General features: G+C 70.9%; 186 protein-coding genes and 1 riboswitch (1 of these 187 only partly in view). Of the genes, 81 read left to right on the top strand and 105 right to left on the bottom strand.

All coding sequences use genetic code 11. From position 1 onward, the window contains the following. Positions 1–422: 422 nt before the first annotated feature. From NOO62_RS28470 to NOO62_RS28435, 8 genes are all read left to right on the top strand, one after another. Positions 423–4,388 carry a sensor histidine kinase gene (locus NOO62_RS28470; RefSeq protein WP_268773673.1) on the top strand — a complete coding sequence of 1,322 codons (3,966 nt, stop codon included), beginning with the start codon at positions 423–425 and terminating at the stop codon, positions 4,386–4,388. Continuing rightward, complete coding sequence (locus NOO62_RS28465) at positions 4,389–4,808, top strand: roadblock/LC7 domain-containing protein (protein WP_098244998.1); 420 nt, start codon at positions 4,389–4,391, stop codon at positions 4,806–4,808. Between the two features lie 142 nt (positions 4,809–4,950). Continuing rightward, a complete protein-coding gene (locus NOO62_RS28460) occupies positions 4,951–5,352 on the top strand; it encodes a DUF742 domain-containing protein (RefSeq protein ID WP_150172620.1) in 402 nt (133 codons plus the stop codon). Continuing rightward, positions 5,333–5,923, top strand: coding sequence for a GTP-binding protein (locus NOO62_RS28455; protein ID WP_150172618.1), 591 nt, complete (start codon positions 5,333–5,335; stop codon positions 5,921–5,923). The genes NOO62_RS28460 and NOO62_RS28455 overlap by 20 nt, the downstream gene beginning before the upstream one ends. A 340-nt stretch (positions 5,924–6,263) precedes the next feature. Next, on the top strand, positions 6,264–9,383 hold the full coding sequence (locus NOO62_RS28450; RefSeq protein ID WP_268773672.1) for a nitrate- and nitrite sensing domain-containing protein: 3,120 nt from the start codon (positions 6,264–6,266) through the stop codon (positions 9,381–9,383). Positions 9,384–9,393: 10 nt separating this feature from the next. Continuing rightward, complete coding sequence (locus NOO62_RS28445) at positions 9,394–9,807, top strand: roadblock/LC7 domain-containing protein (protein WP_055564496.1); 414 nt, start codon at positions 9,394–9,396, stop codon at positions 9,805–9,807. 94 nt (positions 9,808–9,901) lie between these two features. Further along, positions 9,902–10,492, top strand: a complete 591-nt coding sequence (locus NOO62_RS28440; RefSeq protein ID WP_268773671.1) for a DUF742 domain-containing protein — start codon at positions 9,902–9,904, stop codon at positions 10,490–10,492. After that, positions 10,473–11,057, top strand: a complete 585-nt coding sequence (locus tag NOO62_RS28435) for a GTP-binding protein (protein WP_030361923.1) — start codon at positions 10,473–10,475, stop codon at positions 11,055–11,057. The genes NOO62_RS28440 and NOO62_RS28435 overlap by 20 nt, the downstream gene beginning before the upstream one ends. A 65-nt stretch (positions 11,058–11,122) precedes the next feature. On the opposite strand, the gene NOO62_RS28430 is transcribed toward NOO62_RS28435, so the two are convergent. After that, positions 11,123–11,512, bottom strand: coding sequence for a tautomerase family protein (locus tag NOO62_RS28430; protein WP_268773670.1), 390 nt, complete (start codon positions 11,510–11,512; stop codon positions 11,123–11,125). Positions 11,513–11,627: 115 nt separating this feature from the next. Between NOO62_RS28430 and NOO62_RS28425 the strand changes: the two genes are divergently transcribed. Both NOO62_RS28425 and NOO62_RS28420 read left to right on the top strand, forming a co-directional pair. Next, complete coding sequence (locus tag NOO62_RS28425) at positions 11,628–12,560, top strand: LysR family transcriptional regulator (protein ID WP_268773669.1); 933 nt, start codon at positions 11,628–11,630, stop codon at positions 12,558–12,560. Further along, positions 12,550–15,597: an NACHT domain-containing protein gene (locus NOO62_RS28420; protein ID WP_268773668.1), complete on the top strand. Its 3,048-nt coding sequence runs from the start codon at positions 12,550–12,552 to the stop codon at positions 15,595–15,597. Before NOO62_RS28425 ends, NOO62_RS28420 begins: the two co-directional genes overlap by 11 nt. 64 nt (positions 15,598–15,661) lie before the next feature. Here the strand turns inward: NOO62_RS28420 and NOO62_RS28415 are convergent, their stop codons facing one another. The 7 genes from NOO62_RS28415 to NOO62_RS28385 form a co-directional block, all read right to left on the bottom strand. Next, positions 15,662–15,853: an acyl-CoA carboxylase subunit epsilon gene (locus NOO62_RS28415; RefSeq protein WP_055564440.1), complete on the bottom strand. Its 192-nt coding sequence runs from the start codon at positions 15,851–15,853 to the stop codon at positions 15,662–15,664. 21 nt (positions 15,854–15,874) lie between these two features. Further along, complete coding sequence (locus tag NOO62_RS28410; protein WP_268773667.1) at positions 15,875–17,467, bottom strand: acyl-CoA carboxylase subunit beta; 1,593 nt, start codon at positions 17,465–17,467, stop codon at positions 15,875–15,877. 184 nt (positions 17,468–17,651) lie between these two features. Next, entirely contained in the window at positions 17,652–20,000 is a 2,349-nt protein-coding gene (locus NOO62_RS28405; protein ID WP_268773666.1) for a polysaccharide lyase 8 family protein, read from the bottom strand. Positions 20,001–20,162: 162 nt separating this feature from the next. Then, complete coding sequence (locus NOO62_RS28400; protein WP_268773665.1) at positions 20,163–21,011, bottom strand: ABC transporter permease; 849 nt, start codon at positions 21,009–21,011, stop codon at positions 20,163–20,165. Beyond that, positions 21,008–22,018, bottom strand: a complete 1,011-nt coding sequence (locus NOO62_RS28395) for an ATP-binding cassette domain-containing protein (protein WP_268773664.1) — start codon at positions 22,016–22,018, stop codon at positions 21,008–21,010. Before NOO62_RS28395 ends, NOO62_RS28400 begins: the two co-directional genes overlap by 4 nt. Positions 22,019–22,677: 659 nt before the next feature. Beyond that, complete coding sequence (locus NOO62_RS28390) at positions 22,678–23,523, bottom strand: DUF4097 family beta strand repeat-containing protein (RefSeq protein WP_268773663.1); 846 nt, start codon at positions 23,521–23,523, stop codon at positions 22,678–22,680. A gap of 113 nt (positions 23,524–23,636) precedes the next feature. Beyond that, positions 23,637–24,197 (bottom strand): hypothetical protein, encoded by a 561-nt coding sequence (locus NOO62_RS28385; protein ID WP_268773662.1) that lies wholly within the window; start codon positions 24,195–24,197, stop codon positions 23,637–23,639. A gap of 318 nt (positions 24,198–24,515) precedes the next feature. On the opposite strand from NOO62_RS28385, the gene NOO62_RS28380 reads away from it, so the two are divergent. Together NOO62_RS28380 and NOO62_RS28375 are read left to right on the top strand one after the other, a co-directional pair. Then, positions 24,516–25,139: a YceI family protein gene (locus tag NOO62_RS28380; RefSeq protein WP_268775826.1), complete on the top strand. Its 624-nt coding sequence runs from the start codon at positions 24,516–24,518 to the stop codon at positions 25,137–25,139. 85 nt (positions 25,140–25,224) lie between these two features. Then, positions 25,225–25,773 carry a hypothetical protein gene (locus NOO62_RS28375; RefSeq protein ID WP_268773661.1) on the top strand — a complete coding sequence of 183 codons (549 nt, stop codon included), beginning with the start codon at positions 25,225–25,227 and terminating at the stop codon, positions 25,771–25,773. Between the two features lies 1 nt (position 25,774). Here the strand turns inward: NOO62_RS28375 and NOO62_RS28370 are convergent, their stop codons facing one another. The 6 genes from NOO62_RS28370 to NOO62_RS28345 all read right to left on the bottom strand — a co-directional run bounded on the left by NOO62_RS28370 (position 25,775) and on the right by NOO62_RS28345 (position 33,255). Next, entirely contained in the window at positions 25,775–26,680 is a 906-nt protein-coding gene (locus NOO62_RS28370; protein WP_268773660.1) for an alpha/beta fold hydrolase, read from the bottom strand. Positions 26,681–26,810: 130 nt separating this feature from the next. Next, on the bottom strand, positions 26,811–28,196 hold the full coding sequence (locus NOO62_RS28365; protein ID WP_268773659.1) for a hypothetical protein: 1,386 nt from the start codon (positions 28,194–28,196) through the stop codon (positions 26,811–26,813). 76 nt (positions 28,197–28,272) lie between these two features. Continuing rightward, positions 28,273–29,877, bottom strand: coding sequence for a citramalate synthase (gene cimA, locus NOO62_RS28360; RefSeq protein ID WP_268773658.1), 1,605 nt, complete (start codon positions 29,875–29,877; stop codon positions 28,273–28,275). 340 nt (positions 29,878–30,217) lie between these two features. Beyond that, a complete protein-coding gene (locus NOO62_RS28355) occupies positions 30,218–31,480 on the bottom strand; it encodes a TolB family protein (protein WP_268773657.1) in 1,263 nt (420 codons plus the stop codon). Positions 31,481–31,594: 114 nt separating this feature from the next. After that, positions 31,595–32,203, bottom strand: coding sequence for a TetR/AcrR family transcriptional regulator (locus tag NOO62_RS28350; RefSeq protein WP_268773656.1), 609 nt, complete (start codon positions 32,201–32,203; stop codon positions 31,595–31,597). A 14-nt stretch (positions 32,204–32,217) separates the two neighbouring features. Further along, on the bottom strand, positions 32,218–33,255 hold the full coding sequence (locus NOO62_RS28345) for an agmatine/peptidylarginine deiminase (protein ID WP_268773655.1): 1,038 nt from the start codon (positions 33,253–33,255) through the stop codon (positions 32,218–32,220). 162 nt (positions 33,256–33,417) lie between these two features. Here NOO62_RS28345 and NOO62_RS28340 point away from each other — a divergent pair, with 162 nt between their 5' ends. Beyond that, positions 33,418–34,839 (top strand): cytosine permease, encoded by a 1,422-nt coding sequence (locus tag NOO62_RS28340; RefSeq protein WP_268773654.1) that lies wholly within the window; start codon positions 33,418–33,420, stop codon positions 34,837–34,839. 152 nt (positions 34,840–34,991) lie between these two features. On the opposite strand, the gene NOO62_RS28335 is transcribed toward NOO62_RS28340, so the two are convergent. Both NOO62_RS28335 and NOO62_RS28330 read right to left on the bottom strand, forming a co-directional pair. Further along, positions 34,992–36,083 (bottom strand): branched-chain amino acid aminotransferase, encoded by a 1,092-nt coding sequence (locus tag NOO62_RS28335; RefSeq protein WP_268773653.1) that lies wholly within the window; start codon positions 36,081–36,083, stop codon positions 34,992–34,994. Between the two features lie 246 nt (positions 36,084–36,329). Further along, complete coding sequence (locus tag NOO62_RS28330; protein WP_268773652.1) at positions 36,330–37,379, bottom strand: 3-isopropylmalate dehydrogenase; 1,050 nt, start codon at positions 37,377–37,379, stop codon at positions 36,330–36,332. Positions 37,380–37,529: 150 nt separating this feature from the next. Here NOO62_RS28330 and NOO62_RS28325 point away from each other — a divergent pair, with 150 nt between their 5' ends. After that, entirely contained in the window at positions 37,530–39,140 is a 1,611-nt protein-coding gene (locus NOO62_RS28325) for a purple acid phosphatase family protein (RefSeq protein WP_268773651.1), read from the top strand. A gap of 34 nt (positions 39,141–39,174) precedes the next feature. On the opposite strand, the gene NOO62_RS28320 is transcribed toward NOO62_RS28325, so the two are convergent. Both NOO62_RS28320 and NOO62_RS28315 read right to left on the bottom strand, forming a co-directional pair. Next, a complete protein-coding gene (locus tag NOO62_RS28320; protein WP_263398816.1) occupies positions 39,175–39,303 on the bottom strand; it encodes a hypothetical protein in 129 nt (42 codons plus the stop codon). A 206-nt stretch (positions 39,304–39,509) separates the two neighbouring features. Further along, positions 39,510–40,418 (bottom strand): LysR family transcriptional regulator, encoded by a 909-nt coding sequence (locus NOO62_RS28315; RefSeq protein WP_268773650.1) that lies wholly within the window; start codon positions 40,416–40,418, stop codon positions 39,510–39,512. 98 nt (positions 40,419–40,516) lie between these two features. Between NOO62_RS28315 and NOO62_RS28310 the strand changes: the two genes are divergently transcribed. Beyond that, a complete protein-coding gene (locus tag NOO62_RS28310) occupies positions 40,517–41,518 on the top strand; it encodes an NADP-dependent oxidoreductase (RefSeq protein WP_268773649.1) in 1,002 nt (333 codons plus the stop codon). Between the two features lie 13 nt (positions 41,519–41,531). On the opposite strand, the gene NOO62_RS28305 is transcribed toward NOO62_RS28310, so the two are convergent. Next, entirely contained in the window at positions 41,532–42,095 is a 564-nt protein-coding gene (locus NOO62_RS28305; protein ID WP_268773648.1) for a GNAT family N-acetyltransferase, read from the bottom strand. A 146-nt stretch (positions 42,096–42,241) separates the two neighbouring features. Between NOO62_RS28305 and NOO62_RS28300 the strand changes: the two genes are divergently transcribed. Next, positions 42,242–42,949, top strand: coding sequence for a nitroreductase family protein (locus NOO62_RS28300; RefSeq protein WP_268773647.1), 708 nt, complete (start codon positions 42,242–42,244; stop codon positions 42,947–42,949). Here the strand turns inward: NOO62_RS28300 and NOO62_RS28295 are convergent. Continuing rightward, entirely contained in the window at positions 42,928–44,046 is a 1,119-nt protein-coding gene (locus NOO62_RS28295; protein ID WP_268773646.1) for an alkene reductase, read from the bottom strand. The genes NOO62_RS28300 and NOO62_RS28295 overlap by 22 nt on opposite strands. A 55-nt stretch (positions 44,047–44,101) precedes the next feature. On the opposite strand from NOO62_RS28295, the gene NOO62_RS28290 reads away from it, so the two are divergent. Continuing rightward, positions 44,102–44,461, top strand: a complete 360-nt coding sequence (locus NOO62_RS28290) for a MerR family transcriptional regulator (protein ID WP_268773645.1) — start codon at positions 44,102–44,104, stop codon at positions 44,459–44,461. A 31-nt stretch (positions 44,462–44,492) separates the two neighbouring features. On the opposite strand, the gene NOO62_RS28285 is transcribed toward NOO62_RS28290, so the two are convergent. Together NOO62_RS28285 and NOO62_RS28280 are read right to left on the bottom strand one after the other, a co-directional pair. Further along, positions 44,493–44,720 (bottom strand): hypothetical protein, encoded by a 228-nt coding sequence (locus NOO62_RS28285; protein WP_268773644.1) that lies wholly within the window; start codon positions 44,718–44,720, stop codon positions 44,493–44,495. Then, positions 44,717–45,634, bottom strand: coding sequence for a hypothetical protein (locus tag NOO62_RS28280; RefSeq protein ID WP_268773643.1), 918 nt, complete (start codon positions 45,632–45,634; stop codon positions 44,717–44,719). Before NOO62_RS28280 ends, NOO62_RS28285 begins: the two co-directional genes overlap by 4 nt. Positions 45,635–45,889: 255 nt before the next feature. Here NOO62_RS28280 and bla point away from each other — a divergent pair, with 255 nt between their 5' ends. Continuing rightward, positions 45,890–46,789 carry a class A beta-lactamase gene (bla, locus tag NOO62_RS28275; protein ID WP_268773642.1) on the top strand — a complete coding sequence of 300 codons (900 nt, stop codon included), beginning with the start codon at positions 45,890–45,892 and terminating at the stop codon, positions 46,787–46,789. A gap of 106 nt (positions 46,790–46,895) precedes the next feature. Here the strand turns inward: bla and pruA are convergent, their stop codons facing one another. Beyond that, on the bottom strand, positions 46,896–48,527 hold the full coding sequence (gene pruA / locus NOO62_RS28270; RefSeq protein WP_268773641.1) for an L-glutamate gamma-semialdehyde dehydrogenase: 1,632 nt from the start codon (positions 48,525–48,527) through the stop codon (positions 46,896–46,898). Between the two features lie 57 nt (positions 48,528–48,584). After that, positions 48,585–49,511, bottom strand: a complete 927-nt coding sequence (locus NOO62_RS28265) for a proline dehydrogenase family protein (RefSeq protein WP_268773640.1) — start codon at positions 49,509–49,511, stop codon at positions 48,585–48,587. A gap of 202 nt (positions 49,512–49,713) precedes the next feature. Here NOO62_RS28265 and NOO62_RS28260 point away from each other — a divergent pair, with 202 nt between their 5' ends. Both NOO62_RS28260 and NOO62_RS28255 read left to right on the top strand, forming a co-directional pair. Next, complete coding sequence (locus NOO62_RS28260) at positions 49,714–50,874, top strand: PucR family transcriptional regulator (RefSeq protein WP_268773639.1); 1,161 nt, start codon at positions 49,714–49,716, stop codon at positions 50,872–50,874. Between the two features lie 97 nt (positions 50,875–50,971). Further along, positions 50,972–51,322 carry a hypothetical protein gene (locus NOO62_RS28255; protein WP_268773638.1) on the top strand — a complete coding sequence of 117 codons (351 nt, stop codon included), beginning with the start codon at positions 50,972–50,974 and terminating at the stop codon, positions 51,320–51,322. 50 nt (positions 51,323–51,372) lie between these two features. On the opposite strand, the gene NOO62_RS28250 is transcribed toward NOO62_RS28255, so the two are convergent. Beyond that, entirely contained in the window at positions 51,373–51,957 is a 585-nt protein-coding gene (locus NOO62_RS28250) for a TetR/AcrR family transcriptional regulator (RefSeq protein WP_268773637.1), read from the bottom strand. An 84-nt stretch (positions 51,958–52,041) separates the two neighbouring features. Here NOO62_RS28250 and NOO62_RS28245 point away from each other — a divergent pair, with 84 nt between their 5' ends. Further along, positions 52,042–53,577 (top strand): MFS transporter, encoded by a 1,536-nt coding sequence (locus NOO62_RS28245; RefSeq protein WP_268773636.1) that lies wholly within the window; start codon positions 52,042–52,044, stop codon positions 53,575–53,577. Between the two features lie 80 nt (positions 53,578–53,657). Here NOO62_RS28245 and serA read toward each other — a convergent pair whose 3' ends face one another. From serA to NOO62_RS28215, 6 genes are all read right to left on the bottom strand, one after another. Further along, on the bottom strand, positions 53,658–55,262 hold the full coding sequence (gene serA / locus NOO62_RS28240; protein WP_268773635.1) for a phosphoglycerate dehydrogenase: 1,605 nt from the start codon (positions 55,260–55,262) through the stop codon (positions 53,658–53,660). Positions 55,263–55,486: 224 nt separating this feature from the next. Then, on the bottom strand, positions 55,487–56,488 hold the full coding sequence (ilvC, locus tag NOO62_RS28235; RefSeq protein WP_268773634.1) for a ketol-acid reductoisomerase: 1,002 nt from the start codon (positions 56,486–56,488) through the stop codon (positions 55,487–55,489). A 93-nt stretch (positions 56,489–56,581) separates the two neighbouring features. Further along, positions 56,582–57,109 (bottom strand): acetolactate synthase small subunit, encoded by a 528-nt coding sequence (gene ilvN, locus NOO62_RS28230; RefSeq protein ID WP_268773633.1) that lies wholly within the window; start codon positions 57,107–57,109, stop codon positions 56,582–56,584. A 29-nt stretch (positions 57,110–57,138) separates the two neighbouring features. Further along, a complete protein-coding gene (locus tag NOO62_RS28225; protein WP_268773632.1) occupies positions 57,139–58,986 on the bottom strand; it encodes an acetolactate synthase large subunit in 1,848 nt (615 codons plus the stop codon). Positions 58,987–59,220: 234 nt separating this feature from the next. Beyond that, positions 59,221–62,436: a putative bifunctional diguanylate cyclase/phosphodiesterase gene (locus NOO62_RS28220; protein ID WP_414930898.1), complete on the bottom strand. Its 3,216-nt coding sequence runs from the start codon at positions 62,434–62,436 to the stop codon at positions 59,221–59,223. A gap of 207 nt (positions 62,437–62,643) precedes the next feature. After that, the gene (locus NOO62_RS28215; RefSeq protein WP_268773631.1) at positions 62,644–63,597 is read right to left on the bottom strand and encodes a 2-hydroxyacid dehydrogenase; all 954 of its coding nucleotides are present in this window, start codon (positions 63,595–63,597) and stop codon (positions 62,644–62,646) included. 118 nt (positions 63,598–63,715) lie between these two features. Here NOO62_RS28215 and NOO62_RS28210 point away from each other — a divergent pair, with 118 nt between their 5' ends. Together NOO62_RS28210 and NOO62_RS28205 are read left to right on the top strand one after the other, a co-directional pair. Beyond that, the gene (locus tag NOO62_RS28210; RefSeq protein ID WP_268775824.1) at positions 63,716–64,750 is read left to right on the top strand and encodes an aldo/keto reductase; all 1,035 of its coding nucleotides are present in this window, start codon (positions 63,716–63,718) and stop codon (positions 64,748–64,750) included. A gap of 134 nt (positions 64,751–64,884) precedes the next feature. Then, the gene (locus tag NOO62_RS28205; protein ID WP_414931023.1) at positions 64,885–66,051 is read left to right on the top strand and encodes a PQQ-dependent sugar dehydrogenase; all 1,167 of its coding nucleotides are present in this window, start codon (positions 64,885–64,887) and stop codon (positions 66,049–66,051) included. Position 66,052: 1 nt separating this feature from the next. Here NOO62_RS28205 and NOO62_RS28200 read toward each other — a convergent pair whose 3' ends face one another. The 7 genes from NOO62_RS28200 to NOO62_RS28170 all read right to left on the bottom strand — a co-directional run bounded on the left by NOO62_RS28200 (position 66,053) and on the right by NOO62_RS28170 (position 75,757). Beyond that, on the bottom strand, positions 66,053–66,283 hold the full coding sequence (locus NOO62_RS28200; RefSeq protein ID WP_268773630.1) for a DUF6191 domain-containing protein: 231 nt from the start codon (positions 66,281–66,283) through the stop codon (positions 66,053–66,055). Between the two features lie 81 nt (positions 66,284–66,364). Beyond that, a complete protein-coding gene (locus NOO62_RS28195; RefSeq protein WP_268775822.1) occupies positions 66,365–69,442 on the bottom strand; it encodes a helix-turn-helix transcriptional regulator in 3,078 nt (1,025 codons plus the stop codon). A 103-nt stretch (positions 69,443–69,545) separates the two neighbouring features. Further along, positions 69,546–69,725, bottom strand: coding sequence for a hypothetical protein (locus NOO62_RS28190; RefSeq protein ID WP_268773629.1), 180 nt, complete (start codon positions 69,723–69,725; stop codon positions 69,546–69,548). Positions 69,726–69,922: 197 nt separating this feature from the next. Beyond that, positions 69,923–70,546, bottom strand: coding sequence for a hypothetical protein (locus NOO62_RS28185; protein WP_268773628.1), 624 nt, complete (start codon positions 70,544–70,546; stop codon positions 69,923–69,925). Between the two features lie 35 nt (positions 70,547–70,581). After that, positions 70,582–71,148, bottom strand: coding sequence for a GNAT family N-acetyltransferase (locus NOO62_RS28180; protein WP_268773627.1), 567 nt, complete (start codon positions 71,146–71,148; stop codon positions 70,582–70,584). After that, positions 71,117–73,378, bottom strand: a complete 2,262-nt coding sequence (locus tag NOO62_RS28175; protein ID WP_268773626.1) for an MMPL family transporter — start codon at positions 73,376–73,378, stop codon at positions 71,117–71,119. Before NOO62_RS28175 ends, NOO62_RS28180 begins: the two co-directional genes overlap by 32 nt. A gap of 249 nt (positions 73,379–73,627) precedes the next feature. After that, positions 73,628–75,757 carry a phosphocholine-specific phospholipase C gene (locus tag NOO62_RS28170; protein WP_268773625.1) on the bottom strand — a complete coding sequence of 710 codons (2,130 nt, stop codon included), beginning with the start codon at positions 75,755–75,757 and terminating at the stop codon, positions 73,628–73,630. A gap of 215 nt (positions 75,758–75,972) precedes the next feature. Here NOO62_RS28170 and NOO62_RS28165 point away from each other — a divergent pair, with 215 nt between their 5' ends. Next, the gene (locus tag NOO62_RS28165; protein WP_268773624.1) at positions 75,973–77,256 is read left to right on the top strand and encodes an SMI1/KNR4 family protein; all 1,284 of its coding nucleotides are present in this window, start codon (positions 75,973–75,975) and stop codon (positions 77,254–77,256) included. Here the strand turns inward: NOO62_RS28165 and gatB are convergent. The 9 genes from gatB to NOO62_RS28120 form a co-directional block, all read right to left on the bottom strand. Continuing rightward, a complete protein-coding gene (gatB, locus tag NOO62_RS28160) occupies positions 77,243–78,757 on the bottom strand; it encodes an Asp-tRNA(Asn)/Glu-tRNA(Gln) amidotransferase subunit GatB (RefSeq protein WP_268773623.1) in 1,515 nt (504 codons plus the stop codon). The genes NOO62_RS28165 and gatB overlap by 14 nt on opposite strands. 16 nt (positions 78,758–78,773) lie before the next feature. Then, positions 78,774–79,013: a hypothetical protein gene (locus tag NOO62_RS28155; protein WP_150216050.1), complete on the bottom strand. Its 240-nt coding sequence runs from the start codon at positions 79,011–79,013 to the stop codon at positions 78,774–78,776. Continuing rightward, positions 79,010–80,503: an Asp-tRNA(Asn)/Glu-tRNA(Gln) amidotransferase subunit GatA gene (gatA, locus tag NOO62_RS28150; RefSeq protein ID WP_268773621.1), complete on the bottom strand. Its 1,494-nt coding sequence runs from the start codon at positions 80,501–80,503 to the stop codon at positions 79,010–79,012. The genes NOO62_RS28155 and gatA overlap by 4 nt, the downstream gene beginning before the upstream one ends. A gap of 5 nt (positions 80,504–80,508) precedes the next feature. Next, positions 80,509–80,805 carry an Asp-tRNA(Asn)/Glu-tRNA(Gln) amidotransferase subunit GatC gene (gene gatC / locus NOO62_RS28145; RefSeq protein WP_135333574.1) on the bottom strand — a complete coding sequence of 99 codons (297 nt, stop codon included), beginning with the start codon at positions 80,803–80,805 and terminating at the stop codon, positions 80,509–80,511. Between the two features lie 108 nt (positions 80,806–80,913). Further along, the gene (locus NOO62_RS28140) at positions 80,914–82,992 is read right to left on the bottom strand and encodes a putative bifunctional diguanylate cyclase/phosphodiesterase (RefSeq protein ID WP_414931022.1); all 2,079 of its coding nucleotides are present in this window, start codon (positions 82,990–82,992) and stop codon (positions 80,914–80,916) included. 575 nt (positions 82,993–83,567) lie between these two features. Beyond that, positions 83,568–85,751 carry an NAD-dependent DNA ligase LigA gene (gene ligA, locus NOO62_RS28135; protein ID WP_268773619.1) on the bottom strand — a complete coding sequence of 728 codons (2,184 nt, stop codon included), beginning with the start codon at positions 85,749–85,751 and terminating at the stop codon, positions 83,568–83,570. Between the two features lie 31 nt (positions 85,752–85,782). Next, complete coding sequence (locus NOO62_RS28130) at positions 85,783–86,796, bottom strand: methionine synthase (protein WP_268773618.1); 1,014 nt, start codon at positions 86,794–86,796, stop codon at positions 85,783–85,785. Further along, positions 86,793–87,482, bottom strand: a complete 690-nt coding sequence (locus tag NOO62_RS28125) for an SDR family oxidoreductase (protein WP_268773617.1) — start codon at positions 87,480–87,482, stop codon at positions 86,793–86,795. Before NOO62_RS28125 ends, NOO62_RS28130 begins: the two co-directional genes overlap by 4 nt. Positions 87,483–87,498: 16 nt before the next feature. Further along, a complete protein-coding gene (locus tag NOO62_RS28120; protein ID WP_268773616.1) occupies positions 87,499–88,044 on the bottom strand; it encodes a TIGR00730 family Rossman fold protein in 546 nt (181 codons plus the stop codon). 62 nt (positions 88,045–88,106) lie between these two features. Between NOO62_RS28120 and NOO62_RS28115 the strand changes: the two genes are divergently transcribed. After that, complete coding sequence (locus NOO62_RS28115; protein WP_268773615.1) at positions 88,107–88,436, top strand: DUF427 domain-containing protein; 330 nt, start codon at positions 88,107–88,109, stop codon at positions 88,434–88,436. Between the two features lie 16 nt (positions 88,437–88,452). On the opposite strand, the gene NOO62_RS28110 is transcribed toward NOO62_RS28115, so the two are convergent. Then, positions 88,453–89,448 (bottom strand): GlxA family transcriptional regulator, encoded by a 996-nt coding sequence (locus NOO62_RS28110; RefSeq protein WP_268773614.1) that lies wholly within the window; start codon positions 89,446–89,448, stop codon positions 88,453–88,455. A gap of 123 nt (positions 89,449–89,571) precedes the next feature. Here NOO62_RS28110 and NOO62_RS28105 point away from each other — a divergent pair, with 123 nt between their 5' ends. After that, positions 89,572–90,507 (top strand): NADP-dependent oxidoreductase, encoded by a 936-nt coding sequence (locus NOO62_RS28105; protein ID WP_268775821.1) that lies wholly within the window; start codon positions 89,572–89,574, stop codon positions 90,505–90,507. Here NOO62_RS28105 and NOO62_RS28100 read toward each other — a convergent pair whose 3' ends face one another. After that, entirely contained in the window at positions 90,508–91,035 is a 528-nt protein-coding gene (locus NOO62_RS28100) for an ATP-binding protein (RefSeq protein ID WP_268773613.1), read from the bottom strand. Positions 91,036–91,381: 346 nt separating this feature from the next. Between NOO62_RS28100 and NOO62_RS28095 the strand changes: the two genes are divergently transcribed. The 4 genes from NOO62_RS28095 (at position 91,382) to NOO62_RS28080 (ending at position 92,920) form a co-directional block, all read left to right on the top strand. Continuing rightward, positions 91,382–92,176 carry a helix-turn-helix domain-containing protein gene (locus NOO62_RS28095; protein WP_268773612.1) on the top strand — a complete coding sequence of 265 codons (795 nt, stop codon included), beginning with the start codon at positions 91,382–91,384 and terminating at the stop codon, positions 92,174–92,176. Between the two features lie 13 nt (positions 92,177–92,189). Further along, the gene (locus NOO62_RS28090; protein WP_268773611.1) at positions 92,190–92,384 is read left to right on the top strand and encodes a DUF397 domain-containing protein; all 195 of its coding nucleotides are present in this window, start codon (positions 92,190–92,192) and stop codon (positions 92,382–92,384) included. Positions 92,385–92,457: 73 nt separating this feature from the next. Continuing rightward, the gene (locus tag NOO62_RS28085) at positions 92,458–92,652 is read left to right on the top strand and encodes a DUF397 domain-containing protein (protein ID WP_268773610.1); all 195 of its coding nucleotides are present in this window, start codon (positions 92,458–92,460) and stop codon (positions 92,650–92,652) included. Between the two features lie 73 nt (positions 92,653–92,725). Next, entirely contained in the window at positions 92,726–92,920 is a 195-nt protein-coding gene (locus NOO62_RS28080; RefSeq protein ID WP_268773609.1) for a DUF397 domain-containing protein, read from the top strand. Here the strand turns inward: NOO62_RS28080 and mnmA are convergent. Next, positions 92,904–94,049, bottom strand: a complete 1,146-nt coding sequence (mnmA, locus tag NOO62_RS28075) for a tRNA 2-thiouridine(34) synthase MnmA (RefSeq protein WP_414930897.1) — start codon at positions 94,047–94,049, stop codon at positions 92,904–92,906. The genes NOO62_RS28080 and mnmA overlap by 17 nt on opposite strands. Positions 94,050–94,110: 61 nt before the next feature. Here mnmA and NOO62_RS28070 point away from each other — a divergent pair, with 61 nt between their 5' ends. Further along, positions 94,111–94,821: an N-acetylmuramoyl-L-alanine amidase gene (locus NOO62_RS28070; protein WP_268773608.1), complete on the top strand. Its 711-nt coding sequence runs from the start codon at positions 94,111–94,113 to the stop codon at positions 94,819–94,821. A gap of 18 nt (positions 94,822–94,839) precedes the next feature. On the opposite strand, the gene NOO62_RS28065 is transcribed toward NOO62_RS28070, so the two are convergent. The 3 genes from NOO62_RS28065 to NOO62_RS28055 all read right to left on the bottom strand — a co-directional run bounded on the left by NOO62_RS28065 (position 94,840) and on the right by NOO62_RS28055 (position 96,634). Beyond that, positions 94,840–96,009, bottom strand: a complete 1,170-nt coding sequence (locus NOO62_RS28065) for a cysteine desulfurase family protein (RefSeq protein WP_268773607.1) — start codon at positions 96,007–96,009, stop codon at positions 94,840–94,842. Positions 96,010–96,057: 48 nt separating this feature from the next. Then, entirely contained in the window at positions 96,058–96,393 is a 336-nt protein-coding gene (locus tag NOO62_RS28060) for a hypothetical protein (RefSeq protein ID WP_268773606.1), read from the bottom strand. Positions 96,394–96,481: 88 nt separating this feature from the next. Next, a complete protein-coding gene (locus tag NOO62_RS28055; RefSeq protein WP_268773605.1) occupies positions 96,482–96,634 on the bottom strand; it encodes a hypothetical protein in 153 nt (50 codons plus the stop codon). A 113-nt stretch (positions 96,635–96,747) separates the two neighbouring features. Between NOO62_RS28055 and NOO62_RS28050 the strand changes: the two genes are divergently transcribed. Continuing rightward, on the top strand, positions 96,748–97,380 hold the full coding sequence (locus NOO62_RS28050) for a TetR family transcriptional regulator (protein WP_268773603.1): 633 nt from the start codon (positions 96,748–96,750) through the stop codon (positions 97,378–97,380). A gap of 59 nt (positions 97,381–97,439) precedes the next feature. Further along, a complete protein-coding gene (locus NOO62_RS28045; RefSeq protein ID WP_268773602.1) occupies positions 97,440–98,288 on the top strand; it encodes an alpha/beta fold hydrolase in 849 nt (282 codons plus the stop codon). Here NOO62_RS28045 and NOO62_RS28040 read toward each other — a convergent pair whose 3' ends face one another. The 11 genes from NOO62_RS28040 to NOO62_RS27990 form a co-directional block, all read right to left on the bottom strand. After that, positions 98,289–99,200 carry a thioesterase family protein gene (locus NOO62_RS28040; RefSeq protein ID WP_268773601.1) on the bottom strand — a complete coding sequence of 304 codons (912 nt, stop codon included), beginning with the start codon at positions 99,198–99,200 and terminating at the stop codon, positions 98,289–98,291. 47 nt (positions 99,201–99,247) lie between these two features. Next, complete coding sequence (locus NOO62_RS28035) at positions 99,248–99,922, bottom strand: trimeric intracellular cation channel family protein (RefSeq protein WP_268773600.1); 675 nt, start codon at positions 99,920–99,922, stop codon at positions 99,248–99,250. A 32-nt stretch (positions 99,923–99,954) separates the two neighbouring features. Then, a complete protein-coding gene (locus NOO62_RS28030; RefSeq protein WP_268773599.1) occupies positions 99,955–101,355 on the bottom strand; it encodes a M1 family metallopeptidase in 1,401 nt (466 codons plus the stop codon). Positions 101,356–101,481: 126 nt separating this feature from the next. After that, positions 101,482–102,660 (bottom strand): ABC transporter ATP-binding protein, encoded by a 1,179-nt coding sequence (locus NOO62_RS28025; RefSeq protein ID WP_268775819.1) that lies wholly within the window; start codon positions 102,658–102,660, stop codon positions 101,482–101,484. Positions 102,661–102,683: 23 nt separating this feature from the next. Beyond that, positions 102,684–103,781 (bottom strand): ABC transporter ATP-binding protein, encoded by a 1,098-nt coding sequence (locus tag NOO62_RS28020; RefSeq protein ID WP_268773598.1) that lies wholly within the window; start codon positions 103,779–103,781, stop codon positions 102,684–102,686. Continuing rightward, positions 103,778–104,779 carry an ABC transporter permease gene (locus NOO62_RS28015; protein ID WP_268775818.1) on the bottom strand — a complete coding sequence of 334 codons (1,002 nt, stop codon included), beginning with the start codon at positions 104,777–104,779 and terminating at the stop codon, positions 103,778–103,780. Before NOO62_RS28015 ends, NOO62_RS28020 begins: the two co-directional genes overlap by 4 nt. 149 nt (positions 104,780–104,928) lie before the next feature. After that, positions 104,929–106,683, bottom strand: a complete 1,755-nt coding sequence (locus NOO62_RS28010) for an ABC transporter substrate-binding protein (RefSeq protein ID WP_268773597.1) — start codon at positions 106,681–106,683, stop codon at positions 104,929–104,931. Positions 106,684–106,784: 101 nt separating this feature from the next. Further along, positions 106,785–107,789, bottom strand: a complete 1,005-nt coding sequence (locus tag NOO62_RS28005) for an ABC transporter permease (protein ID WP_268773596.1) — start codon at positions 107,787–107,789, stop codon at positions 106,785–106,787. A 297-nt stretch (positions 107,790–108,086) separates the two neighbouring features. Then, entirely contained in the window at positions 108,087–108,863 is a 777-nt protein-coding gene (locus NOO62_RS28000; protein WP_268773595.1) for an enhanced serine sensitivity protein SseB C-terminal domain-containing protein, read from the bottom strand. Between the two features lie 72 nt (positions 108,864–108,935). Next, positions 108,936–109,718 (bottom strand): enhanced serine sensitivity protein SseB, encoded by a 783-nt coding sequence (locus tag NOO62_RS27995; protein ID WP_268773594.1) that lies wholly within the window; start codon positions 109,716–109,718, stop codon positions 108,936–108,938. A gap of 60 nt (positions 109,719–109,778) precedes the next feature. Then, positions 109,779–110,510, bottom strand: coding sequence for an AAA family ATPase (locus NOO62_RS27990; protein ID WP_268773593.1), 732 nt, complete (start codon positions 110,508–110,510; stop codon positions 109,779–109,781). Between the two features lie 155 nt (positions 110,511–110,665). Next, positions 110,666–110,776: riboswitch (glycine riboswitch) on the top strand. Positions 110,777–110,924: 148 nt separating this feature from the next. Between NOO62_RS27990 and gcvT the strand changes: the two genes are divergently transcribed. The 4 genes from gcvT to NOO62_RS27970 all read left to right on the top strand — a co-directional run bounded on the left by gcvT (position 110,925) and on the right by NOO62_RS27970 (position 115,347). Beyond that, on the top strand, positions 110,925–112,058 hold the full coding sequence (gene gcvT, locus NOO62_RS27985; RefSeq protein ID WP_268773592.1) for a glycine cleavage system aminomethyltransferase GcvT: 1,134 nt from the start codon (positions 110,925–110,927) through the stop codon (positions 112,056–112,058). Positions 112,059–112,134: 76 nt separating this feature from the next. Next, positions 112,135–112,512, top strand: a complete 378-nt coding sequence (gene gcvH, locus NOO62_RS27980) for a glycine cleavage system protein GcvH (protein ID WP_098244917.1) — start codon at positions 112,135–112,137, stop codon at positions 112,510–112,512. 23 nt (positions 112,513–112,535) lie between these two features. Beyond that, positions 112,536–113,798, top strand: a complete 1,263-nt coding sequence (glyA, locus tag NOO62_RS27975; protein WP_268773591.1) for a serine hydroxymethyltransferase — start codon at positions 112,536–112,538, stop codon at positions 113,796–113,798. Positions 113,799–113,976: 178 nt separating this feature from the next. Continuing rightward, entirely contained in the window at positions 113,977–115,347 is a 1,371-nt protein-coding gene (locus tag NOO62_RS27970; RefSeq protein WP_268773590.1) for an L-serine ammonia-lyase, read from the top strand. Here NOO62_RS27970 and NOO62_RS27965 read toward each other — a convergent pair. After that, positions 115,334–116,347: a LacI family DNA-binding transcriptional regulator gene (locus NOO62_RS27965; protein ID WP_268773589.1), complete on the bottom strand. Its 1,014-nt coding sequence runs from the start codon at positions 116,345–116,347 to the stop codon at positions 115,334–115,336. The two genes, NOO62_RS27970 and NOO62_RS27965, sit on opposite strands and share 14 nt — an antisense overlap. Positions 116,348–116,439: 92 nt before the next feature. Beyond that, positions 116,440–120,717, bottom strand: coding sequence for a discoidin domain-containing protein (locus NOO62_RS27960; RefSeq protein ID WP_268773588.1), 4,278 nt, complete (start codon positions 120,715–120,717; stop codon positions 116,440–116,442). A 259-nt stretch (positions 120,718–120,976) separates the two neighbouring features. Here NOO62_RS27960 and NOO62_RS27955 point away from each other — a divergent pair, with 259 nt between their 5' ends. The 6 genes from NOO62_RS27955 (at position 120,977) to NOO62_RS27930 (ending at position 128,922) form a co-directional block, all read left to right on the top strand. Continuing rightward, positions 120,977–122,344 carry an ABC transporter substrate-binding protein gene (locus tag NOO62_RS27955; protein ID WP_268773587.1) on the top strand — a complete coding sequence of 456 codons (1,368 nt, stop codon included), beginning with the start codon at positions 120,977–120,979 and terminating at the stop codon, positions 122,342–122,344. Between the two features lie 11 nt (positions 122,345–122,355). Continuing rightward, entirely contained in the window at positions 122,356–123,297 is a 942-nt protein-coding gene (locus tag NOO62_RS27950; protein ID WP_414931021.1) for a carbohydrate ABC transporter permease, read from the top strand. Between the two features lie 3 nt (positions 123,298–123,300). After that, a complete protein-coding gene (locus NOO62_RS27945; protein ID WP_268773586.1) occupies positions 123,301–124,182 on the top strand; it encodes a carbohydrate ABC transporter permease in 882 nt (293 codons plus the stop codon). Between the two features lie 70 nt (positions 124,183–124,252). After that, on the top strand, positions 124,253–125,815 hold the full coding sequence (locus NOO62_RS27940) for a glycoside hydrolase family 13 protein (RefSeq protein WP_268773585.1): 1,563 nt from the start codon (positions 124,253–124,255) through the stop codon (positions 125,813–125,815). 97 nt (positions 125,816–125,912) lie between these two features. After that, complete coding sequence (locus NOO62_RS27935; protein WP_268773584.1) at positions 125,913–126,569, top strand: SUKH-4 family immunity protein; 657 nt, start codon at positions 125,913–125,915, stop codon at positions 126,567–126,569. 130 nt (positions 126,570–126,699) lie between these two features. Then, positions 126,700–128,922 carry a tetratricopeptide repeat protein gene (locus tag NOO62_RS27930; RefSeq protein WP_268773583.1) on the top strand — a complete coding sequence of 741 codons (2,223 nt, stop codon included), beginning with the start codon at positions 126,700–126,702 and terminating at the stop codon, positions 128,920–128,922. Here NOO62_RS27930 and NOO62_RS27925 read toward each other — a convergent pair. Continuing rightward, the gene (locus NOO62_RS27925) at positions 128,849–131,857 is read right to left on the bottom strand and encodes an AAA family ATPase (RefSeq protein ID WP_414931020.1); all 3,009 of its coding nucleotides are present in this window, start codon (positions 131,855–131,857) and stop codon (positions 128,849–128,851) included. The two genes, NOO62_RS27930 and NOO62_RS27925, sit on opposite strands and share 74 nt — an antisense overlap. 238 nt (positions 131,858–132,095) lie before the next feature. Here NOO62_RS27925 and NOO62_RS27920 point away from each other — a divergent pair, with 238 nt between their 5' ends. Then, on the top strand, positions 132,096–132,308 hold the full coding sequence (locus NOO62_RS27920; protein WP_268773580.1) for an EF-hand domain-containing protein: 213 nt from the start codon (positions 132,096–132,098) through the stop codon (positions 132,306–132,308). A 69-nt stretch (positions 132,309–132,377) separates the two neighbouring features. Here NOO62_RS27920 and NOO62_RS27915 read toward each other — a convergent pair whose 3' ends face one another. Then, positions 132,378–132,944 (bottom strand): serine hydrolase, encoded by a 567-nt coding sequence (locus tag NOO62_RS27915; protein ID WP_268773579.1) that lies wholly within the window; start codon positions 132,942–132,944, stop codon positions 132,378–132,380. Between the two features lie 142 nt (positions 132,945–133,086). Between NOO62_RS27915 and NOO62_RS27910 the strand changes: the two genes are divergently transcribed. Next, positions 133,087–133,746, top strand: a complete 660-nt coding sequence (locus NOO62_RS27910; protein WP_321170615.1) for an NADPH-dependent F420 reductase — start codon at positions 133,087–133,089, stop codon at positions 133,744–133,746. 25 nt (positions 133,747–133,771) lie between these two features. Here the strand turns inward: NOO62_RS27910 and NOO62_RS27905 are convergent, their stop codons facing one another. The 7 genes from NOO62_RS27905 to NOO62_RS27875 all read right to left on the bottom strand — a co-directional run bounded on the left by NOO62_RS27905 (position 133,772) and on the right by NOO62_RS27875 (position 141,055). Next, positions 133,772–134,323 (bottom strand): glycoside hydrolase family 25 protein, encoded by a 552-nt coding sequence (locus tag NOO62_RS27905; protein ID WP_268773577.1) that lies wholly within the window; start codon positions 134,321–134,323, stop codon positions 133,772–133,774. Between the two features lie 88 nt (positions 134,324–134,411). Next, on the bottom strand, positions 134,412–135,608 hold the full coding sequence (locus NOO62_RS27900; protein WP_268773576.1) for a YncE family protein: 1,197 nt from the start codon (positions 135,606–135,608) through the stop codon (positions 134,412–134,414). Then, entirely contained in the window at positions 135,608–136,396 is a 789-nt protein-coding gene (locus tag NOO62_RS27895; RefSeq protein ID WP_268773575.1) for a polysaccharide deacetylase family protein, read from the bottom strand. The genes NOO62_RS27900 and NOO62_RS27895 overlap by 1 nt, the downstream gene beginning before the upstream one ends. A gap of 381 nt (positions 136,397–136,777) precedes the next feature. Continuing rightward, positions 136,778–137,281, bottom strand: a complete 504-nt coding sequence (locus NOO62_RS27890) for an ATP-binding protein (protein WP_150186326.1) — start codon at positions 137,279–137,281, stop codon at positions 136,778–136,780. Positions 137,282–137,554: 273 nt separating this feature from the next. After that, a complete protein-coding gene (locus NOO62_RS27885) occupies positions 137,555–138,322 on the bottom strand; it encodes an enoyl-CoA hydratase/isomerase family protein (RefSeq protein WP_268773574.1) in 768 nt (255 codons plus the stop codon). An 83-nt stretch (positions 138,323–138,405) separates the two neighbouring features. After that, positions 138,406–139,644, bottom strand: coding sequence for a L,D-transpeptidase (locus tag NOO62_RS27880; RefSeq protein ID WP_268773573.1), 1,239 nt, complete (start codon positions 139,642–139,644; stop codon positions 138,406–138,408). 208 nt (positions 139,645–139,852) lie between these two features. After that, positions 139,853–141,055, bottom strand: coding sequence for a L,D-transpeptidase (locus NOO62_RS27875; RefSeq protein ID WP_268773572.1), 1,203 nt, complete (start codon positions 141,053–141,055; stop codon positions 139,853–139,855). Positions 141,056–141,209: 154 nt separating this feature from the next. Here NOO62_RS27875 and glgX point away from each other — a divergent pair, with 154 nt between their 5' ends. The 3 genes from glgX (at position 141,210) to NOO62_RS27860 (ending at position 146,112) form a co-directional block, all read left to right on the top strand. After that, on the top strand, positions 141,210–143,504 hold the full coding sequence (glgX, locus tag NOO62_RS27870) for a glycogen debranching protein GlgX (RefSeq protein WP_268773571.1): 2,295 nt from the start codon (positions 141,210–141,212) through the stop codon (positions 143,502–143,504). A 119-nt stretch (positions 143,505–143,623) separates the two neighbouring features. Next, positions 143,624–144,577: a LysR family transcriptional regulator gene (locus tag NOO62_RS27865; protein ID WP_268773570.1), complete on the top strand. Its 954-nt coding sequence runs from the start codon at positions 143,624–143,626 to the stop codon at positions 144,575–144,577. A 134-nt stretch (positions 144,578–144,711) separates the two neighbouring features. Continuing rightward, positions 144,712–146,112 carry a carbohydrate-binding protein gene (locus NOO62_RS27860; protein ID WP_268773569.1) on the top strand — a complete coding sequence of 467 codons (1,401 nt, stop codon included), beginning with the start codon at positions 144,712–144,714 and terminating at the stop codon, positions 146,110–146,112. A 33-nt stretch (positions 146,113–146,145) separates the two neighbouring features. Here the strand turns inward: NOO62_RS27860 and NOO62_RS27855 are convergent, their stop codons facing one another. The 4 genes from NOO62_RS27855 to NOO62_RS27840 form a co-directional block, all read right to left on the bottom strand. Continuing rightward, positions 146,146–146,781 carry a response regulator transcription factor gene (locus NOO62_RS27855; RefSeq protein ID WP_321170614.1) on the bottom strand — a complete coding sequence of 212 codons (636 nt, stop codon included), beginning with the start codon at positions 146,779–146,781 and terminating at the stop codon, positions 146,146–146,148. Further along, on the bottom strand, positions 146,771–147,988 hold the full coding sequence (locus NOO62_RS27850) for a sensor histidine kinase (protein ID WP_268775815.1): 1,218 nt from the start codon (positions 147,986–147,988) through the stop codon (positions 146,771–146,773). The genes NOO62_RS27855 and NOO62_RS27850 overlap by 11 nt, the downstream gene beginning before the upstream one ends. A 110-nt stretch (positions 147,989–148,098) precedes the next feature. Continuing rightward, entirely contained in the window at positions 148,099–148,875 is a 777-nt protein-coding gene (locus NOO62_RS27845) for an ABC transporter permease (RefSeq protein ID WP_268773568.1), read from the bottom strand. Further along, on the bottom strand, positions 148,872–149,774 hold the full coding sequence (locus tag NOO62_RS27840) for an ABC transporter ATP-binding protein (protein ID WP_268773567.1): 903 nt from the start codon (positions 149,772–149,774) through the stop codon (positions 148,872–148,874). The genes NOO62_RS27845 and NOO62_RS27840 overlap by 4 nt, the downstream gene beginning before the upstream one ends. Before the next feature lie 177 nt (positions 149,775–149,951). Here NOO62_RS27840 and NOO62_RS27835 point away from each other — a divergent pair, with 177 nt between their 5' ends. Together NOO62_RS27835 and NOO62_RS27830 are read left to right on the top strand one after the other, a co-directional pair. After that, the gene (locus NOO62_RS27835) at positions 149,952–151,988 is read left to right on the top strand and encodes an ABC transporter ATP-binding protein (RefSeq protein ID WP_268773566.1); all 2,037 of its coding nucleotides are present in this window, start codon (positions 149,952–149,954) and stop codon (positions 151,986–151,988) included. Further along, a complete protein-coding gene (locus NOO62_RS27830; RefSeq protein ID WP_268773565.1) occupies positions 151,985–153,874 on the top strand; it encodes an ABC transporter ATP-binding protein in 1,890 nt (629 codons plus the stop codon). Before NOO62_RS27835 ends, NOO62_RS27830 begins: the two co-directional genes overlap by 4 nt. Here NOO62_RS27830 and NOO62_RS27825 read toward each other — a convergent pair. The 5 genes from NOO62_RS27825 to NOO62_RS27805 form a co-directional block, all read right to left on the bottom strand. Further along, a complete protein-coding gene (locus NOO62_RS27825) occupies positions 153,810–155,255 on the bottom strand; it encodes a cytochrome P450 (RefSeq protein WP_268773563.1) in 1,446 nt (481 codons plus the stop codon). The two genes, NOO62_RS27830 and NOO62_RS27825, sit on opposite strands and share 65 nt — an antisense overlap. Then, positions 155,252–156,556, bottom strand: a complete 1,305-nt coding sequence (locus tag NOO62_RS27820; RefSeq protein WP_268773562.1) for an FAD-dependent oxidoreductase — start codon at positions 156,554–156,556, stop codon at positions 155,252–155,254. Before NOO62_RS27820 ends, NOO62_RS27825 begins: the two co-directional genes overlap by 4 nt. Before the next feature lie 109 nt (positions 156,557–156,665). After that, positions 156,666–157,553 carry an SAM-dependent methyltransferase gene (locus NOO62_RS27815; RefSeq protein WP_268773561.1) on the bottom strand — a complete coding sequence of 296 codons (888 nt, stop codon included), beginning with the start codon at positions 157,551–157,553 and terminating at the stop codon, positions 156,666–156,668. Further along, entirely contained in the window at positions 157,550–159,574 is a 2,025-nt protein-coding gene (locus NOO62_RS27810; RefSeq protein ID WP_268773560.1) for a prenyltransferase/squalene oxidase repeat-containing protein, read from the bottom strand. The genes NOO62_RS27815 and NOO62_RS27810 overlap by 4 nt, the downstream gene beginning before the upstream one ends. A gap of 30 nt (positions 159,575–159,604) precedes the next feature. Beyond that, positions 159,605–160,750, bottom strand: coding sequence for an acyltransferase family protein (locus NOO62_RS27805; protein ID WP_268773559.1), 1,146 nt, complete (start codon positions 160,748–160,750; stop codon positions 159,605–159,607). Between the two features lie 409 nt (positions 160,751–161,159). On the opposite strand from NOO62_RS27805, the gene NOO62_RS27800 reads away from it, so the two are divergent. After that, complete coding sequence (locus NOO62_RS27800; protein ID WP_414930896.1) at positions 161,160–163,235, top strand: M4 family metallopeptidase; 2,076 nt, start codon at positions 161,160–161,162, stop codon at positions 163,233–163,235. Positions 163,236–163,520: 285 nt separating this feature from the next. Next, positions 163,521–165,140: a M4 family metallopeptidase gene (locus NOO62_RS27795; protein WP_268773557.1), complete on the top strand. Its 1,620-nt coding sequence runs from the start codon at positions 163,521–163,523 to the stop codon at positions 165,138–165,140. A gap of 72 nt (positions 165,141–165,212) precedes the next feature. Here NOO62_RS27795 and NOO62_RS27790 read toward each other — a convergent pair whose 3' ends face one another. The 3 genes from NOO62_RS27790 to NOO62_RS27780 all read right to left on the bottom strand — a co-directional run bounded on the left by NOO62_RS27790 (position 165,213) and on the right by NOO62_RS27780 (position 169,835). Then, positions 165,213–165,767, bottom strand: coding sequence for a hypothetical protein (locus NOO62_RS27790; RefSeq protein WP_268773556.1), 555 nt, complete (start codon positions 165,765–165,767; stop codon positions 165,213–165,215). Positions 165,768–165,796: 29 nt separating this feature from the next. Beyond that, complete coding sequence (gene glgP, locus NOO62_RS27785) at positions 165,797–168,427, bottom strand: alpha-glucan family phosphorylase (RefSeq protein WP_268773555.1); 2,631 nt, start codon at positions 168,425–168,427, stop codon at positions 165,797–165,799. A 127-nt stretch (positions 168,428–168,554) separates the two neighbouring features. Continuing rightward, entirely contained in the window at positions 168,555–169,835 is a 1,281-nt protein-coding gene (locus NOO62_RS27780) for a carboxylesterase/lipase family protein (RefSeq protein WP_268773554.1), read from the bottom strand. 171 nt (positions 169,836–170,006) lie between these two features. Here NOO62_RS27780 and NOO62_RS27775 point away from each other — a divergent pair, with 171 nt between their 5' ends. Together NOO62_RS27775 and NOO62_RS27770 are read left to right on the top strand one after the other, a co-directional pair. After that, the gene (locus tag NOO62_RS27775; protein WP_268773553.1) at positions 170,007–172,718 is read left to right on the top strand and encodes a protein kinase domain-containing protein; all 2,712 of its coding nucleotides are present in this window, start codon (positions 170,007–170,009) and stop codon (positions 172,716–172,718) included. 108 nt (positions 172,719–172,826) lie between these two features. After that, on the top strand, positions 172,827–175,175 hold the full coding sequence (locus NOO62_RS27770) for a protein kinase domain-containing protein (protein WP_268773552.1): 2,349 nt from the start codon (positions 172,827–172,829) through the stop codon (positions 175,173–175,175). A 25-nt stretch (positions 175,176–175,200) separates the two neighbouring features. Here the strand turns inward: NOO62_RS27770 and NOO62_RS27765 are convergent, their stop codons facing one another. Beyond that, positions 175,201–176,034 carry a hypothetical protein gene (locus NOO62_RS27765; RefSeq protein ID WP_321170613.1) on the bottom strand — a complete coding sequence of 278 codons (834 nt, stop codon included), beginning with the start codon at positions 176,032–176,034 and terminating at the stop codon, positions 175,201–175,203. Between the two features lie 452 nt (positions 176,035–176,486). Between NOO62_RS27765 and NOO62_RS27760 the strand changes: the two genes are divergently transcribed. The 4 genes from NOO62_RS27760 (at position 176,487) to glgB (ending at position 184,331) form a co-directional block, all read left to right on the top strand. After that, positions 176,487–178,562: an alpha-1,4-glucan--maltose-1-phosphate maltosyltransferase gene (locus tag NOO62_RS27760; protein WP_268773551.1), complete on the top strand. Its 2,076-nt coding sequence runs from the start codon at positions 176,487–176,489 to the stop codon at positions 178,560–178,562. Then, entirely contained in the window at positions 178,559–180,286 is a 1,728-nt protein-coding gene (treS, locus tag NOO62_RS27755; protein ID WP_268773550.1) for a maltose alpha-D-glucosyltransferase, read from the top strand. The genes NOO62_RS27760 and treS overlap by 4 nt, the downstream gene beginning before the upstream one ends. A gap of 140 nt (positions 180,287–180,426) precedes the next feature. Then, positions 180,427–181,866, top strand: coding sequence for a maltokinase N-terminal cap-like domain-containing protein (locus NOO62_RS27750; RefSeq protein ID WP_268773549.1), 1,440 nt, complete (start codon positions 180,427–180,429; stop codon positions 181,864–181,866). A gap of 71 nt (positions 181,867–181,937) precedes the next feature. Then, positions 181,938–184,331 (top strand): 1,4-alpha-glucan branching enzyme, encoded by a 2,394-nt coding sequence (gene glgB, locus NOO62_RS27745; protein ID WP_268775813.1) that lies wholly within the window; start codon positions 181,938–181,940, stop codon positions 184,329–184,331. Here glgB and NOO62_RS27740 read toward each other — a convergent pair. The 4 genes from NOO62_RS27740 to NOO62_RS27725 form a co-directional block, all read right to left on the bottom strand. Next, positions 184,306–186,552, bottom strand: a complete 2,247-nt coding sequence (locus tag NOO62_RS27740) for a HelD family protein (RefSeq protein WP_268773548.1) — start codon at positions 186,550–186,552, stop codon at positions 184,306–184,308. The two genes, glgB and NOO62_RS27740, sit on opposite strands and share 26 nt — an antisense overlap. 164 nt (positions 186,553–186,716) lie before the next feature. Beyond that, positions 186,717–187,067 carry a thioredoxin family protein gene (locus NOO62_RS27735; RefSeq protein WP_321170612.1) on the bottom strand — a complete coding sequence of 117 codons (351 nt, stop codon included), beginning with the start codon at positions 187,065–187,067 and terminating at the stop codon, positions 186,717–186,719. Between the two features lie 10 nt (positions 187,068–187,077). Beyond that, on the bottom strand, positions 187,078–187,470 hold the full coding sequence (locus NOO62_RS27730) for a MerR family transcriptional regulator (RefSeq protein ID WP_268773547.1): 393 nt from the start codon (positions 187,468–187,470) through the stop codon (positions 187,078–187,080). Positions 187,471–187,533: 63 nt separating this feature from the next. Beyond that, positions 187,534–188,505: a MerR family transcriptional regulator gene (locus NOO62_RS27725; RefSeq protein ID WP_268773546.1), complete on the bottom strand. Its 972-nt coding sequence runs from the start codon at positions 188,503–188,505 to the stop codon at positions 187,534–187,536. Positions 188,506–188,591: 86 nt separating this feature from the next. Between NOO62_RS27725 and NOO62_RS27720 the strand changes: the two genes are divergently transcribed. Continuing rightward, positions 188,592–189,425, top strand: coding sequence for an alpha/beta fold hydrolase (locus NOO62_RS27720; protein WP_268773545.1), 834 nt, complete (start codon positions 188,592–188,594; stop codon positions 189,423–189,425). Here the strand turns inward: NOO62_RS27720 and NOO62_RS27715 are convergent. Then, complete coding sequence (locus NOO62_RS27715; protein WP_268773544.1) at positions 189,422–190,015, bottom strand: dihydrofolate reductase family protein; 594 nt, start codon at positions 190,013–190,015, stop codon at positions 189,422–189,424. The two genes, NOO62_RS27720 and NOO62_RS27715, sit on opposite strands and share 4 nt — an antisense overlap. A 290-nt stretch (positions 190,016–190,305) precedes the next feature. Here NOO62_RS27715 and NOO62_RS27710 point away from each other — a divergent pair, with 290 nt between their 5' ends. Continuing rightward, positions 190,306–190,464 carry a DUF397 domain-containing protein gene (locus NOO62_RS27710; protein ID WP_268775811.1) on the top strand — a complete coding sequence of 53 codons (159 nt, stop codon included), beginning with the start codon at positions 190,306–190,308 and terminating at the stop codon, positions 190,462–190,464. Positions 190,465–190,539: 75 nt separating this feature from the next. On the opposite strand, the gene NOO62_RS27705 is transcribed toward NOO62_RS27710, so the two are convergent. After that, positions 190,540–192,219 carry an MFS transporter gene (locus NOO62_RS27705; RefSeq protein WP_268773543.1) on the bottom strand — a complete coding sequence of 560 codons (1,680 nt, stop codon included), beginning with the start codon at positions 192,217–192,219 and terminating at the stop codon, positions 190,540–190,542. 203 nt (positions 192,220–192,422) lie between these two features. Between NOO62_RS27705 and NOO62_RS27700 the strand changes: the two genes are divergently transcribed. After that, positions 192,423–193,022, top strand: a complete 600-nt coding sequence (locus NOO62_RS27700) for a TetR/AcrR family transcriptional regulator (RefSeq protein ID WP_398975562.1) — start codon at positions 192,423–192,425, stop codon at positions 193,020–193,022. A 135-nt stretch (positions 193,023–193,157) separates the two neighbouring features. Here NOO62_RS27700 and NOO62_RS27695 read toward each other — a convergent pair whose 3' ends face one another. Continuing rightward, positions 193,158–194,588 carry a cation:dicarboxylate symporter family transporter gene (locus NOO62_RS27695; RefSeq protein ID WP_268773541.1) on the bottom strand — a complete coding sequence of 477 codons (1,431 nt, stop codon included), beginning with the start codon at positions 194,586–194,588 and terminating at the stop codon, positions 193,158–193,160. 353 nt (positions 194,589–194,941) lie between these two features. On the opposite strand from NOO62_RS27695, the gene NOO62_RS27690 reads away from it, so the two are divergent. The 12 genes from NOO62_RS27690 to NOO62_RS27635 all read left to right on the top strand — a co-directional run bounded on the left by NOO62_RS27690 (position 194,942) and on the right by NOO62_RS27635 (position 209,051). Beyond that, on the top strand, positions 194,942–196,669 hold the full coding sequence (locus tag NOO62_RS27690) for a sensor histidine kinase (protein WP_268773540.1): 1,728 nt from the start codon (positions 194,942–194,944) through the stop codon (positions 196,667–196,669). Further along, positions 196,666–197,349 carry a response regulator gene (locus NOO62_RS27685; RefSeq protein ID WP_268773539.1) on the top strand — a complete coding sequence of 228 codons (684 nt, stop codon included), beginning with the start codon at positions 196,666–196,668 and terminating at the stop codon, positions 197,347–197,349. Before NOO62_RS27690 ends, NOO62_RS27685 begins: the two co-directional genes overlap by 4 nt. A gap of 210 nt (positions 197,350–197,559) precedes the next feature. After that, complete coding sequence (locus tag NOO62_RS27680) at positions 197,560–198,927, top strand: extracellular solute-binding protein (protein ID WP_268773538.1); 1,368 nt, start codon at positions 197,560–197,562, stop codon at positions 198,925–198,927. 116 nt (positions 198,928–199,043) lie between these two features. Then, positions 199,044–200,027 carry a carbohydrate ABC transporter permease gene (locus NOO62_RS27675; RefSeq protein WP_268773537.1) on the top strand — a complete coding sequence of 328 codons (984 nt, stop codon included), beginning with the start codon at positions 199,044–199,046 and terminating at the stop codon, positions 200,025–200,027. 15 nt (positions 200,028–200,042) lie between these two features. Then, positions 200,043–200,882 (top strand): carbohydrate ABC transporter permease, encoded by an 840-nt coding sequence (locus NOO62_RS27670; RefSeq protein WP_268775810.1) that lies wholly within the window; start codon positions 200,043–200,045, stop codon positions 200,880–200,882. A gap of 195 nt (positions 200,883–201,077) precedes the next feature. After that, a complete protein-coding gene (locus NOO62_RS27665; protein WP_268773536.1) occupies positions 201,078–201,740 on the top strand; it encodes a hypothetical protein in 663 nt (220 codons plus the stop codon). Next, positions 201,728–202,771 (top strand): hypothetical protein, encoded by a 1,044-nt coding sequence (locus NOO62_RS27660; RefSeq protein ID WP_268773535.1) that lies wholly within the window; start codon positions 201,728–201,730, stop codon positions 202,769–202,771. The genes NOO62_RS27665 and NOO62_RS27660 overlap by 13 nt, the downstream gene beginning before the upstream one ends. Positions 202,772–202,838: 67 nt before the next feature. Beyond that, entirely contained in the window at positions 202,839–202,994 is a 156-nt protein-coding gene (locus NOO62_RS27655) for a hypothetical protein (protein ID WP_268773534.1), read from the top strand. A gap of 104 nt (positions 202,995–203,098) precedes the next feature. Next, positions 203,099–207,439, top strand: a complete 4,341-nt coding sequence (locus tag NOO62_RS27650; protein ID WP_268773533.1) for a DUF6531 domain-containing protein — start codon at positions 203,099–203,101, stop codon at positions 207,437–207,439. A 4-nt stretch (positions 207,440–207,443) separates the two neighbouring features. Beyond that, a complete protein-coding gene (locus NOO62_RS27645; protein ID WP_268773532.1) occupies positions 207,444–207,590 on the top strand; it encodes a hypothetical protein in 147 nt (48 codons plus the stop codon). Between the two features lie 26 nt (positions 207,591–207,616). Next, positions 207,617–208,231 carry a hypothetical protein gene (locus tag NOO62_RS27640; RefSeq protein ID WP_268773531.1) on the top strand — a complete coding sequence of 205 codons (615 nt, stop codon included), beginning with the start codon at positions 207,617–207,619 and terminating at the stop codon, positions 208,229–208,231. A gap of 181 nt (positions 208,232–208,412) precedes the next feature. Next, positions 208,413–209,051 (top strand): XRE family transcriptional regulator, encoded by a 639-nt coding sequence (locus tag NOO62_RS27635; RefSeq protein WP_268775809.1) that lies wholly within the window; start codon positions 208,413–208,415, stop codon positions 209,049–209,051. Between the two features lie 62 nt (positions 209,052–209,113). Here the strand turns inward: NOO62_RS27635 and NOO62_RS27630 are convergent, their stop codons facing one another. Then, a complete protein-coding gene (locus tag NOO62_RS27630; protein ID WP_268773530.1) occupies positions 209,114–210,139 on the bottom strand; it encodes a 6-phosphofructokinase in 1,026 nt (341 codons plus the stop codon). A 292-nt stretch (positions 210,140–210,431) separates the two neighbouring features. Here NOO62_RS27630 and pta point away from each other — a divergent pair, with 292 nt between their 5' ends. The 3 genes from pta to pyk all read left to right on the top strand — a co-directional run bounded on the left by pta (position 210,432) and on the right by pyk (position 215,273). Then, positions 210,432–212,525 carry a phosphate acetyltransferase gene (gene pta / locus NOO62_RS27625; RefSeq protein WP_268773529.1) on the top strand — a complete coding sequence of 698 codons (2,094 nt, stop codon included), beginning with the start codon at positions 210,432–210,434 and terminating at the stop codon, positions 212,523–212,525. A 26-nt stretch (positions 212,526–212,551) separates the two neighbouring features. After that, positions 212,552–213,769 carry an acetate kinase gene (locus NOO62_RS27620; protein WP_268773528.1) on the top strand — a complete coding sequence of 406 codons (1,218 nt, stop codon included), beginning with the start codon at positions 212,552–212,554 and terminating at the stop codon, positions 213,767–213,769. A gap of 73 nt (positions 213,770–213,842) precedes the next feature. After that, positions 213,843–215,273, top strand: a complete 1,431-nt coding sequence (gene pyk / locus NOO62_RS27615) for a pyruvate kinase (protein WP_268773526.1) — start codon at positions 213,843–213,845, stop codon at positions 215,271–215,273. A gap of 76 nt (positions 215,274–215,349) precedes the next feature. Here pyk and NOO62_RS27610 read toward each other — a convergent pair whose 3' ends face one another. From NOO62_RS27610 to NOO62_RS27595, 4 genes are all read right to left on the bottom strand, one after another. Further along, on the bottom strand, positions 215,350–216,717 hold the full coding sequence (locus tag NOO62_RS27610) for a hypothetical protein (RefSeq protein WP_268773525.1): 1,368 nt from the start codon (positions 216,715–216,717) through the stop codon (positions 215,350–215,352). Beyond that, a complete protein-coding gene (locus tag NOO62_RS27605; protein WP_268773524.1) occupies positions 216,707–217,276 on the bottom strand; it encodes a DUF6114 domain-containing protein in 570 nt (189 codons plus the stop codon). The genes NOO62_RS27610 and NOO62_RS27605 overlap by 11 nt, the downstream gene beginning before the upstream one ends. 147 nt (positions 217,277–217,423) lie before the next feature. Continuing rightward, complete coding sequence (locus NOO62_RS27600) at positions 217,424–218,056, bottom strand: DUF6230 family protein (RefSeq protein ID WP_268773523.1); 633 nt, start codon at positions 218,054–218,056, stop codon at positions 217,424–217,426. Positions 218,057–218,689: 633 nt separating this feature from the next. Then, positions 218,690–219,685 carry a tetratricopeptide repeat protein gene (locus NOO62_RS27595; RefSeq protein ID WP_268773522.1) on the bottom strand — a complete coding sequence of 332 codons (996 nt, stop codon included), beginning with the start codon at positions 219,683–219,685 and terminating at the stop codon, positions 218,690–218,692. A 309-nt stretch (positions 219,686–219,994) separates the two neighbouring features. On the opposite strand from NOO62_RS27595, the gene NOO62_RS27590 reads away from it, so the two are divergent. Then, positions 219,995–220,636: a TetR/AcrR family transcriptional regulator gene (locus tag NOO62_RS27590; protein WP_268773521.1), complete on the top strand. Its 642-nt coding sequence runs from the start codon at positions 219,995–219,997 to the stop codon at positions 220,634–220,636. A gap of 69 nt (positions 220,637–220,705) precedes the next feature. Here the strand turns inward: NOO62_RS27590 and NOO62_RS27585 are convergent, their stop codons facing one another. Both NOO62_RS27585 and NOO62_RS27580 read right to left on the bottom strand, forming a co-directional pair. Beyond that, the gene (locus NOO62_RS27585) at positions 220,706–221,701 is read right to left on the bottom strand and encodes an SDR family NAD(P)-dependent oxidoreductase (protein ID WP_268773520.1); all 996 of its coding nucleotides are present in this window, start codon (positions 221,699–221,701) and stop codon (positions 220,706–220,708) included. After that, entirely contained in the window at positions 221,698–222,843 is a 1,146-nt protein-coding gene (locus tag NOO62_RS27580; protein WP_268773519.1) for a UDP-N-acetylglucosamine--N-acetylmuramyl-(pentapeptide) pyrophosphoryl-undecaprenol N-acetylglucosamine transferase, read from the bottom strand. Before NOO62_RS27580 ends, NOO62_RS27585 begins: the two co-directional genes overlap by 4 nt. A gap of 64 nt (positions 222,844–222,907) precedes the next feature. Here NOO62_RS27580 and NOO62_RS27575 point away from each other — a divergent pair, with 64 nt between their 5' ends. Both NOO62_RS27575 and NOO62_RS27570 read left to right on the top strand, forming a co-directional pair. Next, entirely contained in the window at positions 222,908–223,648 is a 741-nt protein-coding gene (locus NOO62_RS27575) for a response regulator transcription factor (RefSeq protein WP_268773518.1), read from the top strand. After that, positions 223,645–225,045 carry a sensor histidine kinase gene (locus NOO62_RS27570; protein WP_268773517.1) on the top strand — a complete coding sequence of 467 codons (1,401 nt, stop codon included), beginning with the start codon at positions 223,645–223,647 and terminating at the stop codon, positions 225,043–225,045. Before NOO62_RS27575 ends, NOO62_RS27570 begins: the two co-directional genes overlap by 4 nt. Positions 225,046–225,058: 13 nt before the next feature. Here the strand turns inward: NOO62_RS27570 and NOO62_RS27565 are convergent, their stop codons facing one another. The 3 genes from NOO62_RS27565 to NOO62_RS27555 form a co-directional block, all read right to left on the bottom strand. Continuing rightward, positions 225,059–226,150: an alpha/beta hydrolase gene (locus NOO62_RS27565; protein WP_321170611.1), complete on the bottom strand. Its 1,092-nt coding sequence runs from the start codon at positions 226,148–226,150 to the stop codon at positions 225,059–225,061. Positions 226,151–226,298: 148 nt separating this feature from the next. After that, positions 226,299–226,712, bottom strand: coding sequence for a hypothetical protein (locus NOO62_RS27560; protein ID WP_268773516.1), 414 nt, complete (start codon positions 226,710–226,712; stop codon positions 226,299–226,301). A gap of 62 nt (positions 226,713–226,774) precedes the next feature. Beyond that, complete coding sequence (locus tag NOO62_RS27555; protein ID WP_268773515.1) at positions 226,775–227,161, bottom strand: hypothetical protein; 387 nt, start codon at positions 227,159–227,161, stop codon at positions 226,775–226,777. 822 nt (positions 227,162–227,983) lie between these two features. Between NOO62_RS27555 and NOO62_RS27550 the strand changes: the two genes are divergently transcribed. Further along, positions 227,984–228,223: a LuxR C-terminal-related transcriptional regulator gene (locus NOO62_RS27550; protein WP_321170610.1), complete on the top strand. Its 240-nt coding sequence runs from the start codon at positions 227,984–227,986 to the stop codon at positions 228,221–228,223. A gap of 235 nt (positions 228,224–228,458) precedes the next feature. Next, positions 228,459–230,686, top strand: partial view of a hypothetical protein gene (locus tag NOO62_RS27545; RefSeq protein ID WP_268773514.1) — the 5' portion only. Its footprint extends 2,005 nt past the window's final position; only the first 2,228 of its 4,233 coding nucleotides appear in the window; its start codon is at positions 228,459–228,461; its stop codon lies beyond the right edge, outside the window.

Genomic DNA, 230,686 nt, shown 5'->3' with positions numbered 1-230,686 from the left:
GGACAAAAGGGTCAATTCAGGCCCAGAGTCGACCAGTTGGAAACGGACATTGCGCCACTGAAGGCACCATTCCGCTCCTGATCATGAAGACTGGGACACCCCCCTCCGGTAGGGGCTTTGCGGGGATGAGTCCGTTTTTTACTAGATCACTTTCTACGTCTCGTGACCCCGCACTCACACCGCGTCACGTAGCTCACGGCGCGACACACGGGCCTTGTTGGAGATCCTGCACTGTGCTGGAATTCCCGGGACCGCCGCGGGATCGAACCGGCGCGCAGGGGCGCAACGCAGCGCCGAGTGGCGGCGGGGAGGGGGAGCAAGCGCCGGTCACTCACGACCACCATGGGGCGCTGCCGCCCCACGACGCCGACACCGTCCCGCCGTTATCCGGCAGGACGCCTGGTCCAGAGGTTGCGACGCTAGTGCAGGGACGTTTCAAGAGGGATGGCAAGGGGTCTCCCCAGGCCGACCGCGGCCGAGGGGATGCTCCGGCGGAGCCGGAGCGCGGCTCCTCGCCCCAGCACGCCCAGAACCCCGGCCCGGGCTCGCCCGGCGACAGCGGCCCCGGCGCCGCGCGCCAAGGTGCCGTCGGCAGCGGCTCGACGGCCGCCCCGGCCAAGGGCAAGAGCAAGAGCAAGGGCAAGAGTTCGTCCGGAGCCGCGACGCCCCCCGGCCCCGGTTCGCGAATAGCCCTGCGCAACTGGCGCATCTCCACCCGACTCGTCTCGCTGCTCGCGCTCCCCGTGATCACCGCGACCTCGCTCGGCGCACTCCGCATCAACTCGTCCCTGGACGAGATCGAGCAGCTCGACAACATGAAGCTGCTCACCGAGATGACCAAGCAGGCCACGGAGCTGGCCGCCGCGCTCCAGGAGGAGCGCGACAAGTCCGCGGGCCCCCTCGCGCACGGCGCGAGCGCCTCGGACTACACGGTCAAGGGCGCGCGGGACAAGACCGACCGCGTCTACCGGAACTTCCTCCAGGGCACCCAGGACCTCAACGACACCGACGGCGAGAAGGGCCTCCTCGGCGTCCGGCACAGCGCGGTCCAGATCACCCAGCAGCTCCAGGGCATCAACGACGTCCGCAAGAAGGCCTTCCAGGACGAGAAGTCCACCTCGCAGACCGTCGAGGCCTACAGCCAGCTCGTCGAGCAGCTCCTGAAGCTGTCGCAGGACATGGCGCAGGCGACGAGCAACCCGGACATGATCCAGCGGACGCGTTCGCTGGCCGCCTTCTCCTCCGCCAAGGAGTACGCGTCCGTCCAGCGCGCGATCATCGCCGCGGCCCTGCCCGCCAACGACAGCGGCTACGGCAAGATCTCCGAGACCGACCGCACCTTCGGCCTCAGCGCCAACGAAAAGGAGCGCTCGGAGCTCCAGACCTTCAGCAAGATCTACGCGGGCAACGCCGGTGAGCTGACCAAGCCCATCGACGGCGGCAACCCCACGGTCAAGGCCGCCAACGAGTACGCCAAGCGCGTCCTCGAGCAGGAGGGCGGCATCAAGCTCCAGGACAAGCGGTCCTACAAGGACTGGATCGACAACGACACGACCAAGATCGACGCGATGGCGAAGATCGAGCTGACGCTTCTCGGCGAGATGGAGCAGAAGGCTCGCGAGCTGCGCAACGAGTCGGAGCAGTCGGCCATCCTCAACGGTGCGCTGATCCTGCTCGTGCTCGGCGTCTCGCTCGTCGGCGCGTTCGTCGTGGCCCGGTCCATGATCCGCTCGCTGCGCCGCCTCCAGGACACCGCGACCAAGGTCGCCCAGGACCGCCTGCCCGAGCTGGTCAAGCAGCTCTCGGAGTCGGACCCGCAGGACGTGGACACGTCGGTGGAGTCCGTGGGCGTGCACTCGCGCGACGAGATCGGCCAGGTGGCCGCGGCCTTCGACGACGTGCACCGCGAGGCCGTCCGCCTCGCCGCCGAGCAGGCCCTTCTGCGGGGCAACGTCAACGCGATGTTCACCAACCTCTCGCGCCGTTCGCAGGGCCTCATCCAGCGCCAGCTCTCGCTCATCTCCGAGCTGGAGTCGCGCGAGGCCGACCCGGACCAGCTGTCCTCGCTCTTCAAGCTCGACCACCTCGCCACGCGTATGCGCCGTAACGGTGAGAACCTGCTGGTTCTGGCCGGTGAAGAGCCCGGTCGCCGGTGGACCAGGCCCGTTCCGCTCGTCGACGTGCTGCGTGCCGCCGCGTCCGAGGTGGAGCAGTACGAGCGCATCGAGCTCTCCTCGGTCCCCGCGACCGAGGTCGCGGGACGCGTCGTCAACGACCTCGTGCACCTCCTCGCCGAGCTGCTCGAGAACGCGACGTCGTTCTCCTCGCCGCAGACCAAGGTCAAGGTCACCGGTCACGCACTGCCCGACGGGCGTGTGCTCATCGAGATCCACGACACCGGTATCGGCCTCTCGCCCGAGGACCTCGCGGCGATCAACGAGCGGCTCGCGTCGCCGCCGACCGTGGACGTCTCGGTCTCGCGCCGCATGGGTCTGTTCGTGGTCGGCCGTCTCTCGCAGCGCCACGGCATCCGCATCCAGCTCCGCCCGTCCGACTCCGGTGGTACGACCGCGCTGGTCATGCTCCCCGTCGACGTCGCCCAGGGCGGCAAGAAGATGCCGGGCAAGCCCGGTGCGCCCGGCGCGACCGGCGGTCCCGCCGCGGCTCAGGCCGCCGCCGGTGCCGCTGCCGCGCGACGCGGCGTCGGTCCCGGTGGCAACGGCGGTCCCGGCCAGGGCGGTGGCCCCGGTCGCGGTGGTCCCGCGCTCGGCGGCGGGCCCGGTGGCGGTGGCCAGGGCGGTCCCGGGCTGCTCGGTGCGGGTGCGCCGCGCCAGCAGGTCGCGGGCACGGGTCCGCGCGCCGCGCTGCCCTCCCGCGACACCGGACAGCAGCGTCCGCAGGGCGGCCCGCAGGCCGGCGCTCCGCAGGCCAGTGGCCCGCAGAGCGGTCAGCCGATGGCGCCGCAGGGCAACCAGCCGATGGGCGGCCGGGGCAACCAGCCGCAGGCCGGACCGCCCCAGGGTGGCCGTGGCGGCAACGCGCCGCAGCCTCCGGTGCCCCAGCAGCGTACGAACGCCATGAACCCGCCGTCGGACTCCGGCGACCAGGGCCGCAGGCCCCAGCTGCCGCCCCGCGGCGGTCCGCGCGCCGAGCTGCCCGGGGGCAACCCGCAGCCGCGCGTGCCCAGCTGGAGCGACGAGAACGCGCAGCCGCAGGTGTCGCGCGAGCCCTTCGACACCCCCCGGGGTCACGAGGAGCACGAGACCAGCGGTCAGTTCCCGCAGCCGACGGCCGCCCCGGACGACCGGCAGGGCCCCGGCTCCACCGCGGAGTTCGCCCGCCCGGACTTCGACGGTCCGCCGCCCGGCACCTCCGCGCCGCAGGACACGGGCTCGACCGGCCAGTTCGTCCGCTCGGACGTCTTCGGCGGCTCGGGCGCGCCCCGGCGCAACCAGCAGCCCGGCCGTCCGACTCCGCCGCAGCACCAGAACCAGCAGCAGCAGCAGGACCAGGGCAACGGCTTCGCGCAGCAGCAACAGCAACAACAGCAGCAACAGCAGCAGGGCGGTCGGGAGAACCCCGACTACACCGTGCCGCGTCCGCCGGCCGCCCGCCGCGGCCAGGGCGACCCCAACCAGGGCCTCCCGCAGCAGCCGGGCCGACAGGACCAGCTGAACCAGCAGCAGAACCCGCTGAATCAGCAGAACGAGCAGGCCCAGCAGCAGAACCCGCTGGGTCAGCACGAAGACCCGCTGAACCCGCAGCAGCCCCTGCCGCCGGGCGGCCCCGGTGACGGGCGTACGCCGCTGTTCGACACGCTGGAGACCAACTGGTTCCAGCAGCAGCAGAACCAGCAGAACCAGCACGCGGCGCAGCAGCAGCCCGCACCGCAGGAGCCGCAGGAGCACCAGAACCGGCGGCCCGCGCAGCAGGAGCAGCCGGGCGGCCCGTCCCGCGAGGGCGGTCCGCGCCAGGCTCCCGAGCCCGCGCGCCATCAGGCCCCCGAGCCGCCGCAGCGTCCGCTCCCCTCGCGCCCCCAGCGCCAGGACCCGGCCGCCGCTCCGGCGGAGCCGGGCGGTACCGATGGCGCGGGCATGCCCGGCGGCTGGCGCTCCTCCCCCAACGACGAGCTCGGCCGACAGGCCGAGCGCGTCCGGCAGCCGTCCGCGGGCGGCGTCACCACATCCGGACTGCCGCGTCGCGTCCCGCGCGCCAACCTGGTCGCGGGCACGGCCCAGCAGCAGCAGGAAAGCACAGGTCCGCAGGTCTCGCGTGCGCCCGAAGAGGTACGCGGCCGGCTGACGAATCTCCGTCGGGGCATCCAGCAGGGTCGCCAGGCCGGTACCGGCCAGACCGGCAGTTTCCCCACTCACCAGCAGGAGCGTTAGTTGAGTCCGAGCCAGGCGGCACAGAATCTGAACTGGTTGATCACGAACTTCGTGGACAACACCCCCGGGGTGTCCCACACGGTCGTGGTCTCCGCCGACGGCCTTCTTCTGGCGATGTCCGAAGGCTTCCCGAGGGACCGCGCCGACCAGCTCGCCGCGGTCGCCTCCGGGCTGACCTCCCTCACCGCCGGGGCCTCCCGGATCTTCGAGGGCGGGGCCGTCACCCAGACCGTGGTGGAGATGGAGCGGGGGTTCCTCTTCCTCATGTCGGTCTCCGACGGCTCGTCCCTGGCCGTGCTCGCACACCCCGAGTGCGACATCGGCCTCGTCGGGTACGAGATGGCCCTCCTCGTCGACCGCGCGGGTGCCGTCCTCACCCCGGACCTCCGCGCCGAGCTGCAGGGCAGCCTGCTCCACTAGCCCCCGAGCACGCTCCGAAGCCCTACCCCTTCGGCCGCCCCACCGACCGAACGTACTGACCAACCGTCCGGCCGCCACACTGCCCCCACCGGCTCTGTCAGACGGCACACGCAGATGACCTGCTGTCCCGCCCGGAGGATCCATGACCCCGCCCACCGCCTCTCACAACCCGTACGGCGATGCCTCGTACGGAATGGAGGGCGACCAGCCGCTGGTGCGTCCTTACGCGATGACCGGCGGCCGGACCCGGCCCCGCTATCAGCTCGCGATCGAGGCGCTGGTGAGCACCACGGCCGACCCGGCCCAGCTGATGGGGCTGCTCCCCGAGCACCAGCGGATCTGCCACCTGTGCCGTGAGGTCAAGTCGGTGGCCGAGGTCTCGGCCCTCCTCGCGATGCCGCTCGGCGTGGCCAGGATCCTGGTGGCGGACCTGGCCGAGGCCGGGCTCGTCGCCATCCACCAGCCCGGCGGCGACGAGAACGCCGGTGGCCAGCCTGACGTGACACTGCTCGAAAGGGTGCTCAGTGGACTTCGCAAGCTCTAGCGGTTCGGGCACGGACGCGGCCCGTTCCACCACCTCCGCGAAGATCGTGGTGGCGGGCGGCTTCGGCGTGGGCAAGACCACGTTCGTCGGGGCAGTGTCCGAGATCAACCCGCTGCGCACCGAGGCCGTCATGACGTCCGCGTCCGCGGGCATCGACGACCTGACCCACACCGGAGACAAGACGACGACCACCGTCGCCATGGACTTCGGCCGCATCACCCTGGACCAGGACCTGATCCTGTACCTCTTCGGTACGCCCGGTCAGGACCGCTTCTGGTTCATGTGGGACGACCTCGTCCGTGGCGCGATCGGCGCGGTCGTCCTCGTCGACACCCGCCGCCTCGCCGACTGCTTCCCCGCCGTCGACTACTTCGAGAACTCCGGGCTGCCCTTCGTCATCGCCCTCAACGGCTTCGACGGCCACCAGCCCTACACCCCCGACGAAGTACGCGAAGCGCTCCAGATCGGGCCCGGTACGCCGATCATCACCACCGATGCCCGACACCGTGCGGACGCAAAGAGTGGCTTGATCACGCTGGTCGAGCACGCACTTATGGCACGTCTCAAGTAGGCAGGTCCGTACGGTAGTTGCCGTAGTCCACCTGGAGCGTTCTGTGTCCTTTGACACGGCCGGTCGCGGTGTTCATAACGTTTCGACAGAGAATTGCCCGGTGGCAGACACGCGTCGCGGTCACCTGGTGTCGCTGTGCTCACAAGAGCCCCGCCTTTTGGCGGGGCTCGCTCTTTATGACCGTTTTATCTGAGGCTTACACCACTCGGAGGTCGCGCTTTCCGTTGTTTGGAAGAGGAGCCCCTGACGTGCTGGAATGCGCTGAACTGCCCAGTAGCACGGGCCTTGGAGACGACAGCGGCACGAGAGTGAGTGCCGCCGCCGAGAGGTTGTTGGTCGAGTGAGGCGAAGCAAGCCGAGCCCCGCGGCATCCCCCACCGGGGACACGCGGGGCAACTTCACCCCGCCGCCGCGCACAGCGGCGTCCCCCGCCGACATGGCCGCCGGGCCGGGCCATGAGCCCCCTGCGCCCTCCGGCGGACGGATGTCCCCCCGTAACTGGCGCGTGCCGACCCGCCTGAACGCGATCCTGCTCATACCCGTGCTCGTGGGCCTGGTCATGGGCGGTTTCCAGGTCAAGGGCTCCATCGACACCTGGAGCGAGGCCCAGGACGCCGAGAACACCGCCCGCCTGGTGCGGGCGTCGCTGAACTACGGCAACCGTCTCATCGAGGAGCGCGACCTCACCGCCGCTCCCCTGCTGCGCGGCAAGCGGAACGACCCGGTCGTCGTCAAGGCCCGCAAGGCCACGGACAAGGCGGCCGCCGAGTTCAAGTCCGCGGCGGAGAGCATGCCGGACAAGGAAGGCCTCAACCGTCGCCTCGACGGCTTCCACAAGGTCGAGCCGAAGCTCGGCCCGCTGCGTCAGGCCGCGTACACCACCAAGCTCCCCGGTGTGAAGACCGAAGAGGGCTACGTCGCCATCCAGCACCCGCTGATGGAGTTCGCCAACGAGCTCGGTCTGGGCACCGGCAACATCACCAGCTACGGCCGCACTGTCTACGCGATCTCCCTCTCCAAGGCAGCGCTCTCCCTGCAGCGGTCCATCGGCACGCACCTCCTGGTCGAGCCGGGCCCCGGCACCGGTTCGTTCACGCTCCAGCGCACCTCGTTCTCCTCGTACGCCTACCTCGAGCGCATCGCCATCGAGGAGTACACCGGCGGCGGCACCCCCGAGGACGTCGCGAAGCTGGAGGACGCCAAGAAGGAGCTGGCGGCCGCCGCCAAGAAGCAGGGCGGCCCGGCCCTCTCGCAGGACAAGATGGTCGCGGCCATCGCCACCATGCCGAGCACCCAGCCGAGCGCCCGCGTCGAGCTGGCCAACAAGGGCATCACGCGTGAGGCCTGGTGGGCCACCACCACCGCCAAGTTCGACGCGTACCGCACCATCGAGTCGGACCTCGCCGACAAGGCGGTGGACGAGGCGTCCGACATCGCCGCCAACGCCCAGCGCAACGCCTACATCACCGGCGCCATCGTCGTCCTCGCGCTGCTCGCCGCGTTCATCCTGGCCGGGCTCATGGCCCGACAGATGTCGAAGGCGATGCGCCGGCTGCGCACCGCCGCGTTCGGCATCGCCGAGCAGCGCCTGCCGATGCTGGTCGACCAGCTGTCGCGCACCGACCCGGGCCGCGTCGACACCCGCGTGCAGCCCATCCCGATCAACACCACGGACGAGATCGGCGAGGTCGCCCGCGCCTTCGACCAGGTGCACCGCGAGGCCGTGCGGCTCGCCGCCGAGCAGGCGCTGCTCCGCGGCAACATCAACGCGATCTTCACCAACCTGTCGCGCCGCAACCAGTCGCTGATCGAGGGCCAGCTGACCCTCATCACCGACCTGGAGAACAACGAGGCCGACCCGGACCAGCTGGAGAACCTCTTCCGCCTGGACCACCTGGCGACCCGTATGCGCCGCAACGGCGAGAACCTCCTCGTCCTCTCGGGCGAGGAGCCGGGCCGCCGCTGGGACCAGCCGGTCCCGCTGGTCGACGTGTTGCGCGCCGCCTCCTCCGAGGTGGAGCAGTACGAGCGCATCGAGCTGTCCGGCGTACCGGAGGCCGAGATCCACGGCCTCGCCGTGACCGACCTGGTGCACCTGCTCGCCGAGCTCCTGGAGAACGCGACGACGTTCTCCTCGCCGCAGACGAAGGTGCGGGTCACCGCGACCCGTCTCCCCGACGGCCGCGTCATGGTCGAGATCCACGACAAGGGCATCGGCCTCACCGCCGAGGACTTCGCGGACATCAACCACAAGCTGGCCAACCCGCCGACCGTGGACGCCGCGATCTCGCAGCGCATGGGCCTGTTCGTGGTCGGCCGTCTCTCCGACCGGCACGGCATCCGCGTGCAGCTGCGCCCCTCGGGCGAGCAGGCGGGCACGACGTCGCTGGTCATGCTGCCGGACGCGATCACGCACGGTGGCGGTGGCGAGCACGCCTCGCAGGACCCCGAGTTCACGGTCTCCTCGATCATCCCGGAGCAGCAGGCGCTGGCGCCGGAGCCGATGCGCACCGCCGCCGAGCTGGGCTTCGACGACACCCGCTACCCCGGTGACGGCTCCGAGGCGCAGCACGAACTCGACCCGGTCGGCCGCTCCCTGATGCGCGAGGAGCGCCGCGCGGCGCTGGAGGCCCAGGCCCAGCAGCCGGGCGGTCACCGTCCGCTCTTCCGCGACGAGGTCGAGCCGCAGCCGCAGCAGGGTGGCTACGAGCAGCAGGCCCCGGCGTACGAGGAGCAGCAGCAGGTCACGTACGACCAGGGCGTGCAGTACGACAACGAGCAGTACGCCACCGGGCAGTACCCCACCGCGCAGTACGCCGATGAGGGGTACCGCGAGGAGCAGTACCAGCCCGAGCAGTACTCGGCGGAGCAGCAGTACCCGTCGGAGCAGCAGTACTACCAGGACCCGCAGATCGCCTATCCGGAGCGCACGGGTCAGGACGACTGGCCCTCCGCCGACGGCTACCAGCCGGAGTACGGGCAGGAAGCGGAATCTGCGCAGGCGGGCCACGCGGCCGACGCCGAGCGCGTAGGCTTCGACCGGCCGGGACCGGCGCCGTCCGTCGTCCACGACATGACCGACGCGGGCCTCCCCCGCAGGGGTTCCTCCGGTGCGAACGGCAACGAGAACGGCAACGGCGGTTCTCCCGCCGCGAGTGAGGGCCGGGACGACTGGCGTTCGTCCAACGACGAGCGCTGGCAGCGGGCCGAGCGCCTCAAGGAGCCGAAGGCGGGCGGGGTCACCCCGTCCGGGCTCCCGCGTCGGGTGCCCAAGGCCAATCTGGTCGAGGGCACCGCCGAACAGACTCCACAGGGCGGCCCCCAGGTCTCCCGCGCCCCCGAGGACGTGCGGGGCAGGCTGAGCAACCTGCGCCGCGGCGTCCAGCGGGGCCGCACCGCAGGAAGTGACACGAATGGCCAGGGCTTCAGCCCTGATAGCACCTACAACCAGGAGCGTTAGTGTGAGCCCGATGAGCCAGGCGGCGCAGAACCTGAACTGGTTGATCACCAACTTCGTGGACAACACCCCCGGTGTGTCCCACACGGTGGTGGTCTCCGCCGACGGACTCCTCCTCGCGATGTCCGAAGGCTTCCCCCGCGACCGTGCGGACCAGCTCGCGGCCGTAGCCTCGGGCCTGACCTCGCTGACCGCCGGGGCGTCCCGGATCTTCGAGGGCGGCTCCGTGACCCAGACCGTTGTGGAGATGGAGCGAGGATTTCTCTTCATCATGTCCATTTCCGACGGCTCCTCGCTCGCCGTTCTCGCCCACCCGGATGCGGACATCGGTCTCGTTGGGTACGAAATGGCACTTCTTGTCGATCGTGCGGGCACGGTTCTCACTCCGGACCTGCGCGCGGAGCTCCAGGGGAGCCTTCTCAACTAACAGACAGACGGTGCGTTTTCGCGCCTCGTGGCCGTAAGGTTCGGGACGCGGCTCCACAGTGATGGTGCCCGGCACAGTTGGAGGAGGAAGCAACGTGGCAACACCCCCAGACGGTCCGTCATCGGCGAACTGGTCCCCTGGTCACGGCCAGGGCGGCCGGCACGACGGTGGTCCGAACAGGTACAACTTCCCCTCCGCTCCGAGCCACCGCCGCCAGCCGTACGCGCAGCCCCAGCAGCCCGGGCCGCGTCCGTACGACCAGGGCAACCCGGCGCGCGCACCCCGTATTCAGCCAGTGCAACCCCAGCGGCGCGCCCCCGAACCGGCGCCCGCGGGGTCGGCGAACAACCCCCTGGTGCGCCCGTACGCCATGACGGGCGGCCGCACCAGGCCCCGCTACCAGCTCGCCATCGAGGCGCTGGTACACACCACGGCACAACCGCATCAGTTGCAGGGCCAGTTGCCCGAGCATCAGCGGATCTGCAACCTGTGCCGGGAGATCAAGTCGGTCGCCGAGATCTCGGCGCTCCTCTCCATCCCCCTCGGCGTCGCCCGGATCCTCGTAGCCGACCTGGCGGAGGCCGGACTTGTCGCCATCCATCAGCCCGGCGGCGACGAGACCGCCGGCGGCCAGCCAGACGTGACACTGCTCGAAAGGGTGCTCAGTGGACTTCGCAAGCTCTAGCGGAGGAGCAACAGCCCGCTCCACCACCAGCGCGAAAATCGTGGTGGCGGGCGGCTTCGGCGTGGGCAAGACCACGTTCGTCGGGGCGGTCTCTGAGATCAACCCGCTGCGCACCGAGGCCGTCATGACGTCCGCGTCCGCGGGCATCGACGACCTGACCCACACCGGAGACAAGACCACCACCACGGTGGCCATGGACTTCGGCCGCATCACCCTGGACCAGGACCTGATCCTGTACCTCTTCGGTACGCCCGGTCAGGACCGCTTCTGGTTCATGTGGGACGACCTCGTACGTGGCGCGATCGGCGCGGTCGTCCTCGTCGACACCCGCCGCCTCGCCGACTGCTTCCCCGCCGTCGACTACTTCGAGAACTCCGGGCTGCCCTTCGTCATCGCCCTCAACGGCTTCGACGGCCACCAGCCCTACACGCCGGACGAGGTGCGCGAAGCGCTGCAGATCGGTCCGGACACCCCGATCATCACGACCGACGCGCGGCACCGCGCGGACGCGAAGAGCGCGCTGATCACGCTGGTCGAGCACGCGCTGATGGCGCGGCTCCGATAGCGGTCCGTCCCACCTTTTTCCCGTACGCGGATCAGGGCCCGCACGCTTCGGCGTGCGGGCCCCAGTCAGTTCCCGCGATAGTGCGCGAACTGGGTCACCCCCTGGTAGCCGTAGCTTTCGGGGTGGAGTTCGTGCAGGGCGACGCCGCCGCGGGCGAGCGGGCCGAGGAGCTCCGACAGGAACGCGGCGGCGCCGGTGATGAAGGCCGCCTTCTCCTCCGCACTGTTGGTGCCCGCGGTGATGCTGACCTCCAGGTGCACGTCGCGGGCGCCGTCCACCAGAGGTTTTCCGGCCACGTAGTAGCGGTCGGCGGGGACCGGGTCGAGGTGCACGATGGTGCGCGCGGCGGACTTGCCGAGCGCGGTGACGGCCAGGCCGGTCAGGCCCTCCGCGAGGCCGCGGGAGACGTCGGCGGGCAGGTCGGGCCCGGTGACGGTGGCTCGGATGTGGGGCATGGCTCTCCTCGACTTCGTTCCTTGTTCCCCCTGGTGGGGCGGCACGGGACCACCCTCACCCGGCCTGGCACGATGGGGCCAACACAGCACCCTCACAGCCCTATGAGGCCACCTCATGCCCGTGAACGTCCCGCAGCTCAGGGCCTTCGTCGCCGTGGTCGACGCGGGCGGCTTCAGTGCGGCCGCCGACGAGTTGGGCGTGAGCCAGTCGGCGGTCTCGCACGCGGTGGCTTCCCTGGAGCGGGAGTTGGCCGGGCCGCTGCTCGTCCGCGCCGGTCAGGTCCGCACGACGGTGCTCGGGGAGCGGGTCCTGCCGTACGCCCGCGGCGCGCTGTCGGCGGTGCGGGGCGTCGAGGAGGTGGCGGCGGACGTGGCGGGGACGCTGACCGGCACGGTGCGGCTGGCCGCGACACCCACGGTCTGCCAGGGTCTGCTGCCCGGCCTGACGGCGCACTGGCGGGAGAGCTTTCCGCACGTCACGGTGCGGGTCTTCGAGGGGGACAGTGCCGAGATCGCGGGCTGGCTGGAGAACGGCACGGCGGATGCCGCCGTCCTGGTCGACCCGCCACCGGGCCCCGGCGTCCGGCTCGCCGTCGACGGCTACCGCGCCCTGCTCCCCCGTGACCACCCGCTGGCGGGCGAACCGGTCGTCGACATCCGGGATCTGGCGGACGACGACTTCCTGATCTCGCCGGGCGGCTGCGAGGACCGCGTGCGCGCGCTCCACGAACCGGCGGGGCTGCGGTTCGCCCCGGCGCACCGGGTCCGCGATCTGGCGACGCTGATCAGCATGGTGCAGGCGGGCATCGGCGTGACGGTCCTGTCGGAGGTGTCCCGCCCGCTGCTGCCTGCGGATCTGGTGCTGGTGCGGGTGTCTCCGCGGGCCGCGCGCCGCCTGGTCCTGAGCGGCCCACGGGACCGCCCTTGGCATCCCGCGGTCCGGGCGCTGGCGGAATCGGCGGTGACCCACCTGCCCCGTTGTCCGCTTTCCGGCGAAAGGGGCACCGCCTGGCGACACGTTCGCCCACAATGCGCACATGAGTGCTGAGGCGGCGGCGATCAAACTGGGCGGGGCGGTGGCCGCACGAGCGGTCCGGCTGTGGCTCGCTCCCAAGGAACGGGAGCAGCAGGCGCGCGCCCCGATGGGCGAACTGATCAGAGTGCGGGTGCCGGGGCTACGGGCCGGCCGCGGCGTGGAGCGGCAGTTCGAGCAGATAGCCGACGCGGTGGCAGGACGGGTACAGCCGCTCCTCGAACACGAGTTCCGCGATCTGACGGAGAACGGCAGGGAAGCGGTCCTTCAAGCCGTCACCGACACCTTCGCACGGGTGGATCTCTCCGACGAGGCCGTCCTCGGCTCCGACGCCGACCCGGCCGAGCTGACCCGCCGCGTACGGTCGTCGGTTCCGATGCCGAGCGGCTTCTCCGAAGTGGAGACGCGCTTCTACGAGGTGGTGCTCGGCGAGTGCTGCGACTGCTACGTACGCGTCCTGCGCAGGCTTCCTGTCTTCACCGAGCGGGCGGTGAGCGAACTCCTGGCGCGCACGACCTCGCTCGGCGACGAGCTGGAGAAGGTCCTGGAACGGCTGCCCGCCCGCTCCCTCTACGCGCCGCAGGGCACCGGAGAGGACGAGGCGTTCCGGCGTCAGTATTTGGAGCTGATCAGCCGGTCCCTCGACGAGATCGAACTGTTCGGGCTCGGCCCTTCCGAGCAGGCTCCGCGCACCAAGCTGTCGGTGGCGTACGTAAGCCTGCGGACGTCCGAGGACGACGGCGGCCGCGGCCGATCCGCCCCGAAAAGGCCGCTGCTCAGAAGGGGTGCGCAGCTCTGGGATACGGGCGAGGGCGAGCGCACTTCCAGTATGCGGGTGGAGGCCGCGCTCAAGGGCTCCCCCAGGGTGCTCCTGCGCGGCGAGGCCGGATCGGGGAAGACGACGCTCCTCCAGTGGCTCGCGGTGACGGCGGCCCGCGGCGCCTTCACCGGCGCGCTCGCCGAGTGGAACGGCCTGATACCCGTCCTGGTGAAGCTGCGCCAGTACGCCGGGGAGCCGCCGCCCACGCCGGAGGCGATGCTGGACCGGGTGGCCGGTCCGCTGAGCGGTCTCATGCCGACGGGCTGGCTGCACCGGGCGTTCGCGGACGGGCGGGTGCTGCTCCTGGTGGACGGCGTGGACGAACTCCTCGCGGGCGAGCGGCGCGGAGTCCGCGACTGGCTGCGCGGGCTACTGCACCTCTACGCCGACACTCGCGTCGTGGTCACCTCCCGGCCCGCCGCGGCCCGCGTGGACTGGCTGCGTGCCGAGCGGTTCACCGCACTGCAGCTGGAGCGGATGACACCGGCCGACCTGGTCTCCTTCGTCCGGCAGTGGCATCAGGCGGTGTACGGTCAGGACGCGGGAATGCCCTGCTCGCCGGAGGAGCTGCCGGGCTACGAACGCTCCTTGCTGACCAGCCTCCAGGACCGTCCGCACCTCCAGTCCCTGGCCACGAACCCGCTGCTCGCGGCGCTCCTCTGCGCCCTGCACCTGGCGCGCAGGGGGCAGCTGCCGCGCAATCGCATGGAGCTGTACCGGATGACCCTGGAGGTCCTGGTGCAGCAGCGTGACACCGACCGGGGCGTGCACAGCGAACTCGCCGCGCCGCTGACATTGACGGACAAGCTCTGTCTGCTGCGAGATCTGGCCTGGCGGCTCTCGGACAACAGCCGCACCGAGATCTCCGTCGACCGGGCAGCCGACCATGTCAGCACGAAGCTCGTGGCGATGCGTCATCTGGACGGGCTCGAAGGACCCGCCGTCCTCGACCATCTCGTGCACCGCTCCGGAGTGCTGCGCTCCCCCGTCGAAGGCCGGCTGGACTTCCTGCATCGGACGTTCCAGGAGTACCTGGCGGCACAGGAGGCCGCGGTCGAGGACCGGATCGGGAACCTGGTGGGGCGGGCGCACCTGGATCTGTGGCGGGAGACGGTCGTCATGGCTGCGGGCCATGCGAACCGTACGCAGCAGGAGGAACTCCTCGGCGGCATTCTGGAACGGGCCGAGCGGGAGCCGCGCCACGCACGGACGCTGCGCCTCGTCGCGGCCTCGTGCCAGGAGACGATGGCGTCGGTGCCGAGCGGCCTGGCGGCCGTGCTGGACGAGGCGGTGGTGCGTCTGGTGCCACCTCGGCGGAAGACGGAAGCGGACGCGCTGGCCGTGGTGGGGGCGCCGGTCATGCGGTGGCTGCCGCCGACCCTGGAGGGGGTCAGTGCCAAGACCGCCGAGGCGACGATCAGGACAGTGCGGCAGATCGGTGGCGAAAGGGCCCTGGCCAGGATGGAGCGGTACGCGTCAGATTCCCGGGTGCGGGTCCAGCAACTCCTGATGGACTCGTGGGAGTACTTCGACGCCGACGCCTACGCGGACTCCGTCCTGCGAAAGTTGTCGCTGGAGCAGCAGGTCCTCTTCATCACGCACGCGGGACAGTGGTCCGCCCTGAGCCGGCTCAAGGAAGCCTGCTGGCTCTCGTTCGGGTATCCCTTCTCCCGAAGCCTGGCCTTCCTGGACGAACGGAGTCCGGTCCGGGGCCTGTGGATCGAAGACGTGCGCGGCGACGTCGATCTGACGCCGCTGCGCGCCCAGACCGATCTGGGCGTGCTGTCCCTGCGGGGGAAAGGACGGCTGGAGAACCTCGACGCGATCGAGGACCTGACCGATCTCACGATTCTCAAGCTGCGGTACTGGCCCGTGCTGCCGCCGCTCGACCACCTGGCCGTGCTGGACTCGCTCCACGTCCTGGAGCTCGGCACCCTCCCACCCGGGTACGACCTGAGCCGGCTGACCCGCCTCACCAACCTGACGGACCTCACGTTGAGCGGCACCGGGCAACCGTGCGGCATCGACGACCCGGCACAGTTGGCGCATCTCGCCCGGCTGGAGCTCGACGGCTACGATCTCGACGGCTGGGCACTGCGCGACGCCCTGCCCGAGTGCGTCACCCTCCTCAATGACTGCGTGCTGCCCGCCGCCTTCGAGCCACCGGCCTGGTGCGCCCTCTGGGACTGCCGTACTCCCGACGGACGCCCCCACCCGCTCAACGCCCACTAGGACGCACCCGGGCCCCGCCCTCCCGGAGGAGAACGGGGCCCGGTGTCGGAAGCCGTGGAGGGGCTCAGCCCTGCCAGCTGTGCGGGGCGCGGAAGCCCGGGGTGCGCTCCAGGCGGCGCCAGCCGGCCTTGTCGCGGCCGCGGCGCGCGGGGGCGGCGGGCTGGGCGGCGGCGCGGGCCAGCAGGATCGCGGTGATGGCCGCGACCTCTTCGGGCTCGGCGTGGCCCTTCTCGACGCGGATGTCGGGAGTTGTCATCTGCAGCGTTCTCCTTGTGGGCTACTGCGGGGGGTTGCCGTGCTTGCGCGAGGGCAGGTCGGCATGCTTGTTGCGGAGCATGGCGAGGGACTTGATGAGGACCTCGCGGGTCTCGGCCGGGTCGATGACGTCGTCGACGAGGCCGCGCTCCGCGGCGTAGTAGGGGTGCATCAGCTCGGCCTTGTACTCCTTGACCATGCGCGCGCGCATCGCCTCGGGGTCCTCGGCGGCCGCGATCTGGCGCCGGAAGATCACGTTCGCGGCGCCCTCGGCGCCCATGACCGCGATCTCGTTGGTCGGCCACGCGTACGTGAGGTCCGCGCCGATCGACTGGCTGTCCATGACGATGTACGCGCCGCCGTACGCCTTGCGCAGGATCAGCGAGATCCGCGGGACGGTGGCGTTGCAGTACGCGTACAGGAGCTTGGCGCCGTGGCGGATGATGCCGCCGTGCTCCTGGTCGACGCCGGGCAGGAAGCCGGGGACGTCGAGCAGGGTGAGGATCGGGATGTTGAAGGCGTCGCACATCTGCACGAAGCGCGCGGCCTTCTCCGACGCCTCGATGTCGAGGACACCGGCGAGCGCCTGCGGCTGGTTGGCGACGATGCCGACGACCTGGCCGTCCAGGCGGGCCAGGGCGCAGATGATGTTGCGCGCCCAGCGCTCGTGGATCTCCAGGTAGTCGCCGTCGTCGACGAGCTCCTCGATGACCTTGGTCATGTCGTACGGCCGGTTGCCGTCCGCCGGGACGAGGTCGAGGAGGACGTCCGAGCGGCGCTCGGCGGGGTCCTCCGACTCGTGGACCGGCGGGTTCTCCCGGTTGTTGGAGGGGAGCATCGAGATCAGGTAGCGGACCTCGGCCAGGCAGGTCTCTTCGTCGTCGTACGCGAAGTGGCAGACGCCGGAGGTCTCGGCGTGCACGTCGGCGCCGCCGAGGCCGTTCTGCGTGATCTCCTCGCCGGTCACCGCGCGGACGACGTCGGGACCGGTGATGAACATCTGCGATGTCTCGCGGACCATGAACACGAAGTCGGTGAGGGCGGGCGAGTACGCCGCGCCGCCCGCGCACGGGCCGAGCATCACGCTGATCTGCGGGATGACGCCCGAGGCCTTGGTGTTGCGCTGGAAGATGCCGCCGTAGCCGGCGAGCGCCGAGACGCCCTCCTGGATACGGGCGCCCGCGCCGTCGTTCAGCGAGACCAGCGGGGCACCGGCCGCGATGGCCATGTCCATGATCTTGTGGATCTTGGTGGCGTGCGCCTCGCCGAGCGCGCCGCCGAAGATGCGGAAGTCGTGCGCGTAGACGAAGACCGTCCGGCCCTCCACCGTGCCCCAGCCGGTGATGACACCGTCCGTGTACGGCTTCTTGGCCTCCAGGCCGAAGCCCGTGGCCCGGTGCCGGCGCAGCTGCTCGACCTCGTTGAACGAGTCCGGGTCGAGAAGCAGCTCGATCCGCTCGCGGGCGGTCAGCTTGCCCTTGGCGTGCTGGGCCTCGGTCGCCTTCTCGCTCGGCCCGCGCAGTGCCTCCGCACGGATCTCGTGCAGCTCGGCCACGCGGCCGCGCGAGTCGGTGGGCTCGCCCCCAGAGGAAGCGGTCTCGTCCAAAACGGTCATGTAGCGACCTTACGGAGGGCCGCCGGGGAAACGGACCGTCGACTATGAACAGTCTCCGGGCCGTTTTCCTGGCACCCCCGGACAGAAGCGGGCCACGCCCATGAAGAAGTGACGGCTCAGACCCCCTGGAGCTGTAGGGTTTCCACAACCCACTCCGCGGATCCCGGCCCGTCGGGGCCCGGCGTCAGCTGAGAGTCACCTCACACCGGTGGCTCGCGCAGGCCTTGCCCGGCGTGATCCGCAGCCGCAGCGAGCGGCCCGTGCCGAGGACCTCGACCGAGGGGTCCTTGGTCACCACCCGGGACACGGGTCGGTTCCAGGTGAATTCGAGGGATTCTCCGGTGCGCGGCGGTTCACTCACGTGCACCGTAGCGCCTCTCCCCCGCTGCCGTATCAGCACGCCGGCCGGCGCGGTCACGGCGAGCCGCCCCGCCTCGCCCGCCTGCCAGAAGTTGGCGGCGGTCAGACCGAGCGCGTCCACGGCCACGGCCTGCACCTTCGCCGAGTTGGCGAGGACCGACAACCAGCGGCGGTCGGCGGCGCGGGCCCGCAGGGTGCGTCGGGAGGCGCCGGGCATCAGGACATACGCGTACGTAGCGTCCGTGGGGTCGGTTCCGTGGTCCAGCCACAGCGTCTGCCAGCGCCTGGTCCGCCGCTCGGTGGAGCTGCCCGTGTTGATGTCGGACCAGGCTCCGGCGCGGTCCTCGCGGACCGTTCTGAGCTGGGACGCACCGCCGGGGAAGAGCCATCCGCCGTGGCCGTCGAGGTGGGCCCAGTGCGGGTCCGGGCGGTCGTCGACGGTGAAGGCGGCGGTGCCGGACTCGCCCAGGTTGCGGTTGTCGACGACCGTCTCGACGGGGGTGCCGTCGGCGGCACTGATCCCGGCGCCGAGACAGATCACGGCGTCCGCGGCGCAGAACCACGACTTGCGGGCGTCGAGCGTGGAGCCGAGCCCTTTGAGGTGCTGGCCGACGGCGGCGAACTCGCCGTCGGTCGCGCCGCCCACCCACTTCACCGCGGGCCTGGCGGCACCCCACTCGCCGCCGGCCCTGTCGGGGAGGCGCTTGGCGGACACGGTCGTGCCGGGCAGCCGGTACGGGTCGACGGTCGGCCAGAACCAGTCGGTGTACTGGTCGCCGTGGGCCCCGGCGCCCCACCAATAGACCATTCCCGCGCCGGTGTGCCAGCCGCGCGGGTTCTCGCCGTTGCCGCACTCGTAGTACGCGATACGGTCCGAGGCCATCGAGAGGTTCACCGCGAATCCCGGGCGCCGGTGCACGGCACGGTCCATGGCGGGAAACAGCCGGTGCCCGACCGGCTCGGGCGCCGCCCGCACGCCGGAGTCCGCCACGGCGTGCAGCCGCGCGAGGTCGGCGACGCCCAGCTGCCGGGCGGTGAGCAGCGGGGTGACGGTGTCCCGCTCGATCCACCCCTTGATCCGCGCGTGCCACCGCTCCCGCTCGGCGGCACTCGCGCCGCCCGCGAGCATCGCCATGGCGGCGATCAGGCCCTGCCCATGGAAGTGGTCGCTCCGCATGACCTTCCGGTCGTCACCCTTCAGATAACCCCTGCTGACGGCACGCCCGTTGACGCTGTCCATCATCAGTCCGTCGAAAATCAGCGGCGCGTACGCCCGCTCGACGCTGTCGAGGATGATCTGCCTCTTGGGGTCGGTGACGGCCCAGGTCGACCCGGCGAGCAGCGCGAAGAGCCGCCCGAGACCGTCGAGCATGACCTGCCCGTACGTGCCCGAGTAGGCGACCCACGTGTGCTGCACGAACGATCCGTCCGCGTAGAGCCCGTCGCCCCTGGTGACGTAGGGGAAGACCGGTGAGAGCGCGTCGCGGGCGAGGGCGACCTTGGCCGGGTTCCCGCCGAGGATGCCGCGCAGGGCGACGGAGCGGCACAGGTCGACGCGGTTGGCGCCGGTGGAGGTGCCGGTGTAGTCGGCGAGCGCGGAGTCGGGGACGAAGTGGTCGACGGCGGCGAAGGCCTTCTCCCTGCGGGTGGCGCCGAGTTCGTCGTACAGCGCGGCCACGATGTCCATGAGCAGCCGGGGGCTGCCTATCTGCCACTCCCACCAGTTGCCGTAGCGGGTGGTGGAGGCGTTGTAGACGGTGGCGGCGACGTGGTCGAGGCCGCGCAGGACGTCGGCGAGGAGCCCGGCGTCGCCGGTGAGTCCGGTGCCTTCACAGACGTACGCCTGGGTCATCGTCCAGAGCCTGCTGTGGCTGAGGGTGATGCCGGCGGGCGGATCGAAGGGGGCGTCGGGCCAGAGGGACTTGGCGGCCGGGGCCATGGCGGTACGGAAGGTGCGGGCGAGGTCGCCGGTCTCTTTCAGGCGGGAGGCGTACGGCTCGGTGGCGGGGTCGTAGCCGATGCCGAGAGAGATCTCCAGCCAGCGGGCGCGGAGGGCGGTGAACTCGTCGGCGGGGGCGGCCGGGACGGAGGCGGCGGCTGCCGGGATCGCTGCGGTTGCCGCAGCCGCTGTGAAAGCGGTTGCGGCGAGGAAGGTGCGGCGGGTGGGGGTCATGCGACAGGGGTGTATCAGCGTATAGAAAGCGCTGTCTACACCTGTGACAGGAATCGGTGTACGCGGGGCACGACACAGTCGAGGGCCGCGCGACGCTGACGTCGCGCGGCCCTCTCCGCGAGGCACCCCCGTGGCTCCGCGGGGTCTGTGGGGTCTGTGGGGTCAGCGCGTGGCGGCGCGCTTGAACAGTGAGCGTGCCCAGAGGAAGCCGAGCAGGGCGATGGCAACGCCCCAGCCCACCGCGAGCGGACCGAACTTGCCGATCTCGGTGCCGGTCAGCAGCCCACGCAGGGTCTCGGTGAAGGCGGTGTAGGGCTGCCACTCGGCGAAGTGGCGCAGCCAGCCCGGCATCGAGTCGAGCGGCACGAACACGCTGCTGAGGAAGGGCAGCAGGAAGGAGAAGGGCAGAGCGACGCTACTGGCCGCCTCCGGCGCCTTGACGAGCTGGCCGAGTGCGACGGCGAGCCAGGTGAGGGCAGTGCTCATGAGGGTGAGCAGACCGGCAGCGGCGAGCCACTCGACGGGTTCGGCGCCGGACCGGAAGCCGATGAGGAGGGCGACTCCGGTGACGAAGACGATGGTGATCATCGTCTGGATGACGGCGCCGACGGCCCGGCCGGTGAGGATCGAGGAGCCGTTGATCGGCATGGTCCGGAACCGGGCGACGATGCCCTCGGTCATGTCGGTGCAGACGCCGACCGTGGTGGGCAGGACACCGGAGCCGACGGCCATCAGCAGGATGCCGGGGACGAGGTAGTCGATGTAGTCACCGGATCCCTGGGCGCCCATACCGGCGGACATCGTGCCGCCGAAGACGTAGTTGAAGAGCAGCAGCATGGCGATGGGCATGCTGACCAGGCTGATCGTCATGGCCGGGTAGCGGCGGGCGTGCCGGAGGTTGCGACGCAGCATGGTGAGGGAGTTCTGCAGCGCGGAGGTGGGGGCGGGGAGGTGGGTCCGCGTGACCGCGGAAGTGGCGGTGGCGGCGGGGCCGGTGGTGACGGTGCTCATCGGGTCATCGCTTTCTCGTGGTCGGGGCGGCCGGTCACGGCGAAGAAGACGTCGTCCAGGTCCGGGGTGTCGATCGTGAGCCCCTCGACCTCGATGCCGGTGGCGTCGACGCGGTCGAGCACCGCCTTCACGGACTTCAGGCTGCCGTCGCTGGGGATGTGCAGGGTCAGGCCGTCCTCGCCCCGGCTGCCGAGGCCGAGCAGCCGGGCGGCGTCGTCCAGACCGGTGGGGTCGGCGAAGCGGAGCTGTACGTGGCCGCCGGGGACGAGGCGCTTCAGCTCGCCGGGGGTGCCCTGGGCGACGAGCTTGCCGCCGCTCAACACGGCGATGCGGTCCGCGAGTTGGTCGGCCTCTTCCAGGTACTGCGTGGTCAGGAAGATGGTCACGCCGTCGGCGACGAGCTGCCGGACGATCTCCCACATGCCGTGCCGGCTGCGCGGGTCGAGACCGGTGGTCGGCTCGTCCAGGAAGATCACACGCGGGCTGCCGACGAGGGTCATCGCGATGTCGAGCCGTCGCCGCATGCCGCCGGAGTACGTCGCGGCGGGCTTCCGTGCGGCCTCGACGAGTTCGAACCGCTCGACGAGTTCGGCGGCCAGGTGCCGGCCCTGCCGCCGCCCGAAGCCGTACAGGTCCGCCATGAGCGTGAGGTTCTCCTCGCCGGTGAGGAGGTTGTCGACGGCGGAGAACTGTCCGGTGACTCCGATCGCGGCGCGCACGGCGTCGGGTTCGCGGGCCAGGTCGTGCCCCGCGACGCGGGCTTCGCCGGCGTCGGCGGAGATGAGCGTGGAGAGGATCTGCACGGCGGTCGTCTTGCCCGCGCCGTTGGGGCCGAGCAGGGAGAAGATCGTGCCTTGGGGGATGTCGAGATCGATCCCGTCCAACACGGTTTGCTGGCCGTAGGCCTTGCGCAGGTTGGTGGCTGTAATGGCGGAGGGGCGGGAGTTGTGGGTGTGGGCGTGGTGGGGGTCGCGGGAGTGGTGAGCCTGGTGGCTGAGCGTTGGCATGTCCGGTCCTTTTCGGGGGGCGGGGATGCGCTGGGATGTGGGGCGTGCTGGGGCGCGGGGGTGACGTCTCGAACGGAGAGTCACGGCCCGCGGGGTACGCCTGGTGGCGGCGCGGCGCCGGGCTTTCGGGCAGGGCGGCGCCCCGGAGGAAGAGAGAGATTCCGGTGAGGCTCGACCGAGGCCGGGCTGTGCGGGGCGCGAACTGGGCCGGAGCATCCGCGGGGCCGTGGGGCGGGGCGGGGCGGCTCGAAGGGCCGGAGAGGTGTTCGCGGGGGGCGGCGTCACGAGCGGACGTTCGCTCCAGGGGGCGGACCCTGATGGGTCGAGGTCGGGCCCGGTGAGAGGGAGTCGCCCTGATGAGGAAGTCAGTACCGGCAGGCCGGGGTCAGTCCCGGTGGGCCGGAGTCAGGCACAGTAGGCCTGGGTTGGGCTCAGTAGGCCTGGGTTGGGCTCAGTAGGCCTGGGTTGGGCTCAGTAGGCCTGGGTTGGGCTCAGTAGGCCTGGGTTGGGCTCAGTAGGCCTGGGTTGGGCGCAGTAGGCCCGGGTTGGACCAGGGGGTGGGTGGGCCACAGCGGCAGTCGGGAAGCCCGGCCCGCACCCGTAGGCGCAGGCGTAGGCCCGCAGGGCGGCGCATCAAGCCCCTGGGCCCGCCGCGCGCCTCACGCTCGGTGGATCTTGATGTCGCCGATTCCCGTGCGGACGTGCACCTTTACCGTGTCGGCCGGCTCCTCGGGCACCGACGGTCCCGACTCCTCCAGCGCCTGGCTGACCGTTCCCACCTTGGTCCGTACGTCGAGCCACGCCGCCGTACCCTCGCGGATGCCGATCTCGACCTTGCCCGCCGCCGCCTCGACGACGGTCTCGCCGCGGGCCACCTCGCCCAGCCGCACCGCCCCGTTGGCCGTCTTGACGCTGATGTCGGCGGCCGCGCGGTCGACGGTGACGGAGCCGTTGGACGCCTTCACCTTGATGTCGCCGTCGACGTCGCCCAACACGGTGATGCCGTTGGAGTTCTTGATGTCGACCGTCCCCCTGACCTCACCCACGCGGATCTCGCCGGAGGACGTGGAGATGTCGACTTGCCCGTCCGCGCGGCCCAGGGAGACGTCGCCGTACCCCGTGGTCAGCTTCGCGGACGCGGTCCGTTCGAGCTGGATGTCGCCCGCCGAGACCTTGACCTCGCAGTCGCCGAGCCCGCCCTGGGCGGAGACGTGCGCCATGACGGTCGTGGCGTGCACCCCGGACCCCGTCGGCAGCACGATGTCCACGTCGACCGACGGGCCCTTGCCGAACATGGGGCGGTCCTTGGGCCCCTTGACCAGCAGCTTGCCGTTGGCGAACTCGACGCGGGTGCGCTCGGCCGCCTTGACGTCCGCTTCCTGCGTCGCGCTGCTGGGCCGTACGTCGACGACCGTGTTCTTGCGGTCCCCGGCGGTGATCCGGAGCGTCCCGACCCGGAGGGTGACGGTGGCGCTGATGGGCTTCGGGCTGTCGAAAGAAGGCATGGCTGTCCCGTCCTAAGGGCTCGCCGAGCCTCAAGGGCTCGTTCAGCGAAGGTTGTTGGGGAGTACTGATGCGCGCCGGGAGTGGGCCGACGCGTATGGAAAGCGCGTCCGCGCTACCGCACCCAGCCCGTGAATCCCGTCCCGGAGTTCCAGGACTCGCGGCGGCTACCCCCCGCACCCGCCCGGCCACCCCGGCCGTCGGGCTGGTCCAACGCGCCGGACACCGCGCGGACGAGCCACGCGTTGACCGAGAGGCCGTCCCGGCTCGCCGCCTCCTCCACACGTGCCTTGATGTGAGCGGGAAGGCGGAGGTTGACCCGGGCGGTGCCCCCGTCGTCCACCGCGTCGGACGCGGCCGGCGGCGGGGCCGGCGTCGGCTGGGCCGCCATCAGCGCCGCGTACTCGGCCTGGGCGTCGAACGGCTCCCCCGCGGGCGGCGGCGTCACCACGAACTCCGGGTCGACGCCACGCAGTCGTACGTCCACCGAGCCGGGCGCGAGGTCGACGGTGATCTCGTCCGCGGCGGCGGACAGCGCGTTCAGCAGGGTGAGCCGGGCGGCCGACTCCAGCGGGGCGGTGAGGCGCTCGGCCAGGGCCCGCGCCTCGTCCCCGCCCGCTTCGGCGGCCACGGCGAGTTCCTGCCGGAGCTGATCGACGTACTGCGTGAGGTTCATGACGCCATCATGGCACCACGATGGCGCCATTGCAAGCACCCATGGCGCTACCGACGTGCCGACCACACCTCTGAAGAGGCGTTTCCGCAGGCCAACACGGACGCGCGCGCACGTGACGCCATCCCAGCGCCACCGTGGCACCAGACCGCACCCCCGCAGCGCCACACCCCCCACCATCCCGCCACGCCGAGAACGTCCCGTTCTAGAGGTTGAAAGTTGAACAGAACCGCGCTACCTTCGATCTCGTTGAACATTCAACAGCAGCTTCCGCAAGCAAGCAGCAGCTCCCCACCGGAGCTCGTCCCCAAGGAGCACGTCATGGGTCTCTTCGGCCGCAAGAACGACACCGACACCGTCACCGCCCCCGCTGCCGCCGCCCCCGCCGCGGTCAGCCCCGACCTCGCCGCGCTGACCGGCGAGTACACGATCGACCCGTCGCACACGACGATCGGCTTCGTCGCCCGCCACGCCATGGTCACGAACGTCAAGGGCTCCTTCCTCGACTTCACGGGCGCCCTGCACCTGGACGGCTCGGAACCGTCCCGTTCGACGGCCTCCCTCGACATCAAGATGGAGAGCATCGACACGGGCAACGCCGACCGCGACGGTCACCTGAAGAGCGCGGACTTCTTCAAGACCGACGAGTTCCCCGAGATGACCTTCCGGTCCACCAAGACGGAGGCGCTGGGCGGCGACGACTACCGCGTCACCGGTGACCTGACGATCCTGGGCACCACGAAGCCGGTCACGATCGACCTGGAGTTCAACGGTTCGGCCAAGGACCCGTTCGGCAACGAGCGCGTCGGCTTCGAGGGCAAGGCGGAGATCCTGCGCTCGGAGTGGGGTCTCACCTGGAACGCCGCGCTGGAGACCGGCGGCATGCTCGTCTCCGACAAGATCAAGCTGAGCTTCGACATCTCGGCGATCAAGGCTGGTTCCTGAACCGGGGCCCGGGCCGACCCCGCCCCGGACCCCGCACCCCCACCGACCGTCCCCCGGCCGACCCGCGCGCGCTACCGTTCCGCCTGTGCCCGAGTTCATACAGCAACTGCCCGCACTCCTCGGCGTGATCATCGGCGCGCTCGGGTCCTACGTCGCGATCACGCGGGGGGACCGGATCCGGTTCCGGCGGGAGCAGGCCGCCCGCTGGGAGGAACGGCGGCTCGCCGTCTACACCGAGTACGCCAGGGTCCTGAAGCTGACCGTCAGCCTCACCTACCGGGTCGCCGCCCACCTGGGCAACGACCCGCACCCGCACCCTCTTTCGCCCGAAGAGGCCGTGCCCCACTTCACCCATGCCTCCGAGGCGCGGGACCCCGCGGGGGAGGCGCTGCTGATGCTCGGCTCGCCGGAGGTCGTCGACGCGGCCCGGGACTGGGTGCTCCTGGTGATCCGGATGGAGCGGTTCCTGCGGGAGGACACGCACGACCCCGAGGCGTGGGCGTCGCTCCTCGACCGGCAACGGATCGCACGCGGGGCCTATTACGCGGCGGTGCGGCGGGACTTGGAGCTGCCGCCCGGCCACCCGGGGGACTGGCCGGTGACCGCTCCCCCGGCCGGCCCGCGGACGCGATGAGTCATCGGGCGCCCGTCTCCGGTACGGCCCCGCCCGTGTGCTCGACGATCGCCTTCTCCAGCAACCCGTGCACCGCCGGCGGCAGCGCATGCCCCATGCCCGGGATCTCCGCCAAACGCGCCCCGGCGACGACCTGGGCGAGGTGCTGCGGATGCGGGACGGGGAAGACCGGTTCCGCCGTCGCGGAGACGACCAGCACCGGCACCCGGTTCGCGGCGAGTTCGGCCGTGCGGACCATGCCGGAGCTGTCGGCGCGAGCGTGCGCCGAGGACTCCAGATAGCCGCCCGCGTGATCGATGACGCCCCGTTCCAGTTCCCTGAAGTACGCGGCGTCGAAGGGCAGTTGGTCGCCGCTCAGCAGGCGCCAGTGTTCCACCCGGCGGTCGAGCTCGGCCTCCGGGCCGTGGTCCTCCACGGGACGCGACCACATCTCCAGGATCTCGGGCGCGATGCCCGGCAGCTCCGCGACCGGGACGCGCACGCCGTCCGGCCGTACGTACGGCGTCTCGCTCAGCGCGCACGTTCCCAGCAGGGTCGCGCTCAGCACCCGCTCGGGGTGGTCGGCGAGTACCAGCTGGCAGAGCATGCCGCCCAGTGACAGTCCGACGATGTGCGCCCGCTCGACGCCGAGACCGTCCAGGACCGCGACCGCGTCCCGCGCCAAGTCCGTGACGGCATAGGGGTTTTCGTCGAACGGGCGGTCCGAGCGGCCCGTGTCGCGGTGGTCGTAGCGGATGACGTGGTGGTGTGCGGCCAGGGCCTCGACCAGCGGTTCGGGCCAGCCGAGTGCGGAGGCCTGGGCTCCCATGACGAGCAGCAGCGCGGGGGCGTCGGGTGCGCCGCGCCGCTCGGTCCACAGCCTGACTCCCGGCGCGACCTCGACGTACTGCTCCTGGACCTGGCTCATGACGGCCTCCCCTGATTGAACGACGACGAACGACAAGACGAATAGCAAGACGAACCGTATCGTCTCGCAGTCCCTCGCTGCCGTCAACCAGTCAGGCCACCCACCCCCTCAGAACCGGCTCCCAGCTCCCTCAGAACCCGCCCCCACCCCCGAAGTCCCCGCCGCCGCCGAAGTCCCCGCCACCCCCGAAGTCCCCGCCGCCGCCAAAGTCCCCGCCCCCGAAGTCCGACGCGTCGAAGTCCGCTCCCGAGTAGTCGCCGCCCTCGTAGCCGCCGCCGAAGTCGCCGTAGCCGGAGCCGTGGTCCGCCGCGTACGCGGGGCTCGACATCATGCCGCCGAGCATCGTGCCGACGAGGAGACCGGGCAGGATGCCGCCGCCGAAGTACCCGCCCGCCCACGGCCCGTACGCCGGTCCGGCTTCCCAGTAGGGGCGCCGGTCACCGGACTCCGTGGCCACGGTCCGCACCATCGGGTCCTGGCCGTCCGCGAGGCGTGCCGCGTCCGCCGCGCACACCGGGACCGAGCGTTCCGCGCCGTTCGCGGGCGCCCACGTCGCGTCCTCGACCGAGGGGCCGTGCCGCGGGTCGAAGAAGCAGGGGGCCCGCCGCTCGGGCAGCTCGCGTCCCTCCCGGCGCGCGGCGAGCAGGGCCAGCGAGAAGCGGCCGTCCTCCAGCGCCTGGGTGACGGCCCGTACCTCCTCGGGGCGCGTCGCGGCCGCCATGTACGACTTCGCCTTCTCGTACGAGTCGAGCGCGCGCTCGTAGTCCGCGCGCATCGCGTCGTCCGCGCCCGCCTCCGCGGGGTGGAAGTCGAGCCGGTCGAGCTCCTCGCCGAACGCGGTGATGTCCTCGTCGACGACGACGGACAGCTTGCGCAGCGACTCGCGCTGCATCTCCTCGTGGCGCCGCTTCTTGCGCCGGATGATCGCGTACGCGCCCCCGGCGCCCGCCACGACGACCACGCCGACCCCGACGAGGGCGCCCGGCGAGACGCTGTTGTCCGTGCCGCCGCCCCAGGACTCCGGGGCCTTGCCGTCGGCCTGCACGAGGGCCTGGCCGACGAAGCGGTCGAGCTGCTGCGGGGTGTTCTCGCCCTGGACCAGGGAGACGAGGTTGCCGACGGCGTTGCCGGTCAGTACGGACGGGTCGGCCTTCGCGTCGAAGCCGTTGCCGAGCCGGACCGCGTACAGCCCGGTCACGCCGGTCTCGGTGCGCAGCTGACCGAAGAGGTCCTGCTGCGGGAAGTCGTCCGGCAGCACGGCCACGAAGACCGGCTTGTCGGCCTTCTTGATCTTCTCGGCGAGGGCGTCGGCCTGCTCTGCGGAGAGCTGGTCCGACGCCGCGGGATCGACGTAGACCGGGCTCTTCTTCCAGGCGTCGGCCACCACCGACACGCTGGAGGCGTCCCGCGCCCCGGGGGCCGCCAAGGCCCCGGGCGCCGCCGTGAACGACACGGCACCCAGGGCGAGCAGCAGTCCGGAGAGTCCGACCGTGATCCGCTTCGTCCGATTCCTCATACTTCGAACGTAACCCAGACGGACCCCTGGCGGGCGGGCCGGGCCCCCTCCACCGGCGGACCGCTCGACCGGCGGACTACTCGACCGGCTCGACCCCGGCCCGCAGCAGTCCGTAGGTGTAGGCGTCCTCCAGCGCGCCCCACGACGCGGCGATGACGTTCTCCGCGACGCCGACGGTCGACCACTCGCCGACGCCGTCGGTCGTCGAGATCAGGACGCGCGTGGTGGAGGACGTGCCGTGCTTGCCCTCCAGGATGCGGACCTTGTAGTCGACGAGCTCCAGCTTGGCGAGCTGCGGGTAGATCCGCTCCAGGCCGACCCGCAGCGCCCGGTCGAGGGCGTTGACCGGGCCGTTGCCCTCCGCGGTGGCGACGATGCGCTCGCCCTTGGCCCACAGCTTCACGGTGGCCTCGTTGGCGTGCGTGCCGTCGGGGCGGTCCTCGACGATGGCCCGCCAGGACTCGACGCGGAAGTAGCGGCGGGCGCGGCCCTCGGCCTCCTCGCGGAGCAGCAGCTCGAAGGAGGCGTCCGCGGCCTCGTACGTGTAGCCCTGGAGTTCGCGCTCCTTGACCCGGTCCACGACGCGGCCGATCAGCTCGCGGTCGTCGCCGAGGTCGACGCCGAGCTCCTTGCCCTTGAGCTCGATGGAGGCGCGGCCCGCCATGTCGGAGACCAGCATGCGGATGCGGTTGCCGACGAGGTCGGGGTCGATGTGCTGGTAGAGGTCCGGGTCGACCTTGATGGCGGAGGCGTGCAGTCCGGCCTTGTGCGCGAACGCGGAGACGCCGACGTAGGGCTGGTGCGTCGACGGGGTCAGGTTCACGACCTCGGCGATGGCGTGCGAGACGCGGGTCATCTCGCGCAGCGAGCCCTCGGGCAGGACCTGCTTGCCGTACTTGAGCTCCAGCGCGGCGACGACGGGGAAGAGGTTGGCGTTGCCGACGCGCTCGCCGTAGCCGTTGGCGGTGCACTGGACGTGGGTGGCGCCCGCGTCGACGGCGGCGAGGGTGTTGGCGACGGCGCAGCCGGTGTCGTCCTGGGCGTGGATGCCGAGGCGGGCGCCGGTGTCCGCGACGACGGTGGAGACGACGGCCTGGACCTGGGCTGGCAGCATGCCGCCGTTGGTGTCGCACAGGATGACGACGTCGGCGCCCGCATCGGCCGCGGCGCGCACGACGGCCTTGGCGTACTCGGGGTTGGCGCGGTAGCCGTCGAAGAAGTGCTCGCAGTCGACGAAGACCCTGCGGCCCTGCGAGACGAGGTAGGAGACGGTGTCGCGGACCATCTCCACGTTCTCGTCGAGGGTGGTGCGCAGGGCGAGCTCGACGTGCCGGTCGTGGGCCTTGGCGACGAGGGTGATGACGGGCGCGCCGGACGCGAGGAGGGCGTTGACCTGCGGGTCATCGGCGGCCTTGGCGCCCGCGCGGCGGGTGGCGCCGAAGGCGACGAGCTGCGCGTGCCGGAAGGTGATCTCTTCCTTGGCCCGTGCGAAGAACTCGGTGTCGCGCGGGTTGGCGCCGGGCCAGCCGCCCTCGATGAAGCCGACGCCGAAGTCGTCCAGGTGCCGCGCGATGGTCAGCTTGTCCGCGACGGTGAGGTTGATGCCTTCGCGCTGCGCGCCGTCGCGCAGCGTCGTGTCGAAGACGTGGAAGGAATCGTCGGGTGTGCTGGTTTCCGTCATGCTGATCTGGCTCCTGTGTCGGATCTCGGTCTACCGGAATGACCGGCTCCACCACCCCCAATGATCCCTCGCGCTCCGTGTCCGGCTGCAGTTGGGCCGGGAAACGAAAAAACCCCTCGCGGGTGCGAGAGGTCTGCGCGCGGGTCGAGGCGACGGTGTCCGCCCGTACGTGATGGATACGAGGCGGTCACTGCGGACCGGCGCGCCTGCTGCCAATAATCATGGCGAACGAGAGCACGGAGGCAGCTTGCCACGCTTTGCCGTGCGGTGGGGCCCCTGTCTCACGATGCGGGCGACGGTGGACACGCCGCCCGCGGGGCGGACCCAGGCGTGGAGGGCGTCAGCGCAGGTGGCGTACGAAGATGTCGTTCCCGTCGTTCGTGTCACCCGGAAGGAGGGTCGCGTCCGACGACTCGAAGGTGACGCGGGCGCCGTCGCGCGCGATGCCGCCGGGAAGGACGTTCGCCGTCGCGGCGCCGCCGCCGGTGTCCGGGGAGACGAGCGTGGTGGTGCCCTTCTTCAGGTCCCGGAGATACGTCGGCCACTCCTTGCCGTACTCGCTGCCCGCCTCGGTGAGCTCCGACAGGTAGGTGAGAAAGCGGCCGTCGGCGCTGATCGCGGGCGAGCGGGTGTACACCTCGCCGGGTCCGCCCTGCGTGCCGTGGACGCGCTGGTTGCGGCCGGAGGCCACGTCGTGCACGAACACGTTCCAGGAGGCGTCGTTGTCCTCGGGCACGAGGTGGGTGTCCCTCGACTCGAAGACGACGGTGCGGCCGTCGCCGCTGATGGACGCGTCCAGGGACTCCTTCTCGGTCCTGGAGCCGTCGTGCGAGCGGTCGACCTGGGACAGCTCGCCGGTCCTGCGGTCGCGCAGCCACAGGTCGCTCCAGTCGTCGCCGCGCGGGCCGTTGACGAACGAGTTGGCGTAGACGACGTACCGGCCGTTGTCGCTGACGGTCGGTGAGTGGGCGTCGCGCTCGCCGTCGCCGCCCGCGTACGGGTGGCTGACATTCTCGGTGGTGCCGGCCTCGCGGTCGCGCAGAAAGACGGCCGTGCCGTCGAAGCGCGGCCCGTCCGTGTCGAAGACGGCGTAGCGCGCGTTCGCGCTGAGGGAGACGCTGCCCGCGCTGTCGCCCGGGTAGCCGTCGGGCAGCTCGACGTCGAGGCGTTCGGTCCTCCCTGTCCTGCGGTCGTAGAGGCGCACATCGCGGTCGGACCAGGAGCCCGCGGGGCTGGAGACGAACGCGACGTAGCGGCCGTCGGCGCTCAGGGACGGGCCGCTGACCTGACGCCCGGCGACGGATACGCGCTCCGTCCTTCCGGTGCGCAGATCGCGTACGAAGATGTCGCGCGCCCCGTTCGTGTCGCCCGGCACGAGGTCGGTGGCCTCGGAGTCGAAGGCCGCGAACCTGCCGTCTCGGCTGATCACGGCCCCCGCGGACCGGTCGTTCGCGGCGCGCCCGTCGGCGGTGACGCTGATGCCCTCGGTGCGGGGCGCCACGGCCGCGTCGGCGGCGAAGGCGGCCGGCAGGGCGGTGACCGCGGCCGCGACGACGCCCGCGGCGACCGCCAGGGCGATGCGCTTGCGATGGGTGCAGTACATGATCGGGTCCCCCGTTGTTCCATTCGCTCGCCGTTGAGCGATACCCACCGGGATACAAGCGCACCACAAGGGGGACAGGCAATCAGCCGGAGTGCGTACAACCTCTACGGAGGGCTAGGAGTCCGAGGCGAGCCCGGAGTCGAGGAACTCCCGTACGTGTACGAGGACTTGGTCCCGGTCCGTCCCCCGCAGCCCGATCGCCACGTGGATGGAGAACCCGTCGAGCAGCGCCCGCAGCCGGGACGCGAAGCGGTCCGGGTCGACCGCCGCGAACTCACCGCGCGACACTCCCTCGGCGAGCAGCGCCACCAGGTCGCGGTGCCAGGCCCCCTCGATCGCCGCCTGCCGGTCGCGGCCCTCCTCGTCGGCGTTGAGGGACCGGTTCCAGACCTCGAGCCAGAGCGTCCAGTGCGGGTCGCCGACAGCGTCGGGGACGTACAGGTCGACGTACGCGTCGAGGCGTTCGCGCGCCGTGCCCCGCCGGGCGAGGAGCCGGCCGCGCTCGGCGCCGAGGCGGCCCTCGCTCCACTCCAGGGTGCGCAGGAGCAGCTCGTCCTTGGTGCGGAAGTAGTAGAGGAGATGGCCGGAGCTCATGCCGACCGCACGGCCGAGCGCGGCCATGGTCAGCTTCTCCAGGCCGCGTTCGGCGATCATCTCCATGGCGGCCGCCAACACGTCCTCACGCGGCGGGGCGTTCTTCCGCGCGCGGGCCTGACCGGCCATCCCGTACTCCTTGATCACACCTTCGGCTGCTGCTGGGTGATGCAGTGGATGCCACCGCCCCCCGCGAAGATCGTACGGGCGTCGACGAGCGTCACGGTCCGGTCGGGAAAGAGACCGCGGAAGATGCCCGCGGCGATCTCGTCGTTCGGGTCGCCGAAGGCGCACAGGACGACGCCGCCGTTGCAGAGGTAGTGGTTGATGTACGAGTAGTCGACCCAGCCCTCGTCGTCCTTGAGGACGGTCGGGGCGGGCACCTCGACGATCCGCAGGGTGCGGCCGCGGGCGTCCGTCTGCCCGGTCAGGGCCGCGACGACGTCCTTGCTGACCTCGAAATCGGGGTGGGCGGGGTTGCGCTGGGAGTGCACGAGGACGACGCCGGGCGCGGCGAAGGCGGCGACGATGTCGACGTGGCCGAGGGTGCCGAAGCCGTGGCCCGGGTAGTCGGCGGTGAGCCCGCGCGGCAGCCAGATCGCCTTGGTGGTGCCGAGGTGGGCGTGGACCTCCGCCTCCACCTGCTCCTTCGTCCAGCCGGGGTTGCGCTCGGGGCCGAGCTGCACGGTCTCGGTGAGCAGGACGGTGCCCTCGCCGTCGACGTGCAGGCCGCCGCCCTCGTTGACCAGCTTCGAGGCGTACGTCCGCGCTCCGGCGAGGCCGGCGACGTACGTCCCGACCTTGGAGTCGTGGTCCCAGCGGGCCCACTCCTGGGCGCCCCAGCCGTTGAACGTCCAGTCGACGGCGGCCAGGCCGCCCTTGCCGTCGGTGAGGAACGTGGGCCCGATGTCCCGCATCCAGGCGTCGTCGAGCTCCCGCTCGGTCACCTCGATGTCCGGTCCGAGCAGCTCCGAGGCGTACGTGGACTGCGCGGGCCCGCACACCACGGTGACGGGCTCGAAGCGGCGTACGGCGCGGGCGACGGCGGCCCACGCGAGACGCGACGCGTCGAGGCCCTCCGGGTCGTCGAACGTGGGGTTGGGGCACGGCCACGCCATCCACGTGCGCTCGTGCGGGGCCCACTCGGCGGGCATGCGGAAGCCGTCGGCGGCAGCGGTCATGGCGTACACCTTCACAAGGAGGAAAGAAGACTTTAGAGCATCACTCTAACTACGGAATCCGCATGCGGGAAGCATTGACGGGGAGGGGTCGAACGCGTCACATTGAGCGCTGCTCAAACGTGGGGCAACCATTGGGACCAAGCGAGCGTCAGGGGCACCCTCATGCCGATAGAACAGCGCGGAGTCGACACCATCCCGGACGGGGAACGCACCAGCGGCCCCCGCGATCTCGTATCGATCCTCATCGGCTCCAACCTCTGCCTGGGGGTGATCGTCTTCGGCTGGCTGCCGGTGTCGTTCGGCCTCGGCTGGTGGGAGTCGGTGAGCGCGGTCGTGGCGGGCACGGTGATCGGTACGGCGCTGACCGCGCCGCTCGCCCTGGTCTCGCTGCGCACCGGCACGAACCTCTCCACGTCGTCCGGCGCCCAGTTCGGGGTGCGCGGCCGCCTCGTCGGCTCGGTCGTCGGCCTGCTCCTGTCCCTCGGCTACACCGCGCTGACCATCTGGATCGGCGGCGACGTGATGGTCGGCACGCTGCACCGGCTGCTCGGTCTGCCGGCCGGCGGACTCTCGTACTCCCTGGTCTACGCCCTGCTCGCGGCGGCCACCGTGACCGGCGCGGTCTACGGGTACCGCGTCCTGCTGCGCCTCTCCCGCGTCCTCGCCGTCGGCATGACGGCGCTGCTCGCCCTCGGCGTCATCGCCTACGCCCCCGACTTCACGACCGCCGCGCTGCCCGGCGCGGGGGGCTACGCGCTCGGCTCGTTCTGGCCGACGTGGCTGCTGGCCCTGGTCGCAGCGGGCCTGTCCGGCCCGATCGCCTTCATCACCCTCCTCGGCGACTACACGCGCTACATCTCCCCGGCCCGGCACAGCTCCCGCGCGGTCCTGGGCGCGGCCTGGGCGGGCCTGCTGGCCGGACTCCTCGTCCCCCAGCTCTTCGGCACGTTCACGGCGTACGCGGCGCGCGCGGCGCTCGACTACGCGGGCGGGCTCGTCGACGCGTCCCCCACCTGGTACCTCATCCCGCTCCTCCTCGCCGCGTCCGCGGGATCGGTGGGCAACGCGGGCCTGATGCTCTACTCCATGGGCCTCGACCTGGACGCGATCCTGCCCCGCGCGTCCCGCGCCCGCGCCACGTACACGGTCGCCGTCGTCGCCACGGCCTGCGTCTTCGTGGGCCACTACGCGTGGGAGGCGCAGGACGCGATGACGTCCTTCGTGCTGCTCCTCACGGCGATCGGCACGCCGTGGGCGGTGATCACGCTCATCGGCTTCGTACGCTGCCGCGGCGCGTACGACGCGGAGGCCCTCCAGGTCTTCAACCGCCGCTCGCAGGGGGGCGTCTACTGGTACCGCTCGGGCTGGAACGCGCGGGCCACGGGGGCGTGGGCGCTGGGCGCGACGGCAGGCGTCCTGGCGGTGTCACTCCCCTCGTACGAGGGCCCGCTCCTCTCCTGGACCGGCGGGGTCGACTGCAGCTTCCTGCTCTCGGGGGTGGTGGGCGGAGCGGGCTACCTTGCACTGACAGCACGCACCGACCGAGCCCCGACCACCGCCCCGGCCGCCGACCCCCTGGCCTGACCAGCCGGCCCCGCCCTGCACCTGGGCGGCGGAGCCGCTTCAGGGGCGCGGGGAACTGCGCGAGCGACCCCCACCGGCCCGCAGCCGCGAGTGGACGCGCGACAGCCCCGCGGGTGTATGCCGCGGGGCTGTCGTGGATACCGTCGAAGTCCTCAGCCGAGCCCGTGCATCCAGCCGTGCTGGTCCACCGCCTTGCCCCGCTGAATGTCGAGCAGCGCCTCACGCAGCTTCAGCGTGACGTCCCCCGGGCGGCCCTCGCTCTGCTGCCACTCCCCCGCATTGCTCTTGACCGTGCCGACCGGCGTGATCACCGCCGCCGTGCCGCAGGCGAAGACCTCGGTCAGCGTGCCGTTCTCGGAGTCCGTCTTCCACTGGTCGATGGAGACGCGCGCCTCCTCCGACTCGTACCCGAGGTCACGGGCGACGGAGAGGAGGGAGTCGCGGGTGACGCCCGCGAGCAGCGACCCCGTCAGGGTGGGGGTGACGATCTTGTTCCCGTACACGAAGTACAGGTTCATGCCGCCCAGCTCCTCGACCCACTTGTGCTCGACCGCGTCGAGGTAGGCGACCTGGTCGCAGCCCTTCGCCGCCGCCTCGGCCTGCGCGAGCAGCGACGCCGCGTAGTTGCCGCCGGTCTTCGCGTCGCCCATGCCGCCGGGCACGGCCCGCACGCGGTCCTCGGAGAGCCAGATGGAGACGGGCTTGACGCCGCCGGGGAAGTACGCGCCGGCGGGCGAGGCGATGACGACGAAGAGGTACTCGTTGGCGGGCTTCACACCCAGGCCGACCTCCGTGGCGATCATGAAGGGGCGCAGGTAGAGGGACTCCTCGCCGCCGTGCGCGGGGACCCAGTCGATGTCCTGCTTGACCAGCAGGTCGCACGCCTCGATGAACGTCTCGACGGGCAGCTCGGGCATGCCGAGGCGGCGCGCGGAGGACTGGAAGCGCCGGGCGTTGGCGTCGGGGCGGAACGTGGCCACCGTGCCGTCGGGCTGCCGGTAGGCCTTCAGGCCCTCGAAGATCTCCTGGGCGTAGTGCAGGACGTTGGTGGCCGGGTCGAGGGAGAGCGGGCCGTACGGCACGAGCTGGCCGTCGTGCCAGCCGCGGCCCTCCGTCCACTTGATCGTCACCATGTGGTCGGTGAAGTGGCGGCCGAACCCGGGTTCGGCCAGGATCGCCTCGCGCTGGGCGGTGGCCAGCGGTGTCGATGAGGGCTTGAGCTCGATGGTCGGCGTCGTCGTCATGAGTACTTCGTCCTTCACGTGTGATGGTGACGGACCGCGCTCACATCCGTACGCCCAGTACTAGGACGTCCGAGTTTCCCTGCTGCTTTCACGGCCCCTCGTTCGATTATCGCTCGCGGGGCCCCGAGGGAGAAACGGCATGGGTGCGGCCCGGGGGTCGATGGTGACACCCGGGGGCCACGTACGAGAAGCCGCCGGGTGTCCCGCGTGGCCCGGCGGCTTCTGTGTGCTCTGGGAGCTACCGGGTCAGCGCGCCACCCGTACCGCGAGCGCGTCGCCGATCTGCTCGGTGCTGCGGACCGTCCCGCCGCGCTCCGCGAGGTCGGCGGAGACCGCTTCCTCGATGCGCGCGGCCTCGGCCTCGTACCCGAGGTGGCGCAGGAGGAGGCCGACGGAGAGGACCGTGGCGGACGGGTCCGCCTTGCCCTGGCCCGCGATGTCCGGGGCCGAGCCGTGCACCGGCTCGAACATGGACGGGAACTCGCGGCTCGGGTTGATGTTGCCGGAGGCGGCGACGCCGATGCCGCCGGAGACGGCGGCGGCGAGGTCGGTGATGATGTCGCCGAAGAGGTTGTCGGTGACGATCACGTCGAAGCGGCCGGGGTCGGTGACGAGGTAGATCGTCGCGGCGTCGACGTGGATGTAGTCGGTGGTGACCTCGGGGAACTCCTTGGCCACCTGGTTGAACACGTTGGTCCAGAGGTGACCGGCGTACGCGAGGACGTTGTTCTTGTGGACCAGCGTCAGCTTCTTGCGCGGGCGGGCCTGCGCGCGGGCGAACGCGTCGCGGACCACGCGCTCCACACCGAAGGCGGTGTTGACGGAGACCTCGGTGGCCACCTCGTGCGGCGTCCCGGTGCGGATCGAACCGCCGTTGCCCGTGTACGGGCCCTCGGTGCCCTCGCGCACGACGATGAAGTCGATCGCGGGCTGACCCTTGAGGGGGGTCGCGACGCCCGGGAGCAGCTTCGAGGGTCGCAGGTTGACGTGGTGGTCGAAGAGGAAGCGGAGCTTCAGCAGGAAGCCGCGCTCCAGGACGCCGGACGGGACCGACGGGTCGCCGATCGCGCCGAGCAGGATCGCGTCGTGCTGCTTCAGCTCTTCGACGTCGGCGTCGGTGAGGGTCTCACCGGTCGCGTGGTACCGCCTGGCACCGAAGTCGAATTCCTTCGTCTCGAGCTTCACATCCTGCGGAAGCACGGCGTTGAGGACCTTGAGCCCCTGGGCCACGACCTCTTGGCCGATGCCGTCTCCGGGGATGACTGCGAGATTGATGCTGCGAGAACTGGCCGACATGCAAGCACCGTACTCTTCGTCCCACGGGATGACATGAGGTGTCCGGCATGCGGACAGCGGGCAGTGGGCAGCCGCTCCATCGCTTCACGGACGGCTGCTGTTCACCCGGGAGTGGGGCGGAAGTTGGGCCCCGCTGGGAAGTTCCCTGCCATGGACACTCCCGATGTCGGCATTCCGGAGCGGCTCGCGGCCCGGCTGAGCATGCCCGAACAGCACGAGTACCTGCGCGCGAAGTTCTCCCGCCGCAGGGTCCTCGCCAGTTCGTTCGCGACGGCGGGGGCGGTGGGCGGGATAGGCCTGCTGGCCGGCAGTTCGGGGACGGCCGACGGTTCGGGGACGGCGAACGGTTCGGGTACGTCACCGACACACGCAGCGACCGCGGCGAGCACGCCCGTGCGCGTCGACGGCAGGTTCGTGGCGCCCTTCGGCCGCCACCTCGCCTTCGGCGCCGACCCGAAGACGCAGATGCGGATCTCCTGGCAGGTGCCGCTCGCGGTCAAGTCCCCTTACGTACGCGTGGGGACGCGGCCCTGGGAGCTCGACCGGAAGATCGAGGCGGAGGTGCGCGACCTGCACACCCCGTCGCTGTCGAAGAAGCTGCCCGCGGTCGAGCAGTACTACCTGCACGTGGCGCTCGACGGCCTGCGGCCCGGCACGACGTACTACTACGGCGTCGGCCACGACGGCTTCGACCCGGCGTCCCCCGAGCGGATGGCGACGATCGGCTCGTTCAGGACGGCGCCCGCACAGCCGGAGAAGTTCGTCTTCACGGCCTTCGGCGACCAGGGCGTCAGCTACCACGCACTCGCCAACGACCAGGTGATCCTGGGCCAGAACCCGTCGTTCCACCTGCACGCGGGCGACATCTGCTACGCCGACACCACCGGGCACGGCAAGGAGTCGGACACGTATGACGCGCGCGTGTGGGACACCTTCCTCGCCCAGACGGAGTCCGTCGCGAAGTCGGTGCCGTGGATGGTGACCACCGGGAACCACGACATGGAGGCGTGGTACTCGCCGAACGGTTACGGCGGGCAGCGCGCCCGCTGGTCGCTCCCCGAGAACGGCTTCGACCCCGAGAACGCGCCGGGCGTCTACTCCTTCCGGTACGGGAACGTCGGCGTCGTCGCACTGGACGCCAACGACGTCTCGTACGAGATCCCCGCCAACAAGGGCTACACGGACGGGCGGCAGACCGCCTGGCTCGACCGGCGCCTGCGCGAACTGCGCGCGGACGACACCGTCGACTTCGTGGTGGTCTTCTTCCACCACTGCATGTACTCGACGTCGACGCACGCCTCCGACGGAGGTGTGCGCGACGCGTGGCTGGAGCTGTTCGGCAAGCACCGGGTGGACCTGGTCGTCAACGGCCACAACCACGTCTACGAACGCACGGACGCCATCAAGAACGGCCAGGTCGGCAAGCCCGTGCCGGTCGGCGCGTCGACCGATTCGACGCGCGACGGCATCGTGTACGTCACCGCGGGCGGCGCGGGCAAGGACCTGTACGGCTTCGGCCCGGGCGTCAAGGACAGCTACGAGGGCAACGTCCACGATCACGAGAGCATCGAGACCTTCCACTGGACGACGTCACGCCGCCCCGACCCGGACCGCGTGGCGTGGTCACGGGTGCGCTACACCGGCTTCTCGTTCCTCGCGGTCGAGGTGACGGCCGGGGCGCGCCCCAGGCTCTCGGTCTCCGCGCTCGCCGAGAACGGCGAACGCATCGACCACTTCGAGGTCGTACGCGGGACGCGGTGACCCGCTCGCCGCGACCCGTTGACTAGTGACCTGACTAGTGACCCGTCTCGCCGCCGTTGTCCCGGCGGTCGAGGGCTCGCTGGAGGGCGGCGGCGGCGTTCCTGCGCTCGGCGTCGCTGGTGCGGGAGGTGTGACGGACTCGGCGGGCGGTCGTCTCGGCCATGGGGGATCCACTCCTTGAGGGAAGGGTGTATTCGTTCGAGACGCCGGGGGCGGGGAGCGACGGAGCGGCAGGGTTCGCCTGCGTGCGGCTCCGGCTCACGACCGCCATTCGCTTGATCGAGCGAGACGTTCGGCTTCTTCCAAGCTAAGGGAGAACGGAGCGTCTGTCTCCACGATTACTCGGACTTCCTACTATCTGAGACGGCTTCACGCGCGTGCCGCCCTGAGCTCGCGGATCAGAGCGCGTACGGCTACGGAAAAGGCCAGCTCAGGAGTGGTGACGTAGCCTACGGAGCGGGTCGGGCGCTCTGTTCCGAGATCAGTGATCTCGACGGTGTCCGGTGCTCCGGTCAGGGAGAGGGCGGGCATGATCGCCATTCCGTGACCCCTGCTCACCATCGAGAGCACCGCTCCGTCGTCCTCGGTCAGGACCGTCGCCGAGGGGATCCACTCCTGCTTCCCCCACCACTCCCGCGTGTACGAGCCGCAGTTCTCGTGCCAGTCCACCAGCGGCAGCGAGCGCGGGTCAGGGTGACCCGCCGGGTGCACCAGCGCGTAGGGCTCCTCGATGAGTACGTCGCCGATGAGCCCGGCCGGCACCGGCGAGGTGCCTCCGAGCGTCGCGATCCCCACGTCGGCGCGCCCCTCGGCGACCTCGCTCGCCGTGCCCGCGCCCAGCTCGCGCACCACCCGCACCTCCGGCCTGATCCCGGGATGGCTCACGGCGAGCCGCTCCAGGGCGGCCGGCAGCAGGTGCAGGGCGGCGCTGCGGAACGCGGCGACGCGCAGCGTCCCCTCCGTCGCACTCCCCCCGGCACCGCCGTCGCCCCGGGCGGCACCGCGCGCCTCCTCGACCAGCGTGTCGAGCAGCCGCAGCACGCGCCGGGCGTGCGCGGCCGCCGCTGCCCCCGCCGGGGTGGGCGTCGCGCCCTTCCTGCCGCGCTCGAAGAGCACGGCGCCGACCTTGCGTTCCGTGCCGCGGATCGAGTGCGAGACCGCGGACTGGGTCAGGCCCAGGGCCTGCGCGGCGGCCGAGAAGCCGCGCTCGCGGTCGACCGCGACGAGGATGCGGAGCTCGTGCGGCGCGAGATCGGCGGGCGTCGTCGTCCGGGACACCGGGCTCACCTGCTTCTATGAGGGCCCTTCATGGTTCGGGCCGTTCCATGAGCGCAACCCGCTCCCCGGCCGGCGCATTCCTGCCTACGGTCACGGACATGACCGACACCGCGCTCACCGTGCACCAGACGTCCCGCCCCCACGGCTTCCCCACCACCGACCACTTCGCCTTCGTGGAGTCCCCGCTCCCCCGCCCCACGCCCGGCACCGCCCTGGTCGAAGGCCTCTACTGGTCCGTCGACCCGTACCACCGCGAAATGATGGACGGCGACTTCGATCTCCACGCCCCGCTGGAGGGCCGCACCATCGGCCGCGTCGTCGAGTCCCGCGACCCCGCCCTCATCGAGGGCGACATCGTCGCCCACCGTCAGGGCTGGCGCACACACGCCGTGGTCACCCCGGACGAGGCGCGCAAGCTCCCCCACCTCGACGGCGTACCCCTCTCCGCACACCTGAGCATCCTCGGCGGCACGGGCCTCACCGCCTACGTCGCCCTCACCCGCATCGCCGAACTCCGCGAGGGCCAGGACCTGTTCGTCTCGGCGGCGGCGGGCGGAGTCGGCACGGCGACCGGACGTCTGGCCCGGCTCATGGGCGCGGGACGGATCGTGGGCAGCGCGGGCACGGCGGCGAAGGCGGCGTACCTCACCGAACACGTCGGCTACGACGAGGTCTTCGACTACCACGCGGGCCCGACCGCCGACCTCCTCGCGAAGGCGGCACCCGACGGCATCGACCTGTACGTCGACAACGTGGGCGGCGAGCACTTGGAGGCCGCGATCTCCTCGCTGCGCGACCGCGGCCGGATCGTACGGGTCGGCACGATCGCCCAGTACAACGCGACGGGCACGCCCTACGCGCTCCGCAACCTCCCCGACATCGTCGAGAAGAGCCTCCGCATGGAGGGCTTCCTCGTGCGCGACTACTACGAACTACAGGAAGAGCTGTACGAAATCGTGGTGCCGCACCTGCAGAGCGGTCGAATGACACTGGACGAGACCCTGGTGGACGGATTCGACGGGATCGTGAACGCGTTCCTGGGGATGCTCCGAGGCGAGAACCGCGGAAAGATGATCGTCCGCGCCGACACCGACCAGTAAGCCGGCACAGGCCCTAGTACACGTCCCCGTCACGCCAGTCGATGAGGAACTCGTGCGCCGGATCGAGGTCCGCGCCCCGGAGCAGCGGGGGCTCCTCATCGGGCATGTGGACCACGCCCGCCGGACCGAGCGCGCCGACCGCGCCCTTCCACTCCTGCCAGCCGCGTGAGAGGTAGAGCCGCGCGCCGTCGTCGGACGCGGACAGCGCGCCGAGTTCGTACGCCGCGTCGATGACCTGTTCCAGGGCTCCCATGATCTGACCGCCGAGGCCTTGCCGCTGCCGGTCGGGCCGTACGGCGACCGCTTCGACGTACCCGATCCGCAGGGAACGCCCGTCGTGGAGGACCCGCCGCTGCACCACGGCACCATGGGCGAGCAGCGCACCCGCCCCGTCGTGGATGAGGGCGTGGACGCCGCCCAGCCCGTGCTCCCAGTCGTGGTCGCCGAAGTCGCCGTCGAAGGCGTCGTCCATCAGGGCGCGCGCGTCCCGGAGTTCGGCCGCCGTCAGATCACTGGTGTGGGCTCTGCGCAGGGTGTTCACGTCCTTACGGTACTCAGACCGCAGCTGAGTACGCATCCAGATTTGTCCGGCGTGCGTGCGGCCCTCGTCCGCCGACATCCCCTCTCACCCTGATCGTGACGGGCTGGAGCTGGTCGGCCGGAGCTGATCACGATTGGTCTGCACCATGGCGCGAACCCCGTCCCCCACCCCAGAATCGGAGCATGTCTGACACCGAGCAGCAGCGAGAGTGGACCCCCATCCACGGCGAGCCCTACAGCTCCGTTCCGTACCGCCCGGACCGCATGCCCGCGACCCAATCCCTGGCGCACTCGACCGAGTTGAGGGAGCGCATGCAAGAGCGTCGCACCGTGCGGCAGTTCGCTCCGGACCCCGTGCCCTCGCAGGTCGTACGGGACGCCATCGCGTGCGCGGCGACCGCACCGTCCGGCGCCCACCAGCAACCGTGGACGTTCGTCCTCGTCCAGGACCCGGAGGTCCGCCGCCGCATCCGTGAGGCCGCGGAGCACGAGGAGCAGATCTCGTACGACGGCCGCCTCGGCGAGGAGTGGCTGGCGGCCCTGCGCCCCCTCGGCACGGACGAGGTGAAGCCGCACCTGACGGACGCGCCCGCCCTGATCGTCGTCTTCCAGCAGCGGTACTGGCTGGGCGAGGACGGCACCAAGCACAAGCATTACTACGTCGACGAATCGGTCGGCATCGCGGTGGGGATGCTGCTGTCCGCCCTGCACCTGTCGGGCCTCGCCGCACTGATCCACACGCCGAGCCCGATGCGGTTCCTGCGGGAGGTGCTCGGCCGCCCGGAGAACGAGAAGGCGTTCGCGGTGATCCCCGTGGGCTATCCGGCGGCGGACTGCCGGGTCCCCGACCTCGTACGGAAATCGCTGGATCAGGTGCTCGTGGAGGTCTGAGCGGAGACCAGCAGCTCCGTCAGCGCCGGATAGTCCGTGTAGCCCTCCGCGCCGTGCGTATACAGGTGGGCCTCGTCGATCTCCTGGAGAGGCGCCCCCGCGGCGAACCGTTCGGGCAGGTCGGGGTTGGAGATGAACCCGCGCCCGTACGACACGAGGTCGGCGAGACCGCCCGCGAGGACGGCCTCGCCCGCCTCCCGCGTCGTCGGGTCGCCGTTCTCGCCGACGTTGCCGATGAGGGTGCCGTGCCAGCGGGGCCGCAGGTCGGCGAGGGCCGGGTAGCGGTCGTTGTCGGTGAGGTGGAGGTAGGCGAGGCCGAGTCCGTCGATCTCGTCGAGCAGCGCGCGGTAGACGGGGCCGGGGTCGGCCTCCGCCATGCCGAACTGCGGGTTGCCCGGCGAGAGCCGCAGCCCGAGCCGTTCGGCGCCGATGGCGTCGGCGACGGCGCGGACCACCTCGACGGCGAAGCGGATGCGGTCGGCGGTGGAGCCACGTCCGTATTCGTCGTCGCGGAGGTTGGTGTTGTCGGCGAGGAACTGGTGGATCAAGTAGCTGTTGGCGCCGTGCAGTTCGACCCCGTCGAAGCCTGCGGCGACGGCGTTGTGGGCGGCGTCCACGAAGTCCCGTACCGCCGTGCGGATGTCGTCGCGGGTCATCTCGCGCGGGGCGACGTAGTCGGGCTTGGTGCCGTCCGGTCCGTGCGCGTGGCCGGGCGGCGTGACGGCCGACGGCGCGAGCGGCAGGTCCCCGTCGATGCGGGCCAGCGGGTGGCCGTTGCGGCCGCCGTGCATCAGCTGGGCGTAGATGCGGCCGCCCGCGGCGTGCACGGCGTCGGTGACCCGCCGCCACCCCTCGATATGGGCGGCGGTCTGCAACCCGGGGTAGCGCCAGCCGCTCTGCCCGCGGCTGCTGGGCCAGATGCCCTCGGTGACGATGAGCCCGGCGCCCGCACGCTGGGCGTAGTGGTCGGCGACGACCGGCAGCGGGGTGCCGTCCTCCGCGGCGCGGGCGCGGGTCATGGGGGCCATCACCATGCGGTTGCGGAGGAGGCCGAGGGGGCCTGCGGAATAGGGGGAGAGAAGCGCGGTGTTCGTCATGCCGGAACGGTAGAAGCTGACACCGGTGTGAGATTCAAGTGCGAAGGAGCACGGCGTGCGGATCGGCGAGCTGGCGAAGCGTACCGCTGTGAGCGAGCGGTCCCTGCGCTACTACGAGGAGCAGGGCCTCCTGTACGCGGACCGTACCCCGGGCGGCCACCGCGACTACCCGGAGTCCGCGGTGGACCGCGTCGTCCACATCCAGGAGCTGTTCGCGGCGGGCCTGTGCAGCGCGAAGATCGTCCAACTGCTTCCCTGCATGCGGGACGGGGACGGTGGCCCGTCCGCGTCCGCCACCCCGTGGCTGATCTCCGAACTCGCCGAGGAGCGGGCTCGCATCGACCGCCAGGTGGACGACCTGCTGCGGGCCCGTCAGGTCCTGGACGAGGTCATCTCGGCGGCCAAGGGTTCCTGACCCCGCACACGGGCGCGCGAGCATCCGTGACTCAGTCCTGCCCCGCCGACGCTTCCGGGGGCGGGCAAGCGGCACCGCGCAGCGCCTGTGCCAGTTCGAGGCACAGCCGCATTCGCTCGTCCGGCGTGCACTCCGCAATGGTCCCTCGCAGCAGGCGCAGGATCTGCACGTCCCGGTACGCCTTGAGGGCCGCGTGCAACAAGGCCGAAAGGATCCCGAGCGCGAGCATCGACACAACGACGATCTCCATGGCCTTCACCGGTACTTCCTGCGGTTCGCGGCGGCGATCCGCTCGGCGCCTCTCCGACACCAGGTGGCGTTGAGACAGCGCAGCACGAGGGAGGCGTCACCGATGTCGATGCGCTCCGGATGCGGGTCACGGCTGTACGTCGGCCGCGCATCCACACCCTCGGCAGTCGCGGTGATTCCGCTGCGCCGGAGATCGGCGGCAATCTCGGTGGCAGGCGTTCCACAGCACCACTCGACGACGATGTCCTCGGTGTGGTGGTTGTAGGTGTTGGCCCACCCGTGCGAACTCGCTGCGGCGTTGATCAGGAGGGGGCGGCGCAGCACACGGCTGAACAGCAGGTCGCGGGCCTTGGGGTAGGCGACAGAAACCTTCTCCGACTCCCAGTAGGCGATTTCCTGACGCTCGACGCGCGAAAGCCTGGTGGGTGCGTCCCGCCAGATGGATGTCATGCCACGTTGCCGCTCCCGGAGCGTGGGGCGCCAGTCGGGGTCGTCGTGCTTCAGGCGCACGGCTGCCGTGCTGCTCACGTCCACCAACATCCATTGTCCGTCGGAGTGCGCGAGGCGCAGTCCCGGAACCCCGCGGATCCCGCCGAAGGACACGTCGAAGCACGGCAGCAGTTCCGCCACGATCCAGCTCGCCATGACGGGGTGCAGGTGCAGTGTCGGCCGAACCGCGTCCGGGACCACACCCCTCAGCCCCAGTACGGCACCGTCGAGTTGACTGTCCCGCAGCGGTTCGGTCAGGTGGTGCGCAAGAAGGGCCTCGAACCGCCGCTGATTCGGGGTGGCCGCGTCGGGTACCGGCTGACGTCGGGAAACCTTGCCCTGGTCCGCCCAGTTCATGCACTGCTGATGGCCGACGTCGGTCGCCTTGTGGCACAGATCTGCCGCGCGCTGCCGGTTGCTCTGCTTCTTGGACATACGTCCCCCTGTGGCTCTGCCGCCCGGCGCGGCCACTGAGGTGATGCGTACATCCCTGACAACTGGCGGTGAGTGCAGGTGGGTTCGTCAGAGCCCTTCACTCCCCCCGGGCTGCCGGGACCCCGGGGTATGGAGCACGTCCGCCTGCCGACGCCCGGCCAGGCTACAGCAGCGGCATGGGGGCGGCACCGGTCTTCGGCGGAGCACCGTTGCCATGCCCGCTTCCTCGCGTCGTCACCCGTTACGGTCGGGATCATGAGATTAACCTCTTCCCGCAGAACGCTCCTCGGCACCGCGGCCGCCGCCCCCGTCCTCCTCTCGGTCTCCGGCACCGCGAGCGCGAAGCCCGCCCCCGCCGTCTCCCCCGACACCACGCGCCGCCTGCGCGCTCTCGAAGACGGCTATCCCGGCCGCATCGGTGTCCACGCCCTGGACACCGGCACCGGTGCCGTCGTCGCCTACCGCGCTGACGAGCGCTTCGCCATCGCGTCGACGTTCAAGGTCCTGGCCGCCGCGGCGATCCTGCGCCGGGCACGGGAGCAGGAGCCCGGTCTGCTCGACGTACTCGTCAGGTACGGGCGCGACGACCTCGTCCCGTACTCGCCGCGCACCGAGATGCACCTCGAAACCGGCATGACCGTACGGGAGTTGTGCGATGCCACCCTCACGTACAGCGACAACGCGGCGGCGAATCTGCTGATGCGGCGTATCGGCGGGCCTGCCGGTGTCACCGAGTTCGCGCGGTCCCTCGGTGACTCCCGTACCCGGCTCGACCGGTGGGAGACCGACCTCAACAGCAACATCCCCGGCGACCGGCGCGACACCACGACCCCGGCGGCGATGACCGCGAACCTGCGCAAGCTCGTCCTCGGCAAGGCCCTGCATCCGCTGGACCGCGGCCAGCTGATCCGCTGGCTCGTGGAGAACACCACCGGCGACAAGCGGATCAGGGCCGGGCTCCCGAAGGAGTGGCGGGTCGGCGACAAGACGGGATCGCCCGCCTACGGAGGCGTCAACGACGTCGCCGTGGCATGGCCGCCGAAGCGGTCGCCGCTGGTCATCTCCGTGTACACGACCCGCCTCGACCCGGAAACCCCCGGCGAGGACCGGATCGCGGAGGACATCACCCGCATCGTCGTCGACGCCCTCGGCTGACCCGCGGCCCGGACGAGCCGGAAAAAGACACCGCCTCCGATCGGGGTGGGGCCCAGATCGGAGGCGGGGTTCAGGGGGCGGGCCGCGGCGGCCCGCCGGGAGGGCGTCAGCCCATGTGCGGGTAGCCGTACTCGGTCGGCGGGACCAGCGTCTCCTTGATGGCGCGGGTCAGCGTCCACCGCTGCAGGTTCTGCGGGGCACCGGCCTTGTCGTTGGTGCCGGAGGCGCGGCCGCCGCCGAAGGGCTGCTGGCCGACGACGGCGCCGGTCGACTTGTCGTTGATGTAGAAGTTGCCCGCGGCGTAGCGGAGCTTCTCCATCGTGTGCGCGGCGGCGGCGCGGTCGCCCGCGATGACCGAGCCCGTGAGCGCGTAGTCCGACGCCGACTCCATCTGGGTCAGCATCTCGTCGTACTTGTCGTCCTCGTACACGTGCACGGCGAGGAACGGGCCGAAGTACTCCGTCGAGAAGACCTCGTTGGCCGGGTCGGTGCACTCGACGACGGTCGGGCGCACGAAGTAGCCGACCGAGTCGTCGTAGGTGCCGCCCGCGACGATCGTGCAGGTGTCGTCGGACTTGGCGCGGTCGATGGCCGCCTTGTTCTTGGCGAACGCACGCTCGTCGATGACGGCGCCGATGAAGTTCGACAGGTCGGTGACGTCACCCATCTTGATGCCGTCGACCTCGGCCGCGAACTCCTCCTTGAACCCGTCGTTCCAGATGGAGGCCGGGATGTAGGCGCGCGAGGTCGCGGAGCACTTCTGGCCCTGGAACTCGAAGGAGCCGCGGGTCAGCGCGGTCTTCAGGATCGCGCGGTCGGCGCTCGGGTGGGCGACGACGAAGTCCTTGCCACCGGTCTCGCCGACGAGGCGCGGGTAGGTGCGGTACTTCGCGATGTTCTCGCCGACCGTCTTCCACAGGTGCTGGAAGGTCGGGGTCGAACCGGTGAAGTGGATGCCGGCCAGGTCGCGGTGGTTGAGGGCGACCTCGGAGACGGCGATGCCGTCACCGGTGACGAGGTTGATGACGCCCTTGGGCAGGCCCGCCTCCTCCAGGAGCTGCATGAGCAGCACGGCGGCGTGCGTCTGCGTCGGGGACGGCTTCCACACGACCACGTTGCCCATCAGGGCGGGAGCGGTGGGGAGGTTGCCCGCGATGGCGGTGAAGTTGAAGGGCGTGATCGCGTAGACGAAGCCCTCGAGCGGGCGGTGGTCCAGGCGGTTCCAGACGCCGGTGGAGTTCGCCGGGGGCTGCTCGGCGAGCAGGTCACGGGCGTACTTCACGTTGAAGCGCCAGAAGTCGACGAGCTCGCACGGGGTGTCGATCTCGGCCTGCTGGGCGGTCTTCGACTGGCCGAGCATCGTGGAGGCGGCCAGCGTCTCGCGCCACGTCGTGGAGAGCAGCTCGGCGGCGCGCAGGATGATCGCGGCACGGTCGTCGAAGGACATCGCGCGCCACGCGGGGGCGGCGGCCAGGGCGGCGTCGATCGCGTCCTGGGCGTCCTGCTGCGTGGCGCCGCGGCCGGTGCCGATGACGGCCTGGTGGTTGTGCGGCTGCACGACCTCGAACGGCTCGCCGCCGCCGAGGCGCTTCTCGCCACCGATGGTCATCGGCAGCTCGATGGGGTTCTCGGCGAGCTCCTTGAGCTTGGTCTCGAGGCGGGCACGCTCCGGGGAACCGGGGGCGTAGCCGTGCACCGGCTCGTTGACCGGCGCGGGGACCTGGGTCACAGCGTCCATGAGTTCCGTATCTCCTTAAGGGGGGTCGGGGGAAAGGGAGCTCAGCCCTTGGTGAGGTCAGCCCTTGGTGAGGATGGAGCGGCCGAAGAAGAGCAGGTTCGCCGGCTTCTCCGCGAGACGGCGCATGAAATAGCCGTACCAGTCGGTGCCGTAGGCGGTGTACACCCGCATGCGGTGGCCCTCGGCGGCGAGCCGCAGGTGCTCGTCGCTCCGGATGCCGTACAGCATCTGGAATTCGTACTCGTCCAGTTTGCGCCCCGCGCGCCGCGCGAGCTCCTGCGCGATGGCGATCAGACGCGGGTCGTGGGACCCGATCATCGGGTACCCGTCACCCTCCATGAGGATGCGCGTGATCCGCACGTACGCCTTGTCGATCTCGGCCTTGTCCTGGAACGCGACCTCGGCGGGCTCCTTGTAGGCGCCCTTCACGATACGGACGCGGCTGCCCGCGGCGGCCAGGCGGCGGGCGTCGTCCTCGGTGCGGAACAGGTAGGACTGGATGACGCAGCCGGTCTGCGGGAAGTCCTTCCGCAGCTCGTCGTGGATGGCGAACATCGAGTCGAGGGTGGTGTGGTCCTCGGCGTCCAGGGTGACCGTGGTGCCGATCGCGGCGGCGGCCTCGACGACGGGGCGCACGTTGGCGAGGGCGAGGTCGTGGCCGCCCTCCAGCGCCTGGCCGAACATCGACAGCTTCACCGACATCTCGGCCCTGGTGCCGAGCCCGAGGTCCTTCAGGCGCTCGATGAGCTCCAGGTAGGCGTCGCGGGCGGCGTGGGACTGCTCGACGGTGGTGATGTCCTCGCCCACCACGTCGAGGGTGACCTCAAGGCCCTTGTCGGCGGCGTCCGCGACGATCGGGACGACCTGGTCCACGCCCTCACCGGCGATGAACCGGGCCACGACCTGCTTGGTGCCGGGGGCCGCCGATACAAAACGGCGCATCTTGTCGCTGCGCGACGCGGCGAGGATCACGGGACCCAGCACGGGGCACCTCCACGGGTGTACGAAAATCGGGGGCCGTACCGACATAGCCCTACGTAAAGGGAATGCGGTGGTACGGCACGGAGAACCACCGTGAAATTTAAGGATCCACCGGAACGCGGGCCATCGACAGCTGTCACGCGTTCGTGCCCTGGATCTCAGACAGATGTATGAAGAATGTCCAGAGCCGCGCGAGAATGGGGTCATGAAGGGCGATTACCAAGAACTGGTCGACGAGATCTCGGCGCTGCTCGGTGCCCCCGCGACCCTGGAGAACCGGGATTTCGAGCTGATCGCCTTCGGCGCGCACGACGGCGGGGGCGAGAGCGGCTTCGACGCGACCGTCCTCGACCCGGTCAGGACCCGCTCGATCCTGACCCGCCGCTCCACGGCCGAGGTCCGCTCCTGGTTCGAGAGCTTCGGCATCACCCGCGCCACGGCCCCGGTCCGCATCCCGCCCACCCCGGAGGCGGGCGTCCACCGCGGCCGCATCTGCCTGCCCGTACGCCATCGGGGGTTCGCCCTCGGATACGTGTGGCTGCTCGACGGCGACCCGGGCCCGAGCGATCAGCAGCTGACCGCCGCCATGGAGGTGGCCACCCGGATCGGTGCGCTGCTCGCCGACGAGGCGCAGGCGGGCGCCGACCTGACCAGGGAGTTCCGTGCGGTCCTGACCGCCGAGCGCGGCTGGCAGCGCGACATGGCGGTGGCCGCCCTGCGCACGGCGCTCGGCTCGCGCGGCGAGGGCCTGCACGCGGTGGTGTGCGTGGCGCCCTGGCGCTCGGCGGACCCGGACGACGCCCCGGCGGCCCGTACGGTGCCGGGCGCGGCGGCGGTGTGCACGGTGCCGTGGGGCACGACCGCGCAGTCCCTCGCGGCGCTGGTGCGGCTGCGCTCGGCCGACGTGCTGTCGCCCGCGCACACGGCGGCCTCACGCCTGCTCGACGCGGCGCCGGGTGCCGCGGCCGGTATCGCGTCGGCACGGCACGGTCTGGAGGATCTGGGCACGGCCTGGTGGGAGGCGTCGGGGGCGGCGCGCGCGGCCTTGGCGGAGCGGCGGTTCGGCCCGGTGGCGCAGTGGTCGGACGTGGGCCCCTACCGTCTGCTGACGGCCCTGCCCCCGGAGGCGGCGCACGACCCCGTGGGCACGGTGCTGCTCGCCCCCACTCACCGTGAACTCGCCCGCACCGCCGAGGTGTTCCTCGACTGCGCGGGCCAGGCGGGCCGCGCGGCGGCCGAGTTGGGCATCCACCGCCAGACGCTGTACTACCGGCTGTCGCGCGTGGAGCAGCTCACCGGCCTCGATCTGGACGACGGCGAGGACCGGTTGCTGCTGCACATGGTCCTGAAGTCGTCACGACTGTAAGCACCGGGCAACGAACGATTACGGCCATGATCGTGGGGCGGTACGGTTCTCGGCGTCCGAACATCCGTCCCCCCACGCATGGGAGAACGAACACCTTATGAAGCTCAGGGTATTGGCCCCCGCGGTCGCCTTCTCCGCCCTCGCGCTCGTCGGCACCACCGTCGCCACGAGCGGCACCGCCGTCGCCGCGTCGAAGACCGACTGCTCCCGCGTCATCACCAACGTCCCCGCCAAGGAGACCGTCAAGATCCGCACCCACGCCAAGACCGGGGCCACCGCCGTCGGCCAGTGGAACAAGGGCAAGAAGGGCGGCCTCTGCAACGACGGCAAGTCCTTCAAGGGCGGGTCGTACAACCTGTGCGGCAAGAAGAGCAACAAGTGGCTGTACGGCGGCCCGTACAGCAGCAACAAGCGCGGCTGGTTCCCCGCCGCCTGCATCAAGTGGTAGCAATCGCATAACCACCCACCCCTGAGGCCGGTCCGCGCTGCGGGCCGGCCTCAGCCGGTCTTGGCCGCCCGGTCCATCACGCGCCGCAGCCCCTCGGTGAGCTGCTCGGCGGTGGTCGCCGACTCCGGGTCGAAGAGCCACTGCACCATCAGGCCGTTGAGGAGCGTGGTGTAGAAGCGGCCCTCGCTCTCCACGAGGTCCTCGGGGAGCTCGCTCTCCTCGATGCCGGTGAACATCGCGGCGAGCCCGCTGCGCCCCTCGTCCTGCGCACCGATCAGCAAGTCGCGGATGCCCGCGAGGCGTTCGCCCTGCGTGATGACCTCCAGCGTCATCATCCAGATGGGACGCATCTCGGGCACCGAGCGGATGATGTTGCCCCACACCCGCGCGAAGCGCTCCATGCCGTCCTCGTCGGCGTCCGCCTCGGCCAGCGCCCCCTCGAAGTCGGTCCCCATCGGCTCGATGAGCGCGATGTACGCCTCCACCAGCAGCGCGTCCTTGGACCCGTAGTGGTAGCCGATGGACCCGAGGTTCGTCCCCGACTCCTTGACGATGTCGCGGGCCGTCGTACGCACGAAGCCCTTCTCCAGCAGGCAGCGCTTGGCGCCTTCGAGCAGATCTTCACGGTGTCCCATGCGAGGCACCCTACGCGGCCCCCATACGAACGTCCTATACGCTCGTACTAGACAGCCGTATAAGACATCCGTACAGTCCTCGGCATGCAGACGAACCCGCGCGCCACCCGCAAGGAATGGACCGCCTTCGCCGTCCTGATGCTCCCGCTGCTCCTGGTCTCGATGGACGTCTCCGTCCTCTACTTCGCGATCCCCGAGATCAGCGCGGACCTGGAGCCCAGCTCCACCCAACAGCTGTGGATCTTCGACATCTACGCCTTCGTCGTCGCCGGACTCCTGATGACCATGGGCTCGGTCGGCGACCGCATCGGCCGCCGCGGACTCCTCCTGTTCGGCGCCACCGCCTTCGGCGCCGCATCGCTCGTCGCCGCGTACGCAAACAGCGCGGAAACCCTCATCGCGGCCCGCGCGGTCCTCGGCATCGGCGGCGCGACCCTGATGCCGTCCACGCTGGCGCTCGTGCGCACCCTGTTCCAGGACGCCGGTCAGCGCGCGAAGGCGATCGGCATCTGGCAGGGCGTCCTGGTGGCCGGTGTGGCGCTCGGCTCGGTGCTGAGCGGTGTCCTCGTCGAGTACTTCTGGTGGGGCTCGGTCTTCCTGGTCAACCTGCCCGCGATGGTGCTGCTCCTGGTGCTCGCGCCGCTGCTGATCCCGGAGTCCAGGGACCCGCACCCCGGCCGCTTCGACCTGCTGAGCGTGCCGCTGTCGATGGCCGCCGTGCTGCCGCTCGTGTGGGGCCTCAAGGAAATGCCGTCCGACGGCGTCGAACTCCCCTACGTCACATCCGTCGCCGTCGGTCTCGCCTTCGCCGCCCTGTTCGTGCACCGCCAGCGCACCGCCGCGTCGCCGATGATCTCGCCGGACCTGTTCCGCGGCCGTGGCCGCGCCTTCGGTGCGGCCGTCTCCCTGAACCTCGTCTCGTCGCTGACGATGATGGGTTCGGCGTACTTCACGACGCAGTACCTGCAGTCCGTGCTCGGCAAGAGCGCGATGGAGGCCGCGCTGTGGGCGCTGCTGCCCTCGGTCCTCATCGGCTTCGCCGCCCCGGTCGCCACGGTGCTCGTGCAGCGCGGGATGGACCGCGCCCACGTCGTCGCCACCGGCTTCGCCGTCTCGGCCTGCGGGTACGGCCTGCTCGCCCTGACCGGCACGTCATCGCTCGGGCTCGTGCTCGCCGGGGCGGGCGTGCTGGCCTGCGGCGCGGTCATCGTCGGCTCGCAACTCACCGACCTGGCGCTCGGCGCGGCCCCGCCGGAGAAGGCCGGTACGGCGTCGTCGCTCCTGGAGACGGGGCAGGAGTTCGGCGGCGCGATGGGCATGGCACTGCTCGGCTCCATCGGCAACACGGTCTACCGGAACCGGATTCCGGACACGGCCCCGGCGGAGGCCCGCGAGACCCTCACGGGTGCGGTGGCGTCGGCCTCCCGCCTCCCCACCCGCGCGGGCGACGCCCTCCTGGCAACGGTCCGGGACGCCTTCACCTCCGGCATGCATGTCGCGGCGGTGACAGGGGCGGTCCTGCTGCTGGCGGCGGCGGGAGTGGCGGCGGCAGCCCTGAAGGGAGTCCACACACACCAAAACGCCGAACAGGCGGAAGAATCCAGCCTGTCCGGCGTTTGAGGACGAACTCGGCGAAGCCGGTGATGTACGGCAACCGGAGCCGCGGAGCACTCCTCCGTACTGGTCCGTACTGGTCCGTACTAGTCGGTCAGCTCGACCGCGCGAGCCGACTCCGCCCCGATCTCCTCCGCCAGCTCGTTCAGGACCGCCTGCGACACCGTGTCGTCCACGGTGAGGACGGCCAGCGCCTCCCCGCCCACGTCAGCGCGAGCGACCTGCATGCCCGCGATGTTGATGCCCGCCTCGCCGAGGACACGGCCGACCGTGCCGACGACGCCGGGGCGGTCGGCGTACCGGAGGACGACCATGTGGTCGGCGAGCGCCAGGTCCACGTCGTACTCACCGATGGAGACGATCTTCTGGAGGTGCTTCGGCCCGGCCAGCGTGCCGGAGACCGCGATCTCCTCGCCGCCCGAGAGCGTGCCGCGCACGGTGACCACGTTGCGGTGGTCGGGCGACTCGGAGCTCGTGGTCAGCCGGACCTCGACGCCACGCTCCTGGGCGAACAGCGGCGCGTTCACGTAACTCACCGTCTCGTCGACGACGTCCTCGAACACGCCCTTCAGCGCGGACAGTTCGAGCACCTTCACGTCGTGCTGGGTGATCTCGCCGTACACCTCGACGTCGAGGCGGGCCGCGACCTCACCCGCCAGCGCGGTGAAGATCCGGCCGAGCTTCTCGGCGAGCGGCAAACCGGGACGCACGTCCTCGGCGATGACGCCGCCCTGCACGTTCACCGCGTCCGGCACGAGCTCACCGGCGAGGGCGAGGCGCACCGACTTGGCGACGGCGATGCCCGCCTTCTCCTGCGCCTCGTCCGTGGAGGCGCCGAGGTGCGGGGTGCAGACGACCTGGTCGAACTGGAAGAGCGGGGAGTCCGTGCAGGGCTCCTTCGCGTACACATCCAGGCCGGCGCCTGCGACGCGGCCCTCCTTGAGGGCGGAGTGCAGCGCCTCCTCGTCGACGATCCCGCCGCGCGCGGCGTTGACGATGCGGACGGACGGCTTGACCTTGTGCAGCGCTTCGTCGCCGATGAGACCGAGGGTCTCGGGCGTCTTGGGGAGGTGCACGGTGATGAAGTCCGAGACCTCGAGGAGCTCGTCGAGGGAGAGGACCTTGACGCCCATCTGGGCGGCGCGCGCGGGCTGCACGTACGGGTCGTAGGCCACGACCTTCATGCCGAAGGCGCTCATGCGCTGGGCGACGAGGGCACCGATGCGGCCGAGGCCGACGACGCCGAGGGTCTTCTCGGCCAGCTCCACACCCGTGTACTTCGAGCGCTTCCACTCGGCGTTCTTCAGGGCGGTGTTGGCCTGGGGGATGTTGCGCGCGGTGGCGAGCAGCAGGCCGCAGGCGAGCTCGGCGGCGGTGACGATGTTCGAGGTCGGTGCGTTCACGACCATCACGCCGGCCTTGGTGGCGGCGGACACGTCGACGTTGTCCAGACCGACGCCCGCGCGGGCGACGACCTTCAGCTTCTTGGCGGCGGCGATGGCCTCCGCGTCGACCTTGGTCGCGGAGCGGACCAGGATCGCGTCGACCTCGGCGATGGCGGGCAGCAGCTCGGCGCGGTCCGCGCCGTTGCACTGCCGGATCTCGAAGTCCGGCCCCAGCGCGTCAACGGTGGCGGGCGACAGCTCTTCGGCGATGAGTACAACGGGTTTGCCGGTGGCAGCAGTGCTCACGTGAGTCCTCACAAGTCCCTTGCGGACGGCCGTCCCGACGGCCGCAGGCGGAGTCGCTTAGCCGCGTGGAAGACGCACGACGCTGTGGGCCCGACGCGAATGTTGAACAGAAGTGTAGTGGCGCCATGGACGCCGTCGTGCTCCTCGGTGGAAGGATCACTCGTCCGTGGCTGGACACGATGGACAAGGGCCGGGGCAACCGCCCCGGCCCTTGTCGTCACGACTTACGCGTCGTCGTCGTTGACCCAGCTCATGAGCTTGCGCAGCTCCTTGCCGGTGGTCTCCAGGAGGTGGTTCTCGTCCTGGGTCTTGTACTCGTTGTACTTCTTCAGACCGCCGTGGTACTCGTCCATCCACTGCTGGGCGAACGTGCCGTCCTGGATCTCGGCGAGGACCTTCTTCATCTCGGCCTTGGTGGCGTCCGTGATGATCCGCGGTCCGGTGATGTAGTCGCCCCACTCGGCGGTCTCGGAGACGGACCAGCGCATCTTCTCCAGGCCGCCCTCATACATGAGGTCCACGATCAGCTTCAGCTCGTGGAGGCACTCGAAGTACGCGATCTCCGGCTGGTAGCCCGCCTCGGTCAGGGTCTCGAAGCCCGCCTTGACCAGCGCGGCGGTGCCGCCGCAGAGCACGGCCTGCTCGCCGAACAGGTCGGTCTCGGTCTCCTCGGTGAAGGTCGTCTTGATGACGCCCGCACGCGTGCCGCCGATGCCCTTGGCGTACGACAGCGCCAGCTCGAAGCCCTTGCCGGTCGCGTCCTGCTCGACGGCCGCGATGCACGGAACGCCGCGGCCCTCCTCGTACTGACGGCGGACGAGGTGGCCCGGGCCCTTGGGGGCGACCATGCAGACGTCGACGCCCTCGGGGGCCTTGATGAAGCCGAAGCGGATGTTCAGGCCGTGGCCGAAGAACAGGGCGTCGCCGTCCTTGAGGTTGTCCTTGATGGACTCCTCGTAGACCTTGGCCTGGATCGGGTCCGGCACCAGGATCATGATGACGTCGGCCTCGGCCGCCGCCTCGGCGGGGGTGACGACCCGCAGGCCCTGCTCCTCGGCCTTCGACTTGGACTTGGAGCCCTCGTGCAGACCGACGCGGACGTCGACACCCGAGTCACGGAGCGACAGCGCGTGGGCGTGGCCCTGGCTGCCGTAACCGATGACCGCGACCTTGCGGCCCTGGATGATGGACAGGTCGGCGTCGGCGTCGTAGAACAGCTCGGCCACTGGGAATCTCCTATGTGTGCTGGTGTTGCGTCCCACCGTACGGCGGGCGGGGGAAGGGAAGTCTGCCGGTCTCGCCATGCGGGCCGGTTGTCGCTACGCGCTCCGGTCGAGCGCCCGCAGGCTGCGGTCGGTGATGGAGCGGGAGCCGCGGCCGATGGCGATCGTGCCGGACTGGACGAGCTCCTTGATGCCGAAGGGCTCCAGCATCTTGAGCATGGCCTCCAGCTTGTCGCTGCTGCCGGTCGCCTCGATGGTGACGGCCTCCGGGGAGACGTCCACGGTCTTGGCGCGGAACAGCTGGACGATCTCGACGATCTGGGAGCGCGTCTCGTTGTCGGCGCGGATCTTGGCGAGGACGAGTTCGCGGGCGACCGCGGCGCCCGGCTCCAGTTCGACGATCTTCAGGACGTTGACGAGCTTGTTGAGCTGCTTCGTGACCTGTTCGAGCGGCAGGTCCTCGACGTTCACGACGATGGTGATGCGCGAGATGTCGGGGTGCTCGGTGACGCCCACGGCGAGCGAGTCGATGTTGAAGCCGCGGCGGGAGAACAGGGCGGCGATCCGGGCGAGGATGCCGGGCGTGTTCTCGACCAGGACGGAGAGCGTGTGCTTGGTGGACATGACTCTTGGTCTCTCTTTCGCTCTCGGTCTCAGTCGTCTTCGTTGTCGCCGAAGTCGGGGCGGACGCCCCGGGCGGCCATGACCTCGTCGTTCGAGGTGCCGGCTGCGACCATCGGCCAGACCTGGGCGTCCTCGTGGACGATGAAGTCGACGACGACGGGCCGGTCGTTGATGGCGTTGGCCTCGGCGATGACCTTGTCGAGGTCCTCGGGGCGCTCGCAGCGCAGCGCCACGCAGCCCATGGCCTCCGACAGCTTCACGAAGTCCGGGACGCGGGTGCCCTTGTTGGGGCCGATGTCCTCGGGACCGCTGTGCAGCACCGTGTTGGAGTACCGCTGGTTGTAGAACAGCGTCTGCCACTGGCGGACCATGCCGAGGGCGCCGTTGTTGATGATGGCGACCTTGATCGGGATGTTGTTCAGGGCGCAGGTGGTGAGCTCCTGATTGGTCATCTGGAAGCAGCCGTCGCCGTCGATCGCCCAGACCGTGCGGTCCGGCCGGCCGGCCTTGGCGCCCATCGCGGCCGGGACCGCGTAGCCCATCGTCCCTGCGCCGCCGGAGTTGAGCCAGGTGGCGGGCTTCTCGTACTCGATGAAGTGCGCGGCCCACATCTGGTGCTGGCCGACGCCCGCCGCGAAGATCGTGCCCTCCGGGGCGAGCTGTCCGACGCGCTCGATGACGTGCTGCGGCGAGAGCGAGCCGTCCTCCGGCTGCGTGTAGCCGAGCGGGTAGGTGTCGCGCCAGCGGTTGAGGTCCTTCCACCAGGCGGTGTAGTCACCCGTGTGGCCCTCGGTGTGCTCGGCCTGGACGGCCTGGACGAGGTCGGCGATGACCTCGCGTGCGTCACCGACGATCGGCACGTCGGCTGCGCGGTTCTTGCCGATCTCGGCCGGGTCGATGTCGGCGTGGACGATCTTCGCGTACGGGGCGAAGCTGTCCAGCTTGCCGGTGACGCGGTCGTCGAAGCGGGCTCCGAGGGCGACGATCAGGTCGGCCTTCTGCAGCGCGGTGACGGCGGTGACCGCACCGTGCATGCCCGGCATTCCCACGTGCAGCGGGTGGCTGTCGGGGAATGCGCCGAGCGCCATCAGTGTGGTGGTGACGGGCGCTCCGGTGAGCTCTGCCAGGACCTTCAGTTCGGCGGTGGCCTGCGCCTTCAGGACACCTCCGCCGACGTACAGGACCGGGCGCTTGGCCGCCGTGATCAGCTTGGCGGCCTCGCGGATCTGCTTGGCGTGCGGCTTGGTCACCGGGCGGTAGCCCGGCAGGTCCTGCTGCGGCGGCCAGGAGAACGTCGTCTGCGCCTGGAGGGCGTCCTTGGCGATGTCCACGAGGACGGGTCCCGGGCGTCCCGTCGAGGCGATGTGGAAGGCCTCGGCGATGGTGCGCGGGATGTCCTCGGCCTTGGTGACCAGGAAGTTGTGCTTGGTGATCGGCATCGTGATGCCGACGATGTCCGCCTCCTGGAAGGCGTCCGTGCCGATGGCCTTGGAGGCCACCTGGCCGGTGATCGCCACCATCGGGACCGAGTCCATGTGGGCGTCGGCGATCGGGGTGACCAGGTTGGTGGCGCCGGGGCCGCTCGTCGCCATGCAGACGCCGACCTTGCCGGTGGCCTGCGCGTAGCCGGTCGCGGCGTGGCCCGCGCCCTGCTCGTGCCGGACCAGGACGTGCCGCACCCGGGTGGAGTCCATCATCGGGTCGTACGCGGGGAGGATGGCGCCGCCCGGAATGCCGAACACCGTGTCGGCCCCGACTTCCTCGAGAGAACGAATGAGGGACTGCGCACCCGTGACGTGCTCGACGGGGGCGGACTGCTGTCCTGAGGATCGGGGCCGCGGCTGCGGATGGTGGGCCCCGGTGGCCTGCTCGGTCATCGGCATTCTCTTCTCGAAGCTGAGGGTTTTTGCGGGGTGTTTGCAGGGGTTTGGCAGGTGCCAGTGCAACAAAAAACCCCTCGTGCCGTGAGGCAAGCGAGGGGAGCGCGCCGGGTGCGGTCGCTGGGGGTCCGGTGTTCGGACCGGTCCGTCCCAGCTTCAGCCGACGCGCTTTCCAAGTACGAGAATTCGGGTGCGCATGGCATTGACCCTCCCCCCGGCACGCAGTACCTGTCAAGTAGGTGGGATGGGGGTCTCATTATGTGAACGCGCATAGGTCGCGGGGCCCCCGGTGAGCGCCCCAGGAGGGCCGCCCGCGTAGACGCCCGGAGGCCCTACCGCGTAGGCCGACGCACCGCTCGCGAACGCACCTCCGGGGCCGCCGTACGCCGCGGACGAGCCGCCCGTGTACGTCGCGGGACGGCCGCCCGCGAGCACCGGTTCGGCCGGGCCGTGCGGCACCGGGTACTCGCCCATCGTGAGCGCCCGCCGCAGCCGGTACTCGTCGAGCGGTCCGGCGAACGCCATGCCCTGCCCGTGGGTGCAGCCCATCGCGCGCAGGGCCACCACCTGCTCGGGCAGGTCGACGCCGTCGGCCACGGAGTCGAGGCCCAGGTCGCCCGCGATGCGGAGCAGTCCGGAAGTGATCTTGTGCAGCCGCGCCGACTCGACTACGCCCTCGATGAGGCCGCGGTCCAGTTTCAGTACGTCGATGGGGAGCCGGCGCAGGGCCGTGATCGCCGCGTACCCACTGCCGAAGCCGTCGAGCGCGATGCGGACACCGAGCCTGCGCAGGGCGGCGAGCCGTCGCTCCAGGTCGTCGAGGGAGACCCGGGGGTCGGTCTCGGCGAGCTCGACGACGAGCGCGCCGGAGGGCAGTCCGTACCGGGTGAGGAGCGCCTCGATGGAGCCCAGGGGCATGGAGCGGTCCAGGAGGCGGCGTGCGCTCATCCGGACGGCGACGGGCACGGCGTGCCCGGCCCTGCCGCGCTCGGCGGCCTGCTCCACGGCCTTCTCGAACATCCAGCGGCCCAGCTCGGCCGCGCGCTTGTCCTGGCCCTCCTTGGAGTCGGCGACCCGCAGGAACTCGGCGGGCGTGAAGAGGACGCCCTGCGCCGAACGCCAGCGGGCCTGCGCGGCGACCGCCGTGATCCGGCCGTCGTCCAGGGAGACGACCGGCTGGTGGAGCAGCGCGAACTCGCCGTCGTGCAGCGCGGCGCGCAGCCGGGTGGCGAGCTCCGCCTTGCGGACGACGTCGGCCTGCATCTGGGGTGCGTACAGCTCGACGCGCCCCTTGCCCGCGGCCTTGGCGCGGTACATCGCGAGGTCGGCGTTGCGGAGCAACTCGCCCGCGCCGATGCCCGGTTCGGCGAAGGCCACGCCGATGGACGCCGCTACGCGCACGTCGTTGCCGTCGATGGCGTAGGGCTGGGACAGGGTGATTCTGAGTCGGTCGGCGAGTTCGTAGATGTGCTGCTCTCTGGCGGCCTGGTCCCGGGTCCCGTCGCCGACGATGAGGGCCGCGAACTCATCGCCGCCGAGCCGGGAGGCGGTGTCGCCCGAACGCACCGCCTCCTGGAGTCTGCGCGCGGCCTGGATGAGGAGCTCGTCCCCGGCCTGGTGTCCGATGGTGTCGTTGACGGCCTTGAAGCCGTCGAGGTCGATGAAGAGCACGGCCGTGCCGCGGTCGGTGACTCTGCGGCCGGTCAGTGCCTGGCTGACGCGCCGGGTGAACAGGGCGCGGTTGGGCAGGTCGGTGAGCGGGTCGTGCTCGGCGTTGTGCTGCAACTGCGCCTGGAGCCTGACCCGTTCGGTGACGTCCCTGCTGTTGAAGATGAGGCCGCCCTGGTGGCGGTTGACGGTGGACTCCACGTTGAGCCAGCCGCCGTCGCCCGACTTGAAGCGGCACTCGATGCGGGTGGTGGGTTCCTCGACCGGGTTGGCGGCGAGGAATCTGCGCACTTCGTGGACGACCCGGCCGAGGTCCTCGGGGTGCATGAGGGAGGCCAGTTCGGAGCCCACGAGCTCTTCGGCGTCCCGGCCGTAGACCCCGGAGGCGGCCGGGCTCACGTAGTGCAGGATGCCGTTCGGCGCGGCGATCATGATGACGTCGCTGGAGCCCTGGACCAGGGACCTGAAGTGGTTCTCCTTCTGGGCCAGTTCCTGGGTGAGCGTGATGTTGTCCAGGAGCATGATGCCCTGGCGCACCACGAGTGCGAGCACCACCGTGCCCGCGGTGAAGAGCACGACGCGGTCCACACTGCGGCCGTTCAGTACGTTGTAGAGGATCCCCAACGTGCAGACGGCGGCGGCGAGATACGGCGTGAGAGCGGCGAGCGATCCGGCGATCGGACGGGTCGCGGGGGTCGGGTCCTCGGGTCCGCTGTCGTACTGCACGCGGGCGGGGCCCGTGCCGTGCCCGTCGCGCGCGTGCCAGGGTGCGGCCCACGGTGCGTACGCGAGGAGGAGCGAGCCCGCGAACCATCCGGCGTCCAGCATCTGGCCGGAGCGGTAACTGGTGTGCAGCAGCGGTGAGGTGAACAGCGCGTCGCACATCACGGTCAGGGCGAGCGCGCCGATCGCGGTGTTCACCGCGGAGCGGTTGGCGGACGACCTCTTGAAGTGCAGCGCCAGGACCATGCTGACCAGCGCGATGTCGAGGAGGGGGTACGCGAGCGAGAGCGCCGCGTACGCCACGCTCTGGCCCTCGAACTGCGCGGTGTGCGCGAGCGCGAGGCTCCAGGAGAGCGTGAGGAGCGAGCCCCCGATCAGCCACGAGTCGAGGGCCAGGCACCCCCAGCCCGCCTTCGTCACCGGGCGCTTGGCGAGCACGAGGAGTCCGATGATGGCGGGCGGCGCGAAGCAGAGGAAGAACAGATCGGCGAAGCCCGGACTGGGAACGGGGCGATCGAGAACGACCTCGTACCAGCCCCACACTCCGTTACCGAAGGCCGCCATCGCGGAGGAGAGCGCGAACAGCAGCCATGCGGGTCGAAAGCGGCTTCGGCGGGTGCGCGAGTACCGGAAGCAGGAGACCGCGGCGGCGGCCGCGGCGACGCTCAGTCCGAAGTCGCCCATGATCAGGGCCAGTCGCTCGGAGCCCCACCCGAGGGCCGAGCCCATGGCGTACGCCCCGCAGACCAGCAGCAGCGCCAGCTGGGATACGAGGCCACGGCCTCCCGGAAGCGGGCGCCTGACCAGCGGAATCCTGGGCGGCAGCGCCGCCACTCCCCCGTCGAGGACGGGGGTGGAGGTCGCGCGGGCGTTCACCGGGCCGCCCCGGTCCGTGCCGCCCCCGTGTCCGTCCGGCTCGCGCGTCGGCCGGGCCGACAGGGGCGCTGTGGTGTGCGGCGGCGTCCGCTGGTGCGACCGCCGGTTCGCCTGCGTCTGCGGGTCGATGTGCGTCGGAGTCGTCGGCTGAGGTTCCGCCGCGTCGGATCGTCCACCCATAGGCCGTGCATCGCCCGTCGCCCCCCTCGCAGTCTGCTGTCTCGTTCCCCGCGCCGAAAGGTCCACGGCGCTTCCCCTGTCGGGACGATACACCAGACTCGTCACTCAGCGACATAGCTTCTCTACGCTCCGTGACTGCGGACGGGGTGGCGGGCACGGGGCGCACACGCCCGTACGCGGAGCGTGCGCGAACCGTTCCGAGGGCGGTCAACTGCCCGTTGTCAGCACCACGTTGTCCAAGGGCCGTCCGGCGACGTGCTTGGTCAGTTGCGCGGCCAGCAGGCGCTTGGCGCGGGGCAGGAACGCCGAGGACGAGCCGCCCACGTGCGGGCTGACAAATGCCCCTGGAGCGTGCCACAGCGGGTGACCTGCGGGCAGCGGTTCGGGGTCGGTCACGTCGAGGGCGGCGGTGATGCGGCCGGACTCCAGTTCGGCGAGGAGCGCCTTGGTGTCGACCACGGGGCCCCGGGCCACGTTCACGAGCAGCGCGCCGTCCTTCATGCGGGCCAGGAAGTCCGCCCCCACCAGCCCGCGCGTGACCTCGGTGAGCGGTGTCGAAAGGATGACGACGTCCGCCTGGGGCAGCAGGGACGGCAGCTCGGCGAGCGGGTGCACGGGGCCGCGCTCCGTGGCACGGGCAGAGCGCGCGACGCGCGCCACCCGCGCGCACTCGAAGGGGGTGAGCCGGTCCTCGATGGCGGAACCGATCGATCCGTATCCCACGATGAGCACGGATTTGTCGGCGAGCGCCGGGTAGAAACCGGACCGCCACTCCTCCTGCCGCTGCCCCTCCACGAAGCGCGGGATGCCGCGCAGCGAGGCGAGGACGAGGGTGAGCGCGAGTTCGGCGGTGCTCGCCTCGTGGACGCCGCGGGCGTTGCACAACTGCACGCCGGGCGCGAGGAAGTCGATCCCCGGCTCCACGTGGTCGATGCCCGCGGTCAGTGTCTGTACGACGCGCACGGACGTCATGGCGGACAGGGGACGTACCGCGATCTCCGTGCCCTTCATATAGGGCACCACATAGAAGGCGCAGTCGGCCGGGTCCGCGGGAAACTCCGGACCGCCGTCCCAGTAACGGTAGGTGAGCCCGGCCTCGACGGCCGCGGGCAGTCCCTCTATGTCGTGCGCCTCAAACGGAAGCCATACGTCTGTCGTCATGGTCTGGAGGCTAGTGCGCGCCGGAGTGCGCCGTCCCCGGGAGGGCAACGGTCGGGGCCACCGGGGCGAAAGGTTAGTTTGGATGATCTCCGAACGAGGGGCGGGAGGGCACGATCAGGTGGAGCGCAGGACGATCGGCGCGGGGGCGCTCGAAGTGGGCGCCGTCGGACTCGGCTGCATGCCGATGAGCTGGGCGTACACCGGCTCGCGGCAGCGGGGCGACGCGTCGATGCGCACCGTGCACGCGGCGTTGGACGCGGCGGGTGCCGCCGGCGGCGGTCGCGGCGGGGGAATGCTCCTGGACACGGCGGACATGTACGGGCCCTTCACCAACGAGCTGTTGATCGGCAGGGTCTTGAAGGAGCGGCGCGCGGAGGCGTTCGTCTCGACGAAGTGCGGGCTGCTGGTGGGCGAGCAGCACATCGTCGCCAACGGCCGCCCCGGCTATGTGAAGCGGGCCTGCGACGCGTCGCTGCGACGGCTCCAGACGGACACCATCGACCTCTACCAGCTGCACCGCACGGACCCCGAGGTCCCCATCGAGGAGACGTGGGGCGCGATGGCCGAACTCGTCGCCGCGGGGAAGGTGCGGGCCCTGGGGCTGTGCGCCGTGGGGGCGCGCGCTCAACGGCGTTCTGCGCCGGGGCGCCCGGGCCCGGCGCTGCACGATCTGACGATCCGGCAGCTGGAGCGGGTGCAGCAGGTCTTTCCGGTGAGCGCGGTGCAGGCGGAGCTGTCGGTGTGGTCGCCGGAGGCGCTGGACGCGCTGCTGCCGTGGTGTGTGGCGCGCGGGGTCGGGTTCCTCGCGGCGATGCCGTTGGGGAATGGTTTCCTCACGGGGACGCTGAAGCCCGGCATGGGCTTCGAACCCGACGATCTGCGGGCCAGGCACCCCCGCTTCACCGCCGAGATGATGGCGGCCAACCAGCCGCTGGTGGTGGGGTTGCGCAGGGTGGCGGAGCGGCACGGGGCGACGCCCGCGCAGGCCGCACTCGCCTGGGTCCTCGCGCAGGGTCGACACGTGGTGCCGATACCCGGGGCCAAGCGGGAGCGGTGGGCGGTGGAGAACGCCGGGGCCGCGGCACTCCGACTCACGGAGCGTGACCTGACGGAGATCGCGTCGCTGCCGCCGGCGCTGGGGTCGTGGGACTGAGTGCCGGAGTCGGTCGTGGGGCTGAGCCCCGCGAACGCAGGACCGCGTCATAGCGGGCGGTCTTGTGGGGGCGATCGGGGACCCGCGGGGCGTGGGCGGTGTATGAACAGGGGAAGCCCTGCGTCGAAGGGATCCTGATCGTGCATCGACCTGCTGTTACGGCCGTGATGGCCGCCGCCGCCCTCGTCCTCGCCGCCGGATGCTCGTCCGGCGGCGACGATGAACCGGACCCCGCCGGGAGCCCGCCGAAGCGGGACGGGACGAGCCAGTCCCCCACCGGCAAGGCGGGCGCCGACGCCCCGCCGGAGAAGGGCTCGGCGAAGGTGACCCGCACCCTCACCACGGGCCTCAAATCCCCCTGGGGCCTCGCCCCGCTCCCCGGGGGCGACCTCCTGGTGTCCTCGCGCGACGAGGGGACGATCACCCGGATCGACGGGAATACGGGCAAGAAGACGGAGCTCGGCTCGGTGCCGGGCGTCTCCCCCGGCGGCGAGGGCGGTCTGATGGGCCTCGCGCTCTCTCCGTCGTACGCCTCGGACCACTTCGTGTACGCGTACTTCACGACGGAGTCCGACAACCGCATCGCCCGGATGCTGTACGACGAGAAGAAGCCGGAGGGCGAGCAGCTCGGCGCACCCGACACGGTCTTCAAGGGCATCCCGAAGGGCATGATCCACAACGGCGGCCGGATCACGTTCGGCCCGGACAAGATGCTGTACGCGGGCGCGGGTGAAACGGGGGACACGGACCTCGCGCAGGACAAGGACTCCCTGGGCGGCAAGATCCTCCGCCTCACCCCGGACGGCGAGCCCGCCCCGGACAACCCCTTCGGCGACTCCCCCGTGTACTCGTTCGGGCACCGGAACGTGCAGGGCCTGGCCTGGGACGAGGAGAAGCGGCTGTGGGCGTCGGAGTTCGGCCAGGACACCTGGGACGAGCTGAACGAGATCAAGTCCGGCGGCAACTACGGCTGGCCGGAGGTCGAGGGCAAGGAGGGCGAGGAGGGTTTCCGCGATCCGGTCGCCCAGTGGAAGACCTCCGAGGCCTCACCGAGCGGGGTCGCCTACGCCGAGGGCTCGGTCTGGATGGCGGGGCTGCGCGGTGAGCGGTTGTGGCGCGTCCCGGTGCGCGGGGTGACGGGCGACCCGGAGCCGCAGGCGTTCCTGAAGGGCGAGTACGGCCGCCTGCGCACGGTGGTCGCGGCGGGCGGCGACAAGCTGTGGCTGGTCACGAATGAGACGGACTCGCGGGGCACGCCGGAGAAGGGGGACGACAAGATTCTGGAGGTGCGGGTGAAGTAGCTCAGCTGCCGGGCTCGTCGGGGTCCTGGGACGATGCGTCCGAGTCCGGAGTCGCGTCCGCGCGCGGCGACGGCACGGGTGGGCGTACGACCACCTTGCCCGAGGTCAGGTCTATCGGTCCGCGCCCCGGGTCGCCGTCGGCGAGGTCGACACGGGTGAGTTCCAGGCGCTTGCGCTCGTCGTCCGTGTGCTTACGGCCCGGCGCGAACAGGGCCTCGATCGCGTTGAACACTGCGCCTCCCAGGAGCCGAGATTCCGCAGTCCAGCGTAAGCGAGGCCGCCACAGTCCGGCTGGGGAGCGGCAACGTGCAGGTCAGCGCAGTGCCGACGGGAACAGTCGCAGGCGGTGGGCGAGCGCGGCGGCCTCGCCACGGCCGGTGACGGACAGCTTGGCGAGGATGTTGGAGACGTGGACGCTCGCCGTCTTCGGGGAGATGAAGAGCTCCTCGGCGATCTGCCGGTTGCTGCGGCCCACCGCGACGAGCCGCAGGACGTCCCGCTCCCGGCTGGTCAGCCCCAGCGCCTCGGCCGGGTCGGCCGGGACGTCGGGGGCACGGGTCGCCTCGGCGGGGTTCAGGGTGAGGCGGGCGCGCTGGGCGAGTCCGGTGATCGCGTCGGAGAGCGGCCGGGCGCCGAGCCGGTCCGCCACATCCGCCGCCTGGCGCAGCAGGCCGGCCGCGCGCTCGCGGTCGGTGGTGTCCGGGCCGAGGACGGACTCGGCCAGGCGCAGGCGGGCGCGGGCGAGGTCGTAGGGGCGGTCGAGGGGTTCGAGTGCGGTGACCACGGTGGACCAGTCGGCGGGGGTGTCGCGGCCCTCGGAGCGCAGGAGTTCGGCGCGGGTCCATTCGTCGTAGGCCCGCCAGAGCGGGATGGGGGTGGCGAGGGACTTGGTGGCGCCGCGGATCCGGGCGAGGGCGGCGGGGCGGCCGGGCTCGGCGGCGGGCAGGCCGCGGGCGTCGGCCTCCATCCGGGCGGCGGCGAGCAGGAGGGGCCAGCCGTACTTGTAGGTGCCGAAGGGGAGGCCGTTGACGAGGCCGCGTTCGAGCTCGGCGCGGCCGTCGAGGATGCGGCCCTCTCCGGCGGCGACGCCCAGGGCGATGCGCAGCAGGACGAGGAGGTACTGGGGCTGGGGGTCGTGGGTGCCGAGGTGGTGGTGGGCGGTCAGCATGTGCCGGGTGGCGGCGGCGTACTCACCGCGGTGGAGGGCCATGCGGGCCAGGCGTTCGGCGGCCGAGACGCGGGGTTTTGAACTCTGGACGCAGCGTTGGGTGTGGGCGACGGCGTCGGCCGCCTCGTCCCAGCGGCCGAGGGAGATGAGGGACTCGGCGACGTTGGCCCAGACCCAGCCCTCGGTGTCGACCAGGCCGTACTTGCGGCAGAACTCGATGCCCTCCATGCCGACGCGCACGGATTCGGCGGAGCGGCCGACGCCTTCGAGGGAGGAGGGCAGGTTGATGTGGACGCGGCTCAGGTTGGTGACCAGACCGTCGCGTACGACGCGGTCCCTGATCTCGTACATCTCGGCGAGGCCCGCCTCGGGGTCGCCGGCCTCGACGAGGAGGGCGCCGCGGGTGAGGCGGGCGTTGAGCTCGATGACGTCGGCCTTGACCATGCGGGCGTACTCGACGGCGCGTTCGGCGGCGGCCAGGGTCTCGGGCCCCGGGTCGTGGAGCATGCCCCAGGAGGCCCGGTGGACCAGGACTTCGGCGTGCACCTCGGAGGGCGGCAGGCCGCGCATCAGCTCCTCGGCCTTGGCGATCTCGTCCCAGCCGTCGCTGCGGCCCAGGGTGGAGACGAGGCGGGAGCGGGATATCCAGAACCAGGCGGCGCGGTGGGGGTCCTTGCCCTCGTCGAGGAGGCGCAGGGCGCGCTTGGTGATCTTCAGGGCGCGCTCGCGTTCGCCGCAGAGGCGGCCCGCGACCGTGGCCTCGGCCATCAGGTCCAGGTAGTCCAGGGGGGTGGTGGCGGGGTCGCAGCCGCAGGGGGGATAGCCCTCGACGTAGTCGGCGGGGCGGAGTTCGCCGCGGACGGCGTCCGGGGCGTCGTCCCACAGCTCCATCGCGCGTTCCAGGAGGCGGAGTTGCTCGCTGTAGGCGTGCCGGTGGCGGGCTTCGACGGAGGCGCCGAGGACGGCGGGCAGCGCCTTGGCCGCGTCGTGCGCGTGGTACCAGTAGGCGGCGAGGCGGGCGGCGCGCTGGTCGGCGGCGACGAGCGAGGGGTCGGCCTCAAGGGCTTCGGCGAAGCGGCGGTTGATGCGGGAGCGTTCGCCGGGCAGCAGGTCGTCGCTGACGGCCTCGCGGACCAGGGAGTGCCGGAAGCGGTAGCCGTCGCCGTCCGGCGAGGCGAGCAGGATGTTGGCGCCGACCGCGGCCCGCAGCGCCTCGATCAGGTCGTCCTCGCCGAGCCCGGCGACCTCGGCGAGCAGCTCGTACTCGACGGTGGAGCCGCCCTCGGCGACGATCCGCGCCACCCGCTGGGTGTCCTCGGGCAGCGCCTCCACGCGGACGAGGAGCAGATCGCGCAGGGAGTCCGTCAGGCCGGCGCAGCTGCCGCCGTGGGAGGCGACGGCGAGCTCCTCGACGAAGAACGCGTTGCCGTCGGAGCGGTCGAACACGTCGTCCACCAGGGACGGTTCGGGTTCGGCGGCGAGGATCCCGGCCATCTGACGGGCGACCTCGTCCTTGCTGAGGCGGCCCAGTTCGACGCGGCGCACGGTGCGCAGCCGGTCGAGTTCGGCGAGGAGGGGGCGCAGGGGGTGGCGGCGGTGGATGTCGTCGGCGCGGTAGGTGGCGAGGAGGACGAGGCGGCCGCCGCGCAGGGTGCGGAAGAGATAGGCGAGGAGGTGGCGGGTCGAGGCGTCGGCCCAGTGCAGGTCCTCCAGGGCGACGACGACGGTGCGGTCGCGGGAGAGGCGTTCCAGGAGGCGTGCGGTGAGTTCGAAGAGGCGGGCGGTGCCTTCGTCGGAGCGGCCGCCGTGGGCGTGCCCGTGCGGGGCGGGGGCCGCCAGTTCGGGCAGGAGTCCGGCGAGCTCCTCCTCCTGGCCCTCGGCCGCGGCGGCCAACTCGTCGGGGAGCAGGCGGCGCAGGGCGCGCAGGGCGGTGGAGAAGGGGGCGAACGGCAGTCCGTCGGCGCCGATCTCGACGCAGCCGCCGACCGCGACGACGGCGCCCCGTGCTTCGGCGGCCGCGGTGAACTCCTCGACGAGGCGGGTCTTGCCGACCCCCGCCTCGCCGCCGAGCAGCAACGCCTGGGGCTCGCCCGGGCCGGGGCCCCCGGCTCCTTCGAGCGGGGTTCCCGTGGCGCGGGCGAGCGCTTCTTTCAGTACGCCCAGTTCATCGGTGCGGCCGACGAACACCGGGCTGACGGACCTGGTCTCCACAGCCGCGAGCATCGCACAGTGCGAGGACACCGCGGCACCCGTTATCCGCGGAGCGGACAGCGGTGCGGAGTGCGGTGCGAAGTACGGTGCGGAGTGCGGTGCGGCGTGCGTCATGTCAGGCGGCCCGCATGAAGCGGATCTTCCGGAGGGGCGTGCTCACCGGCCCCTCGGCTTCGTCGCGGGCCGATCGGCGGGCGGCGGCGCGGCGCTTGCGGGCCTCGCCGACCAGGCGCTGGTGGTCGGCCCGGCGGACCAGCTCGGCGGCGCGCATCTCGTGCATCTCGTACTCGAACATCTCGTGCCCCTCGGGTTGTGGGTGGTATCGCCGGTGTCGTTCCCTGCGATGTCTCCACTTTCTTCTCCCAGGGGGGTCGCCCGCATCGGGCGGCTGCCGCATCTCCGGAGCGTGGGGGGCCTTAGACATGACGGAGGGCGGGGCAGGGGCCTTAGCCCCTGCCCCGCCCTTGCCTTAGGCGTCCCGCGACGGGCCGCTTACGAAGGTGCCGACGGCAGGCCGAGCAGCAGGTCGGAGTATTTGGCGATGGCGAGGACGAGCCCGATCACGCCGAGCACGAAGCCCGCCCACGCGACGGACTTGATCCACGGCGCCTGCTCCTTGCCGGGGACGCCGAACGCGGGCCGGACGAGGACCACGAAGCCGACGACGAGCGCGGAGAGCGCGAAGAGGCCCGCGACCAGCGCGGTGGCCTGCCAGGAGTCGCCGTACATCGCCTGGAGCTGGTCGGAGACGCTGGCGGACTGCTTGGTCTCCAGCTGTCCCATGATGTTCGAGCGTGCCCCGGCGATCGTGCCGAGCCAGCCGCCGGAGAGGCCGATCACGCCGAGCGCGGCGGAGACGACGGCCGCGGCGCCCTGGCCGACGCCGGTGGACTTGGCGGTCACCACGGGTTCGGCGTCGGCGTCGGCGTCGGAATCGGCGTCGGTGTCGGACGCGTCCAGCGCCTCGCCGTCCGACTTCGCGTCCGTGGCCGCGTCCGAGCCCGCGTCCGCATCCGTGGCCGCGTCCGTCTTCGTGTCGGCCGTGTCGGCCGTGTCGGACTTCGTGACGTCGACCGTCTCCGGCTCTCCGGCCGCGTCATCTGTCTTAGTACCCATGCTCCGCACCGTACGGACGGAGTCTGAGAGCTCTCTTAACGCGCGTCCCCGTCGCCGCGCAGCGCCCGCCACTCCGGCGCGAGGACGGACCAGACCTCCATGTCGTGCCGGATGCCCTGCCAGGGGAAGCTCTCCCGCAGCACGCCGTCCTTGGTGAAGCCGAGCCGCTTGGCGGCCGCCTTGCTGCGGTCGTTGCGCGAGGAGACGAGCCACTCCACGCGGTGCATGCCGCGCTGGTCGACGGCCCAGTCGATGAGGACCTTGGACGCCTTGTTCACCAGGCCGCGCCCGGCGGCCGACGGCTCCAGCCAGACGCCGACCTCACAGCCGTCCACGCTGGTGTCGAAGATCCGGAAGAGGACGCCGCCGACGAGTGTGCCGTCCAGCCAGATGCCGTAGAAGCGGCCGGTGTCGGCGGCCTGCTTGTCGGCGAACGTCTGGAGGTGCTTGCGCGCGCCTTCGAGGTCCTGCACCGTCGTGGCGAAGGGCACGTACGGCCCCGCGTACTCCCGCGCCCGCTCGACGTGCTCGAGGAACTCCTGCGCCTGCCACGGCTCGATCGGCCGCAGCTCAGCGCCCTCGCCCAGCGATATCGCGAACATCCTGCTCCTTCGGCCCACTCACGTCGTCGACTGCGTCCCGCTCTCCGGGGATCTTCGCAGATGCGCCGCCCGTGTTCGAACGACATTCGGGCGGCTCGATGCTGATGCGCGGCAGGAGGCGGTCGAGGCCGCGCGGCAGCCACCAGTTGGCGCCGCCGAGCAGGTGCATCAGGGCCGGCACGAGCAGCGTGCGCAGCACGAAGGCGTCGAGAGCGACGGCCGCCGCGAGCGCGATGCCGAACATCGCGATGACGCGGTCGCCGCTGAGGACGAAGGCGAGGAAGACCGAGATCATGATGACGGCGGCGGAGTTGATGACGCGGCTCGTCTCGGCGAGCCCCACGCGGACGGCCCGCCGGTTGTCGCCGCTCGCCAGCCACTCCTCGTACATCCGGCTGACCAGGAACACCTGGTAGTCCATGGAGAGCCCGAAGAGGACGGACACCATGATCACGGGGAGGAAGGGCTCGATGGGCCCGGCCCTGCCGAGTCCGAGCAGTTCACTCCCCCACCCCCACTGGAAGATCGCGACGACGACGCCGAAGGCGGAGGCGACGGCGGCGACGTTCATCGCGGCGGCCTTGAGGGGGATGCCGACGGAGCGGAAGGCGAGCAGGAGCAGGACGCAGCCGAGCCCGATGACCACGCCCACGAAGAGCGGCAGTTTGCCGACGATGACCTCGGCGAAGTCGTCGTAGCTCGCGGTGACGCCGCCGACCCGCAGATCCAGGGAGCGGTCCGCCTCGGCCCTCGGCAGGACGTCCTCGCGGAGCCGGTCGACGAGGGCGCTGGTCGCCTCGGACTGCGGTGCCGAGTCGGGGACGACGGTGAGGAAGGCGGCGCGGCCGCCGTCGTCGTACGTCACCGGGCTGACGGAGGCGATGCCTTCGGTCGACTTCAGCGTGGTGACGAGGTCGTCGAGGGCGACTCGGCCGCCCGCTCCGTAGACGTCGCCCACCAGGGTGAGGGGGCCGTTCACGCCGGGCCCGAACCCGTCGGCGAGCAGGTCGTACGCCTGCCGTGTCGTGGCCTTCGCCGGGTTGTTGCCCTGGTCGGACGTGCCCAGGTGCAGGCCGAGCGTGGGCAGCGCGAGTACGGCCATGACGAGGACCGCGACGGCGCCGAGCACCTTGGGGTGGCGCTCCACGAAGGCGGCCCAGCGGGCGGCGAACCCGGTCGGCAGCTCGGGTTCGGGTCCGTGGGTGGCGATCCTGCGGCGTTCGCGGCGGCTGAGGGCGCGCGGGCCGATCCAGCCGAGGAGGGCGGGCAGCAGGGTGACGGACGCGGCGACGGTGAGGACGACGGTCAGCGAGGCGGCGACGGCGACGCCGTTGAGGAAGCCGAGCCGCAGGATGAGCATGCCGAGGAGGGCGATGCAGACGGTGGCGCCCGCGAAGACGACGGCGCGTCCGGTGGTGGCGACGGCGCGTTCGGCGGCGACGGCGACGGGCAGGCCGCGTTTGAGGCCCTTGCGGTGTCTGGTGACGATGAAGAGGGCGTAATCGATGCCGACGCCGAGGCCGATGAGGGTGCCGAGCATCGGTGCGAAGTCGGCGACGGTCATCAGGTGGCCGAGCAGCACTATGCCCGCGTACGCGGTGCCGACGGAGACCAGGGCGGTGGCGATGGGCAGGGCGGACGCGGCGAGGGAGCCGAAGGCGAGGAAGAGGACGACGGCGGCGACGGCCACTCCGACGACCTCGGCGACCTGGGCGCTCTTGGACTCGGTGAGCCCGACGGCGGTGCCGCCAAGCTCGACCTGGAGCCGGTCGGATGCGGCGGCCTTCGCGGTGTCGACGACGGCCTGCGCGTCGGCCTTGTCGATGTCGTCGGCCTGCTCGCGGAAGGTGACGGTGGCGTACGCCGTACGGCCGTCCTGGCTGATCCGGCTCGTGCTCCCGTCGTCGTACGGTCCGGAGACGGACGCCACGGCGGGCTGCTCGGCGATCTTGCCGAGGGCGTCGGACATCGTCTGCTCGACGTCGGCGGCGCGGACGGAGGCGCCGGGTCCGGTGTGCCAGACCACGGTGTCGCTGTCGCCGCCGAGGCCGTGGAAGTTCTCGTTCAGGAGCTGGGTCGCGCGACCGGACTCGGTGCCCGGCACTTCGTAGTCGTTCGAGTACGCGGATCCGGCGACGGCCGCGGCGGTCGCGGCGCCGCCCAGGGCGAGGAGCCACAGCAGGACGACGACGAGGCGGTGCCTGACGCACCAGCGGGCAAGTGCTGCCACGGACCGGCTCCCTGGTTATGTTCCTGGATCTTCACCGGGAGCGGCAGTCGACGAACTGAACGGCCCGCAAAGAACGCATGAGTGGCGACATGTGCGCCGCAGCCACTTTCGCAGCCCTTGATGATCGTTGGTCCGCTTCGTGGCCTTCCTCACAAGGGCACAAGAGCACAGGGAGCGCGGGAGCTCATCACGAGCCCCCCACGCCCCCTGCGCACGCCGCGCGTGTCGCGCGTGTCGCGTATGCGTGCTTCAGCCCGAGACGCTCGCGCGTCCGTTCTCGATGTGCCCCATCAGCCGCCGCCGGAAGGCGGCGTCGCCGTCGGCGGTCACCTCGACGTCGTACCAGCCGTGCTCGTCGGCGGTGTGCCACGCGATCGTACGGCTGCTGCGGGCCTTGACGCGGACGGTGCGCGTCCGCGAGCGGACGTCCGATGCGTCCACGTATCCGAGCGGCTCGACCGTGAAGACGAGGTCGCGGCGGCCGCGGTTGGCCAGCGTGAGGTGGATCTCGCGCCGGGTGATGGCGGAGGCGACCCGCGCCCCGCCGTCCTTGCCGTGCCCCTCCTTGCCTCCGCCATCCGTCGCCCCCGCGAACTCGCGCCGGAAGCCGTTCGGGCCGACGACGGTGAAGGCGTACGTGTCCCCCGGCACCGGCACGGTCCACGAGCCCTTGCGGACGACGTCCTGATGCTGCGGGATCGGGAACTCACCGGCGTACGGGTAGAGCGCGAAGTGGGCGCTGGAGCTGCCGCCGTTGCGCAGCCGCACCGTGAGCGTGCCGTCCTCGGCCGGCCCGGCGTCGGCGTCGGGCTGGTAGGGCAGCGGGCGGGCGCGGCGGACGCCCGGTTCCTGGACCGGCATGGACTGCTTCAGGGGCGGCTGCGGGTTCCAGCGGCCACTGAACGGGGGGATGGCGCCCGGCTGCTCGACGTCGGGCCGCCGGTGGCCGCGCCGGAAGTCGAAGGCGCCGGTGAGGTCGCCGGTGACCTTGCGGCGCCAGGCGCTGATGTTGGGCTCCCGCACGCCGGTCCACTTCTCCAGGAAGCGCACGACGGAAGTGTGGTCGAAGACTTCGGAGCAGACGTACCCGCCGACGGTCCACGGCGAGACGACGAGCATCGGCACGCGCGCGCCGAGCCCCGTCGGCTTGCCCTCCCAGCGCTCCTCCCGCTCCTCGGCGGAGTCGCCGCCGGGCACGGGCGGCGGTACGTGGTCGAAGAAACCGTCGTTCTCGTCGTAGTTGATGAAGACGGCGGTGCGGCGCCAGACGTCGGGGTGCGAGGCGAGGGCGTCCAGGACCTTGTAGACGATGGTGGCGCTGTGGATGGGTGAGGAGACGCTGGGGTGCTCGGAGTCCAGGGCGGACGGCACCAGATAGCTGACCTTGGCCAGCTTGCCGCGTGCGACGTCGTCGGCGAACTCCTCGGCGAGCTTGCCGGTGGGCACGCGCCGCAGACCGCGCTCGAAGAGGGACCGTTCCCGCTTGTTCAGCGTGGCGACACCCTCCTCCAGGGTGGCGAGCAGCTTGGTGCGCTCTGCCTCGTCCTTCGCGTCGCGCACCTTGGCGTAGAAGGCCTCCATGTAGGTGAGGCCCGTCTTGGCCAGGGCCTTGCGGGCGATGGCCTTGAAGGTGGTGAAGAACTCGATCTGGTTGTCGGTGAAGTTCTCCCACTCGGTGTACGTCTGCCAGCTCACGCCCGCCTTCTCCAGGCGCTCGGCGTACGTGCCCCAGCCGTACCCCGGGTGCGTGCCCTCGGCGTACGCGTCGTTGCCGACGGCCCGTTTGCCGTTCGGCTCGTATCCGGTCTTGCCGCTCCACAGGTGGTTGCGGTTGGGGCTGGTGGAGGTGTGGATGGACGAGTGGTAGGCGTCGCAGACGGTGAAGGTGTCGGCGAGTTCGTAGTGCAGCGGGATGTCCTCGCGCGTGTAGTACGCCATGGTGGCGGCCGTCTTGGCGGTGACCCAGCCGTCCATCCAGCCGTCGTGCCAGGCCTTGGCGCCGCCGCTCCAGGAGTGGTCGAGCGCGCCGATGTACTGGAGGTCCTTCTTCTGCGTCTCGGCGGCCTGCCGCACGGGGAACGGCAGGATGGTGCGCAGGGCGCTCGGCTGCTCGAAGACCGAGGTGCCGCCGGGGAGGCGTATCGCGTTGCGGTCGCCGAAGCCGCGCACGCCGCGCAGGGAACCGAAGTAGTGGTCGAACGACCGGTTCTCCTGCATCAGGATGACCACGTGCTCGATCTTGTCGAGGCCGCCGTGGGCCGGCGGCTCGTGCGCGAGCGCCTCCTGCAGCGAGGGCGGCAGGAACGAGCCGACGGCGGCGACGCCGAGCGCGCCGCCGCCGATCGCCATCAGGCGTCTGCGCGAAATCTCCGGAGTCACGTGGGACCTCCCAGTAGTCCTGGCCGACATCCAATGGTTCTCTGCTGATCCATTGACCTGTACGGCGGGGACGCTAGTGACGCCCGGTTTCCTTGTGAAGACTGCGGGACGAAGTCGCGGTGAACGTCCAAAAGTTCACCACGGCAGTCCATGGCGGACGGGGCTGCCGACGGTGGCGGGCAGCGATGTCAGTGGCGGGTGTCATTCTCGGACACATGGAACTCGCCAACCGCATCGCCGCCTTCACGGAGCTGGTCGGACCGCCCGCCGACGCCGCGCCCGCCGTCGACTGGGCCACGGTGGAGGCCTGGCTCGAAGTCCCGCTCCCCGGGGACTACAAATCGCTGGTGACGGCGTACGGCCCGGCCGAAATAGGCCACCCCGGCACCGCTTCCCTACGGCTGCACACGCCGTGCGTCAGCACCGACGGGCGGTACGAGTACGGGGCGTGGGTGGTCGAGACCCACCGGCACTCCGCCATCAGGCCCGGCATGTTCACCCGGGAGCAGCGCCGCTTCCTGCCCGACGAGGGCGGCCTCCTCGCCTTCGCCACCACGTCGGCGGGCGACCACCTCTTCTGGGACACCTCGGCTTCGAAGGACCCCGACGAGTGGCCGGTGGTGCTCCTGACCACGTCCGTCGCGGTCGGCGTCGCCGCCCCCTGGGTGGCGTACGACATGCCGCTCCTGGAGTTCCTGCACACCGCGGTCCACGAGGGCGTGCCGAACCCGGGCGAGCCCGGCGGGCGCCTCGGCCCGCTGCCGCCCGTAGCGCGCACCTGGGCGCCGCTGGCCGGAGCCGCGCCGTGGTCACCGCCGCCCCGGGGGACGTACGTCGACGCCCGCCAGCACGCCGCGCTCACCGAGGGCGAGGGCCTGGCGGCGGTCACCGCGCTGATACCCCCGCCGCTCACCCCCCACCTGGGCAAGGGCAGTTGGGAGGCGCTCTTCGAACGGCTCGGGACACGCCTTCCCGCGGACTTCGTGGCGCTGTCGGAGGCGTACGGCGCGGGGAACTGGAGCTGGTGGCTCGACATGCCGGTGCCGCTCGACCTCGACCACCGGCTCGGCCTCGCGGCGGGCACGGAGGAGATGCTGGAGGGGTACCGCAGCCTGCGCGAGAGCTTCCCCGAGTACTACCCGTTGCCCGCCTGGCCCGAGCCCGGGGGCTTCCTGCCCGTCGTCTCGACGATCGACGGCGACCAGATCGGCTGGTGCGCCGAGGGCGACGACCCCGACCGGTGGCGCGTCGCGGTCAACCCGCGGCACGCGGACCAAGGGCCGCCCCTGGAGACGAACTTCACCGAGACGCTCCTGAACTGGCTGCGCGGCGGCCGCCCATCGGGCGAGGGCTTCTACTGGCTGCGCAAGGACCAGGACCCGCTGGAGCACATGTTCTTCGAACCGTTCGGGGCTCCGCCGGGTACGGGTGAGGGCGGCACCCCCGAAGGGAGCACCGCCCTCACCCGGCCGGACGGAGAGAACCTCAGCCCTCGCTGACGCCCAGCTTCTCCAGGATCAGCTCCTTGACGCGGGCCGCGTCGGCCTGGCCACGAGTGGCCTTCATGACCGCGCCGACCAGCGCGCCGGCGGCCGCGACCTTGCCGCCGCGGATCTTGTCCGCGACGCCGGGGTTGCCGGCGATGGCCTCGTCGACGGCGGCCGTCAGGGCGCCCTCGTCCGAGACGACCTTCAGGCCGCGCTTCTCGACGACCTCGTCCGGCGTGCCCTCGCCCTTCAGGACACCCTCGATGACCTGGCGGGCCAGCTTGTCGTTCAGGTCACCCGCGGAGACGAGCGCGGTCACCCGGGCGACGTGCGCCGGAGTGATCGGGAGCTCCTCAAGGGCGACACCCGACTCGTTGGCGTTACGGGCCAGCTCGCCCATCCACCACTTGCGGGCCGACGCCGCGTCGGCGCCCGCCTCGATGGTGGCGACGATCGGCTCGACCGCACCCGCGTTGAGGATCGACTGCATGTCGTGCTCGCTGATGCCCCACTCCTCGCGGAGGCGGTTGCGGCGCACGCGCGGCATCTCGGGCAGACCGGCCCGCAGCTTCTCGACCCACTCGCGGGCCGGGGCGACGGGGACGAGGTCGGGCTCCGGGAAGTACCGGTAGTCCTCGGCGTTGTCCTTGATGCGCCCGGCGGTGGTGGAGCCGTCCTCCTCGTGGAAGTGACGGGTCTCCTGCACGATCGTGCCGCCGGAGTTCAGGACCGCCGCGTGGCGCTGGATCTCGAAGCGCGCCGCGCGCTCCACGGAGCGCAGCGAGTTGACGTTCTTCGTCTCACTGCGCGTGCCGAACTCCTGCTGCCCCTTGGGGCGCAGCGAGAGGTTCACGTCGCAACGCATCTGGCCCTTGTCCATCCGGGCCTCGGAGACGTCGAGCGCCTTGATGAGCTCGCGCAGCTCGGCGACGTACGCCTTGGCGACCTCGGGGGCACGCTCGCCCGCGCCCTCGATCGGCTTGGTGACGATCTCGATGAGCGGGATACCGGCGCGGTTGTAGTCAAGGAGGGAGTGCGAGGCGCCGTGGATACGGCCCGTAGCGCCACCGACGTGCGTGGACTTGCCGGTGTCCTCCTCCATGTGGGCGCGCTCGATCTGGACGCGGAAGACTTCGCCGTCCCCCAGCTGGACGTCCAGATAGCCGTTGAAGGCGATCGGCTCGTCGTACTGGGAGGTCTGGAAGTTCTTCGGCATGTCCGGATAGAAGTAGTTCTTCCGGGCGAAGCGGCACCAGTCGGCGATCTCGCAGTTCAGCGCGAGGCCGATCTTGATCGCGGACTCGACACCGATCTCGTTGACGACCGGCAGGGCGCCGGGCAGGCCGAGACAGGTGGGGCAGGTCTGGCTGTTCGCGTCCTGCTTGAGCGCGGTCGAGCAGCCGCAGAACATCTTGGTCTTGGTGCCGAGCTCGACATGGACCTCGAGGCCCATGACGGGGTCGTACGTCGCGAGGGCTTCCTCGTACGACACCAGGTCAGAAGTGACAGTCACGGTGAAACTTTCCCTCTCAGCCCAGCAGGACGTCGTCGTCGCCGAGGCGCTTGAGCTCGCGTACGAGCAGCGCGACGCCGGTGACGATGGCGGCAGCGGAGACGACGGCGTCCACGAGACGGAGCGTGTCGTGGTCCGAGCGGGCCATCCTGGCCTGCTTGAGCACGCTGACCGCGCCGAACGCGGTGGTGCCGATCGACAGGTACGTGCCGGTCTTGGACTTCTTGAAGCCCTTGGCCTTGTTCAGTGCACTCACAGCGACGGTGCCTCCTCAAGCAGCGGGTGACCCCACTTTTCCACGAAGGCGGCCTCGACGGCAGCGCCGACCTTGTACAGCCGGTCGTCCTTCATGGCGGGGGCGATGATCTGCAGTCCGACGGGCAGGCCGTCCTCCGGCGCGAGGCCGCAGGGCAGCGACATGGCGGCGTTGCCCGCCAGGTTGGTCGGGATGGTGCACAGGTCGGCGAGGTACATCGCCATCGGGTCGTCGGCGCGCTCGCCGATCGGGAACGCGGTGGTCGGCGTCGTCGGGGAGACGATCACGTCGACCTGCTCGAACGCCGCTTCGAACTCGCGGGTGATGAGCGTGCGGACCTTCTGGGCGCTGCCGTAGTACGCGTCGTAGTAGCCGGAGCTGAGCGCGTACGTACCGAGGATGACGCGACGCTTGACCTCGTCGCCGAAGCCGGCCTCGCGGGTCAGGGCGGTGACGTCCTCTGCGGACCGCGTGCCGTCGTCGCCGACGCGCAGGCCGTAGCGCATGGCGTCGAAGCGGGCGAGGTTCGAGGAGCACTCGGAGGGCGCGATCAGGTAGTACGCGGAGAGCGCCAGGTCGAACGTCGGGCAGTCCAGCTCGACGATCTCGGCGCCGAGCTGCTTGAGCAGCTCCACCGACTCGTCGAAGCGCTGCACGACACCGGCCTGGTAGCCCTCGCCGCGGAACTGCTTGACGACGCCGACACGCATGCCCTGGACGGAGCCGTTGCGGGCGGCCTCGACGACCGGCGGGACCGGGGCGTCGATGGACGTCGAGTCGAGCTCGTCGTGGCCCGCGATGACCTCGTGCAGCAGCGCGGCGTCGAGGACGGTGCGGGCGCAGGGCCCGCCCTGGTCGAGGCTGGAGCTGAACGCGACCATGCCGTAGCGGGACACGCCGCCGTACGTCGGCTTGACGCCGACCGTGCCGGTGACGGCCGCGGGCTGGCGGATCGAGCCGCCGGTGTCCGTGCCGAGGGCGAGGGGGCTCTCGTACGAGGCGAGGGCCGCGGAGGAGCCGCCGCCGGAGCCGCCGGGGATGCGGGTGAGGTCCCAGGGGTTGCCGGTGGGGCCGTACGCGCTGTTCTCCGTGGAGGACCCCATGGCGAACTCGTCCATGTTGGTCTTGCCGAGGATGACGACGTCGGCGGCCTTCAGGCGCTTGGTGACCGTCGCGTCGTACGGCGGGATCCAGCCCTCGAGGATCTTCGAGCCGACCGTGGTCGGGATGCCCTCGGTGGTGAAGATGTCCTTGAGCGCGACGGGGACGCCGGCCAGCGGGCCGAGCTTCTCGCCCCGGGCGCGCTTCTCGTCGACGGCGCGGGCCTGCGCGAGGGCGCCCTCGCGGTCGACGTGCAGGAAGGCGTGCACCTTCTCGTCGACGGCGTCGATGCGGGCCAGGTGGGCCTCGGTGACCTCGACCGCGGTGAGCTCGCCGGAGGCGATCCTCGACGCGATCTCTGCTGCGGTGAGCTTGATGATGTCCGTCATGGCTTTCAGTCCTCCCCCAGGATCTGCGGCACCTTGAAACGCCGCTGCTCCTGGGCGGGGGCGCCCGAGAGCGCCTGCTCGGGGGTGAGCGACGGGCGGACCTCGTCCGCGCGCATGACGTTCGTCAGCGGCAGCGGGTGCGAGGTCGGCGGTACGTCTTGGTCGGCGACTTCCGAGACGCGGGCTACCGCGCCGATGATGTCGTCGAGCTGTCCGGCGAAGTGGTCGAGCTCCTCGGCCTTCAGCTCCAGACGTGCAAGGCGGGCGAGGTGGGCGACCTCCTCGCGCGTAATGCCAGGCATGCGGCGATCCTCAGGGGTGAGTGTGTGGGTTGTGGCCCAATCCTATGGGTCACCGACCCGTGCCCGTGAAACGGTTTCCTCCCCGCGGCTCCGGGGCGCCCGCGCGGGCTACTGCACCACGTGCCCCGGGGACTGTTCCGCGGCGGCGTTCGCCGCTTCCGCTGCTACGTCCGCCGGTCGGCGCCAGCCCCGGGAGCCGCGGGCGCGGAGCCATGCCGTCGTCTCGTCGGCCGGCATGGCGGCCGCGACGAGCCAGCCCTGGACCGCGTCGCATCCGAGGTCCCGCAGCCGCTCCCACGTCTCGTCGTCCTCGACGCCCTCGGCGACGACGAGCAGTCCGAGCGAATGGGCGAGGTCGACGGTGCAGCGGACGATCTCGGCGTCCTCGTTGTCGACGGCGAGGCGGGCCACGAAAGAGCGGTCGATCTTCAGCTCGCTGACCGGGAGGCGGCGCAGGTGGACCAGGGAGGAGTACCCCGTGCCGAAGTCGTCGAGGGACATCTTGACGCCGTGGCCGGTGAGCCCCGCGAGGGTGTCCGCGGCGCGCTGCGGGTCTTCGAGGAGGACGTGCTCGGTTATCTCCAGCTGCAGGGCTCCCGCGGGGACCCCGTGACGGGCGAGGCGCGCGGCGACCGCTCCGGCGAAGCCCGGCGTGTGGACGTCGCGCGGGGAGACGTTGACGGCGACGGGCACCTTCAGGCCCTGCGCCTGCCACTTCGCGACCTGGCCGAGTGCGGTCTCCAGGACGTACTCGGTGAGGTGCGGCATGAGGCCGGACGACTCGGCGATGGCGATGAACTCATCGGGCGGCACCTTCCCCCGTTCGGGGTGCACCCAGCGCACCAGCGCCTCCAGGCCCGCGACCTGTCCGTCGAACTGGACCTTCGGCTGGTAGTGCAGCTCGACGTCGCCCGCGTCGAGGGCGCGGCGCAGGTCGCCGAGGAGGCCGAGCCGGTCGGGGGTGTTGGAGTCGCGCTTGGATTCGTAGACCTCGACACCCGTACGGTCCCGCTTGGCCTGGTACATCGCGACGTCCGCGCGCCTGAGCAGGCCTTCCGCGTCGAGTGCGTGGTCGGGGAAGACGGCGAGGCCCGCGCTGGCCTCCAGGACGAGGGTGAGGCCGTCGAGGTCGAGCGGGGAACCGAGCGCGGCGACGAGCTGGCGGGCCACGCGCGTGGCCGACGTCGTGGAGTCGGCGACCGGCAGCAGGACGGCGAACTCGTCGCCGCCGAGGCGCGCCGCTTCCGCGCCGCGGGGCAGCGCGAGGCGCAGCCGGTCCGCGATCTGGAGGAGCAGCCGGTCACCGGCGAGGTGCCCGAGGGTGTCGTTGACCGACCGGAAGCGGTCCATGTCGATGAGCATTAACGCGGACCGCGCGCCGATCCGCTCCGCGTCGTCGAGGGCGGTCCAGGTCCGTTCGAGGAGCCACTGCCGGTTGGGCAGGCCGGTGAGGGGGTCGCGGAGCTGCTCCTCGGCACGGGCGCGGGCGATCCACAGGGTGGAGTCCAGGGCGACGAGCGGGATCGCGAAGAGGGGCAGCAGGATCGGCAGGGAGATCGCGACGACGCAGATCAGCGGGGCGATGCCGAGCAGCGCGATGCCGAGGAGGCCCTGCCGGACGAGGGCGGTGCGGGTGACGGTGGGCAGGGCTTCGGTGCGGGGCGCGTGGACGTACCAGAGCAGGACGCGGGTGACGACGAGGTACGCGACGGCGACCAGGGCCACTTGGGGTGCGGTGTAGAGGTCCCAGGTCTCGGGGAGCCAGGGCGATTCGGCGCTGGGTGCGGTGCCGAACGCGGCCAGGGTGAGTGCGCCCGCGCCGATGCCGAGGATGTCCACCGCGCCGTGCAGCAGTCCCTGGCGCCAGCGGTGCCTGCGCGCGACGCCGACGAGGACGACGACGGTGAGGCTGACCATGCCGGCGGGGACCCAGCCGTAGAGGAGGAGGACGGCGACGGTGAGGGCGCCGCCGGAGCCCGTGCCGCCCCACCACCGGTCGCGGCCGAGTGCGACGAGGTGGCCGACGATGAGGCCGGTGAGGACGGCGAGGGACCAGCCCGCGGCGCCGGTGGGGAACAGGGCGTGGCGGCCCGTGAAGGCCTGGAAGAAGCCGGTGCCGAGGAGCACGGCGGCCGCGGCGACGGTCAGGAGGGGCAGCAGCGGCCAGGGGTCACGGGTGTCCTGCATGTCCTGCACGGCCGGGGCGCCCTGTCCTGTGAGGGTCGCGGTGCTGTCGGTGCCGTGGCTCGGTGCGGCGGTCCAGGCCCGTTCGCGTGGTTCGACGGCGGTGCTCAGCGCGCAGGGTCCGGAGCCGGGGGCGGGGGCGGGCTGCGGCATGCTGCCCGAGTCGGTGTGCGTCGCGGTCCGGCGGCCGCGCAGCCAGGCCGGCGCGCGCCACCGGCGCGCGCGCAGCCGTGAGTCCGGGGCGGCGCTCTCGGTCGGTTCCATTCCCGTCCCTCTCACAGCCGGCGGTGCCCACGCCATGCGGACTCGGCCCTGATGCGGCCGCGCCCCTGAATCCGTCCCCGCACTCCGTTCGAGCAAGGAGATGTGGTTCTCCCGCACTCGCGCCGAGCAGGGGATGCCCCCTTCCACGCTCTTGATGAGCAGGTGATACCCCGTTCGCAGCGGGGCACGGCAGGCGCACACCTCAACAGTAGGCCGCAGAAGGCTTCCACGGGCAGCGGTCGACTACGGTTGCCCGAATGCGACCCGGCCACCCGTATGCCTCTGGTATGCGCCGAACGGGTGGCCTTCAACCGCTACTCCTCGGTCGGAAGCGCGACTTCCCGCGCCGCGTCCGGTCCTTGTTCGAGCAGGACGGCGAAGCCTTCCTCGTTGAGAACCGGAACCTTCACCTGCATGGCCTTGTCGTACTTCGATCCGGGGTTGTCGCCGACGACCACGAAGGACGTCTTCTTGGAAACGGAACCGGTCACCTTGGCTCCGCGGCTCTGCAGCGCCTCTTTTGCGCCATCCCGGGTGTGGTGTTCGAGCGTTCCGGTGACGACGACCGTGAGACCGGCGAGCGGGCGCGGGCCCTCGTCCTCGCCGCTCGACTCCTCCTCCATGCGCACACCGGCCTCCCGCCACTTGCGCAGGATCTCCCGGTGCCAGTCCTCGGCGAACCACTGTTTGAGGGAGGCCGCGATGGTCGAGCCGACGCCCTCCACCGCGGCCAACTCCTCCTCGGTGGCCTGATCGATGCGGTCGATGGAACGGAACTCCCGGGCCAGCGCCTCGGCGGCCACCGGGCCGACGTGCCGGATCGAGAGGCCCGTGAGGACGCGGGCGAGCGGGCGCTCCTTGGCCGCTGCGATGTTCTCCAGCATGGCCAGGGTGTTCTTCTTCGCCTCGCCCTTCTGGTTGGCGAAGAAGGTGACGACCTTCTCCTCGCCGGTCTTGGGGTCGCGCTTGGGGAGGCCGGAGTCCTGGTCCAGTACGTACGACTTGATGGGGAGGAGCTCGTCGACCTTCAGGCCGAAGATGTCGCCCTCGTCGAGGATCGGCGGTTCGGCGGGCTCCAGCGGCCTGGTCAGGGCGGCCGCGGCGACGTAACCGAAGTTCTCGATGTCCAGGGACTTGCGGCCCGCGAGGTAGAAGAGACGTTCACGCAACTGGGCGGGGCACGACTGGGCGTTGGGGCAGCGGAGGTCGATGTCGCCCTCCTTCATGGGGCGCAGCGCCGTGCCGCACTCGGGGCAGTCGGCGGGCATCACGAACTCCCGCTCGGTGCCGTCCCGCAGGTCGACGACGGGGCCGAGGATCTCCGGGATGACGTCTCCGGCCTTGCGGATGACGACCGTGTCGCCGATGAAGACGCCCTTCTTCTTCACCACGTCCTGGTTGTGCAGGGTCGCGAACTCGACCTCGGATCCTGCGACGGTGACGGGTTCCACCTGCGCGTACGGCGTGACGCGGCCGGTGCGGCCGACGCCGACGCGGATGTTGATGAGTTTGGTGTTGACCTCCTCGGGCGCGTACTTCCACGCGATGGCCCAGCGCGGGGCACGCGAGGTGGAGCCGAGGCGGCCCTGCAGCGGGATCTCGTCGAGCTTGACGACGACGCCGTCGATCTCGTGCTCAACGGAGTGGCGGTTCTCCCCGAAGTACGCGATGAAGTCCCGGACACCCTCCAGTCCCTCGACCACCTTGTTGTGCTTGGCGGTGAGCAGGCCCCACTCGTGCAGCAGGTCATAGGCGTGGCTGAGGCAGTCGATGTCGAGGCCCTCGCGGGCGCCGATGCCGTGCACGACCATGTGCAGCGGCCGGGTCGCAGTGACGCGCGGGTCCTTCTGGCGCAGCGAACCCGCCGCCGCGTTGCGGGGGTTGGCGAAGGGCTTGTCGCCCGCCTCGACGAGGCGGGCGTTGAGCTCCTCGAACTTCTCCATGGGGAAGAAGACCTCGCCGCGGATCTCCACGAGGGCGGGGACGCGGTCGCCCTCCAGGCGCTGCGGGATGTCCGCGATCGTGCGGACGTTCGGTGTGATGTCCTCGCCGGTGCGGCCGTCGCCCCTGGTCGCGGCGCGGGTCAGCTTCCCGTCCTCGTACGTGAGGTTGACCGCGAGGCCGTCGACCTTCAGCTCGCACAGGAGGTGGAAGTCCGGGGTGCCCGCCTCCTTGGCGACGCGGTCGGCCCAGGCGGCGAGCTCCGCGTCGTCGAACGCGTTGTCCAGGGAAAGCATGCGTTCGCGGTGCTCGACGGCGGTGAACTCCGTCTCGTACGAACCCGAGACCTTCTGGGTCGGCGAGTCGGGGGTCCGGAGCTCGGGGTGCTCCTCCTCCAGCGCTTCGAGGGAGCGCAGGAGCTTGTCGAACTCGGCATCGCTGACGACCGGTTGGTCCTTCACGTAATACCGGAAGCGGTGCTCCTCGATCTGCTCGGCCAGCTGGGCATGCTGATCCCGTGCCTCGGCGGGCACAGAGCCTTGCTGTTCGACAGCCACCGTTTCGTCCTCCCGTTTACGTCATACCCAATTACTCAGGGTTGTCTGCGAGCGATCTCGCCGCTCTGGCGCAGTGGGCGAGCACCGCACGCGCATACACGGGTGATGCGCCCGCGAGCCCGCACGACGGAGTGACCACGACCGACTCCGCGAGTGATCCCGGATTCAGCCCCAGCCTGCGCCACAACGTCCTGACACCCATGACGCTACCGGCAGGGTCTGACAATCGGCCGTCCACGCCCGGCACGACACCGGCGAAGAGCCGCGTGCCGCCCTCGACCGCCTCACCGATCGCCTCGTCGTCACGCTCGGTGAGCAGATCGAAGTCGAACGAGATCGCGTCGGCCCCGGCGCGGCGCAGGAGCGCGAACGGTACGTCGGGCGCGCAGGAGTGCACGACCGACGCGCCGTCGCCGTGGACGGCGAGGACGTCCCGCAGCGTGCTCTCGACGAGCTGCCGGTCCACGGCGCGGTGGGTGCGGTACTCGCTGGCGGTCTTGATCTGTCCGCGCAGCACGGCGATCAGGGAGGGCTCGTCGAGCTGGAGGATCACGTGGGCGCCGGGCACCCTGCGGCGGATGTCCGCGAGGTGCGTGCGCAGACCTTCGGCGAGGGATCCCGCGAGGTCGCGGCAGGCGCCGGGGTCGGAGAGCGCGGCCTGGCCGTTCCTGAGCTCCAGGGCGGCGGCGAGGGTCCAGGGGCCGACGGCCTGGACCTTCAGCGGGCCCTGGTACCCCTGGGTGAACTCCTCCAGGGCGTCGAGGTCCTCGCCGAGCCAGGCCCTGGCCCGCCGGGTGTCGCGCCCGGGGCGGTCGCCGATGCGCCAGCCGCTGGGCTCCACGCGCGCGTACAGGTCGACGAGGAGTCCCGCGGTGCGGCCGATCATGTCGGCGCCGGGGCCGCGTGCGGGCAGCTCGGCGAGGTAGGGCATGCCCTGTTCGGGCCCCTCGAAGCTGCCGGTGACGGTCTTCGCGGCCTCGCGGGCGTCCCCGCCGGGCATGGACCCGACGCCGGTGGCGGGGCCCCAGGTGAACGCGTCGCTCATCGTCCCGGCCGCACCGTCAGGTCGTTGACCTCCGCGTCGCGCGGCAGGTCCAGGGCCATGACGATCGTCGTGGCGACCGACTCGGGGTCGATGTAACGGGACGGGTCGTACTCCTTGCCCTCCTGCTGGTGGACCTTCACCTGCATGGCGCTCGCCGTGCGGCCGGGGTAGACGGAGGTGACGCGGACGCCGTTGCCGTGCTCCTCCTGGCGCAGCGAGTCGGCGAGCGCCTTCAGGCCGTGCTTGGAGGCGGCGTACGCGGACCATTCGGGTCCGGCGTTGAGGCCGGCGCCGGAGTTGACGAAGACCACGTGGCCCTGGGCGAGCCGGAGTTGGGGCAGGAAGTGGCGGGTCAGCTCGGCGGGTGCGATGAGGTTGACGTTGAGCTGGTGACGCCACGCCTTGGGGGTGAGCTCGCCGACCGGGCCGAGGTCGACGACGCCCGCGATGTGCAGCAGGGAGTCCACGCGCGCGGGCAGCGACTGGTGCCCGAACGCCCAGGACAGCTTGTCGGGGTCGGAGAGGTCTCCGACGAGGGTGCTCGCGCCGGGGAACTCGGCGGCGAGCTCTTTGGCGCGGCCCGCGTCCCGCGCGTGCAGGACGAGGTCGTCGCCGCGGGTGTGGAGGCGGCGGGCCACGGCCGCGCCGATGCCGGAGCCGGCCCCGGTGATCACATGTGTTGCCATACCCGCCATGCTCGCATCACTGGGTGCCTGCGGATTCCTCCAGGTAGGCCAGCGCGCCGACGGGCTCCTCGGCGAAAAAGACGAGGTCGGTGAGCGGGAGGGGCAGGAATCCCTCGTCCTCCATGCGCTTGAACTGCTCCTTGAGGCCGTCGTAGAACCCCGCCGAGTTGAGCAGGACCACCGGCTTGGTGTGCTTGCCGTGCTTCTTCAGCTCCAGAATCTCGGTGGCCTCGTCGAGCGTGCCGGTACCGCCCACCATGATCACGATCGCGTCGGCCTTCTCCAGGAGCAGCGCCTTGCGCTCGGCGAGGTCGCGCGCGGTCACCATCTCGTGCGGCTCGACGACCTGCCGGGCCTTGGCCGCGAGGAAGTCCACGGAGACGCCCACGAGCCGCCCTCCCGCGGCGTCCACGCCGTCCGCCACGACCTTCATCAGACCGCTCTCGGAGCCGCCCCAGACCAGCGTGTGGCCGCCCTTGCCGAGCAGTTCGGCGAATTCGCGAGCCGGGCGGGTGTAGCGCTCGTCGAGGTCGGCGGCGGAGAGGAAGACGCAGATGTTCATGCGCCCACGGTACGTTCCGTTCCTGAAGGCACGCGCAGAGCACTCGTCGAGGAGGGCACGACATGACCAACGGGCACCGGATCACCGTCGAGCAGGGCAAGGACCACGTGCGCGTGGTGCACGACGGGCAGGTCGTCGCGGAGAGCAGCCGCCCCCTGCTGCTGCGCGAGACGGGCTACCCCGTCCGTCACTACCTCCCCCCGGAGGACGTCCGCACGGACCTGCTGACGCCGTCGGAGACCACTACGTACTGCCCCTTCAAGGGAACGGCCTCCTATTGGTCGCTGCCGGGGGCGGCGGACACGGTGTGGGCGTACCCGGAGCCGAAGGACGCCGTGGCCGGGATCAAGGACCACTTCTGCTTCTACGAAGCAGAGGTCACGGAAGCGTAGGCCACGTCTGGTCTGGTCACGACGCGGCTGTGAACGTCCGCCGGTAGGCGACCGGCGAGACGCCGAGCACGGCCCGCATGTGCTGGCGCAGTGAGTTGCCGGTGCCGAAGCCCGACCGGTGGGCGACCACGTCCACCGGCAGGTCGCTGGATTCCAGGAGCTGCCGGGCGAGCTCGATGCGCTGCGCGGTCAGCCACCGTCCGGGAGGCATGCCGACCTCCTCCTGGAAGCGGCGGGTGAAGGTGCGCAGGCTCATGCGCGCGTGGGCGGCCAGTTCGCCGAGGGGCAGCGGTTCCTGGAGCCGTTCGAGGGCCCACGCGCGCGTGGCGGCCGTCGTGGCGAGCGTGGGCTCGGGGACGGGCCGTTCGATGTACTGGGCCTGGCCACCGTCGCGCCAGGGCGGTACGACGCACACGCGGGCGACGTGGTTGGCGACCGAGGCGCCGTGGTCGCGCCGTACGACGTGGAGGCAGAGGTCGATGCCGGCCGCGACGCCCGCCGCGGTCAGCACGTCGCCGTCGTCGACGAAGAGCACGTCCGCGTCGACCTTGATCCTGGGGAAGGACCGCTGGAAGTCGCGGGCGACGTGCCAGTGCGTCGTCGCGGGGCGCCCGTCGAGGAGGCCGGCGGCCGCGAGGACGAACGAGGCGTTGCAGAACGACACGATCCGGGTGCCGGGCCTGATCCTGCGCAGGGCCGCGGCCACCGGCTCCGGCAGCTCCTCGCCCGTCATCCCCCGGTCGAAGCTGCGGGTCGGCGTGATCACCACGGTGTCCGCCGTGTCGAGGGCCTCGGGCCCATGCTCGGCCGCCACCGTGAACCCGGAGTCCGTACGCACCGGGCGCCCGTCCACGGTGCAGACGACGACGTCGTAGAGCGGCTCTCCGCGGTCGTTCAGCGCGTTGCCGAAGACCCGGGACGGGATGCCCAGCTCGAAGGCGTACGCGCCGTCCAGGGCGATGACGGCCACCCGGTGCGCGCCGTCGCGGTCGCCCAGGCCATTGAGGTTCATGGCCGAATCCTGTCACATGATGGCCATACTGCCAGCACTGCGCGGGCCCACACCGCCGCACTCTTGGTCCCATCAAGCGCTCACCAGCTCTTTTGCCGCTACAGAAAGACCAGGACCATGAAGATGCGTGCCGTCAGCCCCCGCGCCTGGGGTGCCCCCGAGAACCTCGTCCCTGTCGAGGTGGACCGCCCGGAACCCGCACTGACCGAGATCCTGGTCCGGGTCCACGCGGCGGGCGTGAATCCCGTCGACTGGAAGACCCGCGCGGAGGGCGCTTTCGGCAGCTGGGGAGAGACCCCGATCCTCGGGTACGACGTGTCGGGCGTCGTCGAGGAGGTAGGCCCCGGAGTAACCCTGTACCGGCCCGGCGACGCGGTGTTCGGCATGCCCCGCTTCCCCGAGCAGACCGGCGGCTACGCGGAGTTCGTCGCGGCGCCCGCCCGCCGTTTCGCGCCCAAGCCCGCGGCCCTCTCCCACGTCGAGGCCGCCGCACTCCCCCTCGCCGCGCTCACCGCCTGGCAGGGCCTGGTCGAGACTGCGGGGCTCCGCGCCGGACAGCGCGTACTGATCCACGCGGCCGCGGGCGGCGTCGGCCACCTCGCCGTGCAGATCGCCAAGGCGCAGGGTGCGTACGTCATCGGCACCGCCCGCGCGGACAAGCACGACTTCCTGCGCTCGCTCGGCGCGGACGAGCTGATCGACTACACGGTGACGGACTTCTCCGAGGCCGTGCGGGACGTGGACGTCGTCCTGGACGGCGTGGGCGGCGCCTACGGAGACCGCTCCCTGCCCGTGCTGCGACGCGGCGGCCACCTGGTCACGCTGCCCGACCCGGGCGGCCTGCCGAACCCTCAGCGGGCCGCTGAGCTCGGCGTGCACGCCGGGTGGACGATCGTCGAACCCGACCGTCTCGGCCTCCTGGAGATCGCCCGCCTGGTCGACGAGGGGAAGCTCCGCGTGGAGGTGGACACGGTGCTGCCCCTGGAGGACGCCGCCAAGGCGCACGCGTACGGGGAACAGGGCCGCACCCAGGGCAAGATCGTGCTCAAGGTCGCCTGATCAGACCGCGAGGAGGGGCGGCGGGGCCTGCGGCAGTGCCAGCTCGAACCACATGGTCTTGCCGCCCGGCCCGTACGCTCCCTCGCCTATGGCGCACCCGCCCCAACGGTCGGCCACCGCGTCCAGGATCACCAGCCCCCGGCCGCTGTCCGCGTGAACGCTCACCGAAGGGGGTGGGGCGAGCGGCGGCAAGTCCGGACTCATGTCCCACACGCTGACCCGCAGCACGGGGCAGAGCCAGTGCAGGCGCACGGAGGCGGGGCCCTTGGTGTGCCGTACGGAGATGGTCGTGAGCTCGGTGGTCAACAGCTCGGCGCGGTCGGCCAGTTCGGCGAGGTGGTGCGCGGCGAGCACCGCGCGGAGCGTGATGCGGGCGACTCCGGGGCTGCGGGGGTCGCAGGGGAAGTGGAGTTCGTAGGTCCAGGGGGCGGTGAAGGGGAGGGGGGCGGGGTGCGAGTTGGGGTGGGGGTCTTGTTCGGGGAAGACGGCGGGAGTCGCGGTAGGGGTCGAGGCGTGATGTGTACTCACGGGCACCTCCTGGGGTGCTCAGTCGTGATTGGGTGACTTGGTGTGGGCCACGGAGCGTTGAGCCGTCGGTACGTGGTGGCTCTGCCGCGTCGCCTTGCCCCTCCGAGTGGGCAAGGTTGACGTGGTGCGCTTCCGATGCAGACGGCGGAGCGAGTGGCGCGGATCCGAAGGTAGGGCATCGTGACTCACTAATGAGTCGCAATTCACAAATGAGTGAACCTCTGTGGGCTCACTAGAGATTCGGCTCGCCCGTTGCCAGACTGCTCGCGCACACGAGGGAGGGCCTATGGCTCCACGTAATGCCCCTACGGGTCGTCACCGTCGACTGGCCGCAGAAATGCGCCGCATGCGCGAGCGGGCGGGGATATCGATCCAGGAAGCCGCCACCCTGCTCGGCGCGGACCGGACGATGATCTCCAACATCGAGGCCGGGCGAACCGGCCTCAGTGATGAGCGCGTGCGTCAACTGGCCTGTCACTACAAGTGTCCCGACCCGGCCCTTGTCGACGCGCTCGCGGCCATGACCGGCCCTCGGCGGACCAATCACTGGTGGGACGAATATCGGGGCAGACTGCCGGAGGGTCACCTGGAGGTCTCCGAGGTGGAGCACTTCGCCACGCGTATCCGCACAGCGCAGACAGTTCACCTGCCCGGTCTGCTCCAGACCGAGGAACACGCGCGAGCGATCTTCGAGTTCACCGTGCCGAAGCTGCGACGCCTGGACGTGGAGCTGAGAGTCGAGCACCGACTCGAACGGCAGAAGATTCTCGGTGGGGCCAGCCCGACACCCTACGTAGGAATCATCCACGAAGCCGCACTGCGCCTGGAGTTCGGCGGCCCCGAGGTGGCACGCGCGCAGCTCACCTACCTCGCGGATGCAGCGGACCGGGACAACGTGACACTGCTGGTGATCCCGTTCAGCGCCGGCGCCTTCCACGGAGCCGGTCAGTCGATCCTTTACGCGGAAGGTCCGGTGCCACAACTGGACACGGTTCAGCTGGACACCGCGCTTGGCGCGAACTTCGTGGATGCGCCGACACCTCTGGCGAACTATCGTTCCATACTGGACCTGATGGAGGAGTCGGCCTTGTCTGCTGACGAGTCGCAGAAGTTCATCAGGTCGATCGCGGACGAACCGTGAGGGGAATAGCGACGTGACTGGGGATAGATGGCAGCGTTCGTCGTTCTGTGGTGGCGGCGGCAACAACTGCGTCGAGATCGCTACTACGCATGACGGCATCGCCCTCCGCGAAAGCGAGAGCCCGGCCGACGTACTGACGACGGACCGGGCCGCGCTGAGCGCGTTGGTACGGGGCGTGAAGGCGGCTCCGCTCAGACCACAGCCGTAACCCGCTCCGCCGTCGCACTCGTCGCCAGGAATAGGACCCTCGAAATCGCTAGAGATTTACAGAGGTGCCCGTTTTGCCCGAGCTTAAGTGGCTCAAGTCGTCGTTCTCGGAGGCTTCTGGCAACGCGTGCGTCGAGATCGCCACTACGCATGACGGCGTCGCCCTCCGCGAAAGCGACAGCCCGGCCGACGTACTGACGACGGGCCGGGCCGCACTGGCAGCGCTGGTACGGGGCGTGAAGTCGGGGCCGCTGAAACCGCAGCCGTAACCCGTTCCGTCGTCGCGCTCGTCGCCAGGAATCGAATCCTCGAAAGCGCCGAAGATTTGTAGAGGTACCCCCTTTGTCCGAGCTGGAGTGGCTCAAGTCGTCCTTCTCCGGGGACGGCGGCAACAACTGCGTCGAGATCGCCACTACGCAAGACGGCGTCGCCCTCCGCGAAAGCGACAGCCCGGCCGACGTACTGACGACGGGCCGGGCCGTGCTCGGCGCGCTGGTGCGGGGCGAGAAGGCGGGTCCGCTCAGACCGCAGCCGTAGCCCGCTCCGTAGTGGCGATCGTCGCCGAGCCGACCACCCGCGTGCCGTCGTACAGCACGATCGCCTGGCCGGGGGCCACGCCGCGGACGGGCTCGGTGAAGGTGACCCGCAGCTCGCCCTCGACCAGCTCGGCGGCGACCGACGTCTCTCCGCCGTGAGCGCGGAGCTGGGCCGTGTACGTGCCGGGGGCGAACGGGGCCGTGCCGCACCAGCGGGGCCTGATGGCCGTCAGGGACGTGACGTCCAGGGCCGCCGCCGGGCCGACCGTCACCGTGTTGTTCACCGGCGAGATGTCCAGGACGTAGCGCGGCTTGCCGTCGGGCGCCGGGGTGCCGATGCGGAGGCCCTTGCGCTGGCCGATCGTGTAGCCGTAGGCGCCTTCGTGCGTGCCGAGGACCGAGCCGGACTCGTCCACGATGTCGCCCTCCGCCTTGCCCAGGCGGTTGGCCAGGAAGCCCTGCGTGTCGCCGTCGGCGATGAAGCAGATGTCGTGACTGTCGGGCTTCTTGGCCACGGCCAGACCTCGCTCCTCCGCCTCCGCGCGGATCTCCTCCTTGGTGGTGACCGTGTCGCCCAGGGGGAACATCGCGTGGGCGAGCTGGCGGTCGTCCAGGACGCCGAGGACGTAGCTCTGGTCCTTGGCCATGTCGGAGGCGCGGTGCAGTTCGCGGGTGCCGTCCTCGCGGACGATCACCTGGGCGTAGTGGCCCGTCACGACCGCGTCGAAGCCCAGGGCGAGCGCCTTGTCGAGGAGCGCGGCGAACTTGATCTTCTCGTTGCAGCGCAGGCACGGGTTCGGGGTGCGCCCGGCCTCGTACTCCGCGACGAAGTCCTCCACCACGTCCTCGCGGAAGCGGTCCGCGAGGTCCCACACGTAGAACGGGATGCCGATGACGTCGGCGGCGCGGCGGGCGTCGCGCGAGTCCTCGATGGTGCAACAGCCCCGCGCGCCCGTGCGGAACGACTGGGGGTTCGCCGAGAGCGCGAGGTGCACTCCCGTCACGTCGTGCCCGGCTTCGGCGGCGCGGGCGGCGGCGACGGCGGAGTCCACTCCGCCGGACATGGCGGCCAGGACACGGAGGGGGCGCTGGGCACGCTGCGGGGTCTGCGGGGTCTCGGTCAAAGTCATAGCTCTAACAGAGTACGGGGCGGCGGGAACCGGATGCCCGTGAGTAAGCGTTGACGATCACATGGGGGAAGCTCAGCAGGGCGGGCAGGGCGGGCAGGGGCACCGGGGGATCGACCGGCGCACCTTGCTGGTCGGCGGCGCGGCCGCCGCCGCGGGTACCGTCGTGCTCGCGCGGGACGAGCTCGGCAGGCTGTGGTGGCGGATGCCGGGCGTGGTGAAGAAGCGCAAGGAGGGCGAGGTCGACGCCCCCGGCGTGCAGTGGATCGCCGCGTCGGACTACAACTGGCGCCGCGCGGACCGCCCCGACGACTACGAGATCGACCGCGTCGTCATCCACGTCGTCCAGGGCGGGTACCAGACGGCGCTGCGCGTCTTCAAGGACCCGGGCCACGGCGCCGCCGCGCATTACGTGGTGCGCAAGGACGGCCACATAGCCCAGATGATCCGCGAGCTGGACGTGGCGTTCCACGCGGGCAACAAGAGCTGGAACGAACGCAGCATCGGCATCGAGCACGAGGGCTTCGTCGACAAGGAGTCCTCGTTCACCGGTCCGATGTACGCGGCGTCGGCTCGGCTCACCGCCGGGATCTGCCGCCGGTACGACATACCGGTGGACCGCGAGCACATCGTCGGCCACGTGGAGGTGCCGGGCACGGACCACACGGACCCGGGGCCCTACTGGGACTGGGACCGGTATCTGCGCCTGGTGCGGGAGGAGCGGAACAAGCCGGCCAAGCCCACGGGCTCCGCGAGTCCCACAAAGAAGGCCTAGCCCCGGCCGGCTCCTTCCCTAGCTCAGGCCCGCCGTCCGCGCCCGGTCCACCGCCGGGCCGATCGCCGCCGCCACCGCGTCGACATCCGCCTTCGTCGACGTATGGCCGAGCGAGAAGCGGAGCGTGCCGCGGGCCAGGTCGGGGTCGGTGCCGGTGGCGAGCAGGACGTGGCTGGGCTGGGCGATGCCCGCCGTGCACGCGGAGCCGGTGGAGCACTCGATGCCCTGGGCGTCCAGGAGCAGCAGCAAGGAGTCGCCCTCGCAGCCCGGGAACGTGAAGTGCGCGTTGGCGGGCAGCCTGCCCTCCGGGTACGGGTCGCCGCCGAGGATCGCCTCGGGGACCGCCGCGCGGACGGCGGTCACGAGGTCGTCGCGGAGCGCGCCGATCTCGGCGGCGAACTGCTCGCGGTGCGCGGCGGCATGCTCTCCCGCGACGGCGAACGCCGCGATGGCGGGCACGTCCAGCGTCCCGGAGCGCACGTGCCGCTCCTGGCCGCCGCCGTGCAGCACGGGCACGGGGCTGTACTCACGGCCCAGGAGCAGCGCGCCGATGCCGTAGGGCCCGCCGATCTTGTGGCTGGAAACGGTCATGGCGGCGAGCCCGGACGCGGCGAAGTCGACGGGGATCTGGCCGTAGGCCTGGACGGCGTCGGCGTGCAGCGGGACGCCGAACTCCTGGGCGATGTCGGCCAGTTCACGGATGGGCTGGATCGTGCCGATCTCGTTGTTGGCCCACATGACGGTGGCCAGGGCGACATCGTCGGGGTTGCGCGCGATGGCTTCGCGCAACGCTTCGGGGTGCACGCGGCCATGCGTGTCGACCGGGAGGTACTCGACGGTGGCGCCCTCGTGCTCGCCGAGCCAGTGCACGGCGTCGAGGACGGCGTGGTGCTCGACGGGGCTGGCGAGGAGCCGGGTGCGGGCCGGTTCGGCGTCGCGCCGCGCCCAGTAGAGCCCCTTGACGGCGAGGTTGTCCGCCTCGGTGCCGCCGGAGGTGAAGACGGTTTCGCTGGGTCGGGCGCCGAGTGACTCGGCGAGTGTCTCGCGGGCCTCCTCGACGGTGCGTCGCGCCCGCCGCCCCGCCGCGTGCAGCGAGGAGGCGTTGCCGGTGACGGCGATCTGCGCGGTCATCGCCGCGATCGCCTCCGGGAGCATCGGAGTGGTCGCTGCGTGGTCGAGGTAGGCCATGGTGCGCACGATTCTACGAGCCGTGCGGGGCCCTCCGCCCCGGCGGTATCAGCCTGCGAGACCCCAGGACACGGTGTTGTCCACAGAGACGAGCGCGGCGAGCACGACGAGGTCGGCCACGCCGAGGCCGAGTCCGAGCAGCGCGCGGCCCCTGCGGGTGGTGCCGCGCCACAGCGCGATGGTCGCGAGGACGATCGCGATGGGGCCGAGGACGAGGTTCAGAACGAGCAGTCCGACCAGGCCGAGGATGAACGAGGCGACGGCCATGCCGTCGGTGTCGCGCCGCCCGGTGGGACGGGGCTCCTCGACCGGAGCGTCGGGGGCGGGTGCCGGTGCGGGTGCCGTATCGGCGTGCGGACGGGTGCGAGTTGCGGTGCTTCCCATGGTGCGACTCCTGGCAGGTGGAGGTGTCGTACGGAGAGATGGCGTACGGAGAGGTTCGTGTGGAGGGGTGTCGTGTGGAGAGGCGGGCTCAGCGGTGGCGCGCGCGACGCTCACGCACGGCGAAGACCGCGAGCCACACGCCGATCACGACGGCTGCGACGAGGCTGACCGGAAGCGGGGCGTGTGCCACGGAACCCATGGCGACACCCAGCAGCATCAGGGCGGCGACGATGAAGAGCACGGAAGATCCCTCTCTCGGTTCGGTGAACGCTTGTGGTTACAGTTGTTCACTGACTTAGAGAGTACTCCCTCTCCGGCTTTCAAAACTCGGAGAACAGTTGTTAACTGTATGGCATGAGTCACACCCTCGGCGTCCGGCAGGCCCAGAAGCAGAAGACCCGGCAGACACTCCTCGACGCGGCCCTCCAGCTGCTCGAGGAGCAGAGCCTCAGCAGCCTGGGCCTGCGCGAGGTCACCCGCGCCGCGGGCGTCGCCCCCACCGCCTTCTACCGGCACTTCCGCGACACCGCCGACCTGGGCGTGACCCTGGTCGAGGAGACCCTCGGCAGCCTGCACACGACGCTCACCGCGATGCTGGCGTCGGAGAAGGGCGACAGCGAGCAGCGCATCACGGGCACGGTCGAGCTGATAGCGGGATACGTCCACGCCCACCCCGCCCACGTCCGCTTCATCGCCCGCGAGCGGCACGGGGGCGTGCGGGCGGCGCGGGACGCGATCGGTGCGCAACTCGCCCTCTTCGCCAAGGAAGTGGCGGACCAGTTCGCCAATGAGCCCCCGACCTCGCAGTGGCCCGAGGACGATCTGCTGATGCTGGCGGGCATGTACGTCGACCACATGGTCATGACCGCGTCGGCGTTCCTGGACGCGGGTCCGGGAACTCCGGAGGAGGCGCGGGTGGCGGACGTCGCCCGCAGGCAACTGCGCCTGGTGGGTCTGGGCCGCGAACACTGGACGGACGAGCACTGACGCACTCCCCCGCCCCAAACCGGTCGACGCGGCCGTAAGGAGCTACTAGCCTTACGGTCATGACGTCCGCACGCGCAAGCGACACCTGGGACCTCGACCGGACCTACGCGGGACCCACCGGCACCGTGCGCTGGGCCGCCCTCGGCCCCGCCGACGCCCCGCCCGTCGTCCTCGTCCACGGCACGCCGTTCTCGTCGTACGTCTGGCGTGACATCGCCCGCTCCCTGGCGAGCGGCGGACACCGCGTGTACGTCTGGGACCTGCCGGGGTACGGCGCCTCGGAGATGCGGTCCGGGCAGGACGTGTCCCTCGCCGCGCAAGGCCGGGTCCTCGCCGAGCTCCTCGCCCACTGGGGCCTGGAGCGGCCCGCCGTCGTCGCCCACGACTTCGGCGGCTGCGTGGCCCTGCGCGCGCACCTGCTGCACGGCGCCCGCTACGAACGTCTCGCCCTCGTCGACCCGGTGGCGCTCGCCCCCTGGGGCTCCCCGAGCTACCGGCTGCTCGGTGAGAACGCCGACGTATTCGCGCAGCTGCCGCCCGCGCTGCACCGGGCCATGATCCGCGAGTACGTCGCATCGACGAGCCCGCGCGGACTGCACCCGGCCGTCCTCGACCGACTCGTCGAACCCTGGTGCACGGAGGAGGGGCAGGCCGCCTTCTACCGGCAGATCGCCCAGAACGACCAGCGGTTCACCGACGAGATCCAGGGCCGGTACGGCGAACTGGACCTGCCCGTGCTGATCTGCTGGGGCACGGAGGACCCCTGGATTCCCGTGGCCAAGGCCAAGGAGCTCGCGGGCCTCGTCCCCGGCGCCGAGCTGCGGCTGATCGAGGGCGCGGGACACCTCGTACAGGAGGACGCCCCGGCGGAGCTGGCGGGCGAGCTCACCCGCTTCCTCCGGATCTAGTCAGCTCAGCCGGGCCCGTGCCAGCTGGCGCGACTGGGCCACCAGGCGGTCCTCGCTGTCCCAGACCTCCGCGTCCTCCTCAAGGAAGCCGCCCGCGAGGTTGCGGGTGGTGATGGAGACGCGCAGCGGGCCCGGGGCGGGGCGGTGGCGGACGTGGACCGTCAGCTCCACGGTCGGGACCCAGCCGGTCAGGCCCATCTCGAAGGCGGTCGGCGGCAGCGCGTCCACGGCGAGCAGCAGCGACAGCGGGTCCGCGTCGCGGCCGTCCGCGAGGCCGAACCAGGCCCGCATCTCGCCCTTGCCGGACGGCTGCCCGAGCGCCCAGCCGAGGGTGGCGGGGTCGAGCTTGAGGAAGAGGCGGTCGGCGATGGCCGAACTGCCGGGCACCGGGCGGTGGTCGGGGGCGTCCTGCGCGCCGAAGCACTGGTCGAGCGGCGGGATGGCCGGCGGCTCGGCCGTGGTGCGCACGTCGTCGGGGAGCGCGTCGAGGTCGCCGTACGAGGCGAGCACGCGAATCCGTTCGACCTCGCGCCCCTCCTCGTCGTACTGGAAGAGCGAAGCCTGCCCGGTGGAGAGCGAACGGCCGCCGCGGACCACGTCCGTGCGGATGACGGCGGGGCCGGGGCTCGACGCGGTGAGGTAGTGCGCCGAGACGGTGAAGGGGTCGGCGTGCGGGAGGGCGTCCGCGAGGGCGCGGCCGATGACGGCGAGGAGGTAGCCGCCGTTGACGGCGCTGATGATCGTCCAGCCCGCGGAGAGTTCGGTGTCGTAGACGCCGGGTTCGCGCCGGGTGACCGCGGTGTCGCGGTCGAACTCGCTGTCGCCGATGCTCGCGGGCGCCGCTACGGGTGCTGCCGCGGGCGCCGCCGCCGGGGTTGGGGCTGTCGATGCCGCCGATGCTGCCGTTGCCATGCCAGCAACGTACAACAGGTAACTACTGAGCGGTAGCTTTTTCTGCGCTACGGCGTCTCCTCCGCCTCGGCCTCCACCGCCGTCGACCGCCGGTTCCACGCGCGCGGTGCCCGCCAGTGGTACCGCAGCGCGAGCAGCCGCAGCGTGAACGCCGTCACGACCGCGATGCTGCTGGTGACGGCCGTCAGCCGTTCGAAGTGGATGCACAGGGCGACCATCGTGGCGCCGACGATGGCGGGGACCGCGTACAGGTCGCGGTCCCAGCGCACCAGCGAGGGCACCTCGTTGGCGACGATGTCGCGGAGGACGCCGCCGCCCACGGCGGTCATCAGGCCGAGGGTCGCGGACGCCGTGAGGCCGAGCCCGTAGTCGTACGCCTTCGTCGTGCCCGTCACGCAGAACAGGCCGAGGCCCGCCGCGTCGAAGACGTTCACCGCGAGCTGGGTGCGCTCCACCTCCGGGTGCAGGAAGAAGACCAGTGCGGCCGCGAACAGCGGGGTGATGAAGTAGCCGAGGTCGGTGAAGGCGGCGGGCGGCACCGCCCCGATGACCAGGTCGCGGAAGAGCCCTCCGCCCAGCGCGGTGATCTCGGCGAGGACGGCGATGCCGAAGACGTCGAAGTTCTTGCGCACCGCGAGCAGGGCGCCGGAGATCGCGAAGACGAAGATCCCCACGATGTCGAGCGAATGCTGGACGGAGGGAGTGAACAGATCCAGGAGCACGCGCCATTCTTACCTGTGCGGAAGCGCCGTTCTCACCTGTGCGGAAGCGCCGGCTTCCCCTTCGTGAAGAGCCACGTGGTGAAGAGGTCGTCGAGCTGCTCGCCGGAGACCCTCTCGGCGAGCCGCACGAAGTCGGCGGTCGTCACGTTCCCGTTCCGGTGCTGCTTCACCCAGGTACGCAGCAGCTTGAAGAAGTCCTTGTCGCCGATGCGCTCCCTGAGCACCTGGAGGGTCATCGCGCCGCGCTGGTAGACGGCGGACGCGAACATCGTGTCGCGCTGCGGGTCGCCGACGACGATCTGCCAGAAGGCGGAGTCGGCGGGGCGCGAGTTGTAGCCCGCGAGGAAGGCGTCATGGGCGGTCTGGGTGCCCTTGTGCTCGCTCCACAGCCACTGGGAGTACGTCGCGAACCCTTCGTTGAGCCAGATGTGGTTCCAGGACGCGGGTGACACGGAGTCGCCGAACCACCGGTGGGCCACCTCGTGCGCGATGGTCGACTCGCTGCGGATCGCGGAGTACACCGGCTTGGTCTGGGTCTCCAGGGAGAAGCCCGCCTGCGGCATGTCGTCGACGATCGCGCCGGTCTCCTCGAAGGGGTAGGGGCCGAAGACCTTCGACCAGTGGTCGGTGACCTCGGCCGTGACGCCGTACACGTCGACGTTGTTGCTGTTCTCCAGGACGGGGTCGATGGCGACGTAGATCGGGGTCCCGCCCGGGGTCGTGCCCTTCTTCACGTCGAACTTGCCGATGGTGGCCGTGGCGAGATAGGTCGCCATGGGCTCGGACTCGCGCCAGTGGGCGACGGTCCGGCCGCCCTTGTCGTACGTGCCGACGAGGCGGCCGTTGGAGACCCCCGTCAGGCCCTTGGGCGCCTTGATGCGGATGTCGAAGGTCGCCTTGTCGGAGGGGTGGTCGCTGGCGGGGAACCAGGTGGACGCGGCGTTCGGCTCGCAGGCGACGAAGACGCCGTCGGTGGTCTTCATCCAGCCGTAGTCGGAGCCGAAGACGATGGGGCCGCTGAGCGGTTCCGGTACGCCGCCGTAGGTGACCGTCACCGTGAAGTTCTTGTTCTTGCGCAGGGCGTCGCGCGGCGTGATGCGCATTTCGTCGCCGGTGCGGGTGAACGGGGCGCGTCTGCCGTTCACTTCGACTCTGCTCACCGTCAGCTTCTGCAGGTCGAGGTCGAAGGACGACAGGTTCTGGGTGGCGCGGGCGGTGATCGTGGTGCGGCCTTCGAGGCGGTCGGTGTCGGGGTCGTAGGCGAGGTCGAGACCGTAGTGGCGTACGTCGAAGCCGCCGTTGCCGAGCTGGGGGAAGTACGGGTCGCCGACGCCCTCGGAGCCGGGGTGGGGCGCGGGTGCGGCGGCGATCAGGCAGAAGGAGAGCGCCGCGGTCGCGAGCGCGCCCAGACGTGCCGAACGGGAGAGTGCCATGAGTCTTCCCTTCGAACGCGATTCGATGGGGTGTCCGATTCACGGTCACGGACACGGAGACTCTGCACTCTCCCGATAGGGCATGTACATGACCCGGTACGCGTAGTTGGTCCGGGTCAACTTGCCTTACGCGTCAGTCGACTTCTGACCCTTCTCCTTCGAAGCCTTCGTGACGCCGGCCTCCGGCTTCGCGTCCGCCGCCTCCGCACTCTCCTCGGCCTTGGACACCACCGAAACCACCTCGATCGCCTCCTTGGCCACCGAGAGCAGCTTCGTGTCCTCGGGCGCCTGGTCCTCCGCGTTCTCCGGATGGTGGCACGCCACCTGGTGCCCGGTGGCCAGCGGGATCAGCGGCGGCTCCTTCGTCTTGCAGATCTCCGTCGCCTTCCAGCACCGCGTGTGGAAGCGGCAGCCGGTGGGCGGGTCGATCGGCGAGGGAACGTCGCCGCGGAGCAGGATGCGCTCGCTCTTGACGCCGCGCCGCCTGGGGTCCGGCACCGGCACCGCGGAGAGCAGCGCCTTGGTGTACGGGTGCATCGGCGTGGAGTAGAGGTCCTTGCGGTCCGCCAGCTCCACGATCTTGCCGAGGTACATCACCGCGATGCGGTCCGAGACGTGCCGGATGACCGACAGGTCGTGCGCGATGATCACGTACGTCAGGCCGAGCTCGTCCTGGAGGTCGTCCAGGAGGTTGACCACCTGGGCCTGGATGGAGACGTCGAGGGCCGAGACCGGCTCGTCCGCCACGACCAGCTTGGGACGGAGCGCCAGCGCCCGCGCGATGCCGATGCGCTGCCGCTGGCCGCCGGAGAACTCGTGCGGGTAGCGGTTGTAGTGCTCGGGGTTGAGCCCGACGCGCTCCAGCATCTCCTGCACGGTCTTCTTCACGCCGCCCTCGGGCTTGACACCCTGGAGCTTGAAGGGCGCGCCGACGATCGTGCCGATGGTGTGCCTGGGGTTCAGCGACGAGTACGGGTCCTGGAAGATCATCTGCACGTCGCGGCGGAACGGCCGCATGCCGCCCGTACTCAGGTGCGTGATGTCCGTGCCCTGGAACTCGACGCGGCCGCCGGTCGGCTCGAGCAACCGCGTGATCAGCCGCCCCATCGTCGACTTGCCGCAGCCGGACTCGCCGACGACGCCGAGGGTTTCCCCGGGGCGTACGTCGAAGGTGAGCCCGTCGACCGCCTGGACCGCCGCCACCTGGCGCTGGAGCAGCCCCTTCTTGATGGGGAAGTGCTTCACCAGGCCGTCGACCTTGAGCAGCGGCTCGGGCGAGCTCTGCGTCTGCGCCGGGATCGTCATCTCCTGGCCCTTCACGTCATCGTTCACAGCTTCGGCGCAATCTCTTCGGTCCAGATCCGGGTGCGCTCCTCCTGCGACATGTGGCAGGCGGAGTAGTGCCCGTCGGCCACCAGACGCAGTTCGGGGCGTTCGGTGCGGGTGATCTGGTCCTTGGGGATGTCCGCGTAGGGGCAGCGGGGGTTGAAGGCGCAGCCGCTCGGCAGGTTGATCAGGCTGGGCGGGGAGCCCTTGACCGGGATGAGCCGCTCGGTCTCCTCGCGGTCGATGCGGGGCATCGAGCCGAGCAGACCCCAGGTGTAGGGGTGCTGCGGTTCGTAGAAGACCTTCTCGGCGCTGCCGCGCTCGACGCACCGGCCGCCGTACATGACCAGGAGCTCGTCCGCCATCTCGGCGACCACGCCCAGGTCGTGCGTGATCATGATGACGGCGGAGCCGAACTCCTTCTGCAGGTCCCGGATGAGGTCGAGGATCTGCGCCTGGACGGTCACGTCGAGGGCGGTCGTCGGCTCGTCCGCGATGAGCAGCTCGGGGTTGTTGACGAGCGCCATGGCGATCATCGCGCGCTGGCGCATGCCGCCCGAGAACTCGTGCGGGTAGGAGTCGACGCGCTTGTCCGGCTGGGGGATCCCGACCCGGTCGAGCATGTCGATCGCCCGCTTGCGGGCGGTCTTCTTGTCGACGGCGTTGTGGACCCGGTACGCCTCGGTGATCTGCTTGCCGATGGTGTAGTACGGGTGCAGCGCGGAGAGCGGATCCTGGAAGATCATCGCCATCTCGCGGCCGCGCAGCTTGCGCACCTCGTCGGGCGGGGCGCTCAGCAGCTCGGTGCCGTCCAGCCAGATCTCGCCGGAGAGCTGCGCCTTGCGGGAGCCGTACTGGCCGGCGGTGTGCAGGCCGAGGATGCCGAGCGAGGTGACCGACTTGCCGGACCCCGACTCGCCCACGATGCCGAGGGTCTTGCCCTTCTCCAGCTGGAAGCTGAGCCCGTCGACGGACTTGACCACGCCGTCGTCGGTCGGGAAGTGCACCTTGAGGTCGCGCACCTCGAGGAAGGCGGAGGGAGCGGGCGAGCCGGTGACGGGCTCGCCCACCGCTGCTCCGCTCTTGGACAGTTCGGTCATCCCAGCCTCACTCGCGGGTCGATGACGGCGTACAGAAGGTCGACGACGAGGTTGGCCACGGCGATCGCGAGCGCCGCAAACAGGGTCACGCCGAGAATGACGGGCAGGTCCTTGCTGCTGATGGCCCTGACCGCTTCGAGGCCGAGCCCCGGCAGGTTGAACGTGGACTCGGTGAGCACGGCGCCGCCGAGGAGCACGCCGAGGTCGAGGCCGAAGACGGTGAGGATCGGGGTCATCGCGGAGCGCAGCGCGTGCCTGCGGATGACGGTGGCCTCGCCGAGGCCCTTGGCGCGGGCGGTGCGGATGTAGTCCTCGCCGAGCACTTCGAGCATGGTCGCTCTCGTGAGGCGGGCGTACATCGCCGCGTTGAGGAAGGCGAGGACGATCCACGGCAGGATCAGCGTCTGGAGCCAGACGTCGACCGAGTCGTCCGTACTGAGGCTGTCCGCGATCTTCACCCAGCCGAGCTGGTGGACGAAGATGCCCATCGCGATCATGCCGGTGAAGAAGACGGGGAGCGAGACACCGCCGAGGGCGATGGTCATCGCGGAGCGGTCCCAGATCGTGCCCCGCTTGAGCGCGGAGACGACACCGGTGGCGACACCGGCGGCGAGCCAGAGGACACAGGCGCCGGCGGCGAGCGCGGCGGTGACGGGCAGGGCTTCCTTGAGGGTCTCCCAGACGGGGGCCTCGGTGCGGAAGCTGTAGCCGAAGCAGGGCGCCGGGCAGTGCGTGACGTCACTGCCGTTGACGTAGTCGCGCCCCATCGGGATGCCCTTGATGAACTCCCAGAACTGGACGAGCAGCGGATCGTCGAGTCCCAGTTTGGTCCGGATGCCTTCGATCTGCTCGGCTCCGGTGGCCTTGCCGGCGAAGAGGACAGCGATGTCCTGTCCCGCCCACTTGGGCAGCATGAAGAAGACGGTGAAGGTCGCGAGCAGTACGACCAGCACCATGATGATTACGGCGATCAGGCGCCGGATGAGATAAGCAAGCACTGTGCGCGGCCCGGCGGTGGCCGGGACCCCCTTGTGAGGAGTCCCGGCCACCGCCCGGGGCCATCACCTGCCCTTCGGACTGGCGGGATTCGGCGGCGGTGGTACGAACAACTACTGCTTCCCTTGCGGGAATTGTGTGACGGCGGGTGTTACTTGACGACGCCGAGCGAGGCGTAGTCGTAACGGCCGTTGTAACCGTCGGACATGTAGGCGTTGGTCAGCCGCGACCCGCGCCAGGTGATGTTCTTCTCGTACAGGAAGGGCATCCAGTCGGCCTGGTCGAGGATCTTCTTGTCGAGTTCCTTGTAGATCTCGCCCGCCGCGGCCGGGTCGGTCTCCGCGATCGCCTTGTCGAAGAGCGCGTCGACCTTCTTGTCCTTGATCTGCGACTCGTTGTAGTTACCGGTCGGGTTCAGGAAGCGGCTGTCGAACAGCGGCTGCGCGTAGCCCTGGCCGGACGGGAAGTCCGGGCCCCAGCCGCTCATCGTCATGCCGTAGCCGCGCTTCTTCACGACGGAGGGCGAGCCGGTGATGCTGGAGGTGTCGGCGCCGTCGAGGGCGTCGACCTGGACCTTGATGCCGACCTTGTCGAGCGACTGCTGCAGCGCCTCGGCGGCGTCGACCTCACCCGGGTTGTTGCTGCGGGCGGTGAGCTTGGTGGTGAAGCCGGACGGCTTGTCGCACTTCTTCAGCTCGTCCTTGGCCTTGGCGACGTCGGGCTTGCCCTTGCGCTCCAGCACGCCGTACGGGTCGTACTTGCTGTAGCCGGGGATCGCCACCGGGAAGGTGCTGTTGGCGATGTCGCCGGCCGCGACCTTGCCGCCGCGGGTCTGCTGGATGCTCGCGAAGTCGGTCGCGTAGAACACGGCCTTGCGGCAGTGCTCGTTGTCGAACGGCTTGGCGTTGTGGACGAGCGCGACGTAGCGCACGAAGGACGTGTGCATGTTGTCGACGTTGCCGCGGTGGTCCGTGACGGCGCTGACGCGGCCGGACTGGGTCATGCCCGTGCCGTTGATGTCGAGGTCGAAGTCCCCCTCCATCAGCTTCTTGTCGTTCTCCTCCTGGTTGGCGGAGATCGTCACGTCGATCTTGTCGGGCAGCGCGGCGCGGATCGGGTCCGAGGACTTCTTCCACTTGTCGTTGCGGACCAGAACGATCTTCTTGTTCGACTTGTACGTCTCGAACTTGTACGGGCCCGAGGAGAACGGCCGCTGCGTGTACTTGGCCTTCGTGTCCTTGGCCTCCTTGACCGGCGAACCGGTGGGCATGGCCAGGAACTGCTCGAAGTCACCGTTGCGCTTGGGCAGCTTGAAGATGATCGTCTGGTCGTCGGGGGTCTCGATCGCGTCGAGGCCGCCCTTGTCCTTGTAGGGACCCTTGTACTTCGTCTTGGGGTCGAGCGTCTGGCGGATGTAGCCGGGGCCACCGGTGATGGTGTCCGTCGCCCAGGCGCGCTCGATGCCGTACTTGACGTCCTTGGCGGTCAGCTTGGAGCCGTCCTCCCAGGTGAGACCGTCACGCAGCTTGTACGTGTACGTCTTGCCGTCGTCGGAGATCTTCGCCGTGGAGGTGGCGAGGTCCGGGACCAGCTTCGTGCCCGCCTTGCCCGGCTTGGTGTCGTAGGTCACCAGCTGCCGGGTGTAGAAGCGCATGAAGTCCCACGTCATGCCGTAGTAGGCGCGCTGCGGGTCGGCGGAGTCCAGGTCCTGCTTGCCGACCATCTTCAGCGTGCCTCCCTTCTTCTTGGAAGGGTTGGCGATCTTGTTCAGCGCCGCGTTGTAGCCGGCACCCTTCGAGTCGCTGTCGCCACCGTCACCGCCGCCGCACGCCGTGGTGGTCACCAGCGCCGCGACGACGAGGGCCGCACCGCTGGTGAGCCGTCGTTTCGTGGAACCTGTGGGCATTTTCTCGTAACCTCCGAGATCGCGGTCCCTGGCCAAGTGCTGCCGGAGAACCATGGTGAGAGCCACCTGACATGCGGCAGGGGCAAGCCAGTTGGGACCTTCTAGCGCGTCCCCTTCGGGTCGAGCGCATCACGCAGCCCGTCGCCGAAGAGGTTGAAGGCCAGGACGGTGATGAAGATCGTGACGCCCGGGAAGACCATGAACATCGGGTCGTGCTCGTACGTCTTGAGTGCGTCACGCAGCATGCCGCCCCACGAGGCCGTCGGCGGCTTGACGCCGGCGCCGAGGAAGCTGAGGGCCGCCTCCGTGAGGATGTTGGTCGGGATCATCAGCGTCGCGTAGACGGTGATGGGGGCGACCAGGTTGGGCAGCAGTTCACGGAACAGGATGTGGCGCTTGCCGCCGCCGAGACTGCGGGCCGCTTCCACGTACTCGCGCTCACGGAGCGAGAGCGTCTGGCCGCGGACGATGCGGCCGACATACGGCCAGCCGAAGAAGCCGATGACCATGACGAGGATCGCGACGCGCACGCTGGTGCCCTGGAGGCCGAGCAGGTCGTCGGGGAGTACGGAGACCAGCGAGATGATGAAGAGCAGCTGCGGGAACGAGAGCAGCACGTCCATCACGCGGCTGATCAGGGCGTCGACCCAGCCGCCGAAGTAACCGGCGATGATCCCGAAGAGGGTGCCGAGCGCCACGGCCACGATGGCCGCGAGGAACGCGACCAGGAGCGAGATCCGCGCGCCGAAGACGATGCGGCTGAAGACGTCGCGGCCCTTGTTGGGCTCGACTCCGAAGAGGAAGTCGCCGCTGACGCCGCCGAGTGCACCCTTGGGGAGGCCGGTCAGCTCGTCGAGCTCCTCCTGGTGGAATTCGTTGGGGTCGTGGCCCAGCAGGTTCACGATCAGGGGCGCGAAGATGGCGACAAGCACCAGGAGCAGCACGGTGATGCCGCCGGCCAGGGCGACCTTGTCCCGCTTCAGGCGGTTCCAGGCGATCTGCTTGAGGGACCGGCCCTCGACCCTTTTCACCCCTGCATCAACTGCGGGGGCGACGTCCTGGGTCGGGTCCGCGTCCGCAGGTGTGTCATGCAATGGTGCCGTCATCGTGGCAGGGACCCCTCTCAACCGGTGGTGACCGGCCCGCACTTGCCGCTGTAGCGACGTGATCAGTCCGTCGTACACAGGGGCGGAGGCCCCTGGAGCGGGAGTCTTCATCCACGTCGCGATCTGTTACCAGACTTGACGGGGAAAGGATGCGCAACCGTGATGCTGATCGAGGTGTTCCGTTATCCGGACGCGAGTGAACGAGGGGCGAACACGGGGCAGTTGGGTCGCAAGGCGCCACAGGAGCCCATAGGCCCCCACCTGCACTACAACGGACATCGCGTCCGTCGGCGCTGCTCAGTACTGGGCGGGGTAGCCGTATCCGCCGGCGGGCGCCGGGGCCGCCTGGGCCTCGCGGTCGTAGAACGGCCTGGCATTGGCTCGTAGCCACATCGCGACCGGGTCGTAATCGTCGGACATCGCGACCGTCGAGACGGGCAGGCCCTCGGGGACGGCGGGGATGGACTGGCGCATCATCGTGCGCACCGCGTCGACCGCCGGCGGCGACGTGTCGTACACGTCGAGACCGATGGCCAGATATGGCGCTCCGAGGGCGGGCTGCACCCAGGCGCGGCGCAGCGAGCGGACCACGGGGGTGCGGTGGGCGTTCTGCGTCAACAGAGCGTAGAACTGGGGGATTTCGATGCTCGGCTCGGTGAGCCGGAGGGGCCCGGCGGGCAGCAGGTCCAGGCCCGAGGCGATGCGGCGCAGGTCCAGCCAGGGGATGCCGACGCCGCCGCCGTGTGCGTGCGGGTTGAGCCAGAGGCCGTAGTGGTCGGGGTAGAGGGTGCGGGAGATGTCGATGCCGCGCACCACTTCATAGCTGCGGTTCCAGCCACTCGCGGACAGCTCCTGGGCGGAGGTCACACACGGTGCGTAGCCGAGCCCCTCCACTTCCATGTTCCCGTACTGGGCGTCGGGGGAGCCCGCCTGGCCGTGCCAGAGCAGCATCCACACCTGGTCGGCGGCGAGTGCGCGCAGCAGTGCCTCGTACGCGTCGTAACGCCCCGGCGTCACCTGGCGCAGCAACTGCTCGACCTGCTGCCCGGCCGCGGCCGTGCCCGACGCACTCACCCGTAACCGCCCCTTCGCGACGAACGTGGTGCCCCCACGGGAGACGATGGAGGGCAGAAGAATGCAACCAGCTTAAGCGGCGACGCGGTGGTAGAACGGTCGCACCTTCGCCCTCAGCCAGTCGCCGACCGGGTCCTGTGCCACGTCGAGCAGCACCAGGTTCACCGGCCACGGGACCGGCACCTGTCCGAGGGCCCGGCCGAGCGCCTCCATGGGGAGGTCGCGCGCGTTGCCGTCCCAGGTGGACAGCTCGACGCCGACGAAGAGCGTCGGGTCGTCCGTCTCCACGGCGGCCAGACAGCGGCGCGCGGTCAGCACGATGCCCGCGGCCTCGAACTCCCGGCCTGCGGCGGCGAGGAAGTCGACCGGGTCGTGCTGCCAGTCCGGCTCGAAGAGGCGGACGCGCCCGCCGGTGCTCGGGCCGTCCAGCTCGGTGCGGCCGGTCCTGCAGAGCTCGGCGACGGCCGGCGGCGGCAGCGGGACGCCGACGGTGCCGTCCGGGTTCAGCGCGATGCCCAGCTGCGGGGGCAGGCCGCGGGCGAACTCCACGGCGGGCGCCACGGTGACGCCCATCCGGTCCGCCGCGTCGCCGAGCGCCTGGCGGAACTGCTGCTCGGAGGTGAAGACGGGGACGTACGCCTGTCCTTCGATCTCCAGGGTCGGCAGGTCCAGGGTGCCGCTGTCGGGGCCGCCGCCGTTGGGCAGCGGTATCCAGAGGTGGCTGCGGCCGAGCACCTCGATGATGCGGGCGCCCGCCGACTCGTGGGCGCCCAGTGAGGCCGCGAGGACCTCCTCCAGTTCGTTGCCCGGCCATCCGCCGTACGGATGGGCATGTGCCTGCGCCGGAAAGTCCATCTGTCCAACCCCTGCTCGCGACCGCTCTGCCTGCGGCTCGAACCCTAACGCCGGGCCCGCTCACCGGTCGAAGGCGATCACCCGCAGGGCCTGCGCGGCCGCGCGGTCGAGGAGCACCGCGGAGCGGCAGCCGCGCGGCAGGTCACCGCGCTCGGTGGCGGCGACGAGCCGGCCGACCGTCCTGCGGTGGCGTGCGAACGCGTACCGGGAGACGCCGCGGCCCCGCTCGTGCTGGCCCCGCAGCGCGGTGTCCACGGGGACGTCGAGCATCAGGAGGTGCAGGGCCGTGCCGCGGCGGGCGGTCTCGCGGGCGAGCCAGCGGCGCACCCAGGCCTGGGTGCCGCAGTCGTGCACGACTGCGCTCGCCCCGGAGCGCAGGATGCGGCGCAACGTCGCGTAGTGCGCGAGGCGGACCAGGGGGCGGTACGCCGCGTACGGCAGCAGCCGCGGCATGCGGCGGGCCCAGCGGTCGCGGGTGTCCTGGGAGTCGATGCGGGGGCCGGTGACGGCCTGCCGCATCAGGGTCGATTTTCCGCCGCCGGGCAGCCCGGAGACGACGACCAGGTCGCCCTCGCCGAACGTGAGGCGGCGCGGGCTGTGGCCGGCCCGCTGCCGCAGGTCGCGGACGACGGCGACGGGGAGCGGACCGCAGCTCTCCGCGGCCGGGGCGCAGGTCTGTTCGGGCAGCGCCTTGGACAGCGCTTTGGGCAGTCCCACCCCCGTGGAAGTGGCGTAGAGACTCGTCCTGCTGCGCACCGTGATCGGCCTCCCCATAGCGGTCACGTACTGCATCCCCACCAAGTGTAAAGAGAAGGTAATGCGGCACAAGAGCATTCCGGAGTGACGGGACCGGTGAACGGACCCGTGACGGGACCCGTTGCCGGGCACCGCTCCCCCTGGACAGGGTCGCGTGCAATGATGTGCGCGCCAACTCCATACAGGCCGTTCGAATCCGCGCGGGAGAGTCTCCGGAACCAAGCTTTTGGGCTGGGTACCCGGGGCGCCGAAGGAGCAAGCCCCTCCCTTGAATCTCTCAGGCCCCGTACCGCGCGGGCGAGGCACATCTGAAAAGCGGGCCGCCCCGGCGGTCCCACCCAAGGTGCAAGCCGGCGTCTCACTGGTCGAGACACTCCCGGCGAACCTCTCAGGTTCCGATGACAGATGGGGAGGATCGACCTCGCCCGTCATGCCCTGGGAGTTCCCTTCATGAGCACTGCCCCCCGTCTGACCGCCCTCGACGCCGTCCATCGCGCGCTCGGCGCGACCATGACCGACTTCGCGGGCTGGGACATGCCGCTGCGGTACGCCAGCGAGCGCGACGAGCACAACGCCGTGCGCACCAAGGCAGGCCTCTTCGACCTGTCGCACATGGGCGAGATCACCGTCGGCGGCCCCGAGGCCGTGGACTTCCTGAACTACGCGCTGGTCGGCAACATCGGCTCCATCGGCGTCGGCCGCGCCCGCTACACCATGATCGTCGCCGAGGACGGCGGCATCCTGGACGACCTGATCGTCTACCGGCTCGGCGAGCCCGACGCCCCGGAGTACATGGTCGTCGCCAACGCCTCGAACGCGCAGGTCGTCCTGGACGCGCTCACCACCCGCGCCGACGGCTTCGACGTCGAGGTCCGCGACGACCGCGAGGCGTACGCGCTGCTCGCCGTCCAGGGCCCCGAGTCCCCCGGCATCCTGAAGTCCCTCACCGACGCGGACCTGGACGGCCTGAAGTACTACGCGGGCCTGCCCGGCACCGTCGCGGGTGTCTCCGCCCTGATCGCCCGCACGGGCTACACGGGGGAGGACGGTTTCGAGCTGTTCGTCTCCCCCGGTGACGCGGAGAAGCTGTGGGGCGCGCTGATGGAGGCGGGCACGCCGGTCGGCATGGTCCCGGCCGGCCTCTCCTGCCGCGACACGCTGCGCCTGGAGGCGGGCATGCCGCTGTACGGGCACGAGCTGACCGCCGGGCTCACGCCGTTCGACGCGGGCCTCGGCCGGGTCGTGAAGTTCGAGAAGACCAGCCGGTCGGACTCGTTCCTCGGGCGTGCCGCGCTCGCGGCCGCCGCCGAGCGCGCGGAAACCGCCCCGCCGCGCAAGCTGGTCGGCCTGATCGCCGAGGGCCGCCGCGTCCCGCGCGCCGGTTTCCCGGTGGTCGCGGACGGCAAGGTGATCGGCGAGGTCACCTCCGGCGCCCCGTCCCCGACGCTGGGCAAGCCGATCGCGATGGCGTACGTCGACGCGGAGCACGCGGCGCCGGGCACCGAGGGTGTCGGCGTGGACATCCGCGGCACCCACGAGCCGTACGAGGTCGTGGCGCTGCCGTTCTACAAGCGCCAGAAGTGACTGCCGCGTCAGAAGTGACCCCCCGCACATCCTTCCCGTTCCGCAGCACCCACCCGCGTACAGGAGAATTCAGGTCATGAGCAACCCCCAGCAGCTTCGTTACAGCAAGGAGCACGAGTGGCTCTCGGCCACCGAGGACGGCGTGGCGACCGTCGGCATCACCGAGCACGCGGCCAACGCGCTCGGTGACGTCGTCTTCGCGCAGCTCCCCGAGGTCGGTGACACGGTGACCGCGGGCGAGTCCTGCGGCGAGCTGGAGTCGACCAAGTCGGTCAGCGACCTCTACGCCCCGGTGACCGGCGAGATCGTCGCCGCCAACCAGGACGTCGTGGAGGACCCGTCGCTGGTCAACTCCGCCCCGTTCGAGGGCGGTTGGCTGTTCAAGGTTCGTATCTCGGGCGAGCCGGACGACCTGATGTCCGCCGACGAGTACACCGCATTCACCGCCGGCTGACCCATACCGATAGGGATCGTGTGATGTCGCTTCTGAACACCCCCCTCCACGAGCTGGACCCGGACGTCGCCGCCGCCGTCGACGCCGAGGTCCACCGCCAGCAGTCGACCCTGGAAATGATCGCCTCGGAGAACTTCGCTCCGGTCGCGGTCATGGAGGCCCAGGGCTCGGTCCTGACCAACAAGTACGCCGAGGGCTACCCCGGCCGCCGCTACTACGGCGGCTGCGAGCACGTCGACGTCGCCGAGCAGATCGCGATCGACCGGGTCAAGGACCTGTTCGGCGCCGAGTACGCGAACGTGCAGCCGCACTCCGGCGCCTCCGCCAACCAGGCCGCCCTCTTCGCGATCGCCCAGCCCGGCGACACGATCCTCGGCCTTGACCTCGCGCACGGCGGCCACCTCACGCACGGCATGCGCCTGAACTTCTCCGGCAAGCAGTTCAACGTGGTCGCCTACCACGTGGACGAGGCCGGTCTGGTCGACATGGCCGAGGTCGAGCGCCTCGCCAAGGAGAACAACCCGAAGGTGATCATCGCGGGCTGGTCGGCCTACCCGCGCCACCTGGACTTCGCCGAGTTCCGCCGGATCGCCGACGAGGTCGGCGCGAAGCTCTGGGTCGACATGGCGCACTTCGCCGGTCTGGTCGCCGCGGGTCTGCACCCGAACCCGGTGCCGTACGCGGACGTGGTCACCTCCACCACGCACAAGACGCTCGGCGGCCCGCGCGGCGGCATCATCCTGGCCCGCAGCAAGGAGTTCGCGAAGAAGCTGAACTCCGCGGTCTTCCCCGGCTTCCAGGGCGGCCCGCTGGAGCACGTCATCGCCGCCAAGGCCGTCTCCTTCAAGGTCGCCGCGTCGGACGACTTCAAGGAGCGCCAGCAGCGCACCCTGGACGGCGCCCGCATCCTGGCCGAGCGCCTGGTGCAGGACGACGCGAAGGCCGTCGGCGTCGACGTCCTCTCCGGCGGCACGGACGTGCACCTGGTCCTGGTGGACCTGCGCAACTCCGAGCTCGACGGCCAGCAGGCCGAGGACCGCCTCCACGAAGTCGGCATCACGGTCAACCGCAACGCGGTCCCGAACGACCCGCGCCCCCCGATGGTCACCTCGGGCCTGCGGATCGGCACCCCGGCGCTCGCCACGCGCGGCTTCGAGGCGGACGACTTCCGCGAGGTCGCCGACATCATCGCCGAGGCCCTGAAGCCGGACTTCGACGCGGCGTCCCTCAAGGCCCGTGTGACCGCTCTGGCCGACAAGCACCCCTTGTACCCCGGCCTGAAGTAGTTCCGTACCCTCTGTTTGTACGCTTTTGTTCGTATGCCGTTGTTCATACGTACGAAACATCGGGGCACCCCGCACACTGGAGAGTGAGCGAGGTGCCCCGCACCACGTCCCGCACCGCCTTGTACTTCTGCATCACCCCGGCAGACAACGGCGTCTACCAACCACCATTGGAGTTCTCGTGGCCATCTCGGTCTTCGACCTGTTCTCGATCGGCATCGGCCCGTCCAGCTCCCACACGGTCGGTCCCATGCGCGCGGCCCGCATGTTCGCGAGCCGCCTCAAGAACGAGGGCCTGATGGCCCACACGACGGCGATACGGGCGGAGCTGTACGGCTCGCTCGGCGCGACCGGCCACGGCCACGGCACGCCGAAGGCCGTCCTGCTCGGCCTGGAGGGCGAGTCGCCCCGCACGGTGAACGTGGAGGGCGCCGACGACCGCGTCGAGGAGATCAAGAGCGGCGGCCGCATCAACCTGCTCGGCATGCACGAGATCGACTTCGATTTCGACGAGGACCTGATCCTGCACCGCCGCAAGGCCCTGCCGTACCACGCCAACGGCATGACGATCTTCGCGTACGACCGCGAGGGCGGCCTCGTCCTGGAGAAGACGTACTACTCCGTAGGCGGCGGTTTCGTCGTGGACGAGGACGCCGTGGCGGGCGAGAACCCGATCGTGCCGGACGACACCGTCCTGCGGCACCCCTTCCGCACCGGCGACGAGCTGCTCCGCCTCACGGAGGAGACGGGCCTGTCCATCTCCGCGCTGATGCTGGAGAACGAGAAGGCGTGGCGCACCGAGGACGAGATCCGCGCGGGTCTGCTCGACATCTGGGGCGTCATGCAGTCCTGCGTGTCGCGCGGCATGTCCCGCGAGGGCATCCTGCCGGGCGGCCTCAAGGTGCGCCGCCGCGCCGCGAACTCGGCCAGGCAGCTGCGCGCCGAGGGCGACCCGCAGGCCCGCGCCATGGAGTGGATCACGCTCTACGCGATGGCGGTGAACGAGGAGAACGCCGCGGGCGGCCGCGTGGTCACCGCGCCCACGAACGGCGCGGCGGGCATCATCCCCGCCGTCCTGCACTACTACATGAACTTCGTGCCCGGCGCCGACGAGGACGGCGTGGTCCGCTTCCTGCTGGCGGCCGGCGCGATCGGCATGCTCTTCAAGGAGAACGCCTCGATCTCCGGCGCCGAGGTCGGCTGCCAGGGCGAGGTCGGCTCCGCCTGCTCGATGGCGGCGGGCGCGCTCGCCGAGGTCATGGGCGGCTCCCCCTCCAAGGTCGAGAACGCCGCCGAGATCGGCATGGAGCACAACCTGGGCCTGACCTGCGACCCGGTCGGCGGCCTCGTTCAGATCCCGTGCATCGAGCGCAACGGCATGGCGGCGGTCAAGGCCGTCACCGCCGCGAAGATGGCGATGCGCGGCGACGGCTCCCACAAGGTGTCCCTCGACAAGGTCATCAAGACGATGAAGGAGACGGGCGCCGACATGAGCGTCAAGTACAAGGAGACCGCGCGGGGCGGTCTCGCGGTGAACATCATCGAGTGCTGAGGAGCTGAGCCGTCGAGCCGCGGACGACGAGTTCCGGCTCGAAGAGCAGCTCGCCGGGGTGCGGCTGGGTGCCGCGGATCTGGGCGGACAGCAGGTCGACCGCCGCGCGGCCCATCGCCTCGATGGGCTGGCGCACGGTCGAAAGGGGCGGCTCGGTGCAGGTCATGAACGCCGAGTCGTCGTAGCCGACGACGGAGACGTCGCCGGGGACGGAGAGGCCCTTGCGGCGGGCCGCCCTGATGGCGCCGAGGGCGAGCGGGTCGCTGCCGCAGACGATGCCGGTGACGCCGCGCTCCATGAGGCGCGCGGCGGCCGCCTGGCCGCCCTCCAGGGAGAAGATCGACCGCTCGACGAACGCGTCGGGCAGCTCCATGCCCGCGGCCGCGGCGACGTCGCGGGCGGCCGCGAGCTTGCGGCGCGAGGGCACGTGGTCGGCCGGACCGAGGACGAGGCCGATCCGTTCGTGACCGAGCGAGGCGAGGTGGCGCCACGCCTGTTCGACGGCGACGGCGTCGTCGCACGCGACGCAGGGGAAGTCGATGCCTTCGATCGACGCGTTGATCAGGACGACCGGGATGTCCCGCTCGGCGAGGCGCCGGTAGTGGTCGTGCGGCGCGTCGGCCTCCGCGAAGAGGCCGCCCGCGAAGACGACCCCGGAGACGTGCTGCTGGAGCAGGAGGTCCACGTAGTCGGCCTCGGAGACGCCGCCCCTGGTCTGCGTGCACAGCACCGGTGTGAGGCCCTGCTGTGCGAGGGCGCCGCCGATGACCTCGGCGAACGCGGGGAAGATCGGGTTCTGGAGCTCGGGCAGGACGAGGCCGACGAGCCGGGCGCGCTCGCCGCGCAGTTGCGTCGGCCGCTCGTAGCCGAGGACGTCCAGGGCCGTCAGCACGGACTGTCGGGTGGCGGCGGAGACACCGGGCTTGTCGTTGAGGACACGGCTGACCGTGGCCTCGCTGACCCCCACCTTCTTCGCAACTTGAGCAAGTCGTCGCGTCATGGCCGCAAGAATAGCGCAAGGCCTGCAAGCCAGTTACGTAAACGGCCGCCCGGAATCCGGACGGCCGTGTACGTATATGTCTCCTCCGCGGGTCAGGGCTGCATGGTGAGCTCGAACGTGGACGTGTCGTTCTTGATGTCCTGCCCGTTGCCGCTCAACTTGGGCCGTATGAACGTCGCTTCACCGACGGCGGGTCCCTGGCCCGCCTCCGGCATCTCGTTGACGTAGATGCCGATCGGCGCGCCCGTGATCGACACGTCGGTGAAGACCGTGTCCTTGACCGGGAACTCGGGTTGGCTGCCCGTGTACTTCGTCTGGAACATCACCCCGTGGAACGTCGGGTCGACGATGTCGACGTTGTTCACGCGGATCCCCTGGAAGACCTTCGACGCGGAGAACGCCCAGATGGCCGGGAAGTCCTGGCCCTTCCAGAAGGTGCCGCCGGCCCGCTCGACCGTGATGTTCTCGAACGTGGTCGGATCCTTGCCGAAGCCGTTCATCGGGTAGCCGAAGTCCAGCGAGGAGATGGTGATGCCGGAGTAGACGAGGGTGTCGGCGATGCGGCTGTTGCGGAAGGTGTTGTTGTAGCCGCCGTAGACCGCGAAGCCCGCCGCGCGCCAGGTCAGGAGCGAGGTCAGGTTCTCGTATACGTTGTTCTTCATGTCCGCGCCGCCCGCGTCGATGGCGGAGAAGAGGGCGAAGCTGTCGTCGCCCGTGGCCCGCGCCTCGTTGTTGGCGACCAGGTTGTCCGTGCTGCCGTTGGTCATGTTGACGCCGTCGGCGAACATGTTGCGGATCCGCGAGTTCTTGATGGTCATGCGGTCCGTGTTGGCGCCCCAGTAGAGGCACACCATGTGCTCGTTCCAGATGTCGTCGATGGTGATGTCGGAGACGTTCTGGAAGTCGAAGACCTTGCCGGGCCCGTCGATGCGGGACGTGTAGTTGCCGAAGTAGGCGAAGCCCGCGAAGGACGAGCCCTTGGCGCTCGCCTCGGCACGGAATCCGACGTCCGTGTTGTCCTGGCTCCTCGGCGCGTGGAAGCGGGTGAACCAGGGCCCGGCGCCGACGACCTGGACGGCCTTTCCGTAGACCTGGAACTTGTTGCTCGTCTCGTAGTCGCCGGGCGGCAGGTAGACGCCCGTCAGCTTGCCGCTGGTGTCCATGCGGACCTTGTCCAGGGCGTTCTGCACGTCCTGGTGGGTGAATCCGGCGGGCACGGTGTAGGCGGCCGGGTCGGGGTTGGCCTTCGCCGCGACCTGTTCCAGGTCGATGAAGTCGATGGCGTAGCGGGAGGTGTTGGCGCTGTCCTTCTGCAGCTTGATCTTGCTGCCCGCCTTCACCGTCCCGTCGAGCACGACGTGCGCCTCGTCGTAGATGTGCCGGGCAGGACCGGCTCCCGGCGAGTTGCCCGGCGAGGCCTCGTCCCCGTACAGCCAGGCGTACTTGGAGGTGAGGTCGATGGCCTTGCGGAAGGTGCCGTCCACGTAGACGTTCAGGGTCGCCTGGGTGCCTCCGCCGCCGGGGGCGTCCGGGATGGAGAAGCGGGTGACCAGGGTGTTGGTGTCCTGCTTGGCGGTGAACTCCACGGACTCGCCGGTCGAGTTCAGCGTGACGGCCTTGCGACCGGACGCCTCACCCGCCAGGTCGCCGACGGTGCGGTTGGGGCCGACGGTCTTCGCGCCGCCCGCGAGGACGCCGTCCTCCGCCTCGTAGGTGTCGTAGGGCATGTCGGCGCCGCGGCCGACGAACAGGGAGTGCGTAGTGGTGTTGTTCTCGCGCTTGACCGGCAGTTCGTTGGCGTCGTCGGCGATGACCGTGCGGATCGTGAAGCGGCCGTCCCCCGCGGTCCAGGTGCCGAGCTTGACCGGCGCCGTGGTGTCGCCCGCGCCGATCACACCGTTGTGCTCGCCGGTCAGGGTCTTCAGTGTGGCGCCCTTGTCATCCTGGAGGATGAGCTTGATGCCGTGAGCGCCGGACGCGGACGCCTTGGTGCCCTGGTTCTTGACGGCGACACTGAAGGTGACCTCTTTGCCCTTGGAGGGTGCGGACGGCGTCCAGCTCACCGGGGACGCCACCAGGTCGGAGGAGTCGACCGGCTTGACCACGAGCGGGCTCGGCCCTGTGTAGGTGTTGTTGCCCTCGTCCTGTTCGATCACCTCGTTCTTGGTGTCCACCTCCGCGCTGAAGGGGTACGAGCCCGCGTCGCGTGCGCCGGTCCTGGCGCTCACCGTCGTCGACTCGCCCGCGCCGAGCGCGCCCACGGCCGCCGTGCCCGCCTTGTCGCCGCCGAGCCGGAAGACGGCGTCGGTGGCCGTCGACGCCTCGGTGCCGCGGTTGCGCACGGTCGCGGTCAGGGTCAGCTCGTCGGTCTCGGTCGGCGCCTCGGGGGCGTACGACAGTTTGGTGATCTCCAGGTCGGGGTTGGCCGCCGGGGCGCCCATGACCTGGAACTCGGCGACCTGCCCGGCCGTGGCGCCGCTGTTCGCGGTGAACCGCAGGCGCACGTCGGCGACCTTGGCCGACACCGGGATGGTGACGGTGTTCTGGTTGCCGGACGGGCTGAAGGAGTACTCCTTCTCCCCCACCAGCGAGGTGAAGTCGGCGGCCTTCTGCTCCCGGCCGAGTACCTGCACCTTCTGGGTGCGGGCGCCCCACCCGGCGTCCGGGTTGAGCTTGAGCACGACCGCGTCGACGTCGGCGTTGGCGCCGAGCTCGACGGTCAGGGTGTTGGGGTAGCTGCCTGCGGCACCCTCCCAGTAGGTGGACGTCTGTCCGTCGTTGGCGTTCTCGGCGACGAAGGTGTGGATCACCGAGGAGGCGCTGATCGGCTTGGACTCGGCGAGGTTCTTGTTGCCGCCGCCGGGCCGGGTCACGGTGTTGCTGTGCGCCGAGACGTTCCCTGCCGCGTCGCGGGCCCGGACCGTGTAGGAGACGGTGACGCTCGCGGAACGGGTGTCGGTGTACGTCGTCACGTCGTCGGCCACGGACTTCAGGAGCTTGCCGTCCGCGTACACGTCGTACGCCGTGACCTTCACGTTGTCGTCCGACGCGCCCCACGCCAGCTTGATCTCACCGCCGGAGGGCTGGCTGAGGGTGAGGTTCGTGGGGGCGGTCGGTGCCTGGGTGTCGCCCGATTCGCCCTTGCGGGTCACGGTGTTGCTGTTCGGTGACGCGTTGCCGACCGCGTCGCGGGCCCGCACGTAGTACGTGACGGTGGCGCTCGCGGGGCGCGTGTCGGTGTACGTGCGCACGTCACCGGCGACGCTGGTGAGCAGCTCCCCGTTGGCGTAGACGTCGTACGCGGTCACGCCCTTGTCGTCGTCGGAGGCGTCCCAGGCGAGCTTGACGCGGCCGGGCTCCGGTTCGGTGAGGGCGAGGTTCTTCGGGGCGGTGGGGGCCTGGGTGTCGCCGCCCGCCGGGCCGTAGATCTCCAGCTCGGACAGCTGGCCCGCGGGCTGCGCGGTGTTGGCGGTGATCAGGACGCGGACGTAGCGGGTGGTGACGGTGTCGAGGGCGAGGGTCGCGGAGTGTTCCGACGCCTTGGTGAAGGCGTACTCCTTCGACGCGGTCAGGTCGGTGAAGTCCGAGCCGTCGGTGCTGCCCTGGACCTTGAGGGTCTGGCTGCGGTCGCCCCATTCCTCGGGCACGCGCAGGACCACCTCGTCGATCCGTGCGGAGCTGCCGAGGTCGGCCTGGATCCACTGCGGGAGCTTGCTGTTCTCGCTCTCCCAGTAGGTGGCGCGGTTGCCGTCGTTGGCGTGGGCGGCGGTGTAGTCCTGGGTGTGGCCGCTCGCCTTGAGGGTCTTGCCGAGCGCCAGGTTCACCGAGGCGTCGGCGGCCGCGTGCACCCGCAGTTCGGCGAGCTGGGCGGCGGGCCAGCCGGTGTTGGCGGTGATGTGCACCCGTACGAAACGGGTCTGCGCGGACGGGAAGCGGATCGTCACCGTGTTGGCGGAGCCGGGCTCGAAGGAGCGGGCCCCGGACGCGGCGAGGGTGCTGAAGCCGCTGCCGTCGGTGCTGCCCTGCACGGACAGGGTCTGCTTGCGGGCCTCCCAGGCCGGGGGCAGCTTGAGGACGACCTCGTCGACGCGGGTGCCGCGGCCGAGGTCGACCTGCACCCACTGCGGCAGGTCGGACGACGCACTCTCCCAGTACGTGCCCGCGTCGCCGTCGGTGATGTGGGCTGCGCCGTACTCCGCCTTGGCGCCGCTCGCCTTGGCGGGCTTGCCCGCGGCCAGGTCGGGGCCGCCCGCCGCGGCGGCGGGCAGGGCGGGCAGGCCGAGGAGGAGCAGCGCCGCGGTGAGAGCGGTGGCGAAGGGCCGCCACCACCTGTGTGGTCTTCGGGCCTGTGCGTCTCTGATGCGTTCCATGACGTGTGGGGCTCCCTCACTGTCGAGCACGCAGCTTTTGGCGTGAAGCAGTGGGAGAATTGCAGAGAACTGTCGAGTTGACTACAGCCAACACGGAAGTCGTGACACCTCACAGCGGGCCACCCTCCACGCGGCAATCCGATTTTTGCAATCTTCGTTCAAGTTCTTGCGCGCCCGGTTGCGTCGATGGTTATGTATGCGCCGCACCGCCCGGCACCCGCAGCACGGACGTACAGCACGACCCGGAGGGGGTCTCCCGATGTCATCCACGAGCAGCCGAACACTCTCGCTCGCCACCGTGACCGTTCTCGCACTGGCCGCGCTCACCGCGTGCGGCACCAGCAGCGACGGCGCCGAATCGGATTCCGGCGGCAAGGTGAAGCTCGACGTCAACGGGCAGCCGCCCAAGACCCAGGCCTTCGAGCGCAAGCTCTACGACAAGCACGTGCAGCAGTTCGAGAAGGCCAACCCGGACATCGACATCGTGCCCCACGAGGGCTTCATGGACCCGAAGACCTTCAACGCGAAGCTCGCGGGCGGCAAGCTGGAGGACGTCTTCTACGTCTACTTCACCGACACCCGGTCCCTGATCGAGAAGAAGCAGGCCGCGGACATCACGGACGCCGTGAAGGACATGCCGCGCCGCGGCGACCTCCAGGACCCGCTGATGAAGATCTTCCAGAACGACGAGGGCCGCCAGTACGGCCTGCCGACGTCGAACTACTCGATGGGACTCATCTACAACCGCGCCCTGTTCGAGAAGGCCGGCCTCGACCCCGACCAGGCACCGAAGACCTGGGCGGACGTCCGCAGGGCCGCCAGGAAGATCGCCGCGCTCGGCGACAACACCGTGGGCTACGCCGACTTCTCCAAGAACAACCAGGGCGGCTGGCACTACACGGCCGAGCTGTACTCGCGCGGCGGCCGGATCGCGGCCGAGAGCGACGGCAAGTGGAAGGCCGCGTTCAACACGCCGGAGGGCAAGGCCACCTTCCAGGACCTCTACGACATGCGCTGGAAGGACGACTCCATGGGCAGCAAGCAGCTGCTCCAGGTCGAGGACGTCCAGCGGATGATGGGCTCCGGAAAGCTCGGCATGTACGTCGCGGCCGCCGACAACATCACCGTCATCGCCAAGCAGTTCGGCGGGAAGTACGCGGACTACGCGCTCGCCCCCGTACCGGACGCGAAGTCCACGCTACTCGGCGGCGAGGGCTACATGTTCAACCCCAAGGCGTCCCCGGCGAAGATCAAGGCCGGCGTCAAGTGGATCCAGTGGCGCTACCTCAACCCCGACGTCATCGAGAAGAACGTCGCCGACTACGCCGACGCGAAGCTCCCCGTCGGCATCCCGATGCCGACCGTCCCCGACGTCTTCGAGGGCGCGGTCCGCGACCGGATCGAGAAGGCCAAGCAGGACAAGGCGAACATGCCGACCGGCAACTACCAGGCGTTCATGGACTCCGCGCCCAAGGTGCCCGGCGTGATCGAACCGCCGAAGGCCCAGGAGGTCTACGCGGTACTCGACTCGGCGATGCAGTCCGTCCTCACCAAGGAGGACGCCGACATCGACGCCCTGCTCGACGACGCCGAGAACAAGGTCAACGCGATCTACGACGCCTCCTGATGAGCGTGACGCTGAAGACCCCGACCCGGCACACGGCCGTCGCGCCGCCCCCCTCCCCCGCACCCCGCAGATCACCGGCGGGCCGCCGCCGCGCGCTGCGCGAGCACATGACGGCGTACGGGTTCCTGAGCGCGGCCGTGGTGATCTTCGCGCTGTTCTCGTGGTGGCCGATCGTCCGCAACGTCCTCCTCGGCTTCCAGGACGTCAACTTCGCCACCGGCAACACCTGGAACGGCACCAGCAACTTCGAGAAGCTCTTCAACGACCCGCTGTTCCTCACCGCCTGGCGGAACACCGGCCTGTTCACCCTGTACGCGCTGGTCCTCGGCTTCGCCGTGCCGTTCCTGACCGCGGTGCTCCTCAACGAGTTCCGGCACGCTCGGGCGTACTTCCGGGTCCTCGTCTATCTGCCGGTCATGCTGCCGCCGGTGGTCGTGGCGCTGATGTGGAAGTGGTTCTACGACCCGGGCCCCGGCCTCTTCAACGAGATCCTCCGCACGCTGCACCTGCCGACGTCGGCATGGCTCGACTCGTCGTCCACCTCGCTGATCTCCCTGGTCATCGTCTCCACCTGGGCCAACATGGGCACCACCACCCTCATCTACCTCGCCGCGCTCCAGACCATCCCCGGCGAGCTGTACGAGGCGGCGGAGCTGGACGGCGCGGGTGTGTGGCAGCGCCTGCGGCACGTCACGATCCCGCAGACCCGGTTCGTGCTGCTCGTCCTGCTGCTGCTCCAGATCGTCGCGACGATGCAGGTGTTCACCGAGCCGTACGTGATGACGGGCGGCGGCCCCGAGGACTCGACGGTGACCGTGATGTTCCTCGTCTACCGGTACGCCTTCGTCTACAACGACTTCGGCACCGCCAGCGCACTGAGCCTGCTGCTCCTGATCGCCCTGGGCGCCTTCTCCGCCCTCTATCTGCGGGTCACCCGCGCCGCCAAGGAGTGAGTGATGTCCGCCTCGACGCGCACCCTCGTGCGCCCCGCCGTCCTGAAGACACGTAAGGGACGACTGATCTACTGGTCGGTCCTCACCCTCTCGCTCGTCCTGTTCACGGTGGCGTTCATCGTGCCCCTGTACTGGGCGGCGACCGGCGCCATGAAGTCGTCCACGGAGCTGGCGCAGAACCCGCCCACGTACGTCCCCGAGAGCTGGCACCCCGAGAACTACACGAAGGCGTGGCGGGAGATGGACCTCTCCCGGTACTTCCTCAACACGGTCGTCCTGGCAGGCGGGGCGTGGCTGGTGCAGCTGGCGGTGCAGATCCCCGCCGCCTACGCGCTGTCGAAGCTGCGCCCGCGGTTCGGGAACGTGGTGCTCGGCCTGATGCTCGTGACGCTGATGATGCCCGCCACCGCGCTCCTCGTGCCGGTCTACCTCACCGTCGTGGACGTCCCGATCTTCAACCGCAACCTGATCAACAGCCCCAGCGCGGTGTGGCTGCCCGCGGCCGCCAACGCGTTCAACATCTACATCCTGAAGAACTTCTTCGACCGGATCCCCGACGAGCTCCTCGACGCGGCGAAGGTCGACGGCGCCGGGCCGGTGACGACCATGTGGCGCGTGGTGCTGCCGCTGGCCCGGCCGATCATCGCCGTGGTCTCCATCCTCTCCATCGTCACGGCGTGGAAGGACTTCCTCTGGCCGCTGCTCGTGCTGCCCGACCCGGCCCGGCAACCGCTGAGCGTGTTCCTCCAGCGCGTCGCCCAGGACACCCCGCTCAACAGCCTGGTGGCCGGGCTCGTCATGGCCTCGCTGCCGCTGGTCGCGCTCTTCCTCGTCTTCCAGCGCCACATCATCGCCGGGCTCGGCGCCGGCGGCCTCAAGGGCTGAGCTCTCCGGAGCAGCTCTCCGCGGCACGTCTTCGCAGCACGTCTTCGGAGCACGTACGAAAGGACTCCCCTTGCCCAGCACGGAGTGGTGGCACAGCGCTGCCATCTATCAGGTGTACGTCCGTTCCTTCGCGGACGGGAACGGCGACGGCACGGGCGACCTGGCCGGTGTCCGGGCCCGTCTGCCCTATCTGGCCGACCTGGGCGTGGACGCCCTGTGGTTCACCCCGTGGTACCTGTCGCCGCTCGCCGACGGAGGCTACGACGTCGCGGACTACCGCACCATCGACCCGGCGTTCGGCAGCCTCGGCGAGGCCGAGAAGCTGATCGCCGAGGCCGGGGAACTGGGCCTGCGCTGCATCGTCGACGTCGTGCCGAACCACGTGTCCGACCAGCACGAATGGTTCAAGGCCGCGCTGGCGGCGGGGCCGGGATCACCGGAACGGGAGCTGTTCCACTTCCGGCCGCACTCGCCGGAACCGCCCAACGACTGGGTGGGCGAGTTCGGCGGGGTGCCGTGGTCCCGCACGGACGACGGCGAGTGGTACCTCCACCTGTTCGCGCCCGAGCAGCCCGACCTCAACTGGGCCCACCCGAAGGTCCGGCAGGAACACGAGGACGTGCTGCGCTTCTGGTTCGAGCGCGGCGCGGCGGGCGTACGCATCGATTCGGCGGCGCTCCTCGCCAAGGCGGACGGCCTGCCCTCCATGGCCCAGGACCGCCCCCACCCCTTCCACGACCAGCCCGAACTGCACGACATCTACCGTTCCTGGCGGCGGATCGCCGACGAGTACGGCGCCGCGCTGATCGGCGAGATCTGGCTGCCGGACGCCGAGCGCTTCGCCCGCTACCTGCGCCCCGACGAGCTGCACACCGCGTTCAACTTCGACTTCCTGTCCCGGCCGTGGGACCAGGCGCAGCTGTGGGAGTCGATCGACCTCACCCTGACCACGCACGCCCCGGTCGGCGCGCCCGCCACCTGGGTCCTCGCCAACCACGACGTGACGCGCACGGTCACCCGGTACGGGCGGGCCGACGACACCGGTTTCGCCTTCGAACGCAAACGGTTCGGCGTCCCCACCGACCTGGCCTTGGGCACGCGCAGGGCGAGGGCCGCGGCCCTCCTCACCCTGGCACTCCCCGGCTCGCTCTACCTCTACCAGGGCGAGGAGCTCGGACTCCCGGAGGCGGACATCCCGAGGGACCGCATCCAGGACCCGATGCACGCCCGGTCGGGCGGCGTCGACCCGGGCAGGGACGGCTGCCGGGTGCCGCTGCCCTGGGACGGCACCCCGGAGCGGAGCTGGCTGCCGGTGCCGAGGGACTGGTCCGCGTACGCGGCCGACCTCCAGGCCCACGATCCGGGCTCGATGCTCTCCCTGTACCGGACGGCGCTGCGGCTGCGGCGCTCCTTCGCCGACGCGGGACCACTGCGCCGACTGCGCACCGACGAGCCTGGCGTGCTGTCCTTCGCGCGCACCTTGGAGCGGGACGGCGCCGCACTGATCTGCCTGGTCAACTTCGGCCCCGACGACGCGGCGCTGCCCGCGGGCAGCGAACTCCTCCTTGCCAGCGGCCCCTTGTCCCCACGGGGGCGGTTGCCGCAGGACACCGCGGTCTGGCTGCGGGCCTGAGCGACCGTCGTTTGTCGGCCGGGCGGGGGTTCGGGGAGCATGGCGGGAGGGCAGCGAGACCGCTTCCCTCCCGCCCTGAGCCACACGGAGTTCGGCAGTGCTTTTCGACGTCACCCGCGACGCGGTCACCGGCATCTTCGGCGAGGACCGGCTCGCGACGCTGCCCGCGTCCGCGTTTCCCGCCTCCGCCGCGGACACGCGGGGCGCCCGCCTCCTGCGGGCCGTCGGCGTTCCCACGGGGACGCTGTATCTGCGGGAGCCCGACGAGGAGTCCGGGCTGCTGCCGCTCGTAGGGGAGGTCGTCGACGTCGAGATCTTCGAGGGCATGGAGGGCATGGAGAGCACGGCGGACGAGGCGGGCGCCTGGCCCGTCATCGGTTGGCTGCTCAACGCGCACCTCGCCCTCGACCCCGTGTCCGGCAAGGTGTACGCCTTCGACCCCGACGAGGAGACCGCGCGGGAACTCCACGCGGACGTCTCCTCCCTCGTGCACGTCACTCTCCGGTTCCAGCGCCTGCTCGACGAGTTCACCTTCGACGACGAGGGCGACGACAGCGGCGGCGACGGCGGCAGCGAGGAGGCCGGTTTTGAGCGGTTGGATCGCGAGGTCGAGCGCATCCGTGCGGAGACGAGCCGCATCGACCCGCTCCCCTTCCAGGACGACGAAACCGTCTGGTGGGTGGTCGGCGACGAGATCGCCGAGGGCCAACGCTTCACGGACGACAGCCCGGCGGGGCGCTCGCTGTACGGGTGACCGTCGGCCAGTACGGCCGGTTTGCGTAGCCGGTTGCGTAGTTCTACGGATGCCGGGGCCGACCCTGTCCTGAAAGGCTGGCCGAGGATGTACCCGCATCCGACCCGGATCGTCCGAACTAGGAACGCACATGGGCCCGCAGGGCGCGACCAGGAACCTTCATGCCCACGCGGAAGCACTCACCGACGAGGCCGCCGCCACCGGTGACCGCCCGACGCTCGTGGCGGCGCTGACCCACCTCGTCCACTCGTACAGCTTCGGCGGCGAGAGCACGCGGACGTCCGTACCGTTCCTGCGCCTGCTGCGCATGTACGACGAGGACCCGGCGGACTTCGGCGAGGACGACGTCCACCGTCTGCACTGGATGTTCAAGTGGGTGGTGGCCGACGCCCGGCAGCAGCCCGACGTCCCGCTCCCCGAGGTCGAGGGGTGGCTGGCCCGAATGCGACGCGGCTACCGCACAGCGGGATACTCCCAACGCGCCGTGCACGGAGCCGAGTTCAGGCTCGCCCGGCACGTGGGCGACGCGGCTCGCGCCGCCCGCGCGTACGCCGCGTGGACGGCGGCCGCGCGGGACGCCATGGCCGACTGCCTGGCCTGCGAGTACGCGACGGAGGGGCTGCGTCAGCTGGACCTGGGCGACGACCGGGCGGCCCTCGACGGGTGGGAGCCCGTCCTGAGCGGCACCCACGGCTGCCACCGCGAGCCGCACGAGACCTTCGCCCGTTCGCTGCTCCCTCTGGTCCGCACCGGCCGCACGGACCAGGCCCGCGCCCACCACCTGCGCGGCTACCGGCTGGTCCGCTCCGACGAGGCGTGCGGCCCCGCCATCGGGCTGCACGTCGAGTTCTGCGCACTCACGGGCAACGAACCGCACGGCCTGCGGATCCTCGCCGAGCAGGACCGGCGCTGGACCGAGACGGGCGACCCGCTCGACCACCTGGAGTGGCTGGTCGGCGCGGCGCTGCTGATGCGCCGCGCGGTGGAGACGGGCCACGGGGAGCGTCCGGTGCCGGGACCGCCGGGCGGCACGTGGACCGCGGCGGCACTCCTCGACCACGCCCGGGAGTCGGCCCTCGACCTGGCGGCCCGCTTCGACCGTCGCAACGGTACGACGGCTGTCTCGGACCGCGCACGGGCCCGCATGGCCGCGGCCCCGCTGATGGCGGAACTCCCCTTGGGCGGCACACGGCCACCCTCCCCCACACCCCGCCCCCACGTACCCGTCCCCGACCCCGGCCCCGACCTCGCCCCCGACTCCTCGTCGTCCCCGCTGGACCGGGCCCGCCTGTGCCTGGCACTCGCGCAGTCCCTGACGCCCTCCGACGACGGGTCCGGTCCCCGGGCGGAACGCCTCCTCACCGACGCCGCGTACTTCGCGGGGCTCCCCGGGGGAAGCCCGCACGTCAGCGCGCTGGCCCGACTGCGGCTCGGCGGGCTGCACTGCGAGGCGGGCCGCCACGAGGAGGCCGCCGCGGTCCTGGAGTCCGTACTGCCCGACCTCAAGGACTACATCCACAGCGCGGACGATCGCACCCGGGCCCACACCTGGCTGGCCCGAAGCTACCTCCACACGCATCAACCGGCCCTGGCAGCAGCGGAGTTCAAGCACGCGGCGGAAACCGCCCGCGACTCGCCCGACGCCCGGCACGAGGAAGCATCCCTCACCCAGCGGGCGGCGCAGGCGCTGAGCCTGGCCGGACAACCGGCGGAGGCCGCACGGACCTACGAGCGGGCCGAAGACCTGTGGCGCGCGCTCGGCGAACACGGCGCCCTGGTCCGCGCACTGCGGGCCCGCGCCTGGGAGACCCTCACCGCACACGGACTCGCCGCGGCCGACACGGTCATGACGGAGGCCCTCGACACGAACCGGCACCACGCCGAGGAGACGGAACAGGACCCGGAACGCACGGAGCTCTACGTGGAACTGGGCCGCACACACGTCCAGTTGGCCCGCCTGGCAATGGAACACGCCGACGGCCCGCCACTGGTCGAGCGGGGAACCCACGAGCAGTACGCGGCCAACGTACGCGCCTTTGAAAGGGCCCTGGGACACGCGGAACAGGCGATAGAGACCCTGCGCGCGTGCGGCGGCCCGGCCCTCGCGGACCTGCACCCCACGGAACTCCTGGCCGCACGCCTGGTGTTCGTACTGGGCCGCCACGAGTCGGCCGCGACCCGAGCCCGCGGCCTGGCGGCAGCGGTACGCGAACGGCCGGACCCGGACGGCACGTTGGCGCCCCTGGCAGCGGAGTGCGACCTACTGGCCGGGGCGGGCCCTACTCGTCCGCAGCCTGAGGCGGTCCCGCCGCGCACCGCGTCACCAGCGACGCCAGGGCCGCACGCGAGGTGACGCCCGTCTTGCGGTACACCCGGCCGACATGACTCTCGACCGTGCGCGTACTGAGACACAGCCGATCGGCGACGGCCTGGTTCGTGAGCCCCTCGGCGACCAGCGCGGCGATCTCACGCTCGCGCGGCGTCAGGGCCGCGAACGGGCCGGACGGCAGCGGCGGGACGTCGGCGGCGGGCGGGCCCGGCAGTACCGGCGCCGTCGGGTCGGGGCCGGGGCCGGGGACCGACGGAGGTGAGGCGGTGGCCGCGTCCGCACCCGCGGACCCCCGGCCCGCCCTCTCCCTCGCCGCCCGCTCCCCTTCCGCCCGCCCCCGCGCCGCCATGTCAAGGAGCAGGCGGGCGCCGCCCTCCTCGGCGAGGCGGAGGCCGCGCCGGGACATGGTGGCGGCTCGGGCGGTGTCGCCCGTGGCGGCCGCGAAGGGGGCGCCGAGCAGAAGGCTCTGGGCTTCCCGCAGGACCGCACCGGCCCGCGCGCACTCGTGCGCCGACTCCGTGAACGCCCGTGCGGCGACACCGAGTTCACCCCGCCGGGCCGCGACCAGGCCGACGGCGCGCAGTGCCGCGCCCCGCTGGACGGGCAGTCCGAGGCGGTCCGCCAGCGTGAGCGCGCGGGACGCCCAGCGTTCCGCGTCCGCCACGTCCCCGGTGGCCAGCGACGCGGTGACGAGCAGCTCGAAGAAGTTGGGCCGCATCGACGGCTGTACCCGCGACAGGTCACTGTCACCGCCCGCGGCCAGCAGGACGTCCCGCACCCGGTACGGGTCACCCGCGCCCAGCGCGGCGTACGCGAGCAGGCACCGGGACACGGTCGCCCACCAGCCGTCCACCGCTCCCACCGTCGCGGCCGCCTCCTCGGCCGCGGCCAGCACCTCCGGGTCACCGGCCGGACGCACCTGCATGAGGATGAGGGCACGGATGGCCCGGCTGATCCCGAGGAGTTCGGCGCCGCCCAGCGCTTCGGCGACCGCGACGGACTCGTCGGCCCACTCCAGCGCTTCGGACAGGCGTCCCGTGGTGAGGCGGGCGTACGCGCCGGTGAGGAGCAGTTGGGCCAGTGCGAAGGGGCGGCCGGTGCGCCGGGCGATGTCGACGCCGCGTTCGGAGTGGCGCCGCGCGGCGGCGCAGTCGTCGAGGAAGACCTCGCTCCAGGCCAGGCGCACCAGCGACTCGCACTGCCCGGCGAGGTCGGCGTCGGTCGTGACGTCGGTGAGCGCGGCGGCCTCGGCGGCGTACTCGCGTGCCGTCGCGGTCTCCCCCTCGTACACCTCCCCGAGCGCCGCCAGCGTGAGGGCCTCCGCGGCGCCGAGTTCGTCGCCGCGGAGCCGGGCGTCGGCCAGGGCTCCGGCCACCTCGTCACGCACTTCGGGGTAGCGCGTGGCGAACAGGGCGCGGTTGCCCCACTCGACGACCAGGCCGGTGCGCTGGGCGGGCGGCGGCCCGGGGCGCCGGTCGAGCTCGCGGCGGAGCAGGGCGCCGGCCGCCGCGTACCGCCCGAGGGTGCGCTCCATGAAGGCGCACTGCACGACGGCGGACGTCCGCAGCGCGTCGCCCGCCTCCGGCCCCTCGGGGGCGGGACGGTGCGTGGCGATGAGCCGGTGGAGGAGGTCCCTGCTCTCCTTGACGGCACCGGTCATGCCGAGCGCCGTGGCCCTCTTGAGCATCAACTCGGAGCGTGTGGCGTGGTGTTCCGCGGTGTCGGGCAGGACGCGCAGGACGACGTCGAGGAGCCGCGCGCTGACGGCGGGGGCCGTGGCGACGGCCTGCTCCGCGGCTTCCGTCAGGGTCGCGGCCGCCTTGGGGTCCCAGCGGGAGAGGGACTCCTCCACGTGGTGGGCGCGGTCGGCGAGCGGCGCTCCGGTCCTGGTGAGTTCGACGGCGGCCGCGCGGTGCAGCTCGAGGCGGCGCCAGGGGTCGACGGCCTCGCGTATCCAGGCACGCAGGAGCGGGTGGCGAGGGGCGAGGCAGCGGGCGCGACGGTCCGGCCTGAGCAGGTCACGGTCCACCAACTCCCGCATCGCGCGAATGAGTTCGTACCGGTCGGCCCCCGTCACGGCGGCGATCCGGTCCGTGTTCGCGTGCTCGCCGAGCACCGCGACGGCGTCCATGGCGGCGCGCTCCAACGGGGACAGTGCGGCGAGTTCGTCGAGGAACGCGGCCGAGTGGTCGCCGTGGAGGAGAGCGAGGAAGTACAGCGGACTCCCCTCGCTCGCCTCGTACATCTCCGCGGCCCGCTCCCGCGGCACTCCGGCGGCGAGCCCGTCGATCAGTTCGTCTCCTGCCAACGGGCCGAGGGCGGACCGCAGTACGACTCCGGAGTCGAGCCCACGCGTGAGGGCGGCGGACAGCGCGGAGGGGGACTGCCGTTCGCGCCGGGCGACGGCCAGCAGGAAGGGGGCGCGCACGGGATGGCGTACGAGATGGTCGACGAGCTCGACGGTCGCCTCGTCCGCCCAGTGCAGATCGTCGAGGACGACGACGAGACCGTGCCCGCCGACACCGCCGAGCGCGGCGGCGGTGACCCGGCACAGATCGAACAGATCCGCGCCCGAAACCACACCCGATGCCGCACCCGGGGCCGCCGCACCCGAAGACGCCTCACCGTCCTCCCCCCGCACGACCGCGGGCAGCCCGCCCAGCGAGGGGAACGCGCGGCGTGCGCGCGGGTCGAGTTCGGTGAAGGCATCCGTGAACGGCCGCAACGGACGCCCCCTGGCCCGCTCCGTCCCCCTCCCCCGCAGCACGGTCATGCCCCGTGCCCGGGCCAGCGCCGCGAACTCCGTCAGCAGCCTGCTCTTGCCGATCCCCGGATCCCCGACCACGTCGACGACGCCGCCCGCCCCCGCGTCACCGAGGAGCGCTTCGAGGCGGCCCAGCTCCACGCCCCTGCCCACGAACGGCACCCGCCCCGCAGGCCCCGCCGAGCCTCCGACCATCTCCACCACGGCCCACGCCCCCTCACGGAGGCGCGCGACCCCCTCGGTGACGTTGTACCGCACCCGCCCCGTGCGCGACGCGGGCCGGGATCTCAGTTCGTGCACAAGATATGAAGAAATATAACGGTAGTATCACGGACCGAAAGCGCTGGCCATGGGGTGTACTCCATGTCATCGGGCCCCTGGGCGGCCGTTACCCTGACCCCCGTCAGTAGTGCACCAAGAAGGGGTGGATCCGGTGGCGGACATCGAGGAAGCGCGCAAGACGTTCGAGCAGTTCGACGCGGACGGCGACGGCTTCATCACGGCGGCGGAGTGGAAGAGCGCCATGGCCAGGATGGGCGACTTCTACCAGACCGAGGCGGTGGCCGAGGCCGTGATCGGCGCGAAGGACACCAACGCGGACAAGCGTCTGTCCTTCGACGAGTTCTGGGCGAGCCTGAACAAGTAGTCGCCGAGTCGGCGCGACCCGACGCGACGGAAGAGCCCGGCACACCAGGTGCGCCGGGCCCTTCTTCCGTTATGCCAGCTCGGCGACGATCAGTTTCGTGGCGTCCGCGATGAAGGCGTTCACGGGTGGGGTGTCGCGGCCTGGGCGGTCCGTCATGACGGCAAGTACGAGGGGGTCCGCGTCCGGGTCCCGCGGCCGGACCACCGCGATGTCGTTCGCCCTGCCCCAGTCGCCCGTGCCGGTCTTGTCCGCGACCCGCCACCCCTCGGGCCGTCGCCGCCGACTACCGCGGGTGACGCGCTTGTCGAGGCGGCCGAGCGGGTGGTGGTGCAGGACGGCCGCCGCGGTGAGCGTCTTGAACGTGGAGCAGAACGCGAAGCGGTCGTCCGCACGGTGGGTCGGCGTGGCGCCGGTGCCGGTCGCGAACGCGTACACGCCGAGGCGACCGCCGTGCTCGCGCTCCAGCGCGGCGAAACGGGAGGCGAGGCGGGTGGGATCCGGTGCGGGGGCCGGGGGCGGGCTCGGGGTGGACTTCCGCGGCGCGGGGTGGTCGTCCGTGCCGCATCCGGCGAGCGGCAGCAGCGCCGCGGCCACCAGCAGGGCACGACGTGACGTCCCGGACCGGGCCAAGTTCATCTGCCGCTGTTCGCTTCCACTCGGGACGTCGCCACCCTGCGCACTCATTCCGCACCCGGCGGGAATACCCACGACGAACCGGAGGTTCCCTCCGTTACGACCTCGGCACCTCGCCGTCCGGCCTCTCGAAAGGCAGTCAGTCATGAAGATCGGCATCATCGGCGCGGGCAACATCGGCGGCAACCTCACCCGCCGTCTCACCGCCCTCGGCCACGACGTCTCCGTCGCCAACTCGCGCGGCCCGCACACCCTGACCGCCCTCGCCGAGGAGACCGGCGCGAAGCCCGTCACCGTCGACGAGGCCGCGAACGGCGCGCAGGTCGTCGTGGTGACCATCCCGCTCAAGGCCGTCCCCGACCTGCCCGCGGGCTTCCTCGACGGCGCGGCCGAGAACGTCGCCGTCATCGACACCGGCAACTACTACCCGCAGCAGCGCGACGGGCGGATCGCCGAGATCGAGGACGGCCTGACCGAGAGCCGCTGGACGGAGGGGCAGATCGGCCACCCCGTCATCAAGGCCTTCAACGGCACGTACGCCCAGGACATCCTCGACAAGCCCCTGCCGAAGGGCGCCCCCGGCCGGATCGCGCTGCCGGTCTCCGGCGACGACGAGATCGCCAAGAAGACCGTGCGCGACCTCATCGACGAGATCGGCTTCGACACCGTGGACAACGGAGGCCAGGACGACTCCTGGCGTCAGCAGCCCGGAACTCCCGTGTACGGCAACGTCGGTGGGACCGACGAGATCCGCGAGGCGCTGGACGCGGCGTCCCCGGAGCGTCAGGCGGAGTGGCGCGCCTGACCGACGCGCCCTCCTGGACCAGCACTCAGGGCGTGGCCCACTCCCGCAGCGCGTCCTCGCTCGCGAAGTCGGCCACGTTCTTGTCCAGCGGTGTCGACGTGTGCTGGTGGATCTTCCACTTCGCCTGGATGCGGGGCTTGCCCGCGCGGACGTAGTCGGCGATCCACAGCCCGTCGCCCGCGTAGGAAGTACTGTCGTGGTTCAACCAGAAATCGCGGTTGCAGTAGAGGAGGACCCGGTGGTCGGGCCGCAGCCGCTTCACCTCCCGGATGAAGCGGTCCTTCTCACCGTTGCTCGCTCGCGTGTGGTCCCCCGTCCACTCCCAGTCCGCCGCCAGCAAGTCCCCCGCTTTCTCGGGCGCCTTGCTCACGAAATACTCCGCCTGCGCCTTGATGTTGCCCGGCCACAGGAAGTGGTAGTAGCCGACCACGCAGCCTGCGTCACGGGCGCGCTTCGTCTGGGCGGACAGTTTCGGGTTGGTGTACGAACGGCCCTCCGTCGCCTTTATGAAGACGAAGGAAAGGCCGTCCGTGTCGAAGGTGGTCTGGTGGGAGCTGACGTCGATGCCACGGATCACGGGCGCCTCCAGAGTGGGCGCTAGGCGTACCTGAACTGCCCGTTTGGTGCCCGCTGTCGACTACCGTCAACCGTCAACCATCAACTGTTCAACGGAAGATCCCGGTGTGGCCGAGCGAGTAGCGGCCCGGCTGCGGGTACACCGCGAGGCCGTGCGGCCCTTCGCCGACCGGGATGCGGGCCAGCTGCACTCCGGTTCTGGTGTCGATGGCGTACACCTCGGAGTCGTAACGCCCGGACAGCCAGAGGGTGTTGCCGTCCGCAGAGACGCCTCCCATGTCGGGGCTGCCGCCGTCCGGGAGCTTCCACTTCTTGGTGAGTTCGTTCCTCGGGAAGTCGAAGACCGAGATGGTTCCCTCGCCCCGGTTGGAGATGTACATCTCCTTGGAGTCGCGGCTGACGTACAGCCCGTGGCAGCCCTTGCCCGTCCGCATCAGCTTCGGCTTCGTGAACTTGTCGCCGTCCAGGACCCACATGCCGTGCGCCATCATGTCGGCGATGTAGAACGTCTTGCCGTCGGGCGACATCTTCACGTCCTGCGGCATGGCGCCCTTGAAGGGGATCTTCTGCTGGCCGACGACCTCCATCTTCTCCGTGTCGACCTTGAGGAGTTCGCCGGAGAACTCGCAGGACACGATGAAGTAGCGGCCGTCCATGGAGAAGTCGGCGTGGTTGACTCCGGCGCAGGTGACGGGGACGGTCTTGTCGCGGTTCATGGTCTTCGGGTCGCGGAAGACGAGTTCGCGGTCCATGGAGGCCATCACGATGGCGTGCTTGCCGTTCGGCGTGAAGTAGAGGTTGTACGGGTCGGAGACCTCGACCGTTCGGCCCGTCTTGCCGGTGACCGGGTTGATGGCGGTGAGGCTGTCGCCGAGGTCGTTGTTGACCCAGAGCGTCTTCATGTCCCAGGAGGGCACGACGTGCTGCGGCTGGTTGCCGACCTTGATGGTCTCGATGACCTCGAACTTCTTGGGGTCGATGACCGACACCGTGTTGGACTCGGTGTTGGGGACGTAGACGCGCTGCAGGAACTTCTTCGCCACCGGCTGGAGTGCGTTGGGGCGGTCGGCGGCGTACGCGTCCTTGGGGTCGAGCACGGGCGGCATGCCGGGCAGCCCGGGTGCCGCCTTCGGCTCGGCGGGCTTGCGGACGCCTTCGGTGCCGAGCGCTTCGGCGTCGCCCTTGCCGGCGCCGCAGCCCGCGAGGGCGGCGAGGACGGCACCGGCGGCGAGCACGGCCGCGGTGCGCTTGGTGGCGCTGAGCGTCTCGTTCGGTTTCAGGTGCATCAGGTCAGCAGCTCCGTGGTCGTGACCGCGCGCAGGCCGCGGCGTTCCAGTTCTTCCAGGACGGCGGGCAGGGCGACGACCGTGTCCGCGTACCCGAAGTGCAGGCTCACGACGGATCCCTCGCGGATCTCGCCCGCGACGGCGCGGGTCACGGCGGGGGCGCCCGGTGACGTGAAGTCGAGGGAGTCGACGTCGTACGAGAGGACGTGCGGGTAGCCCGCGCGGTGGGCGAGCCGTTCGACGAGGGGGGTCGCCGTCCGGGCGCGCGAGGGGCGGAACCAGGTGCCGATGGAGCCGGTGAGGCGGCGCAGGCGGTCCGCGCAGCCGGTGATCTCGGCGTAGGCGTCGGCCTCGGACATCGCGTTGATGTCGAGGTGGTGGTGGGTGTGGTTGCCCAGGTCGTGGCCGCCGTCGAGGATGCGGCGCGCCAGGTCGGGGTGTGCGTCGAGCCAGCTGCCGACGGCGAGCACGGTGATTCTCGCGTCGGCCTTCTCCGCCTGGGCGAGCAGCGCTTTCGCGATGGCCGGGTCGCCCTGGCCGTGGAAGGTGAGGGCGACCCGGGGGCGGGTGCGGGGGCCGTGGCTGATCTGGGCGGGGAGGCCGGGGAGGCGGCGGGGGGCGGGGGCGGCGGCCGCGGCGGGTCCGGCCGGGCGGGGGGTCGTGGGCGCGGGCGTGCGGTCGCGTGCGGGGGTGGCGGGGCCGGTCGCGGCGCACCCGGTGGTGAGCGCGCCCGCGGCGACCAGGCCGACGCCCGCGCGCAGGGCTCTGCGGCGGTCGGTCTCGATCACCGGACCATTTAATGGGAAAAATATGGGAAAGATGCCGATTGCCCGCTTCGCAGCGTTGCGGGAGTGTTACGGGTCGGAGTCCCGGGCCCCGGGGCGGGCCGCCGTCCCCTGCTTATCGCCTGTCACGGCCTCCGCTTAACCAGCGTTTACCAGGCAGGTGTCCCATCTCACCAAGGATTCACCTCTAAACTGTGATGGTTTGCCCGTATATAAGCACCTTTGGACTTTTGGATCAGTGGCGGCCGTCTGCCATAGTCGGAGACACGACCCCCATTGACCCGGGCTCAGGTCGTCTCGGCGGCCGTGGATCACACCCCAATATTCACGCCGCTTCACGAAGGCCCCCTCGCGCCGACCACGGCAGCCGGGGGCTTTCGCGTATCAGCGGTCGGCGGCCCGCATCTCGAACCACGTCGTCTTGCCGCGCGGCAGCAGGTCCACGCCCCACCGGTCGGAGAGCTTGTCGACGAGGAACAGGCCGCGGCCGCTCAGGTCCATCTCGTGGACCGGCAGCAGACAGGGCAGCCCGCGCGACGGATCGCGGACCTCCACCCGGATCCAGCCGCGCCGCCGCTGCATGCGCAGGCCGAAGACGCGGGCGCCGGTGTGCCGCACGGCGTTCCCGACGAGTTCCGAGACGAGGAGGACGACGTCCTCGGTGAGTTTCGGGGAGAGTCCCCAGTGGCGCAGGACCACGACCTGGGCGAGGCGGCGCGCGATGGCGGCGGACTCCGGGCGCGACGGCAGCGGGACCTCCGCGTCCGTGGGATTACCGAACAACTCGAGCGCTTTCAGCGCGTGTTCGTCCTCAACCGCCGGCGACCAGCGCGCCGCGGTCGCACTGCCGTGCCGCCGCGGCCGTTCGTCACCCTCCAGCCCCGCCATGACCCCATCATGGCCGCCCAGAGCGCCCTTCGTGGCCGTTCCGGCGGAATAAGCCCCCCGGAACCATCCATTCCGGGGGGCCGGTTTGACATATGCCAGTGGCAGTAAAGAGCCTCTGCGGCAGGCGTGACCTGCGATGACTTCCCGCTTACGCATGATCACTTACAGCGTTTCGTCAACCTGACTCAAGGCTCTGTTCAGTCGTCCATAATCCGCCCCATCGGGGGACCCCGCTACTGACGCCCATCCAACTTGGCGCATACACCGTTCAGTTCAGACGAACTTGGCCTTGCCCGGACCCTCCTCGACGAAGCTCCGCATGCCCCGCTCGCGGTCCTCGGTCGCGAACAGGCCTGCGAACCACGTGCGTTCGATGGCCAGGCCCGTGTCGATGTCCGTCTCCAGACCCGCGTCGATCGACTCCTTGGCGGCGCGCAGCGCGATGGCCGGTCCCCGCGCGAGCCGCGCGGCCCACGCGTGCGCCTGCTCGTACACCTCGGCGGCGGGCACGACGCGGTCCACCAGACCCATCGTGAGCGCCTCGTCCGCCTTCACGTGGCGGCCGGTGAAGATGAGGTCCTTGGCCTTGGACGGGCCGACGAGCCGGGCCAGGCGCTGGGTGCCGCCCGCGCCGGGGATGACGCCGAGCAGGATCTCGGGCTGGCCCAGCTTGGCGTTGTCCGCGGCGATGCGGAAGTCGGCGCAGAGGGCGAGCTCGCAGCCGCCGCCCAGCGCGTAGCCGGTGACGGCGGCGACGACGGGCTTGGGGATGCGGGCGACGGCGGTGAAGGACTCCTGCAGCGCCCCGGAGCGTACGACCATGGCCGCGTGGTCCATGGCCTGCATCTCCTTGATGTCCGCGCCGGCCGCGAACACCTTCTCGCCGCCGTAGATCACCACGGCGCGCACGTCGTCGCGGCGCGCCGCCTCTTCGGCGAGCTCCTTGAGGCGGTCCTGGGTGGCGATGTCCAGGGCGTTCATCGGGGGACGGTCGAGCCGGATCGTGCCGACGCCTTCGGCGACTTCGAGGGTTGCAGTCATGGCAGCAGGTTAACGGGGACTAACGGACCGGGCCCGGTGCACTTGGTCACAGTGCGCCGGGCCCGGCAGGGAAGTGGACGCGATTACGCCTTCCACTCCTCCCACGACATGTTCCAGCCGTTGAGGCCGTTGTCCGGCTGGATCTTCTTGTCCGCGGAGTTCTTCACCACGACGACGTCGCCGATGAGCGAGTTGTCGAAGAACCATCCGGCGGGCGTCTTCTTGCTGTAACCGCCGCGCACGTCGCTCAGGCCTATGCAGCCGTGGCTGGCGTTGGTGTTGCCGAAGGCGCCGCCCGACCAGTAGTTGCCGTGGAGGAACGTGCCGGAGGTGGACAGGCGCATCGCGTGCGGGACGTCCTTGATGTCGTACTCGCCGCCGAACCCGACGGTCTCGCCGTTCATCCGGGTCACCTGCAGCTTCTCGCTGATGACCATCTCGCCGTTGTACGTGGTGGTGCCGGGGGCGCCCGCCGTGATCGGGATCTTCTTGATCTGCTTGCCGTCGCGGACGACCTTCATGTGGTGCGTCTTGGCGTCGACGGTGGAGACCTGGCTGCGGCCGATGGTGAAGTTCAGCGTCTTGTTCTGCTTGCCGTAGACACCCGGGCGGCCCTCGACGCCGTCGAGGTTGAGCTTGACGGTGACCTTCGTGCCGGCCTTCCAGTACTTCTCCGGGCGGAAGTCGAGGCGGTCGTTGCCGAACCAGTGGCCCTCGACCGGCACGGACGGCTCGGTCTTGATCTGGATGGCCTTCTCGACCGCGTCCGGGTCGGTGATGCCGCGCGTGAAGTTGACCGAGAACGGCATTCCGACGCCGACCTTCGAGCCGTCCTCCGGATTGAACTGACCGATGAAGGTGTTCTTCGGGGTCAGTGTCGTGAAGGCGGTGTCCTTGGCGGACGCACGGCCCTCGGAGTCCTTGGCGACGGCGTGGACCTTGTACTTCGTGGCGGCCGCGAGATGGTGGGCCGGTGTCCAGCTGGTCCCGCCCGACGTGATCTTGCCGGGGACCGGATTGCCCTTCGTGTCCTGCACCTTGACCTCGGACAGCTTGCCCTTGGCGGCGGCTATCTTCAGGGCGCCGCTGGTGGCCACCGCGTCCGCGCCGTCCTTGGGGGCTATCGTGACGACCGCCGCCGAGGGGGCGTTCTTGTCCGCCTCGCCCTTGCCGTCACCGTCGCCCGAGTCCGAACCCCCGCCGCACGCCGCGACGAACAGCAGCGTCGCCCCGGACACCGCAGCCGTCAGAGTTCTTGCGCCCCGCCGTCGCGCGCGCCTGCGCGCGCCAACCGACGTCCCCGATATCGGTCGCCCGTTCACGATCTCGTCTCCCCTCGCACGGCCTGATCCAGGCCCGCACCCCATTGCACCTGCGCGTTTCGGACACGCGCAAGCGTTAGATAACCACACGGTTCCCGGCGAACAGTCCCCGCCAATGTCACCGTTCAGTTCCAACTGCCCCAGGGGTGCGGGCAGACCAAGATCACCTGGTGGTTCCGAGCCGGTCACCTGGCGATCACCCGGAGGATCAGGCGTTCTTCACCCAGTCCTTCCATTCCATGTTCCAGCCGCCGAGGCCGTTGTCAGGAGCGACTTTCTTGTCATTGCTGTTGATCACTTCGACGACGTCCCCGATGAGACTCCGGTCGAAGAACCAGCCCGCGGGCGTCCGTGAGCTGCCGCCCTTCACATCGCGCAGGCCCACACAGCCGTGGCTGACATTGGTGTTGCCAGGAGCGTCGGGCGACCAGTAGTTGCCGTGCAGGAAGGTGCCGGAGGTCGTGAGGCGGATGGCGTGCGGGACGTCGGGGATGTCGTACTCGCCGCCGAAGCCGACGGTGCGGCTGTTCATGCGGGTCACCTCGAGCATCTCCGACACCACCATCTTCCCGTTGTACGTGGTGGTCTTGGGGGCGCCCGCGGTGATCGGCACGGTGGAGAGCAGCTCGCCGTCCCTGCGTACCTCCATGGTGTGCTCGGCGGCGTCGACCAGGGACTGCTGGTCGCGGCCGACGGTGAAGGTGAAGCTCTTGTCCTGGAGGCCGTAGACGCCGGGGGCGGCCTGGACGTCGCGCAGGCGCAGGCCGACGGTGACCTTCGTGCCGGGCTTCCAGTACTTCTCCGGGCGGAAGTCCACGCGGCTCTTGCCGAACCAGTGCGGGCGGATGTCGACGTCCGGGTACGCGGTGACGTGGACGGCGCGCTGGACGGCCTCGCGGTTCTCGATCTCCCGGTTGAACTCCAGGGAGACGATCATACCGGTGCCGACGGTGGCGCGGTTCTCCGGTGCCACGTATCCGATGAAGCGCTCGTCGGGGACGTACGTGCGGAAGGTGGTGTGCCGGGCGGAGCGGCGGCCGTGGCCGTCCATGGCGACGGCGTCCACCTTGTACGTGGCGGCGAGCGCCAGCGGCCCCCGGTCGAGGGGGCGCCACGTCGTGCCGTCCTCGTCGATGCGGCCCGGTACGTCGAACTCCTGCGCGTCCTGCGTCCGGACGACCTTCACCGACTCCAGGCGGCCGTCGGGCACCTCCACCGCCAGGCGTTCGTCCGCCTTGACCCCCTTGCTGTCGTCGTCGGGTGACACCCGGATCGCGTCCGCCGGCGAGCGGGGCTTCCCCATCAGTCCCTCGACCCCGTCGGAGGAGCAGCCCGCCAGCAGCCCCGCCCATGTCAGTACCGCGGCCAGCGCGGCCCCTGCGCGCCGTGCGCGCCTCGCATCCTGTCTCACGTGGGTCCCAACGACCGTCCCCCTGCCGGGGAAACGTGAGTGCGACGCGTGCGGTGGGCAGAACCATGGGAGGGACGACGTATGGGGAGCCGCGGCCGGGACGCCGCACGCCCTTCTTCGCGCGTCGACCGACGGAGCCGCAGGAGGCCGACAGGTGGCGAGCGCACCCGAGCAAGAGGCAGTGCAGCAGGCGCGGGCGATGGGGCGCGGCACGACGGAGCGGCCCGCCCCGACGGTGAACGGGAACCGAAGGGCGGCGCCCCGCGCGGCGCCGACGCGGCCCGTGTGGCCGGGAGCGCCGACGCCGCTCGGGGCGCGCTTCCGGGTCGGGCCCGACGGGGTGGCGGGCACCAACTTCGCGCTGTGGGCGGGCGGGGCGGAGGCGGTGGAGCTCTGTCTGTTCGACGACGGGCAGGTGGAGACGCGCTGTCCGCTGACCGAGCTGACGCACGAGATCTGGCACGGTTTCGTGCCGGGCGTGCGGCCGGGGCAGCGGTACGGCTACCGCGTGCACGGCCGCTGGGACCCGTGGACGGGCGCCCGCTGGAACCCGGCGAAGCTGCTCCTCGATCCGTACGCGCGGGCGGTGGACGGCGGCCCGGGGCTCGACTACGGATCGCTGCCCGCCGAGGTGTACGGGCATGTGCGGGACTGGCCGCAGCAGCACGTGGCGGATACGGTCCGCGACGACCGTGACTCGGCGCCGTACGTCCCGAAGGGCGTGGTGGTGCACGACGACGCGCCGGACGACGAGTGGACCGACGACCGCAGGCCGAAGACGCCGTGGGCGGACTCGGTCATCTACGAACTGCACGTGCGCGGCTTCACGAAGCTGCATCCGGGGGTCCCGGAGGAACTGCGCGGTACGTACGCGGGGTTGGCGCACCCGGCCGCGCTCGACCATCTCGTACGGCTCGGGGTGACGGCGGTCGAGCTGCTTCCGGTGCACCAGTTCGCGCACGAGGACCATCTGCTGCGGCGGGGCCTGCGCAACTACTGGGGCTACAACTCGATCGGCTACTTCGCGCCCCACGCGGCCTACGCGGCGTCCGGGACGCGCGGGGAGCAGGTCGGCGAGTTCCGGCGGATGGTGCGGGCGCTGCACGAGGCCGGGATCGAGGTGATCCTCGACGTGGTGTACAACCACACCGCGGAGGCCGGGGAGCTCGGCCCGATGCTGTCCCTGAAGGGCATCGACAACCGCGGCTACTACCGGTTGCAGCCGAACGACGCGCGGCGGTACGCGGACTACACGGGCTGCGGGAACACGCTGCAGGTCGTCCAGCCGCACGTGCTGCGCCTGATCACGGACTCGTTGCGGTACTGGGTGTCGGAGATGGGGGTGGACGGGTTCCGGTTCGATCTGGCGGCGGCGCTGGCGCGCTCCTTCCACGACGTCGACATGCTGTCGCCGTTCCTCGCGGTGATCGCGCAGGACCCGGTGCTGCGGCGCGTGAAGCTGATCGCCGAGCCGTGGGACGTGGGGTCCGGCGGCTATCAGGTGGGGGCTTTCCCGCCGCTGTGGACGGAGTGGAACGACCGCTACCGGGGTGCGGTGCGGGACTTCTGGCGGGGCGCGCTGCCGGACGTACGGGACCTGGGGTACCGGCTTTCGGGGTCGAGCGATCTGTACGCGTGGGGCGGGCGCAGGCCGTACGCGTCGGTGAACTTCGTGACGGCGCACGACGGCTTCACGCTGCGGGACCTGGTGAGTTACGAGCGCAAGCACAACGAGGCCAACGGCGAGGGCAACCGGGACGGCTCCGACGACAACCGGGCGTGGAACTGCGGTGCCGAGGGCGAGACCGACGACGCGGACGTCACGGCGCTGCGCAGGCGCCAGCTGCGCAACCTGATGACGACGCTGCTGCTGTCCACCGGGGTGCCGATGCTGGTCGCGGGCGACGAGATGGGCCGCACGCAGGGCGGCTCGAACAACGCGTACTGCCAGGACAACGAGATCAGCTGGGTCGACTGGGGGCTCAGGGAGGATTCCGGCTGGCGTGAGCTGTTCGCGCTGACGTCGCGCCTCATCGAGCTGCGGCACCGCCATCCGGTGCTGCGCAGGCGGGCGTTCTTCTCCGGGCGCGCGCACTCCGCGGACGGGCTGCGGGACCTGGCGTGGTTCACGGCGGACGGCGGGGAGATGACGGAGGCGGACTGGTACGCGCCCCGGGCGACGCTCGGCATGTATCTGTCGGGGCGCGACATACCGGGCCGGGACGCGCGGGGCGCGCCGGTCGTCGACGAGAGTTTCCTGGCGGTGCTGCACGCGGACGGGGAGCCGACGGCGTTCGTGCTGCCGGGGACGCCGTGGGCCGAGGCGTACGAGGTGGTGGTGGACACGTCCCTGGAGGACCAGGCCGCCCCGCCCGGCACGGTGCACCGGGCGGGTGAGTCGGTGACGGTGCCGGGGAGGTCGGTGCTGCTGCTGCGGGTGACTCCCTGACGCCGCCGGTGCCGGTGACCACCTGACGCCGCCGGTGCCGTCGCGGGTCCCTGAATATGCGCGCGCTTGGTCCGGACCTGAGTCTTGCCCCTGCTCTTGGGTGACCCCAAGCTCGCCTTATGGACCTGGAGTTGCGGCACCTCAAGACGATCAGGGCGATCGCCGACGCGGGCAGCCTGACCAAGGCCGCCACCGCGCTCGGGCTCGCCCAGCCCGCCCTGAGCGCGCAGTTGAAGAGGATCGAGCGCGCCCTGGGCGGCCCGCTCTTCGAGCGGGGGCAGTACGGGGTGCGGGCCACGGCGCTCGGCGAGTTCGTGCTCGCGCGCGCCCGGGTGGTGCTGCCCGCGGTGACCGGGCTGCGGGAGGAGGCGCAGCGGTTCGTGCGGACGTGGGAGGGCGGGGCGGGGTTCCGGCTCGGCGGCATCCATGGGCCGCTGCTCGGGGCTCTGGTGGACCGGCTCGCGGCGGCCTACCCGGGGGTGCCGGTGTCGACGCACACGTCGTGGTCGGAGCGGGAGCTCGCGTCCCGTACGGCGGAGGGCCGCCTCGACTTCGCGCTGGTCGGCACGTGCGGGGCGAGCGCACCCCCGGAGAGCGAGCTCCTCGTGTGGCGCGAGGTGGCCCGCGACCCGGTCTTCGTCATGCTGCCCACCTCCCATCCGCTGGCCGACGTCCAGGAGATCGACCTGGCGCTGCTCGCGGACGAGGCGTGGACGGACGTGCCGGGCGACGGCTGTTTCGCGGACTGTTTCTCCGCGGCGTGCGCGCGTGCGGGGTTCACGCCGTCGCGCGTGTACGAGACGGACGTCGCGTCGTGCGTGCATCTGGTGCAGGTGGGGCGGGCGGTGGGCCTGTGCCGGGCGACGTTCCCGCCGACGCCGGGGCTGGTGACCAGGCCGCTCACGGGGGCGCCGCTGTACTGGCGGCATCTGCTCGGCTGGCATCCGGCCGCTCCCGCCCACGACACGGCGGCGGCGGTCTTCGCGCAGGCCCGCGCGGCGCACGCGGAGGCGGCGGCGCGCAGCGACAGCTATACGGCGTGGCTCTCGGCGCCCTCGCCGCCGTCCACGTGACGCGGCGGCACGCCGCTTTCCCCCGCGGTCCATAACGTCGGCGTACGGGGGCGAATGACAGCTGTCCGGGGGCTGTTGAGAGTTCTACCTTGTGGGCGATCCCCGCTCGTCCTTGTACAACGAGGAGACCTCGCATGCTCCCCACCCATCCCAGACGTCTCGCCGCCGCGTGTGCCGCGGTCACCGCTGCCGGTGCGCTGGTCTTCGCCGGTCTCCCCGGCGCCGCGTCCGCTTCCCCCTCCTCCCCCACTTCCCCCACTTCCCCCTCCTCCCCCTCCTCCTCCCGGCTCTCCCCCGCCGAGAGCGCCGCCGTCGGCAAGACCTCTCCCGGAGTCTTGAAGGCCATGCAGCGCGACCTCGGCCTCACGTCGGCGCAGGCCGAGGCCCGTCTGGTCAACGAGGCCGAGGCCGGCGCCGTCGCGGGAGCCCTGCACAACGCGCTCGGCCGTGACTTCGCGGGCGCCTGGGTGCACGGCGCCACCTCCGCGCGGCTCACCGTGGCGACCACCGACGCCGCCGACGTCCCCGCGATCGAGGCGCGGGGCGCGCGGGCCGCGGTCGTCGACCACTCCGTCGCGCGGCTGGACGCGGCGAAGGCCCGCCTCGACCGCGCGGCGAAGAGGACGGCGACGCGTGACGCGCCGGTCTGGTACGTCGACGTGCGCTCCAACGCGGTCGTGGTGCGGGCCGTGAAGACGTCCGCCGCGAAGTCCCTCGTCGCGGCGGCGGGCGTGGACTCCTCCCTCGTACGCGTGGAGAGGACCTCGGAGCGGCCGCGGCCGCTGTACGACCTGGTGGGCGGTGAGGCGTACTACATGGGCGGCCGCTGCTCCATCGGCTTCCCGATCACCAAGGGCAGCCAGCAGGGCTTCGCCACGGCCGGTCACTGCGGGCGCGCGGGCACCGCGACCACCGGCTACAACCAGGTGGCCCAGGGCACGTTCCAGGCGTCCGTGTTCCCCGGGAACGACATGGCGTGGGTCGCCACGAACACGCAGTGGACCGCCACCCCGTACGTGAAGGGCCAGGGCGGCCAGCGGGTCGGCGTCGGGGGCTCGACACAGTCCCCGGTGGGTGCGTCGATCTGCCGGTCGGGCTCCACTACGGGGTGGCACTGCGGCACCATCTCGCAGCACAACACCAGCGTCACCTACCCCGAGGGCACCATCAGCGGCGTGACGCGGACGACGGTCTGCGCGGAGCCCGGCGACTCGGGCGGCTCCTACATATCGGGAAGCCAGGCGCAGGGCGTGACCTCGGGCGGTTCGGGCAACTGCTCCAGCGGCGGTACGACGTACCACCAGCCGATCAACCCGCTCCTCCAGCGGTTCGCCCTGACGCTGAAGACCACCGGCGGCGGCGGTGACCCGGACCCGGGTGAGCCGGAGCCGGGCGGCACCTGGGCGGCGGGCAAGGTGTACGCCGCGGGCGACACGGTGACCTACGGCGGCTCCACGTACCGCTGCCTCCAGGGCCACCAGGCGCAGCCGGGCTGGGAGCCGCCGAACACGCCGGCGCTCTGGCAGCGGGCGTAACCTCCGCGGGTCTGTCGGTCGGACGCCCGTCGGTCAGGCTCCGAGGATGCCGCGGTTGTACGCCGTCGCGACGGCCGCGGCACGGTCCTTGACGCCGAGCTTGCCGTAGATGTGGGTGAGATGCGTCTTGACCGTGGCCTCGCTGATGAAGAGTTCCGCGGCGATCTCACGGTTCGACGTGCCCCTGGCGACGAGCGCGAGCACCTCCCTCTCACGGGTGCTCAGCGGCTCGTTGCCGGGGGCACGCACGCGTGAGACGAGGCGGGACGCGACGGCGGGCGAGAGGACGGTGCGCCCTTCGGCGGCGGCGCGGACCGCGGTGAACAGCTCGTCGCGCGGGGCGTCCTTGAGTAGATAGCCGGTCGCGCCCGCCTCGATCGCGGGGAGCGTGTCGGAGTCGGTGTCGTACGTGGTGAGGACCAGGACGCGGGCGCGGGCGCCACGGCGGGTGAGCTCGGTGATCGCGTCGACACCGCCGCCGCCCGGCATGCGCAGGTCCATGAGGACGACGTCGGGGTCGAGTTCGGCGGTCAGGGCGACCGCCTCCACGCCGTTCGACGCCTCACCGAGTACCTGGAACCCGGGGGCCGACCGGAACATTCCGCGCAGGCCGTCGCGGACGACGGGGTGGTCGTCCACGACGATGAGAGTGATCACTTCAGTGCTCATGGCGGACCAACGGTACGCGAGCGGAGACCGCGGTACCGCCGCCCGCCTCCGACTCCACGGTGAGTGATCCGGCGATGCGTTCGGCGCGGGCCCGCATGCCGTCGAGGCCGAATCCGCCGGTGCCGGTGCGCTCCACGGGGGCGCGGGGGTCGAAGCCTCGGCCGTCGTCGCGTACGTCCAGGGTGACCTCGTCGTCCATGAAGGACAGGGTGACGCCGAGGCGGGCCGCTGCCGCGTGCCGTGCGGCGTTGGAGAGGGCTTCCTGGACGATGCGCAGGAGGGTGGCCTCGATCTCGTCGTGCAGGGGTTCGGCGGTGCCGGTGACGGTGAAGTGGGCGCGCACGCCGGTGCGTTCCGCCCACTGGGCGACCGTCTTGTCGAGCGCTTCGGGGAGCCGGTCGTGTTCCAGGGGCGCGGGTGACAGGTTGTGGACGGAGCGGCGGGCCTCGCCGAGGCTGTGCCGGGCGAGGGCGGCGGCGCGGTCCAGGTGTTCGCGGGCCAGCTTCTCGTCGTGGGCGCCGGAGACGACCTGGAGCTGGGCGATGATGCCGGTGAGTCCCTGGGCGATGGTGTCGTGGATCTCGGCTGCGAGCCTGCGCCGCTCGTCGGCGACGCCCGCCTCCCGCGCCTGCACGAGGAGCTGGGTGTTGAGTGCGGCGTTCTCGTCCATGGCCTGCTGGAGCGCGGTGTTGGTGCGTTCCAGCTCGATGATGGTGGCGGCGGCGTCGCGGGCGCGCCGGTCCTCCTGATCGGCGAGGTGGGCGAAGACGATGAGCAGGGCGACGTTCACCGCGAGCAGTCCGCCGAAGACGATCCAGCCGAGCTCGTTCTCCGGGGGCAGCCCACCGGACTGGGAGCCGGACATGGTGACGGCGGTGGCGAAGAGGCCGACCCTGACCAGGCGCGGGGGCAGCAGCCGTTCGGTGCCGAAGTAGCCGAGGACGGCGTAGAACGCGAAGAACGGGTTGAGCCAGGTGAGGACGGAGGCGACGGCCCAGCGCAGGGCGTAGTGGAGGATGGACGCGGGCGTGGGGCCGGGGCGGGGGCGGACCATCGTGTCCCACCACACCTGGAGCGCCGCGCCCGCCGCGACCAGGGACCCGGCCGCGTACCAGTCACCGCGGTCCATGCCGACGACGGTGCTGGTGGCGATGGCCATCAGGAGGCCGAAGCCCAACAGCGTGTAGGGCCCCCAGCGGTGGAACATCCCCCAGCGCTGTTCGATCAGTTCCGCGACGTCCGCCGTACTCGTACTAGTCCTCGCCCTCGTCCTCGTCCTCGTCCTCGTCCTCGTCCTCACGGGACCAGTGTGGGCGGTCACTCCCACCGGAACCAACGCGCGGCCCCCGCCGACAGGAGCACGGTCCACAGCGCGAGGACGCCCAGGTGGCTCCAGCCGGGCCAGTCGCCCGCCGCGGCCTCGGCGAGTGCCTGGGAGGCGGCGCCGAGCGGGGCGAACTCCACGGTGCGGGCGAGCGTGTCGGGCATCGCCTGCACCGGCAGCCAGACGCCCGCGCTGAACATCATCGGGAAGAAGACGGCGGAGCCGATCGCGGACGCGGCCTTCGTGGTACGGGCGAGCGCGGAGATCAGGGCGCCCAGGGCGAGCCCGCACAGGACGGCGAGGACCAGCGCGAGGACGTAGCCGAAGGCCTGGCGCGGCAGGGTCACGTCAAAGGCGAGGCGGCCGACGGTCAGGGAGAGCAGCGCGGAGACGAGCGCGGACGTGCCGTAGATGCTCATCTGCGCGCCGAGGACGGCGGAGGGACGCACCGGGGTCGCGGACATCCGGCGCAGGATGCCGCGCTCGCGGTAGCCGGTGATGAGCGGCGGCATCGCCTGGAGCCCCGCCATGATCAGGCCGAGCAGCACGGTGACGGGGACGTACGCGTCGACCATCCGGTTGCCGCCGAGCGAGTCGGCGGGTTCGCGGAAGGAGGGGATGGAGCCGAGGATCACGAGGAGGAGCGTGGGGAACGCCATGATCCAGAACACGGCGCCGGGTTCGCGCCGGAAGAGCCGGAACTCCGCCTTCAGTACGGCGGTGCCGCCGCTTCTGCCGGTGGTGGTGTGCGGTGCGGCGACGGCGGTCATGCCGATACTCCCGTCAGATCGAGGAACGCGTCGTCCAACGTGGCGTCGACGACGCGGAGTTGGTGGGCGGTGATGCGGTGCCGGGCGAGCAGGGTGATGGCGGCGTCGACGGTCTCGTCGGTGCCGTTCAGGGTGTAGCGGCCGTCGTGCCGCTCGACGGAGGCGATGGCGGGCAGGGCAGCGAGGGCGCGCTCGTCGAGCGGCGCGGACGGCGTGAACGACATGACGGTGGAGCTCGCGGACCGGCTGATCAGCCCCGCCGGGGAGTCGAGGGCGGCGACCCTGCCCTTGTCGATGACCGCGATGCGGTCGCAGAGGCGCTGCGCCTCCTCCATGAAGTGGGTGACGAGCAGGACCGTGACTCCCCTGCCCCGCACGTCCTCGATGAGCTCCCAGGTGTCCCGCCGGGCGCGCGGGTCGAGGCCGGTGGTCAGCTCGTCCAGGACGACGACCCTCGGGTTCCCGATCAGGGAGAGCGCGATGAACAGCCGCTGCTTCTGGCCGCCCGACAGCTTGCCGAAACGGCTGTCCAGCTTGTCGGTCAGCCGCAGGCGTTCGGCGAGGGGCCGCCAGTCGGCGGGGTCCGGATAGAACGCGGCGTACAGTTCGAGCGCCTCGCGCACGGTGAGCTTGGGCTGCAGCTCGCTCTGCTGGAGCTGCGCGCCGAGGATCCGCGTGAGCCGCTGGTGGTCGGCGACGGGGTCGAGCCCCGCGACGCGCACGACCCCCGAGTCGGGGGTGCGCAAACCCTCCACGCACTCCACGGTGGTGGTCTTGCCCGCGCCGTTCGGCCCGAGGATCCCGAAGATCTCACCCTCTTCCACGGCGAAGGAGACACCGTCGACGACGGTGCGTCCGCCGTAGGCCTTGTGGAGTCCGTGCACTTCGATGAGGGGCATGCGTCGAGAATCGCCGGTGGGCGGGGGTACGGGCATCGCCCATCGCGCTCGAAGCGGCATCAGCCGATCGGTTGATCGCAATATGGCTCGCCGCACCCGGCCTAGGTCCAGCGCAGTACCCCGTACCGTCCAAAACTCGGTGGGCTCTGTCAGTGGCGATCCGTAGGCTCGCTCCTGATGCCGAAATCAGATGCCCCTGCCAAGGATCGGTCCGCCGTACGGACGCTGCTGCGCCTCTGGCCGTACGTGCGGCCGGTCCGAACTCGCCTGATCGTCGCGGCGGTTGTCGCGATCATCGCCTCTTGCACGGGGCTCTTCTTCCCCCTCGTGCTGAAGTGGATGGTGGACGGCCCGGTGGCCGACCGGGACCCGACGGGGGTGTGGCTCGGGGCTCTGCTGCTGCTTCTGCTCGGCGCCACGGAGGCGTTGCTGTTCGGGCTGCGGCGGTGGCTGGTCGCCCGGCCGCTCGCGAGCGTGGAGGCGGCGATGCGGGCGGACCTCTTCCGCCATCTCCAGCGGCTCCCGGTGGCCTTCCACGACCGGTGGGCGTCCGGTCAGCTGCTGTCGCGCGGCACGACCGACCTGATGCTGCTGCGCATGTTCCTCGCCTTCCCGCTGACGTTCCTGCTGGTCAACGGGGCAACGATCGTGGTGGGCGTGATCATCCTGCTGGGTCAGGACTTCGCACTCGGGCTCGTGCTGCTCGCCCCCGTGGTGCCGATGGTCATCGCGACGGCGTACTTCGAGGGACGGTACTCCGCCGTGGCGCGGCGGGCGCAGGACCAGGTCGGCGATCTGACGACGGTCGTCGAGGAGAGCGTGCTCGGCATCCGCATCATCAAGGGCTTCGGCCGCCACCGCAGCCAGGCGCGGGCGTTCCGCGAGCTTTCGCACACGCTGCGCGGCACCGAGATGGTCAAGGCGCGGCTGCTCGCCGCGGTCTACGCCGTGATCGTGACGCTGCCGGAGATCGCCATCGGGGCGGCGCTGGTGCTCGGCACGGTGCGGGTCGCGGACGGCGGGCTCTCGGCCGGCACGCTGGTCGCCTTCCTGTCGACGGCGCTCGCGCTGCGCTGGCCCGTGGAGTCGATCGGGTTCCTGCTCGCGATGAGCCAGGAGTCGGCGACGGCCACGGAGCGGTACTTCGAGGTGATGGACGCGGAGCCGGAGAGCGCCACGGTGGCGGCCGGGCGGCAGGCGGACGCCGAGGACGAGTCCGCTGCTGACGGACTGCGGTTCCACGACGTCGAGTTCAGGTACCCGGACGCCGCGGCGGACGCCCCCGCCGTCCTCTCCCACGTCGACCTGCACGTACGCCGCGGCGAGACCATGGCGCTCGTCGGCGCGACCGGCAGCGGCAAGACGACGCTCACCGCGCTGGTGCCCCGGCTGCACGAGGTGACCGGCGGCCGCGTCACGCTGGACGGCGAGGACATCACGGCGATGGACCGCGCACACCTGCGGACACTCGTGGCGGTCGCCTTCGAGGAGCCCACCCTGTTCTCCGCGACCGTCGGTGAGAACGTCCTGATGGGTGCCGAGGAGAGCGCGGGCGACGTCGAGCTGGCCCGCGCGCTCGACGTGGCGCAGGCAGGCTTCGCGCACGCCCTGCCGCAGGGCACCGGCACGCAGGTCGGGGAGCAGGGCCTGAGCCTCTCCGGCGGCCAGCGGCAGCGTCTCGCCCTGGCCCGCGCGGTGGTGGGCCGCCCCCGCTTCCTGGTCCTGGACGACCCGCTGTCCGCGCTCGACGTCCACACGGAGGCGCTGGTGGAGGCGGCGCTGCGCAGGGTCCTCGCGGACACGACCGCGCTCATCGTCGCCCACCGGCCGTCCACGGTGCTGCTGGCCGACCGTGTGGCCCTGCTGTCGGGCGGCCGTGTCGCCGCGGTCGGCACGCATCAGGAGCTGCTGCGGGAGAACGCGGAGTACGCGTGGCTGATGTCGGGCGCGGAGACGGTGCCGTCCCCCGCGCCCACGCATGCCCTGCCCGACGGGCCCACTGAGTCCACTCAGTCCACCGGGTCCACCGGGTCCACCGGGTCCACCGGGTCCACCGACGCCACCGACGCCACCGACGCCACCGAGCCCACCGACACCACCCGGCCCGCCGAGCCCACCGACACCACCCGGTCCGCCGAGCCCACCCGGTCCACCGAGTCCACCGGGCCCACCGCCCCCGCCACCGGACACCCCGCCGAGGAGGCCGCCCGATGACCGTGCCCGCATCCGTACGGGAGAAGCCCTTCGACCCCGAGGGGGACGACGGACCCGACCTCCCCGGCGCACCGTCCGCCGCGCCGGACGACCCGTTCGACAAGGACGAACTGCCCGCACCCCCGGGCGCCACCCGCGCCCTGCTGCTCTCCCTGCTCTCACCGCTGCGCCGGCGCGTCGTGCTCGCCGCCGTCCTGCTCCTCGTACAACAGGCCGTCGTGCAGGCGGGACCGCTGCTCGTCGCGTACGCCATCGACCGCGGCGTGCCCGCCGTACGCGCCGACGACTACGGCCCGCTGATCGCCGTCGCCGTCGGCTACCTGTGCTGCGCGGCCGCGTCCGGCGCCCTCCAGTACGCGTTCATCATCGCCTCCGCACGCGTCAACCAGGACGTCCTGCTCGATCTGCGCGGCCGCATCTTCCGGCACGCGCAGGCGCTCAGCGTCGACTTCCACGAGCGGTACACCTCGGGCCGGCTCATCTCCCGCTCCACCACCGACGTCGAGTCGCTTCGCGAGCTCCTCAGCGAAGGGCTGCAGGAACTCCTCACCGTCATCCTGTCCTTCGTCTACATCTCGGCGATGCTGCTCTGGCTCGACCTGGGCCTGGGCGCGGTGGCCGTCGCCTCCTTCGTCCCGCTGTACCTCCTCATCCGCCTCTACCAGCGGCGCGCGGGCGCGATGTTCCGCAACCGGTCGACCGCGATCGCCGCCGTCATCGTGAAGTTCGCGGAGACCATGAACGGCATCCGGCCGGTGCGGGCCTTCCGCAGGGAGCAGGCCAACGACGCGGAGTTCGGTGTGCTCAACCACCGGCACGAGCGGACCAACGGCGACGCGATGCTGGAGATGGCCCGCTACGTCGTCGGCTCGCGGCTCGTCGCCAACATCGCGGTGGCCGCGATCGTGCTGTGGGGCGCCCACCGGGTCGCCGACGGCGGGCTCGCGCTCGGTGTGCTGGCCGCCGCGGTGCTGTACCTGCGGCGCCTGTACGACCCGATCGACCGGCTCGGCATGTTCCTCAACTCCTACCAGTCGGCGGCCGCGTCCCTGGAGAAGGTCGCGGGGCTGCTCGCCCAGACCCCGACGGTGCCCGAACCGGAGGCGTCGGCCGCGCGCCCACTGCCCGTCCTCGAGACCGACCACCCGGGCCGCGAAGTCCGCTTCGAGGGCGTCCGGTTCGCCTACCGCACGGGCGGCGAGATCCTGCCCCGCTTCGACCTCACGCTGCCCGCCGGGCAGACCGTGGCGGTCGTCGGCTCCACGGGCGCGGGCAAGTCGACACTGGCGAAACTGCTCGCCCGCTTCTACGACCCGACGGCGGGCGCCGTCCTCCTCGACGGCGTCGACCTGCGCGAACTCGCCCTCGCCGAGCTGCGGCGCGGGGTCGTCATGGTGACGCAGGAGGCGTTCCTGTTCTCCGGGACCGTCGCGGAGAACATCGCGATCGGCCGCCCGGACGCCACCCGCGAGGACATCGAACGCGCGGCGAAGGCCATCGGCGCCCACGACTTCATCACCTCGCTCCCCGACGGCTACGACACGGACGTACGCAAGCGGGGCGGTCGCATCTCCGCGGGCCAGCGCCAGCTGGTCGCCTTCGCCCGCGCCCTGCTCGCCGACCCGGCGGTGCTGATCCTCGACGAGGCGACGAGTTCCCTGGACATCCCCGGCGAGCGTGCGGTGCAGCGCGCCATGCACACGGTGCTGCGCGGCCGCACGGCCGTGGTCATCGCCCACCGCCTCTCCACGGTGGAGATCGCCGACCGGGTCCTGGTCATGGAACACGGCCGCGTCGTGGAGGACGGCACGCCCACCGAACTCATCGCGGGCACGGGGGCGTTCGCGGAGCTGCACCGGGCGTGGCGGGAGAGTGTGGTGGGCTGAGATCAATGAGGCGGTACCGCAGCGTGCACGGGGCGGAGGGCAGGGCGACGAACGCCGTGGCGTACTCGGGACGGTGGGGCCCGCCCAGAAGTTCCAGGTGGAAGCGGCGCAGCAGCACGCTCCAGATGGTCTTGACCACCAGGTGGGCGAAGGCGAGACCGGTGCAGCGGTGTTGGCCGCCGCCGAAACCGATGAGGGCGTGGGGTGTGAGGTGCTCGTGGCGGTCTCCGGCATAGCGCTCCGGCGCGCACCGCCCGGGTTCGGCGAAGACGGCGGGCAGCCGGTGGGAGACCGCCGGGGAGAGCACCACCCAGGTGCCCGTCGGCACGTGGAAACCGCCGGCCTGCCAAGGACGCATCGCTCTGCGGAAGATCATGAACACCGGCGGGTAAAGCCGTTCCGCTTCTCGGACGCAGTGCTCCAGCCACTCCATCCGGTGCAGTCCCTCCACCGTCATTCCGGTCCCTCCGGACATGATCCGGTGTTGTTCGGCGAGGACGCGGGGCAACGCGTCGCTCTGGACGAGGAGCACCACTCCGGCCCAGGCGGCGAGCGCCGCGGTGTTGTGCTGCCCCGCGAAGGTCGCTGCGATGAGCACGCCGGTGACGAGATCGTCGGGCAGTTGCCCGCCCTGTGGGGTACGGGCCGTGAGCAACGCGTTCAGCAGGTCTTCCCGTGGCCGCGGGTCGGCACGGCGTTCGCGGATGATCTGCTGGAGCTCTCCCGCGATCCGGCGCCGCGCGTGGTCCCTTCGGCGGAAGGCGGGCAGTGGCAGGCGTGGATGCAGCAGGCCGGCCATCCGGATGCCGCTCGCCAACTCCCGGTACAGGGCGACCGAGCGACTCCCCACCCGGCTGCTGAACTCCTCACCGAGCAGGCAGCGGCTGGAGACCGCGGCGACCAGCTCCGTGATCGCCGGCACGAGATCGACTTCCCCTTCGTCACCCCACGTCGCCACACGCCGTTCGACCTCCTCCTCGGCGAGCGCCGCGTGCCCCTGCTGCATGTGTCCCGCCAACAGCGGTGAGAGGTAGGCCATTTGCCGGTCCCTCTCGGCGGGCTCCGCATCGAACACGACCCCTTCGCCGAAGATCGGTTTCATGAACGGGTAGGCCGCGCCCGCGCTCAGGGTCTCTTCGCCCGCCCGGAAGAACGCCCGGTGCAGGTCGGGGCCGCAGACGAACAGCACCCGCTGCCCCAGTAGCCTGAACCGGAAGAGATCACCGGCCTGGTCGCGTCCCGCGCGCAGGAACGCCACCGGGTCCCGGTTGAAGGCCCAGGCGTCTCCCACCGGGCCCAGGGGACCGCTGCGCAGGGCGGGGATCCGGGACCAGGGCCGCAGCCGTACCGGCGGGGCCGTACCGTCTGTCGTGTCGCTCATCTGTCCGCCGTCTCAGGAGGGTGCGCAGGGATGTGTCGTACGCGGCTCATCCATCGCAGCCAGTCGAGGTACTCGCCGCACGTGCGAGCCGTGCTCCGCCACGGCGGGCGGGTCGGGCCGCCGCCGAGGTGGCCTCGTAGCGCATGGGCGGCGACGTGCAGGACCGCGCCGCCCAGAGCCAGCGTGCGGTGCTCTTCGGCGCACAGCACGCGCATCATGCGTTCGCGTTCGAACGCGCTGGTACGGAGGATCGCGTACATGCTGGCGCGCAGGGCGGCCGTGGGGTGGCCGGAGTCGCTCAGCAGGCGGTGCATGGCTGCCGCCAGGTGCTCGTGGGCGCGCACGGCGGCCTGGCGGCGGCGCCCGTGTCCTGTGACGTCGTGGGTGCCCGCCAGGCATTCCGCGTCGCGCAGGGCGATGGTGAGCCCGGAGGCGGTCAGCGGGTGACAGGTGCCGGCCGCGTCACCGATCAGGGCGTAGGGGCCGCGCCCGTGGAAGGTACGGGTGCGCACCCGGTTGGCGGCCCACTGCACAGCCCTGTCCTCGAGAGCCCGGCGCAGGGCGGCGGCCAGCCGGGCGGGCAGCACGGGCAGGTAGGCGTGCTTCAGATAGGACAGCAGCTGCGCGGAGCGCGGGGATCGCAGGGGGACGTCGATCGTCAGGCGTACGGTGTCGTCGTCCACCCGGTAGGCCAGGGCCGGGCCGGGGCCGCCGGCGAACACGTGACCGTAGCCCTCGGTGGGCAGGTCGGCGCCGCGGAGGAGGAGCCCGGCCGTGCGGGAGACGGTCAGGGCCGGCGCCGGAGCGAGGCGCAGTGCCCGCCGCACCAGTGAGGCCTGGCCGTCGCTGCCGACGACACGCTCGACGGGGACGCTGCGTTCGGGGCCGCCGTTCTGTGTGTAGGTGACCGTGGCGTGATCGACGGCGGTGGCACGGGCGCCGAGGACGAGGGTGATGGCGGGGTGGCCCGCCGCGGTGTCCCGCAGGTGGGTGACGAGGTCACGGTGGTGGGCGGTGGTGGCCCGGCCGCCGCGCGGGCAGGCGAGGGTGATCGGTGGCCCGCCGTCCTCGGGGTGCAGGACGAAGCCCTGGGCGGGGCGGGCCGTGGGTACGTGTACGTCCAGCCTGCGCAGGACCTCGACGCCTTGGGGGTGGAGCCATTCACCGGCCAGGCGGGCCGGAGGCTTTCGCTCCGCTTCCAGGAGCAGGACGCGGTGGCCGAGGCGGGCGTGGGCGAGGGCGGTGGTGCACCCGGCCGGTCCTGCGCCGATGACGACCACGTCGGGGGTGGCGGTGCTCATCGGTTCCGGTGCGGGGGGCGGGGGCAGCGTGCCGGACGGGGCGTTCGGGGCGGTGGTGGGACGGCCGGCCGCTCGGCCGGGTCGCCGGACGGCGGCCGGTGGTCGCTGTTCACGCGGTGCGTCCGGGGCGGCGGGCGTACCAGTGGCCGATCAGGAATTCCCCGCTGCGGGCGCCGTCGCACAGCGCACGTCCGCCGTCGGCCATCATGCCCAGCACGGGCTGCCGTTGCTCCGGCGGCGGCAGGAGGCCGAGCAGTTCCTCCAGCAGCACCCAGTTGGCCTCCCAGTCGCCGAGCGTGCGGGCGTCGCTGACGTGGATGTCGGTGAAACCGGCGGCCATCAGGTCTCGGTGGAGTTCGTCGAGGGTGCTCAGCGCGGCGACGCCATGGGCCCGGCAGATGGTTTCCACGACACGGCTCGTCCCGGCCGAGTCGGCGCGCACCCAGTCGTAGCCGCTCCACACGCCGCCCGGGTGCAGGACGCGCGCGACCTCGGCGTGGGCGCGAGCCTTGTCCGGCACGTGGCACAGGGCTTCGAAGCTGTAGGCGGCGGTGAAGGCGGCGCGGGTGAAGGGGAGGCGGGTCGCGTCGGCGACGTGGAAGGACACCCGGTCGTCCAGGCCCCGTTCCCGGGCGGCGCGCCGAGCCGCCCGGACGCGTCCGGGCACGAGGTCGACGCCGGTGACGCGGGCGCCGGTGCGGGCCGCCACGGTGCAGGCCGGGCCGCCCACTCCCGAGCCCACCTCGAGTACTCGGTCTCCGGCGGCGATGCCGGCCCGGTCGGCCAGGTCGTGTTCGAGCGCTGTGATCGCCTCGGCGCGGCTCTGGCCGCTCCGGTAGGGAGCGAAGTGCTGGGACGCCCCCCACGCCTGTTGGTAGATGTCACCGACCAACTGGTAGTACCGAGGGACCATGGTGGCGTACTCGGCATGGCGTCGTCGCGGGTCGACGACGAGTTCCTGGAACTGTGTCACCGACGGCGGTTCGGTCGTGGTCATGCTGTTCCTTCGGACGCGGCGCGGGCGGGAAAGGCGCGGGCGGGAAAGGCGCGGGGGGTTGCGGCCTGGAGGTAGCGGCCTACGGCCAGGGCGGGGAAGTAGGCGCGGTAGAGGCGGTAGTTGAGCATCATGGTGGTGAAGAAGACGCCGTTGACGTGGTCGCCGGGCCAGGTGCCGTCCGCCTGCTGATGGGTGCACAGCCAGCGCACGCCGCCCTCCACCGCGGTGTGGGCGGGGCCGAGGGTGTCGAGTCCGGCGAGGACGGCCCAGCTGGTCATCTCCGGCAGGCTGTGCTCCAGGGCGATGTAGCGGCGCTCCGGGCAGCCGCGCCAGTCCTCGCCCCAGCCGCCGTCCCGGAGCCGGGTGCGCTCCAGCCAGCCCCCCAGGGCCCGCAGGGCCGGGTCGTCGGATGCCAGCCCCGCGGAGCGCAAACCGCGGGCGGCCAGGAACGCGGCGTAGGTGTAGTTGATGCCCCAGGTGCCGGTGAAGGACCCGTCCCGGTTCTGTGCGCCGCGCAGGTAGGCGACGCCTCGCGCGATCGCCCGGTCGGCGCGGCGCCGGGCGGCCGGTCGCAGCAACGGGCGCATCCTGCTCAGGGCGTGCAGGACCGAGCCGGTGCAGTCCACGGACGAGGTGTCGACCATGCAGTTCGAGAACATCTCCGTCGGGTTGAGGATCTCCAGCCAGCCGCCGGCCCGTCCGCGGTCGAGGGTGGCGAAGCCGCCGTCGCGGTTCTGCCGCCGCAGGACGACTTCCAGCGCGTCGTGCAGAGCCGGGGAGGTGAAGCGCGGAGAAGGAACGGCGTCGTCGTTCCGCCGGTGTCCTTCGGTCCCGGCCTCGGCCGACAACAGGGCACCGACGGCTTCCGCGGTGCAGTCGGCGACGGGCCAGCGGCTGTGACCGTCGGAGAACGCCCAGCCGCCCCGGACCCGGCGTGCGGGCACGGTCGGTCCCGTCCAGGTCGTGATCTGCGCGGTGCGCAGGAAGTGGTGCGCCCGCCCGACGGCCCGGTCCAGCCGGTCGGGGGCCGTGGGCGAGCCCGACGCGAGCAGCGCCTCGATGGCGAAGGCGGTGTCCCATACGGTCGACCGGTCGCCGCAGATCCGCACGCCCCGCTCGCCGTCCGACCACCGCCAGTACTCAAGCCGTGCGACGGCTGCCCCCAGCAGGGGATGCCGCGCATCGTGTGCGAACAGCACCAGGCACTCCACCAGGGCGTTCACCGACGACAGACCGTGATGCGGGGAAGCGTGCTGCTCGTCGACGACGGCGCGGTGACACCGCTCCAGCGCCGCGCGCCGCACGCGGCGGCTGTGTACCCGCTCCCACCCGCGCAGGCAGCTCTGGAGAACCCGCAGCGCGGCGCTGCGTCCCACCGGCACGTCGGTCCCCGCCTCCGGCGCTCCCCCGGGCTCCTGACGGGGGAACAGCTCGGCGCGCAGTTCGTGGGCCAGCGGCCCCAGGTCGGCGCGGAACCGGGAGCCGTACAGGTAGGCCATGGCCTGGTACAGCATCCGTGTCCATCCCAGCATCCTGCTGGGGTGCAGCGGCACCCAGGTCGGAAGCAGCATCGCCTCCGGAGGCACCGGAGCGACGCGGCGGTAGGGGACAAGACCGAGGACCGCCAGCCAGAACACGCCCCACTGCGGCACCGCACGCACCCCGCCGGGCCGCGTCAGCAGCCAGCGTCTGGCGTCGGCGGCCAACGGTTCCCCGGGACCCACGCCCAGCAGGCGCAGCGCCAGATAGGCGAGTGTCGTGGCATAGGGGGACGGCGGGCCTTGCGGATGCATGCCCCAGCCGCCCGCCGCGGTGCGGGTGCGGGTGAAGTACCGGATCGCCCCTTGCCGCGTCGCCCCCTCCACGGGACGCCGCAGCACGTGCAGAACGATGACGTACTGGGAGAGCACCATGGTGCTCCACTCCATCTCGCCCTCCCACGAGCCGTCATCGCGTTGGAGGCCGAGCAGATGCTCACACGCCGCGTCGTAGGCGGCGGGTGCCTGCGAGCCGATGTCCAAGAGAGGTCCAAGAGGGGGGCCGGACAGTGATCAGACGGAAGAACGATCTTCTCTCGGCCGCGATACGGGCCGCGCCCCGGAAAAGAGCCGTATGCAGGGACGCTCCACGAAGGTGTGCAGCAGAAGTGAGGCGGGCAAGGTCGCCGCGAGAGCCGTGACAGCCACGGGCACGGCCGTCCATGTACCGCCCAGCCCGTGCTGCACGGCTGTCAGCACAGGGAGATGGAGCAGGTAGAAGGCGTAGGAGAGAGTGCCGAGGTACACCAGCAGCGGGGTGTGCGACCACCCCACCCGTTCTCGCGTGCTTGCGGCTGCCGCGGCTCGTACCAGGAGGGCGATGGGTACGAGTGTGACGGCTGCGGGCAGGAACGGGGCAGGCAGCACCTCGGGGCCCGTCAGCAGCACCGCTGCCAGCAGGCAGGACGGGGCGACGACGCCGGTACGGGGCGCCGGTGAGCGGCCGTGCATCCTGGCGAGGATCATGCCGAGGACGAATTCCGGCAGGCGCGTGGGCGGCAGTGAGTACACGACCCACATCTGCACCTCGGTGAGGTCCAGCGGGACCACCGACTGATCGATCCGCGGCCCGTCGAGTCCCAGGGCCAGGGCGGGAACGACACAGGCAACGGCCACGGTGCAGGCGGCCGCGTGCGGGAGCAGCCGTGTCGGGACGCGCGCGAGCCGTCGGAACAGCCGGGGAAAGAGCGCGTAGAACAGCAGTTCACAGGTGAGGGACCAGGTGACCAGGTTCCCGGCCGTGATGATCTGCGGCAGCGGAACGAGGGCGTTCAGCAGGGACGCGTTGGCGACGTCGCCCAGCGGCGGCGGGTCGGTCCCAAGACCGAGGTCGGGGCGCGGCATCCCCAGCACCCACACCCAGAGGATGAGGAGCGCCAGCACGACCAGGTGACTGGGGTAGATCTTCAGTACGCGCCGGCGCCAGAAGGCCCGGGAGGTGTCGGCCTCACGGGCCGACCAGGTGAGAACGAAACCGCTGAGGACGAAGAAGAGGGACAGACCGGCGGGGCCGAGAAGGAACAGGGCAGTGGGGGCGGCCCGTTCGTGCCGCAGGGAACCGAGGGTCACGGCGTGGCAGACGAACACCGCCAGGGCCGCCGGGAAGCGCAGGGCGGTCAGGGAGGGCAGCCGTGTGGCCGCCGTCTGCGCAGGGGGCACCGTGCTCCTTCTGGATCCGCGCACTGGTGGATCCACGTACGTGCTGTGAGGTGGACGGGCGCTTTTCCGCCATCATCACCGATGCCGTCGGCCAGGGAGGAAGGACACGTTCCGGGCGAGGAACGGCTACACGAACGTGACCACCCGGCCGGGCTCCGCATAGTGAACGTCGCACACCGGCCAACGGACCAATTCCGGCCAACTCCTGATGCGCTCCTGACAAGAACAGGGCTCCGGTGTCACTCTTCCCCTCGACCGCCGCACGGCTTTCAACAAGGCGACGGTTTCTCTTCACGCAATACCCGTTGTGCACCGCCCAGTTCTGCGTTCCGCCTTGCTCTGCCCGGACGGCGACCCAACCGCCCGGTAGCTCTGGCCGCGCATCCCCGCGGCCGCGCAGAAGGAGTCCGTGTTGAGAAACACCTCCCACAGACACACCCCCCGCACTCGTTCGGTCCGCACCCGTGCGACCGCCGCCGGTGCCCTCTCCGCCGTCGCCGCGCTCCTGGCCGTGGCAGTTCAGGCGGGCCCCGCCGCGGCCGATGACCCGGCCGCGAAGGCGAGCCCCGCGGCGGCCCAGAAGCTCGGCAAGGTCGACCCCGGCGCCCTGGCCGCGAAGCTCTCCCCCGCCCAGCGCGCGGAGCTCATCCGCGACGCCAACGCCACCAAGGCGGACACCGCCGAGGACCTGGGCCTCGGCGCCAAGGAGAAGCTGGTCGTCCGCGACGTCACGAAGGACCGTGACGGGACCGTCCACACCCGGTACGAGCGCACCTACGACGGCCTGCCCGTCCTCGGCGGCGACCTCGTGGTCGACACCGCGAAGTCCGGGAAGACCGAGGGCGTCACCAAGGCGGTGAAGGCGCAGCTCAAGGGCGTCGACACGAGCGCCGACATCAAGGCGTCGGCCGCCGAGAAGCAGGCGCTCGGCGCGGCGAAGGCCGAGGGTTCGAAGAAGACCGACGCGGACCGGGCGCCGCGCAAGGTCGTGTGGATGGCCAAGGGCACGCCGACCCTCGCGTACGAGACCGTGGTCGGCGGGTTGCAGCACGACGGCACGCCGAACGAGCTGCATGTCATCACGGACGCCGCCACCGGCAAGAAGCTCTTCCAGTGGCAGGGCATCGAGAACGGCACCGGCAACACGCAGTACAGCGGCCAGGTCACCCTGGGCACGGCCCAGTCGGGGTCGAACTACACGCTCACCGACACGGGCCGCGGTAGCCACAAGACGTACAACCTGAACCACGGCACGTCGGGCACCGGCACCCTCTTCACGGGTCCTGACGACGTCTGGGGCAACGGCCAGGCCTCCAACCTGGAGACCGCGGGCGCCGACGCGCACTACGGCGCGGCCCTGACGTGGGACTACTACAAGAACGTGCACGGCCGCAGCGGCATCCGCGGCGACGGGGTCGGCGCGTACTCCCGGGTCCACTACGGCAACAACTACGTCAACGCCTTCTGGTCGGACTCGTGCTTCTGCATGACGTACGGCGACGGCGCGGGCAACAACGCGCCGCTGACGTCCATCGACGTCGCGGCCCACGAGATGACGCACGGCGTCACCGCCGCGACCGGCAACATGACGTACAGCGGCGAGTCCGGCGGCCTGAACGAGGCCACGTCCGACATCTTCGCGGCGGCGGTGGAGTTCAACGCCAACAACGCCACGGACAAGGGCGACTACTACGTCGGCGAGAAGATCGACATCAACGGCGACGGCACCCCGCTGCGCTACATGGACAAGCCCTCCAAGGACGGCGGGTCCAAGGACTCCTGGTACTCGGGCATCGGCAACATCGACGTGCACTACTCGTCGGGTGTCGCCAACCACTTCTACTACCTGCTGAGCGAGGGCAGCGGCAAGAAGGAGATCAACGGCGTCCAGTACGACTCGCCGACCTCCGACGGCCTGCCGGTGACCGGCATCGGCCGCGACAAGGCCTCGCTGATCTGGTTCAAGGCGCTGACCACGAAGTTCACCACGACCACCAACTACGCGGCGGCCCGCACCGGGACGCTCGCGGCGGCCGGTGAGCTGTACGGCACCACCAGCAACGAGTACAAGGCCGTCGCCCACGCCTGGGCGGCCGTGAACGTCGGCAGCCGTCCGGGCGGCGAGGAGCCCCCCGGTACGTCCTTCGAGAACACCACGGACGTCGCCATTCCGGACGCCGGCGCCGCGGTGACCTCCTCCGTCAACGTCACCGGCCGCACCGGCAACGCGCCGAGCGCCCTCAAGGTCGGCGTCGACATCGTGCACACGTGGCGCGGTGACCTGAAGGTCGACCTGCTCGCCCCCGACGGGACGGTCTACCCGCTGAAGCCGTCCAGTTCCTCCGACTCGGCGGACAACGTCAAGGAGACGTACACGGTCAACGCCTCGTCCGAGGTGGCCAACGGCGCCTGGAAGCTGCGCGTCCAGGACGTGGCGCGGCAGGACACGGGCTACATCAACAGCTGGAAGGTCACCTTCCCGTAAGTCGATGTAAGCCCTTCGCCTTCGCAGACGGCGCCGCCCCGGGTGACTCAACTCCCCGGGGCGGCGCGCTTTTTGCTGCTCGGAGACAGTTCACACACTGTTCGCAATGCGTACTCCACCTCCCGCTCAACGAACTATTTCCGGCCAACCTGCGATCAAGGGATGACATGTACCTGGCTCGAATGACACTCTTCCCTCGCACGACACACGAGTCACACCCGCACCGCATCTTTCATGCCCGGACGGACACCCACACTGTCCGGGCCCCCCACAGAAGGAGCCTGCGTGACCCCCCACATATCCCGTAAGCGTTCGATGCTGGCGATCTCCACCGCGGTCGCCGCCGGAGCGCTGCTCGCCGCCGGCCTGACCACCGGCGCCTCCGCGCAGCCCGTCTCCGCGTCCGGCGCGCCCGTCAGCCTCTCGGCGACGGCCCGCGCGGACCTGCTGCAGGACGCGAGCGCGGACACGGCCGCCACCGCCGACAGGATCGGCCTCGGCGCCAAGGAGAAGCTGGTCGTCCGCGACGTCGTCAAGGACGCCGACGGCACGACCCACACCCGCTACGAGCGCACCTACGAGGGCCTGCCGGTCCTCGGCGGCGACCTCGTCGTGCACACCGCCAAGAGCGGCAAGGTGAAGAGCGTCACCAAGGCCACCAAGGCCACCGTGAAGGTCGCGTCGACCGACGCGAAGCTCGGCAAGTCCTCGGTCGCCAAGTCCGCCGAGTCGACCGCCGCCAAGGCCAAGACCACCAAGGCCGACGCGCAGTCGCCGCGCAAGGTGATCTGGGCCGCCGAGGGCAAGCCCGTCCTCGCGTACGAAACCGTCGTCACCGGCATGCAGAAGGACGGCACGCCGAGCAGACTGCACGTCATCACCGACGCCGCGACCGGCAAGAAGCTCTTCGAGCGTCAGGCCATCGAGAACGGCACCGGCAACGGCCAGTACAGCGGCAAGGTCGAGGTCGGCTCCAAGAAGGGCACAAGCGGCTTCGACCTGACCGACGACAGCCGCGGCGGCCACTCCACGTTCAACCTGGCGAACGGGGAGGGCGAGGGCAAGCTCTTCACGGACGACGACGACACGTGGGGCAACGGCAAGCCGGACGACGCCCAGACCGCCGCGGTCGACGCCGCGTACGGCGCCCAGGTCACGTGGGACTACTACAAGTCGGTCCACGGCCGCGAGGGCATCAAGGGCGACGGCAAGGGCGCGACCTCCCGCGTCCACTACGGCGACTCCTACGTCAACGCGTTCTGGGACGACAGCTGCTTCTGCATGACGTACGGCGACGGCGAGGGCAACAAGAAGCCCCTCACCTCCATCGACGTCGCCGCCCACGAGATGTCGCACGGCGTCACCTCGGCGACCGGCAACATGGAGTACAGCGGCGAGTCCGGCGGCCTGAACGAGGCCACCTCGGACATCTTCGGCGCCTCCGTCGAGTTCAACGCCAAGAACCCCGAGGACATCGGCGACTACCTCATCGGCGAAGAGATCGACATCAACGGCGACGGCTCCCCGCTGCGCTACATGGACAAGCCCTCCAAGGACGGCCAGTCCCTGGACAGCTGGAGCGCGGACGCGGGCAACGTCGACGTCCACTACTCCTCGGGCATCGCCAACCACTTCTTCTACCTGCTGTCCGAGGGCAGCGGCGCGAAGGAGATCAACGGCGTCAAGTACGACTCGCCGACCGCCGACGGCTCCAAGGTCGAGGGCATCGGCCGCGACAAGGCCGAGAAGATCTGGTTCAAGGCCCTGACGACGTACTTCACGTCGACGACCGACTACAAGGCGGCCCGCGAGGGCACCCTGAAGGCGGCGACGGACCTGTACGGCGCGGACTCGGCCGAGGCCAAGGCCGTGGGCGCGGCGTGGACGGGCGTCGCGGTCAAGTAGGCACCACCCCGTAACGGGCGGCACCCGGAGGTACCTTCCTCCCCCCGGGTGCCGCTTTTCCGTGTCCGCCCTTCATCCGCTCCTGATCTCGCGGCTGTTGGCCCGGTTCTTCGCGATGTTCCGTGTCTTCCTGGTGCGGGCCGACCCGGCGACGACGGCGAGCACCGCCAGTGACCTCGACCATGCGGCGAGGTGGCGCTGCATCCAGTCCGTGACCTCCGCCAGCTCGGCGGCCGTAGGCACGTGACCGTCCTCGGCGGACAGCCAGAACAGCCAGTCCTGGACGCGGCGGCGGATGAACTCGCGGAACGCCGCCACCCTGAGCCGGTCGATCTCCGGCAGCAGCCCGTCCGCCCACTGCCGGAACTCGTCAGGTCCTGTCGCCTCCCAGGCGATCTCGTCCACGAGGGCGACCACCGCCGTCTTGGCCCCGCTCTCGTCGGGGTCGCGCAGGATCGTGGCCACGACCGCGCGGTCCCGGTCGCGGTTCGGCGAGGACGCGGTCACCGAGACGACGCGCAGGTACACGGCCGTACGGGCGTGGTCGTCCGCGACGGCTTCGTCGACGTCCACGTCGACGATGCCGGCCTCCGCCAGCAACCCGGCCACATCGGTGCGCAATGTCATGTGCACCATCTTCCTGTCTCCGGCCCCTCTCACCGCATCAGAACGCCCGCCTCCTCCCCCGTAGCCTCGGAGGGCACCGCCACGAGCCCCAGCTCCGCGGCGCCACCGGACAGCAGCCGGTGCGCGGGGAGAATGCGCACCGTGTAGCCGAAGGGTCCCGTGCGGTCGAGCGCGAGCGGCCCCTCGTACACCCGTCGCCCCTCCACGTCGGGACCGCTGACCGGCTTCAGCGGCATCGGGGACGGGTCGGAGAGGTGGTCCTCCGGGTCGACGCGGCCCGCGACGGCCTGTACCTCGACGTCGTCCGGGGTCAGGTCGCCGAGGTGGACCCGCACCCGGAGGGAGAGCGTGGTGCCCAGTTCGGCGGTGGCGCCGCTCGCCGACGCCTCGACGTGGTCGACCGCGACGCGCGGCCAGGCCGCCCTGACCCGGGCCTTCCAGGCGGCGAGTTCGCCCGCCGCGGTGGCGTCCAGCGCACGGTGGGCGCGCGCGGCGGGCGCGTACAGCTGCTCCACGTACTCGCGCACCATGCGGCCCGCGAGGACCTTCGGGCCCAGCCGGGTCAGGGTCCTGCGGACCATCTCGATCCAGCGGTCGGGCAGGCCGCCGGGGCCCTGTTCGTAGAAGCGGGGCGCGATGCGGCGCTCCAGGAGGTCGTAGAGCGCGGCGGCCTCCAGGTCGTCGCGGCGGTCCTCGTCCGTGGCGGCGCCGTCCGCCGTGGGGATGGCCCAGCCGAAGTCCGGCTCGAACCATTCGTCCCACCAGCCGTCGAGGACCGAGAGGTTGAGGCAGCCGTTCAGGGCTGCCTTCATCCCGGACGTCCCGCACGCCTCCAGCGGCCGGAGCGGATTGTTCAGCCACACGTCGCAGCCCGGGTAGAGCTTCTGCGCCATCGCCATTCCGTAGTCCGGCAGGAACACGATGTGCCGCCGCACCCGCGGATCGTCGGTGAACCTGACCAGCTCCTGGATGAGCCGCTTGCCGCCGTCGTCCGCCGGGTGCGCCTTGCCCGCGACGACGATCTGCACGGGCCGCTCCGGGTGGCGGAGCAGCTCCATCAGCCGGTCGCGGTCGCGCAGCATCAGCGTGAGGCGTTTGTACGAGGGGACGCGGCGGGCGAAGCCGACGGTGAGGGCGCCCGGGTCGAGGACGCCGTCGATCCAGCCCAGTTCGGCCGTGGCGGCGCCGCGCTGGCGCCACGAGTCGTACAGGCGCCGCCTGACCTCGTCCACCAGCTGCTCGCGCAGGGTGCGGCGGAGCTCCCAGATGTCGGCGTCCTGGATGTCGGCGACCGCGTCCCACCGGTCGGAGCCGCCGACGGAGAGCGCGTCCTCGGTGCGCCGTTCGCCGATCTGCCGGGCGCCGAGCCGGAACACCTCGGGGGCCACCCAGGTCGGGGCGTGCACGCCGTTGGTGATGGAGGCGATCGGGACTTCCTGGGCGTCGAAGCCGGGCCACAGGCCCGCGAACATCTCGCGGCTCACCGAGCCGTGCAGGGTGCTGACGCCGTTGGCGCGGCTGCCGAGCCGCAGGCCCATCACCGCCATGTTGAAGAGGTTGGGCTCGCCTCCCGGGTACGTTTCCATGCCGAGCCGCAGGACGTCCCCCGCGTCGATGCGGGGCAGCTCGGCGCCGGGTCCGAAGTGGTGGGCGACCAGCTCGCGGTCGAAGCGGTCGATACCGGCGGGCACGGGCGTGTGCGTGGTGAAGACGGTCCCGGCGCGGACGCTTTCGAGCGCGGCATCGAAGCCGATGCCCTGGTGGGCGAGTTCGTGGATGCGTTCGAGGCCGAGGAATCCGGCGTGGCCCTCGTTCGTGTGGAAGACCTCGGGCTCGGGGTGGCCTGTCAGGCGGCAGTACGCGCGGACCGCCCGCACCCCGCCGATGCCGAGCAGCATCTCCTGGAGCAGCCGGTGCTCGCTGCCGCCGCCGTAGAGCCGGTCGGTGACGTCGCGCTCGCCGGGGTCGTTCTCCTCGACGTCGGAGTCGAGCAGGAGCAGCGGGACGCGGCCGACCTGCGCCTGCCAGACGTGGGCGCGCAGCGACCGGCCGCCGGGCAGCGCGAGCGCCACGATGGCGGGGGTGCCGTCGGTCTCGCGCAGCAGGACGAGGGGGAGCTCGTTGGGGTCGAGGACCGGGTAGTGCTCCTGCTGCCAGGCGTCGTGGGACAGCGACTGGCGGAAGTAGCCGTGCCGGTAGAGCAGTCCGACGCCGAGGAGCGGCACGCCGAGGTCGCTCGCGGCCTTCAGGTGGTCCCCGGCGAGGATGCCGAGGCCGCCGGAGTACTGCGGCAGGGCGGCCGTGATACCGAACTCGGGCGAGAAGTAGGCGACGGCGCGCGGCAGCCGGCCGTCGCCGCGGGCCTGCTCCTGGTACCAGCGCTCGCCCTCGACGTATTCGCGCAGGTCGTCGGCGGCCTCGTCGAGCCGCCGCAGGAAGTCGGCGTCGCCCGCGAGCTCGTCGAGCCGGGCGGGCGGCACCTCGCCGAGGAGCCGCACGGGATCGCAGCCGGACGCCTCCCACAGCCGTGGGTCGACGGAGGTGAACAGGTCACGGGTGCGCGGGTGCCAGGACCAGCGCAGGTTGCGGGCCAGCTCGGAGAGCCGGCCGAGAGGCTCGGGAAGGACGGGACGCACGGTGAACCGACGGATGGCCTTCACAGCGAACTCCACCTCTGAGGGGAATGCGGTACGAATCGACCTACGCGTCGACGGTAGCGGTGACCGGGCCCCGGCAACCACGGCGCGCGGGCGGGCGCGAAAGCGGTGGGTGGTGCCGAGGCCTGTGTCAGCTACTCCAGTGGAAGCCTCCGGGGAACGAGTCGGCGCCCGGGTCGAGGTCGCGGACGAACGCGGTCCAGGCGCCGTGCATCGCGTCGGCGAGGGCCTGGGGCGGGGCGGCCCCCGCGGCGGCGGTGACGCCTTCGGCGTGGAGCAGGTCGAAGGCGAAGGGCAGGTCGAGGCAGTGGAAGGCGAGCCCGTGCCGGGCGCCCGGTACGGGTGAGGGCCACACGAACTCGTAGAGCCAAGTGGGGTGCCCGCGTGCGGCGCGGGCCCGCGCCACCGCGAGGGCGGGGCGCCGGAAGACGAGGTCGGTCAGCTCCTGGCCGCCGAACTCGTCGAACTCGTGCCGGGTGTACCCGATGAGCAGCGGCACATCGGCCGCCAGGTCGCCGTCGGTGAGCTCGGTGCGGACCGGCCGGGGGACGAGCCGCCCGTCGGCGACCGGCCCGAGCAGCGGTCCTGGCAGCCGGTCCCTGTCCGGGCCCGGCGCGCTCAGCGCGTCCTGGAGTTCGAGGAGTCGCCCGTCGGACAGGTCACGGAGGGCCGCAGCCGTGGCGGGCAGGCCCGTGCGCCCGGTGAACAGCTCGGCCACGGCCGGGCCGACCCGGCGCTCCTGCGGCTCGATGAGCGAGCCGGACATGGATATCGCCGCGCGGAACAGACCGCGGGCGGCCGGCGTCGCGAGCAGCGTCTGGACGGCGCCGCCGCCCGCCGACTGCCCGGCGACCGTCACCTTGGCGGGATCGCCGCCGAATCCCGCGATGTTGTCGCGCACCCATTCCAGGGCGGCGATCCAGTCGCGTACGCCGCGGTTGTCCGGCGCATCGCGCAGGTGCAGGAAGCCCTCGATGCCGAGCCGGTAGCCGACCGACACGAGGACGACGCCGTCCCTGTTGAACGCGGTCCCGTCGTACCAGGGGCTCGCCGCGGACCCCGCGACGTAGCCGCCGCCGTGGATCCAGAACAGGACGGGCAGCGCCGCCTCCGGGTCCGGGCCGGGCGTGAAGACGTTCAGGTTGAGAATGCCCGCGCCGGGGACCGACGGCTCCGGAATGGTGGCCCCGTCGCCGAAGCCGCGGCGTTGCGCGGTCGGCCCGTACGCGGTGGCGTCCAGTGGCGCGGTCCACGGGTCCGGCAGGACGGGTGCCGCGAAGCGGAGGTCGCCGACGGGCGGTGCGGCGTAGGGGATGCCCAGGAACCGGGTCCCGGTGGCCCGCCGCTCGCCGCGGACGGGGCCGTGCGCTGTCATGACGGTCGGGTGCGGGCGGTCTGCGTCGGCGGCCATGCCGCCACTCGACACCACATTCGATCCGTGGGGCAACGCCCGCGACGCTCCGGCCGCCCCACCGCACTGGCTGTAACCTGCAACCTGCCGTGCGGGCACGGCACTTGACGGGCGAAGAGCCGGACAAAAGCCGGACAAAAGCTGGACAACAGCGGCAACGGGGGCAGGCGGATGATCGGGCAGCTGCGGGAGTCGTCCCCGCCGCGCATAGGGCCGTACGAGACGCTGGCGCGGCTCGGCGCGGGCGGCATGGGCGAGGTGTTCCTCGCGGTGCCGGGACCGCACGAACCTGGCCACTCCTACGACCTGGGCCACCCCTACGACCCGGACGCGCTCGTCGCCGTGAAGGCCATCCGCAAGGACATCGCGGGCGACGCGGCGTTCCGCGCCCGGTTCCGGCGCGAGATATCCGTCGCGACGTCCGTGGAGAGCCCGCACGTGGCCCGGCTGGTCGCGGGCGACGCGGACGCCGACCAGCCGTGGCTCGCCACGGAGTACGTCGCCGGGCCCGACCTCGCCGAAGCGGTACGACGTCACGGCCCGCTGCCCGCCGCCTCCGTCGCCGTGCTCGGCGCGGGGATCGCCCGCGCGCTGACCGCGGTGCACGCGGCCGGCGCCCTGCACCGCGACCTCAAGCCCGCGAACGTCCTGCTCGGCGCGGACGGCCCCAAGCTCATCGACTTCGGGGTGGCGCGGGCGCTCGGCGCGACCACGATGACCTCGACCGGCCTGCTCGTCGGCACGCCCGGCTTCATGTCCCCCGAGCACGTCGCGGGCGGCCGCCATGTGGTGTCCGCCTCCGACGTGTTCTGCCTGGCGTCGGTCCTCGCGTACGCGGCGACGGGCGAGGACCCGTTCGGTGACGGCCCGGTGGCGGCGGTCCTGTACCGCGTGGCGCGGGCGGAGGCACGGCTGGACGGCGTGCCGGAGGAGTTGCGTGAGCTGCTCGCCGCGTGTCTGTCGCGCGAGCCCGGGGAGCGGCCGGGGGCGGAGGACGTGGCGGCGGGTCTTGAGGCGTTGCGGGGGGAGGCGGGTGAGGGCGGAGTCGGCTGGCCCGGTGGCGTTCTCGGCGGCATCGCCGACATCCGGCGTGACGTCGAGCAGTTGTGTGCTTCGGGGCGGCCGCTGCTGCCTCTGCCGCCGGTGCCCGACGGTCCCGCCCACCTCGCGACGCAGACCCCCACGCGTACCCCCACGGCGCTGAGCACGCCCGCGCCGGGGCCCGCGCCGGGGCCGGGGCCCGCGGCGGGGCCGGGGCCCGCGGCGGGGCCGACCGGGCTGCCCGTCCACGGGCTGCCCACCATGAGCTCCGCGGCGCCCCGGCGCGGGACCGGGCGTCGCGGTGCCGTTCTCACCGTGGCCGCCGTGGCCGTGGTGGGCGCCGTCGTGGGCGGGGTGCTCGCCGTGCTGGGGCCCGACTCCGGCGCCGACTCCGGTTCGGATTCCGGTTCCGGTTCCAGTTCCGGTTCTGGATCCGGCTCCGGCGTCGACGCGGGCGGTGGCGCCCCCGGCGGGTCCGCGAAGCCGGGCCGCCTCTCCCCCGCTCGGCTCATCGCCACCGCCGGAGTCGACGCGGGCGGCACCGACGACCGCAGCGGTCAGGTCCCGCAGTACGCGGCGCAGCGCCCCAAGGGCTGGAAGCCGTGGCGTGCCGAGTTCGGGCACGCGACGATGAGTTGCTCGGCGGACACCGAGGCGGTCGTGTGTCTGCTGACCAACGGCACGTACGAGGCGCGCAGCACCGCCGACGGGCACCGGCTGTGGACCTCCGACGGCCGCGACGCGCAGGACGGCGGCGTGGACGGCGAGGCGTACATCAGTCCGTCCGGGGCGTTCTTCATGCCGGGCGACGAACAGGCGCCGACCGTGCGCGGCGGGACAGCCGTCATCGCGTACAAGGGCCGCGTGCAGGTACGTGACTCGAAGACCGGCGACGTGCGGTGGACGGCGAGCGCCCCGGCGGGCAAGCAGGCCACGTCCGCCCTGCTCACCGACGACCACCTGATCGTCTCCTCCGAAGGCACGATCGACGGCACGGACGGGCCGACGGGCGCCACGGTGCAGGCGTTCCCCGTCGAGCGCGGCGGCACCCCCGTGTGGACGTACACCCTCAGTGAGAAGACGCTCTCCAAGGCGGAGGAGGGCGGCTACACCGCCGTACTCGTCCACGACGGCCTGGTCTACGCCGACTCCCGGGACGGCGTCGTCGCGATCGACGAGAAGAAGGGCGACCGCGTGGGCGGCGCCTTCGACGACGCCCAGTGCCGCTCCCTCATGGCCGACACCCGCGGAACCGCGGACAGGGACGACGACCAGCTCCTCTGCACCCACGTGCTCAACGGCACCGGCGACATCGACGACCCGACCGCCGACCCGCAGACCCGCGTCACCCGCCTGGACGCCCGCACGCTCGCCCCCGAAGGCAACTTCGGCTTCAAGGCCCCTCCGACGGGGCCGGACGGACACCCCGCCCCGGACATCACGGTGAGCGCGGTGTCGCCCGGCGCGGCCGTCGCGTACGACACGGCAGGCGAGAAGCTGCTCGTCGCCGACGCGAAGAACGGCAGGATCATTCGCCGCGAGCCGATCTCCGTGGTCGACCACACCGTCGAGCGGCCCGTGTCCTCCGGCGCGCTCCTCATCGGCGACCGCGCCCTGACCGCCGACAACACCACGCTGCGGACGGTGCCGCTGACGGCTGCGGGCGAGGTCCGCTCCATGCGGGTCCCCGGCGCCCCGGGCAACCGCGTCACGAAGCCGCCGGAGGACCAGGGCACGGTGGTCGCCGACCAGCCGAAGCCGCCGACCGTCCTGCCGTTGGGCGGGGTCGCGACGATCGTGTACGACCAGGGGACGGTCGTGTCGGTCGAGCTGCCTTCCTGAGTTCCCCGGCCTGTCCGCCTCGTTCCCCAGCCTGTCCGCCTCGTTCCCCGGCCTGCACCGCCTCTCCCGCCTGTCCCGCCCGCCCCGCCTTCATCTGCCGTACGCAGCATGCTTCTTGGAGGATCCGTGCTCGACCCCCTGCCCGGACCGCCGCGCCACGTCGGCCCGTACCGGCTGCTCGCCCTCATAGGTTCCGGCGGCATGGGCGAGGTCTATCTGGCCCGCGAGCGGCGACCCGGCGCGCCGCTCGTCGCGGTCAAGACCGTGCGGCCGGACCTGGACATCGACCGGGAGTTCCGGATCCGGTTCCGCCGGGAGATCGCGGCGGCGCGCGCGGTCTCGGGGCCCGGCACGGCGGCGCTGCTCGCCGGGGACGCGGACACCGAGGTGCCGTGGCTGGCGACCGAGTACGTCGCCGGGCCCTCGCTCGCCGACACGGTGGGCCGCTGCGGACCGCTGCCGGTCGACGCGGTGCGCGCGGTCGGCGCCGGACTCGCCCGCGCGCTGGCGTCCGTACACGCCGCGCAGGTCCTGCACCGGGACCTCAAGCCCGGCAACGTACTCCTCACCCCCGACGGTCCCACCCTCATCGACTTCGGCATCGCGCAGGCCTTCGACGCGACGGCGCTGACGACGGCGGGGATGGTCGTCGGCACGCCCGGTTTCATGGCGCCCGAGCAGCTGGAGGGCAGCCACGCCGTCGTGCCCGCGTCGGATGTCTTCACGCTGGGCGCGGTGCTCTGCTTCGCGGCGACGGGGCGCGGGCCGTTCGACGACCAGGAACTGGCCTCGGTGATCTTCCGCATCGCGCAGGGCGACGCGGACCTTTCGGCCGTTCCGGAGGGGCTGCGCGCGGTGATCGCGGAGTGTCTGAGCCCGGCGCCGGACGACCGGCCCACGGCGGCGGCGCTCGCGGAGCGCCTGACGGACGGTACCGGGCCGTCCGCCGTGCCGTGGCCCGCGCCGGTGCTCTCGCTCTTCGCCGAGCACCGGGAGGCGGTGACGCGGTGCGAACGGGCGGCGGGGCAGGGCGCGTTGTCCGGGGCGGCGTCGCTCACGGACGCGGCCACCGTCTCGGGGACGGAGCCCCCGCGAACCCCATCGGCCCCTGCGACACCCCGGCGCCGCACGTGGTGGATCGTCGCCGCCGCGGCGGTCGCGGCCGTGGTCACCGTCGCGGCGGTGCTGATACCGGAGGACGGCGACGGCGACGGCGACAACAGGGCGGACCGGAGCACCGGCGACCCGGGCCACAACAGCAGGGGCCCGTCCGGCTCCGGCTCCAAGACCCCCGCCCCCCGCGTCGTCCCCGAGTACGGAAACCCGGGCCACTCGGGCGAGTTCGGCGACGCGAAGTCCACCGCGTCCGTCCGCCCCGAGGGCTGGAAGCCCTGGTCCGTGCGGCGCCCGAAGGGCCTGGACGACAAGGGCAACGGCTGCGTCCTGGTCGGCTCGAAGCTCGTGTGCCGGGACGGCAAGGGCGCCGCCACCGCTCTCGACGCCGCGACCGGCGCCCACCGCTGGACGTCGCGCGGCTTCCCGGTCGCCTCCGACGACCTCCAGCTCATCCAGGAACTGCCGCCCGTGAGCGACGGCGAGCGCGTGTACGTGCCCAGTGAGCGCGGCACGATCGCGGTCGACCTGGCTTCCGGCACCGAGCGCTGGCGCGAGCCGACGGCGTCCGACACGTCCGTCATGGCCCTGTCGTACGCGGACGGGGTCGTCTACACCGCCGAGTTCGGCTTCGCGGACGAGACGGTGGGCCCGAGCCGCGCCCATGTCCGCGCGCGCCGCGCGAAGGACGGCCACGAGCTGTGGAAGTCGCCTCCGCTGCCCGCCAAGGTCCAGCACGCGCTGCTGGTCCAGGACGGCAAGGTGTACGCGGCCGTCGAGGGCAAGGGCGTCCTGACGCTCTCCACCACGGACGGCAGGATCACCCGCCGTGCCCCGAAGCAGTCCTGCTACGGGCTCCTCGCCCACCGCGGGTCGGTCCTGTGCTGGGACCACGGCACACCGGGCGTCCGCGAACTCGACCCCGCGAGTCTGGCCACCCGCCGCACGCTGGCGCCCGGACTGGAGCCCACGCTGCCACCGGTCGTGGGCGACGCGGACGTCCTCGTCGTGGCCACGGGGAACCCCGATCCCGACGCCCCGGTCACCCACACCATGTCGGCCTTCGACTGGCGCACCGGCGACCACCTGTGGCAGTACGGGGGCCCGCAGGACACCGTGTCCCTCGCCCTGGCGGGCGAGCGCGTGCTCGCCGTCGGACTGTTCGAGCTGTGGGGCCGCTCCACGGAGGAAGACGTCGACTCGTACCGCAGGAAGGACATCCCCCTGGCGAAGGGCCGGACGGAGTACGACGACCCACCGTCCCTGCGCTCCCCGCTCTATGCGGGCGGCGCCCTGTTCACCGCCACGGACGACGGAAGGATTCTCTCCGGCTACGCGCCGTAGCCGGGGCGGGCCAGGCGTAGCGGTTTCAGGCGTAACGGTGCCCGGGCCAGTGCGGATCGTCCCACCGGGAGTGGAGTTCGAGGCCGAGGATCCGTACGCGGTGCAGGAGGTCCTCGGACGCGCCGTGGGCGCGGAGGCGGGCCGGTGCGTGACGGACGAGCCAGGCGGAGAGCCGCTCGCGCTTCCGCTCGTCCTCCTCCCCCTCCTGCCAGGGGCTCCTGTCGCCGAGCAGTTCGTACTCCCACTCCGTCACGGCGAGGGCCAGGTGGCGGTCGGGGACGGGTCCCGTGAGGCGCTCCCATATGCCGAGCCACGGCTCCGGCGTGCCGGACGCCTCGGTGCACAGCGCGAAGATCTCGTGCGCGGGCTCGGGCGGATCCGGCTGTGTGAGGGTCCACGCCCACCAGGCGCGCAGGAACTCCTCCACGGCCGCGGCCCGCTCGGCGGGCCACTCCTGCCATGCGCCGTTCGCCAGGAAGTGTCCGACCTCCGCCATTCCGTGGAGCGGCGGTACGACCAGGCCGTACACGAGGTGCACGGCGAGCTGGGGCAGGATGCGACGCGTCATCGCGGGCTTGTCGCGCCAGTCGCAGACCTGCCAGGCGCGGGCCAGGAGTTCGGGGTCGAGCTCGACGCCCGGCACCCGCAGCAGCTCGACGTCCTCGTCGGGTCCCCAGTGGCAGTCGCACTGCGCCTCGTCGGGGTGGGCGGTCTCTCCGCGGAGGGTGACGGCGAGCCGTTCCAGGGCGGCATCGAGCCGCGGTCGCGCCGGCGGGCGGGGGTCGACGTACGTCATGACGTCTGCCTTCGAGTACTCCGGCGGCTGCCGCCTGCCGAAGAGCGCGACCTTACCCGACACGTCCCCGGCACGCCTCCGCAATCCGTCCGGCCCGTACCGTCACCGTCCGGTCAGCACCCGCACGGAATCCGTCATGGTCGTGGCGTCCGAATGAACAGTCATGCCCCCATCCGACCGCACGGGCGCGTCGCACACCGGCGTTTTTCGGACCTCTGCCTCGGTCGGCGGCGGCCTCCGTTCCGCCGCGTCGCGCCACGCGCTCTCGTGCCGCGGGGCGTATGCGTACGGTTCAACAAGCCATACGGCATATGCGAATTCGGTCCGGTCTTGCCATTCATGGCGAGGCCGGTCTTGCATGCGCCCTTACGCACTAGTAGTTAACAAAGCGCCGGATTGCCCACCCGAAGGGTGTGGGAAGGCTCCCCCGGTACGCACTCGGCCCCACCGGCCGGCACGCACCGCGGAACTTTCCCGAGCCCCCGTATCCGTGCAGCGGACAGGAGCGGTCAGCTATGCCTCTAGGCTCAACCCCGCCAAGCTCGCCCACGCGCACCACGCACCCCACACAGCTCGCACGACCCACGCACCCCACCATTCCCGTCCTGGACGTGCGCCCCGCCGTCCACGGCGGGCGAAAACCGGCGAAGGCGGTGCCGGGAGAGACGTTCCAGGTCACCGCCACCGTTTTCCGCGAAGGACACGAGGCGGTCGCCGCCAACGTCGTGCTGCGCGACCCCGAGGGACGCCCCGGCCCGTGGACCCCCATGCGGGAGCTCGCGCCGGGCACTGACCGGTGGGGCGCCGACGTGACGCCGGACGCCGAGGGTCGGTGGACCTACGCCGTGGAGGCGTGGGGCGATCCGGTCACGACCTGGCGCCACCACGCGCAGATCAAGATCCCCGCGGGCATCGACACCGATCTGGTGCTCGAGGAGGGCGCCCGGCTCCACGAGCGCGCCGCCACCGGCATACCCCGCGGCGAGCTGGCCGCCGCCGTCCTCGCCGCCTCCGCCGCACTGCGTGACACGGGCCGCTCACCGGCGGCCCGTCTTGCTGCCGCCCTCACCCCGGAGGTGCGGGCGGCCCTGGACCGCCATCCGCTGCGCGAACTCGTGACCCCATCCGAGGAGTTGCCGCTCCTCGTGGAGCGGGAGCGCGCGCTCTTCGGGTCCTGGTACGAGTTCTTCCCGCGGTCGGAGGGCGCCGTCGTCGAGGAGGGCGCGCCGCCCGTGTCGGGCACGTTCCGCACCGCCGCCGCAAGACTGCCCGCCATCGCCGAGATGGGCTTCGACGTCGTCTATCTGCCGCCGGTCCACCCCATCGGCACGACCTACCGCAAGGGGCCCAACAACTCCCTGTCGGTGGGGCCCGACGACGTGGGCGTGCCGTGGGCGATCGGTTCGCCGGAGGGCGGGCACGACGCCGTCCATCCGGATCTGGGCACGCTCGACGACTTCGACGCGTTCGTGCGCCGCGCCGCCGACCTGGGCCTCGAAGTCGCCCTGGACTTCGCGCTCCAGTGCTCCCCCGACCACCCGTGGGTGGAGAAGCACCCCGACTGGTTCCATCACAGGGCGGACGGCGCCATCGCGTACGCCGAGAATCCGCCGAAGAAGTACCAGGACATCTACCCGCTCGCCTTCGACAAGGACCTGCCGGGGCTCGTCGCGGAGACCGTACGGCTGCTGCGGTTCTGGATGGGGCACGGCGTACGTGTCTTCCGCGTCGACAACCCGCACACCAAGCCCGTCGTGTTCTGGGAGCAGGTGCTCGCGGACATCAACGGCACCGACCCCGACGTCATCTTCCTCGCCGAGGCGTTCACGCGGCCCGCGATGATGCGGACTCTCGCGGCCATCGGCTTCCAGCAGTCCTACACCTACTTCACATGGCGTAACGGAAAGGACGAACTCACCGAATACCTCACCGAGTTGTCGCGCGAGACCGCGCACTTCCTGCGTCCCAACTTCTTCGTGAACACCCCCGACATCCTGCACGGCTACCTCCAGGACGGCGGCCGCCCCGCCTTCGAGGTACGGGCCGTGCTCGCCGCCACGCTGTCGCCGACGTGGGGTGTCTACAGCGGTTTCGAGTTGTGCGAGAACACTGCCGTCCGGCGCGGGAGCGAGGAGTATCTGGACTCGGAGAAGTACCAACTGAGGCCCCGCGACTGGGATTCGGCCGCGCGGCGGGGCGACACGATCGCCCCGTTGATCACCGCGCTCAACCGCGTCCGGCGCGCGAGCCCCGCCCTGCGGCAACTCCGTGACCTGCACTTCCACGAGACGGACCAGGAGGCGGTGATCGCGTACTCGAAGAAGGCCGTCGACGAGCACGGTTCGAACATTGTTCTGGTGGTCGCGAACCTCGACCCTCACCACACCCAGGAGGCGACGGTCTCGTTGGACATGCCGCAACTCGGCCTCGAATGGCACGAGTCGGTGCCGGTGCGCGACGAGCTCACCGGCGAGACCTACCACTGGGGCAGGGCCAACTACGTGCGCCTGGAACCCGGCCGCACGCCCGCGCACCTCTTCACGGTCCTGCGACCGTCCTCACCGTTGATCGGAGGGTCACCCACACCATGATCGTCAACGAGCCCGTCCAGGACACCTTCGAGGACACACCGGCCAAGGACCGCGACCCCGAATGGTTCAAACGCGCCGTCTTCTACGAAGTCCTCGTCCGCTCCTTCCAGGACAGCAACGGCGACGGCATCGGCGACCTCAAAGGCATCACCGCCAAACTCGACTACCTCCAATGGCTCGGCGTCGACTGCCTCTGGCTCCCGCCCTTCTTCAAATCCCCGCTGCGCGACGGCGGATACGACGTCTCCGACTACACCGCAGTCCTCCCCGAATTCGGCGACCTCGCCGACTTCGTCGAATTCGTCGACTCCGCCCACCAACGCGGCATGCGCGTCATCATCGACTTCGTCATGAACCACACCAGCGACCAGCACCCGTGGTTCCAGGCCTCGCGCACCGACCCCGAAGGCCCCTACGGCGACTACTACGTCTGGGCCGACGACGACAAGCAGTACCAGGACGCCCGCATCATCTTCGTCGACACCGAAGCCTCCAACTGGACCTTCGACCCCGTCCGCAAGCAGTACTTCTGGCACCGCTTCTTCTCCCACCAGCCCGACCTCAACTACGAGAACCCCGCCGTCCAGGAAGAGATCATCTCCGCCCTGCGCTTCTGGCTCGACCTCGGCATCGACGGCTTCCGCCTCGACGCCGTCCCCTACCTCTTCGCCGAAGAGGGCACCAACTGCGAAAATCTCCCCCGCTCCCACGCCTTCCTGCAACGCGTCCGCGCCGAGATCGACGCCCACTATCCGGACACCGTTCTTCTTGCCGAGGCCAATCAGTGGCCCGAGGACGTCGTCGACTACTTCGGCGACTTCCAGAACGGCGGGGACGAATGCCACATGGCATTCCACTTCCCCGTCATGCCCCGCATCTTCATGGCCGTACGCCGTGAATCCCGCTACCCCGTCTCGGAAATCCTCGCCAAGACCCCCGCCATCCCCTCCGGCTGCCAGTGGGGCATCTTCCTGCGCAACCACGACGAACTGACCCTGGAAATGGTCACCGACGAAGAGCGCGACTACATGTACGCGGAATACGCCAAGGACCCGCGCATGCGCGCCAACATCGGCATCCGCCGACGGCTCGCCCCGCTCCTGGACAACGACCGCAACCAGATCGAACTCTTCACCGCACTCCTGCTCTCCCTGCCCGGCTCGCCGATCCTCTACTACGGCGACGAGATCGGCATGGGCGACAACATCTGGCTCGGCGACCGCGACGCCGTCCGCACCCCCATGCAATGGACCCCCGACCGCAACGCGGGATTCTCGTCCTGCGACCCCGGGCGGCTCTACCTCCCCACGATCATGGACCCGGTCTACGGCTACCAGGTCACCAACGTCGAAGCCTCCATGTCGTCACCGTCCTCCCTGCTCCACTGGACACGCCGCATGATCGAGATCCGCAAGCAGAACCCGGCGTTCGGACTCGGCTCGTACACCGAACTCCCCTCGTCCAACGCGGCGGTGCTCGCCTTCCTGCGGGAAGCGCCGCCGAGCGAGACCGACGAGGACGAGGGCGACGACCTGGTGCTGTGCGTGCACAACTTCTCGCGCTTCGCCCAGCCCACCGAACTGGATCTCCAGACCTTCGAGGGACGCCACCCCGTCGAGCTCATCGGCGGCGTGCGCTTTCCGGCCATCGGTGAGCTGCCGTACCTCCTGACCCTCGCGGGACACGGGTTCTACTGGTTCCGGTTGCGCAAGGAACCGGCGTAGGCTCCGGCAGCGCGACGCCCTCGCGGGGCGGTTTCCCCCGCCCCGCCCTGGGCACTCCTACGCAACGACCGGCACCCCCATCCGCACCACCGGCACTCCCGCACCCTGCCTCGTCCGCGACGCGGAAAGGACGCGACGCCATGTCGGAAGCCGCCATCCGCCCCGGTGCGCACGCCTCGGCGCTGCTCGCCCCGCTCGACCCGCTGCTGCGCGCATGGCTGCCCCGGCAGCGGTGGTTCGCCGGGCAGGGCCGTCCCGTCACCGCCCTTGAAGCGGTGTCGGTGACCGAGCTCCTGCCGCGCAGCTCACCATCAGGCCTGCTGCACCTCCTCGTCCGGGTCCGTCGGCCGCCGGCGCCCCCACAGGACGCCGGACTCGACGGATCCCTCGCCGAACACCTCACCGACTGCTACCAGTTGCTGCTCGGCGTGCGCCGCACGCTGCCCCCGCACCTGGCCCACGCGATGATCGGGCACATCACCGAAGGCCCGCTCAGGGGCCACACCGTGTACGACGCGCTGCACGACCCGCGGCTCACCGGACTCCTCCTGGAACGGCTCCGAATACCCGGACGGCACGGAGTCCTCCGCTTCGAGCGCGACATGGGCGTCGACATCCCCTCCGGCCTCGCCCCGCGCCTGCTCACCTCCGAACAGTCCAACTCCTCGCTCGTGTACGGCGATACGCTCATCCTCAAGCTGTTCCGCCGCGTCGTACCCGGTCTCAACCCCGACCTCGAACTGCCGCTGCGGCTCGCCGCGGAGGGCTGCGCCCGGGTGCCCGCGCCCGCCGCGTGGTTCCTCGCCGACCTGGATCCGGGGGCGTCCGCGCCGGAGGAGAGCTGCCACCTCGGGGTGCTCCAGCCGTATCTGGCCGGGGCCGACGACGGCTGGGAGCTCGCCCTGCGGATGCGTGACAAGGGTGAGTCCTTCACCGGCGAGGCGCGAGCCCTCGGCCGCGCCACCGCGGAGGTCCACGCGGCCCTCGCCGCCGCGCTGCCGACCGTCACGCTGGGCCGGGCACAGGTGGAGCTGGTCGCCGACGCCATGGCGGAGCGCCTCACCGCCGCGGCGCAGGCGGTCCCCGCACTGCGGCCCTACGCCCCCGGGCTGCTCACCGCCTACGAGGCGCTGGCCGACCTCGGCGGTGAGGGGCAGGCGTGGACGGCCCAGCGCGTCCACGGCGACCTGCACCTCGGCCAGTGCCTGCGCTCCCCGGACGGCGAGTGGTCGCTCATAGACTTCGAGGGCGAACCCGCGCGGCCGCTCGCGGAACGTCGCCTCCCCCAGCCGCCGGCCCGCGACGTGGCGGGCATGCTGCGCTCCTTCGACTACGCCGCGTCCCACGGCACCTGGTCGCCCGAGTGGGCCGAGGAGTGCCGGGCCGCGTACTGCGCGGGGTACGCGGAGGCGGCGGGCCGCGACCCGCGTACGGATCCCGTGCTGTTGCGCGCCCACGAGACCGACAAGGCGGTCTACGAAGTCCTCTACGAGGCCCGCCACCGCCCCGACTGGCTGCCGGTCCCGCTGGCCGCGGTGCGCCGCCTCGCCGCGGACGGTCCCGCCGACGAAGCCCACTGACCACCCCTCCGGAGGAGGCCTCTCCCGTGTCCCCGCGCCCCCGCAAACCGTCCGACGAAGCCGCCGCTCCCATCCCACCGGCCACTCCGGCCACTCCGGCCCCGAAGCGTGCGGCGACCGGGAAGACGCCGAAGGCGGCGAAGCCCGCGAAGACCACGCAGACCACGCAGACCACCAGGAGCGCGAAGAAGCCCCCGGCCACCAAGCCTTCCGTCCCCACGCCCGCCGTACCCGCCGAATCCGCCGTACCCGCTGTCACCGACTCCCCCGTCCCCGAAAGCGACCGCGTCCGGCTCCTGAGCGGGACCCACCACGACCCGCACGGCGTCCTCGGCGCGCACTCCGTGCCCGGCGGCACGGCCTTCCGGGCGCTGCGGCCCTACGCGAAGGGGGTCGCGGTCGTCGCCGACGGGCTCCGTGCCGAGCTGCGCGACGACGGCGACGGCTTCTTCTCCGCGGTGCTCCCGCTGCGGGCCGTGCCCGAGGACTACCGGCTCCACGTCACGTACGAGGACACGGACCTCGAGATCCACGACGCGTACTCGTTCCTGCCTTCGCTCGGCGAGTTCGACCTGCATCTGATCGGGGAGGGGCGGCACGAGCGGCTGTGGGAGGCGCTGGGCGCGCGGCTCATGACGCACCAGGGCGCGACCGGGACGCGGTTCACGGTGTGGGCGCCCAACGCGCGGGGGGTGCGGATCGTCGGAGGCTTCAACTTCTGGGACGGCGTCGGTTTCCCGATGCGTTCGCTGGGCGGCAGCGGCGTGTGGGAGCTGTTCGTGCCGTCCGTGGGCGAGGGCGAGCTGTACAAGTTCGAGATCACCCGCCCCGACGGTTCGATGACGCAGCGCGCCGACCCGCTGGCGCGCCGCACGGAGGCGCCGCCCGCGAACTCCTCGGTGGTGCACGAGTCGCGCCACGAGTGGCACGACCAGGAGTGGCTGGACAGGCGGGCCGAGGTGCCGGTCCATGAGGCGCCCTTCTCCGTCTACGAGGTCCATCTCGCGTCGTGGCGCCCCGGTCTGACGTACCGCCAGCTCGCCGAGCAGCTGCCCGCGTACGTATCGGACCTCGGGTTCACGCACGTCGAGCTGATGCCCGTGGCCGAGCACCCCTTCGGCGGCTCGTGGGGCTACCAGGTGACCGGCTTCTACGCGCCGACCGCCCGCCTCGGCACGCCCGACGACTTCAAGTTCCTCGTCGACGCGCTGCACCGGGCGGGCATCGGTGTCCTGATGGACTGGGTGCCCGCGCACTTCCCGCGCGACGACTGGGCGCTCGCCGAGTTCGACGGCCGCCCGCTGTACGAGCACGAGGACCCGGCCCGCTCCGCGCACCCCGACTGGGGGACGCTGGAGTTCGACTACGGCCGCAAGGAAGTACGCAACTTCCTGGTCGCCAACGCCAGTTACTGGTGCGAGGAGTTCCACATCGACGGCCTGCGCGTCGACGCCGTGGCCTCCATGCTCTACCTCGACTACTCGCGCGAGGACGGCGAGTGGACACCGAACGCGCACGGCGGGCGCGAGAACCTCGACGCCGTCGCCTTCCTCCAGGAGATGAACGCCACCGTCTACCGCCGCTCCCCCGGCGTCGTCACCATCGCCGAGGAGTCCACGGCCTGGGACGGCGTCACCCGGGCCACGCACCACCAGGGACCCGGCGGCTTCGGCGGCCTCGGCTTCGGCCTGAAGTGGAACATGGGCTGGATGCACGACTCCCTCGACTACGTCTCCAAGGAGCCGGTGCACCGCAAGTACCACCACAACGAGATGACGTTCTCGATGGTGTACGCGTACAGCGAGAACTACGTCCTGCCGATCTCCCACGACGAGGTCGTCCACGGCAAGCGGTCGCTGGTGTCGAAGATGCCGGGCGACTGGTGGCAGCAGCGCGCCAACCAGCGCGCGTACCTCGGCTTCATGTGGGCCCATCCCGGCAAGCAACTCATCTTCATGGGGCAGGAGTTCGCACAGGGCGCCGAGTGGTCGGAGAGCCACGGCCCGGACTGGTGGCTGCTCGACCCGGCGTACGGCGCGGAGCCCGACCACCGGGGGATGCGGGACCTGGTCCGCGAGCTGAACACGGTCTACCGGCGCGAGGGCGCCCTGTGGCAGCGCGACACGGACCCCGGCGGCTTCGCCTGGGTGGACGGCGACGCGGCCGAGGACAACGTCTTCGCGTTCCTCCGCTTCCCCGCCGGGTACGGCGCGGCGTCGGAGGGCCGTCCGCTCCTCTCCGTCTCGAACTTCTCACCGGTCGTCCGGCACGGCTACCCCCTGGGCGTGCCGGACGAGTTCGCCGCGTGGCAGGAGGTGCTGAACACGGACGAGGCCCGCTTCGGCGGCGGGGACGTCACCAACCCCGACCCGCTCAAGCCGGCCCCGACCCCGTCCCACGGCCGCCCCGTGTCCCTGCGCCTGACCCTGCCGCCGCTGGCTACGGTGTGGCTCCGACCTGTTTGAGCGCGACGGGCAGCTCCTGCGCGTACAGGACGCCGAGGCGCTGCGTGGCCCGGGTCAGGGCCACGTACAGGTCGCTCGTCCCGTACCGCGCGGGCTCCACGACCAGGACCGTGTCGAACTCCAGGCCCTTCGCCTGACGCGGGTCGATCAGGACGACCGGCCGCGTCAGGTCCGGGGCCTGCCCGGCCGTCACCCCGGGCAGCTCTGCGGCGAGCTCCTGATGGAGCTCGCGAGGGGCGATCACCGCGAGGCGGCCCTCGGCCCCGGCCTCGGCGGCGACCGCCTCGGCCACGGAGGCGGCGAGGTCGCCGGTACGGCGCGCCCAGGGACGTACGCCCGTGGAGCGCACCGAGCTCGGCGGCATGAAGTCGGGCCGCTCCTGGCGCGGCACCTCCGCCGCCACGTCCATGATCTCCACGGGCGTGCGGTAGTTCACACCGAGCCGGGCGTACTCCCAGCGGTCCTCGACGTACGGCGCGAGGATGCTGTCCCACGAGCCGCAGCCGCCCGCCTCCGCGGTCTGCGCCGGGTCGCCGACAAGCGTCATGGAGCGGGTCGGGCAGCGCCGCATGAGCAGCCGCCAGGCCATCGCGGAGAGCTCCTGCGCCTCGTCGACGATGATGTGCCCGAACGCCCAGGTGCGGTCGGCGGCCGCGCGCTCGGCGGCGCTGCGGTGGTCGGCCTCCTCCTGGCGTTCGGCCATGCGCTCCGCGTCGATGATGTTGTGCGCGAGCAGGACCTCGGCGTCGTCCTCGTCCTTGTCCTCGAACTCGTACGTCCGTGAGGCGCGCGAGACGTCGAGGACGCCCTGCGCGTAGGCGATCTGCTTCGCCCGCTCCGCCTCGGAAGCGGCCCGCGCGGCGCTGTCGTCGTGGCCGAGCAGTTCGGCGGCCTCGTCGAGGAGCGGGACGTCGGCGGCGGTCCAGGGCGCGTCGTACGGCCTGCGGACGGCGTCCGCGTCCCGCGCGGAAAGCCCCGTCGGCTCCTCGAGGAAATCGGCGAGGAAGCGCTGCGGGGTGAGCGTCGGCCACAGCTCCTCGATGGCGGCGTGCACCTCCGCGCTGGCGGCGACGCCCTTGCCGAGCTGGGCGATGTCGTCGGGGCCCAGGAAGTTCGGGCCGCCGTACGGGTCGTGGCCGATGCGCTCGGCGAGTTGCGCGGTCAGCTCGTCGATGACGCGGAAGGCGAAGTGCGGGCGGCCGAGGTTGTGCGGCACGTCGGCGGCGCGGGCCGCCTCGCGGGCCTGGTCGGCGATCGTCCAGTCCAGGATGAGGTCGCCGTCGTCGTGCTCGATGACGATCGGTTCGCCCGGCTCGGGGGTCCGCTGCCGGTCGCGCACGGCCGCCGCGAGGACGTCCGCCATCTCCGCGCGGCCCTTGACCTCGGCTGCCTCGGGGCTGTCGGTGCCGGTCGCGGTGACGCCGGGGAAGAGCTCGCCGACCGTCGAGAGCAGCACGCCGGTCTCGCCGAGGGCGGGCAGGACCTCGCCGATGTAGCCGAGGAACGCCGGGTTGGGGCCGACGATCAGGACGGCGCGCTTGGCGAGCAGCTCGCGGTGGGCGTAGAGGAGGAACGCGGCCCGGTGCAGTGCCACGACGGTCTTGCCCGTCCCCGGGCCGCCCTCGACGACGAGGACGCCGCGGTGCGGGGCGCGGATGATGCGGTCCTGCTCGGCCTGGATGGTCTGCACGATGTCGTGCATGCGGCCGGTGCGGGCCGAGTCGAGGGCGGCGAGCAGCACCTCGTCGGCGTCGGCGCCCTCGTGGCCGGTGCGGGTCGTGTCGCTGAGGTCGAGGAGCTCGTCGTGCAGGGCGGTGACCTCACGGCCCTCGGTGGTGATGTGCCGGCGTCTGCGCAGGCCCATCGGGGTGTGGCCCGTCGCGAGATAGAAGGGGCGTGCGACATCGGCACGCCAATCGATCACGAGCGGGGTGCGTTCGATGTCGGACGCGCGGATTCCGATGCGTCCGATGTGGTGATCCCGGCCGTCGCGGAATTCGAGCCTCCCGAAGCACAGGCCGTTCTCCCCCGCGTCGAAGGCGGCGAGCAGCCCGGACCGCTCCGCGACCAGCACGTCCCGCTCAAGGCGCGCCTGGAGACCGTTGCCGACCTGCGACAACGACGCCTGCACGGCGGACTCGGCCTCCTCGCGCAGCGCGTCCAGGCGTGCGTACAGCCCGGAGACGAATTGCTGCTCTTCACGCAATTCCTCGGTTGACAATTCAGCCCCTCGCCAGTTACAGTGTTCTTATTGAACTTCTCGTGAAGCCGCCACGCTTGAATGTCACAGCAAATGCGCAGAGCTTCGCGAAAGAATCCAATATACGCAGAGAATCGCCCCGGACGTCAATTCGTCCGGGGCGTTTTCTTTTAGGGGTCGGCGTCTCAGATCACGTCGGCCAGCTCCGTGAGCAGCTTCCGCTTGGCCCGCGCGCCCACCATCTGCAGGACCGGCTCGCCGCCACGGAACACGATCATGGTCGGCGCCGAGAGCACCTTGTACGCGATCGCCGTCTCCGGACTGCGGTCCACGTCCAGCTGCACGATCTTCAGGCGCTCCGCCTCCTCGCGCGCCAGCTCACTGAGCACCGGCGCCAGCTGCCGGCACGGTCCGCACCAGTCCGCCGTGAACTCCACGAGCACGGGGCGGTCCGCCTCCCGCAGCACCTCCCCCTCGAAATCCGCGTCCGTCACCTCGGCCACGCCTGCTGCCTTCACTGCCGTCACACTCCTCATCCGTCGTCCCTCATCCCGTGAGTTCGCACCGCGGCTCGGGGACGCCCCCGATCGCCGCCTCGGCGCGCGCGAGCTGCGCCCCCACCTGATTACGCACCGCGCTCAACTCCCCGATCAACGCGTCGAGTTCGGTGAGCTTGCGGCGGTACACGGCGAGCGAGGCGGGGCAGGAGTCCCCCTCCGGATGCCCCGAACGCAGACACTCCACGAAGGGCCTGGTCTCCTCCAGGTCGAACCCGAAGTCCTGAAGCGTCCTGATCTGCTCCAGGAGCCGCACGTCGTCCTCGTCGTACGTGCGGTAGCCGTTGCCGGTCCGCCGCGCGGGCAGCAGCCCGCGGGACTCGTAGTAGCGCAGCGTCCGCGTGGTCGTCCCCGCGCGCGCCGCGAGCTCGCCGATTCGCATGTATCGACGGTAATCCTTGACGTGGGCGTCAAGGCCAGGGCATCCCGTCAGGGCTGCGTCCCGTCAGAGCTGGGGGTTCGACGAACCGAGCGCCGCCCGCAGCCAGTTGTCGGCGGCGCCCGGAGTCGGCTGCGCGGGCTCGGCGGGCGGGGTCACCACCTCGGCCGCCAGCTGCCAGTAGCGGTCGACGCGGGGTTCCGCCGCGAGCATCCGGTGCAGGGCGCGGCGGAAGTCGGGGGTGTCGCGGCGGTTGAGTGCCGCGGCGTGGACGGCGACGAAGCAGTCCAGGGCCTCGCCCTCGCGCGGGGCGCGGCCCGCGCGTACGTCCGGGGCGGCCAGCTCGAAGGCCTCGGGGAGTCCTTCGTAGAGCACGGCGGGGCGGTACCCCTTGCCGGACGAGTGCACTTCAGGTTGTCCGTAGTCCGTTCCCGCGCGCGGCCCCGAGACGAAGCAGGGCGAGGTGACGAAGTCCTGGAGCCGGGCGAAGGCGAGGACTTGGGCGGGGGCCGGGGCGTCGGGCGGTACGGGGACCGCCCGGTCGACGACGGCCGCGACGACCCGGGACGGGAGCCGCGCGGGCAGCCAGCACCGCCAGAACCGGGCGAGCGCGGCCGTCCCGGGCGGCGTGGACACGGCTCCCACCAACCGCAGCCGTTCGACGCGCTCCTGGGGCGTGCAGTCGGTGAGGAGTTGCAGCGCGGCCTCGCGCCAGCGCAGCGCGGCGAGCCGCGAGCCGACCTCCTTCAGCTGCCCGGCGATGACGTCCTCCAGCGCGCCCTCTTCGCCGAGGACACGGCCGACGTCGGGGACGGGGAGGTCGAGTGTGCGCAGGGAGCGGATGAGGCGGAGCCGGTCGAGCGCGTCGGGGCCGTAGCGGCGGTGGCCGCCTCCGCTGCGGGTGGCTTCGGGGAGCAGGCCGCGGTCGGAGTAGAAGCGGACGGTCTTGACGGTGACGCCGGCGCGTTCGGCGAGCTGTCCGATGCTCCACAGGTCGCCGGGCGTTCCGGGCGGGTGTTGATTCTCGGCGGGCGACACGGCTTGAACCTCCCTCAGGGGGAGTTCCTACGGTACCGGCGAGCGCGGGGCGGTCCCGCGCTCGGCTGACGGTACGAGGAGGAACCATGACCGCGTCGTTCGTGCTGGTGTCGGGCGGATACACGGGTGGCTGGCTGTGGCGGGACGTGGCCGCGGGGCTGCGGGCGGCGGGGGCGGAGGCGCACGCGGTGACGCTCACGGGTCTGGGCGACCGCCGTCACCTGGCGGGCCCCGGCGTCGACCTCGACACGCACATCGAGGACGTGACGCAGCTGATCGACCACATCGACTCCGTGGACGCGCCCGAGGTGGTTCTTGTCGGTTACTGCTACGGCATCTACCCGGCCGTGGGCGCCGCCGACCGCCGCGCGGACCGCATCTCGCGGCTCGTCCACCTGGACTCCCCCATGCCCCAGGACGGCTACTCCATGATCGACCAGGTGCGCGAGCAGATGCCGGACGGCCCGGCCAGGGATCGGACTCTGGCCCAGCAGGAGCGGGCGGAGGACGGCTGGCGGATCCCGGCGCCGTCGTTGGAGGAGTGGCGGGCGCACGGGAACCTGGCAGGCGTGCCCGCCGAAGCGCTGGCCCGGCTCGCGCGCCTGGCATCACCCGCACCGGCGGGCCCGTACGCCCAGAAGCTCCGCATCTCGGAGGCGGTCGCGGCCCTTCCGACGACCGGCGTCTTCTGCACCACCGGCGGCACGATGGACATCGCGTCGTTGGAGGCCCTGGTGGCGTCGGGCCTGCCGCTCGTGCAGCACCTGGCCGACCCGCGCGCCACGTTCTTCGACATGGCGACGGGTCACTGGCCAATGCTTTCGGTCCCCGACGAGCTGGTGGAGGTGCTGTTGGAGGCGGCGGCGGGTAGGGGCCACCGGCTGCGGAGCGGTGTGGCCGCCGGGGGCCCGGTGGGCTAGGCCTTCTTGTCGTACGTCAGGAAGATCGTGCCGCTGTCGAGGAGTACGGCGTCGCTCCGCTCGTACAGCACCGGGTCGAACGCGGTCTTCTGCGCGAAGAGGGGCGTGCCCGAACCCAGCGTCAGGGGGCCGATCTTGACGACGAGCCGGTCGATCTCGGCGCGCAGCACCCCGGCGAGTTCGCCGCCGCCGCACAGCCAGATGTCCTTTCCGTCCTCCTCCTTGAGCTGCCGCACCTTCTCCACCGGGTCGGAGGCGACGAGTTCGACGCCCGGGTCGGGGCTCTCGGTGAGGGTGCGGCTGAAGACGTAGTGGCGGAGGTGGGGATAGGCGTTGGTCAGTCCGGCGTCCAGGCCGATCCCGTAGGTCCTGCGGCCTTCGAGGACCGTGTCGAAGTGGGTCCCCTCGGCGGTGACGCCGAGGGCCTCCCTGGCCGGGGCGGGCAGGGTCTCGGGGTACGTCTCGGCGAGGTGCTGGATGTAGTCCTGCCCGATCGGCCAGAAGCCGTCGGGCCCTGTGGGGTCGGCGCCGTCGGGACCGGCGATGAATCCGTCGAGGCTGACGGCGATGAAGTAGACGAGCTTTCGCATACGGGCTCCTTGGCCTTCGCTGTGGCGGCGAGCCACGTCGTTTGTTGTACTCCGAGTGAAGTGGTCAGAACGTAGTACTTCAACTGGAGTGGTGTCAACGGTTTGGCGCCGCCGGGTTCTGGTCCAGCCCGCCGCGAGTCCGGACCGACAGCGCTTGGGGCTCCGTCTCCACCTCGGACACACCACGCGAAGTCGATCGATTCAGCCGCCGGTTCGACGCCATGACAGCATCAGCATTGCCGCCCGGAGAGTCACCGGATTTCCTGCACCGACTGGAACGGGAGCTGTAAATCCAGAACTGCCTAGAGGTCGCCCACCCGACGGACATCCGCGGCATAGCCGTACGAGACTCCAAGACCCCCCAGGGCCCCGCCCTGCTCCTCCACCCGTCATCCTGGTCCGCATTCGTGGCGCATGCCGGGCGCACGGGCGCGCCGAACGGCCGATAGCGGGGACGCGACGACGCCCCCGACGCCGGCATCGCCGGCGCAGGGGGCGTCGCTACCGCTGAAACCCTCGCGCGGTCAGCTCTGAGGTTCCCGCTCCCGTACGCCCTCGTCCACGTCGGCGCCCTCCGGAACATCCGCAGCCGAGGCGGACTTCCTCGGCAGCAGCACCGCCACGAGGACCGTGCCGACACCGAGGATCGCCGCGCCGACGAGGCTCGTGTGCGCCACCGCGTCGGAGAACGCGGAGCCCACCGAGTCCGCCATCTTGTGGGCGCCCTGTGCGAGCTGCTCGGCCTGGCCCTTCAGCTGGGCGGCCTGCTCCGGCGAGGTCGCCTTCGCGGCCTGACCCGCGACCTCGTGCGCCTTGTCGCCGATGCCCTGGGCGACCGCGTAGCCCGCGCCGACGGAGTCCTGCGCGGTGTCCAGCGTGCCGTCCGGCAGCTTGGCACCGGACGCCGAAGCGGCGTCCGCCAGCTTCGAGGAGTACGAACTGGCGAGCACCGAGCCGAGGATGGCGATGCCGAGCGAGCCGCCGAGCTCGAGCGACGTGTCGTTGACCGCGCCGCCGACGCCGAGTTCGGACTCGGGGAACGCGCCCATGATCGCGTCGGTGCAGGGCGACAGGGCGAGGCCGATGGCCAGGCCCAGGATGATCAGCGGGGCGACGAAGTCACCGTACGAGGACGACGCGTCGACGCGCGTCAGGAGCGCGAGCGCCACCGTGCCCGCGACCATGCCCGCCGACACAGTGATCTTCATGCCGATGCGCGGGGTCAGGTAGCCCGTGAGCGCCGAGCCGACGAAGACCGCGCCCGCGAGCGGCAGCATGCGCACGCCCGTCTCCAGCGGGTTGTAGCCGAGGACGAACTGCAGGTGCTGCGTGAGGTAGTAGAACGCGCCGAAGACCGCGAGGAAGAAGAGCGCCACCGCGAGGTTCGAGCCCGCGAAGCGGCGGTCGAGGAAGCGGCGGACGTTCAGGATCGGGTGCGGGTGGCGGAGCTCCCAGGCGACGAAGGCCAGCAGGCCCACGCCCGCGACGACGGCCGCCGAGATCGCCTTGGCGTCCCAGCCGAAGTGCGGTCCCTGGATGATCATGTAGACGAGCGCGCCGGTCCAGACGACGGAGAGCGCCCCTCCGACGTAGTCGATCCGGTTGCTGTGCCCGGCCTTGGACGGCGGCACGAGGACGAGGGCGCCGATGATGGCGACCGCGGCGATCGGCACGTTGATCAGGAAGGTCGACGCCCAGCCGTGGTTCTGCAGCAGCGCGCCCGCGACGAGCGGTCCGGCCGCGATCGCGAGACCGGCCGTGGCGGTCCACAGCACGATGGCCTTGGCCCGCTCCGCCTTCGGGAACGTCGCGGCGAGCAGCGACAGCGTGGCCGGCATGATCATCGCCGCGCCGAAGCCCATCACTGCGCGGGCCGCGATGACGCCGCCCGAGCTGTCGACGAGCGAGCCCGCGACCGATCCGGCGCCGAAGACGACGAGGCCGAGCACGAGCGCCCCGCGCCGGCTGTACTTGTCGCCGATCGCGCCGAGCAGCAGCATCAGCGCGGCGTACGGGACGGTGTAGCCGTCGATGACCCACTGGAGGTCGGAGCTGGAGAGCCCGAGGTCCTTGGTCATGTCGGGAGCGGCGACGGTCAGCGCCGTGTTCGCCATCACGATGATCAGGAGACTCAGGCAGAGCACGAGCAGCGCCCACCAGCGGCGCGCGTACGGCTGCTTCATCTCCTCGACCGGTCGGTTCATGAGTAGAGCCACCGAAGCCTCACCCTTCCATGGTTCTTATACGTACTTGTCCGGTGACCTTGCACAGCACTGTGCAATTACACACGAGTGTGCAACTTACGCCACTGCACAGGACTGTGCAAAACAGGCATGCGACCGGCCGACTCCAGCACACGTTCCATCTGCAGGAACCACGGAATTCGGCCCCGCGCCCCGCGTGCACAATGGAGCCCATGAGCCGAGCCGACGCCAACCGCCGCCGCATCCTGGAGGTGGCACTCGCCGAGCTGCTGCGCGACCCGGACGCCTCGATGGACCAGATCGCCCGCGCGGCCGGCGTCGTGCGCAGGACGGTGTACGGCCACTTCCCCAGCCGGGAGGCCCTGGTCGGCGCCCTCATCGACGGCGCGGTCGAGGCGGTCGCGGCGGCCCACGCCTCCGGGCGCGCCCGCTCCGACGACCCCGCCGAGTCGCTCGCCCACTCGATGGTCGCCGTCTGGGAGATCGCCGACGGCTACCGCCTGCTCGTCGGCCTCGCGCAGCGCAGCGTCGCCATGGAGGGCATCAGACAGCGCCTCGCCCCGGTCCGCGACGAGTGCGTGAACGTCCTGCGACTCGGCCTCGACCAGGGCGCGTTCACGTCGTCGCTGCCGCCCGCCGCGCTCGCGTACGTCCACGAACAGCAGCTGTTCGGCCTGATGGAGGCCGTCAACGACGGCCTGCTCGACCCGAAGGACGCGGGCCTGGCCGCCGCGTCGACGGCCCTCATGTCGGCGGGCGTTCCCGCGGAGCGGGCGCGGGAGATCATCGCGGCGCTGGACTGACCGGCGGGCCGACCACCGGCACAGCGAGAAGCGCCGCCCGCGGCGTACGAGGAGGAAGCTCTCGTACGTCGCGGGCGGCGCCGGCGGCCCCCTTGGAGGGGATCGGGGGCCCCTTCACACGGCCGGGCCGGTGAACTACACCTTCACCGGCTCCTTGCCGTCGTCCCGCGCCTCCGGCACGGCGTCCGCGCCGCGCCCGCGCGCGTCGTCCTCGGCGCCCTCGGCGTCCTCCACGGCGGTCGCCCCGTGCCCGTCGTCCACCAACGTACGCTCGTCGAACGGGAGTTGACCGGCGAGCACCGCCGTGACCCGCTCCTTGTCGACCTCCTTGGTCCAGGTGCCGATGAGGAGCGTGGCGACCGCGTTGCCCGCGAAGTTGGTGAGGGCGCGGGCCTCGCTCATGAAGCGGTCGACGCCGATGATCAGGCCGACGCCGTCGACCAGCGCGGGCTTGTGCGACTGGAGGCCGCTCGCCAGGACCGCGATGCCGGAGCCGGAGACGCCCGCCGCGCCCTTGGACGCGATCATCATGAAGAGCAGCAGCGAGATCTGCTCGCCGATGCCGAGCGGCTGGTCCATGGCGTCGGCGATGAAGAGCGAGGCCATGGTCAGGTAGATCATCGTGCCGTCGAGGTTGAAGGAGTAGCCGGTCGGGACCGTGATGCCGACGACGGGGCGGCTGACTCCCAGGTGCTCCATCTTCGCGATGAGCCGCGGCAGCGCGGACTCGGACGACGAGGTGGAGAGGATGAGCAGGAACTCGCGGCCCAGATACTTGAGCAGCTTGAACAGGTTGACGCCGGTCACCAGCCGTACGAGCGTGCCGAGTACGACGACGATGAACAGGACGCAGGTGACGTAGAACCCGATCATGATCGTGGCGAGCGCCTTGAGCGCGTCCAGGCCGGTCTCACCGATGACCGCGGCCATCGCACCGAACGCGCCGATCGGCGCGGCCCACATGATCATGCCGAGGACCCGGAAGACCAGCTTCTGGATGTGCTCGATGCCGCGCAGCACGGGCTCGCCGGAGCGGCCCATGGCCTGCAGCGCGAAGCCCACGAGCAGCGCCACGAGGAGCGTCTGGAGCACCTCGCCCTGGGTGAAGGCGGAGACGAAGGTCTTGGGGATGATGCCGAGCACGAAGTCGACGAGGCCCTTGTCCGCCTCGTCGGCCGCCTTGTGGCCCGCGCCCCTCTCGGACTCGGTGATGTCCATGCCCGAGCCCGGGTGCAGGATGTTGCCGACGAGGAGGCCGATGGCGAGCGCGACGCCGGACATCGCGATGAAGTAGGCGAGCGCGAGGCCGCCGACCTTGCCGACCTTGGCGGCCTTGCGGACGGAGCCGACGCCGAGAACGATCGTGCAGAAGATGATCGGCGAGATCATCATCTTGATCAGGTCGACGAAGCCGGAGCCGACCGGCTTGAGCTCCTTGGCGAAGTCCGGCCAGATGAAGCCGACGGCGATGCCGAGCAGCACGGCGCCGATGACGGCGATGTAGAGGTAGTGCGTGCGGTCCCGCTTGGGGGCGGGCTGCGCTTGTGGGTCGGCCGTGGTGGTCACGGGGCCCTCCTTGAACGACGTCGTCGGCGTTGTGGTGCCTGTGCGGCTCGCGTGCCTGCGTGGCTCGCGTGCCTGTGCGGCTCGCGTACCTGCGTGGCTTGCGTGCCCGTGTTGCTTGCTCTGATGCCGATGCGGCCTGCTTGCTGCCTCGGTACGTGCGGCTCACGTTCTCTGCGATCGGCTCTCGGCCCGCGCGACCGGCACCCCGTCCCGGGTGCCCTGCTCGCGTCCCGGTGTACGGCTCACGTCCCGGGGATCCCGGTGACTATCTCCCGGCCTGTGGGAGCGGTCACCCTTGCGTTCATTTAGTTCGCGCTTATACGACCGCTTGTACGAGAAGGCAGACTGGCACCATGTCCCGCACCCGCCCCTCCCGCCCGCGCAGACTCCCGCGCAGCCTGGCGGGCCAGCTCTTCGCGATGCAGATCGTGCTGGTCACGGCGGTGGTCGCCGGGTGCGCCCTCTTCACGTACCTGAGCGACAAGCACCAGGCCGAGGAAGGCGCGCGCCGGCAGGCGACCGCGACGGCACGGGCGGTCGCGGACTCCCCCTCCGTACGGGAAGCCATCCGCGGCAGCGAACCGTCGAAGGAGCTCCAGCCGTACGCGGCGCGCGTGCAGCGCGACACGGGCGTCGACTTCGTGACGATCATGGACACACGCGGCATCCGCTGGACCCATCCCGACGAGCGCCGCATCGGCGAGCGCTTCCTCGGCCACCGGGCGGACGCGCTCCTCGGCCGGACCTTCGCGGAGACGTACACGGGCACGCTGGGCCCCTCGGTGCGCGTCGTCACGCCCATCTGGGACGGTCCCACCGCCGGGGACGGGCGCATCGTCGGCCTGGTCAGCGCCGGGATCACCATCGAGGAGATCACCGCGAAGGCCCGCGGCCAGCTCGTCGCGCTGCTCGGGGTGGCGGCCGCGGCGCTCGTGCTCGGCGGGATCGGTACGTACGTCATCAACGCACGCCTGCGCCGCAGTACGCACGGCATGAACGCGGGCGAGCTGAGCCGCATGCACGACTACCACGAGGCGGCGCTGCACGCGGTGCGTGAGGGGCTGCTGATGCTGGACGGGCAGCGGCGCATCGCCCTCATCAACGACGGCGGTCGCGAGCTGCTCGGGTTGCCGGACGGTCCGGACGGTCCGGTGATCGGCCGCAACGTCTCCGAGCTCGGGTTGCCCGCCCCGCTGACGGGCGCGCTCCTCGCGGCCGAGCCGCGGGTCGACGAGCTGCATCTGACCGCCGACCGCGTGGTGGTCGTCAACACGTCGCCCGTGTCGGGCGGCGAGCGCCGCGGCACGGTGGTGACCCTGCGCGATCACACCGAGCTCCAGGCGCTCACCGGGGAGCTGGACTCGGAGCGCGGCTTCACGCGGGCGCTGCGCTCGCAGGCCCACGAGGCGGCGAACCGGCTCCACACGGTGGTGTCCCTCATCGAGCTGGGCCGCGCGGACGAGGCGGTCGACTTCGCCACGGCCGAGCTGGAGCTGGCGCAGGCGCTGACCGACCAGGTGGTGGCCGCGGTCAGTGAACCCGTACTCGCCGCCCTCCTGCTCGGCAAGGCGGCGCAGGCCAACGAGCACGGGGTGGAGCTCGTCGTCTCGGAAGACAGCAGCATCGACGACGGCATGCTCCCGGTGTCCCTGCCCGCCCGCGACCTGGTGACGGTCCTCGGCAACCTCATCGACAACGCGGTCGACGCGGCGCAGGGCTCACCCGCGGCGCGCGTCACGGTGACGGCGCGGGCCGACGCGGCGGGGCTGCTCCTGCGCGTCTCGGACACGGGGCCCGGCGTCGACCCCGCCCAACGGGACGCGGTCTTCGAACGCGGCTGGTCGACGAAGGCGGCGACGGGCCGCGGCCTCGGCCTGGCCCTGGTCCACCAGACGGTCACCCGCAACGGCGGCACACTGACGGTACGAGAATCCCCGGAGGGGGGCGCGGAGTTCGAGGTGACCCTGACAACGGCCACCACCGACATCACCGGCACCGCCGAGACCACCCGCACCACCGACACCACCGGCACCACCCGCACCACCGGCACCGCCGACACCGCCCCGGGAGGCGCCAAGTGATCCGCGTACTCGTAGTCGAAGACGACCCCGTCGCGGCCGACGCCCACGTCCTCTACGTCAACCGCGTCCCCGGCTTCGAGGCCATCGACCGCCCCGCCCACTCCGCCGCCGAGGCCCGCCGCACCCTCGACCGCACCCCGGTCGACCTGATCCTCCTGGACCTGCACCTGCCCGACGGCCACGGACTCCAGCTGGCCCGCTCCCTGCGCGCGGCCGGTCACCCCACGGACGTCATCGCGGTGACGTCGGCCCGGGATCTCGCGGTCGTCCGCGAGGGCGTCTCCCTCGGCGTCGTCCAGTACGTCCTGAAGCCGTTCACCTTCGCGACGCTCCGCGACCGCCTCACCCGGTACGCGGAGTTCCGCTCCGCCGCCGCGGAGGGCGAGGCCACCGGTCAGGACGAGGTGGACCGCGCGCTCGCCACCCTGCGCGCCCCGGGCCCCGCCGCCCTGCCGAAGGGACTCAGCGGCCCCACCCTGGAACGCGTCATCCGCACCCTGCGCGACGCCCCCGACGGCCTGACCGCCACCGCCGCCGCCCAGTCCGCGGGCCTCTCCCGCATCACCGCCCGCCGCTACCTGGAACACCTCGTCGACACGGCGCGCGCGGCCCGCAGCCCGCAGTACGGCCACGTCGGCCGCCCCGAGTTGGTCTACCGCTGGCTTACGCCGAACGACTGAACCTCTCCACGGCCCGCCCCGCCGCGCCACGGCCCCCCGCACTTCCCACCCCGGCGGCCTCACCAACGTACGCCCGATAACAACGTTGTCACGGTGGTGACAGGCAACAACGCACAGCGCCCGCAGAGGCATTGACCTTGCTCCGAGCACGCCCTTACGTTCACCGGGCAACCCACGTGGCGGCCCCGCCGCGTCGGCCAGTAGGAGGTCGTGCCCGTGCGCCCCACCACCACCCCTCTGCTCCTCGCCGCCTCCACCCTGCTCGCCGCCTCCACCCTCACCGCGTGCGGCGGCGGCTCAGGCGACGACCCCGACACCGTGAAGATCTCCTTCAAGCAGTCCACGGACAACCAGATCAGGGTCATGGACACCTATCTGACGGACATCAAGAAACAGTTCGAGAAGGAGAACCCTGGCAAGAAGGTGAAGCTGGTGCCGATCAAGGCGCCGGACTCCGAGTACTACACGAAGCTGCAGCAGATGCTGCGCTCCCCCAAGACCGCCCCCGACCTGGTCTACGAGGACACGTTCCTCATCAACTCGGACATCACCAGCGGGTACTTGAAGCCCCTCGACACCTATCTGGCCAAGTGGAAGGACTGGGACCGGTTCATCGGCACGGCCAAGACGGCGGCGAAGGCGGCCGACGGCAAGACGTACGGCGTGCCGGACGGCACGGACACCCGCGGCCTCTGGTTCAGCAAGGCCATCTTCAAGAAGGCGGGCCTGCCCGCCGACTGGCAGCCCAAGACGTGGGACGACGTCCTTGACGCGGCCCGCACAGTGAAGGAGAAGGTCCCCGACGTCACGCCCCTCAACGTGTACACGGGCAAACCGGCCGGTGAGGCGGCCACGATGCAGGGCTTCCAGATGCTCAGCTACGGCACGGGCAAGGATCCCCTCTACGACCCGGCGGCGAAGAAGTGGGTCACGGGCAGCAAGGGCTTCAAGGACTCCCTGTCGTTCGTGGAGACCGTCTACAAGGAGAAGCTCGGCCCGGACGTCTCGGACGCCCTCGACCCGAACTTCGCCACGCGCGTCCGCGGTGAGCTGCTGCCCGAGGGCAAGCTGGCGATCAACCTCGACGGTTCGTGGCTGCCGCAGGACTGGGGCAAGGGTGCGGGACACGAGTGGCCCGAGTGGTCGCAGAAGCTGGGCCTCGCCGCGATGCCGACCCAGCACGGCCAGGCGCCCGGCAAGGTGAGCATGTCCGGCGGCTGGACCTGGGCGATCCCCGCCAAGGCCGACAACCCCGACCTGGCCTTCAAGTTCATCGAGACGATGCAGACCAAGGCCAACGCCAAGAAGTGGTACATCGCCAACTCCGGCATCGCGGTCCGCGAGGACGTCGCGGCCGACCCCACGTACGTGAAGGCGCAGCCCGGCATCAAGTTCTTCACGGACCTGGTCGCCACGACGTACTACCGGCCCGCGTATCCCGAGTATCCCAAGGTGTCCACGGCGATCCAGGAGGCGATGGAGTCGGTGACGACGGGCGACAGCTCGGTGGAGGACGCCGCGAGCGGGTACGACGAAGAGGTCGACTCGGCGACGGACGGCCAGGTCATCGAGAAGTAGCGCGCCGGGTCCGCCGATACCGCCACCCGCATTGGTGCCCGCCCGCACCAAAGACTGGGTGCCCGCCCGCACCAAGGACTTGGTGCCCGCCCGCACCGGAGAGTGAGCGCCCGCACGTGACTTCCGCATCCCCCGCACCGTCCGCGGGCCCAGGCGGCGTCGTCAAGACGCCGTCGCCGCCTGGCCGCCCGCACTCCGCACCCCCGACCGCCGGACCCCACGGATCCCGCTCCCCCGCCCGCGTACGCCGCGGCCTGCTCCGTGCCCTGCCCGTCTCCCCCGCCGTCGTCCTGCTCGCGCTCTTCCTCGCGGGCCCGATCGGCTACTGCGCGTACATCGCCTTCACCGACCTCCAGCTCACCGGCCAGGCCGAGTCGAGCTTCGTGGGGCTCGACAACTTCCGCGAGGCGTTCGGCGACGAGCGGTTCCTCAACGCGGTCCGGCTCACCCTCGTCTTCACGTTCCTCTCCTCGATCATCGGCCAGAACACGCTGGGCCTGGCCCTCGCCACCCTCATGCAGCGCGCCTCCAAGCCGGTCCGTACCCTCACGGGCGCGATCGTCGTCACAGCGTGGGTGCTGCCGGAGGTCGTCGCAGGCTTCCTCCTCTACGCCTTCTTCCGCCGCGAGGGCACCCTCAACGCCGTCCTCGACTTCCTCCATCTCCCTTCCCAGAACTGGCTGTTCACGCTGCCGATCCTCGCGGTGTCGTTCGCGAACGTCTGGCGGGGCACGGCGTTCTCGATGCTCGTCTACTCCGCCGCCCTCAACGAGATCCCCAAGGAGATCACCGAGGCCGCGGAGGTCGACGGCGCGGGCGGCTGGCGCCGCATGTGGCACATCACGCTGCCGATGATCCGCCGCTCCATCGGCACGAACCTCATGCTCAACACGCTGCAGACGCTCTCCGTCTTCGGCCTGATCTGGGTGATGACGCGCGGCGGCCCGGGAAACGACAGCCAGACGCTCCCGCTCTTCATGTACGAGCAGGCCTTCCAGAAGAGCATGATCGGCTACGGCACGGCCGTGGCCCTGCTGCTGCTCCTCGTCGGCTCGCTCTTCTCCGTCGTCTATATGCGCCTGCTCCGCACGGAGGTCTGAGTGCCCGTCAAGAAGCTGCCCGCGAAGCCCCGTTCGCGCCACTCCTCGCACCGCTTGGCCGCCGACGCGGGGCTGCTGGTCGTGGCGGCGGCGTTCATCCTGCCCCTCGCCTGGGTGGTCCTCTCCTCCCTGGACCCGAAGGCGGACCTCAGGGTGCGGCTCCCCGACAGCCTCACCCTCGACAACTACGACCAGGTCCTCACCCCCGAGATCACCTTCACCCCGCTCCTCAACAGCCTGCTGCTCTGCGGCGGCGGCACACTGCTCACGGTGGTCTGCGCGGCACTCGCCGCCTACCCCCTCTCCCGCTACCGCTCCCGCCTGAACCGTCCCTTCATGCTGACGATCCTCTTCGCGACGAGCCTGCCGATCACGGCGATCATGGTTCCGGTGTACGCGCTGTTCGTGCAGGTCGACCTGATCGACACGATGCAGGGCACGATCTTCTTCTTCGCGGCGTCCCAACTCCCGTTCGCCATCTGGCTGATGAAAAACTTCATGGACGGCGTACCGAAGGAGCTTGAGGAGGCGGCGTGGACGGACGGCGCGTCGTCCTTCCAGTCCCTGCTGCGGATCGTCCTGCCGCTGATGGGCCCAGGCGTGGCGGTGGTGACGGTCTTCTCGTTCGTCATGATGTGGGGCAACTTCTTCGTCCCCTTCATGCTGCTGCTCTCCCCGGAGCAGATGCCGGCGTCGGTCAGCATCAACGACTTCTTCGGCAACAAGGGGACGGTGGTGTACGGCCAGCTGGCCGCGTTCTCGATCCTCTACTCGACGCCGGTGATCCTGCTGTACGTCCTCGTCTCACGGAAGCTCGGCGGCGGATTCGCACTGGGCGGCGCGGTGAAGGGCTGAGGACGCGCCACCGGCCGCGGGCTGACGGGATCCGCCCTTACGGCGGACACGAAACTGTGACATGAGTTCGCGGCGATACGTTCCCTGTCGCCCCTTTCGTGGTCACACATCTCCCTGGTATCGGGCCCGGGACCGCACTAGCGTGCTGAACTCGCGCCCTCCCCCCACCTGTCCCCACCTGCCAGGAGCCGCACAGTGACCCGCCCTCTCCGCCTCGCGACGGCCGCGCTCGCGGCCTCCGCAGCGCTGCTTCTGACGTCCTGCGGCAGCGACGACGACAACCCGAAAGCCGACGACAAGATCGCCGGCGCGGACCAGGGCGACGAGAAGTCGCCATCGGGGGACGAGTCCGCGGAGGCGGGGGCGGGGGTGGAGCGGCCGAAGATCGAGGTGTCGTCGGACCTGACGTACAAGTTCGACTGGTCCAAGACGGGCGACAAGACCAAGGACGCGGTCCTGGCCGACACCGAGCAGTACGTGCAGGCCGTCGACATGGCCATCGCCGAGCAGAAGCCGCTGCACAAGGCGTACCGCTTCTACTCCGAGGGCAACGCGGCGGCCGGGAGCCAGAAGTTCGTACAGGAGTACGTCGACTACAAGGACCGCATCACCGGCGTCAAGCGGTACTTCAACGCCCGGGTGGACGTCACGGGCGGCAAGACGGCGGGCCTCGTCTACTGCGAGGACCAGCGGAAGGCGCACAACAAGAGCCTCAAGACGGGCAGGACGGCGAAGGCACCGGCCCCGTCCAAGGACGACTTCGTGCTGTACAGCAGCCGACTGCACGTGAACAAGCAGGGCGTCTGGGTCACCGAGACGACCACTTCAGACCGGGGGAACGCCACATGCCAGCCATGACCAGGACGAGCAGGACACCACTGATCGCGGCCGGGGCGGTGGCGATGGCCGCCGTGCTGCTCCTGCCCGGCCCCGCCTCGGCGGGCACCGGCCACGGCGGGACCACCAACGGCGATGCCAAGGCCCCCACCGAGGACGGTGGCGACGGCACCCTGATCGCCTCCGCGGGCGGCATCTCCTTCGACCGTTCCAAGAACGGCTCGGGCCCCAGGACCGGCGCCATCGCCCCCGCGGGCACGTACAGCCCGCCGCCCTGCTGGTACGGCCCGACGTACACGCCCGCCGAGTTCAAGAAGGGGCGCGAGGCCGTCTGGGCCGTCGACTCCACGGGTCACCAGTGGGACCTCGAACAGCAGGAGCGCTACGTCAAGGGGAAGCCGTACAAGGACTTCAACATGGACAAGGCCGGCAAGGGCTACTGGTGGACGGCGTTCCCCAACAAGTCGTACCCGCCCGGCTGGGACAAGTGCACAAAGGAAACGTTCTGGGTCGACAAGGGCGACCCGCCGCCCGCCGACGTCCCCGAGGCCATCGACCCGGAGATCCTGGCGAAGCTCGCGTACGCCGAGATCCGCGTCCCCGGTACGAAGGTGTCCCTCGCCCCCGAGGGCGGCACGAAGGTCAACCTGCCGACGTGGGCGTGGCTGGACGGCGCGGAGTTCAAGCCGGTGTCCGTGACCGCCCGGGTCGACGTGCTCGGTATCCAGGCCACGACGACCGCGGAACCCGTCTCCCTGAAGATCGACCCGGGCACGGCGGACGCGGAGACGTACCCGGCGAACGGCGTCTGCGACCTGGTGGGCGACAAGATCGGCACGCCGTACGCGAAGGGCAAGTCGAAGGAGACCCCGCCCTGCGGCGTGAAGTACCTCCGCTCGTCCGGCGACGGCTCGTACCCGCTGAAGGCCACGGTCACGTGGAAGATCAGCTGGACGGGCACGGGCGTGGACGGTGAACGAAGGCTTCCCGACGGCGAGTTCGGCGCGGAGCAGGACGTGGTGGTGGACGAGATCCAGTCCATCAACCGCTGACCACACGCACCAGCCAGGAGCCCCTCCCTTTGACCGCCCCGCACCCCCACCCCCGCGGGGGGGGGACATGAACATCCCGGAACACCTGCTCGCCGGGGCACTGGACGACGACGATCCGGTCGCCGCGCAACGGCCCGCCCCCGCTTCAGGGAGTACGGCCACGCCCTGGAAACGCACCTGGCCCCCAGCCCTCGGCGCCGCTCCCCATAACGCCTTCACGTAACGCGGGCTCATTCGATAGCTTCGCTCGTGCGTACGGTTACGAGCGGGGCTGCGGGGGCGGAGGAAGTCGTATGGGGGGGCCATCGGCCGCGGGACTGGCACGTATTGGATCTGGAGAAGGATCCGACGCCGGGTGATCCGCACCGGGTGCGGTCGCTGGCCAAGAACCTGCACGATTTCGCCGACGACGTGGGCAAGGTCCTGCGGGACATCAAAGGGATGGCGGGCGACGAGGCCATCCTGAAGTGGGTGGGCAAGACCGCCGACGCGTTCACGGAGAAGTTCGAGGACGCCCCGAGCAAGCTGAAGAAGCTCCGCAAGTCCTACGAGATGGCGGGCGACGCGCTGTCCGCGTACTGGCCGGAGCTGGAGCGCGCCCAGTCCCTGGCCGACAAGGCACTGGTCAAGGGCCGCGAGGCCCAGGCCGACCTCAGCAGCGCCAAGACCCGCCTCACCTCCGCCGATTCCTGGGTGGACAAGGCCGGCAAGGAAGCCGACAAGTACAAGGACAAGCCCGGCGGCGGCAAGGACGTGCCCAAGCCGGACGAGGACAAGGTCAAGGCCGCCACCCGCAACGCCCACTCCGCCGAGAAGGCCCAGAAGTCCGCCCAAGGTGACGTCGACTCCGCCCGGAGCGCCCTGGAAGCGGCGAAGAAGATGGCCGCCGACGCGCGCAAGATGCGCGAGGAGGCCGCGGGCACCGCGAAGAAGAAGATCGACGAAGCGTCCGACGCGGGCATCCAGAACCGCAAGTGGTGGGAAGAGGTCGGCGACTGGGTCTCCGACAACTGGGACACCATCGTCGAGGTCTGCAAGGTCGTCGTCGCCGTCGTCGGCATCATCGCGATGATCATCGGCGGACCGATCCTCGCCGCGATCGTCATCGTGGCAGCGGTGATCGTCCTCGCGGACACGCTCAACAAATACGCGAAAGGCCAAGCGGGCCTACTCGACGTCGCCTTCGCCGCCTTGGACTGTGTGCCCGGGATGAAGGGCCTCACCACCGCGGCGAAACTCGGCAAGGGGCTCAAGGGCCTCAAGGCCATGGGGCTCAAGGGCATGGCCAACGGGGTGCGCGGGCTGGCCAAGTCCGGCCGCGACACGATCGCCAACGGGGCCAAGGGGGCCTACAACCGGGTAAAGAGCGCGGTCAAGGGGTGCGGTGACCCCGTGGACGCGGCCACGGGACAGATGTTCCTGACCCAGACCGACACCACCCTGCCCGGCACCCTCACGCTGGCGTTCACCCGCCGCGCCGCCTCCGACTACCGCACCGGCCAGTGGTTCGGCCCCTCCTGGGCCTCCACCATCGACCAGCACCTCGAAGTCGACGAGCAAGGCATCGTCTTCGCCACCGAAGACGGCATGCTCCTCGCGTACCCACACCCCAACTCGCCCGGCCTGCCCGTTCTGCCCGAGGCCGGCCCTCGTCGGCCCCTGACTCGTCTGTCCAACGGCGGTTACCAGGTCGAGGACCCCCTCATCGGCCACAGCCACCGCTTCAACGCTCCCGAGGCAGGTGTCGCACGCATCGAGTGCGTCAGCGACCGCAACGGCAACACCATCGACTTCGCGTACGACGAACACGGCATGCCGCTCGCCCTGCGCCACTCCGGTGGTTATCACCTGAAGCTGTCGGCGGAGGACGGGCGCGTCACGGCACTCGCACTCGCGGGCGGAGGCGAGGACGGCTCGGATGTCGTGTTGAAGAGGTACGGATACACCGACGGCAACCTCACGGAGGTAATCAACTCGTCGGGGATGCCGCAGCAGTTCACGTACGACCGGCGGCTGCGCCTCACCTCGTGGACCGATACCAACCACAGCCGGTACGACTACACGTACGACGACCGGGACCGCTGTGTCGCCCAGGGCGGCCAGGCGGGACACCTCGCCCATACCTTCACCTACGACGGCACCGACGCGGCGTGGCCCGGCCTCCGTGTCACCACCGTCACTTCCGCGGAAGCCCACGTCAGCCGTTTCCTCATCAACGACAACAGCCAGGTCATCGCGGATATCGACGGCAACGGAGCTGTCACACGGAGCACGTACGACCAGCACCATCACCTGGTGTCTCGAACCGATCCGCTCGGGAACACCACGTCCTTCACCAACAATGCCCACGGTCAGCCGCTCACGGTCACCCGCCCCGACGGCACCACGGCTCACGTCGAGTACAACGAACTCTGCCTGCCCGTGAGGGTGGTGACGGTGGATGGCGCATGCTGGGAACACGTCTACGACGAGCGGGGCAACCGTCTCGGACTCGTCGGCCCCGAGGGGGCGACCACACGGTTCACCTACGACGAAAGGGGCGGCCCCGCTTCGGTCACCGACCCACTCGGCGCCACCACCACGGTCCGGTGTAATGCTGCCGGGCTCCACGTCGAGATCGTCAGCGCGCTGGGGGATCGCGTCCGCCGCGCCTACGACGCGTTCGGCCGCCTCGTCCGAGCCACCGACGCGGTGGGCTCGACGACACGGCTGAGCTGGACCACCGAGGGCCACATAGCCCACATGGTGGGCCCCGACGGCTCGGACGAGTCCTGGGAGTACGACGGCGAAGGCAACTGTCTTCGCCACACGAATTCCGGCGGCGCGGACACCACCTACGAATACACCCACTTCGACCTGGTCCGCGCGCGAACAGGTCCGGACGGAGTCCGCCACGAGTTCGGGTACGACTCTTCGCTGCGGCTCGTCCAGGTCACCAACCCCCTCGGCCTCACCTGGGAATATGCCTATGACGCGGCCGGGCACCTGGTGGGCGAGAACGACTTCGACGAACGACCGACCCACTACACGCGAGATGCCGCGGGCCGTTTGGTCGAGCGCAGGAACGCGGCTGGGCAGACCGTCGCCCTCTCCTACGACGCGCTGGGCCGACCGCTGACCAAGAACGTGCACGGGGAGATCAGCACCTTCTCCTACGACCCGGTCGGCCGGCTGGTGCGCGCCGTGGGACCGCACTCCGAGGTGACCTGGGAACACGACAGGAACGGCCGTGTGCTGGCCGAGCGGGTCGACGGCAGGCTGCTCTCCTTCGCCTATGACGCCATGGGCCGACGTGTACGGCGCACCACGCCGACAGGAGCCTCCACCCAGCACTCCTACGACGCGCTGGGTCGCGCGTCCGCGCTGGACTCGTCGGGACATGGCACGTCCTTCTCCCACGACGCGTGCGGCCGGGAGACCGAACGCATCGTGGGCAGCTCTCTGTCGATCGCGCAGACATGGGACGTACTCGGCCGCCCGCTCGAACAGACGGTCACGGCATCGGACCGCCCCGTCCTGCGCCGCGCGTACGACTACCGGCCGGACCGCCACCTCGTCGGCATCACCGACCCCCACCTCGGTGAGGTCAGCCTGGGGCTCGACGCGGCAGGCCGCGTCACCGAGTTCCGGGCGCAGGACTGGACGGAGACGTACGCATACGACAGGGCGGGCCGTCAGTCGACGGCACACTGGCCGGAGCGCCACCCCGGCCAGGAGGCCCGCGGAGCCCGCGCCCATCAGGGTCACCGCCTCGTGGGCGCGGGCTCGGTGCACTACGAGTACGACGAGGCGGGTCGTGTCGTGCTCCGCCGCAGGACCCGGTTGTCCAGGAAGCCCGATGTCTGGCACTACCGGTGGGACGCCGAGGATCGGCTGACCTCGGTCACCACACCCGACGGAACGGTCTGGCGCTATGAGTACGACCCCCTGGGCCGTCGTACGGCAAAGCTGCGCATGGCCGATGACGGCTCTGCCGTGGTGGAACGGACCGCTTTCACCTGGGACGGGCCCCTTGTCGCCGAACAACGCACCACGGCAGCCGATGTGCCGCACGATGTCGCCCTGACGTGGGACTACGACGGGCTGCGCCCGATCGCCCAGACGGAGAGGCTCATCGACGAGGCCACCCAGGAGCAGATCGACAGCCGCTTCTTCGCCGTCGTCACCGACCTCGTCGGCACACCGACGGAGCTGATCGACGAGCAGGGAGCGACCGCGTGGCAGGCTCGCAGGACCATCTGGGGCCTCACAACTTGGCCGGCCCGCAGCAGCGCGTACACCCCGCTGCGCTTCCCCGGTCAGTACTTCGACCCGGAATCCGGGCTGCATTACAACTATCAGCGCTACTACGACCCGGAAACCGCCCGTTACAGCACTCTTGAACCCACTCGGCCTGGCGCCGGCACCCGACCCTTATGGATACGTCACCAATCCGTTCCGGCAGATCGACCCGTTCGGGCTCTCGGGCTGCGACACGGTCGTCCTCTATCACGGCTCACAGAACTGGCATGGGGACCAGTTCTCCCTTCCTCAGTCCATCCGGGACCAGCGCGACTACACACCGGACGCGGGCGTGTACCTGACCGACGACTTCAACCGGGCCGCAACCCAGTACGCGGGCCCGTCGGGCCACGTCGTACGGGTCGAAGTCCCCCGGGAGTTCGCTGACAGCGTGCTCCGCAACCACAGCGGACCGGCGGGTAACCTTCCCGAGTATCTCGTGAACACCCCCGAGGGCGTCGACGTCCTCAACAGAGGGGGGCCACGCGTGCTGCCGCAGGGCGAGGCGATCATGCAGCACTTCATGGGTAATTTCTGAGTCGAGCAGGGTAGTTGAGGTTGAACATGTCGCAAAGCGTTCTGGCCCGCGAGATCTTCGGCCCGCTCGGCGGGCTCGTGGAGATCGGCGCGGTCGTCTCAGCGGATTCATGGTCGCTCGCCGACGTCTCGGTGGGCGCATTCGTGGACGGACGCCGGGAGCACCTCGCACGCGTCCTTGCCCTCATCAGGGACATCGGCGAGTTCGACCCCGACACCATGCTGATCTTCGACGAGCTGGGCTACGCACGGGATCACCCCGTCGCCGTACCGTCCCTGCTGCTGTCTTCCGGCGGCTACGAAGAGGTGTCGCCGCGGCTGGGCGAGCCGGAAGCGGTCCGGCGCATGAGCCGGATGGGGGCCGACCTGCAGCTCACCCGATACCTGCAGGCCCTCGTCAACGCCGCGATCGCGCGGGGCGCTGACGCCGCCGAGGGCGCTCCCCTGGTGCGCGAGGCGTTGGGGATCGCGGTACGCATCACCGGCGACGCCCCGGAGCCGGGGGCCGCAACCGTCTTCGCCATGTGGCGCGTGGCGTTCCTCGCGGAGATCCTGCGCCCGGATTCGGCTACCCGGCCCGACGCGCGCGACGCCTTCCGCCAGTACGCCCACGCCCTGGAAGATGCCCTGGGCGCTCGGTGAGGCCCCCGTACCTTCCCACCATTCCGCAACCTCGTAGGAACACACCGTAGTCACCACCCCCACAGCCGCCTACCGTGTGCCCGTGCAACCGAGCCAACCGAGCCAGCCGCCGCACCAACCCCACCAGCCCACACCCCCCTTCGACTTCCCCGCCGCCAGGCGTCTCCGTGAGGCGCTCGGGATGGCGCACGGACATGTCGCCTATGGGATGCGGGCCGGTTACGGGCTCGCCTACGTCACCGCCGACACCGTCGCCGCCTGGGAGCGCGGGCTCTCCTCGCCCACGTCCGCCGAGCTCACCGCGCTCGCCGCGACGCTGTGGTGTTCGCCCGGGGAGCTAATGGGGGCCGCGCGGACCCTGCGCGAGCACCGGATCGCGCGCGGGCTCGCGCCGGAGGACGTCGCGCGCGGGGCGGGCGTGGAGATCCAGGCGTATCTGCGGATGGAGGAGACCGACACGTGGCGGGGGAACGAACGGCAGTCCGCCGCCCTCGCCGAGGTGCTTGCTCTGTCCGTGCCCGACTTCGTGACCGTGACGGGGCGGGCGGAGCAGCTCGCCGAGTTGCTGCGCAGTGCCGTCAGCACCCGCTGGCAGGGGTACGTGCGGCCCGTCAGCAAGCTGCTGCCCCTGGAGAAGCGGCACGTCGAGGACGTGGTGCGGCAGATGCACGAGGACTATCAGTCACGGATGGCGCGGACCCTGAGCTGGGGCGGGGGCGCCGGTTCGGACGCGTCCGGGGAAGCCGGGCGGGACTTCCTGGAGCGGATTCTCGAGCACTTCTGGGCGTTGGTCCGCGGCGGGCGGGGTAGGGCGAGCTGAGGACGGGCCCGAGGCTGGGGCTGGGTCCGGACCCGCCAGGTCGAGCGTGACGGCGGGAAGCGTCAGAAGACCGACTCCGCCTCGTCCATCCGGTCCTTCGGCACCGTCTTCAGCTCCGTGACCGCCTCCGCCAACGGCACCATCTTGATGTCCGTGCCCCGCAGCGCCGTCATCCTGCCGTAGTCGCCGCGGTGCACCGCCTCCACCGCGTGCCAGCCGAAGCGGGTCGCGAGGACACGGTCGTACGCCGTGGGGGTGCCGCCGCGCTGGACGTGGCCCAGGATGACCGGCTTGGCCTCCTTGCCGAGGCGGGACTCCAGCTCGTACGCGAGCGCCGTGCCGATGCCCTGGAAGCGCTCGTGACCGAACTGGTCGATCGCGCCCTTGCCGTAGTTCATCGTGCCGTCCTGCGGGTGCGCGCCCTCGGCGACGCAGATCACCGCGAACTTCTTGCCGCGCGAGAACCGCTCCTCGACCATGGCGACCAGGTCGGCGGGGTCGAAGGGGCGCTCGGGCAGGCAGATGCCGTGCGCGCCGCCGGCCATGCCGGACTCCAGGGCGATCCAGCCCGCGTGGCGGCCCATGACCTCGACGACCATCACGCGCTGGTGGGACTCCGCGGTGGTCTTGAGGCGGTCCATCGCCTCCGTCGCCACGCCGACCGCCGTGTCGAAGCCGAAGGTGCGGTCCGTGGAGGAGATGTCGTTGTCGATGGTCTTCGGGACGCCGACGACCGGGACGCCCGCGTCGGACAGCATGCGCGCCGCCGTCAGGGTGCCCTCGCCGCCGATCGGGATGAGCGCGTCGAAGCCGGAGCGCTCGATGAGCTCCTTGGCGTTGTGGCAGGCCGCGCGGAAGCGATCGCGCTCCAGGCGGGACGAGCCGAGGATGGTGCCGCCACGGGCCAGGATGCCGCTGACGGCATTCAGGTCGAGGGCGCGGTACCGCCCGTCGAGCAGGCCCGCGTAGCCGTCCTCGAAGCCGATGACCTCGTCGCCGTAGTGCGTCACGGCGCGGTGCACGACCGACCGGATCACTGCGTTGAGGCCGGGGCAGTCGCCGCCCGCGGTGAGAATTCCGATACGCATCGCGCTGTGTCTCCTGCTCGCTGCTGGTACTTGTGAGCCGGTCCGATTGTTCCACGGCCGGAGGGGGGTCGCCGCTCACACATGTCCGACGGATGTGTGTCCGACGGCGGGGCGGGGACTTGGGGAGGGGGCGGGTCGGGACGTTCGTACCGGGGGCGGCGGGGCTTTCGTCCGGCGGGCGACCTAATCAGCCGCAGAGGTATTGTCAAGAGGACACAGCCGCGATATCGGGTACTTTGTCCGACTCGAAGCGGCGACGGGTTCACCGATCTCGAAGAAGGAGAGAGCACGCGTGACGCGCAGCGTGTACGTGACCGGCATCGACCGGGGCGACGGCCGCCAGGTCGTCGAACTGGGAGTCATGGAGCTCCTCACCCGGCAGGTCGACCGGGTGGGCGTCTTCCGGCCACTGGTCCACGACGGCCCCGACCGGCTCTTCGACCTGCTGCGCGCCCGGTACCGGCTCTCGCAGGACGCCGCGTCCGTGTACGGCATGGACTACCACGAGGCGTCCGCGCTCCAGGCGGAGCAGGGCACCGACGAACTGGTCTCGCAGCTCGTCGACCGGTTCCACCGGGTCGCGAGGGACTATGAAGTCGTTCTCGTGCTCGGCACGGACTTCGCCGACACCCAGCTGCCCGACGAGCTCGCCCTGAACGCTCGGCTCGCCAACGAGTTCGGTGCCTCCGTGCTGCCCGTGGTCGGCGGCAAGAACCAGACCGCCGAGTCGGTGCGCGCCGAGACACGGAACGCCTACCGCGCGTACGACTCGCTCGGCTGCGACGTCCTCGCCATGGTCACCAACCGGGTCGCCCCCGCCGACCGGGACGAGATCCACGAGCGCCTCGACGCCCGCCTCCCCGTGCCCTGCTACGTCCTGCCGGACGAGGCCGCGCTCTCCGCGCCGACGGTCGCGCAGATCACCCACGCGCTCGGCGGCCGCGTGCTGCTCGGCGACGACTCGGGGCTCGCGCGCGACGCCCTGGACTTCGTCTTCGGCGGCGCCATGCTGCCCAACTTCCTGAACGCCCTGACCCCGGGCTGCCTGGTCGTCACCCCCGGCGACCGGGCCGACCTCGTGGTGGGCTCGCTCGCCGCGCACAGCGCGGGCACCCCGCCCATCGCGGGCGTCCTGCTGACCCTGAACGAGCAGCCGGGCCAGGAGATCCTCACCCTCGCCGACCGGCTCGCCCCGGGCACCCCGGTCGTCGCGGTCTCCGGCGGCTCCTTCCCCACCGCGGCCGAGCTCTTCGCCCTGGAGGGGAAGCTGAACGCGGCGACGCCCCGCAAGGCGGAGACCGCCCTCGGCCTCTTCGAGCGGTACGTCGACACGGCGGACCTCCTCAGTCGCGTCTCGGCGCCCAGCAGCGACCGCCTCACGCCGATGATGTTCGAGCACAAGCTCCTGGAACGGGCCCGTGCCGACCGGCGTCGCGTCGTGCTGCCCGAGGGCACCGAGGAGCGCGTGCTGCGCGCCGCCGACGTACTGCTGCGCCGCCGCGTCTGCGACCTGACGCTGCTCGGCCCCGTCGAGCAGATCCGCAAGAAGGCCGCCGACCTCGGTGTGGACCTCGCCGACTCCGAGCTCATCGACCCGCAGACCTCCGAGCTGCGGGACCGCTTCGCCGCGGCCTACGCGGAGCTGCGCGCCCACAAGGGCGTCACCGTCGAGCTCGCGTACGACGTGGTGGCGGACGTGAACTACTTCGGCACGCTGATGGTGCAGGAGGGCCTCGCCGACGGCATGGTGTCGGGCTCCGTGCACTCGACGGCGGCGACCATCCGTCCGGCCTTCGAGATCATCAAGACCAAGCCGGACGCCTCGATCGTGAGCTCCGTGTTCTTCATGTGCCTGGCCGACAAGGTCCTCGTGTACGGCGACTGCGCGGTCAACCCGGACCCGAACGCCCCGCAGCTCGCGGACATCGCCGTGCAGTCGGCGACCACCGCCGAGCAGTTCGGGGTCGAGCCGCGGATCGCGATGCTGTCGTACTCGACGGGCACGTCCGGTTCGGGCGCCGACGTCGACAAGGTGCGCGAGGCCACCGAGCTGGTGCGCGAGCAGCGCTCGGACCTGAAGATCGAGGGCCCGATCCAGTACGACGCCGCGGTGGAGCCGTCGGTCGCGGCCACCAAGCTGCCCGATTCGGACGTCGCGGGCCAGGCCAGCGTGCTGATCTTCCCCGACCTGAACACCGGCAACAACACATACAAGGCCGTGCAGCGCTCGGCCGGCGCGATCGCCGTCGGCCCGGTCCTCCAGGGCCTGCGCAAGCCGGTCAACGACCTGTCCCGGGGCGCGCTCGTCCAGGACATCGTCAACACCGTCGCCATCACGGCGATCCAGTCCCAGCCCCAGGCCCAGCCCCAGACGCCCACCGCCTGACCACCCCCACAGAAAGCGCCTCATCAGTGACCGCCACGCGCGTACTCGTCCTCAACTCCGGCTCGTCGTCGGTGAAGTACCAGCTCCTCGACATGCGGGACAGTTCGCGTCTCGCCGTCGGCCTGGTCGAGCGGATCGGCGAGGAGACCTCCCGGCTCAAGCACACCCCGCTGACCGGCGGCGGCGCCGAGTCCCGTGAGCGCGAGGAGCCGATCGCCGACCATGAGCAGGCGCTGCGGGCCGTCGCCGACGAGCTGTCCGCCGACGGGCTCGGCCTCGACTCCCCCGAGCTCGCCGCGATCGGCCACCGCGTCGTGCACGGCGGCCTGAAGTTCACCGAGCCGACGGTGATCGACGACGCGGTCCTGAAGGAGATCGAGCGCCTCGTCCCGGTGGCGCCGCTGCACAACCCGGCGAACATCACCGGCATCCGCACCGCCCGGGCGATCCGCCCCGACCTGCCGCAGGTCGCCGTCTTCGACACCGCGTTCCACACGACGATGCCGGAGTCCGCGGCGCGGTACGCGCTCGACGTGAAGACCGCCGACGAGCACCGCGTGCGGCGCTACGGCTTCCACGGCACGTCCCACGCGTACGTCTCGCGCAAGACCGCGGCGCTGCTCGGCAGGGCCCCCGAGGACGTCAACGTCATCGTGCTGCACCTGGGCAACGGCGCTTCGGCGAGCGCGGTGCGGGGCGGGAAGTGCGTCGACACATCGATGGGGCTCACGCCACTGGAGGGGCTCGTGATGGGTACCCGTACCGGTGACATGGATCCCGCGGTGATCTTCCATCTCGCCCGGGTCGGCGGAATGTCCATCGACGAGATCGACATTCTGGTCAACAAGAAGAGCGGTCTGATCGGTCTCTGCGGCGACAACGACATGCGGGAGATCAGGCGCCGTATAGACGCCGGTGACGAAGAGGCGGCGCTCGCCTTCGACATCTACATCCACCGTTTGAAGAAGTACATCGGCGCGTATTACGCGGTGCTCGGCAAGGTGGACGCCATCGTGTTCACGGCCGGTGTCGGCGAGAACGCCGCTCCGGTGCGGGAAGCGGCGGTGGCGGGCCTGGAAGAGCTGGGTCTCGCGGTGGACGGTGCACTCAATTCCGTACGTTCCGACGAACCCCGTCTCATTTCGCCGGAGTACGCACGCGTGGCCGTCGCCGTGGTGCCCACCGACGAAGAACTGGAGATCGCCGATCAGACGTATGCATTGGTCAGTGACCGCAACGCCTGAGCGCACAGCCGCCCATTTGTAGATTCCACCAGACGGAATATTCCGTAGCGAAACAAACCGATAGGATCGCCCCATGCGCCGTTCCAAAATCGTCTGCACGCTGGGCCCCGCCGTCGACTCCGAAGAGCAGCTCGTCTCGCTGATCGAGGCCGGCATGAACGTGGCCCGATTCAACTTCAGCCACGGCACGCACGCCGAGCACCAGGGGCGGTACGACCGCGTCCGTGCGGCCGCCGGGAAGACCGGCCGTGCCATCGGTGTCCTCGCCGACCTCCAGGGCCCGAAGATCCGTCTGGAGACCTTCGCCGAGGGTCCCGTCGAGCTGGTGCGCGGTGACGAGTTCACCATCACCACCGAGGACGTCCCCGGCGACAAGTCCATCTGCGGCACGACCTACAAGGGTCTGCCCGGCGACGTCTCCAAGGGCGACCAGGTCCTCATCAACGACGGCAACGTCGAGCTGCGCGTCGTCGAGGTGGACGGCCCGCGCGTGAAGACGATCGTCGTCGAGGGCGGTGTCATCTCCGACCACAAGGGCATCAACCTGCCCGGCGCGGCCGTGAACGTGCCCGCCCTGTCGGAGAAGGACATCGAGGACCTCCGCTTCGCCCTGAAGATGGGCTGCGACATGGTCGCCCTCTCCTTCGTGCGCGACGCGAGCGACGTCAAGGACGTCCACAAGGTGATGGACGAGGAGGGCCGCCGGGTCCCCGTCATCGCCAAGGTGGAGAAGCCGCAGGCCGTCGCCAACATGGAGGGCGTCGTCGCGGCGTTCGACGCCGTGATGGTGGCCCGTGGCGACCTGGCCGTCGAGTACCCGCTCGAGAAGGTCCCGATGGTGCAGAAGCGCCTCGTGGAGATGTGCCGCCGCAACGCCAAGCCGGTGATCGTCGCGACCCAGATGATGGAGTCGATGATCACCAACTCGCGCCCCACGCGCGCCGAGGCGTCCGACGTCGCCAACGCGATCCTGGACGGCGCCGACGCGGTCATGCTGTCGGCCGAGTCGAGCGTCGGCGCGTACCCGATCGAGACCGTCAAGACGATGTCGAAGATCGTGCAGGCCGCCGAGGGCGAGCTGCTCTCCAAGGGCCTCCAGCCGCTGGTGCCGGGCAAGAAGCCGCGTACGCAGGGTGGTTCGGTGGCCCGTGCCGCGTGCGAGATCGCGGACTTCCTGGGCGGTGAGGCGCTGATCGCCTTCACGCAGTCCGGCGACACGGCCCGCCGCCTCTCCCGCTACCGCGCGGCCCAGCCGATCCTGGCGTTCACCACGGACGAGTCGACCCGCAACCAGCTCACGCTGAGCTGGGGCGTGGACACGTACGTCGTGCCGCACGTCGACAACACCGACGCGATGGTCGAGCTCGTCGACGCCGAGCTGGTCAAGCTCAACCGCTTCAACGACGGCGACACGGTCGTCATCACGGCGGGCTCGCCCCCCGGCGTCCCCGGCACCACCAACATGGTCCGGGTGCACCACCTGGGCGGCGGCGAGCGCGACTGACCCCCGCTCCCCCGTACGAACGCCGAGGGCGCCCCCTGCGAAAGGGGGCGCCCTCGGCGTTCGTCACGAACGGGGCCTAGCGATCGATCGTCTGCTCCAGGCCGGGCACCGTCAGGGTGCCGCCGAACTGAGCGGCCTGCGTCACCTTCACCTTGGTGAAGTACGCGATCGGGACGTTCAGCGGCGGCGGGTGCTCGGGGTCGAAGACGATCGGGATCAGCCCGAACAGGTTGCCCTGCAGCCGCTCCGTGTACATGATCGTCTGCCCGTCGCGGATCGTGGACGTGGAGCCCTCGTCCGCCTTGATGTGGTACTTCGAGCCGTCGGGGCCGGGGGCGATCTGGTGCAGGTCGCCGATGTCCGTGCCGTTGTCGACGGTGAACTTGAGCGCCTGCTTCTTCTTGCCTCCGGCCGTCGTCAGGTTCACGACGCCCTTGTAGTCGAGGCCCTTGAGGAGCAGGGAGCTTGCCTCCAGCTGCCACGGGTCGTCCGGGATCGGCGCGGGCGTCTGCTCGGCGTCACCGTCGACCTTCTTCTCGACCACGCACGGGAACGGCTTCTTGCCGTCCGCGTCCGGGGCCATGGGGTCCACGGACTCCTCGGGCTCCTCGGCCTTCTCGGACTCGTCGCCCTCGGCCTTGTCCTTGAGCTCGTCGGCCTTGTCCTTGAGCTCGTCGGCAGCGTCCTCGACCGGCTTGGTGACCTTGTCGGTCGTGTCCTTGGCGGCGTCCTTGGCCTTGTCCTCGGGCTTGTCCTCGGGCGACTTGGTCTCCTCCGAGGCGGAGGGGGACGGTGTCGCGTCCGGGGACTTCTCGTCGGCGGGCTTGTCGTCCGGCTTGTCGGGCGTGAAGACGTCCTTGAGCGCGTCGCCCACACCCAGCGGGTCCCAGGGGTTCTTGGTCTTGGAGGGCGTGGGGTCCGGCTCGGGCTCCTTGGCCGTGTCCTTGTCCCCGGTGTCTCCCGTGTCCCCCGCGTCCCCCGCGTCCGAGGACGGGTCGGTCTTCGCGTCCCCGGAAGAGGAGGGCGTCGGCTCGGTGGAGCCCTTGCCCGCCTCGCCCTTGGCCGCCTCGTCCTTGCCCGCCTCGCCCTTGGCCGCCTCGTCCTGCTCCGCCTTCTTCTTGGCGTCCTCGGCGTCCTGCGCGTCCTTGGCGTCCTGCGCGTCCTTCGCTTCCTTCTCGACGTCCTTGGAAGCGTCGTCCGGCGCCGTGACACACGGGCCGTCCCGGAAGGGGTTCTTGGGGACGCCCGGCTTCGCCTGCGCGAGCGTGGGCGTCAGGCCCATTCCCATGAGCACCGCACTCGGCATGGCCGCGAGGGCTATCGCCTTGCCCGCGGGCATCTGCAGACGGGTGAGCAGCGGCTTCCTGGGGGCCGCGTGACGCGGCCCGGATCTCGCACGGGACTCCCCCGCGGAGTCGTCGTGGTGCACCTCGTCAGCCTGCACGGTGCCTCCCGTTCGTCCCGTCCACCGGGCTCGTTGCTGACAGATCGTCGGTAGCGCTCGCACCGTCCACACCGTTCGGAGCGCCCGCGACCGCGGGCTCGGACCGGTTCTCCGTCCGCCCCTTCGCGGCCCTCGCGCCCCTCGCACCCTTCGCGGGCGCGCTCCCGGGCTCGCCCCAGGCGATGCCGAGGGCGCCGCCGATCAGTGCGAGCAGGAAGCCGACGAGGAAGCCGCCGATGTTGGAGACGACCAGGGAGACCAGGGCGAGCAGGATCGCCGCGACACCCGCGAAGACGCGCGTGTGCACCTGGAACCACATGGTCAGACCGAGCACCATCAGGAGTACGCCGATGATCAGCGAACCCGCTCCCGCCGTCGTGGCCAGGGCGAGCGTCAGGTTGCCGAGCTTGATGTTGCCGTAGGGCAGGTAGGCGATCGGCACGCCGCCAAGGATGGTGAGGAGGCCTGCCCAGAACGGGCGGGAGCCCCGCCAGGCCCGGAACTTCCTGCGGTAGACGGTGAGGAAGTGGTCGTTCGGCCCCGGTGACTTGGCGCTCATGGGAAAACAGCTCCTTGGAACCGGCGGTACGTGAATTCGGTGAAGCTCTGCGGTGGCGGGCGGGAGAGTGGATCTCCCCGCCCGCCCGTCCGGCCGCTGCCCCGTCCCCGCCCTCACAGATCGGCGGGTCAAGGGCTCAGCGAGTGCTTAGAAGCACTCCTTCTTGCCCTTGTGCAGCTTCATGTTGAGGCCGCTCAGCTTGAAGGTGCCGGCGCTGGTGGCCCAGGCCGTCTGCTCGATGTCCTTCAGGATGGCGCGGTCGGCTTCCTGGGCGAAACCGTTCGGGTTCGCCTGCTCCTTGCCGCCCTTCATGCCGGGGCCCTTGGTGGAGGACCCGGCCGCGACACCGATGTTGATGTTCCTGAACTCGGCGTCGGCATCGAGCTGCGCCACGTCGATGTACAGGTTCTTGGCCTCGACGGGCTTCTTGCCGCCACCCGCGTTCAGCTGGAGCGTGACGTCGCCGAGCACCGGGATGTGCGTCACGACGGACTGGCACATGTTGGTGATCTTGGCCCTCTTGAAGGCGGAGACCGACACGGGGTGGGCGGCCTTCTTGCCCTCCATGTCGACACCGACGTCAACGCCGCCGTACTGGACCATTCCGTGGCCGTCGAGCTTGTCGGCCGAGACCTTGAACGACTGGCCGGACACACTGAACGATGCCGCGAGCGCGCCCTGCGAGAGGGCGACACCTATCGCGGCGGTAGCCGCGACGCTCGGCACCATGACTACGGCGAACCGCTTCCATCTGGTTCCGCCACGAGCCACAGATTCCATGACTTTCCTCCTTCTCGGACGTACATCTCCGGCCCTGACTGCTCCCTTTCGGGCGGCTCAGCCGGGCAGGGATGGGAGAAGTGCTACGTCCTCGGGAAGGAGAGCGCCCGCATCGGAGGCGCGCAACCGCACCACGTTCACCGGCGATCACCCCCGAGCGACAACCACTGGTCGCGCCTGACGCATCACGCACAACCTCGCGGACAGGCCCTGCCGGTGACGGCAGAGACCCCCCTGTCCAGACCGGCGACGGCGTCACCGGCCTGCTCGGTGGGGACCCGGAAGGCCCGCTCCCGACTGGCTTTCGGGCTACGGGTCAACGGACCGAGCGTGGCCGATCGTGGTGCATTCTCGGCCCCCGCACAAGGGGGTTCGTTACTGGCTAGTAACGGCCGGATAACCGAAGCGCGACCGGGCGGTATCGGTCGGGCACGGACGGTGGCCCCGGGTGGCGTCGCAGAACGGGGCATCATCGGACGTATCCACGCAGAGGGAAGCCGATGTCTTACTTGGAGTAACAGTGGCCGCAATTGCCAAGTTTTGGCAAAGTGCGGCCACTGTGGCGCCTGGGAACAGACTTTTCACTCCGGCATCACACAGCCCCGCGTTTAGGGACTGGTCAGCCGACTCGGGTCAGAAGAGCACCCGGGCGAGCTGCGTGCGCGCCGACGTGACGCGCGGGTCCTCGCCGCCCACGACCTCGAAGAGTTCGAGGAGCCGCACCCGCGCCGCGTCCCGGTCGTCGCCCGCGGTGCGCCGGACCGCGTCGATGAGCCGCCCGAAGGCGTCCTCGACGTGGCCGCCCACCAGGTCCAGGTCGGCGGCGGCGATCTGCGCCCGCACGTCCGCGGGACGGTCGGCCGCGTCCTTGCGGACCACCTGCGCGTCCAGGCCCTGGACGCGCTGTAGCAGTTCGGCCTGGGCGAGGCCGAGCTTGGCCTCGGTGTTGGCGGGATCGTCGCTGAGCACGTTCTTGTACGCCCGCACCGCACCGGCGAGATCGCCCGCGTCCAGCGCCTGTACGGCCGCTTCGAGCAGGGCGTCGTGCGGACCGGCCGGCACCTCGGGCGCCGCGGGGGCCTGCTCGCCCTGCGCGTCGCCGTCGCCGTCGCCGTCGACGACCAGACCGGTCAGGCCGAAGCGCTCCTCGCCGACCTGGATGAGCTGGTCCAGGGTCTGGCGGATCTGCGCCTCGGGGGCGGCGCCCTGGAAGAGCGGCAGGGCCTGTCCGGCCACCACCGCGAAGACGGCCGGGATCCCCTGGACCCCGAACTGCTGCATCAGCATCTGGTTCGCGTCGACATCGATCTTGGCAAGGAGGAAACGGCCGTTGTATTCCTGCGCGAGCCGCTCCAGGAGGGGGCCCAGCTGCTTGCACGGCTCGCACCACTCGGCCCAGAAGTCGATGACGACCGGGACCTCGGTGGAGCGCTGCAGGACGTCGCGCTCGAAGCCCGCCTCGTCGACATCGATGACGAGGGAGGCCGGGGTGATCGCGGCGCCCGCCGCGCCCCCGCCCTGCCGGGCCGCTTCGGCGCGCGCCTGCTCCGCCTTCGCCTTGGCCTCCTGGGCCGCCTTCACCGCGGCGAGGTCGACGACTCCGCTCATGGACATGTTCCGTGGCTGCATGAGTACATCCTCCCCCAAGCCGTGCGGGAACCGTGCCCGTCCGTGACCCTCCGCCGGAATGCGGGGTCAGGGGCGGCACGGTTCAGGTCCCTGTGGAGACCGGCGGACCGGTCGATGGCGTCGATGATGTTGACGGTGTTGATGGCCCGGGGTCCCCACCCCGGGCCGGTGCTGCGTGGTCTGTCGCTCGTGGCTTTCGCTACGGGTCGTAGCGTAACTGTCCGCTCCCGGGCCTGGGGAGACCCCTTCCGGTGATCTCCCTCACTCGGCACCCCGAACGGCTACGTACTGGCCGGTATGGTCGCCGCCATGCAGAGCCGTACGACGTCCTCCACGCCTCCCGCCCGCACCGGCGGCCGCCCGCGCAGCGCGGCCGCCGACGCCGCGATCCTGGAGGCGACCCGGCAGGGCCTCGTCGAACTGGGCTGGTCCAAGCTGACGCTGGGCGCCGTCGCCACGCGCGCGGGCGTCGCCAAGACGACCCTGTACCGGCGCTGGGCGGGCAAGAGCGAGCTCGTCGTGGACGCGGTGGCGGAGCTCTTCGACGAGCTCGAGCTGCCCGACCGGGGCAGCCTCGCCGCGGACATCGAGGGCGTCGTCCTGCAGTTCGCGGTGCTGCTCGGGCGTCCCGAGACGAAGACGGCGCTGATGGCGGTGGTCGCCGAGTCCACGACGGACGAGCCGCTGCGGGACCGCATCCGCGCGTCCATCGTCGACCGCCAGAAACGGCTCGTCCTCGCGGGCCGCAAGCGGGCCCAGGAGCGCGGCGAACTCCCCGCGGAGCCGGACGCGGTCTCGGCGGGCCGCACCGCCGACCTCATCTTCGACGTGATCGCGGGCGCGGTGGTCCACCGTGCCCTGGTCAGCGCGGAACCGGTGGACGAGGAGTGGGCACGGCGGTTCACGCTGCTGCTGCTCGGCGGGCTCGCGGCGGCCGCGGCGCAGGCGTGAAGGGTGGGGGCGCCCCGTAAGGGGCGCGGGGAACTGCGCGACCGGCCCCCACCGGCCCGCGGCTGAGACTCACACCTGATACCGCTCAGGAGCGAACAGCCGCAGGTTCTCGGCGACCCACTCCGAGGTCAGCTTCAATCCGTCCTCAAGAGAGATGGCCGGGGCCCACCCGGCCCACTCCCGCGCCCGGGAGTTGTCCGAAAGCAGCCGCTCCACCTCGCTCCCCGAGGGGCGGAGCCGCGCCGGGTCGACGACCACGGACGCCTCCCGCCCCGACGCCGAGATGAGCGCCTCGGCGAGGTCACCGATGGAGATCTCCCGGCCCACGCCGAGGTTGACCGCGTGGCCGAGCGCCCGGTCGGCGACCGCCATCGCCATGAACCCGCGCGCCGTGTCCGTCACGTACGTGAAGTCCCGCGTGGGCGTCAGCGATCCCAGCTTGATCTCGCGCGCACCGGCGTGCAGTTGGGCGAGGATCGTGGGGATGACGGCGCGGGCGGACTGCCGCGGACCGTACGTGTTGAAGGGCCGCACCACCGTCACCGGCAGCTCGAACGCGTGCCAGTGCGAGAGCGCCATCATGTCGGCGCCGATCTTCGACGCGGAGTACGGCGACTGCGGCTGAAGCGGGTGCGCCTCACTGATCGGCGCCGTCAGGGCGGTCCCGTACACCTCACTCGTGGACGTGTGCACCATGCGCCGCACGGAGTGCCTGCGGCACGCCTCAGCGACGTTCTCCGTGCCGACGACGTTCGTCTGGACGTACGCGCCCGGGGAGTCGTACGAGTACGGGATGCCGATCAGCGCGGCGAGGTGGAAGACCGTGTCGCACCCGGCGACCGCGTCCATCACGCGCCCCGCGTCCCGCACATCGCCCGCGATCATCTCGACCCGCGGGTCGCCGAGGAGATGCGCCAGGTGCCCCTTCTCCGCGTACGGCTTGTAGTGCACGAACGCGCGGACCTTCGCGCCCGCTTCGAGGAGCTGGTCGACGAGCGTCGAGCCGATGAAGCCCTCGGCGCCGGTGACGAGGACGGTGCGGTTCTGCCAGGAAAAGGTCTTCACGCGTACTCCAGGTGGGATGTGGGGTGGGTGAGTCCGAGGACCCGCTCGGCGAGCAGGTCGGCGGCGCGGGCGTGCGGTCCGGGGTCGGCGGCGCCGCTCATCGCGGCGAGCCGTACCGGGTCCGCGAGGAGCGGGCCGACTAGCTGCGCGAGCCGGTCCGCGGTCGTCTCGGCGTCGGGCAGCAGGAGGCCCGCGCCGGCGTCGGAGAGGACCCGGGCGTTGTGGGTCTGGTGGTCGCCGGGCGCGTGCGGGTAGGGCACGAGGACGGCGGGGACACCGGTGGCGGCGAGTTCGGCGACGGTCGCCGAGCCCGCGCGGCACACGACGAGGTCGGCGGCGGCGTAGGAGAGGTCCATGCGGTCGAGGTAGGGCACGGCGCGGGCGACCGCGTCACCGCCTTCCGCGGCGAGCCGCGCCCGTGTCTCCTCCAGGGCCGCGGGTCCGGTCTTGATGAGGAGGTGTACGTCCCCGCGCTCCCGCCAACGCGCCGCGAGGCCGACCGCCGCCGCCGTGAGGCGGGCCGCGCCGAGGCTGCCGCCGTTGAAGAGGATCAGGCGGGCGCCCGGCGGCACGCCGAGCTCACGCCGGGCCTCCGGGCGCAGCGCGGCCCGGTCGAGCGCGGCGAGCGGCGCCGCGATCGGCATGCCGGTGGTGTGCGCGCGCTCGCCGCCGGGCAGGTGGGCGCGGCTGCGGTCGAAGGCCACCGCGATGTTCGGGGTGAGCCGGGCGGCGAACCGGTTGGCGCGGCCCGGTACGGCGTTGGACTCGTGGATGAGGCTCGGCAGCCCCGCCATGCGCGCGCCGACGATGACGGGGGCGCTGGGGTAGCCGCCCATGCCGACGGCGACCTGCGCGCCCTGCTCCCGCAGGATGGTCCGGCACTGGGCGCCGGACTTCACCAGGGCGGCGGGGAGCAGATAGCGGCGGGCACCGAGCGACGGGTCGAAGGGGATCATGTCGACGGTGTGGAGGCGGTACCCGGCGTCCGGTATCAGCCGGGTCTCCAGGCCCCGTTCGGTGCCGACGAAGGAGATCACGGCGCCCGGCACGGCCCGGCGCAGCGCGTCGGCGAGGGCGAGTCCGGGATAGATGTGCCCGCCGGTGCCGCCCGCGCCGATCACGACGGAGAGAGAGGTTCGCATGGGAGTGGAGCCTCACGCGAGGGTCTAAGAGGGTTTTAAGAGCCGCGTTTGGCACCTTTGGACCATGAGTTTCACGAGCGTGACCAGTAAGGGCGGCCCGCCGGGCGCGGGCGGGACGGCGCTCCGCATCCTCGTCGTCGACGACGACCCCGAGGTCCGCGCCGCCGTCGAGGACGCCCTGACGGTCGAGGGCCACCACGTGCGGGGCGCGGCGGACGGCCACCGCGCGCTGACGGCGGTGGCGCGCTGGGAGCCGGACCTGGTGGTCCTCGATGTCCTGATGCCGGTCATGGACGGCCTCGCGGTCTGCCGTCAGCTGCGCGCCGCGGGCGACCGCACGCCGGTCCTCGTCCTGACGGCCCTGGACTCGGTGAGCGAGCGCGTCGACGGTCTGGACGCGGGCGCCGACGACTACTTGGTGAAGCCGTTCGCGCTGGACGAGCTGGTGGCGCGGGTGCGGGCGCTGCTGCGGCGTGCGACGCCGGAGCGGGCCGCGGACGACGGGGACGACCTCTCGTACGGTGATCTGGTCCTGGATCCCGCGACGCGCACCGGTCGGCGCGGCGGGCGGCGGGTCGAGTTCAGCCGCACGGAGGCCGTCCTGTTGGAGCTGCTGCTGCGCAACGCGGGGCAGGTCCTGCCGCGCGAGCTGATCCAGCAGGCGGTGTGGGGGCGGGACTTCGGCCCCGACTCCAACTCGCTTGCCGTGTACGTGGGTTACCTGCGCCGGAAGCTGGAGTCGGGCGGCGAGCCCCGTCTCGTCCACACCGTGCACGGCGTCGGCTACCGGCTGGGTTCCCCGTGAGCGCGCGGCGCAGGCTGGGCGCGCGGTGGCGGCGGCGCAGGCCGCTGCGGACCCGGCTGGCGGTGGTCGCGGCGGCCGCCGTGGCGGTGGTGGCGATCGGGGTGTGCGCCGCCGCGTTCTTCGTGATCCGCTACAAGCTGTACCAGCAGCTCGACCAGAACCTCGCCCAGTCGGCGACGCTCATCGCCCAGCAGCACCGCTCCGAGGGGCTCGGCGTCATGACGGGCGAGTGCCGGTTCCTGGGCGCGCCCGCCTGCTCCCAGCTCGTTCCCGCGGATGCGGCGGACGACCCGTCGAAGCCGTACCTGCTGCCGGTGTCGGGGCTGACGCGCTCGGTCGCCGACGGCCGCCGTCCCCCCTACTACGCGAACATCACGCTCCCCGGGGGCAAGCCCGGCCGCATGTACACCACCACGTTCGGCAAGGAGGGCGAGGCCGTGCAGGTCGCCCTGCGCGCGGACATCGCCGAGCGCGGCGTCAGCCAGGCCGCGTCGCTGCTGGCCGCGGTGGGCGGCGCGGGCGTACTGCTCTCCGCGCTCGGCGGCTACTGGGTCTCCCGCACCGGCCTGGCCCCGATCACCCGCCTCACGGCCACCGCGGAGCGCATCGCCGCGACGCGCGACGCCCGTCACCGCATCGAACTCCCCCCGGGCCGACCCGCCCGCGCGGGCCACGAGGACGAGGTGACCCGCCTCGCCACCTCCTTCAACACGATGCTGGCCGAACTGGAGGAGTCCGTCGCGGCCCGCCGCCGACTGGTCGCCGACGCCTCGCACGAGCTGCGCACCCCGCTGACGGCGCTGCGTACGAACGCGGAACTCCTGGCACGCGCGGACCGTCTGACGGACACCCAGCGAGACCGCGCCTCCGGGGCACTCGCCCGTCAGCTGCGCGAGGTCACCGGCCTGGTCAACGACCTGATCGAGCTGGCCAGGGAGGCGGAGCCGCAGCCCCTGCTCGAAGAGGTACGACTCGCCCCGCTCGCCGCCCACACGGTCGACGCGGCACGCGGCCACTGGCCCGCGGTCTCCTTCGAGCTCCACGTGGCGCCGGAAGCGGCCGACCTCGACCTGCCCGGCGTACCGGCCCGGCTGTCCCGCCTGCTCACCAACCTCGTCGACAACGCGGCCAAGTTCAGCCCGCCGGGCGGCCCGGTCGAGATCACCCTGACCCGCACCGAGCTGACCGTACGCGACCACGGCCCCGGCATCGCGGAGGAGGACCTCCCGTACGTCTTCGACCGCTTCTACCGCGCCGATAAGGCCCGCGCCCTGCCAGGATCGGGCCTCGGCCTGGCGATGGCCCGGCAGATCGCCCACGCACACGACGCGGAACTGACGGCGGAGCGGGCGCCGGGGGGCGGCGCGCTGTTCCGCCTGACGCTGCCGGGTGCCTAGAGCACCCTGAGGGCTACCCCTTCTTCCAGGCGCAGCTGCCCGGCGTGGCCTTGCCCTTGGTGACGAGCCGGTCGGCCTCGCGGGCCACGAGTACGCGCGTGTGGTCGCCCTTGCAGACCACGGTGCGGTCGCCGTGGCCGGCCAGGTCGACGAGGATCTGGTCCCAGTGCCGGTACTGCACGTCGTGCCCGGAGTCGGCGTACGAGCGCACCTTCGCCGTGCCCGGCAGCTCCTTCTGCCACGTCTTCAGCGTGGCGGGCGGCACGGTGGTGTCCTTCTTGCCGCCGTAGAGGTAGACGGGGGCGTCGAGCTTCGACAGGTCGGGGCCGGGGCGCCCGCAGTACAGCTTCTGCTCGTGCACCTGCGGCGCGGGGTCGGCCTGCTGGCCGCGCTGGTTGTACGTGCGCGCCCCTTCCTCGTACGCCGTGTCCGCGAAGCCCGGGATGGACTTGACGGGGCTGTCGTCGGGGAAGGCCCACCACTTGCGCGGGTCCTTGATCTGCTCCTTGACGGCGTCGGAGAGCGCGTCGTCCGACAGCCCGCAGTATTCGGGCTTCGTGCCGTACGGAGGCAGGGCGGCGGCGAGGTGGAGCTGCGAGATCCGCTCGGGGGCGCGGGCGGCGAGCTCGGCGGCGTAGGGGCCGCCGCCGGATATCGCGACGACGGACACGTCGTCGACACCGAGCCTGTCGAGGACCTCCAGGGCGTCCTTGGCGAAGTCGGCCTTGCCGAGGTCCTCGTCGAACTCGGTGTCGCCGAAGCCGTTGCGCTCCACGGAGATGAGGCGCAGGCCCAGGTCCTCGCGGGTCGAGCGGAAGAAGTCCGTCATGTGCGAGGCACGGGCGCTGGTGCCGGTGCCGCCGATGAACAGGACGGGCTTGCCGTCCTTCTCGCCGGTGTCGGAGTAGTGCGCGGTCCGCCCGTCGGAGAGCTTCGCGGCCCGCACGTCGGGGCCGAGCGAGTCGAAGTCGTCCTGCACCTTGGGCTCGGGCGGCGGGCTCGCGCTCACTTCGCCGGAGCCGCCCACGAGCAGCGCGCCGAGGACGGTGCAGGTGGCGGCACCGATGGCGAGGGCGGCGGTGCGGGCGTGACCGGTTGAGCTCACGGATTCTCCTGGGGCGGGGGGTCGCTGGCCGCGCGAGCGCCTGCCCTGGCCCCGGGGCCTTAAACCTAAAAATTCCGGCCCTGCTGCCGTCGGTCTCCTCGGCGGCGGCAGGGCCGGGCACGTCACGGGCCCGTCGCGCGGGACCGGGTCACTTCAGGGCCACTCCGCCGCAATAAGGAATCACGTTGTTGGAGTTGAAGTCTATTCCCCCGTCCGCGGTTCCTTGCCAGTTCCCCAGATAGGCGCCGATGTGGACACCCACTCCGTCCACGATATTGGGAAGGTTGAAATCTTTCGTTGTTCCCTTCCCATTTCTGTTCCAGTACCAGTAATGATCGCCCGAATGATCAGCCATCTCCAGATGCCCGATCGCCGAGTGCCCGTCACGGAAGTTGTCCGTGACCAGGAGATGCTCGCCGTCGTGCTTGAACGTGGCCGTGGCGCCGCCATCATCGGACTTATCGGTACAGTTTTCTCCTGCGTGCGCCGGACCGGCCATGCCCATCGCGATCAGCGCAGCGACGGGAACGACCGCGGCCGCGATCCTGGATACCTTCACCATCAGTACCTCTCATTTCTACCGGTGAGCCAATGATCTGAACCAGTCAGCCGTAACGGGGGAACTCAGGCACGCGCCTCCGCGAAGAGGCAGTTCATCAAGGTTCCGTTGTTGGTCTGGCACACCTTGAGATCGATGAACCGACCGTCCGGGAAAGACGCGTTCTTCTTCCACGAGTCACCCTTGCCGCCGGTGACCCACTTCTCGATGTACTGGCCGGTGTAGGAGTCTTCCGCCTTGATGTAGACGCCCAGCCCGTCGGCGTAGTGATCAGATGCCGCCACGACCTCATCGTAAGAGGTGAAAGAGCCCTTCGAGGCCAGGGTGCCATTCACATGGTCATTCCAATGACGGATGGTGCAGTTCACCCCGTTGTCGTCCCACGACTCATCGCAGGCCTTGCTCGACTCCGCGTAGGAAACACCCGAGAATGTACCGAAAAGAACGGCCACACTCGCCCCTACGACCCCAAACCTCACAGCACTCCGCACGCTATTCACGTCCTCTCGTCTTTTCTTTTCCGGAATCACTCCCGCTCCCCCTGCCCCCACCCTTCGGGCACTCATCCTCCCGTAGCGCGACGAATAGGACGACGGCACCCAACTTCGGCTCATCCCGTTCGTAGCAAACTTTGTAGAGACGGGCGCGAGCGGGGTGAACGGACCGCTTTTCTCCTGTGGCCTGCCGTATGGAGAATCCCTGACCCTGATCCGCCACTTCCTTCATCACGTCATAAAGCGGCCGACTTTTCGGTGCTTTGAGGGATTCCGTCGCCCCGCCGCCCCGGTGCTCCGACTGGGGGGAACAGGCGACCGAACCAAGCAGAAGAAACAAAAGAGCCGACAGTAGCGCCAGCCCTTCCTTACGAACACGAACCTGCAGAATGACGGATGAGAGCATACGGAACCATCTGATTCGAAGATTCGAAGTGGATCCGATCTCAGATCTCACTATGGCGGCCGGTGTCTTCTTTCATGAACGACGCTACGGGCCGCGGAACGCCCCGGGCAATGCGCCGGGAAGAGCTGGCGTAATCACGCCTCATGCCGCCTGGACCGGCTCCACCTCGGGTTCCACTGAGTGAAATAGGGCGGAGGATGGGACAGTGCATCCCGTCCCATATGTCGCCCTCAGGGGGAGCGTGGCGTAATTACGCCACCCGCAATGCACCAGTTTTGTGCAGTTGGTGAAGGTTCTGTGCCTGTCAAAGGCGATCGGCGCTGCATATTATTCGCGATGCTTTCGGATCAGAGGTTTTCGCTGGGGGTGGAGTAGTGAGCACGGTTCCGGTGATTGACGCAACAGGCATACAGATCCTCGCCCTTCTTCGAAATGGGCTGGACGACGCCGCGGTGGCAAGGCAGCTTGGAATGGGCCACCGCACCGTTCAGCGCAGAGTCCAGGACCTGATGTCGCGTCTCGGAGCAAAGGGGAGGGTCGCTCTCGGGGCGCAGGCGCAGCAGCTCGGCCTGTTTGCGGAGACGGTTGAGATTTCGCCCGTGGTCGCTGATTAGCAACAGAAACATCTCCGGCTGGTGCGCCGCTTTTCTGTGCAAGCCGTCGGCCGCCGGCTCCACCATCAGCCCGCCCCCGCTCTTCTCAGCCGGTCGGGCGGGTCTGCCATGCCCGGCCGGGCATGGCTCCATATCCCAATGAGGGGCCGCGTTGAACTTACATCGAAGATCCAGAACCGCAGTCGCCGCTCTGGCGGCAGGGGCGGTGCTGACCGGGCTGATGCAATCCGCCGCCATGGCCGACGACGAATCGCCCCCGGCATCCTCGCCGCGCGCGGCGGACACCATCGACCCCGGTGCCGTGCCGCCCGGCGCACGCGCCGAAGTCCTGGGTGAGGACTGGAACGAGTCCAAGGACGTGGCGTGGACCACGACCGGCGACGGCCGCGGGTTCCATCTGCTGACCGCCCGCGAGAAGGACGGCTACGCCTGGCGGACCGCGGCCACGCTGTCCGAGCCCGGCTTCGACGCGGACGCCTGGATCGGCAACGCATGCGTCACGGGCTCCGGCAAGCGAGCCGTGGTCGTGTACGCGCCGCGCACGTTCACCAACAAGGCGCGGCTCATGGCCCGCGGCGGGTTCGCCGCGGTCGTCGACCTGGAGACGGGTCACGTGAACAAACTCGATCTCACGGCGTCCCTGTCGTACTACAACCCGGGCTGCGGTACCGGGGAGACGGCGGTACTGACGCAGTCCGCGGGCGAGGACAAGGCAGCGACGCGTCTGGTCTCCGTCGACGCCGCGTCCGGCGAGGTGGGGCGGGCCGTCATCACGCGGGGGCAGGTCACTTCCGCCGTTCCGGCCGCCGAGGGAATCGTCGCGGCGAGCGGCGCACGGGTCGTGAGCATCGACGGGAAGGGCCGGAAGAAGACCCTGGCCACGACGGACAAGGTGCCTTACCGGCTCACTCCGGACGGCGACGGTGGAATCGTCTTCCTCGACAGGAGAACCGCCACCGAGGGCAAGGCGAACCAGGCTCGGATCAAGCGGGTCACCGGCACCGAGAAGGTCTCCGTCCTCGGGTCGGGGCCGGTCACCGGGACCGGCGTGACCCGTGCGGGCGGCGACGTGTACCTCACGGGTCGGCCCCGTACGTCCGGTGCCCTGCCGAAGCGTGTGCACAGACTGGCCGGTGCCGAGAAGGACGTCACGATGTCCACTCGGGCCGGACTCGTGGTGCAGAGACCTCAGTGGGCGGACGCGAAGTCGTCACCCCGCTCCCTGCACCCCGGGAAAGGGACGGACCCACGGTGGGTGAAGGTCGAGGCGGAGGTGGTCTCGTCGGGGAGCCGGGTCGGTTTCACGATGCGCCCCCTGGCCGTCAAGTCGGCCCAGTGGCAACGGAGTCAGGCCCCGTCTCCCGTGCTCGACGGGAGCACACGCGGCGAGGGCTCTCGGAAGCGCGCCGTGTCGTCGGCGCGGGCCGCGAGCAGTCGTACGGAGATCGTGGAGTCCAATCGGGTCTGCTCGGTTCCGCGCAATGACCCGCGCAACCAGACGATGCAGCCCAAGCCCCGCCAGGTGGAGTGGGCGGTGGACCAGGCCGTCAACGGCAAGCTGAACAAGCACATCTCGCGTCCCGCGAACTGGAAGAGTCTCGGGATGCCCGCGTACCAGCCGCAGACGCTCTTCCCCAACCCGACCTTGCGCGGGGGCGGCCGTGTGCCGGTCCAGATCCTCCTCGGGGTGGCGACTCAGGAATCCAACATGTGGCAGGCGGCGCGCAGTTCCGTGCCCGGCGTCACCGGTAGTCCGCTCATCGGCAACTACTACGGCATCGACCTGTACGACGGGGAGAGCTCCAACGACTGGGACGTCAACTTCACCGACGCCGACTGCGGATACGGCATCATGCAGGTCACCGACCACATGCGCCGTGCCGGACGAGGCGATGACGACGACCACGGCGGGGCCGCCTGGGAGTACCAGAAGCAACGGGCCGTCGCCCTCGACTACACCGCGAACATCGCCGCGGGTCTGCAGATCCTGGTGGACAAGTGGAACGACACCAAGCAGGCCGGGATCGAGGTCCACGACGGCAGTCCCGAACAGCTGGAGAACTGGTTCTTCGCCCTGTGGGCCTACAACTCGGGGTTCCACGCCAACACCGGCGGCAACAAACCCTGGGGACTGGGCTGGACCAACAACCCCGCGAACCCGGAGTGGGACGCCGGCCGGACACCCTTCATGGAGGACCGCCTGGGCAACGAGCAGGCCTCCGCGGCTGCTCACCCCCAGGACTGGCCCTACCCGGAGAAGGTGCTCGGCTTTGCCGCGCACCCGCCCTCCTTCCTGGAATCGCCCGGCAAGCTCGTCCCCGCGTTCCGGCCCGCGTGGTGGAACGGCGCCGAAGGTGACGCGACCATCAAGGGCAGCGCCAAGTACCACCGCGCCCATGTGAAGCCGGCCGAGGACCTCTTCTGCGGCCCCTACAACAGGTGTGACCCCTCCAAGATCGGGGA

Origin of the sequence: Streptomyces sp. Je 1-369 (genome assembly GCF_026810505.1) — a bacterium.
In the GTDB taxonomy this organism is placed as follows: domain Bacteria; phylum Actinomycetota; class Actinomycetes; order Streptomycetales; family Streptomycetaceae; genus Streptomyces.
This window is presented reverse-complemented; position numbering and strand designations above follow the sequence as displayed.

What these genes read in the sequence shown, in the direction of transcription:
- NOO62_RS28460 (WP_150172620.1), top strand. Translation starts at nt 4,951, where the DNA reads ATGACCCCGCCCACCGCCTCTCACAACCCGTACGGCGATGCCTCGTAC.
- NOO62_RS28445 (WP_055564496.1), top strand. Translation starts at nt 9,394, where the DNA reads ATGAGCCAGGCGGCGCAGAACCTGAACTGGTTGATCACCAACTTCGTG.
- NOO62_RS28430 (WP_268773670.1), bottom strand. Translation starts at nt 11,512, where the DNA reads ATGCCCCACATCCGAGCCACCGTCACCGGGCCCGACCTGCCCGCCGAC.
- NOO62_RS28425 (WP_268773669.1), top strand. Translation starts at nt 11,628, where the DNA reads ATGCCCGTGAACGTCCCGCAGCTCAGGGCCTTCGTCGCCGTGGTCGAC.
- NOO62_RS28420 (WP_268773668.1), top strand. Translation starts at nt 12,550, where the DNA reads ATGAGTGCTGAGGCGGCGGCGATCAAACTGGGCGGGGCGGTGGCCGCA.
- NOO62_RS28415 (WP_055564440.1), bottom strand. Translation starts at nt 15,853, where the DNA reads ATGACAACTCCCGACATCCGCGTCGAGAAGGGCCACGCCGAGCCCGAA.
- NOO62_RS28410 (WP_268773667.1), bottom strand. Translation starts at nt 17,467, where the DNA reads ATGACCGTTTTGGACGAGACCGCTTCCTCTGGGGGCGAGCCCACCGAC.
- NOO62_RS28405 (WP_268773666.1), bottom strand. Translation starts at nt 20,000, where the DNA reads ATGACCCCCACCCGCCGCACCTTCCTCGCCGCAACCGCTTTCACAGCG.
- NOO62_RS28400 (WP_268773665.1), bottom strand. Translation starts at nt 21,011, where the DNA reads ATGAGCACCGTCACCACCGGCCCCGCCGCCACCGCCACTTCCGCGGTC.
- NOO62_RS28395 (WP_268773664.1), bottom strand. Translation starts at nt 22,018, where the DNA reads ATGCCAACGCTCAGCCACCAGGCTCACCACTCCCGCGACCCCCACCAC.
- NOO62_RS28390 (WP_268773663.1), bottom strand. Translation starts at nt 23,523, where the DNA reads ATGCCTTCTTTCGACAGCCCGAAGCCCATCAGCGCCACCGTCACCCTC.
- NOO62_RS28385 (WP_268773662.1), bottom strand. Translation starts at nt 24,197, where the DNA reads ATGAACCTCACGCAGTACGTCGATCAGCTCCGGCAGGAACTCGCCGTG.
- NOO62_RS28380 (WP_268775826.1), top strand. Translation starts at nt 24,516, where the DNA reads ATGGGTCTCTTCGGCCGCAAGAACGACACCGACACCGTCACCGCCCCC.
- NOO62_RS28370 (WP_268773660.1), bottom strand. Translation starts at nt 26,680, where the DNA reads ATGAGCCAGGTCCAGGAGCAGTACGTCGAGGTCGCGCCGGGAGTCAGG.
- NOO62_RS28365 (WP_268773659.1), bottom strand. Translation starts at nt 28,196, where the DNA reads ATGAGGAATCGGACGAAGCGGATCACGGTCGGACTCTCCGGACTGCTG.
- cimA (WP_268773658.1), bottom strand. Translation starts at nt 29,877, where the DNA reads ATGACGGAAACCAGCACACCCGACGATTCCTTCCACGTCTTCGACACG.
- NOO62_RS28355 (WP_268773657.1), bottom strand. Translation starts at nt 31,480, where the DNA reads ATGTACTGCACCCATCGCAAGCGCATCGCCCTGGCGGTCGCCGCGGGC.
- NOO62_RS28350 (WP_268773656.1), bottom strand. Translation starts at nt 32,203, where the DNA reads ATGGCCGGTCAGGCCCGCGCGCGGAAGAACGCCCCGCCGCGTGAGGAC.
- NOO62_RS28345 (WP_268773655.1), bottom strand. Translation starts at nt 33,255, where the DNA reads ATGACCGCTGCCGCCGACGGCTTCCGCATGCCCGCCGAGTGGGCCCCG.
- NOO62_RS28340 (WP_268773654.1), top strand. Translation starts at nt 33,418, where the DNA reads ATGCCGATAGAACAGCGCGGAGTCGACACCATCCCGGACGGGGAACGC.
- NOO62_RS28335 (WP_268773653.1), bottom strand. Translation starts at nt 36,083, where the DNA reads ATGACGACGACGCCGACCATCGAGCTCAAGCCCTCATCGACACCGCTG.
- NOO62_RS28330 (WP_268773652.1), bottom strand. Translation starts at nt 37,379, where the DNA reads ATGTCGGCCAGTTCTCGCAGCATCAATCTCGCAGTCATCCCCGGAGAC.
- NOO62_RS28325 (WP_268773651.1), top strand. Translation starts at nt 37,530, where the DNA reads ATGGACACTCCCGATGTCGGCATTCCGGAGCGGCTCGCGGCCCGGCTG.
- NOO62_RS28320 (WP_263398816.1), bottom strand. Translation starts at nt 39,303, where the DNA reads ATGGCCGAGACGACCGCCCGCCGAGTCCGTCACACCTCCCGCACCAGC.
- NOO62_RS28310 (WP_268773649.1), top strand. Translation starts at nt 40,517, where the DNA reads ATGACCGACACCGCGCTCACCGTGCACCAGACGTCCCGCCCCCACGGC.
- NOO62_RS28305 (WP_268773648.1), bottom strand. Translation starts at nt 42,095, where the DNA reads ATGCGTACTCAGCTGCGGTCTGAGTACCGTAAGGACGTGAACACCCTG.
- NOO62_RS28300 (WP_268773647.1), top strand. Translation starts at nt 42,242, where the DNA reads ATGTCTGACACCGAGCAGCAGCGAGAGTGGACCCCCATCCACGGCGAG.
- NOO62_RS28295 (WP_268773646.1), bottom strand. Translation starts at nt 44,046, where the DNA reads ATGACGAACACCGCGCTTCTCTCCCCCTATTCCGCAGGCCCCCTCGGC.
- NOO62_RS28280 (WP_268773643.1), bottom strand. Translation starts at nt 45,634, where the DNA reads ATGTCCAAGAAGCAGAGCAACCGGCAGCGCGCGGCAGATCTGTGCCAC.
- bla (WP_268773642.1), top strand. Translation starts at nt 45,890, where the DNA reads ATGAGATTAACCTCTTCCCGCAGAACGCTCCTCGGCACCGCGGCCGCC.
- pruA (WP_268773641.1), bottom strand. Translation starts at nt 48,527, where the DNA reads ATGGACGCTGTGACCCAGGTCCCCGCGCCGGTCAACGAGCCGGTGCAC.
- NOO62_RS28260 (WP_268773639.1), top strand. Translation starts at nt 49,714, where the DNA reads ATGAAGGGCGATTACCAAGAACTGGTCGACGAGATCTCGGCGCTGCTC.
- NOO62_RS28255 (WP_268773638.1), top strand. Translation starts at nt 50,972, where the DNA reads ATGAAGCTCAGGGTATTGGCCCCCGCGGTCGCCTTCTCCGCCCTCGCG.
- NOO62_RS28250 (WP_268773637.1), bottom strand. Translation starts at nt 51,957, where the DNA reads ATGGGACACCGTGAAGATCTGCTCGAAGGCGCCAAGCGCTGCCTGCTG.
- NOO62_RS28245 (WP_268773636.1), top strand. Translation starts at nt 52,042, where the DNA reads ATGCAGACGAACCCGCGCGCCACCCGCAAGGAATGGACCGCCTTCGCC.
- ilvN (WP_268773633.1), bottom strand. Translation starts at nt 57,109, where the DNA reads ATGTCCACCAAGCACACGCTCTCCGTCCTGGTCGAGAACACGCCCGGC.
- NOO62_RS28225 (WP_268773632.1), bottom strand. Translation starts at nt 58,986, where the DNA reads ATGACCGAGCAGGCCACCGGGGCCCACCATCCGCAGCCGCGGCCCCGA.
- NOO62_RS28220 (WP_414930898.1), bottom strand. Translation starts at nt 62,436, where the DNA reads ATGGGTGGACGATCCGACGCGGCGGAACCTCAGCCGACGACTCCGACG.
- NOO62_RS28215 (WP_268773631.1), bottom strand. Translation starts at nt 63,597, where the DNA reads ATGACGACAGACGTATGGCTTCCGTTTGAGGCGCACGACATAGAGGGA.
- NOO62_RS28195 (WP_268775822.1), bottom strand. Translation starts at nt 69,442, where the DNA reads ATGCTCGCGGCTGTGGAGACCAGGTCCGTCAGCCCGGTGTTCGTCGGC.
- NOO62_RS28190 (WP_268773629.1), bottom strand. Translation starts at nt 69,725, where the DNA reads ATGTTCGAGTACGAGATGCACGAGATGCGCGCCGCCGAGCTGGTCCGC.
- NOO62_RS28185 (WP_268773628.1), bottom strand. Translation starts at nt 70,546, where the DNA reads ATGGGTACTAAGACAGATGACGCGGCCGGAGAGCCGGAGACGGTCGAC.
- NOO62_RS28180 (WP_268773627.1), bottom strand. Translation starts at nt 71,148, where the DNA reads ATGTTCGCGATATCGCTGGGCGAGGGCGCTGAGCTGCGGCCGATCGAG.
- NOO62_RS28165 (WP_268773624.1), top strand. Translation starts at nt 75,973, where the DNA reads ATGGAACTCGCCAACCGCATCGCCGCCTTCACGGAGCTGGTCGGACCG.
- gatA (WP_268773621.1), bottom strand. Translation starts at nt 80,503, where the DNA reads ATGACGGACATCATCAAGCTCACCGCAGCAGAGATCGCGTCGAGGATC.
- gatC (WP_135333574.1), bottom strand. Translation starts at nt 80,805, where the DNA reads ATGCCTGGCATTACGCGCGAGGAGGTCGCCCACCTCGCCCGCCTTGCA.
- NOO62_RS28140 (WP_414931022.1), bottom strand. Translation starts at nt 82,992, where the DNA reads ATGCAGGACACCCGTGACCCCTGGCCGCTGCTGCCCCTCCTGACCGTC.
- NOO62_RS28130 (WP_268773618.1), bottom strand. Translation starts at nt 86,796, where the DNA reads ATGAGCGACGCGTTCACCTGGGGCCCCGCCACCGGCGTCGGGTCCATG.
- NOO62_RS28125 (WP_268773617.1), bottom strand. Translation starts at nt 87,482, where the DNA reads ATGGCAACACATGTGATCACCGGGGCCGGCTCCGGCATCGGCGCGGCC.
- NOO62_RS28120 (WP_268773616.1), bottom strand. Translation starts at nt 88,044, where the DNA reads ATGAACATCTGCGTCTTCCTCTCCGCCGCCGACCTCGACGAGCGCTAC.
- NOO62_RS28115 (WP_268773615.1), top strand. Translation starts at nt 88,107, where the DNA reads ATGACCAACGGGCACCGGATCACCGTCGAGCAGGGCAAGGACCACGTG.
- NOO62_RS28110 (WP_268773614.1), bottom strand. Translation starts at nt 89,448, where the DNA reads ATGAACCTCAATGGCCTGGGCGACCGCGACGGCGCGCACCGGGTGGCC.
- NOO62_RS28105 (WP_268775821.1), top strand. Translation starts at nt 89,572, where the DNA reads ATGCGTGCCGTCAGCCCCCGCGCCTGGGGTGCCCCCGAGAACCTCGTC.
- NOO62_RS28095 (WP_268773612.1), top strand. Translation starts at nt 91,382, where the DNA reads ATGCGCGAGCGGGCGGGGATATCGATCCAGGAAGCCGCCACCCTGCTC.
- mnmA (WP_414930897.1), bottom strand. Translation starts at nt 94,049, where the DNA reads ATGACTTTGACCGAGACCCCGCAGACCCCGCAGCGTGCCCAGCGCCCC.
- NOO62_RS28070 (WP_268773608.1), top strand. Translation starts at nt 94,111, where the DNA reads ATGGGGGAAGCTCAGCAGGGCGGGCAGGGCGGGCAGGGGCACCGGGGG.
- NOO62_RS28065 (WP_268773607.1), bottom strand. Translation starts at nt 96,009, where the DNA reads ATGGCCTACCTCGACCACGCAGCGACCACTCCGATGCTCCCGGAGGCG.
- NOO62_RS28060 (WP_268773606.1), bottom strand. Translation starts at nt 96,393, where the DNA reads ATGGGAAGCACCGCAACTCGCACCCGTCCGCACGCCGATACGGCACCC.
- NOO62_RS28050 (WP_268773603.1), top strand. Translation starts at nt 96,748, where the DNA reads ATGAGTCACACCCTCGGCGTCCGGCAGGCCCAGAAGCAGAAGACCCGG.
- NOO62_RS28045 (WP_268773602.1), top strand. Translation starts at nt 97,440, where the DNA reads ATGACGTCCGCACGCGCAAGCGACACCTGGGACCTCGACCGGACCTAC.
- NOO62_RS28040 (WP_268773601.1), bottom strand. Translation starts at nt 99,200, where the DNA reads ATGGCAACGGCAGCATCGGCGGCATCGACAGCCCCAACCCCGGCGGCG.
- NOO62_RS28030 (WP_268773599.1), bottom strand. Translation starts at nt 101,355, where the DNA reads ATGGCACTCTCCCGTTCGGCACGTCTGGGCGCGCTCGCGACCGCGGCG.
- NOO62_RS28025 (WP_268775819.1), bottom strand. Translation starts at nt 102,660, where the DNA reads ATGACGATCCCGGCGCAGACGCAGAGCTCGCCCGAGCCGCTGCTCAAG.
- NOO62_RS28020 (WP_268773598.1), bottom strand. Translation starts at nt 103,781, where the DNA reads ATGACCGAACTGTCCAAGAGCGGAGCAGCGGTGGGCGAGCCCGTCACC.
- NOO62_RS28010 (WP_268773597.1), bottom strand. Translation starts at nt 106,683, where the DNA reads ATGCCCACAGGTTCCACGAAACGACGGCTCACCAGCGGTGCGGCCCTC.
- NOO62_RS28005 (WP_268773596.1), bottom strand. Translation starts at nt 107,789, where the DNA reads ATGACGGCACCATTGCATGACACACCTGCGGACGCGGACCCGACCCAG.
- NOO62_RS27995 (WP_268773594.1), bottom strand. Translation starts at nt 109,718, where the DNA reads ATGGACTTTCCGGCGCAGGCACATGCCCATCCGTACGGCGGATGGCCG.
- NOO62_RS27990 (WP_268773593.1), bottom strand. Translation starts at nt 110,510, where the DNA reads ATGCAGTACGTGACCGCTATGGGGAGGCCGATCACGGTGCGCAGCAGG.
- gcvT (WP_268773592.1), top strand. Translation starts at nt 110,925, where the DNA reads ATGAGCACTGCCCCCCGTCTGACCGCCCTCGACGCCGTCCATCGCGCG.
- gcvH (WP_098244917.1), top strand. Translation starts at nt 112,135, where the DNA reads ATGAGCAACCCCCAGCAGCTTCGTTACAGCAAGGAGCACGAGTGGCTC.
- glyA (WP_268773591.1), top strand. Translation starts at nt 112,536, where the DNA reads ATGTCGCTTCTGAACACCCCCCTCCACGAGCTGGACCCGGACGTCGCC.
- NOO62_RS27965 (WP_268773589.1), bottom strand. Translation starts at nt 116,347, where the DNA reads ATGACGCGACGACTTGCTCAAGTTGCGAAGAAGGTGGGGGTCAGCGAG.
- NOO62_RS27960 (WP_268773588.1), bottom strand. Translation starts at nt 120,717, where the DNA reads ATGGAACGCATCAGAGACGCACAGGCCCGAAGACCACACAGGTGGTGG.
- NOO62_RS27955 (WP_268773587.1), top strand. Translation starts at nt 120,977, where the DNA reads ATGTCATCCACGAGCAGCCGAACACTCTCGCTCGCCACCGTGACCGTT.
- NOO62_RS27945 (WP_268773586.1), top strand. Translation starts at nt 123,301, where the DNA reads ATGTCCGCCTCGACGCGCACCCTCGTGCGCCCCGCCGTCCTGAAGACA.
- NOO62_RS27930 (WP_268773583.1), top strand. Translation starts at nt 126,700, where the DNA reads ATGGGCCCGCAGGGCGCGACCAGGAACCTTCATGCCCACGCGGAAGCA.
- NOO62_RS27925 (WP_414931020.1), bottom strand. Translation starts at nt 131,857, where the DNA reads ATGGTCGGAGGCTCGGCGGGGCCTGCGGGGCGGGTGCCGTTCGTGGGC.
- NOO62_RS27915 (WP_268773579.1), bottom strand. Translation starts at nt 132,944, where the DNA reads ATGAACTTGGCCCGGTCCGGGACGTCACGTCGTGCCCTGCTGGTGGCC.
- NOO62_RS27910 (WP_321170615.1), top strand. Translation starts at nt 133,087, where the DNA reads ATGAAGATCGGCATCATCGGCGCGGGCAACATCGGCGGCAACCTCACC.
- NOO62_RS27900 (WP_268773576.1), bottom strand. Translation starts at nt 135,608, where the DNA reads ATGCACCTGAAACCGAACGAGACGCTCAGCGCCACCAAGCGCACCGCG.
- NOO62_RS27890 (WP_150186326.1), bottom strand. Translation starts at nt 137,281, where the DNA reads ATGGCGGGGCTGGAGGGTGACGAACGGCCGCGGCGGCACGGCAGTGCG.
- NOO62_RS27885 (WP_268773574.1), bottom strand. Translation starts at nt 138,322, where the DNA reads ATGACTGCAACCCTCGAAGTCGCCGAAGGCGTCGGCACGATCCGGCTC.
- NOO62_RS27865 (WP_268773570.1), top strand. Translation starts at nt 143,624, where the DNA reads ATGGACCTGGAGTTGCGGCACCTCAAGACGATCAGGGCGATCGCCGAC.
- NOO62_RS27860 (WP_268773569.1), top strand. Translation starts at nt 144,712, where the DNA reads ATGCTCCCCACCCATCCCAGACGTCTCGCCGCCGCGTGTGCCGCGGTC.
- NOO62_RS27855 (WP_321170614.1), bottom strand. Translation starts at nt 146,781, where the DNA reads ATGAGCACTGAAGTGATCACTCTCATCGTCGTGGACGACCACCCCGTC.
- NOO62_RS27850 (WP_268775815.1), bottom strand. Translation starts at nt 147,988, where the DNA reads ATGTTCCACCGCTGGGGGCCCTACACGCTGTTGGGCTTCGGCCTCCTG.
- NOO62_RS27845 (WP_268773568.1), bottom strand. Translation starts at nt 148,875, where the DNA reads ATGACCGCCGTCGCCGCACCGCACACCACCACCGGCAGAAGCGGCGGC.
- NOO62_RS27840 (WP_268773567.1), bottom strand. Translation starts at nt 149,774, where the DNA reads ATGCCCCTCATCGAAGTGCACGGACTCCACAAGGCCTACGGCGGACGC.
- NOO62_RS27835 (WP_268773566.1), top strand. Translation starts at nt 149,952, where the DNA reads ATGCCGAAATCAGATGCCCCTGCCAAGGATCGGTCCGCCGTACGGACG.
- NOO62_RS27830 (WP_268773565.1), top strand. Translation starts at nt 151,985, where the DNA reads ATGACCGTGCCCGCATCCGTACGGGAGAAGCCCTTCGACCCCGAGGGG.
- NOO62_RS27825 (WP_268773563.1), bottom strand. Translation starts at nt 155,255, where the DNA reads ATGAGCGACACGACAGACGGTACGGCCCCGCCGGTACGGCTGCGGCCC.
- NOO62_RS27820 (WP_268773562.1), bottom strand. Translation starts at nt 156,556, where the DNA reads ATGAGCACCGCCACCCCCGACGTGGTCGTCATCGGCGCAGGACCGGCC.
- NOO62_RS27815 (WP_268773561.1), bottom strand. Translation starts at nt 157,553, where the DNA reads ATGACCACGACCGAACCGCCGTCGGTGACACAGTTCCAGGAACTCGTC.
- NOO62_RS27790 (WP_268773556.1), bottom strand. Translation starts at nt 165,767, where the DNA reads ATGACATTGCGCACCGATGTGGCCGGGTTGCTGGCGGAGGCCGGCATC.
- NOO62_RS27780 (WP_268773554.1), bottom strand. Translation starts at nt 169,835, where the DNA reads ATGGCCGCCGACGCAGACCGCCCGCACCCGACCGTCATGACAGCGCAC.
- NOO62_RS27775 (WP_268773553.1), top strand. Translation starts at nt 170,007, where the DNA reads ATGATCGGGCAGCTGCGGGAGTCGTCCCCGCCGCGCATAGGGCCGTAC.
- NOO62_RS27770 (WP_268773552.1), top strand. Translation starts at nt 172,827, where the DNA reads ATGCTTCTTGGAGGATCCGTGCTCGACCCCCTGCCCGGACCGCCGCGC.
- NOO62_RS27760 (WP_268773551.1), top strand. Translation starts at nt 176,487, where the DNA reads ATGCCTCTAGGCTCAACCCCGCCAAGCTCGCCCACGCGCACCACGCAC.
- treS (WP_268773550.1), top strand. Translation starts at nt 178,559, where the DNA reads ATGATCGTCAACGAGCCCGTCCAGGACACCTTCGAGGACACACCGGCC.
- NOO62_RS27750 (WP_268773549.1), top strand. Translation starts at nt 180,427, where the DNA reads ATGTCGGAAGCCGCCATCCGCCCCGGTGCGCACGCCTCGGCGCTGCTC.
- NOO62_RS27735 (WP_321170612.1), bottom strand. Translation starts at nt 187,067, where the DNA reads ATGAGGAGTGTGACGGCAGTGAAGGCAGCAGGCGTGGCCGAGGTGACG.
- NOO62_RS27730 (WP_268773547.1), bottom strand. Translation starts at nt 187,470, where the DNA reads ATGCGAATCGGCGAGCTCGCGGCGCGCGCGGGGACGACCACGCGGACG.
- NOO62_RS27720 (WP_268773545.1), top strand. Translation starts at nt 188,592, where the DNA reads ATGACCGCGTCGTTCGTGCTGGTGTCGGGCGGATACACGGGTGGCTGG.
- NOO62_RS27715 (WP_268773544.1), bottom strand. Translation starts at nt 190,015, where the DNA reads ATGCGAAAGCTCGTCTACTTCATCGCCGTCAGCCTCGACGGATTCATC.
- NOO62_RS27705 (WP_268773543.1), bottom strand. Translation starts at nt 192,219, where the DNA reads ATGAACCGACCGGTCGAGGAGATGAAGCAGCCGTACGCGCGCCGCTGG.
- NOO62_RS27700 (WP_398975562.1), top strand. Translation starts at nt 192,423, where the DNA reads ATGGAGCCCATGAGCCGAGCCGACGCCAACCGCCGCCGCATCCTGGAG.
- NOO62_RS27690 (WP_268773540.1), top strand. Translation starts at nt 194,942, where the DNA reads ATGTCCCGCACCCGCCCCTCCCGCCCGCGCAGACTCCCGCGCAGCCTG.
- NOO62_RS27660 (WP_268773535.1), top strand. Translation starts at nt 201,728, where the DNA reads ATGCCAGCCATGACCAGGACGAGCAGGACACCACTGATCGCGGCCGGG.
- NOO62_RS27655 (WP_268773534.1), top strand. Translation starts at nt 202,839, where the DNA reads ATGAACATCCCGGAACACCTGCTCGCCGGGGCACTGGACGACGACGAT.
- NOO62_RS27640 (WP_268773531.1), top strand. Translation starts at nt 207,617, where the DNA reads ATGTCGCAAAGCGTTCTGGCCCGCGAGATCTTCGGCCCGCTCGGCGGG.
- NOO62_RS27635 (WP_268775809.1), top strand. Translation starts at nt 208,413, where the DNA reads ATGGCGCACGGACATGTCGCCTATGGGATGCGGGCCGGTTACGGGCTC.
- NOO62_RS27630 (WP_268773530.1), bottom strand. Translation starts at nt 210,139, where the DNA reads ATGCGTATCGGAATTCTCACCGCGGGCGGCGACTGCCCCGGCCTCAAC.
- pyk (WP_268773526.1), top strand. Translation starts at nt 213,843, where the DNA reads ATGCGCCGTTCCAAAATCGTCTGCACGCTGGGCCCCGCCGTCGACTCC.
- NOO62_RS27605 (WP_268773524.1), bottom strand. Translation starts at nt 217,276, where the DNA reads ATGAGCGCCAAGTCACCGGGGCCGAACGACCACTTCCTCACCGTCTAC.
- NOO62_RS27600 (WP_268773523.1), bottom strand. Translation starts at nt 218,056, where the DNA reads ATGGAATCTGTGGCTCGTGGCGGAACCAGATGGAAGCGGTTCGCCGTA.
- NOO62_RS27595 (WP_268773522.1), bottom strand. Translation starts at nt 219,685, where the DNA reads ATGCAGCCACGGAACATGTCCATGAGCGGAGTCGTCGACCTCGCCGCG.
- NOO62_RS27590 (WP_268773521.1), top strand. Translation starts at nt 219,995, where the DNA reads ATGCAGAGCCGTACGACGTCCTCCACGCCTCCCGCCCGCACCGGCGGC.
- NOO62_RS27580 (WP_268773519.1), bottom strand. Translation starts at nt 222,843, where the DNA reads ATGCGAACCTCTCTCTCCGTCGTGATCGGCGCGGGCGGCACCGGCGGG.
- NOO62_RS27575 (WP_268773518.1), top strand. Translation starts at nt 222,908, where the DNA reads ATGAGTTTCACGAGCGTGACCAGTAAGGGCGGCCCGCCGGGCGCGGGC.
- NOO62_RS27560 (WP_268773516.1), bottom strand. Translation starts at nt 226,712, where the DNA reads ATGGTGAAGGTATCCAGGATCGCGGCCGCGGTCGTTCCCGTCGCTGCG.